Here is a 230,686-nt window from a genome sequence, read left to right on the forward strand (position 1 = left end):
TGCAGCTATCACCACTCCAAATGCCGCAATTTCCAATGTAAGATCTCCCGCAAAAATTATCCAGCATATAAAAAATAACAGTAGCATGGTACCCCTCCGATCTACGAATCCTTCCGCTGTATGCATCCTTTCGCTTATCGTTATTATATCCCACTCTTTGGGAATAATCAATTTTATTAAAATATAAAAAAGAATCCTGCTCTGCAGGATTCTACATGGTCTATAATTGTAATACTCCAAAGATAATCGCTGTCAGTACGACAATGGCATTCGTCACCGTCTGTATTGGCACCGCCTTCTTACAATAAGGCTCTACCTCTGTTTCAGTCAACGCACATCCAAGATAGGTGGATGAGTTGGTTGGCGTAGAGCTTGTTGCCAGTGACAAGTTACATACAAATGGTGCGATCATTGCCACTGGTGAAATTCCAAATCCTGCTCCAACCGATACGAATAATGGATACAGAGCATTGAAGATCTGGAATGGCACAAAATAAATAATAATTACGCAAAGCAGCAGCATAATAATATGGAAATAGCGAAGCAGGAACGCTGGACATACCTGAACCAGACTTTCGGACAAAGCCCCTACCATTCCCGTGCTGTTAAATACTGCCTGATACATATTGATCGCTAACAACATGACCAGAATATTCAGATACATCGGTCCTACCTTTCCAAATATTTTACCATAATCCTTTGGATAATTGATCATCGCAGTTACGACCGTTGCAATAATAAATACAAGATAAGGCGGAATACTGAACACACCAAGTGCTACCATAAATACTACAAATAGAATCAGGTTGATCCAGAACATCTTTGGTCGAAGAAATGGTTTTTCTTCTTCCTCTTTTTTCTCAATCTCTTCCTCCTTCACAACTGGTCCAAAAGTACCTACCCGCTTTTTATGCTTCATCGCAAAATATACCCATTGAAGAACAATGGCCGGTATAAAGCATAATCCCCACGGTACAGATGCAGAAGCCAGTTCGGCTGTATCAATCCCTGAAGACATAGCCGTATAAGCCATACCAATTCCCCATGGAATAAAGCACATCGCTGACATAGCCGTCTGTGCGATAATAAACGCTGCTTCTCTATCAAAATCAAATTTTTTATATAATGGAACTAAGATTGGAAATGTAATCAAATATGCCGGAGTAAAGTTTCCTGTCAAGATTGCAAATGCTCCAATCAAAGAGGTTAAGATCATAATGACAATGACGTTCATCTTATTTCCTAATTTCTTAGTAATTGCAGATACAATGGTATCAAACATCCCTGTCTCTGTCAGCATTGTAAAATATAAAAATGCAAACAACAGCATAAATCCAGTTGATTTCATCAGAGATGCAAACTGCTCCAATACAAAATCACTGATCTCAAAAATATCATATCCCAATATCATGGCACAGATCATAGGAACGATCAGTAATACAAAGTTAAATGGAACCTTCTTGGTCAATACAGTTGCCACTACGATCAAGATCAGTATAATGGCCATAAGTGTAATACTCATATAATCCCCCTATTCTTCCATGTGTTTACGGATAAATGCTTCTACAATTGCCATATTTTCTTCTGTCCAAAATGCCACATCTCCATGTCCGGCATTTTTCATCAGATAAAATTCAACATCTTTTCCTTCTTCCATCAGCTTTTTATACAGGCGAATGCTCTGATTACATGCTACCATGTCATCTGCTTCCCCGTGCATCATTAATACTGGAGGAGAAGGTACCTCTTCCCTAACGTAATTCATCGCAGTTACTGGTGCAGATAATTCTGGATATTCATATACATTTTTTCTTCCAATCAACATCCCTTCCGGACTGTCTGGTTCTCCCTGATTTAAAGTTGTCGGGAAATCCTCCTTAATGCGTACATCTGTAACTCCATAAAAATCGATCAAAGCCTTTACTTTACAGGAATATTCTCCATATACATCCGTATCCATACAATCTTCATCTGCCGTAAACGCTGCAAGAAATGCTGTATTTCCACCACTGGAATCTCCCATCAGAAAAACCTGTTCCGGATCAATATGAAATTCCTCTGCATGTTTTCTTAAGAAGCGAATTCCTGTCTTGGCATCCTGTACCTGTGCAGGAAAAACTGCCAGATCACTTTCCCGATACTGTAAAATCGCAGTTACAAATCCTTTTTGCGCCAGTCTTGCCATCACTCCAAGTCTCTTATACTCATCCTGCTTCATCCAGGCAGATCCCTGTACATATAAAATTGCAGGGTAAGTATAGCCTACGCCTTCCTTCATCTCCGGAACAATCATCTGCAAGGTTCGTTTGATTCCGTCTCTTTCTACATAACAAACATCATGCTTGTATAATCCATAGACTTCTTTTCCATTGGCTTCTAATATATGTACATTTTCTATAGAATCCAACGCTTTTTTGAACTCGTCAAAACCCATTTTTTTGATTTCTTCTCTGTTCATATTCTGCTCCTCCTCGTTTTTTCTTATTGTGTTTTTAATATTGTTAATTTTATAACCAACAGTCACTTCCAGGTCAATCGGTTATTTATATGAATTTTCTATAAATAATTCCAAACTTATATAGATTATTTATTCTTCTTCCTTTTCTATGTGGCTTAAAATCGTTGTAGACAAAAAAAATCAGGCAGAAACCTGAGTGTTACCCTCAGGTTTCTGCCTTCATTCATTTACCATACTTCTTGTTACTCTAATGGTATAAATATCTTAAAATAATTCCAGTCCCTTTGTTCTTCATCATGAGTTATCTTAATTCTCACACCATAAGCGTCTGACGGAAAAACATACTTATATTGACGAAAAATCTTTCTGATCGCAACTGCCATCTCTCCATTAGAAACATAGGAGCCTGTTAACCTCATATAAGTGACAAATGCCCTGCCATTTTTAATATGAGTCATTCCTTCTGTCTGGAATTCCTCTTTTTCTTTCTCTGCAAAGATTCCATTCCCCCAGGAAAATGCCTGCTCCCCGTCATTTAGATAATCTCTGGATAAGCATACCACTGATTTACTCTGTGGAACATAATCGATTAAATTCACTCCACCCGTCTCCATCTGAGCATCTTCTCCGTATTCTAAATTCACCGTCTGACTTCTCATATAAAAATGCGGAAGTTCTTCAATATACCATTTTCCAAGGTGAGCATCCACATCCATGATTTCCTTTCGATAAGCGTCCACTACAGCCTTTTTCTCTTTCAGTTCTTCAATCTGCCTGCTAAGCTCTCTGCTCCTTTGCTCCATCATCTGCTCAAAGATATGATCATCTGCCTCTTTTAAGAGAATTCCCGTATCTTTCAGGGAAAAATCCATGTTACGGTATTTGAGACATTCATAAATATCCGTACAAACTCTTACATTGTAGGAACGATAGTTGGAATGTTCATCCCGATTTGAAGAGATCAATCCAATCTTCTCATAATATTTGATCGTGTGGATCGAAACACCTGTAAATGTGGAAAGTGCTCCAATTGTCTTTTCCTTCATCCTGCTTTCCTTTAACTAAAATAGAGAACCCGCTGATTCGAACTTCCGCGAAATTGCAAGGTCAAATCTCTCAATTCCTCTACATAAGGACCATCGACCAAAATATCGGCAATGCTAAGAAGCTTCTTGACCCAGATATCATCCATCTCTTCCAGCTGCTCCAATGTATACCCAGAATATACCATCACTGTCTTCCCCTTCTGCTTTATCATCTTCCCCAGCTCATATAATGGCTTAGGCTGACAAAAAGGTTCTCCACCAGAAAAAGTAATCCCAGAAAGCAGAGGATTTTCACAAAAAGCATCAAAAATCTCCTGGATATCCACAATCTTACCTCCTTCAAATGGATGAGTCTGTGGATTATGGCATCCTTTGCAATCATGAGGACATCCCTGGGTAAATACTACATAGCGAATTCCCGGTCCATCTACAATGGATTCCTCTACAATTCCACTGATCCGAATCTTAGATTCCATGTTTGACACGATCTCTTTCTTCTGCTCTCTTCGCATTATTAAAACGTTCTGTAGTTCCAACTAAATATCCTGTAATACGACGGATTCTGTCGAATCCAATATCCTGTCCGATTTCTTTTGTTTTCATTTCTCTCTTTGTCATAACTTCATCCTCCTTACTTAATGATAAATTGGTACATCCGGATACTTTTTGCGCAATTCATTTAATTTCTCAATGCTTACACTTTCTCCTGCTCTTCTTCCGCATCGCGGACATACGTCATCAATGACTCCTGTATAGCCACAAACTGGATCTCTGTCTACTGGATGATTGACAGATCCATATCCAATTCCCTGTTCCTTCATATATCGAATGACCGCTTCAAAAGCTTCCAGATTCTTACATGTATCTCCATCCAGCTCTACATAACTGATATGTCCTGCATTGGTCAGGGCATGATATGGTGCTTCAATCTGAATCTTCTCAAAAGCACGAATTGGATAATACACTGGCACGTGGAAGGAGTTTGTATAATACTCCCGATCTGTAATACCTTCCATGATTCCATACTTCTTCTGATCAATCTTAATAAATCGACCGCTCAATCCTTCTGCCGGCGTTGCTAATAATGTAAAATTAAGCCCTGTCTTCTTAGATTCTAAATCCATTCTCTGACGCATATAGCCAATAATCTCAAGACCAAGCTGCTGTGCCTCTTCACTTTCTCCATGATGCTTTCCGATCAAAGCCTTTAGTGTCTCAGCCAGACCAATAAACCCAATGCTTAAGGTTCCATGCTTTAACACCTCTGCAATGTTATCTTCATAATTTAGATGCTCAGAATCAATCCAGATGCCTTGTCCCATCAAAAATGGATAATTACGCACCTTCTTGGTACATTGAATTTTAAAGCGGTGCATCAGCTGACGGATCACCAGCTCCATCTGTGTATCCAGCATCTTATAGAACTTTTTAATATCTCCATGTGCTTCAATTCCCAATCTTGGAAGATTGATAGAAGTAAAGCTTAAATTTCCACGTCCACAGGTAACTTCTTTTGTCTTATCATAGACATTTCCTAACACACGGGTACGGCATCCCATATAGGAAACTTCTGTATTATAATCTCCTTCTTTATAGTACTGAAGATTGTACGGTGCATCAATAAAGCTAAAGTTGGGAAATAACCGCTTCGCAGATGTCTTAATGGCCTGCTTGAATAAATCGTAATTCGGATCTCCAGGATTAAAGTTTATTCCTTCCTTCACTTTAAAAATCTGTACCGGGAAGATCGGTGTCTCTCCACCTCCCAATCCTTTTTCGGTACATTCCAGAAGATTTCGAATAACCATTCTTGCCTCTGGTGAAGTATCTGTTCCGTAATTAATCGAACTGAATGGCACTTGTGCCCCTGCTCTTGAATTCATCGTATTTAAGTTATGTACGAAAGCTTCCATAGCCTGATAGGTTTCTCTGTCTGTCATAGTCAATGCTTCCTTCTGTACATATCGATGTAATTCTTCCATCTGCTCTACACTCAATCCGTTTGGCATCTGCATCTGCCTGATCTCTTCTGCGATCACATCTGCATTACCCATAGTAAGTGGAGCTTTTAATTGCTCCATATATGCATCAATGGCTTCCTTACTTTCTTCTTCTGTCATTCCAAAACGAATCTGAAAATATTGATTCATGAGATGACGATATTTCTTTTTATACGTTTTGCGTACTCCATCAGCCATTGCATAATCAAAGTTTGGTACGCTCTGTCCGCCATGCATCTCATTCTGGTTCGCCTGAATAGCAATACATGCCAGAGCAGAATAGCTCTGAATAGAATTCGGTTCACGTAAGTTCCCATGACCTGTGGAAAAGCCATCATGAAACAGTTTGATCAGATCAATCTGACAGCATGTCTCTGTCAACATATAGAAGTCCTTGTCATGAATGTGAATATCCCCATTAATATGAGCTGCCGCAATATCCTTCGGAAGCACATAATTATCAATAAAATACTTAGATCCCTCAGAACCATACTTTAACATAGTTCCCATGGCGGTATCTGCATCGATATTGGCATTTTCACGTTTAATATCTTCATCCTTTGCGTAAGAATAGGTAAGACGTTCATAGATGTCCATCAAATCAGATTCCGTATTGCGGATCTTTGTATGTTCTGCACGATACAGAATATAGGCCTTTGCAGTTTTCCCATAACCATATTTAATCAAAATCTGCTCTACAAAATCCTGCACCTCTTCTACGTTGCAGATGTCCTCATTAATACAGCCGCATACCTTTTCCGTTAAAAATAACAAGTCAGTAGGTGTCATATTTTCTCCATCTACCGCCTTGTTCGCCTGGCTCATTGCATTCAGGATCTTCACGGAATCGAAAGGAACCACGTCCCCGTTTCTCTTCTGAATCTCTCTTATCATGTTTCATCATATACCTTTCATAATATATATGTTGTGTAGGATTTATGCATCTTCCACAACATCTTGTGGTTATTATACCTCTAAACTATTTATAATGCAAGCACTTCTATAGAAATGACATCAGGAATTTCTTTTCACATACTATACACATCTATTTCACATGTATTGCACATGCAATTATCCACATATCCACATTTTAGTGTGGATATATAATTTTTTATTCTATCCTGTGCGGGTTTCTTTGACTATGGGATAGTGAGTGAGAACGAAATCATTCTGGTCAGCAATCAGGCTACGGAGCTTCCAAACCTGATACATGTTTTCTCTTGTTCTACATCAGGACAGACGAAAATCTTATCTCTCGTCCAGGGACAAATGGGGAGAAGCTTGCTTAAGAACCATTTGCAGATGGGCGGCATATAAGATTTTCGTCTGGTCCCTACCACGAGAGCGCTAAAAGCGAAGCGGCTGTGGCGAGTGGCAAAAACGCAAAGCATGTTAGGGATTGTTAAGCTCTGGAAACCTGATTGCCGGCTGAAATAATTCCGTTCTCATCGCTTGCATCTGTATTCCAGAAAACCCGTATTTTACAGAGTAATTATTTACAAAAATCCAGCAAAAGAACCATAATATAGATTCTTTGCTGGATTTTCTAAATATCCTCTCCAAAAGGATGTTATAATATAAAACTTCTTATCCTAATTTCTGAAATGCTACCAGTAAGTTTGGAATCAGCTGTTTCTTACGGGAAACTACGCCTGGAAGATATGCTTCCTGTCCCTGGATTTCTGTTGCAAAAGCAGTCGTCACTACTTCCTCTGTATTAGCACCATACATCAGTAAATAGGTGCTTTCTTCAAGGATATTTGTCATCATGAAGAATACCATATCCAGTTTCTGAGAAACCGCTAGTTCTGGTAAATATGGAACTACTGTTTCTTTAATATTTCCCAACTCTTCTGTACTCATGGAATTGATCTGTCCTACTCCGAACTTAATATCTCCTGCATTGAATTTCTTGAAATCCTGAGAACAGATTTCTGCAGCAGTCTTTCCTTTCAGATCACTTCCTGCCGTAAACATATCGGTTGCATACTGCTCAATATCGATTTCTGCAATCTTAGCCAGCATTTCTGCAGTAGTTTTATCCACTGGTGTACAGGTTGGAGAACGGAACATCAGAGTATCAGAAAGAATTGCTGATACTAATAAGCCTGCAATTGGTTTTGTAATCTCTACTCCGTGCTCATGATACAGCTGTGTAATAATGGTTGCTGTACATCCCACCGGCTGATTTCGGAAAAAGATTGGTCCCATTGTCTCTAAACTTCCCAATTTATGATGATCGATGATTTCGATGATATTTCCTTCCTCCAGACCATCTACAGCCTGAGAAGCTTCGTTATGATCCACTAAGATGACTTTTCTACGATCGAACTCTAACAGACGACGACGAGAAGCAAAGCCTTCAAACTGATTATTTGTATTCAGTACTGGATAATAACGGAAACGGCTCTTTGTCATAATCTTCTGCACTTCTTCAATCAATTCACTTTGATAGATACAGCTGATTTTTTCTTTTGGTGTCATAAAATATTCGCATGGGAGACTGTGGCTGATCAATCGGCTTGCAATAAAGGTATCATGAGGAGTTGTAATAATATCACAGTGTTTTTCCTTTGCCAGTGTAATAATGGTATTAGATACCTCTGTGCCCATACATACGATCAATAATCTTGCTCCGGCTTCGATAGAACAGAACTGGGAATCGTAACGGTTTCCAATGATCACTACATCGCCTGATTCAATAAATTTTTCCATTAAATCCGGATTGGCAGCAGACACCAGTACCTTACCTGAATCCACACAGCTGTCCATATTTCCAACAACCAGTTCTCCATCTAAGGTTTCTACAATATTCTTATATGGTGTCTTGGCTTTTGATAATACCTTATTATCATAAACGTCCATATCGGAATACGTAATATCACTGGCAGTAATAATTCCCTTTAAGGTTCTATCTTCTTCCAAGATTGGCAGAGTTACGATTTTCTGATCTCTCATCATATCCCATGCCTTTTTTAAGGACGTCTTATCATCAATCGGATCCACCGTATGCAATGGGATATCCACCATTCTTGGATAAATATCTGTTAATAGCTCTGGTTCCTTTACCCCAAAATGATCCAATACAAATCTGGTCTCTGGGCTTACAGCTCCTAATCTCTTCGCTTTGTAGCACTTATCTTCACTTGTTTCATTTTTCAGATGAGCATATGCCAAAGCGGAACAGATGGAATCAGTATCCGGATTTTTGTGTCCAATAATGTAAGTACTTTTCATTTTTTTCTTCTCACTCCTTCTCATTGTTTGTTTCCATATACGGCAATGTCACAATAAACTCCGTATATCTTTCATTGCTGACCGCCTGAATCATTCCACCATGCAGCTCTACAATTTCTTTGGCAATTGCAAGTCCCAGACCTGCCCCACCAGTATTCGTAGATCTGGCTTCATCCAGACGATAAAACTTTTCAAATAAATGATTTAATTTATGTTCCGCAATCTCTTTTCCTTGATTGCGTACTGTAATACGTACAGTCTGATCACTGGTCTTTGCAATTACATCAATAGGCGTTTCCTCATAGCTGTACGATATTGCATTCCGAAATAAATTATCGAATACACGTGCCATGCGTTCTGCATCCACAAAGAGTTCGATATCTTCTTCTATGTGTACACGGCACACAATATTCTTCTCCTTGAATACCGGATAGAATTCATCCACCAGCTGCTCCAGCAACATATTCAATGATATCTGCTGTCTCTCCAACGTAATATTCTGAAGATTGTATCTGGTAATTTCAAAAAACTCATTGATCAACTCTCCCAGACGCTTTGCCTTCTCCAGAGAAATTCCTGTATACTTGGCCCTTTGCGCAAGAGGCATATCCGGTGCTTCATCCAAAAGACTTAGATACGCAACAATGGACGTTAATGGTGTCTTCAGATCATGTGCCAGATAAACCACCAGGTCATTTTTCCGCTGTTCACTCTGGGCTGCTGCATAACGCTGATCTCTTAAGTTATTCTTGATCGTGTTCATCTGCACCTCTAAAGGCTGCAGCTCCTCCGGCAGTTTAATAAGCTCTGAAGAGTCATTCAAGATCATATCAATACCCTTTCCTACTTCATCCAAATAATCCGTAAATTTACTCATTCCCAGATAGAAGCTGATCAGATACATTATAATGAACATGCACGTTAATATCATTGTTTTATTCTTCCAGAAAATTGTCCGATATACTAAAATCGCACTTTCTTCATCCATATGAAGATTCTGGAACAGAGAAACCATCAGGTTTGCAAAAGGCTCTTGAAAAATACCATCGATCAATACCGAATAGATACAATATCCGATAAAAGCAATGATGCTGGTAATTCCTATGGTCTGAAGCATAATTTTTAATTTTAAAGAGCGGTACTTATTATTCTTCAATCTTATATCCCACTCCCCACACGGTCTTGATCAGTTCCCGATGTCCCATAACCGCACCTAACTTTTCTCTCAAATGCCTAATATGCACCATAACCGTATTATTATTATTCTTAAAATACTTTTCCTTCCACACCTGTTCGAACAGATTCTCTGAGCTGATCACCTTCCCCTTCTTGGAAATCAGAATCCACAATATATTAAATTCAATTGGTGTCAGTGTAATTTCAACATCACCATACATACACTGATGCGTATTCTTATTCAATGTCAGCCCTGCGATTTCCAGGATATTCTGCTCCTCCCGGTTACTGGCATCGTTATATCTGGTATAACGGCGAAGCTGGGCTTTGACCCTTGCCATTAATTCCAGAGGTTCAAACGGCTTCTCAATATAATCATCCGCCCCCAGCGTAAGACCATTGATCTTATCCATAGAACCAGTTTTCGCAGTCAGCATCACGACTGGAAAAGTATATGTCTTTCGAATCTCATTTAGCAATGTAAAGCCATCGATATCGGGAAGCATAACATCTAAAATAGCCAGATCAATGTTATGCTCCTTGATGCATTGCAACACTTCTTTTCCATTATAAAATTTATAAACATTAAAATTCTCATTCTTTAAATACAATTCTACAAAATCAGCGATTTCCTTCTCATCATCTACCACTAATATATTCTTACCCATACGTTTTCTCCTTCGCATCTGCTTTCGGACTAATCCCTTTTTCCCCCATGAATGACCGAAAAATGTTGTTTCTCCTTCCGGTCTTCCCATCTGCTATAACCTTTAAGATGAAAGAGGGGCGTATGCCAATACATCTCATCTATGCACTTCCAAAATTCGAGTTTTTCTTCTTCTGTAAAATCAGCAATCTTAAGCTGCAGCTTGTTCCTAAGCTCTTCCATAGTATCACCATTTTGAATATAAATTAAAATGGTTTTTACAAGAACAGTTGCCGGAATGACTTCTTTGTAAATCTTCGTCAGGCAAAAGGACAGCATCTCTTTGGTTCCTTTCCAGTTCCCAATTCCATTCATTCTGCCGATCAATCTGGCATCCTCCATGGAAATTCGATGAAAGGCCCGACTTTGATCTTCAAACCAACCCTCAAATATACGATTCCGATTCTTCACCTCATAAGATTCCAAATAGCACATTTCTGTCTTCGTATTTTTCAAGACCCCGAGAAAGCTCCAGAACTCCATTCTTCCAACTAAAAATTCATGCATAAAGTGAGAAGAAATTTCCTCTCCACCCTCTTCTAGTATATCACATAAATGTGGAAATTCTATGATTCCACATTGATATAAAATACCTTTTACCGCATATTCCAGTTCCTGCAAGTGCTGAATCTGCTTCATCGAAGATCTGCTTTTCAGATAAAAATAAAAATTTGCTCTTGCATCTTCATTTATGGTTATTCTTTTCTCTTTATGATCGTATTGAATCAGTCCCAGCTTCTCCAACGATACTATATTCCTTTGATCCGTATAAGAAAGATCGAGCTTTTTTCCGATATTCCATATCTGAAATAATAAATCGATATCACATTGGGACAAAAGCAGAATCAGCTTCTCTGGATGTTGTCCTAAATACTGTTCCAGAAACGCAGATAATTCCATCAGAGATTCTTTCCATAACTCCTCTGCCATCAATCGCTGACAGAGCAGCAGAAGATTATCCTGCGAATTTAGTTTTAACATCTGTTCCCAGGTCTTATCGCTGGAAATCCGTTCTACGATTGCCACTGATCGCCCTCCTGTTTTTTCTGCGGCACTGTGCCTGATTTTCCTATATTAAAATAAAATAGATCGTAAACATTCCTATCATAATCCACATCAATGGAGACACTTCCTTATAACGATTGCTGAATAAAGAAGCCAATCCATAGACAATAAATCCGAATGCAATTCCGTCTGCAATGGAATACGTAAGCGTCATCATAATTACAGTTGTAAATGATGATACTGCTTCTACATAATCTCTCCAGTCAATTTTTGCAAATTGACGTACCATCAAGCTTCCCACAAGAATCAAAACCGGCGATGTTACACAAACCGTCAACAAACTGAAGATAGGATACAAAAAAATGGATATGAGAAAAAGCACCCCTGTCGTCACTGCAGTAAGCCCCGTTCTTCCACCACTTTCAATTCCAGTTTCGGATTCCATATAAGAACTTACGGATGTCGTTCCTGCCACCGCTCCTACAATAGAACCTAATGCATCTGCGGAAAGTGCCCGATTAATATTCTCCGGTTCTCCATTTACTGTTGGAAGCTTTGCCCTGCTGATCACCGCAATCAATGTTCCAGTAGTATCAAAAAAGTCTACAAATAAAATAGAAAGAATAATTATAATAACATTCGGCGATGAGAATAACTCTCCAAATCCTGACACAAAAGCACCAAAATTAGCTCCTGACGCCTGAAGTAATGAAAAGCTTTCTGGAATTCTTGGTAACCCTGGATTATCCGAAAAGAATCCTACGATCAATCCTATGACTGTTGTTCCCAGCATACCAAAAATCATCGGGAACTTCTTCCACTTTATGATCAGTGCCAGCATAATTATGATTCCAAAAAGAGAAACTAAAACCTCTGCGCTAAAAATCTTTCCCAATGCCACATAATTCTGTTCACTATTTACAATGATTCCACAATTTTTTAATCCAACAAATGTGAGAAAAAATCCAATTCCTGCGCTGATAGCATTCTTCAAATGAGCTGGAATCGATCTTAAAATAGCAGTTCGAATACCGGTGACTGCTATGAGCAACATGATTATACCCACGAGAAAAACTGCGCAAAGCCCTGCCTGCCAGCTATATCCCATTCGCCCACATAAAGTGGATGAAAACAATGCCGTAACTCCCAGACTTGGAGCAAGGCCTACAGGATAATTCGCCAACAGACCCATAATCATGCATCCCAATCCAGAAGCAAACAAAACAGAGGTATATGCGGCCTCTTCCGGCATGCCAGTATCCATCATCATCGTGACAATGATGCTGACTACATAAATCATAGCAAAATAGGTGGTAGCTCCTGCTGCGATCTCTGTCCTTACATTCGTATTTCTTTCCTTTAATCGAAATAAATGCTCCATAATGAGCACGCTCCTTTTATTTTACAGAGGCAATAACCTCAACTTCACACAATACTCCTTTTGGAAGAGACTTTACTGCCACACAGGATCTGGCTGGCTTAGATGTAAAATATTCACCATAAACTTTATTAAATGCAGAAAAATCATTCATATCAGCCAGGAAACAGGTAGTCTTTACTACATGATCAAAATCTGTTCCAGCTGCTTCTAATACTGCTCCCAAATTCTTACATACTCTATGAGTCTGATCTTCGATTCCACCTGTTACCACATCTCCTGTAGAAGGATCTAAACAAATCTGTCCGGATGTATATAACATTCCTCCACAAATAACAGCCTGTGAATATGGACCGATTGCTCCTGGTGCTTTTTCTGTTGCAATTTTCTTCATTATCATAACTCCCTTTCGTTCAATTTAGTAAGTGTACCCATTATACCACATCTCCTGAAAAAGGTGGAGTGTTTTTTCTTGACCGCGAAAGACTAAAATGCTACGATAAAATCTAATAAATTTTTAGAAATTTCTGATATTATATGCTAATACGAGGTGATAAAAACGATGAATAAGAAAATAATCTTCTTTGATGTGGATGGCACTCTCTATCGTGGAGACTGCCTGGTTCCTCAAAGTACCATTCGTTCCATAAATCAGTGTATTCAAAATGGTCACTATGTCATCCTGTGTACCGGACGCAACCAGTCCATCTTACCTCCAGAAATCCGCCAGATGCCCTTTCATGGCATGATCGGAGGCTGTGGAACTTATGTATCTTTTCAGAATCATGTTCTTCTGGATGCTGCCATTACGGGAGTTGACTGTCACAATACCATACAAACACTTTATGATTTTCACGTTCCGTTTTACATAGAAAATTCCGATTACGCTTATTATGATACTGATTATGTTCCTGATGTATTCAAGCCTGCTGTCATACGAATGAATCAAAATTATCGGGATTATTTAAAATCCATTCAGCAGCTTCCCGACCGTATTTCCAAAATTACCGGCTATCCAGAAGACCGCAGTCTCCTCAAAAAACTGTCAGACCAGTTGAGCAGACATTTTCACACGATCATTCATAAAGAATATGTTTATATTGAAATCATCCTGAAAGGTTATTCCAAAGGAACCGGCATTCAGACTCTGCTGGATTATCTACATATTCCAATTGAAAATACCTATGCCTTTGGCGACAGTAAAAATGACATCGAAATGCTTGAAACCGTAGCACATCCCATGGTCATGGGAGATGCCACTCCCGAACTAAAAGAATGCTATCCAGCGACTGATTCTATCTACCATGATGGAATTGAAAAAGGATTGCAATCCTTTGGACTCATATAGACCAAAATTTCCTCCTGCATCCAAAACACCGAAACGCAGGAGGAAATTTTGGTCTTTCCAATTATTCCACACTCTTTAAGGATTCTACCATATCAATTTTTTTCAATTTAAAATACATAACTCCATTGACGAATACGGCAAAGAAGATAGTTAGCAAAATACTATATACATAGCTTTGCGTAGAAATCGTCCGTCCGAACATAATCGCATCCACCTCTGCTGTTAAGATAACATATTGGTGAAGAATCATACCGAAGAAAATCCCGATCACAATACCAATGATCGTCAGTAAAACATTTTCCCGATAGACATACGCCGCCAGTTCTGGCTGATAAAATCCCAGTACTTTAATGGTTGCTAATTCCCTTCTTCGTTCTTCAATATTAATGTTGTTTAAATTATATAATACTACAAATGCCAACAGACCAGCCGCCGCTATCAATACGAAGACGACAATATTTAAGTTGCCAAGCATTTCTCCCATTTCTTCCTGCGCAGAGGATACATAAGATACAGAAGTCACGCCTTCCATCTTCAGCAGTTTTTTACTCAGAGCATCTTCAAATGAAGACGTGTGCTTTAAAGTATTCACAAATACCTGATTGTATACCGGAGCCTTTTTATAAAGAGACTGGTACAAAGAATCTGACATAAATACATAATTCATCATATAATTTTCTGCAATGGCCATTACTTTTACGGCTTTTTTCTTTGTTTCCCCTTCTTTTAACCAGATGGTATCTCCTACTTCGATATTCAGGATTTTAGCCAGCTTTTCTGTAATGATAACTCCGTCGTCTGACATGTGATAGCTTTTTCCAGTAGTACGGTCTTTGAATTTAATATACTTTTCAATTTCCTTTTTATCCTCAGGTACTATAACATCTCCAGTCTTACTTCCTTCTTCTGTTTCAACATCTACAGAAGTTTCTCTTGCCCGTATTCCTGAAGTGACTTCCTTCTCACTAAGAACTTGATCCATGTGCTCTTTAAGATCCTCATCCTCTTCATCAAATCCCACAATGGCATCATATACCCTGATCTTCGTATACTGATTATTCGTAATTGCAAATATAGAATCCTCCAATCCAAATCCTACCAGCAAAAGAGCCATGCAGCCACTAATACCAAAAATCGTCATAAAAAATCTTTTCTTATAGCGCAAAAGATTACGAATAGAAGATTTCCAGGAAAAACTGATCCTCTTCCAAATAAACGGGATTCTCTCAAGTAGAACCCTCTTTCCTTCTTTTGGTGCTTCTGGTCTCATCAGCTGAGCCGGCACTTCCATAAGAGCTCTATAGGAAGACAACATCGTTGCTCCCAAGGTAGTAACAAACGCCGCAGTCGCCGCTAATAATGCCAGATCTATATGAAATGGAACAACTACCTGGCGAATTCCCACATACATCATGCAATACGCTGTAATAATAATATGTGGAAGAATAAACTCCCCAGCTGCTGCCCCCAGCATGCTTCCCAGTATCGTTGCCAGTGCTGCATAGATCAGATACTTTCCTGCAATCTGAAGTTTGCTGTAGCCAAGAGCCTTCATTGTTCCCAGCTGCGTTCGCTCCTTTTCAACCATTCTGGTCATTGTGGTCAGACTGACCATGGCTGCAACCAGGAAAAAGATGAATGGAAATACCTTTCCAATTGCACCGATTCTTTCTGAATCCTGACCAAATTCCACATAAGACTGAATCTTATTACGGTCTAATAAATACCATTTGCCCTTTTTCAGTTTTTTCACTTCATCCTTTGCATCCTGTATTTTCTGTTCCGCCTTTTTAAATTCCTGTTCCGCCTTTTTCTTTTCTTTTTGGTACTTAGCAAGCCCTTTCTGGTATTCCTTACGACCGGATTTCAGCTGTGTCAAACCTGCTTCGTATTCTTTACGTCCTTGAGCAAGCTTTGTTTTCGATGCTTCCAGTCTACTTTTTGTATTCTGAAGTTTGGTTTCTGAGGCATCTAACTTTTTCTTTGTAGCATCCAACGTACTTTTTGTTTTATCCAGCTTTGCTTTCCCTGCTTCTAACTGCTTCTTTCCTTCCAGATATTGCAGGTACTGCTGATATAACTCCCCATAATTCTCATCCAATTGATCATAAGTAATCCCATAGGCAGCAATGGCCTGATCCAGGGCTTCCTTCGCCTGGGAAAGCTGTTGCTCCTGCTTTTCATAGTCTTTTACTCCCTGACGGTATTGCGTAAGTCCATCTTCATATTGCTGTTTGCCGGATTTTAACTGAGCTATGCCATTCTCATACTGTTTTCGCCCGGACGCTAACTGCTTTTCCCCAGAATCCAGCTCTGCTTTGGCTTGAGCAAGCTCATTTTCAGCCTGAGTAAGTTCATTTTTGGCCTGGTCCAGTTTATCCTTTGCTTTTTTCAGCTCATTTTGTGCCTTTTTCTTTTCCTTTCGATATTCCTTTTCCGAATCTTCAATCTTGTCATTGGCTTCTTTTTTAATCTCTTCATATCGAATTTGTTCACGCGTTCCTTTGATTTCTTCAAGATTATCCACAACTGACTCCACCTTGTCCTCATATGCATCGGTATAAGTCGTCAATTTTTTTCCACCTTTTATGGAAACCGCAATTTCCGTATAGACATCCATATCAAAATCATCCTTTGGAATGACAAGGAACCCTTCTATCTTTCCATTTCCGATGGTGGTCGTTCCCCGGTCTCTGGTCAGATAATAATTATAATTGACCAACCCTACAATCTTGTATGTTGTCTTCTTCAAGGAATCTTTTAAGTCCTCATCCTCACCTCCTGACTTTAAGGTAATCGTATCTCCTATCTTTACTTTATTTTCCTGTGCAAATCTGGCATCCACAAGGCATTCCCCACTCTTTTTTAAATCTCTGCCCTCTTCCATATGCATCTGATTCAAAGAATCGGTTTTTGCATACACCTTAATTGCCACTTCGCTCTGTCCAATATCGCAAAGAACATCTTTGGTATAAGTTCCCTCCGCTTTTTGCACCCCCTCTGTCTTACTGACTGCTTCCACATCCTTATCCGTCAGTCCCTGTGTACTCAAAACGCGAAGGTCCATGAAATTCTCATCGTCATACTGACGATCCACCGTTTCCCTCATATCCGGCTCCGTAGCACGAATTCCAGCGAAAAATGCAACTCCAAGTGCTACTAAAAATAAGATAGACAAAAATCTCGGAAGACTATAACGAATTTCTCTGATCCATTCTGTTCGTAATGCTTTCTTCATTGCTTCCACCTACCATTCTATGGTCTCCACGGGCTGTGGATCTTCATTGATTCTTATGTCAGCGATTTTTCCGCTTTTTACCTCAATTACCCTATCTGCCATAGGTGCAATGGCAAGATTATGTGTAATGACAATGACAGTCTTCTTCTTTTGTCGACAAGTGTCCTGCAACAGCTTTAAAATTGCTTTTCCTGTTTTATAGTCCAAAGCCCCCGTTGGTTCATCACATAAAAGCAGCTTTGGATTCTTAGCCAGAGCCCTGGCGATAGACACTCTCTGCTGTTCTCCCCCAGAAAGCTGTGCTGGAAAATTCTTAAGCCTCTGCCCAAGTCCAACTTCCTGAAGCACGGTTTTAGCATCAATGGGATCCTTACAAATCTGAAGTGCTAGCTCTACATTCTCCAATGCAGTCAGATTTGGAATCAGGTTATAAAACTGAAAAACAAATCCAATGTCATCTCTTCGATATTTGGTCAGCTGCCGTTCCGAATATCTTCCAATATCATTGCCATCCACCCATATTTCTCCACTGGTGGCCTGATCCATTCCTCCAAGAATATTCAGAACCGTCGTCTTGCCGGCACCACTGGCTCCTACAATTACGACAAATTCCCCTTCCTGAATTTCAAAATTAATGCCGTCCACTGCCTTGGTTACCACATCTCCACTTTGATAAATTTTCTTTACATCAACTAATTTTACAAATTCCTTCATTCTTTTCCTGCTTTCTATTGATACTGAGTCAACAATCGTTGCAAAAACTCCTGGTACTGTCTTACCACACACTCTGGCTCTAACAGTCTTGCCCCCATCCCGAGTCCAGAAAGCCATCCAAAGAAACGCTCATTCACATCTACATTGATAATCGCTATAAAATGTCGGTCTCCCTCTGGACGAATCCATACATCCTTTCCAAATTGATCCATAATTCCATCCAAAAGATGATTCTCCATATAGAACTTCACTCTTGTCTTTGGACTGCCTGGCTCACCAAAGCATCTTTCATAAAACAGTTCCAGATCCAGTTTTTCAAATGATTCCTTTCCCTCTCTCTTTTCCTCTAGCAGCTTTATATATGCCATTTTAATTACAGGATAATGCTTTATCCTCTGTTTCTGGGCTTCATATCCAATTATATAATATTCTTCACCGACCTTGCACACCGCCCATGGGCTGATCAGACAAGTCTTCCCAGTCTTTCTTATCTGAGTGTTATGACCAATCTTCCAGGTCATATAGCGGAAAGACACCTGAACATCCCGTTTTATAGCTTCATAAAAGATTTCCAGATTCTGATACAGACTTTCATTCATAGATTTCACCCGGTCAATAACATACATCTGTCTCTCTGATCCAGGTTCATTCCATCTACTGCATAATGATGCAGTTTTTTGCACCAATTCCTTAGCCTTTCTTCCAGTCAGCCAGGGAGAAGACTGCACTGCAGTCATTATCAGCTTGCAATCTTGCATATTTAACATCCGGTTATCCAGATAATAGCCAGCAGGTTTTTCTCTACGATTTTTTATATCCATGCCAAATGCTTTCAAAGCCTCGATATCATCATAAATGCTCTTTCTCTCTGCCCGTAGTTTCTTTTTTTCCAGATACTCGATCATCTCTTTCATGGACACCACATGCTGCTCATCTGTTTCTTCCCAGAAAAGCTTCATCAAATATAATAATTTCATTTTCTGATGATAGGATTTTGCCATATCTGTCCTTCCCTTCTTTCTCCTTCTGTTGCTATTTTAACATTTTTTACAAACGAAAGAAACCGCCTCATCGGCGGTTTCTTTCGTTTGTAGGAATTATGATATGTTAACTTTGTTAAAGATAAGCTGCTTATTTCTCTTGGCTATTTACCGAGGAAACCTGCACATTGGTTCCCTCCGTCATTACAACAGCCTTTTAAGTATTTATAGTATGAAAATTATGGATGTCCTGTCCGGAGAGTTTAAAAACTCTCAAAAAACAAATCAAAGAGTTTTCTAATTTACTTAATATTATAAAGAAAATTTCTCCATTTAGCAATAATAGAAATAATGCAACTTTTTCTATCTTTTAATAACTTTTATCTATTTATTATGGATAACATCTGGAACAAGGGCGATACCCGGCCTTTTTCGCTTCATTCTCGGAAGAAAAATACACCCTGTTCTCTTCATCTGGAAGATTCCCTTCTTCTTTTGAATGATAAACCTTTGTATTTTTATTGCCGATAATCTCCTCTTTTATAGAATTTATTTTTTTCTTTTGGGAAGTATTATGCTGTTCTTCTATCATTTGTGAATGATCTATGGATTCTACCGACAGTTTCTCTCCATTAGAAGAAATCACAATGTTCCCCATCTTGTCTGTCCGAAGTACTCCCTGTGTGGAATATTTCTTCAAACGGCGAAGCACATTATAATCCGGATGACCATAATTATTATCAGCTCCCACGCTGATCACCGAATAGATCGGTGATGCATCTCGAATAAATTTCACACCATTTGCCGTATCCGATCCATGATGACTAGCCTTTAGTACATCCACATCAATATCGTATTTTTGATTCATCCTATTTTCCATACGTGCAGTAGTATCTCCGGTAAATAAATAACTGTTTTCCCCATAATCCAACCGAATGACCAAACTGCTTTCATTGCTGTCTTCCGCCTCTCCAATTGGTCCAAGCACAGAACCTTGCGCTCCTTCTCCAAAGTCAATATCATCTCCCGCTGACACCACCTGCTTCTCTATATGATTCTGCTTCAAAGCACGTATCATCTTCTGATATGCCTGGGAATCACTGGTGGTATTGGTCGTATAAAATTGTTCTACCCCATAATCCGCAATGACCGCATAGGCTCCTCCCATATGATCTGCATCGGGGTGTGTGATGATCAGATTATCCAGCTTCTCTACATTCTGAGAATCCAGATAGGCAGATAATTCATCATAGTGGGAATTGGTCCCTGTATCGATCAGGGAATTGGTATCTCCTGCCTGAATCAACGCAGCATCTCCCTGTCCTACATCAATATAGTGAACACTACATCCACCATAAATACGTCCAGACTCCTTTTCCTCCTGCTCACAGGCTGTTATGGTCAGTAACAGCACGACCGCCATGATCATTGCTCCAAATCGTTTCTTCATCTTCTAAACTCCTCCTTCGTCTAAAAATGTAAGGATCTGGCTCCATTGCTCATAGAGCCGTTCCAGAGAATATGCAGCATTGGCCGGACTGGTAGATGGAAGTGGATGAATCGGCACTCCTGTCTCTGGAAAAATATATTTCTTATACAATTTTTCTGCCAACCTTCCATTTGCAAACACAGCCTGAATCCCAAATCGCTGCAATAAGCCCTGAATATCTGCAGGTACTACATTTTTAATGCTGCTGTCACTGGAACCAATAATATCACAGCTTTCAATTACATCCCAGATTCCCGTATGATGAGAAAGCAACATCCATTTCTTCTCCTCCACTGTTTGGGGAACCGGACAAGAAAAAATCCTCGCCAGAAGTTTCCAAAAGCGATTCTGTGGATGCCCGTAATAAAAGTTTGATTCCCTGGACTTTACAGATGGAAAGGTTCCCAGAATCAAAATTCTGGTATTCTCATCCACCACCGGTGCAAAATCATGATCTGCATGAATTTCTTTCATAAATATATCACCTCAAAACATTTGTCATTACAACTGAAAAACAACTCCAAATATTGCTCCTGCCAATATAAAGACAATGGGATGTACCTTATCAAACTTTTTGATACATAAAAATCCTACCACGAAAATCACAATTGCCGGAATATTCAATGTCTTCAAAAAATTCACCTTTATATATTCTATATGAAATAAAGACATCAAAAACACATCAAACATGGCTCCAATAATCAATCCTGCAGATGCTGGCCGCAAGGCATAGAATGCATTTTTCACCAATTTGCTGTTCTTAAATTTTTCCAAAATCTTAGAAACCCCAATAATAATAAGGATAGATGGACAGACCAGTCCAGCTGTAGCAATGATCGCTCCAAGAACCCCTCCGGCCTTAAAGCCTGCGAAGGTAGCCATATTGACTCCCATAGGCCCTGGAGTAGATTCAGAAATAGCAATCATATTGGTCAATTCTGCCGCCGTAAACCATGGATATTTCCCTACCATCGCTTTTAAGAATGGAAGCGTTGCCAATCCTCCGCCTACAGCAAATAAGCCTGCTTTAAAAAATTCCAAAAATACGATCATATACTTTAACATGATTTCTTATCCTCCCCGCCTTTTGAAAAAATTCCAAGGAAACAACAGATAACTACTAATGGAATCGGAGAAATCTTAAAGAATGCAATGGATACAAATGCAGATACCAAGATTACAAATGTCAGCTTATCCTTCACTCCCTTTTTGATCATTCCAATGACCGCCTTCGCTACCAGTGCACACACAACGACTCGAATCCCATTAAATGCATGTTGAACTATGGTAAGCTGGGAAAATTGATTAATAATGCCTGCCAATGCCATAATGATCAACAGGGAAGGAGATACTATTCCTGCCGTAGCAAAAACAGCTCCTGCTATTCCCTTTCTTCTATAACCAATAAAGGTTGCCGTATTGACCGCAATAACGCCTGGCGTAACCTGCCCAATGGCATAATAATCTAAAATCTCTTCTTCTGTTGCCCACTTCTTTTCATCCACGACCACTCGCTGCAACATCGGAAGCATAGCATAGCCTCCACCAAAGGTCATAATTCCAATCTGAAAAAAAGCCCAATACAATTCTAATACTTCTTTCATATATATCACCTCATCTAAAATAGTCATTACAATCTGCTGCTTCATAGATTATTCGTCTATTTTACAACAATCCCAAAAAAAGAAGCATCACTCTCGTAATGCTTCTTCTACCTAAAAGCTTCGAATGGGACTCGAACCCACGACCCACGCATTACGAATGCGTTGCTCTACCATCTGAGCCATCGAAGCACATAATAAAATTCTCACAGCAGATATATTTTACACCGTTTCGAGTAGAAAATCAAGCAAAAATCGTACCAATTTATGGCACGATTTCAGCTAATATTCTATCTACACAATTCTTTTTACTTTGAACTTAAATATCTTTCAATATGATTAATTGCTTCTTCTTCATCAACACCATCTGCAACTACTGTCAGATTCTCACCTTCATCTAATCCAAGGCTCATCATTCCCATAATGCTTTTTGCATTAATCTGCTTAGAACCGGTTTCAACCATGATTTTACTTTCGTACTGGCTTGCAACCTGAACTAACAATGCAACAGGTCTTGCTTCTAATCCTGATGGAATGTTGATTGTCATATTTCTAGATACCATACTTCTCCTCCTGACTATTGATCACATACTCTCACGTAAATCCTGAGCAATATTGCTGATCTTCCTTAAACGATGATTCACTCCAGATTTCCCAACTGGAGGGTTTAGCATATCCCCTAGCTTTTTTAACGAAGCTTCTGGATATTCCAATCTCAGATTTGCAATATCTTGAAGATTTGATGGCAAATCATTAAAAGCCTTATGGTCCATTAAAAATTGGATATCCTCTATCTGCCTCATTGCTGCTGAAACTGTTTTTTGAATATTGGCAGCTTCGCAGTTTACCTGTCGGTTAACGCGGTTTCTCACATCCTTTAATATCCGCACATTTTCCAGCTTCATTAAAGACACATGAGCTTCCATTATATTTAAAACATCTACGATCTTGGCTCCTTCTTTGATATATACTACATAATATTTCTTTCTGCGTACAATCTTAGCATCCAGATCGAAGCTGTTCAAAATTCCCATTAACTGCTTCGCTTTTTCAAATTCCAGACAAACAACTTCAAAATGATAATTTTTATCAGGGGCACTGATAGAACCAGAAGATAAAAATGCACCTCTGATAAAAGCCCGCTTACAGCAGGTATTTTGCAAAATAATATGATTTACAATATTGACATTTTCTTCCAAATTCTCAAAAGAATCTAGAATCTTCATCGCTTGCAATATTACTACACATTCTGTATGGTTGTCAATGATAATTTCATAAATCCTGTTTTTTTTCAGACTTACATTCTTACCAATGGTAAGCGTAGGATGAATGCCAAATGTCTCTTTTAACAAAGTAAAACACTTTTTTGCCACTACTGTATTTTCGGTATGCAGATAGAGTGCATAATGGTTTTCTTCATCAATCACTACTTTTCCACAGAAGCAGATAAATGCTGCTAATTCTGCTATCTTACAATGCCGTGCATTGCCTATATGCCTCGCCAGTTCTTCCTTCACTTCACTTGAAAATGACATTCTATTCCCTTTCTACTATTTCATAATATCCTTGTGCTCACACCGAACACCATATGGCAGATCTTTGATACATTCGTATATCTTATTAGCAATGGTAACAGAACGATGCTTTCCACCAGTACATCCGATTCCTACCACAAGACCCATCTTGCCTTCATCAATATAGTTTGGAATGAGAAATCTAAGCATATCATTCAGTTTATCTAGAAAGACTCTGGACTGCTCATATTTCATGACAAATTCCTGAATCTCTTTATCATTTCCCGTTAAGTTTCTCAGGGACAGATCGTAATAAGGATTTGGAAGAAAACGTACATCAAAGACCAGATCTGCGTCACTTGGAATTCCATATTTAAATCCAAAGGATAAAATGGTAATGTTAAATGGATGTACCTCTGTTTCCTCTACAAACCGCTTTACGATCTTACCTCTTAGCTCTCTTGTTAAAAGATTACTGGTATCGATCACATACGTAGCATCTTCTTTTAGAAAAGCAATTTCATCTCTTTCTTTTTTAATTCCATCTTCGATTCTTCCACCTCTGGAAAGTGGATGATCCCTTCTGGTCTCCTTATAGCGCTTGATCAACGTCTCATTATTGGCATCCAAAAACAGAATTTCATAATTCACACCCATTTTTTTAATCTTGACCAATTCTTCTTCCAGATATTTGAAGGTTTCTCCATTTCTGACATCAATGCATACTGCAACATTGTTCACGCCTGTCTCATCATCCAGTGCAATTTCTGCAAATTTACTCATCAGCTGAATTGGAAGGTTGTCAACGCAAAAGTATCCTTCGTCTTCCAGCATTCTGGATGCAGTACTCTTTCCCGAACCTGACATTCCAGTTACAATTACAAATCTCATAGAATCCTCCTCTTTTCTCCCTGACTGCCCATTTTTAGAAGATTATTCAGTAAAATCTCCAATCATCTTCACTTCTGGCTCCAACGCAACTCCAAACTTTTCCATTACCTTTTCGTTTACCATCTTCATCAATGTTACGATATCTCTGGCTGTCGCATCGCCTCTGTTGATTACAAATCCACAATGTTTTTCAGAAACCTGGGCTCCACCATAGGAAAACCCTCGAAGGCCAGCATCATCAATAAGCTTTCCGGCAAAATATCCAACTGGACGCTTAAATGTGCTTCCGGCACTTGGATATTCCAATGGCTGCTTGGTTCTGCGCGCAAGTGCATATTCATTCATCTTTTCCTGAATCTCTTCTTTTTTAGCTGGTACCAACTCAAGAACTGCCTCCAACACAATATAATCCTTATCAATGATAACACTTTTCCGATATCCAAGCTTTAAATCTTCTACCGTGAGTGTCTTGATTTCCCCATCTCTGGTTAATATCACCGCACTCTTCAATACCTGCTTCATCTCTCCGCCATAAGCTCCTGCATTCATAGTGACCGCTCCACCCAGAGTGCCGGGAATACCGGATGCGAACTCAAATCCTCCCAATTCCTGATCGAGAGCCACTTTGGCAATGGTACTGAGCAGTGCACCTGCCTGAGCCTTAATCTCATTGCCTTCACAGCTGATCTGATTCATATTTTTATAAATCTGGATAATGATGCCACGATATCCCTTGTCACCTACTAACAGATTGCTTCCGTTTCCCATAATATAGACAGGAATCTGCTCTTCCCTGGCAGCTTCCATAATTTGTTTGATCTGCTCTACAGAACCCGGCTTTACAAATACATCCGCAGGCCCACCAACCTTAAACGTCGTATGTAATTTCATCGGTTCCTGAGTCAATATCTCTTCCTGTTCTAATATATCCTGTAATTTATTTAAAAATGCTTCCATTTTTCCTCCAACGTTAAATCACTAATTTTGCAGCTCCATAAATCCCTGCATCGTTGCCAAGCGTAGCCAGAACAAAACAACTCTTCTTCGCTGCTCCAAATACATAATTTGGAAATTCTTCTGCAATTCCATCAATCAGGATGCTGCCGGCTTTAGACACACCGCCTCCAATGATAAAAACTTCTGGATCCACAATCAATGCAATTTTACCAAGAACAGAAGCTAAGATACGACAAAGTTTCTTTACATTGAGCATTGCAACTTCATCACCTTTTTTCGCTTCATCAAAAATATCCTTAGCAGTAATATCCGCAAATTCACGTAAAGAAGAAGCCGTTTCATGTTCTTCTAAGTATTTCTTAGTCATTCTTACAATTCCTGTCGCAGATGCATACTGTTCCAGACATCCCTTGTTACCACAGTTGCAGCTCTGGGTTTCGTGAGGATTGACACCAATATGACCGATTTCCCCTGCAAATCCCTTGACTCCAGCAAGAATCTTGCCATCTAAGACAATGCCTCCACCAACGCCGGTTCCAAGAGTCACCATGACTGCGTCCTGTGCTCCCTTTGCAGCTCCCTGCCATACTTCTCCCATGGCTGCCACATTTGCATCATTTCCTGCCTTCACTGGTAAGCCAGTAAGTGCATTCAGTTCTTTTTCAACTTCTGTACGTCCCCATCCCAGATTTACACAGACCTCAACAACACCATCTTTATTGACAGGACCCGGAACTCCAATTCCGATTCCTGCAATCTCATCCAAAGCAATATTATGTTCTTCTCTGGCTTGTTCCAAAGACTGAGTAATATCGGAAAGAACATATTTTCCTCCGTCTTCTGTTCTGGTTGGAATCTCCCATTTAAATAATAAGTCTCCTCCTACCGTAAAAACTCCCATCTTTACAGATGTTCCACCTACATCAACGCCAACTGTGTACTTCTTCATAACCATTTCCCCCGATCTTTATTTTTCAAATTGTCCTGTAACACGATTGTATAATTCCTTGGCAGCATTATATCCCATCTTCTTCTGTCTATGGTTAATGGCTGCCGCTTCTACGATAATGGCCAGATTACGTCCTGGACGAATTGGAATTCTATGGGACACTACTTTGTTTCCCAGGAATTCTGTGTATTTCTCTTCCAGTCCCAAGCGGTCATAATCCGTTCCCTTATCCCATTCATCCAACTGGATGACCATATCAATATTCTGGGTCATCTTCACACTTTCTACCCCGAATAAAGTCTTTACATCAATAATCCCAATACCCCTGAGCTCAATAAAGTGACGTGTAATCTCCGGAGCTGAGCCAACCAAAGTCTCCTTGCTGACACGCTTGATTTCCACCACATCATCGGAAACCAGACGATGTCCACGCTTGATCAACTCCAGTGCCGCTTCACTCTTACCAATTCCACTTTCACCCATAATCAAAACACCTTCGCCGAATACATCTACCAGGACCCCATGAATGGAAATTCTCGGTGCTAATTCTACATTCAACCAACGGATAATCTCTGCCATGAATTCAGAAGTTCCGAGTGGAGTTCCCAGTAAAGGCACGTTATATTTTTCTGCAATATAAAACATCGCTTCCGAAGGCTGTATGCCTCTTGAGAATACAACACATGGAATCTTAGAATTAAAAAACTGTTCATAGACATCCAGCATCTGAATCTTGTCCTGTTCCAACTGCTGTAAATAGACCTGTTCTACCCGTCCGATAATCTGTACTCGATTCTCAGCAAAATGATCAAAAAAACCTGCCAGCTGCAATGCAGGACGGTTAATCTCTGCCTGATGGATCAAAATCTCAGAAACATCAATCTTTGGTGTATAATTAACCAGTTCCATTTTTTCTATTAGCTTTTCCAGCTTTACTTCATAAACGTTCTCCATATGTTCTTCCCTCCTTGAGCCTGATCTGGATGTTCCCTCTTGATGCTACCTTATAGTGTACCATAGAATTTCAGTGAAAGAAATGGTAAATCTCTTCTGCCACATTTTTTGTGATTCCTTCCACCTGACAAAGCTCTTCTACAGATGCATCCTTGATCTTCGCAATATCTTTAAAATATTTCATCAACGCCTTTCTCCGCTTCGGCCCGATTCCATTGATCTCATCCAAAATCGAATGCACACTGGCCTTTCCCCGAAGCTCTCTGTGATATTCAATGGCAAATCGATGGGCTTCATCCTGAATTCTCGTGATCAATCGAAACGCTTCACTTTTGGGCGGAAAGATGATTTCTTCATTCTGATAGTATAACCCTCTTGTTCTATGATTATCATCCTTTACCATGCCACATACCGGTATCGTAAGATTTAATTGGGCCAGTACCCGCTCTGCCACATTGACCTGCCCTTTTCCTCCATCCATGAGAAGCAGGTCTGGAAATCTGGTAAAACTACCAAACTGAAGATCCATTTGCTGTTCTTTCAGCTGCTCCCTTTCCTTTTTCCCGTGAAGAAATCTTCTGGTCAATACCTCTTCCATACTCTTATAATCGTCCGGTCCCTTTACTGACTGAATCTTAAACTTGCGATAATCTCTCTTTTTCGGCTTTCCATTCTCATATACTACCATAGATGCAACGGTTTCAAAACCATTAAAATTAGAGATATCAAACGCCTCCATTCTCTTTAATCCAGAGATTCCAATCAATTGCTCTATCTCCTTTACTGCCCCGATGGTCCTTTTTTCTTCCATTCGAATCTTTTCACTATCCAATTTCAGAATATTAACTGCGTTTCTCCTGGCCATATCCACCAGTTCTGCCTTTTTTCCTCGTTTGGGAACCAAAATCTTTACTTTGACCCCTTTCTTTGAAGAAAGCCATTGCTCCAGAATTTCCGTTTCTTCGATCTCACATTCCAGCAGGATTTCCCTTGGAAGATAAGGAGTACCTGCATAAAACTGCTTCACAAATTCCGTCATAACCTCTGTCCGTGAAGTTTCTATGGAATGCTGCATATGAAAATGCTCCCTTCCCAACAGCTTACCATCCCGAACAAAAAATAAGGCCACTACACTCTCTTCCTGTGCCTTTGCCAAAGCGATGATGTCCTGGTCCTCCATGCCAGAGCTATTGATCTTTTGTTTATTAGAAATGTGATTGACACTTTGGATCAAATCCCGATACTGTGCTGCCTGCTCAAATTCCATCTCCTGCGCTGCATTCATCATCTTCTCCTGAAGATAGGACAGTACTTCTTTATAATCTCCATTTAAAAAATTCATAACCTTATGAATGGACTTCTGATACGCCTCTCTGGAAATATACCCCTGGCATGGAGCATCGCATTGCTTAATCTGATAATACAAGCATGGACGCTCCTTTCCTATATCCTTTGGAAGATTCCGATTGCAGGTGCGGATCTTATAGATTTTCTGAATCAGATCTATGGTATCCTTCACCGCACCAGCGCTGGTATAAGGACCAAAGTATTTATTCTTATCCCTTTTTATTCTACGTGCAAATAATACTCTGGGATACTTCTCCTGAACAGTCACTTTAATATATGGATAGCTTTTATCGTCCTTTAGCATGGTATTGTATTTCGGATTATGCTCCTTGATCAGGTTGCATTCTAATACCAGTGCCTCCAGTTCTGAATCGGTAATAATATATTCGAAATATTTTATATGAGAAACCATCTGCCTGATCTTGGGACTTAAATTCCTGCTGCTTTGAAAATATTGACGTACCCGGTTCTTCAGGCTGATTGCTTTTCCTACATATATAATCTCATCCTTGCCATCATGCATCAAATAAACCCCGGGCTTTTCTGGCAGCTTCTTTAACTCTTCTCTGATATCAAACATGGTTGATTTCCCTTTCTCACTTCTTATCATTTAAAAATATTTTATCATTTCCGCTCAAAAATATCCATCGCTTCTTCCCCCATTTGCAAGCAATTTGACACATATGCTATAATTATGATAGAAAATTTTTTCGGAGGATAAATATATGAATTACAAAATAATCGCTTTAGACTTGGATGGCACCCTCACTAATTCAGAGAAAGTCATTACACCAAAGACCAAAGAAGCACTTATGATGATTCAAGAACAGGGGGTAAAGGTTGTCCTGGCATCCGGTCGTCCTACCTGCGGCATCAAAAAACTGGCCGAAGAACTGGAACTGGCCAAATACGGAGGATTCGTACTGCCATTTAACGGTGGACAGGTCATCGAATGGTCCACTGGAAAAGTCATTCATTCCAAAACACTGGAACCTGATATTGCTCAGGAAATTGTACGACTGGCAAAAAGCCACTATGTCAATCTGGTGACCTACAAAGATGATCAGCTGCTTTGTCTGGAGCAGTATGATATGTATGCTAAGATTGAAGCAGGCATCAACGGTATGCAGATTGTCCAGCCAGAAGATTACGAAAAAGAAATCTCATCCATTGATGTACCAAAATATATTATGCTGGAGGATGCAAATTATCTGGTAACCGTTGAAAAATCCATGGCCATCTTATTAAAGGATAAGTGCGAATGCTTTTGTTCTGCTCCTTATTTTTTGGAAATCTGTCCAATGGGCATTGATAAAGGAAAGAGCCTGGATGTACTATTAAATTACCTGGGAATGGAACGAAAAGATTTGATAGCAGTTGGAGATAGCTTTAACGATAAATCCATGATCGAAAATGCAGGACTGGGTGTCTCTATGGGAAATGGACGTGAAGAGATCAAAAAAATTGCTGATTTTGTTACCCTTTCCAACGATGACGATGGAATTGCCCACCTGATCAACATGTATTTTTAATGAGGTTATCGATTATGTATCTTGATCCTGTCATTTATGCCAGCCGACCGGCTGATTACGAAAAACGATTAGAAAAAGAACAGCGATGCTATGATCTGCTCGATCAGCTTAATATTCCTTATAAACGAGTGGATCATGAAGAAACAGCTACGGTAGAGTCCTGTGAAGAAGTAGAAGCTTTATTGCAGATTGATATTTGCAAAAATCTCTTTTTATGCAACAGCCAAAAAACCAGATTCTACCTGCTTATGATGCCTGGTCGAAAAAAGTTTATGACAAAGCTATTGTCCAGACAGATTGGCAGTTCCCGGCTTTCCTTTGCCAAACCGGAATATATGGAACAATATCTGAACATTACTCCCGGTTCTGTAAGCGTACTGGGATTGATGAACGATACTGACCACCATGTTCAGTTGCTGATCGATCGGGACCTATTGGAAAATGTCTATATCGGCTGTCATCCATGTATCAACACTTCCAGCTTAAAGCTTTCTATGAATGATATCATAAACAAGCTTCTTCCCGCCATGGGACACGAGCCTGTTTATGTAAGTTTATAAAAAATAGAAAAAAGCAGCGATGTCTTTGAAAAGAAAATCTTTTTAATTTGGATCCAAAGACATTGCTCCTTGTGTTATAATGGTTATTCTACTTTTTTAGTCATGAAAGTCACGCTTTCTCACTCATTAAGCCATTCCACCTACTTCTGCGCTGTTATTTCCTTTTGATGTTTCCACATCCTCAATTTCTACATCAATGTGACTTCCAAATTTTTCTCCATATTTTGCTCTACAGTAGAAGCAGAAGAATACTCCTAATAAGATCCATCCACCTACCATGATCCATTCCTGCCATACAAGAGCACATCCAGAACCAGGAATTAAGTACATAGCTACCATTAAGCCTGACATCAATACTGCAATAGAACCTACCAGCTTATAATTTTTTACTGTATATGGTCTTGCCATATCCGGTGCTTTCTTTCTAAGAATGATAAAGGAAAGAGAGACCATACAATATGCCAGACAGCATCCAAAGTTACCTGCATCTACGATCCATACCAGCATAGCACGTCCGCAGAATGGGGCAAGACAGGATAAGGCTCCAATTAAAAGTAATGCATTGATCGGTGTCTTTTCTTTTGATAATTTTACAAATGGACGAGGAATCATATAAGATTCTGCCATGGAGTACATAGCGCGGCTTCCTCCCAGTAAGAAGGAGTTCCAGCTTGTAACGATACCACACATACCACCGATAATTAATACTTTTGCCATAATCGCACTGTTAAATGCTTTTGCCATTGCATCTGCGGTTACTAATCCAGAACCTGAGGAAGAAGCAGCAATTTCTGAACCGCTCATAATATAACCAACCCCGATGATGACTAATGCATAGAAAGAAACTGCAAGTACGATAGAAAGGATTAAGATCATACCAATTTTCTTTAATGGTACGTTGATTTCTTCTGCTGCCTGTGGAATAACATCAAATCCAATGAAGAAGAATGGTGTCATCAAAGCAACTCTTACAATGTTATTCACAATGCTTCCTGTTCCTGAACCAACAAATAACTGTCCAGAAAGGTTTGATGCATCCCCATTAAATGCAGATGCCACTACTAAGAGAATACCAACCCCTCCAATGATAACCGTTAAAACGGTCTGCAACACTGCTGCTGTTTTTGCACCCTTGATATTAATATAAGTAATAAAAATTGCTACTGCAATTGCCACTGCAACCCAGGAAGCATAAATATCAAATCCTGCTACTGTATACATATATCCTTTTAAGAAACCTGGATAAATATATTGAATAATCGTTGGAAGCGCACATGCCTCAAAACAAACTACACTTACATATCCTAAAATAATAGCCCATGTACAGACAAAGGATCCCATAGGTCCCATGGCTTTATAACTAAATACATGTTCTCCACCACACTGTGGCATTGCAGCTGTTAATTCAGCATAAGTAAGGCCAATAAAAAATACCATAATTCCACCGATCAGGAAGCCAAGCACTGCTCCTAATACACCACCACTGCTGATCCAGTCTCCTGAGGATACAACCCATCCCCATCCGATCATTGCTCCAAATGCAATTACTAAAATATCCCATGAACTAAACACTTTGTCAAATTCTGACTTCTTTGTATTACCCATATATCATTCTCCTTTCAAAAAAAGGCGCTACAAAAAGATTTCTCTTTTTATAACGCCTTTGTTATTCCCTTATTCTTATTTTTTTCTAGTATCCAAATTTCATATGAATCAGTTTTTCAATATAGTCTGCCGTTTCTTCCCATCCAAGCAAACTGCTGTCAATCAACAGCTGTCTGTTATGTCTGTCTCCTCGATAAGTACCAGTTACGTATTTATATCTGGAATGAAGTGCCTCATCATGATATTTCATCATGGCTTTTGCTTCCTTTTCCGAAATTCCATGTTCTTTTTTGATATTCTCGATTCTGACATCCTCAGGAGCATAAATAAAAATTCTCAAGCAGTCATCTCTATCCTTTAAAACATAATCACTGCATCGTCCAATGATGACACAGGAGGATTTGTCTGCAAAGTTCTGAATGACTTCAAATTGAATCGCAATCATGGTATTTGTAAGATTGGCATATCTTGGACCAAACTTTGTATCAAATCTGTATTTTACCTTTTTTAGAGATGTATCCGCTTTCTCTACCAGTTCTCTGTCAACACCAGTCTTTTCTACAACCTTGTCTACCAAATCTCTGTCATAATATTCGATTTCTAATCGATCCGCCAGCATTTTCCCGATTTCAGGTCCACCGCTTCCAAATTCGCATCCAATGGTAATCACTGCATGTTTCATATCTCTCCACTCCTCTCCGTATATAATATATACTACATTGCTTTCTTATAAAGCATTTCTACGTCTTTTTTCGTCGTAATTCGTGGATTTACTGCAATATTTCCACTTTTCATGGCATCCTCTGCCATCTGGCTGATCTTATCCTCTGTTACCCCTACTTCAGAAAGCGTCTCAGGAATACCCAGAGATTTTGTAAGTTTTCTCACCTCTTCTACCAGCATCTCTGGAACAAAAGAATCATCTGCCTTTGTATAAGAAATATAATCATAAATCTTTTTATATTTTCCATCGTCTGCCAGTGCATTATATTCCAGACATACTGGAAGTAAAATGGCATTGGCCGTTCCATGAGCTACGTTAAAGAAGCCTCCTACCGGATGAGCCATCGCATGTACATCTCCCAAACGGCCAAAGTTAAATGCGATTCCTGCAAAGGTACTTCCCAAAAGCATTGCACTTGCCGCCTCAATATTGGTTCTGTCTGCCACAAACTTGCGAATGTTTTCTCCTAAAAGCTCCAACGCTTTCTCTGCCATCGCTTCGATAAATGGATTACAGTCTTTGTTAATATAAGATTCTATGGCATGTACCATGGCATCTACACCAGATGCTGCTGCTGTTCCTGCTGGACAGGATGTGAGGAATTCCGGATCTAAGATGACATGTGATGGCAACAATTTCTGGCTCGCTACCGTCAGTTTATAATTACGGCTATGGTCGGTAATAACAGAAAAAGCTGTTACTTCAGAGCCTGTTCCTGCTGTGGTCGGAATGGCAATAAAAGGAACAATCTCTCCCGGAACCTTGCCCCCACCTTCATATTCTGTAATAGAACCTCCATAAGTCACAACAACTCCAACCGCCTTTGCCACGTCCATTGGAGAACCTCCTCCAATGGCTACAATGGCTTCTGCCTGATTTTCTTTATAAGCATCTGCAGCTTTATGGACCGTTTCTACAGAAGGATTGGCTTCTACATCTGTAAATTTACATGTTTTTGCTCCAGTCTCCTCGATCAATGCTGTAATCTTATCGGTTACTCCCATCTTATTCAAATGAGGTCCGGAGATTACAAGTACATTGGAAACCTTTAATTCTTTTACCATTTCCGGTAATTTCTTTACGCTTCCTGCCCCAAATGTAATATTCTGAGGTACGATAAAGGAAAAATCTTTCATTTTCTTTCCTCCTGATCTATGATTTATAACAGTTCTTCTACAGATTCTTTGATAATTGCAAATGCTTTATCACAATCTTCTTTTGTCACGATCAATGGAGGTACCATACGGATTACACTGGAACCGATTGCTGTAATCAATAATTTCTTATCGAAACATTTATGTTTTACATCAATGCTCTTGATTACTTCATCAAATTCAACACCAACTAATAATCCCTGTCCTCTTACTTCTTTTACATGAGGAAGTGTTGCCAACAGACCCATGAAGTATTCGCCCATTTCTTTGGCATTTCCTGCAAGGTCTCTGTCTAATAATTCGTTTACTTCTGCTAATGCAGCTGCACAACATACTGGATGTCCACCATAGGTAGTTCCGTGAGATCCCATAGTAAATGCTTTAGAAACCTCTTCTGTTGCGCAAATTGCTCCGATTGGCATTCCGCCTCCCATTGCCTTTGCCATGGATACGATATCTGGTTTTACGCCATAATTCATATAAGACATAACTGCACCAGTTCTGCACCATCCTGTCTGAACTTCATCTAATAATAATAAGATTCCTTTTTCATCACATAATGCTCTCAAACCAGTTAAGAATTCTTTTGTTGCTGGAATAACTCCACCTTCACCCTGTACTGGCTCTACCATAATCGCGATGGTATCTTCTGTAACTGCTTCTTTAAATGCTTCTAAATTATTATATTCTGCATAAGTAAATCCTGGAGTCATGCTTCCGAATCCAACCTGACATGCATTGTCCGGCTGACCAGTAGCACTCATAGAACCAAATGTTCTACCATGGAAAGAAGATTTTGCTGTTACGATGTTATATTTGTTTGGACCATATTTTTCAACACCATATTTTCTTGCCATTTTGATCATTGCTTCGTTAGCTTCTGTTCCTGAGTTCTGATAAAAGATCTTATCCATTCCGATCGTGGTACAAATCTTTTCAGCTAATAAAGCCTGAGGAATGGTGTATGGATAGTTGAACGTATGCATAATATCAGAAACCTGATCCTTGACTGCGGCTACCACCTTTTCATTACAGCTTCCAGCGCTGTTAACTGCGATTCCTGCATAGAAGTCAAGATATGCATCTCCATCTGGATCATACATATACATATCCTTTGCAGTCTCTGCTACAAAATCAAATCGTTCATAAGTTTCGATCATATATTTTTTTACTAAATCTTTTAATTCTTCCTGTGTCAATCCTGTATCTTTTAATTTCATCGTGAATGCCTCCAATTCCTATCTGTTTTAAAGTTAGAATTCTTCGCATCAGTCTGGTACCTTAAACTTCTGCGAAAAATCGAGTAGGAGGAATTTCTCTTGATTGAGAAATTCCGACCTCTCACACCACCGTGCGTACCGTTCGGTACACGGCGGTTCAATCAACTTAACAAGTAACACACCTTTCGGTGTAGTAATCTAACATTGAGACTAATCCGAATGAGGTTAGTCTCTTATTGCTTATAGCTTGGCATACATCTGAACCTCGACATACTCTTGCGAACCCTTTAGCGTAGGATGTTCGCTTTGCTGCCCATTGGGGCACGCCTAGTTTCATTAAATTCTTTGCCCTGTTTTGTGGTGTTTTCCATTGTTTCCATATACACATACGAAGTCTGAATCGGATATGTTTATCCATTTCTCTGCACAGATGTTTCATACTCCCTATCTTGAAGTAGTTAACCCATCCTCTGATAAGTTGATTGAGTTTCTCCACTTTGTAGCTGTTGCTTACACCCCAGCTACGACAGGTGAGTTCCTTCATCCTCTTCTTGAATTTCTCAACTGATTTTGCATGTGGCTTCGCCTTGTATTGGTGTGCTCTTGAATCAAAATAGAATCCAAATCCAAGGTATTTGAGTCCTTGCGGTTTATCCACTTTACTCTTTGTCATGTTGACCTTAAGCCCTAGTTTCTCCTCAATGAATCGAGAGATATTTCTCATTACTCGATTTGCAGACATTTCACTCCCAACCATAATGATACAGTCATCCGCATATCTCGCGAAATTGAGCCCTCGCTTTTCCATTTCTTTGTCAAGTTCATTGAGCATGATATTCGCTAATAGCGGAGAAAGATTTCCTCCTTGCGGTGTTCCTATTACAGAGTCTTCATACTCATCATCAATCATAATTCCACTGACAAGATACTTTCTCACAATGGAGATGACATCTCCATCCTTGATTGTTCTTCCAATTAAGGTCATCAGCTTGTCATGATTTACTGTGTCAAAGAACTTTTCCAAGTCAATGTCTACAATCCAATCATTACCATCATTCATCATATCAAGTGCTGTTAGGATTGCTTGTTGTGCACACCTATTCGGTCTGAATCCATAACTGTGGTCATGGAATTGTTCCTCATAGATTGGTGTTAGTACCTGTGCAATGGCTTGTTGTACAAATCTGTCTGTTACCGTTGGTACTCCTAGGTTTCTGACACCACCATCAGGCTTTGGTATCTCCACTCTTCGTACTGGTTGAGGTTTGTATTTTCTTGTCCTCAACTGTTCCTTGATGATTTCGCCGTTCTTTGCAAGATGTTCCTTGAGTTCTGTGTACTTCATTCCGTCCACTCCCTCTGCACCTTTGTTTCGTACGACTTGCAGATATGCTCTGTTGAGATTATCACTAGATAATATCTGCTCCATTAGATTACTTGTGTCCATGCGTTCTTTCCTTTCCGTCTCGCTTGATTTGACCATCTTTTACCCGATTGGTTACGGCAGATGTTGTCATTTCTGCAATACGAGACATACTCAAACTGATTGATTGTTCGCCCCTTCACTCCATCCCCATTACAGAGACTTCTTCACTACTATGGGCTCGGCTGATTTCTCACAGTTCGTTGTTACTAGGCTGATGATACCTCTGTGAGACCTCCACGCTTAAGGTGCACGCTCTTTCCTCTCATCTATCCGCCACATTTACTCGTACTTCCAGCAACTTTTGGACTTCATCTCCTTTTGCAGACTTATCCGTATTTCCGAGCCTTATATGTGATTTCTGTCCGTCGGACCAAGAGTTTGCTTACAGCTTCCTTCAGATTCCACCTCACGATGGACACCCTTGCTGTTCGGCTATACACTTCCTCGTTGCCTAGGCGTGTTCGGGACTTTCACCCGTTAGAGCGCGCCCATGGCGCGCAAACAAAAAGACAAAGACTCAAATTCCCCCAGGGAATGTGGCGTCTTTGCCTAACTTTCAAATTATGTTCTTTATTTTGCACAACCTTAAATTATCACAATCTTATATAATTGTCAATATATCTTTTATTTTTTTGATTTTTTCAATTATCAGAACCATTATACTCTCCTGTTTTTGTACATTATATTGCACAAATCATTTTATTTTTCACCCATAATCTACAAAGAATGTTAGAAAGCTGACTGGAAACTCCGTACAGTTTTCATATTTATGAACTCGGTCAGATTCAAAACGAAATACATCATCCTCTGTAATCTGGGTTTCCTCATCATCGATCACGACTGTAAGCATTCCTTTGGATACCGCAATATATTCTCTGGTATGCTCTCCATGGGAGCCACTGACATACTCTCCTCCCGGTTCTATGTCGATTCGGTAGATTTCCACGGTCCGATTATCTTCATAGGGAAAACAGGTCCATACTTTATATTTTCCTACTACTTCTTTTGTAGGAACCAGCTCCTTTATAGAGACAAGACAGCTATCCATTGGCGGAGATTCTAACAGCGTATGAAATTCAATGCGAAGTCCACTTGCAATTTTACCTAATATTCCAATCGTTGGATTGGCCTCACCTCTTTCGATCTGAGCCAGCATACTCTTACTGACCCCCGTCTGCTCAGAGACCACATCTAGACTCATCTTCTTCGACTTGCGTATCCGCTTTAAATTCACTGAAATGTTATGCAATAAATAATCCATAATTTATACTCCTAAAATCTACCAAATCGTTTTTTCTTCTCACATCCATGGGTACATGCCAACTCCACAAGAGTCTCTATGGCTTTTACCCCCATGACCTTCTCGTCATTGACCAATGTCATAGGTACTCGCTGAATCTGATATCTATCCTGCATCTCCGGATACAGAGAGGCATCCACCATATCCGCACAAATCCATGGAGATAACATACACAACCTCTGGCAATCAATCACCATCTTCGGACAATGGTGACACGCCAATGATACAAATGTACGAAAATGCACCGGTTTTTCCAGTTTTTCTAACTTCTTGATCAAACGCTTTTCAATGGCCTGTCCTACACTTCCCGCATTATAGATCGCAAAAATAAATGAATTTAATTCCTGTCCTCCCGGCACTCCATAAAAAGCAGCACCAGTAAAGTTTCCATCCTCTAAAAAAATCCCTGATACCGGCCGCATTTCCGGATCAAAGTGCTGTTCTAATTCTTGGTTTTCGCCACAACAATACAAGCTCACTTCCACCATTGGATGCAAAGTGCCAATCGCCATCAAAAAGCATCCCAGTTCTTTTCCCTTTTCCTCTTCCGGATCCAATATCGCTATAATCTGAATCTTTCTTTCTAGCTTTTGAAATACCCCAGTAATCTGTCCTTTCAGTTCTTCTGTTAAAAGCCGGCTTTCTGCTTTTATTCCTTCCATCAGCAATCCCTCCTAAAGCATTCCGATCAAATCCAGACTTGGCATCAATGTCTCTTCCCCCGGCTTCCATTTTGCCGGGCAAACTTCATCTCCGTGTTCCTCTACAAACTGAGCAGCCTCCAGCTTACGCAGCAGTTCAGAAGCATTTCTTCCAATTCCGTTATCATGCACTTCATAGGCTTTTACTTTGCCCTGAGGATTTAAAATAAAGCTTCCTCTTAACGCCTGTCCCTCTTCCGGAAGATACACATCCAACATCTTAGCCAGCTTTGCTGTAGGATCCGCTAACATTGGATATTCTACATTGGCAATGGTTTCCGATGCATCCGCCCATGCTTTATGAACAAAGTGAGTATCACAGGATACAGAATAGATCTCACATCCGGCTGCTTTAAATTCCTCATAATAATCCTGAAGATCACTTAACTCCGTTGGGCATACAAAAGTAAAATCTGCTGGATAGAAAAAAAGAATAGACCAATGCCCCAAAAGATCTTTCTTCTTTACAGAACAAAAATCTCCATTATGATATGCCTGTACACAAAAATCTTCTACTTCCCAATTAATATAGCTCATACCTGTCTCCTTTCTTTTTCTTACACGTTGATCCTATTAGTTTTATTATATTGAAAATATTTTATTTCCTCAATAGGAATTCTTATCGAAAATATAGCTTTATTTTCAGTTGTTTTCATTGCTATTTCTCCCTAATTTATCTATAATAAAACTATGGAGAAGGCACAGTAAAAAGGAGGTTACGCATATGGAAAAAAAGAAAAATTTAGGTATTACCAATTTAAACGGCGTTACAGATGATGAAGATACTACTTGCGGCATCACAGATTTAAACTGTGTAGATGGACAAGATACCGGCAGCTACAGCATTACCGATTTGAATGCCGTAGACGATAAGGATACTACCTGCGATATTACTGATTTGAATTGCAATGAATAATCACAACCACCGGCTCAGCCGGTGGTTTGTACTTGCCCTATAAGGGCAAATTACCGGCACTAGAGTCTAAAGACTCATCGAATGGTTCGCCAACTGCAACATCATTTACCTATGGAGCCCTAAAGGGCTCATTTTATTTATTTGCTTTTACTGGCTCACCCGTAAACGGGTCAATATACTCTTTTAGTGTCATTTGATCATATTCTAAATCCTCTTTTAACTGATTTTGAATATACTCTTGTATTTTCTTTGCATTCTTCCCTACAGTATCTACATAATATCCTCGACACCAGAAATGTCTATTTCCATATTTATACTTTAAATTTGCATGTCGTTCGAATATCATGAGTGTACTTTTTCCCTTTAAATACCCTACAAAACTTGAAACACTTATACTTGGCGGAATCCTCACCAGCATATGTACATGATCTGGACAGATTTCTGCCTCCACTATTTCTACACCTTTTCTTTTGCATAGCATACTCAGAATATTAGCTATATCTTGTTTTAACTTTCCGTATGCCACTTTTCTTCTATATTTTGGTGCAAAAACAATATGATACTTACAATTCCATTTTGTATGTGATAAACTACTAATATCCATTTGGATAACCTCCTTTGATTTTATGTGGTTGGCGAACCAACATAATTATATCATTGGAGGTTTTTTACTGTAAGCTGAAGCAATGCTGACTCACCGGCTGAGCCGGTGGTTTCTTTGTTCCTCAAAGTTTCGTTTCTCTGCCTGAGAAACTCCACAATGATGAACAGGCTTAAAGCCTAACAACACAAAATACCCGCTTATTGCTAAGCGGGTATTCAGACTGTAGACAAAGCCCCGGCAAAAGCCGGGCTTTTCTACATTTATGGCCGTTTTTCTGGTATAATAGAAATATCAGAAGGGCGGTGTTTTTTTATGATGACAAAAAATTCAGATAAAAAAAGGGAACAGATGATAATGTTCTGTATGGATGACATGGTTCCCCAAAACCATATGCTGCGTTTAATTGATAAAGCCATTGACTGGACTTTTATATATGATCTTGTTGAAGAAAAATACTGCCCCGATAACGGAAGGCCAAGCATGGACCCTGTCATGCTGATCAAGATCCCCTTCATTCAATATCTTTATGGAATTAAAAGTATGAGGCAGACCATCAAAGAGATAGAAGTAAACGTTGCTTACAGATGGTTTCTCGGATTGGACATGCTGGATCCGGTTCCTCATTTTTCAACTTTTGGGAAAAACTACACGCGTCGTTTTAAAGATACCGATCTTTTTGAACAGATTTTTGCAAAGATATTGGAAGATTGTATGAAATTTAAACTGGTGGACACGGAACATATCTTTGTAGATTCTACTCATGTGAAAGCATGTGCAAACAGTAAAAAAATGCGTAAAAAAATTGCACATGAGCAGGCTCTCTGGTATGAAGAGGAACTGCAGAAAGAAATCACCAGAGATCGTGAAGCACATGGAAAAAAGCCTTTAAAAGAAAAAGATAGAAACGATCCTCCATCCAGCGGCGGAAACGGCGATATGACAAAAGAAGAGGAAATCCCGGAAGGTGTTAAAACACAGAAATGCAGTACCACGGATCCGGAAAGCGGATGGTTCCGTAAAGGTGAGCATAAACATGTTTTTGCTTATGCAGTGGAAACCGCTTGTGACAAACACGGCTGGATTCTTGGATACAGCATCCATCCCGGAAACGAACATGACAGCCGGACATTCAAAACATTATATGATAAGATAAAAATGTATTCACCAGATATGATCATAGCAGACGCTGGTTACCGTACACCAGCGATTGCCTGTGAATTGATGGAAGATGGTATCAAGCCTCTGTTCCCATATAAAAGGCCTATGACAAAGGAAGGTTATTTCCGAAAATATGAGTATGTTTATGATGAGTATTATGACTGCTACATATGCCCGGAAGACCATATATTGTCATATCATACAACAAACAGGGAAGGTTACAGAGAGTACAGGAGCTGCGGAAAAACATGTGCCAGCTGTCCAAATCTTCACAGATGTACGGAAAGTAAAGAACATATAAAAGTGGTCACCCGTCATGTGTGGGAAGGATATATGGAGAAAGCGGAGGATATCCGGCATACACTTGGCAACAAACAGATTTATGAGTTAAGGAAAGAAACAATCGAAAGGATATTTGGAACAGCCAAGGAACAACACGGATTCCGATATACACAAAGCATAGGGAAAGCCCGGATGGAAATGAAGGCGGGGCTTACTTTTGCGTGTATGAATCTGAAAAAGCTAGCCAGGATACTGGCACAAAGAGGACGAAGATTCTCAACTGCCTATACTATTTTGCGAGAAATAAAAGAAAAGTTATTTTTAATAGAAAAGTGGTGCTGGAGATTATCTCCAGCACCAGCTTTGTCTACAGTCTGAATACCCGCTTATTGCTAAGCGGGTATTTTTATTGAAAAGAGAGGATTAAAAATATATATGAAAAACTTTAAGTAAAGTATATCAGATTCATAAATTGATTCAATGTATAAACCATGAAAGTTTCTAAACATTTTCTAAACAGCTGATAAAAATCCTCTTTCCGGTTGCATCTGACAACCATCCACCAATTCCTTTACCGCTGCATCATAAGCCTTTAAATTCTGGCATTTTTTAATCTTTTTTAACTGCTTCTTTCCATCTGGAAACAAGCATCCAAAGTAATACCACAGCTCTTTCATTTTAAATAAGACATTACGATCTCCATTCATCCAGGTCGTGTAGCCCTGGCAAACCTCATCATGAAAATGAAGGAAATCTTCCTTTGACAGATTACTTTCTCCTCGAATCGCATTGCTAAGTGCCGGATTGGCAATGGCTCCTCTGCCGATCATAATCAAATCCACCTTCGGACACTGCTGCTTCCACTCTATATACCCTTCCCTGGAAAAAATATTTCCATTATAGCAGACTGGATTTTTACTTTCCTCCACGGCCATAGAAAAATATTCCATTCGCGGCTGATTTTTATAGAAATCCTTTTGAACTCTTGGATGAATGATCAGTTCTTCCATCGGGAACTGATTATAAATTTCTAACAGCTGATAAAATTCCTCCGGATCCTCTACTCCCAACCTGGTCTTTACAGAAATCTTCATATCCAGCTCCATAAAAATCTGGTCTAAAAAATCATCTAGCCCTTCCAGATCCGAAAGAAAACCTGCTCCCCGCCTTTTGGCAGTTACCGTCCCAGAGGGACATCCAAGATTTAAGTTTACTTCTTCATATCCCATTTCTTTTAGTTCTTTCGCTGCCTTCATAAAATGCTCCGCCTGATTCGTAAGAATCTGAGGAACAACATAAAGCCCCTCATTATGCTCTGGAAGAACATCCCTCTTCTCTCTTGGCATAAAAGCGTGTGCCTGATTGGGTGCAAGAAACGGCGTAAAGTACTTATCTATCCCACCAAAATACTTATGATGAGCATTCCGAAAAATATAACTGGTAATTCCTTCCATTGGAGCCAAATAAATCTTCATATTCTCTCCCATGCTTCTATCGATTATCCACTTTTTCCGGATAGAGATCATGATTTGCCAGACGGTTAAATGCTACTTCCTTCCATACAGTTCCTTCTTTCCCATAGTTGCAATATGGATCGATGGAAATCCCTCCTCTTGGTGTAAATTTTCCCCATACTTCAATGTATTTTGGATCCATCAACCGAATCAAGTCCTTCATGATAATATTGACACAATCCTCATGAAAATCTCCATGGTTGCGAAAGCTGAATAAATACAGCTTCAAAGATTTACTCTCTACCATACGCTCCCCTGGAACGTAGGAAATATAAATTGTCGCAAAGTCCGGCTGCCCCGTCATCGGACACAAACTGGTAAATTCCGGACAATTAAATTTGACAAAATAATCATTTTCCGGATGTTTGTTAGGAAATGTTTCCAGTACCTCCGGTGCATAATCATCTGCGTATTTTGTCTTCTGATTGCCTAATAACGTAACTCCTTCTAATTCTTCTTTGTTTCTTCCACTCATATTACTTACGTCCTTTCCAAAACTCCTTGATCTTATGCCCCACTTCTGCAAGTGTGACTCTTTTTCGATCCTGCCACTCAATTGGGAATAATCCTTCGTATTCCACTCCCAGAAAGCGATCATCCAGAAGTAGAATAACTCCTTCGTCTTCCTGAGTACGAATTACCCTTCCTGCTGCCTGTAGGACCTTATTCATGCCGGGATATCGATAGGCATATGCAAATCCCGGATATCCCTGTTTATCAAAATATTCCTTTAACAGATTCTGCTCGAATCCAAAACCGGGTAATCCCGTGCCGACTATTATAGTACCAATGAGACGCTCATTGGTCAAATCAATTCCTTCTGAAAAAATCCCTCCCATAACACAAAGTGCCATTAACGACTTTTTTCTTGATTTTCCAAACTCCTGAAGGAACTCCTCCCTCTCTGATTCCCCCATCGTCTGATTTTGTATAAGAATGTCCGCTTTTACGTCCAGCCCCATTTGATATATCAATTGGGCTGTTTGGTTCAGCATCTCGTAAGATGGAAAAAACGTAATATAATTTCCCTTTTTTCCATCCAGCACTGCATTCATATACCAGAAGATCTTCTCATATTCCGTTTTATTTCTTCTCGCATATCTACTCGTAACATCATCGGCAACATAAATGCTCCTTTTTTCTGCACAAAAGGGGGATGGAACATAGATTGCCTTTTCCTCCTCATTGCCGATCAGAAGATTCTTATAATAATTCACTGGCAGAAAGGTTGCTGAAAAAAGTATGGATGCCTTACTGTACGCAAAACACCTTTTTAACTGTCCCGATGGATTGATGCAAAACAGTTTACAATAAAATCTTCCTCCGGATTCTAATACATAGATTTCATATCCGTCATCCATAGTATCATAAATATTTAAATAATGCTGTACCTTAAAATATAACTCCAGCAATTCTTTTTCTTCATTTCCTGGTGCCAGTTCTTCCAAAAAGCGATCCGCTTCTGTTACAAATCTTACCAGCGCATAGGTAAGCTTATCCGTATCTCCAATCACCGCCTGGCTTCCCCACTGTTTTTTTAAATGGAGCATCTCTTTATTGCATCTTCTACATGCATGTTTCATACTTTTGGCATACTCAGGAAGAAGCTTTTGTACCTCCAGAAAATCTTCTTTACAAAGCATGGAACTGTACATGCCTCTGGCCCTGTCCACCAGATTATGAGCCTCATCAATCAGATAATACATCTTAAGGGTCTTTCCTTCTGCAAAAAAACGTCTCAGCTGAACCTTAGGATCGAAGACATAATTATAGTCACAGATAATACCATCTGCAAAATTAGAAGCATCCAAACTCAGCTCATAAGGACAGACCTCATATCTTTTTGCATAATCTTCTATCTTTGTCCTTGAAAACACCTCTTCCCCTGTAATCAGCTGATAAAGGGCTTCATTAATCCGATCGTAATGTCCTTTTGCATACGGACAGGTATCCGGATTACAATCCACTTCCTCCAGCGGACAGATTTTCTCCTTGGCTGTCAATGTTACTGTATGAAAACAAAGCCTTTTTTCTCTTAATCGCTCAAAGGTCTCCTCTGCCGCCGTTCTGGTAATGGTTTTCGCTGTCAGGTAAAAAAGCTTATCCATCTGATCCTCTTCCATCCGCTTTATAGCAGGAAATATGGTAGATATGGTCTTCCCAATCCCCGTCGGTGCCTGTACGAAGAGAATCTCTTCCTTCTTCAGCGCCTGATAGACAGATGCTGTCATCTTCCTCTGACCTGTACGATAAACAAAAGGGAAGGTAAGCTGTCTGATAGAATCATCCCGTTTCTTTTTCTCCTCATAGACATAGTCACTCCAGATAAAAAACTGCAGTTTCGCATCTTCCATCCATTGCTCTAGCTCTTCCATGGAAAGCTCCTCATAAAATCTTTTTATCTCCTCACTCTCCAAATGACAATAGGTCATCTGAATGCCGACTCTGGGCAAATGATTCTGCAGACCGTATAAATATCCATAACACATGGCCTGGGCCTTGTGTACATAGATAGCCTCTTCCATATCCTGTAGATTCTGATAGGTACCCTTAATTTCATCGATTACCCAGATATCACCTTTGGGAAAAATACCATCTGCCCTTCCTTCCAAAAGAATATCGTATTCTCGATGATGAAATACCTGCTTTAAGGACACCTCCTCTTTATATTCCACGCCCATAGACTTTTGAATCTTCTTGTGGATCCTACTCCCCTCCTGCATTGCATCCAGAGCTGCCTTCCTGCTCCCCTTCGCTGCAAGATCCCCGGAACGAAATAGAAATTCCACCAGCTGCCGGACGGAAATCTGTATTTGGTTGTCTCTTAGCTGAAGTATCATACGACTGGTCCTTTCTCTTTACTAATAAAATTATTATAATTTATCCCTCCCGGAAATCCAATATGCTATGTCTATTTTATAACATTTCTTGACTTCTGCAGCCCCATATAGTACCATAATATTAACAAGTTTCTGGTGCAGGAGGATGCTTCCTGTTGCACTGGAATAATCTACAATCAGCCTTTCTGATGCCCAAGGTATGAACAACCTGGAATAAAGATTGCGTAACGAATATATTGTTATGTTTATTTTGCGTACCAGAAAAGCTGGTGCGCATTTTTTATTACATAGGAGTCTTATATGGAAACCAAAATTGCATTGATCGGAATCATTGTCCATGACATCCGGGATACAGAGCGGCTAAATCAGCTGCTGCACGATTATCAGGAATATATCGTCGGCCGTATGGGAATCCCTTATTCCCAAAAGGGAGTGAATATTATTTCTGTAGTATTGGATGCTCCTGAAAATATCATCAGCAGTTTATCAGGAAAACTTGGCATGATAAGAGGCATTACTGTAAAATCCATGATTGCAAAAACCAAATAGTAGAAAGAAGGTATCAAAATGTATAATCCAGCATCAAAAAAAGCAGAAGAATTCATTAGCGATGAAGAGATTCGTGCTTCCCTGCAATTCGCAGATGAAAATAAAAATAACAGAGAACTGATTGACAGCATTATTGAAAAAGCCCGTGATTTAAAAGGACTTACCCATAGAGAAGCTTCTCTTTTGCTGATTTGTGAAGAAGAAGATCTGAATCAGAAGATCTATGATCTGGCCATTGAAATCAAAGAGAAATTCTACGGCAACCGTATCGTAATGTTTGCTCCTCTGTATTTATCCAATTATTGTATTAATGGATGTACTTATTGTCCATATCACTTAAAGAATAAGCATATTCGACGTAAAAAACTTTCTCAGGAAGAAATCAGACAGGAAGTAATCGCTCTCCAGGATATGGGACACAAGCGTCTGGCGTTGGAAACAGGCGAAGATCCAAAAAATAATCCAATTGAATACGTATTGGAAAGTATTAAGACTATTTACAGCATTAAGCATAAAAATGGTGCCATTCGCCGTGTAAATGTTAACATTGCTGCAACCACTGTAGAAAATTACCGCAAATTAAAAGAAGCTGGAATTGGAACTTATATCTTATTCCAGGAAACGTATAACAAAAAAGCTTATGAAGAGCTTCACCCATCTGGACCGAAAAAAGATTATGCTTATCATACCGAAGCTATGGACCGTGCTATGGAAGGCGGTATTGATGACGTAGGATGTGGTGTTTTATTTGGACTGAATATGTATCGTTATGATTTCTGTGGTATTTTAATGCATGCAGAGCACCTGGAGGCTGCATTTGGCGTTGGCCCTCATACCATCAGCGTACCTCGTATCTGTCCTGCTGATGATATTGATGTCAATACCTTTGATAACAGCATCAGCGATGATATTTTTGCAAAAATCGTTGCTGTTTTACGAATTGCTGTTCCATATACAGGTATTATTGTTTCCACAAGAGAATCACAGAAATCCAGAGAACGCGTTCTTCATCTTGGCGTATCTCAGATCAGTGGTGCATCTTCTACCAGCGTAGGCGGATATGTAGAGCCTGAAGCCCCAGAAGATAACTCTGCCCAGTTCGACAGAAGCGATACCCGTACTCTGGATGAGATTGTCAACTGGCTTCTTGAAATGGGATATATCCCTAGCTTCTGTACTGCATGCTATCGCGAGGGTCGTACCGGAGACCGTTTTATGAAGCTTGTAAAATCCGGACAGATTGCTAACTGCTGTCATCCAAATGCATTGATGACATTAAAAGAATATTTAGAAGACTACGCTTCTCCTGATACAAAAGCAAAAGGAGAGAAGCTGATTGCAGAACAATTAGAAAAAATCACAAATCCTAAGGTAAAAGAACGTGCAAAAGAATATATTGAAAACATTCACCTTGGCAAACGTGATTTCCGTTTCTAAACATGCTCTATAAAACTACTACTTTTATTCAATCATAGATAAGACTGCCACACTACTAAATTTTAGCTGTGTGGCAGTCTTATCTTTTTGAAAATATATTTTTTCCCTCTTTTTATAAAATCTTAGATAAAAATGTCTTTAATCTTTCATTCTTTGGATGATCGAAAACTTCTTCTGGCGTTCCATCTTCTGCAATCTTCCCTTCATCCAGGAATATCACACGATTTGCAACCTCTTTTGCAAATCCCATCTCATGTGTCACACAGATCATGGTCATACCGCTTTTGGCCAACTCTTTCATTACATCCAAAACTTCACCAACCATCTCTGGATCCAATGCAGAGGTTGGTTCGTCAAAAAGAATCACCTCCGGATTCATGGCCAGTGCGCGGCAGATGGCAACACGCTGCTTTTGGCCACCAGAAAGCTGTGATGGATACGCATTGGCCCGGTCTTCCAAGCCAACTCTCTTTAACAACTCAATGGCTTCTTTTTCCGCCTCAGACTTGGATTTATTCTGAAGCTTTGTTGGTGCAATTGTCAGATTTTCCAAAATCGTCATATGTGGAAATAAATTAAAATGCTGAAATACCATCATCATAGACTGACGTGTCTTATTGATATCTGTCTTCGGACTGGTTACATCTACTCCATCCAGATAAATATGTCCACCTGTTGGAGTTTCCAGCATATTCAGGCATCGCAGAAAGGTGGATTTTCCACATCCAGATGGTCCAATAATAACCAATACCTCTCCTTTTTTTATATCTGTGGTAATTCCGTTTAAAACATTGGCATTACCAAAGGATTTTTTCAGATCTTCTACATGAATCATTACATTACTGTCTTTCATCGTTCTTCAGTCTCCTTTCCAGGCGTCCTACCATTGTAGACAATCCTACAACAATAATCAGGTAAATCAATGCAACTGTAATTAATGGGAAGAATGCTTCGTATGTACGGCTTCGAATGAAATCCCCTCCACGGGTCAGATCCATAATTCCGATATAACCGGAAATAGATGTTTCCTTCAATAATACGATAAATTCATTTCCCAGTGCAGGCAGAACATTTTTAAATGCCTGTGGAAGAATAAAGTATCTCATAGTCTGTACATAAGTAAATCCTAAGCTTCGTCCAGCTTCAAACTGTCCTGGATCGATGGACATAATACCAGATCGAACGATTTCCGCAATATATGCAGAAGAGTTTAATCCGAATGCGATCGTCGCTACTAATACCTTGTTAATATTCGTAGCTGCGAAGATAACATAATAAATGATCAACAGCTGGATCATAGCTGGTGTGCCTCGGATAATCGTCAGGTATGCTTTCATGATCCAATTGATCAGCTTAGCTTTTCCTGTCATATCACAGCTGGATCTTATAATCGCGATGATAAATCCTAATACAATACCAATGATAACGGCAAAGAATGTAATCTGGATCGTAGTTAATAACCCATTTGCCAGGTATTTCCATCTTGCATCTGTAATAAAGTTATTCTTAATACTTTCAGATAAATCAAATGCTGTCGCTGATTTTCCATTTCGCACGATAATAACCTGTGTTGCAGTCGTATAAGGATCTGAGAAATTAATGTTCTTTAGACGATCCTCTGTTACCGTCATTCCAGCAACACCCATATCTGCCTTTCCAGATTGAACTGCGGTAATAATAGAATCAAACTGCATATCCTGAATCTCCAGCTCCATACCCAGCTTATCCGCAACGGCCGTTGCCATCTCCACATCAATTCCGACGATCTTACCATCTTCACGGTATTCATATGGTTCAAATTCGGCATTGGTAGCCATAACCAGCTTACCCTTGTATTCGATGCCTTCTGGTGATTCATATGGCTGTTTTCCTTTTGTACTATCCCCGATGTAATTTCCAATAATCTGCTTTAAGGTACCATCCTTCTTCAATTCATTCAAAGCCTTGTTGACTTTTTTCAATAATTGATCATTATCCTTAGCAATACAGATGGCATATTCTTCTTTTACAAAATCCTCCTCTAAAATAGACAGATCACGATTTCGTTCTACAAATGCTTTCGCTGGCTGTTCGTCAATGACAACACAGTCAATTTTTCCCTGCTTCAAAGCCTGCACAGCATCGGCACCCTTATTAAACTGCTGTATCGTAGCACCTGTTTCTTTATAATCCGATGCATATATATCACCTGTCGTACCTAACTGTACTCCAATAGTAGCCGTTTCTAAATCATCGACTTTTTTCACATTGGATGCTCCGACTTCACTTTTATCTCCACATCCCGTCAGCAGTCCTGCAAGCATGACTACTAACAGTAACAGCGGAAACAATTTTCTTAAGCGTTTTTGTTTCATGTTTCCTTTCATATCCTTTATCCTTTCTTTCTAATTTCGCATAAGGAAAGGCGCATTTGACCATACAATGCGCCTGCTCCTTTGCCGACCAGTTATAAAGTATATTTTATACCATAATGCATAAAAAGTCACGGATTAATTGGCCATTTATGCATGAAAATACAACCATTCTGCATCTACCTTTCTTTTTTCCATCTCTTCATAAAAGAGGACATCAACTCTAAAATAAAAGGCTCTTTCAAGCAAAACAACGTCATACCATACACTCCAAAAAAGATTATGGCCGAAATAAGCAGAGTAAGAAACGTCCCCATCTCCCATAATTTTACTGGCATGGATCCCATTCCTGCTAATAGCAAGGCAAGAAGTATGGATGCTTTTCGTAATTTTATGGAAAAATCCGGCACATAGTTTCTTGCCGCCCGGTACTGTATGAGTAAAACGGTTATTTCTGCAAAAACGGTACCGATCGCTGCTCCGGTGGAAGAAAATACCGGAATCAATACCATATTAATTACAAGATCTACCAAAGCACCTGCTGCCTCTGAATAAAGCACCATCTTCTCCTGTCCCAAAGGAACCAACATCTGAAGCCCTATAATGTTGGTAATGCCAATGAATAAAAGCGTCGGCATAATCACCTGCATCGGAAGAATGGCTCCTTCGTACGCAGTTCCCGATAAGAAGAAAATGCCCTCTCTCGCAAATAGGATAAAATACACCATTAGTGGAGTTGCTGCCAGGAATACAAATTGCAATGCTTTTCTTCCAATTCTCTGAAACTCCTCCATCTGGCCACATTGAATATAATAAGATGCTCTCGGCAGAAGAACCGCTCCCAGAGACGTTACAATACTGACCAGAATTGTCTTGATCTTTACAGCCGCATGATAATATCCCACATCTGCATCCGATGACATAAATCCAAGCATGACTGTGTCCAGATTGGTATAAATGGTGGTGGCACAGGACATAGCAAAAAATATTCCAACCGCCTTCATATGCTTTTTCAACTGTGGAGCCCTAATTGGTTTTCTATCAATATACCGCCTTGCATGAATAAAATTCAAAATATTGGATGCTGATGAAGCAAAGATGCTGATTCCACCATAGATCACATAATCCCCTTTTTCGTGTACCATCAGAAACATGGCGATCAATGCAATCAACTTAAAGAAAATAGAGCGCACAGCGATATACGTATATTCTTCCAGGGCTTTATAGAGCCACTCCATCCCCAGAGCATTGAATGCAATGGTCAGGCTGACGATCAGATAAAGTATCCTCTCTTCCCTGAGTCTTGGCACCAGACCAAGGACCAGAAAGAAAATAATATAGGAAACCACACACATGATCATATTAATATACAAAAGCTCATGTGTGGTCTGTGTCAGCTCCCGTCGGTCATCCCTCACTCTGGCACAGGCACGGATACCATAAGTCGGAATCCCCAGCTGCGCCAGCATGGCAAAATACGATACCAGAGAAGTGGCAAAGGATACCTTCCCCGTCCCTGCCGGAAGCAAGATTCTGGAAATGTAGGGAAAGGTAATCAGCGGAAAGAGAAAAGAAGACAACGTTAGGATGGCATTCATAATGAAGTTCACTTTTAATGATACGTTTCTTTGTTTCATGAAATCCTCCCATCTCTTTTTCTTGCCACTCTAAACACTTTCAATCGGCGGATGGAAAAAGAGTCCTCGAAAAAATCCTTTTATAATTACACCAATCCTTTTTCCTTTATTGTCCTTTGAACGAATCAACACCTTTGCACATTCTTTACCATATCGTAATAAAATTTTTATCCATGGAAATCCATTGTGATTTCGGTAAATATAAATTTTATTACGATATTCATATTCATATCTTGGAATTCTTTCTGCCAATGCTTCCGCAACTCCAATTCTCACATTGACAGACATCTTATGTATGATCACGCTCCCAGAACACATATAGGCATTCTTACATTGACTTAAACGCAGCGTATATTCTGTATCATCGCCATAGATAAAAAATTCCTTTATAGGTAATCCCACTTTTCTTGTACAATCCAGATTTACAAAACATCCTACAAAGGAGCACCGTTCAATGGGCAACAGTCCATTTTGTGTTGCCCTTAAATGATCATATACATTGGTCTGTATCGTATATTGATTCATTTTACATGGGGTTCCATCGGTCCAGAGAACCGTACTTGCCAAAAACGAAAAATCATCCTTTCCTAATAGCTCAGCAGCCTTCACTAATCGCTCTAACGCATCTGGCTCCGGTACTGCATCGTCATCCATCATCCAACAATACTGATATCCTTTTTTTACAATCTTCTTCAGCCCATAAGAAAATCCACCAGCACCGCCCAGATTAGCACCTGTATGATCATAATGGATTCTTCCATCATTCTCCATACAAGCTTCCACCAGTTCTCTGGTTCCATCTATACTGGCATTATCACAAATAAAATAATCAAACTTTCCATAAGTCTGTTTTAAAATAGCTTCGATATTCTCTTGTAACAATTTCTTTCTATTATATGTAACAACTAAAATAGCTATCTCATTCATAATTGCTCTGCTTGCTCCTTCTCCAAAATCCAATGCAAGATCCCTGCTACCCAAACAATTGCCTTATTTTTTATCGATTCTTTTTCCTTCCCATACACGATTCTACGACAGCTTGCCAAATTGGAGATCATTTGCCTTTTTTCCTCTTTGTACCCACTGGTAAAAATCGCCATATGAAGAGCTCTTCGGTTGCTGCAAAAAAAGCGGTATACAGCCGCTGGGTAAATATTCGGATATCTTTCTTTCACAAATCCTATAATTTCCTTGTTAAATGCAATCGCCTGCATCACACTGCTATCAAATACATGATTATCCATAATGCTGTTTTTTCGTAATCGATAATAATACAATATTTCTGGTAAATATACCGGCCTTTGACATTTGGCTAGTATCTTATATGTCGTTCCCAGATCCTCATAGATTTTACCTTCTGGGTATCGAATTTCCCGAAATAACTCTGCTCTGTAAAGCTTTGCCCACGGACTTACATCAAATTTATCCGCAAGCAGCATGGTCTCAATGGCCTGTTCTGGTGTTAAAATCTGTGGTTTTCTATTGTTCTTAACCACAACTGGCATATGAAAGTTTTTCACCGTCACAAATTGGCTGGCTACAAAATCACTTCCGTATTCTTCCGCTGTTTTCATCATCGTTAGCAAGCAGTCCTCAGATATATAATCATCTGCATCCACAAACATCAGATAGTCACCCTTTGCTATCTCAATTCCTGTATTTCTCGCCACGGCAGGACCCTGATTCTCCTGATGGATGACTTGAATCCGTACATCCATCCCGACATATTGTTCACAGATTTGGCTGCTGCCATCAGTAGAACCATCATCCACTAGAATCACTTCAAACTCCTGATAGGTTTGCTTTAATAGACTGTTGACACATTGATTCAAATATGCTTTTACATTGTATACAGGAACAATAATAGAAATTAGGGTACTCATATAAATTCCTCTTAAATATCTTTCTTTTTCATCTTTTGATTTTTATAGTTTCGATACCATATGATCAGCGGAGTTCTCCGCACCAGCTTTTTCATAAGAAAAATCGCTTTATATTTCCATCCATACCCCAAATATTTTCGTATCATATCCTCAAAGGACTTTTTCTCATAGTCCTTCCAGAATTCTTCATATAAATCTGGCTTTATTGTTGGATGCACTAAATTATGTTGGTACTTTAAGTACTCTCTACCATATGTTTCGACAAAGAATCCCTCCGTCTGCTCCTCTTGGCATAAAAGGTCCAAAAGCTCCTCTCCTTTTTTCGTATGGGAAAGAATCAAAGATACGCCTCGTTTTATCTGATCATTGGATAGGGAAATCAGCGTCTCAACTCCCCAGTAATCGCCCAGAGTCAAATCTCCCCATCGTTTCTCATTAGAAAATGGACATTGAAAGCACTTCCTTAAAATGCTATATCCCATCATATGCAGCTTGGAATAAATTGAAGTTTCTGCAGTATTAATCAGCTGCCTTCCATCTGCAAATTGTACATAGGCAGGATATGCCTTCCATCCTTCTGGTTTGTAACGAAAAAAATATTTGATCAATTTCGAACCAGATTTCTCCTCCAACCAGCTTTTATAATCATTCCAGATTTCTTCTCCAGGAGTTCCGTGACAGATGAGATCAATAAAAATAATTTGATCCATTTGCATCTGATTTTTCAATAAAAACAACCGAAGCCTGTAAATTTGACAAGGTGTTCCAGAAAAAAGCACCCATTTTTTATTTACCAGTTCATGCAAAACTCGAGAAAACAGATCATCACACTGACTTTCCACATATTTTGCACCCTGAAACACATCACATTGATTGGCATTTTGCACAGCCACATGCCGAACCTTCATATCATCCTGCAAAGCTGCACCAACAAATACTACATTGCCCTTTCCATGACATTGCTCGAATGCTTTACAAAGTGCGATAAAAGCTCCTCCAGAAGAGCTTTTTAATACTTCTGATATTACATTTTGATAAGCAAATACTCTAGGCATCCGCATTCTCCTTTATTACACTTCTCAAATAATTTCTGGATAATTCCCGCTTCTCCCTTATGGATTGATCCACACGATTCCATGAAATTTGTTCTAATCCTTCCATATCTTCTACTATACTCCCATCATAAAGAATACGATTGGAAATGTGAAGCAGATTTTGAAAATCCATCAATCGATTCATCTGTGCTTTTCCCGTTTTGGGAAATATAAAAAATTCTCTATGATAAATACAGCTAAAAATCATACAATGATAGGAGTCGGTAAACACATACTCTGCATATCGAATTGCATTGATAAAATCCTGTGGAGATGCCTCCCATAGTTTGATATGACCAAATTTAAAATCATAAGGTTCAATATAATCTGCTTCTAAAAAAGGAATCGTAACAATTTTTAATCCTTTCCTTTTGGCAAATTCCTCAACCAACTGCCGTTGTCTCTTATTCCCTCTCAGCATGTAAGTAAATAAATACGGAAATTCAAATTTTCTATTTTCTGATAAACGATCCCACATCCTTACATCCACAAGCAGCGTAGGATCAAGTACTGTCAAACATGCATCTTTCTTTAGAATTCCATTGATCAATTTGGTACCGCACTCCTCACGACAGGAGACTGCATCAAATTGACTCAAATTGTGCCTTATGATCTTGGCCTGTTCCTCCGTAACCTGATCAACCCCAATGCTAGGTGCATAGGAAAGCTTAAACTTTGAATCCTCCGCAAATGTCAACCAGTACATACTGTTCAGAGGAGACAATACAGGATTCCATATTTGATCGCTCCCACAAACAAATCCATCATACATTTTATTTGCATCTACAATCGTATCTTCATTATATTGCTCTTTAGATATCTTCAGATTCTCATCTACGAACTTCTGAATATTACGATTTCGATTTCTTAATTTCTTTAATCCGAATTTCCATACAATTCTTTTCAAAGAAGGTATCAAACCAATGGTCCTAATTTTATCTGCCAGATTATCGAGAGATGCTATTTTTTTCCCATATTGACAGATAATCTCATACTCTATACAGCCAAATTCGTTTAAAAAGTTTTGAAGTGCATACGCTTGTAATATAGAACCATAGTTATTTCTCCACCACGTTAATCCTGCTAATTTCATCTTATTTTCCCTTATACTCTTTATAATAAGTCCAGTACAGTTTTCCCATCTGCTCTGCATTTTCTTTCATATCATAACCCGCTTCTCTGATTATTTTCTGCCATAGCATTGATCTACGGCTACGATTGGATTCTAAATCCTCAGCCGCTATCCTTTCTATTGTAGTCACCCAGGAATCAATATTTTGAATAGAAAGATACTCAATACTATGTGTCAGATTCACTTCTGCCGCCACAGTATCGGATACAAGACAAGGCAGACCAGATGCCTGCGCTTCAATCAGGGCCAATGGAAGCCCTTCAAATAACGATGGAAGTACGAAGATGTCCATCGCCTGTAAATAATCATATACGTTTGAAATTTTTCCCAGAAAAATTACATATTCATCCAAATGCAAAGCATGAACCTTAGCTTTTATATGATCCATTAACTTTCCATCACTGATTAATACTAATAAATAATTATGATTTCTTCTGATCAGCTCTGCAAACATATCAATCAGAAATTCATGATTTTTTTGCTCAAAAAAATTACCAACATGACCGATCACTTTCTGTCCGTTGGCATTTATCTTTTGTCTATAGAAAGCACGGCTTTCCTCAGCATAAGCATACTGGGACAATTCTATACCATTTTTAATTTCCACAAAGGGCTGATCACGAAACAGCCATTTACCGGCATCCTGTCCACAGGCAAATCCATGCGTATACAATCTTTTAAATACTGGATAAAATAAGCTATGCAGGAATAAATGAGAACAGGTTGTATTATGAGAATGCACAATTCTTATGGGAACCCCTGCAAGCTTTGCAATCAGTACCTCTGGAAGCATCATCGCACTATTGCCATGTATGTGAATCACATCATATTCCTGCTTTTTCAATAGTTTTTCTAACTGAATACAATAACGAAATGGATGCTTTCTTCTTTCATATACAAAAACTCTGGAATGATGCTTTTGAAATTCACATTGAAATTCTTCTTCGATCTCATTCAATGCAAGAATATCCATCTGCATATTACTCTTATCCATATTCCGATAATAATTCATAATGACAGCCGTTATGCCATTGATTCTGCTAAACTCAATTGTATTGATAATCAGTACTTTCATACTACCTAGCTTTTCTCCATCTGTTCTTGCTATCGTTTTATCCCTTCCAAATAATCACGTACAATGTTCACCATCTTCTTTCGTTGAGATACATATTGTGCAAAGGAATGCGTCCGACATTCTTTCAAAATCTTACCAAGGTCATCCTGTTCCCTACAAACAAGTACATAATTTAACTTAGAAAAGGTTTCAGCAATACCAATTTGATGATCATCTACATGTTCCCCATATTGAGGCAGCCGTGACACTACGATTACCGGTTTATGATGACTCAATCCACTGATGATACTGCCCACTCCACTGTGAGTAATCAGAATATCACATTGCTCCATGATCTGCTCAAACTTTTCTTTTTCCAAAAATCTTTTATATCGGTAATGCATCGGTACATAATCTGTATGTCCGATCTGAGCAAATACCTCTTCTTCTATAACCCCGTTTTCGATTAAATCATCAATCTTTTTCAGCAATCTATTTAATTGAAATTTTTGCGTTCCTACTACAACAAATATCATATATTCTCTCACTAAAAGATTCCGCCAGCATAAATTGCCTTTGGATAACACTTCAACATAGACTTCCATTGAACGATAAATAAATCCGCAAAAGGGTATACCAGCCTTCCTGTTAAAGATTTATTGTTGATTCGTGCAAAGGATTCTATAAAAATTATTTTCTTTTTGCTTAACTTCGCTAACACGCAAAATGGAAATGCAATTAACGCTCCTGTTGTAATGACCACATCCGGCCTTTCTTCTCTCATAATCTGAAAAGCCTTTTTAAACAGACGGATAAAATGCATCATAAAAAAACGTTCATGCCGATTAATCTGTGGAACCAGATAAATACTTGGCAATTCACTGCCCATAACCTGCTCTGTTTCCTCAGTGATATAGAAAGAATCGTTCTCCTCAAAAATATCTTTTAAGCACAACAACTCTTCCCAATGACCACCAGCAGATGCAACACAACACAGCTTTAATTTTCCATCATCCGCGTTATTCTTCATCCTCAAATACCTCATTCGGTGTATCTGCTACCTGACGAATCCGATTGCTGATTTCCTCAACCGTATCAGAAGGCTCATAGTCTTCCTTCGGATAGAGGAATTCATGAAGTTCTTTTGCGTTGCTTTCTAAAGTAACTGGAACTCCATACCATACGCCATCTATCTTTCCACCCCATAGACTAGTTGGAAATGCCTTCGTATCCACAATATCATATTTCGCCAAGTAATATAATATTTCTGTAACATCATCTGAATGATAATTCGTACTAATCTCATCCAGGAATTTATCCGCTAAATCCAGAAGCTGATCAGATTCCAGCGTCTTTGCCTTTTCAAAAATTTTAAGAAGAATCGTTCTTTGTCTTTCCGCTCTTTTATAATCTCCACCAGCTGTATAACGAATTCTTGTATAAGCCACTGCCTGAACACCATCTAATGTATAAGTTCCTGCTTTTGTAATATGGTCGGAATCTCTTTTTTCGATTTTGTTCAATTCATCTATATAACCATTGATGTATTTAGCCTCAGAATCTGTAATCTCCATCTCAATTCCCCCGATGTCATCTACCAATTCTGATACATTCATAAAGTTAATGGTAATATACTTGTCAATATCAAGATCAAAATTGCGGTTTACCGTATCCATGGCCAAATCTGGTCCACCAAAGGAATGTGCATGGTTGATTTTATCTAATCCATGATCTTCAATAGATACATACGTATCACGGAAAATAGAAGCCAATCTGATTTCTTTTGATTTGTGGTTTACATCCACCACCATGATGGAATCCGATCTGGTTCCCTTACCGAGATTCTTTTCTCTTGTATCTACTCCAAAAATTAAAAATGTCTCTGTTCCATCTGTTTTTTCTTTAATTTCTTCTGTAGTCGCTTCCGCAGTCGTTGCTTTTCCTTTATTCTGATCCTTATTGGTCTCTTTTTTTCCCTTACCTACTATATAAATGACTCCCAATACAATAATGAGAAGGATAATTAACAGATATTTTAGATACTTCGTTTTTTCTCTCATTTATACTTCCTCACTCTCTATCATCTTACTCCAATATATGGTCTGCTTATCTATATTCATATGCATTGCCATAATATTTCTTATAATAGCCTTGTTTTTTCACTTCAATCTTATTCAACACTGCTCCCAGGATTTTGACACCGGAATTTTCCAGCTGCTTTTTCACTGCTTTAATAAAACGTCTGCTTACTTTCCCCTGCTCTACAACTAAAATCGCTCCATCTGCCTTTGGTGCGATGACAGCTGCATCAATGACAGATCCCAATGGAGGAGTATCTAATAATACAATATCATATGTATTGCGCAGTGTCTCTAACATTTCCTCAAAATAATGATTTCCAAGTATTTCTGTTGGATTCGGTACAGAAGGACCTGCAAATATCATATCCATGCCATCCACTTCCGTGCTGTAACATACTTCCTCTAATCTTTTCTGTCCACTCAGATAATGAGATAATCCAAAAATCTTTTTTCGGTTCTCTGTATGCGCCCCTAATCGTCCAACAATGACAGATTTTCGAATATCACAGTCCACATAAATTACTTTTTGACCCGAAGCCGCCATAGATCTTGCCAAATTTAAGGTAACCGTACTCTTTCCTTCAGATGGAATGGAACTGGTCAACAAGATTGTCTTAATATCATCTCCACAAAACTGTATATTGGTTTTCAATGTACGAAGTGCTTCTGTGACACCATAATCTAATTCCTCTAATTTATCAAAAACTATTTTCTCCATCTTATTTTTTCCCCTTTTTCTTATTTCTTCTACCCTTTTGTTCTTTCACAGATGCACTATCCGGAATTTCTGCCAATGTATTCAATCCTAAATAACGTTCAATTCCTTCCGCATCTGCTAAGGTATCATTCATAAGATAACCAATGATAATCGCACCACTCATCAAAATGAAACCAACTACAAATCCAATGCAAGTATTTCTTCCAGTTCTTGGTGCCACCGGTTCATCTGCAATATCAGCCCATTCCAAAATATTCGGTGCATCCTGATCCATCCGATCTGAAATATAATCAGAAGAAACCTCTGCAAATTCGTCAGCAATCTTTTTCGCCTGTCCAGGATCCTCGTCAACAATCGTAATTTTAAGAATTCTTGTATCCGTTGGATTTTCTACAGATAAACAATCTAACATCTCATTATATTCCATATCCAAATCCAGATTCTTAATTACCTTTTTTACAACGAATTTTCCAGTGATTACTTCCATATAGTCTTGGGTCAGACTATCGCCCAACTGAATATCTGCAAAACTGCTCAAAGAAGTACTTTTGGGAAAAACATATAATTTGGCAGTTGCAGAATAAATTGGTGTCATTACATATATATTAAAGACTGCTACAATTGCCGCCATCAAAACAGACGACAGAAGCAACATTTTCCAGCTTCCCAATAGCAAAAAGAATAGTTCTTTTAAATCAATTTCAATTTCATCTTCGTACTTTAATTCCATTGTTTTCTCCTTATAAATATTCATTTTTTCGTAGATGTTCTGGATTTTCTATCAATAATGATATCATCTCTTCTTTTTCCAAATGCTCATAGATTACTTCCAATGCTTTTCGCATCTTCGGTGGTCTCCAATCCGGTCTATGACTGTCTGTCCCGATCAAATGAATTCCCTCTTCTTCTAAAAGAGATACCAGAAATCTCCTTGTCTCATCCCTCAAAAAGCTGTTGGTATTTGCCTGCATCAGAACTCCCATATCTATCAATTCAAAGATTCTTTCCCTGTCATCCAACAAACATTCAAACCGTTCCAAATGTGCTAAAATCGGACGATAACCTGCCATCAATAACTCTTGAAATGCCCGCTTCATTCTCTGATAGGAAATACCAATTGAAAATTCTACCAATACATACGCTGTACCCGCAAGTGTCAATGCTCTTCCAGATTGCAGTTCTTCTAAAATATCAGAATGATAAAACAGCTCATTACCAAGATAAAGCCGCACTGGATAATTCTGTTTTTTTATTTCTTCCTGTAACTTTTTATATTGTGCCTGAATCAAGTCTGAATCTGTCTTTCCCATAATATAATGGGGTGTCAACATAATATCAGTGACCCCTTCCGCTATCTCCACCTGTATCATCTCCAGAGAATCCTCTAAACTTCTGGATCCATCGTCAACTTCTGGAAGAATATGGCAATGCATATCCCACACAGGAAGGTTCCAATCGACAAATTCGGCTTTTTTTCTTTTCTTTGATTTTCTTTGCAAAAAACCAAAAAAACTCCCTTTTTCTTTCTTCGCCATATGTACTGATTTCCTCCCGTCTAACTATCTCTCCCGCTCTTATTTTCCTTTTAGTATTTACCACAGTATACACAATTACTAAATATTGTAGCATAGACCGCAAAAATGTGTCAAGATACGGGGGATTACGCTTTTATATCCATATTATTTCTTCTTTACTGCATGAGTAAAATATGTTTTTATTCCTCGTTTCAATCGTTTGAATAAAAATATATTTTCGACTGTCCGATATCCTCCTATATGATATGCCTTAATTATCTGATCATATAGCTTTCCCTTTGGCACTGGATGTCGTAATTGACTATTTCCAAGTACAATATCTTCTACTTTAGCATTTATCAGTGCAGCATCTATATTCTCTAAAAGCTCCTTTCCTTTTTTGGTATTTACCAAGACAGCTGAAATTCCTTTTTCCTCATCTAAACTACCATTATTAGATTTCAAAATATCTGGTTGGTATTTCTCAATTCCCCAATAATCTCCTATTGTTAAATCTGAACATCTTTCTGATTTTGCATAAGGACAATCAAAACAATTCTCTCTTTGTAAATTTCCCTCCATAAAAAACGTATAATACGAGGATTTCTCTTGTGGTAGATCTATCTTTTGCTTTTCACCATTTTTTAAAAGCACCACACTTCCATACTTTCCCCAGCCATAGCATTTATCCCGAAATTTAAAATCAATCACTTTTCCTGCATTTTTCTTTTCCAAAAATTTTATATAGTCTGAAAAAATTTGTTCGGATGGTGTTCCATGACAAATAATATCAATCGTATACAGATTGCTTTTATATTTATCAAACATCAATTTTATCTGTGAAACCTGACAAGGTGTTCCTGAAAATAATACTTTTTTTCCATTTTTCAAATATTTCTCTAATATTCTATATAGTGGCAATAAACTACTATAAACATACTTAGATCCATATAATAATGATAATTGATCTTTAGATGTCACTACCATATGCTCAGCTCTAACTTTTTTATCATATTTCATAACGGAACCACATACAACATTATTCTTTTTTATAAAATTAGTAGCAATTGCAGAAAAAGCACCCCCAGATGCCGATTGTCCCAATTCCTTTTTATTATTATTTACAAGTGCATATCCTTCTATTGCGGATGGGTAAACATGTTCCTTTTGAAATGCACATGTTTTTATGCACAAACGACATGAAATGCACTTCTCTGTATCAACCTTTGGATACACACCACCTGCATGTGCTGTCTTCATTGTTATTGCATTTTTCGGACAAATTTGCATGCATCCCCCACAACCACAACATGAATCATATGTATATAAAATTGTTTCATCTTTTAATTTATTATTCATTTTTGCAATATCCTCTTTTTTATAATATCTATTAATGTATCAATTTTAAACATTCTAAATATTAAACTCTTAGCATCTTCATAATATGGGCTATGCTTCAATACACTAATCAAAAATATATTTGCAATGATAACTGTAACAAACAATTTTATAAAAATAGTAAGCCATCCGTTTCCAGAAATAAAGTTAGTAATCATATACGTAATCGACGAAACAACAACAATAACCCCTGTATATTGAATAAGCTCAAAGGCATATTTTTTTGCCCCTCTTTTAAATATTAATCGAAATACATTATTGATAATCCATGGCAAACTAACCATACAAACACTTATAATTGTAGAAAGAACAATGCCATATAAGCCTATCATATTTACAAATATTATATTTAATCCAAGATTAATAATTCCTGAAATTAATGGTCTAAATCTATCTTCATGCCATATTCCACCAGCATCTTTATATACACTGATCATCATGACCAATTCATATACCCAAAAATAGATACAGAACAAAATGACCATAAAAAAATCCAATAACAACCTCTTTCCCATCCATAGCAACATAAATGGTTGGATTAATACAATAAAACAGCATATACAAAACCCATTCATCCATGTAGTTAATAATGTAAATACCTCGAACTCTCGATAATTTTGTTCTAAATCTTTCAAAAGCATACTATTTCCAACACCGGCAGTAATAGAAGTATATACGATTGCTACAAGACCAATAATCGCATTTATAATATAAAAATAATTTTGGTAAATTGCTAATACTTCAAGTCCCAAAAAGGCAGATATGACAATGGTATCAACCGAGTTTACAATTGTTCCACCCAACTTAGCAGTAAATAAATCTTTAATTCTTTGATTAATTGCGGCAATCTCACATTTAAGCAATCTTCCCTGCGGTCTATAATCTGGATACATCCGTTGAGATATTATAGCAGTTATAATATTGTTGAATATCTGAGTAATTAAAATGGCAAGAACATAATAATAATAATTTTTAAAGCAAATGAGTGCTAAAATTTGTAATGCATATTTAAATGTATCTGTAATAATAGTAACTTTACTTGATATATCGGTACGCTGATATGCTTGCAAAATACTATTTTTATATGCAAACAACCAATATGTAAATACTGTTGCCAGCAAATTCATCAAGTATAGATAATATACATTCATGTTAGCAGGAACATTGCCAGCAATTAAATTTGGTATAAATGGCAAAAGAATAAGACCTATGGCTAAAATTGCTGCTCCAATAATATTATAATAAATTTTATACAATCGCATTAATGCACATATGGTTAATGTATCATCCTTGACAATAGGCTTATACATCGAAAAAACCATTGCATTCCCAACCCCTAATTCTGCTAAATTCAACACCTGCAAAACAGATGTAAACAGGCTATTAAGTCCCAAATATTGCACACCGATTTCATACATAATAATTGTACGCATAAAAAATGGTAAGGCAATTTGATAGATCTTTAAAATCATTCCAAATATAATATTAAGGGAAGCATTTCTAGATCGCTCTATCTTCATTATATTACTCATCCTTCTTCTAAGCTTTGTTGTATAAAAATTTCTGAATATTCTTTATATTTTTGTAAATTTGCAAACACTCTTCTATAATCAATCTTTTTCTCCATCTTAAAACGGTTTCCAAACAATCGATCCTGAAGTTCTAAATATTCTAGTAGATCAATCATCCTAGCTGCACTATTCGATGTCTGAAAAGTAACAAATTGCTTTTTAAATAAAATAGAAAATACTGTTGCATGAAAAGAGTTTGTAATCACGTATTTTGCTTTATATATATATCCCATAAAACTTTCTGGACTACATCCATACACATTTTGAGCATTTTTAAACTCTTTTATTGTATCTTTATAAATATATATAATCTTTAATCCTCTTTTTTTGGCAAACTCTCTACACCACTTCTTCATCTCTTCATTATCCTCTAAATGATAATAAAAAATATAATCAGTTTCCATATCTTTTATATCTGCTATCTTTAAATATTCTTTTGGATCAAGAAGTAATGTAGGATCTACTGTACACATCACCTTATTCTTTGTATACCGTTCAACAAATGGTATTGTGCTCTCTTCTCTGACAGATATTGCAGTAAAAACATCTAAATAATTTTTTATTTCTGCTACATCACCCTCAAAACTTGCATGTGCTATACTAGGTGCATAGGCAATTCGTTTCTTATCTTTTTCAACGAATCCTAAAAAGAATGCCGGCACAACTCCTCCTGTGCAATCCAAATTCCATATTTGATCACTTCCACATATAAAGCAATCATATATTTGGTTTAATTCGCTCAAATTGCTTTTTTCGTTATATGTTTTTTCTGAAAGCATAAAATACTTTTTAGAAAATCTATCAAAGCAATTCTTTCTTTTGATATTTCGAAACAATCTTCTAACATCTCTAATAAATACTTTGGGATGGATTTTATATAAATGTGTTCTAAATAAATTGTATTGTTGAAAATCTCTTATAAGAATAAAATCAATTATATTTACCTCATACCCCTTTTGAGATAAATATGTCTGCAATGCATATGCTTGCAATGCTGAACCATAATTATATGATTTATGAAATGTAACAATCCCAATTTTCATTTTTATCACTTGATGCTAACAATAACATCCTATTCCTTTCGTTTTAATATCAGACTTTCTTTTACCTTTTTTATCCATATTCTAATTAGCTATACATTTTTATCATGATCCATGAAAAATATTGAAATAGGAACATTTTCATCCTATGTTTATATGATAACTCTCCATTTAAACCATGAATTTTATATAAAATTTCTTTAATCTCAGACTTTTTTCTAACTCCCTCTTTTCCCAGCAACCCCACTAAATCATTGGCATAAAAATTTCTAATATATTCCTTAAATTCTCCATCAAAAGGCTGGATCAGAAGCCACATTTCTTCTAATGCTTTCAAGTGTGTATATTCTTTCCAAACAGAAGAATCATTCATAGCACTGTTCTCCCGCTGCACATAATAATATATTGGATTATGAATATATGACACGCTGTTAGAACAGGTAAGATATTTTAAACAAAACAGCATATCCTCCCAAATCTTTATTCCTTTTTCAAAGCAGATATGATGCTTCACGATTACCTCTCTTCGAAAAGCTTTGTTCCATAAATATCCTCCAAAACCAGATTCCTCTCCAAGAAGATTTATGGCATCTAAAGATGAGAGAGAAATTGTAATTTCTGTTTCGTCAGAATGCTTTTCCAAAGTCCCTCCAGCGTCTATATAATAATCAGCACAGGATAAATCAGCTTTGTTTTGAATGAGACCAGACAATAAAGTACTAATATAATCTTTCGTTACATAATCATCACCATCAACAAATATAAAGTATTCTCCATTTGCCTCGTCCATGCCTATATTCCTTGTATCTGATACCCCTGTATTTTCTTTATGAATAACTCTAAATCTCTTATCTTTTTTTGCAAATTGGTCACATAACGTCCCAGTAGCATCTTTTGATCCATCGTCAATCACGATAACCTCAAAATTTCTATACGTTTGCTTCATTAAAGATTGTAAACATTTTAGTATATAGTTTTCTATATTATAGGCAGGTATGATAATCGACACCAGCCCCTCACTTTTTAATTCCTCTATACTCATATCAGCCTCTTATCAAACGATATCCTTTATTGGCTTGAAAGGAAAATATTCTTGCTATTCTGTAATATATATACTGGGCTCTACTAGAATATTTCTTTACCGCATTTTTTGTTTCTTTTTCCCTCAAAAATTTTTTAATGCTCTTTAACTCCATTTTATACTGAGTTTTTTCCTCATCTAAAAATGTATTCTGTACCATAGCCAGTGAAATAACAACTGCCATTTGTGCTCGAATCATTTCCTGATACTCTTTTTTCATCCCTTCTAAATCTTTTGCACGTTGTTTTAAGGCATGGTACCACTCTATTCTATTTTTTAACTTCACAATATTTGATATCGAATCTTCCCTTACATAATAATAATAGTACGCCTCTGGTAAAATACAAATACTGTCGATCTGCATTATAATCTTATGAGCAATCCTTATATCCTCAAATACCTTTCCTTCTGGAAATCGTATGTCTTTAAATATACTTCTAGGATAAAGGTTCCGCATAACATGACTAGTAAAAATTTTATTCTCTACAAGCAAATCTAATGCCTCCATATTTGAATAAATATGTTCTTCTTTAAACCATTTCATAGGTGTTGATTCTATGTCTGTTGCCTGTAACATACCACAACAAACCATATCTGCTTTTGCGGTATTCTTTATCAAGAAAGTCACCATATCCTTATGAATCCAGTCATCTGAGTCCACAAATAATAAGTAATCTCCTTTCGCAACATCAATTCCACTGTTCCGTGCCGCAGATAAACCACCATTCGTCCTATGAATTACCGTAATGCGAGAGTCTTGCTCACTCCAAGAATCTGCTTTTTTTCCACTGGAATCCTTTGAACCATCATCTACAAGAATAATCTCTAAATTGCGATATGACTGATCAACAATAGACTGTATACAGCGATCCAAATATTGTTCTATATTATAGACTGGTACAATGACCGAAACCATTTTTTCTTCTTTCATCTCTTTACTCCCTTTGTTGTGCTGCAACCTGTTGCACTTCACAACAGATTGCATTAAGCAAAGCAATATAAAAGAAAAACTGCCTGCCATAAACAATCTCTACCATCCCAATAAAAATATATTCATATAACATTGCAAAGCTAATCCATAATACAATATTGTTATGATCCATTTTGCTAACTGCACTATGTTTTCTTACAACAACTATCAAAAGCAATATTAAAAAGATCATTGTAACTAGCCCATAATTTATTACAAAATCCCAAAATGCATTTTGCGCATTGGCATACCAGATGCTAGTCGTTTTTACAATCGTATTTCCATATCCATATCCTAGCCACTTATGGGAGAAAAACAATTGAAAAATATAAGCATAGACTTCTAGTCTTCCTGTCAAAGTTGCATCCCTATGTAGTACGTTTACAATGAAATTTTGCAATGGAGTAATAGCTAAAATCCCCTGAAATAAAATTAATAAAACTGCTGATACAAAGAAACATAAAAAAAACATTGGTAGCTTGGATAGAACAGCCTTAAAAGGTGTATATAGTACAATCATACGTAATACCCAAAATACCCCTACCGCTAAAAGCACTGTCATACAATCTATATACTTACATATACCAATCATCAAAATTGTATAAATGCCCATTTTAAAGTTACTTATCCTATCCTTCTTTTCCAATATGACAACTAAGAAAAACAACATTAAATGTGCATATGCAACATCAAATTTATTTCCTAAAAAACAAGTTCCAATATCTTTTCCATTAATATTGTAAAATCGATTTGGCAATACGATCATCAAAATATCATTCATCATCAATGTTAAAACAAGATACCATTTTCCTGCATTTAACAATAGTCTGGTTGTTTTCTTCTGTCCCATAATGGCAGAGAACATAAATACTGTAAAAATGAGTGCTCCATAATAAATTGCTGCTCTCAAATTATACGAATCGACATGATTCACACGGGAAGACAATACAATACAAAAGACAATGCCTAAAACTAAACCCAGCACTTTCCAATGCTCTTTTAATATCATATCAATATGATAAAAACAATATAGAATCACAGGTAATAATAAAATATATTGCACTAACGTATAGATTGGCGATTTAAAAAAATCTATTGCAATCAAATCACAAAATAATAAAAAACTGAGTATAGAAATCAAATATACTTTAGATACTTTATGTATTGATATTTTAGTATTTATTTTCATTAAATAACATCCTTTCAAAATTTCTCACCTGAGTCTCAATATTAAATTCAGACACTTCTAGTTTATTCATCCATTTTTTATCAGATTCCTGAATCAATTGTTCTATCCTATCTGCCCAAAGATCTATTTTTTGATTCAACGCAAGAAATTCTACATTATCATTCACCTTTACAATTGGTGGAACAGTATCTGCTAATAAACAGGGCAGGGAGGCCGCCTGCGCCTCAAGTGCAACAATTCCCAACCCTTCGAATACAGATGGCAAAACAAAAATATCCATCATCTGATATAAATTTTCAACATCCATTCTGACTCCTGTAAAACTAACCTGTTTCATAAGCCCTTTTTCTTTTACTATTTTTTTGATTTCTTCTTCCAGTTCTCCCTGTCCAACTAAAAGCAAATGATATTGTGAATTTCTTTTAACAAGTTCTTCAAAAATATCTATTAAAAATTTATGATTTTTTTGAAAATGAAATCTTCCAACATGTCCAACAACAATGTTATTTTCCAAACCAAACTCAGATCTATATTTTTTCCGTAAAGCATCATTTTGTTTATATTTTTTTACATCTATAGCATTCGTAATGATTTTATAAGCCTCTCCTTGAATAACCGTTTTATCAAAAAACCATGGAGATGCTTCTTCCGAACATGACCAGAAATCTGTCGCAATCTTTCCAATCCTCATCTTGTTAAATTTATGAACACAGCTTTTGATAAACCCTGCATCATTATCTGAATTGTGACAATGAATAATCCTTCTGGTAATTCCATACTTTTTTGCAAAAATAAGATAATCAATATTGACCAAACTACAGATATTAACCCATATTGCAGAATATTTAAACGCATTTCCAGACATAAATGCCCTCAATTCCCTCTTAAATTTGAAATAATTATCTTTTCGAGCAGTTATTTTATAAATTTTTCCACCTAAGCTTTTTATTTCATCCTCGTAAGCAACTACCTGGCTATTGCATAAAAAGTCAAATTGTATCTTTTCCCTATTTATATTTCTGTAATAATTCATAATGACGCTTTCTACACCACCTGGGTTATTCGTCATTCCAAAAACTAAAATTTTATTCATACTATTTATTTACCAAATTTAATTTTGGTATTTCCCCTCAGTTTATTATAAAAATATGGTGCATATTTAGCTAAAATAAATGCAGCAACATGCTTTTTTGATGAATATCTGATACATTTCATTAACGAAAAATGCTGAATATCTTTTTTTAATTCATTAAATTTTTCGACATAAACCTTATGATTCCCACTTTTGATCAATTCTCCATAAATCCGGCATTCATCCGCAATACACATACATTCTGCATATGGTACTAATTCAGGTATAAACGTTTTCACCATATTTAATATCCTTTTAGCTACTATAACACTATCAAAATTTTTTTTTGAAAAATTTTGATTCATAACAGAAGAAGAATTTTGATAATAATGATAATAATTTTGTGGCATCAATGCAATTCGATCTGCTTCTAACAAACATTCACACAAAAATAATCGATCTTCTGCCACTTGAATTGTTGAAACAAATCTATGATTTTCAAGTAATTCTTTTCTATAAACTTTATTCACAACATGTACATCCATGTCTCCATGAAAATAATACTTTAATGCCGACTTTTTATCCACAACTCTATAAATATCCGTTATGGATCTGAATACAATTGTTTCTAATTCCGTATCAAATAAAATTCCTGATGCAACAACATCTGCATCTTCCTTCATGCCTGATTGGTACATTTCACTATAGAATTGTGGTTCAACCCAATCATCTGCATCAAGAAAAGCTACATACTTTCCTCTGGCTTTTTCAATACCCATATTTCTTGCATTTGATACTCCACCATTTTTAATATGAAAAATATGAATATTTTCATATTTTTTAGAATACTCATCTGCAATGCTTCCCGTCTTATCAATCGATCCATCATCGACTACCAATACTTCTATATGTTCAAATGCATTTTGGTTAATGACAGAATCTATACATCTATTTAAATACTTTTCCGCATTATAAGCAGGAATTATAACACTTACCCATATATCATTCTTCATCAATATCTTTCCTCAAACATCTCATCTACAATTTTCTCAAAAGCAGCATTAAATTTAGCATTATTGCTATGATTACCACTCTGCATGCTTTTGGTAATCCTATCATAATTAATGATTATATCATCGAGCTCTTCAATGTTAATAACCGTAAGAATATTCCTATTTCTATTGGCAACTTCCTGAGTAAAATATACCTGATGATCATTTACATGTTCATTAAACTTCTTTTGTCTAGGAACAACGATTGGAATTTTCCCTATCTGAAGCGGCATAATAAAACTTGATGGACCACCATGTGTAATTACGATTCTAGCCTCATCAATCAATTCCATCATCTTCTTATATGGATAAAGTCTCTGCCATGTGCAATATTTCGGTTCATAAGTACTATATCCCGTCTGGATAACTATTTCTTCATCAAGCAATTCTTCTCTCTTCATATCATCCATATATTGAATCAAACGATCAAACGGTTGCTCATGCGTGCCAACCGTAACAAAAATCATATTTACTCCTCCTTAAAAAATACTTCCCAAATTAATTGCTTTTGGATAAACTTGTTTCATCTCTTCCCACTCTACAATAAATTTATCTGTCACTGGATAACACATTTTCCCAGAAAGTGTAGGTTTATCTATTCGATCAAAGACTTCTATATAAATAGTCTTTGATCCCATGAGTTTACCAAGCCAAAAGAATGGGACTGCTGCTGCTGCACCAGATGAAATAATAAGATCCGGTTTTTCTTTGGGAAGAATTCTTATCGCTTTAAACGTATTAATAATCAAAGCCTTAATGCTACGATTACTCGGATAATAACAAGGATACATTGTTTCTCCCTGAAGAAGACTTCTGGCATCTTCTTTATCAAAAGTAACCCAAAATCGCTCCTTATCTTCCCAAAATGGTTTTAACATATATAAATGCGTTAAATGTCCACCAGAAGAACCTACGAAACAAATTTTTAATTTTCTTTTGTTGCTTTTTTTCTTGGTCATCCTACTTCCTTTCTATTTAAATATTCTTATATTCTTATTCTTTATCAAAAATCTTTCGATGCCAATATATACATCTACTTTAATTAACTCCTTCTTGTTTCAATACCACTTTCATAGTTCTACATAAAATCTTAATATCTAACCTTAAATTCCAATTCTGTATATAAGTAGTATCCAGTTCCACTACTTCTTCAAAATTTTTAATATTATTTCTCCCACTGACCTGCCATAACCCAGTAATTCCTGGTTTCGTTGCCAGCCTTGCTCGATGATGCAGTTCGTATTTTTCCCATTCATCTGGTGTGGGCGGTCTTGTCCCTACCAGACTCATTTCTCCAATCAATACATTAAAAAACTGCGGAAATTCATCAATGGATGTTCTCCTGATAAAATGTCCAATCCCAGGTTTTCCATTCTTTCTTCCGATAATCCGGGGATCATCCTTGATCTTGAACATCATTCCATCCTTTACATCATTATATTCCATCAAGTCTTTTTTTCGTTCCTCTGCATCCATGTACATAGAACGGAACTTATACATCTTGAATCTCTTTCCATTTTTTCCAATTCGTTCCTGTGAAAAAAAGATAGGACCTGGTGACTGTATATAAATCAATGGTCCAATTATGACAGTGAGTATGATGGTCAAAATGCTGCCCACCAGCCCTCCTGCAATATCTAGCATACGCTTTAAGAAGCTCTGTCTGTTTGTTGCAATATTCATACTATTAGTCAGAACTGTATAATCTCCCATATTCTCAACAATCTGTCTGGATGCTTTCATCAATGGACGATGAAGCAACGCAAAATGCACGGTAACCCCCATCTGATTGCATCCCTGAATCAGTGTCTGAGCCAGATCAATATCGTTAGGAAGACGAATAAATACTTCATCTACCCAATGACTCTTTACATACTGTAAAAAATTTTCCTGATTAGCGATTACCGGAATTCCCTCTAATTCTTCTCCACATAGATTTTTATCTACTATGCAAATTCCAGTAATTTTAAAGGAATCATACTCTTTTATCGTTAATGATCGAATACAAGATTTCACATTCTTATATGTAGTAACTACAACAAGTGCACGCTGAAATTGATTTTTCTTCTTTTTGATCAAATATCTTTTCCAACCACATCGTATACACCACATACATATCAATTCGATTCCCCACATGCTAAAAAAAATAATACGAGAAAAACGATTGCTGTTATGTGCCATATATAGATATAGTAATAATAAAACATTTACATAGGTAATATGCTTAAAAACTTCCTTTAACTCTACTAAATAACCTCTTTTTAAAATTCCCTTATAACTCTCATTAAAAAACATGACCACCAAATCAATCAAGCCAAGACAAATGGCTATATAACGATATAATCCTGCTTCTGGAAGCCATAGCCTGCCATGCCTGAATTGAAATGCAATCAAAAAGCTGATTTGGATAATCACAAAATCCAGAAGAATAAAATCCAGATGTTTGATCCAGCTTTTTAGATTCTTTCTGTACATTCCCTATCTAACTCCTACTTATGGTAAAAATCTCCGATTGAACAAATTTTATACCCATTGTAACATAGGATTTTAAAATACGTCAAGTTGTAACAGACCTTGACTTTCCATTCATTTTATGTTATGAATGAAGTAACTTATTTGCTGACGGAATCATGTGAATTGACACAGTGCAGATAAGGGTTTGATATGTCGACCGTCTGGGCAGTCCTATTATCTGGCTGTCCTTTTGTTATTTTAGAACATTTTAAAGGACAGCACCCATAAGAAAAGGAGTGCATATTATGAAAATGAAAGAATTATGGATTCAAAGTATTCTGGCAGGTATCTGCATTGGGATCGGAGGAGCTTTCTTCCTGGCCATCGACAACAAGGTCATCGGAGCCTTATTCTTTACTTTGGGTCTCTTCACCATCGTAACAAGAGGATTTCACTTATTTACCGGACGAATCGGATACGTTTTCGATAATCCGCCATCCTACAGCGCATCTTTGATCATTACATGGCTTGGGAATCTAATTGGTACCAATCTGGTATCTTTAAGCCTTACGTTTACCCGATCTGCTGCTGCTTTTCAGGAAAAAGCTGCCGGCATGTGTGACGTAAAGCTCAATGACAGCCTTGTAAGCGTCTTTATCCTGGGGATTTTCTGTAATATCCTGATGTATATTGCTGTAGACGGCTTTCGGAACAACCAACATGAGATTGGAAAATATATCGGTCTTTTCCTGTGTGTAGCTGGATTTATCCTGGCTGGTTTCGAACACTGCATCGCTAACATGTTCTACTTCGGAATGGCCCAAGTATGGTCTGTTCATACAGTGATCTGGTTACTCGCAATGACTGCTGGTAATATCGTCGGAGGGCTGATGATTCCTATTTTGGGGAGAATTTTAAAATAGAGACACCAGCACAAAAAGAGGAGCTGTGGTACACTTTCTATATGTACTACAGCTCCTTTTCTCTTTACCTAAAAACTCATTTCTTTCAGCCGGCAATCGGATTCCAGAGCTTAAAAATCTCTAACAGTCTCTGTCTATTCCCGGCACTCACCACAGTCGCTACGCTTTTAGTGGTTCGTGATAGAATATTTACGAAAAGCACAATCTTCCTCCATATATTGCCTTACTGAAATAATTGAGTTTTATCATTTAGTATGAAAACAAATAAAGTTTTTTGGAAACTAACGGAAAAAAGAAAATTTCTCCGAAAGCGACATGTGCAGGAGGAGAATTTTTCTTTTTCTACTTCACCTTCTTATACTCTGAATACCCTCCATTTACTCCTTTTTTCACCGCTCTGATCTTATAATAATACGTCTTTCCCTTTTTCAGATCTTTAGAATCATAATAGGTAATGGTGGATTGAGTGCTTTCCTTTGTTCCCAGCAAGACATATCCACTGGTAGCCTTTGTGCTTCGATAAACCTTATATTCCGATATGTAAGATAGTTTCTTCCATTTAACTGCTACTTTGTTTCCGGATTTCTTTACAGAGGTAATCTTTGGCACTGGCATCTTGGATGTTACCGTGCGATAACTGGATTTTGCTGTATAGAGTCCGTTCTTATCTCTGGCGCGAATCTTATAATAATATTTCTTCTTAGGAACCGCAGATGTATCCAGACAGCTTACTGTCTTTCCAGAATCTATAGTCTTGATCAACTTATCGGTGCCTGTACTGGATTCCGCCCGATAAATCTCATATCCAATGGCTCCGTCTGCTTTTGACCACTTTAAGGTCACTGGAAATACGGTATCTGTAATCTTTTTTAAGGATGGCTTTTTCGCACTTAACTCCGGCATTTCCCGATAGCCAAGATAGAGATGATTGACTGCCTGTGCCTGTGCCGATGGATCAAACCCGGAATAGCGAAGCACTTCCTTTTCTGGCGCTAAATACGCTCCATTTGGATAGTCGTCGTTTTTCTGATAGACATTGCTGGAATCTCTGGTCACATCAACGATAATCCATGCGCCATCCACATATGCCTCATTCCATACATGATCCTGCTTGTTGATATTCTTTTCTGTTTCCCATGTATTGCCTGGAATACTGATGGAATGACCACTTACGGTACGGCAAGGAATCTCCTGTGCTCTTGCCAGCGCTGCGAATAATGTAGAATAGCCATTACACACTGTCTTTGCTTTTTTGGTACTGGTCTCATTCTTGATCTGCTTATAGAGATCATATGGGTTTAGGGTACCACTGGAGGTCTTTCCTTCAAACAGTGGACGATCATAATAAACGTGACCGGCAATATAATCATGGAGTTTTAACAACTTTCCGTATTTGGTAGAGGCTCCCTTTACAATGCTGTCTGAAAAGTTTTTCAAGGCTTTTACCTCACTGCTGGTCAGCTTCTTTTTGGCATCTTTGGTCCATTTGGCTCCATTTCTGATTTCATAAGACATATCTGCCATGGAGGTATCGAGGTAGCATTTGGTAAAAGAAGTATCATTGCTTCGAATTCTCTGATTTTCTTTTATGATCTTGGTATATTCTTTGATAAATACTCCCTGATCCGTCACACGAAGGGGAATCCCTTTCATGTTTGGCTTATCCTTGTTATATGTGTCCCCTTCGCTTTTGATAAATTTTATGGATACGATGTATTCTGCTTTTTCGCAGTCGCTAAAATCCAGTGTTTTTATAAAGGTTCGATCTGCATCTGGAACACCGCAAGCTTGACTCTGGCTAAATTTATTTCTTCCATTTTTGTCTCGGACACAAACAAAGAATCCTGCATAGCTTTTCTGCGTCTTTCCGGATACGGTCATCTGCATACCATTCGTCACGATATCGCAGTATTCTCTGCTTCTCATCTTGGAGGCTTCTTCTGCACTATGATATTCAGTTACCAATGCCGGATTTTGTAAATCCTCTTCTTCTACCTTTCCCCAGACTGTGGTCTCCGGCGCCCATAACATTAGAAGCAAACATAGGCAGAAGCAGCCCCATCTTCGTAATCTTTTCATTTTTCCCTCACTTCCTTTCTCTTCTTTTATTTTACACGATACGCCCTTTGAGGCATAGAAAAAGTTTTTCTGGCATTCCTAAATTCCTTTTAAAATTATCTTGACTTTCAAACTATTTTAATATAAACTATTTTACATAGTATTTAATACTACTTTTATTTTTCATGTGCATACCTTGCACATGTTATCTCAATTACATACATGCACATATTCAAAAAAGGAGCTGCACTTTCCCAGTGATTTTTTCATTCACTGAGAAAGTACAGCTCCTTTTGGGAAACATTGAAAATCCAATGCAAATCTTGTATACTTTAACTGAAACTATGCTTGCAAAGGAGAAGAATTATGAAAACACTGATCTTAATTATCGTCTTAATTGCAGCCAATACCATCCAGGCCATTACCGGCTTTGCAGGTCCTCTGATCTCCATGCCCCCAGCTATCGTATTGGTAGGAGTCGACCAGGCGAAAGCCATTATTACTTTTATCGGATGGCTGGCTGCACTGATTGTTACCATTCAGAACTTTAAATATATCAAATGGAAGGAACTGGGCAAGATGATTCTTTTCATGTTCATTGGTATGTATCTTGGTATCCTATTGTTTGATGCTCTTCCACTGAATGCGCTCTTAACCTTCTATGCCATTGTTGTTCTTGCCATCGGTGCTAAGAATCTACTGTCTCAGACGCTTCGGAAGAAAGAACGTTCTTCACATAAGCTTCCAGTCCCAATTCTATTTCTGGTTTTGATCATTGCCGGCATGATGCAGGGAATGTTTACCTCCGGTGGTTCTTTTCTGGTCGTTTATGCTGCTGTCATGCTTACGGATAAAACTGAATTTCGTGCTACAGTTTCCACTGTATGGGTCATCCTGAATGTATTTCTCATGTACAACCATTTCCAGTGGGGCTTTTACACACCGGAAACTTTAAAGCTGATTGGCTTAAGCATTCCTCCGGTCTTTGCCTCCATTTATATCGGCAATCGGATTCATGACCGTCTGAATGCAGAAGCCTTCTTAACATTCACTTATGGCCTCCTTATCGTTTCCGGAGGAATTCTATTATTTACTTAAGGAAGCTCTGATTGCTTTTAATATCTGTATGATCGGGAAATTACAAAACGCCAGTCCGTATACAGTCAGAAGCTGGAACATGGTAAGTGTCTGTACCTTAAACAGGCTGTGCAGTGCTGGAACACATAATACCGCAGTCATAAGAATGGCCCCTATGAAAAAGGCTCCGAACAATGCCGGATTATTCCACATCTCTTTCTTCCCAATGACCGGATGGCTGGATTTGCAGTTAAATCCATGGAACAATCTTCCCAAACACAGGGTACCAAATGCCATGGTGCTGGCAAGCAGATGATTGCCATCCTGGTAACCGATCAAAAATGCAATGACTGTCATACCTCCAATCACAAGACCTTCGATTCCAATCTTACTTAGGAAGTCTCTGGTCAGGATCGATTCATTGACCGGCCTTGGCTTCTCTTCCATCACTTCTTTCGTATGAGGCTCAAGACCAAGTGCAATCGCCGGTAGACTGTCTGTCAGCAGATTGATAAACAGCAAATGCACCGGTTCAAATGGCACTGGTAAGGCCGCCAGAGAAGCAAAAAGCACCGTTAAGATTCCACCAAAATTTCCAGATAAGAGGAACTGAATGGACTGCTTAATATTCTTATATACATTTCTTCCATTTTCCACTGCTTTTATGATCGTAGCAAAGTTATCATCAGCCAATATCATGGACGCCGCGTCCTTGGATACTTCACTTCCGGTAATTCCCATAGCCACTCCAATATCTGCCTGCTTTAAAGCCGGAGCATCATTGACACCATCCCCGGTCATTGCCACGATGTTGCCCTTGTCCTGCCATGCCCGCACGATACGAATCTTATGCTCTGGAGAGACTCTGGCATAGACAGAAATACCTTCTACGAATTCCTGCAATTCTTCGTCACTCATATGCTCGATCTGGGCACCCTCACAGGCCTCTGATTCTTCTTTCAGAATGCCAATCCTCTTAGCAATGGCTGCTGCAGTCACCTTGTGATCTCCGGTGATCATAACCGGCTTGATGCCTGCACGGATGCATTCCTCTACCGCCTCCTTTGACTCTTCTCTCGGAGGGTCCATCATGGCGATCAGACCAAGAAAGATATCCTCTTTTTCATCCGCAAGAACAAGGTCTCGTTCCTCTTCCAGAATGCGATAGGCAAAACCCAGTACCCGCAATCCATGTCTGGAAAATGCCTGGTTGCATTTTATAATCTCTGCCAGATGCTTTTCTGTTATCTCTTCTATACCATGTTCTGTTTCGATCCATTTTAGTCGGGATAAGAGTACGTCTACGGCCCCCTTGGTTACCATAACTGCTTTTCCATCCATCGGATGTAATGTTGACATCAGCTTCCGATCGCTGTCAAATGGAAGTTCGGAGATTCTTGGATACTCATCTCTTACTTTCATACAGTCATAGCCAAGCTTGCTTCCCAAATTGATCAGGGCCGTTTCCGTAGGATCTCCGATTTCCTTTCCGCCAAGATTGGTAGCATCATTACAAAGCATACTGTGTAGTAACAGCTTCTTTTGCAACGGATCTTCCATGGAAATCTGACTGACATCTATTACATTTTCTCCTGTATAATATTGTTCCACCGTCATTTTGTTCTGTGTCAATGTTCCCGTTTTATCCGAACAGATGACAGATACGCTTCCAAGCCCTTCTACAGCCTGAAGCTTTCGGATGATCGCCTTCTCCTTTGCCATCTTCTGTGTTCCAAAAGAAAGTACAATGGTTACAATCGAACTTAAAGCCTCTGGAATGGCTGCCACCGCAAGGGCTACTGCGAACAGAAAGGCACTTTCGATGGATTCCCCACGAAAGACACTGACACCAAATAAAATGCCGCAAAAGATCAAAATGATCATAGACAGCTTCTGTCCAAACTGATCTAAGTTCACCTGGAGCGGTGTCTTCTTCTCAGAGGTGGACTTTAATAACCCTGCAATTTTTCCCATCTCCGTATTCATGCCGGTTGCCGTAACCAGATAGCTGCCCCGTCCATATGTGACAAAGCTTCCAGCATAGACCATATTGGTTCTATCTCCCAAAGGTAACTCTCCCTGCAATACCATATGCGTCTTTTCCACTGCCAGACTTTCTCCCGTCAAAGCACTTTCATCTGCTTTCAGGCTGGCAGACTCTAACATCCTTCCATCCGCTGGTACTGCATCTCCTGCTTCTAAGTACACTTCATCTCCAGGAACCAGCTGAGAAGATGGAACTTTTACGATTCTTCCATCTCGCAGTACCTTGGCTTCGGGACTGGATAATGCCTTTAAGCTTTTTAAGGACTGCTCTGCCTTTAAGGTCTGCACCGTTCCCAAAATTGCATTCATTGTGATGACTACCAGAATAACCAGAGTACTTTCCCAGTCTCCGAGAAATCCCGATACTATGGCTGCCAGAATCAGGATCATTACGAGAAAATCCTGAAACTGCTCCAGAAAAATCTGCATCTTCCCTTTCTTCTTTCCCTCCTCCAGCTCATTGGGACCAAATTTTTTCTGCCTCTCTAAAACCTGCGTGTTGTTCAGTGGATACAGGCCCCCGTTCATCTCTTTTCGGACCTCTGTCTTCGTCATTTGATAAAATTCCTTCATATTCTGCCCTCCTGCTCATCACCATCTTTTTTAAATCAATCAAAAATGTACAGCACATAGTGCCTTATGATGCAAAAAAAGACCAGGCTTTTATTGCATCACAAAAATACAATAAAAGTCTGGCCTTTTCATCACGATACGAACAGAAAGTCCCTTCTGTTGAGATTGACGACACCGTGAACGCAGCGCGCAGGCTACTCCCTTTTATTTACTAGTAGTATATACGCTGCCTTCTTTTTTGTCAACGATGTCTTTTTCTTTCTACTGTGCTGTCAATAATGCCTGTAAGGACTGAATAAAGCTTGTCATATTTCTATAACAGATAAAGCAGCAGATGACGATAATGACAATACCTAAAAGATTGTTGATGATACCGTTTTTGTACTGTCCCATCTCCTTAGAGTTTACGCAGTATAACAGGAAGAATGCGATCAATGGTAAGATGATAGCATTGGCTGCCTGTGCAACTAAGATCAGCTGAGTTGGGCTTGCACCAAGTGCGATCGCAAGGATTGCTCCTAATACGATGATGAATAACCATACGCCCTTGAATTTCATATCCTTTAAATCCGCTTTCCAGCCTAAAGAGCCGGTTGTTGCAAATGCTGCTGCCAAAGGAGCTGCGATTGCAGAGGAGAAACCAGCTGCAAGAAGGCCGATTCCAAGGAACCATTTTGCCCATTCACCCATAACTGGTTCTACAGCCAGGGCTAAGTCTGCGCCACTTGCAATTTCAACACCACTGCCGTACATATTTGCTGCTGCTGCAACGATGATACCCATGGATACTAATCCACCCAAACCGATGGAGATGATCGTATCCATTCTTGCATCTCCCAGGTTCTCTACTCCATTCCAGCGTTCTGCTGTGGAGGATGCATGTAAGAACAGATTGTAAGGTACTACTGTTGTACCAATCAATCCGATAACCGTCATTAAGTCATTTCCACCAGATTTTGGTGTTACTAATCCTTTTGCTACTGCACCCCAGTCTGGATGAGAAGCGATTGCTGTAATGGTAAATACAACTGCCATTAAGATAACGATTCCGGTTAATACTTTTTCAATGGCTTTATAGCTTCCGGACCATAACAGCGCGATTGCTAACAGTGAGATAACGATTACGATGGCCTGCATTGGTACTCCTGGAACTAAGGTTGTAAATCCCATGATACCGCCCGTAATATTTCCTGTTTCATAAGCAGAGTTTCCTACGAAGATTGCTACGATCACAAGAAGAATGGCAATGGTACGAATCGGACCGCTAGGCATCTTTTCACGGATATTTTCTGCCAGTCCTTTTTTTGTTACCAGACCCAGTCTGGAAGACATCTCCTGGAATACAATCGTTGCAATGGTTGAGAATAACATGGCCCATAATAAAGTGTAGCCACTGGTCGCACCTGCACGTGTACAGGTTGTTACCGTACCTGGTCCAATAAATGCTGCTGCAACTAAAGCACCCGGTCCAATGTTTTTCATTTTCTGAATAAATTTAGACATATCTAATTCCTCCTTTTCATCCACTATGATTTTTATCATAAAGGCTATGCTCGGATGATTTCCTACTCCATCTGACAAGCCTTGATGAACTAGCTATACGATGTCCTTTAATGGACAGATTGTGATTCCTTCTGATTCCAGTGTCGCTCTGATCTTTTTTACAAAGGCCAGTGCTTTTTCCCCATCTCCATGTACACAGATAGAATCAATCTTCACTGGAATTTCCTTTCCGGTAATCGCAGTGACGCATCCTTCCTTGATGCCTTTGACAACTCTCCAAATCGCAATCTCTTCATCCGTTATCATTGCACCTGGTTTGGTACGGGCAACTAAGGAACCATCCTCTTCATAAGCCCGGTCTGCAAAGAACTCTCTTGCCACCCTAAGACCCATGTCATTGGCAGCCTGAATCATTTGACTTCCAGAAAGTCCGAGTAAAATAATATTTGGATCAAATTCATAAATGGCTTCACAGATGGCTTTGGAAAGCTCATAATCTTTTCCCGCCATATTATATAAGGCTCCATGTGGCTTCACATGTGAAATTTCCATGCCCTTACTCTTACAAAAGCCGTATAGAGCACCCAGCTGATAGGTTACATAAGCCTTCGCTTCCTTTGGCGATACATTCATATTTCTTCTTCCAAAGCCCATCAAATCTGGAAATCCAGGATGTGCACCTACACAGATTCCCTGTTCCTTTGCCATGGAAATTGTCTGATCCATGACAATGGGATCGGATGCATGATATCCACATGCCACATTGGCAGATGAGATCAATGGAATTACCTGCTCATCCAGTCCAAGGGTATATCGGCCAAAACTTTCTCCCAGATCACAGTTTAAATCAACTTTATACATATCATTCTCATCCTTTCAAATCTACATTTTTCACATCTGTAATCAACATATGCCCTGGAGAATGAGTAATTACAAATTCTGGCTTCACGTTCATCAGAACAGACTGTGGAGTAACCCCACATGCCCAGAATACTGGAACCTCTCCATCTTTGATCTCGACCGGATCTCCAAAATCTGGTTTATTAATATCCTTGATACCAATGGCCGCAGGATCGCCGATATGAACCGGTGTACCATGCACCTGAGGCATCGTACCGCTTACAGTAACTGCACGTACAATCTGATCATATGGAATCGGTCTCATACTAACGGTCATCGGACCATGAAAGATTCCCGCTGGAACCGTCTCAATATTGGTAATATACATTGGAACATTGCATCCCATCGTGTTATGACGCATCTCAATTCCTGCTTCGATCAGCTCGGATTCGAAGGAAAAGCTGCATCCGATCAGAAAGCTTACCAGGTCATCTCTCCAGAAATCTTCCACGCTGGTGTATTCACCCTTTAATTCTCCTTTTTCATAAACCCGGTACTTTGGAAAATCCGTAGCAATATCGCAGTTCTTTGCAATGTATTTCAGTTCTCTGCTTCCCACATCGCTGACCTCCAGAATTGGACATGGTTTTGGATTTCTCTGTGTGAATAAGAGAAAATCATAGGCTAACTCTTTTGGAAGAATCGCCAGATTGGCCTGAGCATATCCCGCACACATTCCTGAAGTCGGTACAGTAATCTTACCTTCTCGAATCAACTTTCTTACTTCCCAGGGCTTTGCATTTACATAATCCATAGACTTTCCTCCTTGCTATTCCTTATAATTCAATAAATCTTCAATAAATCCGGTATCCGCTTCTCCATCGCAAAAGATTGGATTCTTAAAGATCAGATACTGAAAGTTTACATTGGTATCAATCCCTAAAATTACCAGTTCTTCCAGGGCTGTACGCATTTTCCGAATGGCCGCCTTACGGTCTTTGCCATGAACAATCACCTTGGCGATCATAGAATCGTATTCGGATGGAACCTGATATCCCTCATAAATAGCAGTATCCACACGCACGCCATTGCCGCCTGGAAGATGAACATGTTTAATAAGACCAGGACAAGGGATAAAGTTCTTTTCCGGCATCTCTGCATTGATCCGGCACTCAATCGCATGTCCGCGAAGCTCAATATCCTCCTGCTTTACAGAAAGCTCATAGCCCATTGCAGATTCTATCTGCATCTCGATCAGGTCCAGTCCAGTGACCATCTCTGTTACTGGATGCTCTACCTGAATTCTGGTATTCATCTCCATAAAATAAAACTCTCCAGACTGATCTACAATATATTCAATGGTTCCTGCGCTGCTGTACCCTACGGTCTTGGCAGCCAGAATCGCCATCTCATTCATTTTCTTTCTTGTTTCATCGTTAATAGCTGGAGAAGGAGATTCTTCGATCATCTTCTGATGATTTCTCTGTACGGAACAGTCTCTGTCCCCAAGCGCAACCACGTTGCCATGCTTATCTGCCATAATCTGAATCTCTACATGTCTTGGCTTCATGATGCACCGCTCCATGTACATGGTATCATCGGCAAATGCATTGACTGACTCTCTCTGTGCCGTATTAAACTGAAATTCAAAATCCTCTTCCGAATGAGAGATTCGCATCCCCTTTCCTCCGCCTCCAGAAGAAGCCTTGATCATGACTGGGAATCCGATTTCCTTGGCAAACTCCAATGCCTTCTTAGATTCATACACCGGCTCTTTGGTTCCCGGCACTACAGGAACCCCTGCTTCCATCATGGTCTTTCTGGCCTCAGATTTATTCCCCATACGATCAATAATCTCTGGATCAGGTCCGATAAAATCAATCCCATTCTCTATACACATACGCGCAAATGCACTGTTCTCTGATAAAAATCCAAATCCTGGATGAATGGCGTCAGCACCTGTATTCTTGGCCGCCATAATAATCCGTTCCATATTCAGGTAGCTGTTTTTTACAGGACCTTCCCCGATGCAGACTCTCTGATCTGCCAGCTTTGTGTGAAGGGCATTTTCATCTTCTTTTGAATACACTGCTACGGATAAAATTCCAAGATTCCTCAGCGCACGGATGATACGAACGGCGATTTCTCCACGATTGGCTATTAATACTTTTTGATACATACGATTCCACCTCTTTTACGCCTTAATCTTAAATAATGGCTGTCCGTATTCTACTTTCTGTTCATTGCTTACAAGAATCGCCTCGATCTCCCCGGCATAATCGCTTTCAATCTCATTCATCAGCTTCATGGCTTCTACAATACATAAGGTCTGTCCCACTTCAACTTTATCGCCAACATTGACAAAGGATGGAGCATCTGGAGATGGCGCACTATAGAAGGTGCCAACCATTGGGGACAATACATATAATTCATCTTCTGCCTCTTCTTCTGCCACAGGTGCCTCCTGGCTGGAAACAGCGGAAGTCTGCACTACAACAGCATCTGCTGCGGTCGCTTTTTTCAGTACGATCTTATCGTCTCCTTCCTTTAAGGAAAATTCCACCAAAGAAGAGTCTTCCATCAATTCCATCAATTTTTTTACTTTGCTTAAATCCATGGTTCTACCTCCATTGTTTCTTTCTCTTTATCAAATAATTTTGCTAATCGTTTTGCTGTCAGGCGGGGATCTAACACCTCTTTACAAGGATGATGAATCTTATTTCTCATCTCATCGAATTCCTTAATCTCCTGACGATACAATTCCTGTGCTGTTTTTACAGAAACCGGATAGAAACGAATCTTATTGCCAGGCTTCCTCTGTACAAGCTTCGGAATATCTACGCCAATGACTGTGGCAATCTTTGTGTAGCCTCCGGTTGTCTGCCTGTCGGCAAGCATAATGATCGGTTTTCCATGGGACGGCACCTGAATCGCCCCAAATGGAATCCCATCCGAAATAATATCTGCGCTTCCCTTGTGAGCAATATGTGGTCCCTCTAATCGATAGCCCATCCGGTCGGCATCTGCTGTTACTGTATATTCTTCTGTAAGAAATGTCTTAATTCCTTTTTTCGTAAAGGCATCCTCCTGCGGTCCCATGACCACACGAATGTCTACCTCTTCCTTTCCAAAATCGTCCGGCTCCAAATGTCTGGAAAGAAAATACGGCAAATACCGCTTCTTTGCCCGGAACCAGATCTGGTCATTCTTCTCTATCTTTCTTCCATGAAATCCGCCTACACTGCATTTTGTATTGGTAGAACGGCTTCCCATCACGTTCTTCACATCCAGACGACTGGAAATAGCCAGATAACCCCAGCATCCTGTCTCCGCAAAGCCGATTTCCAGCAGGTCTCCTTTGTGAACATAAACTGCTGCATACATATGGATCGGCTTACCATTGAGTTTTGGAGAAAACTTCCCTCCTGTCATCGCAATGATCGTATCGGAAGTAAATCGAATCGTCGGTCCTACCATGGAAAATTCAATGACTGCTTCATTTTCCGGATTATCCACCAGTAAATTGGCAATCATAAAGGATCGGCGATCCATAACGCCGGATACAGAAAATCCAGATTTCTGATATCCAGTACGTCCAAGATCCTGTACCGTAGTGAACAAACCGCTTTTTTCAAATAAAATTCCCATCTATTCACCCTCCTCCAGAATCTGATATTCATATTGTCCCTGTTCTTCTAACTGTCTGATCTTCTCAAATTCTTCCGGTGTAATCGGAACAAACCTGATATAATCACCTGCCTCATAAAGAATCGGTGGTTCTCTGTCAGGATCATATGGCCTGATCGGTGTTGTTCCAATCAAACGCCAGCCTCCAGGAGAATCCAATGGATAGATTCCCGTCTGTGCTCCTCCGATCCCCACAGAGCCGGTTGGAATCCGAATTCTTGGGTTGGACAATCTCGGTGTCTCCAGTCGTGGGTCCATTCCTCCTAAATAAGCAAAGCCGGGAAGGAACCCCAACATATAAATCAAATAATTTCTATTAGCATGAAGCTCGATTACTTCTTTTTCTGTCATATTGCCATACTCTGCAACATCCGCAAGGTCAGGACCATATTCTCCTCCATAACATACTGGAATCTGGAAGATCCGAACCTTCTGTGCATCACCAGCATCATCCACCTTCAGCAATCTCTCAATAATCTCCTTCATCTCATCATATAAAAGAAATCTAGGATCATAATTAATCAACACTGAACGAAAGGTGGGAATAATATCCGTAATTCCTGTAATCTCTTCTTTCTTCAGTACATTGGTAAAATTTCGAATTTTTTGGTTAATCTCATCACTGATAACATCACCGAATTCCACATCAACTGCGGAATCTCCACATAAAAGTATTCTGGGATATTTCATAATTGTTACCTCTCTCCATAAGTAAAAGCAAAAGGCGTATGATCATAAATGTCACACGCCTTTGTGAGCTGAACCCTTATTCATAATTCTACAAAAATACTCATAAGTTTTCAAGAGTTTCTTGATTTTTTTTGAAGTTTTTTAATGTTTTCTTAATATTTTTTGATTGATCACAGTGCCATCCTTATAATAAGTTTACACTGAAGTAACGTTCTGCACGGTCTGGCAATACTGTTGCAATCACTTTATCCTTACCATATTTTTTGGCCATTTGTTTTGCTGTCCAGATATTGGCTCCAGAAGATGTTCCACAAAGGATTCCCTGTACTCTGGTCAGTTCTCTGGCAGTTTCAATGGCATCTTCATCGCTTACTTCTACAATATCCGTAATGATAGTCGTATCTAAAATTGCAGGAACGAATCCATCTCCAATTCCCTGTATCTGATGAAGTCCTGGCTGTTGCCCCAAAAGAGCAGATACTCCCTTTGGCTCTGCTGCTACAATCTTGGTATCTGGATTGATTTCCAACAAATATTTTGCAATTCCAGCCATGGTTCCGCCACTTCCCACACCAGAAACAAAAATGTCAATTGGTTTTCCAAGCTGTTTTACCAATTCTGGAGCAGTGGTCTTATAATGAGCATCCGTATTGGCTGGATTTTCAAACTGCTGCGGTACAAAATAATCTTCGGAAGATGCTGCGATTTCCTTTGCCTTTTGTACAGAACCATCAATGCTTAATTCTGCTGGAGTCAGCACAAGCTCTGCTCCCAGCCCTCTGATGATCTTCTTGCGTTCTTCACTCATGTTCTCAGGCATTACAATGATTACCTTATAGCCCATGCGCACACCACAAAATGCCAGTCCGATTCCAGTATTTCCAGAAGTTGGTTCTATAATGGTCATACCCGGTCTTAATTTACCTGCTTTTTGGGCTTCAAGCAACATATTTTTCGCTACACGGTCTTTGATGCTCCCCCCTGGATTTAAAAACTCTGCTTTTGCATAAATCTCGCATCCGGTGCTTGGTTTCAGACTGAGCAGAGGCGTATTCCCAATTAAATCTAAAATATTTTCTGTATACATCCTTTCAAACTCCTTCTTCTATATTATCAGTACCTTTTATTATAACGAATATTTTTATCAATAGAAAGTTATTATTGCAATATTTACAATTTATTTTAGAAATGCTAAAATGAGTTGAATATGTGTAATAAAAATGTATGGAGGTATTATTTTGAAAAAAGTCGCTATTGTAACGGATAGTAACAGCGGAATTACCCAGAGTATGGCAAAGGATTACGGTGTTTTTGTACTTCCTATGCCATTTCATATTAATGGAAAAACCTTTTATGAGGACATCACTCTGTCACAGGATGAATTTTATGAATATTTAAAAGGAGATGCGGATATTTCCACATCTCAACCCTCCCCTGGTGATGTTACTGACCTCTGGGACAAGCTGCTTACATCTTATGATGAAATTATTCATATCCCTATGTCCAGTGGTTTAAGTGGAAGCTGTCAAACAGCGATGATGCTGGCCGAGGATTATGAGAATAAAGTATGGGTTGTCAACAACCAGAGAATTTCTACTACCATGAAATCCTCTGTTCTGGATGCCAAAGCTATGGCAGATAAGGGCCTCTCAGCAGAAGAAATTCATAAGAGGCTGACCGATACGAAATTTGATTCCAGTATCTACATTATGCTGGATACTTTAAAATATTTAAAGAAGGGTGGACGAATCACTCCTGCGGCTGCCGCACTGGCAACCTTATTAAAGATCAAGCCGGTCCTTCAGATTCAAGGCGAGAAACTGGACGCCTTTGCTAAGTGCAGAACCGTGAAAAAGGGCCGTTCTACCATGTTAGATGCCGCAATCAAAGATTCTGCAGAACGTTTCGGTGGAATTGATAATGTCAGACTGAATGTGGTCCATACAGAAAATCCGGATGCAGCCATAGAATTTAGAAAAGAACTGTCTCAGGCCTTTCCAGTGACCGAAGAGGATATTCCAATCGATGTCTTATCCTTAAGTGTGGCTTGTCATATCGGACCAGGATGTCTGGCAGTTACTATCGAAAAGAAGATGGAATATTAAGGTTTTATTATATTTATATACCATAAAAGGCAATTCTAAGCCTTCTACAAGAATGCTTTCGAATTGCCTTTTTCCGTCTTACGCTTCCTGTAAGCCATATGCTTCATGAACAGCATTCATGGCTTTTTCCATATCGTCTTCATTTACCAGTACGGTAACTCTGATCTCAGAAGTAGAAATCATTCGAATATTGATGTCATGCTGATATAAAGCCTGGAACATATTAGCAGCTACTCCTGGATGTGCCAGCATTCCTGCACCTACTACAGATACCTTTGCTACTTTTGTTTCCACATCGATTTCTTTATATTTCGCTCTTGGGAAGTTATTCTTGATTACTTCTACCGTTTCATCTGCAGAATCCTCTGTTACTGTAAAGGAAATATCCTTTGTACCATCTCTACCTACAGACTGTAAGATGATATCCACATTAATATTATTTCTTGCTAATAAATTAAATAATTTAAAAGCAATACCTGGTTCATCATGAAGTCCCATAACTGCGATACGAGCAGCATTTTTATCACCAGCAACACCGCTGACTACCTTTTCTTCCATAGAGGTAGCTTCTTTTACTGTCGTACCTTCTGCAGTATTCAAGCTAGAACGTACAACCAGCTGTACTCCATGTTTTTTGGCAAGTTCCACAGAACGGTTATGAAGAACACCAGCTCCTAAGGTTGCCAGTTCTAACATTTCATTGTATGTGATTTCTTTTAATTTACGTGCATCTTTTACCTTACGTGGGTCTGCTGTGTATACACCTTCTACGTCTGTGTAAATCTCACATGCATCTGCACGAAGTGCTGCTGCCAGAGCAACGGCTGTCGTATCAGAACCTCCACGTCCCAAAGTTGTATAGTTGTTATAATGATCAATTCCCTGGAATCCAGTTACTAAAACAATCTTTCTCTGATCCAATTCATGATGGATACGTTCTGTATCAATTCGTTTTAATCTGGCATTTCCATATTTATTGGTAGAATGCATTGCTACCTGAAATGCATTTAAAGATACGGCAGGTACTCCAAGTGCATCCATAGCCATAGCCATTAAAGCAACAGAAGTCTGTTCTCCTGTGGTAAACAGCATATCCATTTCTCTTTTGGATGGATTTGGATTGATATCCTTTGCTTTTGCGATCAATTCATCTGTCATTTTACCCATAGCGGATAATACAACTACAACATCATGTCCTTTTTTATAATCTTCAATACATCTTCTTGCCACATTAAAGATTCTTTCTTTATCTCCTACTGATGTTCCACCAAATTTTTTAACGATTAACATTAGTTTTGTATCCTCCTAAATTTCTAATAAGTGATTCATTAATTCATATCCATTTTGTACATAGATTCCAGAAGCCTTACCGGCTGCTTCACTGTATTCTGGCTGTCCAGAAGCTTCTTTACGGCTATCGAATAAGAGGTATGGAACCGGATTGGAAGAATGTGTACGAATGGCCAGTGGGGTCGGATGGTCTGGCATAACCAGCATACGGTAATCCTCTCCCATCTTCTGAAGCTCTTCCTGCATTCTTGCAATGACTTTCTGATCCAGATATTCAATCGCTGTAATCTTGTTCTCCATATTCCCCTGATGTCCCATTTCATCTGGTGCCTCTACATGAATATAAACAAAATCACTGCCTTCCTTCAATGCCTGGATCGCTGCCATGACCTTACCTTCATAATTGGTATGAAGACCTCCATTGGCACCTTCCACTTCCATATTGCGCATTCCTGCTCCCACAGCAATTCCTTTTAATAAGTCAACCGCAGATACCATGGCACCCTTTTTGCCTGTCTTTTCATAAAAACCGCCAAGAGAAGGTTTTGTTCCAGCCCCCCAGAACCATAAGGAATTCGCCTTATTAAGTCCCTTTTTCGCTCTCTCTACATTGATTGGATGATCGTTAAGAATTTCATAGCTTTTCTTCATCATATCATAGAGATCCTTTTGCTTTGGAAGATATTGTCCAACGGTCTGTCCTAATACATCATGAGGAGGAACCAGGTCCACTACCTGTCCATGCTTCCAGATGGTCAGATGACGATAGGAGGTTCCTGCATAAAACTGATAGGTCTCATTCTGCATCACCGGCTTAATCGCCTCGATCAGCTGTGCAGCCTCCTCACTGGAGATTTCTCCAGAACTGTGATCCAAAATCTTTTTATCTTCATACTTTTCTTCTTCATCACTTAAGGTTACAATGTTGCATCTTAGGGAAATATCTGTGTCTTCCATCTCTACTCCGATACTCAACGCTTCTAACGGTGAACGCCCAGAATAGCATGCAGAAGGATTATATCCCATTACTGCAAGATTTGCAACATCACTTCCCGGATTCATTCCTTCCGGTACTGTATGCACCAGTCCAATTTCAGATACTGGAGCTATTTTATCCAACGCAGGTGTATGTGCTGCCTGAATTGGAGTTTTTCCATTTAGTGCTTCAATCGGCTCATCTGCCATTCCATCGCCTAAAACTACTACATATTTCATAATCCTATCCTCCCTGGAATTATTTTGCATTCATTCTGATCATGCTGATCACGGTTTCAAATGCTTTAATCTTTTGCTGATACTCTTTTTCCTTCATCAGCGGAGTTACAAATGCAACCTCTCCTTTTACATCTTCCAATGTAACATACGAAACCTTGCCGAATGCCTTCTCTATCTCTTCCCTGGATGTTTCCTCTTTCATTCTTACAAAGAACTGATGCTTAAATTCTCCTGTGCTGGCCAATTCTAATTTATCCTGACTCCACAATATCGGAAGAGTATTACCAAGATTTCTTGCAGCCTCTACTACGTCAGCCGTTACTGCACTGGCCGTAGGAAGCTTGCCTGCTCCTCTACCATAAAACATCAGATCATCTACCATATTTCCATTGACAAAAATAGCATTAAATACATCTTTTACACTATATAGCGGATGGTTCTGTCCAATCATCATCGGGCATACCATCGCATAAACCTTTCCATCAGCCTTACAGCTTGTTCCAAGCAGCTTAATGCTCTTATTCATGGCCTTTGCGTATTTAATATCCTTGTCCGTAATCTTTGTGATTCCTTCGGTATAAATATCTTCAAAATCAACCTGTCTTCCAAATGCCAGCGATGTTAAAATCGCAATCTTGCGGCATGCATCATATCCTTCTACATCTGCTTCCGGATGACGTTCTGCATAGCCTTTTTCCTGTGCATCTTTTAAAACAGAATCAAAATCCAGCCCTTCATCACTCATTTTGCTTAAGATATAATTGGTGGTTCCATTTAAAATTCCAGTGATTTCTGTAATCTCATCTGCAGATAAAGAATGATTTAATGGACGGATAATTGGAATTCCTCCTCCAACACTGGCTTCAAAGAAGAAATTGGCATTATTTTCTGCTGCCAGAGCAAGAAGCTCAGCTCCGTGTTTAGCTACCAGCTCCTTATTGGAGGTACATACACTCTTTCCTCTCTTTAAGCACTGAGAAACCCATGTATAGGATGGCTCTATACCGCCCAACACCTCTACAACGATACTGATTTCCGGATCAGATACGATGGTTTCAAAATTGTGGCAAAGCACCTCATTAACCGGATCATCCGCTGGAAATTCTCTCTTATCCAACACATATTTTACATGCACTTTTTTTCCTGCTTTTTTACTAATCATTTCATTGTTGGTCTTGATTACTTCAAATACCCCGGAACCAACCGTTCCATATCCTAAAATCGCAACATTTATCATCTGTTTCCTCACTCTCTGGCAATAATTTTCACGCTGATTATTCTCTCTAAATGTTCTACTTCATCTAACATCGCCGATACATCCGTAGTAATAGACAGTATATCCACACTTAAGGTCAGTATTCCAATTCCGTTAATTGGAATACTCTGATGAATCGTCAATATATTCGTATGATATTTTGCAAAAATATTTAAAATTGTAGAAATAATACCAGGACAATCCCGAATCTCTATGACACAGGTAATATTTCTCCCTTTCTTATTATCGTGAAATGGAAAAATATCATCCTTATATTTATAATAGGAACTCCTGCTGATTCCTACTTCTGTCGAAGCTTCCTGCACTGTTTTTGTCGGATCTGCATCCAGTATTTTCTGAACTTCTACAACCTTTAACAGCACCTCTGGAACTGCTTTTTGTTTTATGACATAATATTTTGTATCTTCAGACATCCTTTCCTCCTTTGTCTTTGCGGGAAATACACTTGTCCGTCACCAAAAGATATTACCACGTTTCTACAGGATTCGCAAGTTTTTTTTCATATTCTCTTAATCTTCCTGCTTTGTCTGCTTTAAATTCTCCCATTTCAGATACGCATTAATGAAATTATCCAATGCTCCATCTAAAACTGCAGATGGATTTCCGCTTTCCTCATTTGTCCTATGATCCTTCACCATTGTATACGGCTGCAGCACATAAGACCTGATCTGGCTTCCCCATCCATTGTCCATCACTTCACCGCGGATGCCGGATAATTCTTCCTTCTTTTCCTGCTCCTTCAATAAATACAGCTTTGCCTTCAGCATCTGCATAGCCTTTTCCTTATTCTGATGCTGAGAACGCTCATTCTGACATTGTACCACCGTTCCTGTAGGAAGATGGGTAATACGAATGGCAGAATCCGTCTTATTAATATGCTGACCACCAGCACCGCTGGAACGATACGTATCAATCCGAATCTCATCATCCGCAATTTCAATATTAATATCCTGCTTAATATCCGGCATAATATCACAGGACGCAAAGGATGTCTGTCTCTTTCCTGCCGCATTAAATGGAGAAATGCGTACCAGGCGGTGAATGCCTTTTTCTGATTTCAAATATCCATATGCATTCTCACCAGAAATCAACATTGTCACGGATTTGATTCCTGCAACTTCTCCATCCAGATAATCTAAAATCTGTATCCTGAATCCTTTTTTCTCGGCCCATTTATGATACATACGATATAACATACTGACCCAGTCACAGGACTCTGTTCCTCCTGCTCCCGCATTCAGACTCAAAATTGCATCTTCCTTATCATATTCTCCCGAAAGCAGCGTACTAATACGAAGATTTTCAAAATCCTCTTCAAATTTTTCTAACATTTCTTTGACTTCTGGAACCAGCTCCGGATCTTCTTCCTCATAACCCATTTCGATCATGGTCTCGATGTCGTCTTTTTCTTCCTGCAACGTTTCGTAAGATTCTACCACATCTTTTAGTTGTTTTAACTCTTTCATAACAAATTGGGATGATGTAACATCATCCCAAAAATCTGGTGCTTCCATTTGTGCTTCCAGCTGATCGATCCTCTCCTGCTTTAAATCTAGCCCCAGGGATTCTTTAAGCTCACAAAGCGGTTCCTCATATCCGCCAATCTTATACTTAAACTGATCTAATTCTACCACAATATCTGCTGCCACTCAAAATATAGACAAATATACCCATATCGAGATATTGAAAGTTTTCACAAACTTTTCTTACTGCTTCATCCTGTATGCTTTTGCGATTACAAGTAATACGCTACTCACAAGTTCTTGTACAGTCCACAGTCGTAAATTCCCGACTAAAGCCATCGGTACATGCCTACAAACGCTTGTTTTATGCTATTTTGTAGGATATTGCATCTCTTAAATTAAGGCTTGCATTATAATCTCTATCAGCATGATATCCACATTCACAAATATATTCTCTATCAGAAAGTTTTAAATCTCTCTTAACACAACCACATTCATGACATAACTTACTTGATGGATACCATCTATCTACAATTCTTAATTCAATTCCCAGTTCTTTGCATTTTGCTTCAAGTTTTGTTCTAAACTCATAGAATTTCTGTGAAGCAACTGCTTTAGACAGATGCTTATTCTTCATCATTCCTTTTACATTCAAATCTTCAATGGTAATATAAGATGGTTTGGTTTTCACTATCTCATTTACACATTTATTGATATAATCAGCGCGAACATTTTCTATTCTATGATGAAGTTTCTGTACCTTTAAGACTTGTTTTTGAATATTTTGTCTAGTGGCTTCTCCTTTCATTTTATTGTTGCGTTTCTTTAAGTCTTCGTATTTCCTCGATAGACAACGCTGTTCTCTTTTTAATTGTTTCTCTAATTTTCTTATTCTTTCAGTTTTATTGATATTTTTCTTTGTAATACCATTACTAATAACTGCAAAATTTTTAAGTCCCAAATCAATCCCTAATCCAAAATCATTTAATTGTGGTTTATTCTGATCAGGAATCTCTATTAAAACTGATACATAATATCTCCCAGCCTTGCAGGAGACTGTACCACTTTTGATCACATATCCTTGCTTTGTTGTTGGAATGTAACCCTTTTCTTTTAATTTGACACATCCAAGAGTAGGGATATTAATTCTATGTCTTTCACAGAAGCAGTCTTTTGGATTATTTTTCACAAAATACATTTTCACATCTGACTTATTCTTTTTTTTAAATCTGGGAAATCTACTCTGCTTTTTAAAAAATCTAGAAAAAGCAGTGTACGCATTTTCCATGGATTTTTTAACTGACTTAGAACTCACATCTTTTATCCATAAATATTCCGGATGATTGGGTAGAAATTCATTATTAAGCCAAACACTAAAAGATTTTGCCGTCATAAATTTTTCGCCTTTGTCGAGAAGTTCTTTATTATGAGCAAGGTAAAAGTTATAAATAAATCTACAAGTTCCAATTGTTTTATTTATCTTTCGTATCTGCTCCTGCGTTGGATTTATTTCCGTTTTGTAACTCTTTCGCAATTTCCTCATCCTCCTTTATCTAATTTTTATACTTGCGAAATCCATACAATCTACAACTGAACACATGTAATATTGATATAATATCTTCTGTTAGTTGGAGTACGATTTGCTTTGAGAATTCCATCTCTGTCCCAACGTTGAAGAGTTTTTACTGACACTCCAAGTAATTCAGCAAAATCTTTTGGTTTATAATTTGTGATATTTGATGTGTTCATAAATAATTCTCCTTTCTTTATAAACACATTGTATCACATATAAACACATTTATCTGTATTTTTAATTGCTTAACAATTGCTCCTTTATATCTCTATCGCTTGGTTTATTTTCCTCTTCCACAGCAATGCTTATATTTCTTACCACTTCCACAAGGACATGGATCATTTCGTCCAACCTTCGCATTCTTTCTGCGATATGGCCCCTTGGAACTTTCTTCATCCTTATTGGTTCCGGTAATTTCTGGAGTCTCTTCCTTTTCTACTTTCTGTTCCACACGAACATGGAATAATGCATTAGTAGTATCTTCCTGAATGGATTTTGTCATCTGTTCAAACATATCAAATCCGGCAAATCGATATTCAACCAACGGATCTCTGTTACCATACGCATACAAACCAATTCCCTGGCGAAGCTGATCCATATCATCAATATGATCCATCCATTTACGATCAATGATATTCAACAGAATGATGCGTTCGATCTCTCTCATATCCTCTGGGTCAAATTCCTTCTGTTTCTCCTCATAAAGGCTTAATGCCTGTTCTTTTAATCGGTCTGATAAATGAGCCACTCCTGATTTCTTATCTTCTTCTGTCAGTGCAATACCGCCAAATGGAATGATGCGGCATAATTCACGGTTCAGTTCTGTCATATTCCACTCTTCTACCGGAACATCATCGTTACAGGTTGCTGTTACGTAATTTTCCACTGTATCAGTAATCATATTTCGAACAACTTCCTGCATATCTTCTCCATCTAACACTCTGCGACGTTCTGCATAAATAATCTCACGTTGTTCATTGTTAACCTGATCATATTCTAACAGATTACGTCGAATGGAGAAGTTATTATTCTCAATCTTCTTCTGTGCCTTTTCAATGGTATTGGTAATGGTCTTATGCTGAATCTCTTCTCCTTCTGGAATGCCCAGCGCATTATAAATACCAATCATACGCTCAGATCCAAATAAGCGCATCAGATCATCTTCCAATGATAAATAGAACTTGGATTCACCTGGATCTCCCTGACGTCCAGAACGTCCGCGCAGCTGATTATCAATACGTCTGGATTCATGACGTTCTGTACCAATGATCTTCAGTCCGCCAACTTCAGCTACTCCATCCGCAAGCTTAATATCCGTACCACGTCCTGCCATGTTAGTAGCAATAGTAACTGCACCCAGCTCACCGGCATGAGAAATGATTTCCGCTTCCTGTTCATGGAATTTTGCATTCAATACATTATGTGGGATTCCACGTCTCTTAAGCATCAGACTCAGTTCTTCAGATGCCTCAATGGTAATGGTACCAACCAGAACCGGCTGTCCCTTCTCATGGGAGCTTACGATTTCATCCACAACTGCATTCAGCTTCTCTGCTCTTGTCTTATAAATAGAATCTTCATGATCAATTCGGATTACTGGCATATTCGTAGGGATTACAATAACGTCCATACCATAGATTTCTCTAAATTCCTGCTCTTCTGTTAATGCTGTACCCGTCATACCAGCTTTTTTCTTATATTTATTAAAGAAATTCTGGAAAGTAATCGTAGCCAGAGTCTTAGACTCTCTCTTTACCTTCACATGCTCTTTGGCTTCAATGGCCTGATGAAGTCCATCAGAATAACGTCTTCCCGGCATAATACGTCCAGTAAATTCATCTACGATCAATACTTCATCGCCCTTTACCACATAGTCCTTATCTTTGAACATCAGATTATGTGCTCTCAGTGCCAAAATCATATTGTGCTGTAATGCTAAATGTTCTGGATCAGCCAAATTTTCAATATTAAAGAACTTCTCTACTTTCTCCACACCTTGTGCAGTCAGCATCACATGCTTATCCTTTTCATTTACAAGGAAATCTCCATCTTCCTCTACAACTTCGTTCATAATCGCATCAATTTTGGAAATCTCTCCATCAGAGCTGCCTCGTTCCATCTGACGTGCCAGCATGTCACACATCCGATAAAGATCGGTAGACTTTCCACTCTGACCTGAAATAATCAATGGTGTTCTCGCTTCATCGATCAATACAGAGTCCACCTCATCGACGATGGCATAGTTCAATTCTCTCTGTACCAGACGAGATTTATCATTGACCATATTATCTCTTAAATAATCAAATCCCAATTCATTGTTAGTAATATAAGTAATGTCACATCCGTACATCTCCTGACGCTGTTCGGTATCCATATCGTTGGTAACTACTCCAACAGACAATCCCAAGAATGTGTGAATCTGTCCCATCCACTCCGCATCACGCTTTGCCAGATATTCATTGACAGTTACAATATGCACACCTTTTCCTTCCAACGCATTCAAATATGCAGGCAACGTAGATACCAGTGTCTTACCTTCCCCAGTCTTCATCTCGGCAATACGTCCCTGATGAAGGATAATACCACCGATCAACTGTACACGGTAATGTCTCATATTCAACGTTCTCTTGGCTGCTTCACGAACTGTCGCAAATGCTTCTACTAAAATATCATCCAATGTCTCTCCATTGGCCAGTCTTTCTTTAAATTCAACAGTTTTATGTCTTAACTCATCATCTGTGAGTTTTTCCATCTTCGGTTCCAGCTTTTCAATCTGATCTACCTTGCCAGAGATTCTCTTAATCTCTTTTTCACTATGGCTTCCAAATACCTTATCGAATAAACCCATATATTTCACTCCTAAATAAAAAATTCTATTTTTCATTCTAACATCTCTCAAAATTGCCGTCAATGCGCGGAATGTAAAACAATTATAAACTTTTTCCCACTGAGCCATGCAACTCAGAAAATAAATGGTTCAATCATGTGCTTGCAGATGATTGAGCCTGTTTTTTTCTGTGGTATAGGGCGAAGCCCTAAAGCGAGAAGGTGTTTTACACCTTCGAGATTACATGGCTCACTTCTCTTGGATCATAGGGCGAAGCCCTAAAGCGAGAAGGCGTTCTGCGCCTTCGAAATTGCATGGCTCTTTTTGCTATAACAAAAAGAGCCAGCCTCGTGTATCAGCACGAAACTGGCTTCCTCTTTTCTATGATCTGACTTCTTAAAATTCTGGTTCAATCAAACCAAATGTACCATCTTTTCTTTTGTATACTACATTTACTTCAAATGTATCTGCATTGCGGAATACGAAGAAGGTATGGCCGATCAATTCCATCTGTACACATGCTTCTTCTACATCCATAGGCTTAATCGCAAACTTCTTGCTACGAACAATTTTGATCTCTTCATCTTGAGCATCGTCATCTACTTCAAAGAATTCTTTTTTAAATTCTGTTCCAGATAATTTCTGATTCATTAATTTTGTCTTATATCTGCGAATCTGACGTTCGATAATATCAACAACTAAATCAATGGATACATACATATCTGTACTATCTTGCTCAGCTCTGACAACCTGCCCTTTCATTGGAATTGTTACTTCAATTTTCTGTCTATTTCTCTCAACACTCAAAGTAACAAAAATCTCTGCATCTTCAGAAAAATATTTGTCCAGTTTACTCAATTTATGCTCTATAGCTGAGCGAATTCCTTCTGTTACCTCGATGTTTTTTCCACTAATAATAAAACGCATATCAACCAGCTCCTTTGTCTTAAGATAGATTTATTATACCATATCCAGTTGATTTTTCCAATGATTAACCATCCATGAATATTTTTCTTTAAACTTTTTTCACATTTTATTATTTTCAATCAATTTTATATTTTTTTTAATATTAAGAAAATATAAATTCTTTGTTAAAAACTGTTTTTTATTACATTTACACAAAACATATGTTTCTTTTCTCCCAAAAAGATATCCACGAAATTCGTGCCTTTTTTTGTGGATAATGTGGATAACTTTGTGTATAACCCATTTTTCCCTTAAAAAAGCCATTTTTCTATTTATACAAACGTGGATAACAAGTGTGCAATATCTGAATACTTTACCTTCATGCCTTAATCTTAGAGATTTTTACTAAATTCCTATTTTTTCTTATATTTTTGAATTTTCAGACTATTCCATTTCATTTTTCTACAATTTCGACGAATCCACTATTGAATTCCCGCCCCGCTTTCCGTTATAGTAATACGTAACGCATATGAAATTATAAACGAATCGGAGGAGACCTATATGGAAAATAATATGACCCAGGGTTCTACCGCAAAGCATCTTCTGTTCTTTGCAGTCCCTGTTTTTTTAGGAAGTTTATTTCAACAATTTTATACTATGGTAGATACCATGATCGTCGGACGTTTTGTCAGCGTAAAGGCCCTTGCTGCTGTTGGAGCCACCAATTCCATTACCTTTTTGACCATCGGCTTTATCATCGGAATTACAACCGGATTTGGTATCCAGATTGCCCAATCCTATGGAGCTCAAAATATTCCCCAGTTAAAAAGAGCCATTGGCTCCAGCTTTATCCTCGGAGGTATCTTTTTGATCCTTATGACCATCGGTGTCACCGCAGGACTGAAATCGATTCTGAACCTTTTGCACACCCCTGCAAATATTTATACGGATTCCTACCGTTATATACTGATCTATACTCTCGGACTGATAGGCCCGATGGTATATAACTTGATTGCGTCCATTTTACGTGCTTTGGGAGATTCCAAGACTCCTTTGTATTTTTTAGTTTTTTCTTCTATATTAAATATTATTTTAGACTTAACCTTTATATTAAAATTCCACTGGGGTGTAGCAGGCGCATCCTTTGCCACAGTCTTATCCCAGCTGGTATCTGGCATTATGTGTTTTCTCTATGCCACCAAACACTATGAGCTATTAAAATTAACCAAAGAATACTTTATTCCCGACTTTTCTCTTTGGAAACGAATGATGAGCATGGGAATTCCTATGGCACTGCAATATTGTGTCACTGCCTTAGGTGCCATGGTTCTCCAGACAAAAACAAATGCATTTGGCTATATTGCCGTAGCTGCATTTACCGCTGCCAACAAACTGGAATCCCTGTCTGTACAGCCTTTCATTGCTCTGGGTAGCGCGGTTGCCACATACACTGGACAAAATCTAGGTGCAGGCAGATTCGACCGCATCCGCACGGGAGCAAAGGTAGGCTTTCTATACACTTTGGTCATCAGCCTGGCATTAGGAATCTTCATCCATCTTACCGGAAGCTCTATTGTACAGCTCTTCTTATCCACAGATACTCCAGAAGTAATTCCTCAGATTTTGGAATATGCCCATATGTATCTGCTACTGATGATTTTATGCTATGTTCCTCTCGGAATGATCTTTTTATATCGAAATGCCATGCAGGGAATGGGAAATGGCTTTATCCCTTTCTTAGGTGGAATTCTCGAATTGATCTGCCGCTCCATCGCAGCTCTCTTTCTGACCGGTCCGTTTGGCTTCTGGGGAATTGCAGCAGCAGGTCCTCTGGCATGGATCGGAGCAGGAATTCCGCTTTGTATTATTTATCATATTGATATCAAGCACAGAGAGCAGAAATCCCTAGTAGAAAAATAGAACAAAGCGCCATACGGATTTCCCGTATGGCGACTTTCTTATACGATTTATTCACTTTCTTTTTTCTTGATCAACAAATCTATCGCTTCCTGTTCGTTATATCCCAATTCCTTCATATCTTCTAAATATCTCAAAATCACCCCTGCTGCTATCTCCGTACGACATCGCTCAATCCTTTGAGGATCATCTGTAACACACCTGCCCGTAGTACGATTGGTTACAATCAGCCCTTCCTGGTCCAGGGCTGCAAGAGCTCTCTGCATGGTATTCGGATTCACTTCCGCTTCCTTAGCCAGATCACGAACACTGGGAAGTTTATCACCACATTGATATTCTCCCGACACAATCTGCTTCCCCAGCTGTTCTTTTAGCTGTATCCAGATTGGGCGGTCGTCACTAATCTTCCATTCCATCTCATATCCCTTCTTTATTCTAAATTCAATTTTTTTGTTAAAATAACCTCTGTAACAATATGATAAACCAAAATCTCACATACAGTAATCAGCAACAAAATCATCCCTTCGACCGGATATTCCATAGAAAAATAATCGATCCATGATGTGGCAAACCCCATCACCATAGACAATCCTATATATGCCACAAATGCACATGGCAATGCATATCGGTTACTTAGATGGCCAATCGCCATGGCTGCATATGCATGGTAAATAGTTGCCAGCAACTCTAATATGGATAGTGCAATTCCATACGCTCCCCATTGGACCATTACAGAGATCTCGGGCTCAAACTCCTGCATCATTCTATTCACCATCTCATTCCAGTCTGATCCAACCGCACCCCTGACAATCATATAAGCCACAAGCAAATATACCACCATGCTGCCTATGCTGATCATCAATGCACTGACTGCCTTGGATATAATTAACATTCTTTCAGAAACTGGCAATGTAAACATCAGATATCCCTCTTCCTTCAATAGCCCATGCCAGAATCTCTGTATTACGAAAATAACATTCATAACAAATATTGCAGTAAACAAAGCAAACAGTATAACGATAAAAATATTAAAAACATCTGGTCGTTTTATAAATATCTGTATTGAGAATACTCCTCCGAGTATCAATACAGATATCCACAACGGTATCATGGTCTTAGCCATGGACTTTAAATCATACTTTATCAACTTTCCAAACATCTTATTGCCCTCCCCCATAAACATCTGCCTTAAACATCTCACGGAACAGGCTGTCAATGGATTTTCCCTTTTCTTCTCTCAGATTATCCACCTGTTCATGTACCAAAATCTTACCTTTTTGAATAAAAATAACTTCATCCAGAATCTTTTCAATATCCGCAATTAAATGGGTTGAAATGACAACCGTGCCATTTTCATTATAATTATTCAAAATCGTATCCAGAATAAAATCTCTCGCTGCTGGATCAACTCCCGCAATCGGCTCATCCAATAAATATAATTCTGCTTTCCGACTCATTACCAGAATCAACTGTACCTTCTCTTTATTTCCTTTTGACAGCTTCTTCATCTTGTCATTCATGGAAATTCCCAATGTCTGACACATCTCCTCCGCTTTTCTCCTGTCAAAATCCTGATAAAAATCTTCAAAAAACTCCATCAGGTCCTTTACCTTCATCCAATCTGCAAAATACATCTTATCTGGCAGATAACTGACCTTCGCCTTACTATCAATTCCTGGCTTATTGCCACAGATCAGGACTTCTCCCTGCGTTGGCTGGAGCAATCCATTCAACACCTTGATCAGTGTTGTCTTGCCAGATCCATTAGGTCCCAGCAAACCAATAATCTTCCCACTTCCAATGGTCACTGATACATCTGTCAACGCTTCCTTACTTCCATACTTCTTCTGTAAATGACTGCATTTCACTAATTCTGCCATACCCTTTTCCTTTCTTTATGTAAAACAACAATTAAGTATTATTGTATTAATCACTTAATACAATAATATAATAATACAATTGCAGACATTTGTCAATGGATGAAAAACAAAAAACCCAGGACCAAACGTCCTGGGTTGATTCTTCAAACTTATGTAATTTACTTAATAATTCTTCTTACGCAACGCACCTTACGATATCCTGCATTGTTAGAAATCTTAATTCCTGTCTTTTCGTTACTTGCATGTACGATCTTATTGTTACCAATATAGATTGCTACATGTCCGTAATAACAGATCAAGTCTCCTGGTTTCTTATTAGACCAGCTTACTTTTGTTCCTTTGCTCGCCTGACCAGAAGAAGAATGAGGCAGGCTATATCCAAAATGTTTATACACTGACATTGTAAATCCAGAACAATCTGTTCCTTTTGTTAAACTACTTCCTCCATATACATATGGATTACCAACAAAACGCTTTGCATAGTTTGCAACATCTGTACCAGTTACTGGTTTTTTCTTTGTTGTATACTTCTTTGCCACATATGCGTATTCACCGTTATATTTAATCTTATACCAGTAATTATCTACCAGTGTATAACAGGTTAATTTCTTACCTTTACTGAACTTTGTCAAGGTAGTGGAATTCTTATCCGCTTTTGCCTTTACTTTTACGCTTGCTGTTGTGTATCTTGTATATGCTGCAGATGCTTCCTTTTCATTAGAAAATACCAACACACCTGCTGTCATTAAAAAACATAATATAAATGATAATATTCTTACTGCTAATTTACGATTCATTGTCTACTCCTAACCAATACTCTTCCTAATCTTTTGTGTTCCCTTTTTTAACTGTAATAATAATACCACACTTTGCAACACTTGTAAATAGTTTTTTCACATATTGTAATATTTCTGTAATAGTTTCTTGACATAAATATCGATTTTTCATAATAATTAAGTCATATTTATACGAATTAGAGCAATATAAATAAAAAAAGCGCATATTTTGCGCTTTTTTCAACTTATTATTATTGTAATAATTACTTCACAATTCTTCTCACACATGCTACTTCACGGTAGTTTGCAGGAGAAGTTGTCTTAATTCCTGTTTTTTTACTGCTAGCATGAATCACCTTATTATTACCCATATAGATAGCTACATGTCCATAATAACAGATCAAATCTCCGGCCTTTTTATTAGACCAGCTTACCTTCGTACCAGCACTTCTCTGGGCACTTGAAGATCTCGGAATCTTATATCCAAAATGCTTGTAAATGGATTGTGTAAATCCAGAACAATCTGCTCCTTTTGTCAAGCTGGTTCCTCCATATACATACGGATTTCCCAAAAACTTCTTCGCATAATTTACAACCTGCTGCCCTTTTGATACGGTTACTTTCGTCTTAGATAAATACTTTGTTGTTACAAAACGATAATATCCGCTCTTCTTCACTACTGTCCAGCTTCCACTTGTGCCATAACAGGTAATCTTCGTTCCCTGTGAATAAGAACCTACAGATGTAGATCCAGAAGAAGGGGTCTTTCTGATATTCACACGACTCTTTACATATCTGGTATAAGAATCTGTATAGTTTACTTTTGGTTTTGTCTTAGACAAATATTTTGTCTTAACATATCCCTTCTTCCCTTCGAAAGAAACCTTAGTCCAAGAGCCAGAAGTCTCTGTACATGTAACTGCGTCCTTCCAAGAATACTTCCCAAGAATAGAAGAAGAAGCGGATGCGCTTTTCCTAATATTAAGAAAATCTACAGTTACATATCTTATGTAGGAAGCAGATACTTCCTGTTCCTGTGCAGTAAATACAACCCCAACCATCATCATGAAACATAATACAAATGATAATATTCTTATGGGTATCTTTCTAATTACTAATCTTTGTTCCATATTTTTCCCACCTTTATCGTATTATTGTTTTTTATTCTTTGCTCTTTGAACTGTCCTTATAGTAACACATCAGAAACTATTTGTAAATAGTTTTTTCTTATTTTTGTAATATTTTTGTAATATTTAAAATTTCTTTATTAATTTAGACATTCTTAATATAGAAAATGCGGGTTTCTTTGACTATGGGATAGTGAGTGAGAACGAAATCATTCCAATCAGCAATCAAGCTACGGAGCTTCCAAATCTGATACATGTTTTCTTGTTTTACACCAGGGCAGACGAAAATCTTATCTCTCGTCCAGGGACAAATGGCTATGTAAGCAAGCTTCCAGCCATTTGTCCTTATGGACGACCAAAAGCACTGCTTTTGGTAAAGATTTTCTGCCTGAGAAAACATGTAAGCTCCTCCGCAGATTGCTTTACCGGAATGGTTTCGTTCTTTGTAGTGTATTGATTTCTCCCATATTCGTGTGGAGAAACGGAGTGTGGCAAAGAAGAAGGCTTTTTCATAGACCATATCCCCGTTTTCCCAACCTATATAGATGCAAGAAAATACAATCGAGTAGGAGGAATTTCTCTTGATTGAGAAATTCCGACCTCTCACACCACCGTGCGTACCGTTCGGTACACGGCGGTTCAATCAACTTAACAAGTAACACACCTTTCGGTGTAGTAATCTAACATTGAGACTAATCCGAATGAGGTTAGTCTCTTATTGCTTATAGCTTGGCATACATCTGAACCTCGACATACTCTTGCGAACCCTTTAGCGTAGGATGTTCGCTTTGCTGCCCATTGGGGCACGCCTAGTTTCATTAAATTCTTTGCCCTGTTTTGTGGTGTTTTCCATTGTTTCCATATACACATACGAAGTCTGAATCGGATATGTTTATCCATTTCTCTGCACAGATGTTTCATACTCCCTATCTTGAAGTAGTTAACCCATCCTCTGATAAGTTGATTGAGTTTCTCCACTTTGTAGCTGTTGCTTACACCCCAGCTACGACAGGTGAGTTCCTTCATCCTCTTCTTGAATTTCTCAACTGATTTTGCATGTGGCTTCGCCTTGTATTGGTGTGCTCTTGAATCAAAATAGAATCCAAATCCAAGGTATTTGAGTCCTTGCGGTTTATCCACTTTACTCTTTGTCATGTTGACCTTAAGCCCTAGTTTCTCCTCAATGAATCGAGAGATATTTCTCATTACTCGATTTGCAGACATTTCACTCCCAACCATAATGATACAGTCATCCGCATATCTCGCGAAATTGAGCCCTCGCTTTTCCATTTCTTTGTCAAGTTCATTGAGCATGATATTCGCTAATAGCGGAGAAAGATTTCCTCCTTGCGGTGTTCCTATTACAGAGTTTTCATACTCATCATCAATCATAATTCCACTGACAAGATACTTTCTCACAATGGAGATGACATCTCCATCCTTGATTGTTCTTCCAATTAAGGTCATCAGCTTGTCATGATTTACTGTGTCAAAGAACTTTTCCAAGTCAATGTCTACAATCCAATCATTACCATCATTCATCATATCAAGTGCTGTTAGGATTGCTTGTTGTGCACACCTATTCGGTCTGAATCCATAACTGTGGTCATGGAATTGTTCCTCATAGATTGGTGTTAGTACCTGTGCAATGGCTTGTTGTACAAATCTGTCTGTTACCGTTGGTACTCCTAGGTTTCTGACACCACCATCAGGCTTTGGTATCTCCACTCTTCGTACTGGTTGAGGTTTGTATTTTCTTGTCCTCAACTGTTCCTTGATGATTTCGCCGTTCTTTGCAAGATGTTCCTTGAGTTCTGTGTACTTCATTCCGTCCACTCCCTCTGCACCTTTGTTTCGTACGACTTGCAGATATGCTCTGTTGAGATTATCACTAGATAATATCTGCTCCATTAGATTACTTGTGTCCATGCGTTCTTTCCTTTCCGTCTCGCTTGATTTGACCATCTTTTACCCGATTGGTTACGGCAGATGTTGTCATTTCTGCAATACGAGACATACTCAAACTGATTGATTGTTCGCCCCTTCACTCCATCCCCATTACAGAGACTTCTTCACTACTATGGGCTCGGCTGATTTCTCACAGTTCGTTGTTACTAGGCTGATGATACCTCTGTGAGACCTCCACGCTTAAGGTGCACGCTCTTTCCTCTCATCTATCCGCCACATTTACTCGTACTTCCAGCAACTTTTGGACTTCATCTCCTTTTGCAGACTTATCCGTATTTCCGAGCCTTATATGTGATTTCTGTCCGTCGGACCAAGAGTTTGCTTACAGCTTCCTTCAGATTCCACCTCACGATGGACACCCTTGCTGTTCGGCTATACACTTCCTCGTTGCCTAGGCGTGTTCGGGACTTTCACCCGTTAGAGCGCGCCCATGGCGCGCAAACAAAAAGAACGGAAATATTCCAGCAAGGCAATATTTGGAGGAGCTTCTTACAATCCCTTACATGGTTTGCTCTCTGTCAGAAAATCTTTGCAGAAAGCAACGCTTTCTGCCGCCCATCAGAGCAAATGAGGAAAAGCTTGCTTAAGAATCATTTGCGGATGGGCGGCATATAAGATTTTCGTCCGGTCCCTACCACGAGAGCGCTAAAAGCGAAGCGGCTGTGGCGAGTGGCAAAAACGCAAAGCATGTTAGGGATTGTTAAGCTCTGGAAACCTGATTGCCGGCTGGAATCATTCCGTTCTCATCGCTTGCATCTGTATTCCAGAAAACCCGCATTTAGCAGATTACAAAAAAAGAAACCACATACATCGTACATGATTTCTTTTACCCCATTTATTTGTGAACTATTTATTATTTTACAATTCTTCTAACGCATGCTACTTCACGGTAGTTTGCAGGAGAAGTTGTCTTAATTCCTGTTTTTTTACTGCTAGCATGAACAACCGTATTATTTCCAATATAGATTGCCACATGACCATAATAGCAAATCAAATCGCCAGGCTTTTTATTAGACCAACTTACCTTTGTACCAGCACTTCTCTGATCTCCAGAAGTTCTTGGAATGTTATATCCAAAGTGCTTATATACAGACTGTGTAAACCCAGAGCAATCAGCTCCCTTTGTTAAGCTTGTACCACCATATACATATGGATTTCCTACAAACTTAAGAGCATAATTTGCCACTTCTTCACCTTTTGTCACTTTAATTTCACTTTTGGATAAGTATTTTGTTAATACGAAGCCTTCTTCACCATCTTTCTTTACAACTGTCCAGTTTCCACTTGTACCGTAACATTTGATCTTATTCCCTCTGCTATAGCTTCCTAAGGATGTAGAACCGGTAGAAGGTGTCTTTCTAATCTTAATACTTTCTTTTACATATCTTGTATATGCACTCTTATATGTAACAACTGGCATATCCTTAGAAAGATATTCTGTCTTAACATAACCTTTCTGTCCATCAAAAGAAACCTTTGTCCAGGAATCCTTTGTTCCAACGCAGGTTACTTCATCCTTCCAGTAATATTTTCCAAGAATGGAAGAAGAAGCAGATGCGCTTTTTCTAATATTTAAAAAGTCAACGGTTACATATCTTGTATATGCTGCACTGACTTCCTGCTGATCTGCAATTACTAAAACCCCTGCGAATAAAATAAAACACAATACAATTGATAATACTCTAGAAAATAAATTTTTCTTCATAATTACTCCTTTTTTACTGTCCCTCACTCCAACATTTAATATATTATCACAAGAATTAATCTTTGTAAATGTATTTTGTAACAGTATTTTGCACTTTTTCGTGAACATTCGTAATAATTCCGTAACTATTTTCCAGAATATTTGGGGTTATGCTTTATATTTTACTGCTGTTCCATACTTTTGGCTTCAGAAGACTTTTTCCCATCTTCTGAAACCTTGTATCCTCATTAAACACCTTCCATAAAGGGGAAAGTCAACATTTTTTTCATTTTAAGAAAAATTTATCCCTGTGCGCGAACCACTCCGGGTTTTCGATAAAAATATACAGACATACACGTTGCGATGCTCCATCCAATCGGCCATGCACACCAGATTCCAACAGATCCAAAGAATCTGGAGAAGACAAAAGCAAGTACAACCCTAAGAATCAGATCTGTAAATGTAGCTGTCATAAACTGGCGCATGGCTTGAGCTCCTCTTAACACTCCATCCGTAATCAGCTTTGTGGCAACCACAACATAGAATGGTACGATAATGCGAAGAATCTGCATTCCCGTCTGAACGGCTGCACCTGTTCCTTCATCCATAAAGAGCAACATCAGCGGTTTACTTGCCGTCAAATATAAAATAATAATCGGGACTGACATAATATATACCATCTTTAATCCTGCACGATAGCCGGGACTGATCCTATCCATTTTCCTGGCACCAAGATTTTGAGAAATATAACTGGACATTCCATTTCCCAGCGTGGTAAAGGATGTAATCACCAGATTGTTTAACTTGATCGCAGCAGAATATCCCGCAATGACGGCAGGTCCAAATCCATTTATGACACTTTGAATCAGAATATTTCCAATGGATATAAAGCTCTGCTGTAAGATACTAGGTACTGCAATCCTGGAAATCTTGATCAAAATATCATAGGAGAACCATACCATCCTTTGTTCTATAGGCATCTTTCCTATTCTTTTCAGTAAAATGACCAATGATAAGATGCAGCTTACTCCCTGACAAAGAAAGGTCGCCCATGCGACTCCATCCACTCCCATTCCTAATGCTGTTACAAACAGATAATCTACAATTACATTAGAAACAGAGGAAACGGCCAACAGATAAAACGGCGTCTTAGAATCCCCCAATGCAGAGAAGATTCCTGTTGCAATGTTATAATAGAACAGAAAAAGCAGTCCCGCCGTATAAATTTTTAAATATAAGAGAGAATCTGCAAAGATTCCAGTTGGTGTATGTATCACTTTTAACAATGCAGGCGTACAAAAAAATCCAAATATCATTAATGCAAAACATAATACACCGCTTGCAATCAACGCTGTGGATACAGCTGTCTTTAATTCCCAGATTTTTTTTGCTCCAAACAACTGGGAAATAATGACCGAGCATCCAATATTACATCCGACCGCAAATGCCAGATAAATCAATGTAATCTCATAGGAGTTTCCCACTGCTGCCAGTGCATTCTCACCAACAAACTTTCCTACCACCAAACTATCTGCAATGTTATATAGCTGCTGAAAAATTACGCTTCCAAACAAAGGAAGTGAATATCTCCATAATATTCTCTGGGGGTCCCCCACAGTTAAATCTTTGTTCATGTTCCTTTACTCCATTTCTCTTTTCCACAGTCATTACTGTCTATCGTAATAATCTTTTCCATCACTTGGCTTAAAATATGTACGGATGTGTCCGTCTGTGGATACAATAACGATTTCATTGCTTTTCTCCAGATAATAGACATCATCTCCATCCTCTTCTTCATACTTATGCAGCACATCCTTAGACTGAATCACACGATTAGCCCCTTCCAGATATTCTTCCTTTGTGTCATATCCGAATTCATCTCCGTGCTTTTCAAAATGTCCTTCCAGATTTTCTTCAGAACGGAAGGTATACGTAATCTCTACCTTTTTTTCGTTCTTATCTTCTGTTGTCTGCTCTACAGATGTATCACCGATCAGGTTGGATAAAAAGGGAATATTTCCCGCCTGAGAGCCAAAAACGGCGATAATAAACAAAACCACAAGAGTAATCAGTCTTTTTTTCATTGCTGTTGTATTATTGTTTTTCATACATAACCTCCTAAAACCATTTTGTAATTTCATAACTTAGCGATTTATTATAACATAAAAAGCACAGTCTTTTCACAAAGACTGCACAGACTGTAGACAAAGTTTGTGCTGGAGATAATCTCCAGCACCACTTTTCTTTGAAAAATGACTTTTCTTTTAATAACCGCCAAATATTATGGATGGTTGAGATTCTTTCTTCCCTTTTGGCCAGTATCCTGGCCAGTTTTTTCAGGTTCATACATGCAAAAGTAAGCCCCGCTTTCATCTCCATCCGGGCTTTTCCTATGTATTGTGTATAACGAAATCCATGCTGCTCTTTGGCTGTTCCGAAAATCCTCTCGATTGTCTCCTTTCTTAAGTCATATATCTGTTTATTGCCAAGTGTATGCCTGATGTCCTCTGCTTTCTCCATATATTCTTCCCACACATGGCGGGTGATCACTTTTATATGTTCTTTGCTTTCCGTACATCTATGAAGATTTGGACAACTGGCACATATTTCTCCGCAGCTTACGTATTCCCTATAACCCTCCCTGTTTGTCGTATGATAGGATAATATATGGTTTTCCGGACATATATAGCAGTCATAATACTCATCATATACATACTCATATTTTCGGAAAAAACCTTCCTTTGTCATTGGCCTTTTGTATGGGAACAGCGGCTCGATACCATCTTCTAACAACTCATGGGCGATTGCTGGTGTACGATAACCGGCATCTGCTATGATCATAGCCGGTGAATAGATCTTTATCTTGTCATAAAGTGTTTTGAATGTCCGGCTGTCATGTTCATTCCCCGGATGAATGCTGTATCCCAGGATCCAGCCATGTTTATCACAAGCTGTTTCCACTGCATAGGCAAAAACATGTTTATGCTCGCCTTTACGAAACCAGCCGCTTTCCGGATCACTGATACTGCATTTCTGCGTTTTAATTCCTTCTGGAATTTCTTCTTCCTTTGTATTATCACCGCTCCCGCTGCCGGATGGGGGATCATTTTTGTCTTTTTCTTTCAAAGGCTTTTTCCCATGCGCTTCACGATCCCTGGATATTTCCTTCTGTAGTTTCTCTTCATACCAAAGGGCCTGTTCCTGTGCAACTCTTTTTCGCATTTTTTTGCTGTTTGCACATGCTTTCACATGAGTGGAATCCACAAAGATCTGATCGGTGTCCACCAGTTTAAATTTCATGCAGTCTTCCAATATTTTTGCAAAGATCTGTGTCCTTAAAACGGCGTGTATAGTTTTTTCCAAAGGTTGAAAAATGTGGTACCGGATCCATCATGTCTAATCCAAGGAACCATCTGTAAGCAACGTTTACTTCAATCTCCTTGATAGTCTGTCTCATACTTTTAATTCCATAAAGGTATTGAATAAAAGGAATTTTGATCAGCATAACAGGATCCATGCTGGGTCTTCCATTATCAGAACAGTATTTTTCTTCTACAAGATCATAGATAAAAGTCCAGTCGATGGCTTTATCAATCAAACGCAGCATATGGTTTTGAGGAACCATGTCATCCATACAGAACATCATCATCTGTTCCCTTTTTTTGTCTGCATTTTTTGTCATCATAAAAAACACCGCCTTTCTGATATTTCAATTATATCAGAAAAACGGTCGTAAACATAGAAAAGCCCGGCTTTCGCCGGGACTTTGTCTACAGTCTGCACAGTCTTTTCACAAAGACTGCACTTTTTTTCATTTTATTTTACTGCCATCGGTTTTAGACCATGCCATTGGCTACTTTGTATTTATAAAGCATTTCTGCATGATTTTGCTCTTCCACCTGAATATCTGCTAATAACTTTCGAACAGCAGAATTGTCAAATCGAAAAACATCTCCGTTATATTCTGAAGATACCATTTTTTCTGTGCCAATACAATCGGTCGCCAAAAAGCAATCATCCTTTTTATCCTGAGACTCTCCCATTCCACTATAGGTGGCTTTTGGATGATAATCTCTTCCACTGGTGTCATTACAATTGCAAGTCGGTACACTTCCGGAAAGTACCTGTTTAAGAGAATCGTGATGCTGTTTTTCACTCTTATGCAGTTCCATAAACAGATCTTTTAACACTGGGTCCTTGGCTTCTCCACTATATTTCTTATATTTGTCCATACAGTTTTGCTCCTGTGTCTGCAACTCTCTGAGCACCATTGTTTCTTTTTCGTTTAATACCATGTAACTCTACCTCTTTTCAAATAATTTGATAGAAGTATTATGAACTAAATTGGAAGATTTTATACTATCTCAGTTATTGTAAGTCTATTTTATTATAAACCATTACTGTCTTTTCCTTGAATTTTTGAGGTTTCGTATGGTATATTATTATCAATATTTCATTTTTTACATTTTATTCCAATCATTTCAAGTAAAGGAGGTATCTATGATGTATCGTCACAAACTCATCCTCTTAAGAAACACATATCTGCAGGAAATACACACTTTGGAACAAGAGATTACCATGCTACCTACGGAATCCTTTTTCATTTGTAAGAATGGCTCTTATTCTAAATGGATCCAAACCTTAAATGGAAATCAAGTAACCATTCCTAAGAAAAATCGAAAACTAGCAGAAAAATTAGCTTATCGAAAATATGCCTTATTACGAATCCATGATTTAACTCAAGAAATAAAGTCAATTGATAAGTACCTAAAATCTCCCCCACTACGAAATGGAAAATCCTCTTCTTTACTTAAAAATCCACTTTATACAGAATTATTATCTCCTTATTTCCAATCTCTCGATCAAGAGCTATCCAATTGGTCTAAGATGACATATGAGCATAATCCACATCATCCAGAATATGCGACACTAAAGAGTCCATCTGGACATCTCGTTCGTTCAAAATCTGAATTACTAATTGATATGGCATTATTCCAGCATCAATTACCATTTCGATACGAATGTCAGCTTCTATTAAGTGGAATTGCTTTTTATCCTGATTTCACCATTCGTCACCCAAAATCCGGAAAAACTTTTTACTGGGAACATTTTGGTATGATGAACAATCTTAACTATTCAAAAAAAACTTTTGAAAAATTACAAATTTATAATAACCATAACATCCTACCTGACTTCAACTTGATTACCACATATGAAACAACAAATCATCCACTAAATCTTGATGTCATTGAAAATAAAATTGAATTCTTTTTTTCATAATTGGGCGTTTTTCTCTTTTTTTTCATCTTACGTCCATTTAGAGAACCATTTTCTTATTTTAACTTACTTTTTGGTCGTAAAATATTCTTATTTCTTAAAAACGACCACTATTCTCTACTTTCTTGGCTGTTTTTATTATTTTTCCATTTTTTACGACCATTTTTGCCTTTTTCCCTTTGGAACAATGACTTTTTGGTCGTAAAACTCTTTTTTCTCTAAATGCGGCCATTTTCCAATAGGATTTATGCTCTGTAAAATCCTAATATAAGAAAACCCCGGAAAACCTTGATTTTCCGGGGTATGTTGCAAATATTCTCTGTAAGAAATTATCTCTTTGAGAACTGTGGTGCACGACGTGCAGCTTTTAAACCATATTTCTTACGTTCTTTCATACGTGGATCACGTGTTAAGTAACCAGCTTTTTTAAGGATTGGACGGTAAGCATCAGAATCTACTTCTAATAATGCTCTAGAGATACCATGTCTGATAGCTCCAGCCTGTCCTGTAAATCCGCCACCTTTTACGTTTACTAAAACGTCATATTTATCTAAAGTATCAGTAGCAACTAATGGCTGACGTACTACTACTTTTAATGTTTCTAATCCAAAGAAATCATCGATGTCTCTTTTGTTGATCGTGATTTTACCTGTACCAGGTACTAAATATACTCTTGCAACACTGCTTTTTCTTCTACCAGTTCCGTAAAATTTTGTTGTAGCCACTGTATTGTCCTCCTTATATTAGTATTTGATTTCTAATGCTTTTGGCTGCTGAGCCTGCTGTTTGTGTTCTGGTCCAGCATAAACGTGAAGTTTCTTGATCATAGATCTTCCTAAAGGACCTTTTGGAAGCATACCTTTTACTGCAAGGTAGATAACGTCTTCTGGCTTTTTCGCCATTTTTTCTCTTAAAGTTGTTTCTTTCATACCACCAACGTAATCAGAGTGATGATAATAAATCTTCTGATCCATCTTCTTACCTGTTACTTTGATTTTATCAGCATTGATGATTACTACATAATCACCTGTATCGATGTGTGGTGTATAAATTGGTTTGTTTTTACCTCTTAAGATTTTTGCAACTTCAGAAGCTAAACGTCCTAATGTATGTCCTGTAGCGTCAACTACATACCATTCTCTGTTAATTGTTGATGGGCTAGCCATAAAACTTTTCATGGTTGTTCCTCCTTAAATTGTTAATCAAATAATAGTTCATAGAATCCCATCCAGGCATTCTCCATCCAATGCCCTTCGGATTTTTGTATATTGAAAATATCCCGCCGGGGCTGTGGCTTGATATTGTTCGTACTTGTCACAGTTTAATATTATATAACACTGTTCCCCGTGTGTCAATGATTTTATGATTGAAAAGTCAAAATGTCAATAGGTATTTACACTAATTACAAATATTCTATTCCAATCAATTTCAGTCCCTTCGCCGGTACCTTCGGCCCTGCTTTCGTCCGGTCCTTTGCATCCAAGATCTCCTGAACATATTCCGGCGGATATACACCTAAGCCTACTTTAATCAGCGTCCCTACAATAATCCTTACCATATTGTATAAGAATCCGTTGCCAGAAACACGGATCTTCACCATAGATCCTTCCTTCGTCACATCCAGATCATAAACCGTTCTCACCGTTGTCAATTGCTGTCCTCTGGAAGAACAAAAACTTTTAAAATCATGTTCCCCTTTGATAATCTCCGCAGCCTTTTGCATCGCTTCAATCCTGAGGGGAATAAAAACAAAATGGCTGTATCGGCTATACAACGGATTTTCGAATTGGGCATTATAAATCTGATATTCATAGGTTTTTCGGCTATCACAATGTCTTGGATGAAAATCATCTGCCACCTGACAGGAATGCTGTACCACGATATCCTTAGGAAGCCGTTGGTTTAATGCATAACTTAGCTTCTCGCCTGGAATCGTTGTCTCTGAATCAAAAACCGCTACATTTCCCAATGCATGAACGCCTGAATCTGTTCGACTGGCTCCAATGACTTGTATATCCTCTTTCAACAGTTCTCTGAGCTTCTGATTGAGTACACCTTCCACTGTCACTCCATTTGGCTGACTCTGCCAGCCACAATAATGTGTTCCATCATATGCAACGACTAATTTAAAACGCTTCATCCTCTATCTCCTGTTATCTATCGTATCACACGCATGCCAATCATAACTGCCAGATATATTCCTACAATGGCATATGCGATATAATCCCTTTGTTCATAAATCAGCGGCTTCATCTTCGTTCTTCCTTCCCCGCCATGATAACAACGGGATTCCATCGCCATGGCCAGATCATTGGCTCGACGAACTGCAGATACGAACAGCGGCACCAGAATCGGCACTACGCTTTTCACCTTCTGTATCAGGTTTCCCTGATCAAATTCGGCTCCTCTTGCCATCTGCGCTTTCATAATCTTATCCAGCTCCTCTGTTAAGATAGGAATAAATCGCAAAGCAATAGCCATCATCATGGATATCTCATGTACTGGTATCTTTAGCTTCTTAAGAGGCTTTAACAGCTTCTCCATGCCATCTGTCAACTGATTCGGAGTTGTAGTCAATGTCATCAAAGAAGAACCAAGAATCAAGAATACCAGACGAATTGCCATAAAAACAGCCGTCTGAAGACCTTCGCGTGAAATATCACAAAATCCAAAATCAACGATGACTTCCCCTGGAATAAAGAACATATTCAATACAACGGAAAAAATCAAAATCGTAAATACTGCTTTTAATCCTCTTACCATATAAGAGAAAGGAACCGTTGAAATTTTAACCATAACCGCCAGAAATACCCCTGCCAAAAGGTAAGCTGCTATGGATTTCCCAATAAATAACGAAATAATATACAGGACTGTTCCAGCCACCTTCGTTCTTGGATCTAAGCGATGGAGGAAGGAATTTCCTTTATAATATTGTCCAAGTGTAATTTCTCTTATCATAATGTCTGTTTCCTCTTCAGCACTTTTAGAATCTGATCTTCTGCTTCTTTCAGCGTAATTGCGGTTACTTCTTCCTCAAAGAATCCCCGCTCTCTTAAGTCCTCCATCAAATACATATAAAATGGAACTGCCAGCCCAATTTCCTCTAATTTTTCTTTATGCTTAAAAACTTCCTTTGGCACATCATCATAGAGCAAACAACCCTGGTCCATAACCAGAATTCGATCCACATAGTTAGCAATCTCTTCCATAGAATGAGACACCAAAATAATTGTGATACCCTGATTTTCATGAAGCCGTTTTAATAATTCCAGGATTTTATCCCTTCCGATGGGATCCAGGCCAGCAGTTGGCTCATCCAGGATAAAATATTGTGGATGCATGGCAAGAATTCCAGCAATGGCGACACGACGTTTCTGTCCCCCAGACAATTCAAATGGAGATTTCTCATAGTATTTCTCGTCCATTCCCACCATCTGGAGCGCCTCCCTGGCTCTCCCCTTCACTTCCTCCTGAGAAAGTCCCAGATTCTTTGGGCCGAAACAAACATCCTCAAAAACCGTTACTTCAAAAAGCTGATGCTCTGGATATTGGAAGGACAATCCCACCTTTCCTCTTAATTCTTTTAAGGAATATCCTTCTTGATAGATATCGCTTCCATCAAATAATACTTTCCCTTCATCTGGCTTTAACAGGCCATTCAAATGTTGAATCAGAGTTGATTTTCCTGATCCTGTATGACCAACGATTCCAATAAACTCTCCCGGTTTAATTTCTAAACTTACATTAGAAAGGGCCTTTCTCCGACTGGAATCCCGATATTGATAACTAATATTTTCTAATTTAATTGACATAATGCTTCCACCAATTCCTCTTTTGTCATAATTGTCTCTGGCAGAGGAATTCCTTCTTTCCGCAGCTCATATGCCATGCTTGCTGCATGAGGAACCTCAAGTCCATAGGATTTTACCGTTTCTACCTGAGAGAATATCTCCACCGGTGTCCCGCTCATGACAACTTTGCCATGATCCATAACAAACACTTTATCTGCGTCGATTACTTCATCCATCTTATGCGTAATCAGAATAATGGTAATTCCTTTTTCCCGATTCAATTCATGGATGGTCTTAATAACATCTTCTCTTCCTTTTGGATCCAGCATGGCTGTAGGTTCATCCAGGATAATGCATTCTGGTTCCATGGCCAGAATGCCTGCAATGGCAATTCTCTGCTTCTGACCGCCAGAAAGATGATTGGGAGAAGACATACGGTAAGCCATCATCCCTACCGCTTCCAGACTTTCTGCCACTCTGCGCCAAATATCTTCTGTAGGTACTCCAATATTCTCCGGTCCAAAGGCCACATCCTCTTCTACGATATTGCCAATAATCTGATTATCCGGATTCTGCAATACAATTCCTGCATTCTGCCGAATGTCCCAGATGCTGGACTCATCATCCGTACGCATTCCCTTCACGTAGACAGTCCCTTGAGCTGGCTGAAGTAAACCATTTATATGCTTGGCAAGAGAAGATTTTCCAGAACCATTATGCCCCAGAACTGCAATAAACTGCCCTGCTTCTACTTCCATATTTACACCTGCAATGGCTTCTATAGTTTCTATTACATTGCCATCGTCATCCTTCCGAAAATAGCGATGGACCAAATCTTTTATTTGAACGATACTCATTTCTTTTACCTCATATCTGAAACTTCAGTTTCCTAGTAATCAAGTATAGCATAACCTTGCCAGCTTTGCCAAGTCGCTTATGAAATGTCGCCTTCTTCGAAACGCTTTTGTTGCATAAGAAATTTGTAATAAAAAGAAAAAGCCATGGAAAAATATAAATACTTTTCCATGACTCTTGATTTTTCTTAATTATATAACAGCTTATACTAATTCAAGAAGAACTTCCATAGCTGCGTCACCTTTACGCTGACCAATTTTAACGATTCTTGTATAACCACCGTTACGTCCAGCATATTTTGGTGCATATTCATCGAATAATTTCTGTGTTAAGTCTACTTTCTTTGTATTTGCTTTTCTACCAGCTGCAGCTTCAGGAACTTCAGTTACAGGGTATAAAACTTTTAACATCTGTCTTCTTGCATGTAAACGAGAAGGCTGATCTTTCTTGATTTCTTTCTGAACAGTTTCGTATACAGTAACTTTCTTACCATCTACAACTTCTTTCACTCTCTTACCAGCTGCATCTTTCTTAGCAACTTTAGCGTCAACTGTAACTGTTTCAAAGTTATCTTTTTCTTTTACTGCTAATGCGATTAAGCCTTCAGCAATTTTACGAACTTCTTTTGCTCTTGCTTCTGTTGTAATAATCTTACCATTGTAGATTAAGCTTGTTACCTGTCCACGTAATAATGCTTTTCTCTGAGAAGATGTTCTTCCTAATTTTCTGTATTTTGCCATTGTATTGACCTCCTATGATTTTTCGCTTTGCTTACTTAGACCTTCGGCTTAAGCGGGTCTATATTGTATCTATTATTCTTCGCTAGAATTTAAGGATAAACCTAATTCTTTCAATTTTGCTAAAACTTCTTCTAATGATTTGCGTCCTAAGTTACGAACCTTCATCATATCTTCAGGAGTTTTGTTTGTTAATTCTTCCACTGTATTGATTCCAGCTCTCTTTAAGCAGTTATAAGAACGAACAGATAATTCTAATTCATCAATGTTCATTTCCAATACTTTTTCTTTTTCATCATCTTCTTTTTCTACCATAACCTCTGCAGATTTTGCATTTTCAGAAAGGTCTACAAAAAGGTTCAGATGTTCGCAAAGTACTTTTGCTGCTAAACTAACTGCTTCATCTGGAGATAATGTACCATTTGAGAAAACATCTAAAGTTAATTTATCGTAATCTGTAATCTGGCCTACACGTGTATTCTCAACCATTAAGTTGACACGCTCTACTGGTGTATAGATAGCATCTACTGCAATCTCATCGATAGAAGCATCTTCGCGTTTTCCTTTGTCAGCACCTACATATCCACGACCATTTGTAATGGTAAGTTCCATGTCTAATCTGCTGTCCAGTCCGCCGCTTAAAGTAGCAATTACCAGATCCGGATTTAAGATTTCGATATCACTGTCTACGTTAATGTCCCCTGCCGTTACGACACCTTCACCAGAGAATTCAATATATGCTGTTTTTGGTTCATTAGAAGTGCTATTATTCTTAATAGCTAATTCTTTGATGTTCATGATGATCTCAGTCACATCTTCTTTTACGCCTGGAATGGAACTAAATTCATGTAAAACGCCTTTGATCTTTACAGCACTTACTGCTGCACCTGGTAAAGATGACAGCATAATTCTTCTTAAAGAATTACCCAATGTTGTACCGTATCCTCTTTCTAATGGTTCTACAACAAAACGTCCATAACGATTATCTTCGGAAATTTCAACAATCTCAATTCTTGGTTTTTCAAATTCAAACATTCCCGGCCCTCCTTGTGGGTTTCAGTGTTATTGAGGGTGTTACATTACCAGAAAAACTGCCCAGGGCAGTTTTGGTATAGTCACAAAACCGAACAGCCGACAGAAGAAACTTCTGCCAACTGTTACGATTAATTTTTTATTATTTAGAATATAATTCGACGATGAGTGTTTCGTTAACTGGTACGTCGATTTCTTCTCTTGTTGGTACTTCTTTCACGATACCTTTTAAGTTTTCGTGATCAGCTTCTAACCAAGCTGGAACTAATCTTCCATCTGTTACTTCCAAGATATCTTTATATCTCTGAGAACCTTTGTGTTTTTCTTTGATTTCGATCACATCGCCAACTTTTACCTGGTAAGATGGGATATTAACTGTCTTACCATTTACTAATACATGTTTGTGGTCAACGATCTGTCTACATTCTTTTCTTGTTCTACCATATCCTAAACGGAACATAACGTTGTCTAATCTTAATTCTAATAATGTCATTAAGTTAGGACCTGTTAAGCCGCGCATTTTATCAGCTTTTGCATAGTAGTTTCTGAAAGGTTTTTCTAATACACCATAGATGAATTTTGCTTTCTGTTTTTCGCGAAGCTGTAAACCATATTCGCTTAATTTTCTATTGGATCTATGTGCATTTCTATTAGATTTTTTATCAATTCCTAAATAAACTGGATCTAAAGCTAAAGATCTACATCTCTTTAAGACGGGAGTTCTATCTACTGCCATTCTTTACAAACCTCCTGATTATACTCTTCTACGTTTTGGTGGACGACATCCGTTGTGAGGAACTGGAGTCACATCCTTGATGCTGACTACTTCCAAACCACAAGCCTGAAGAGCTCTGATAGCAGCTTCTCTTCCTGATCCTGGTCCCTTAACCATAACGTCTACTGTTTTTAAACCATGTACTAATGCTGCTTTTGTTGCAGTTTCAGCAGCCATCTGAGCTGCATATGGTGTAGATTTTCTAGAACCTCTAAATCCTAATCCACCTGCACTTGCCCAAGAAAGAGCATTTCCTTCAGCATCAGTTAATGTAACGATTGTATTGTTAAAAGATGACTGAATGTGAGCCTGTCCATGCTGAACATTTTTCTTCACACGTTTTTTTGTCACTTTTTTAGTAACTTTCTTTGCCATTAACTCTAACCTCCTATAAGGTATACTTCATTTATCTATAAACTATTTCTTCTTGTTTGCTACTGTACGTTTTGGACCCTTACGAGTTCTAGCGTTTGTCTTAGTTTTCTGTCCACGAACTGGAAGACCACTTCTATGACGTTTTCCTCTATAACATCCAATTTCTTTTAATCGCTTAATGTTCATAGCGATTTCTCTACGTAAATCACCTTCTACTACCTGTGTTTCGTTGATGACAGCACTGATTCTTTTTACTTCGTCATCTGTTAAATCACGAACACGTGTATCAAGGCTAACATTTGCTTCTGATAAAATACGTCTAGAACTTGTAAGACCAATACCATAAATATAAGTAAGTCCGATTTCTACACGTTTATCTCTTGGTAAATCGACACCTGAAATACGAGCCATGTTTTTTCCTCCAAAATTAAATTAAAAATTCAATAATAATAATGATTCATTTAGATTAAAGCAACAATCTACGTATCCGCGTACGGTGAAATGTCATACGTATCTCATTCTTTAACAGTGTTTTGTTTCATTCATTTTTATATAATATCAGCACGAACAACACCTCCCGGTGGTTCACACTGCAGCCGCCTATGTTAAAAATAATTAAACATGAATAAATTACACAACAAAAGCAAGGATATTGCTTTTATCTACAATATGAAAATATTGTTCATTATCCTTGTCTTTGTTTGTGTTTTGGGTTTTCGCAAATAATTCTAATTGAGCCTTTTCTCTTAATTACTTTGCATTTTTCGCAGATTGGTTTTACTGATGCTCTTACCTTCACTTCACTCTCTCCTTTCCCAAAAACGTTCGGATTCAAGTATATCATATAAAATCCTGGATATCAAGATTTTTTTCAAATTTTTTTATTTATCTCTCCAGATAATTCTTCCCTTTGTCAGATCGTATGGAGATAATGCCAGTGTTACCTTATCACCAGGTAAAATCTTAATGTAGTTCATTCTTAATTTCCCACTAATGTGAGCCAATACGATATGTCCACCTTCAATTTCTACTTTGAACATTGCGTTTGGAAGTTTTTCTAATACTACGCCTTCGATTTCAATTGCTTCTGATTTTGCCATATATAATCCTCCTTAGATGCAGAAGCCTGCATGGCACCTACTTTTTGTGCAGATGCCGATCCAGCGCTTCATTTATATCATCGTCTGTAATCTTACAATTATTATTTAGTTTCTGTTTTACCTCATCGTCCATGCAGCATTGAATCTGAACATGTCTTTTCTTCTTCTTTTTTGGCTCGTCGATCTTTTTTGTAATACCATTTACCAAATATACATATTCATCATCGGCGTTCCATATGATATAAGTCTTGCCTTTATCATGTCCTGCCTTTGATACTGCATAATAACCAATTTTATAATCCATCTTTCCTGCCTTCTCTATTTTGTCAGAGATAAGATTTCATATCCGTCTTCTGTAATCAATACTGTATTTTCATAATGTGCAGACAAGCTTCCGTCTGCAGTAACGACTGTCCAGTCATCGTCCAGCCAGCATACATCATAATGACCTGCATTTACCATCGGCTCGATTGCAAGGGTCATTCCTGCCTTTAATTTCATTCCTTTTCTTCTTCCCGCAAAATTTGGAATTTCCGGAGCCTCATGAAGATTGCTTCCGATTCCATGTCCTACAAGATCTCGAACAACCGAAAATCCATTGGCCTCTACATACTTTTGAATCGCTCTTGAGATATCAAATAAATGATTGCCCTCTTTTGCATATTTTAAACCTTCAAAAAAGCTTTCTTTGGTTACTTCTATCAGTTTACTGGCCTCTTTGGATATTTCTCCAACTGCATGGGTCCGGGCTGCATCCGAATGATACCCTTTATAGATCACCCCTGCATCCAGGCTGACAATATCACCTTCGTCGATGATATGATCCTTTGTTGGAATACCATGTACTACTTCATCATTTACCGATACGCAAATGGATGCCGGATAGCCCTGATAGTTTAAAAAAGAAGGAATGCAGCCGTAGCTCCTTATAATCTCCTCACCCAGTCGGTCAATATCCAATGTGGACATCCCAGGCTTTATGGCCTTGCCAAGCTCCTCATGGGTAATAGCAAGAATTCTTCCAGCCTCTCTCATTAATTCAATTTCTCTTTCGGATTTGATCGTTACTGCCATATTCTATGCACCTAAAATCTTTACAACATTTTCAAATACTACATTAATATCAAGTGTACCATCCATTTCTACCAGGCATCCTGCCTTTTTATAGTAGTCGATCAATGGCTGGGTCTGTTCATGATAAACATCTAAACGTTTCTGAACAGTTTCTGGTTTATCATCGTCACGTAAGATCAGTTTTTCGCCACATACATCACATACGCCCTCTGTCTTCGTAGGGTTATAAACAAGATGATAGGTAGCTCCGCATCCTACACATGCTCTTCTCCCTGACATACGTTTAATAATATGATCATCTGGAACTTCAATGTCCAATGCATAATCAATTTTATCCTCGCCCAGTGCCGCATCTAACGCTTCTGCCTGTGGGATGGTACGTGGAAAACCATCCAGGATATAGCCTTCCTTACAGTCTTCCTTCTGAACACGGTCCACAACCAGATCAACGACCAATTCATCTGGAACTAACAGTCCCTGGTCCATATAGCTTTTTGCTTTTTTACCAAGTTCTGTTCCGTTTTTAATATTTGCTCTAAAAATATCACCCGTAGAAATATGAGGGATTCCATATTTCTCGGAAATCATCTTTGCCTGTGTTCCCTTTCCTGCGCCAGGGGCACCCAACATAATTATTTTCATTTAAAAGTTCCTCCTACTTCCCTATATGCACAAATAAGCTGTAGGACTCCTACAGCTTAGTGTTTATGCATTAATCATTTAAAAATCCTGTATATTTACGTACGAGGATTTGAGATTCAATTTGCTTTTTCGTTTCAAGGATAACACCAACAACGATAATCAATGATGTTCCTCCAAATGAAACGTTGGCACTGAATACTCCATTAAAGAAAAATGGAATAACTGCCACAATTACTAAACCAGCTGCACCAATGAAAATAATATAGCTAAGCAGACGGTTTAAATATTCCTGTGTTGGTTTTCCTGGACGGATACCTGGAATAAATCCCCCTTGCTTCTTCATGTTATTTGACACTTCAATTGGATTGAATGTAATGGATGTATAAAAATAAGCAAATAATATTACTAACAGAATATACACAACAAGACCTGCTGATCTTGCTGGATGATCCATATCAAACCATGAAGATGAGCTTAAACTAACTAGTATCTTTCCGATCACTCCATTATTCTGATAATGAAACAGATTTTGAATGATCAATGGAAATTGTAAGATTGATGATGCAAAAATAATTGGGATAACACCGGCTGTGTTAACTTTTAACGGAATATGGGTGGATTGACCTCCAACCATCTTTCTTCCCTGAATTTTTTTTGAATACTGAATTGGTATATGACGTTCTCCATCACTTAAAATAATGACAAAGACTGTCGTAAATATAACAACTCCTGCGATAATTACTCCCGCAATCAATGCTGGTCCGATTTGTTTGCCTTTCATGAACTGTTCATAAAGGACATAAAAATCGTTTGGCATTCTTGAGACAATATTGACTAACAGGATAATGGAAATTCCATTACCAATACCGCTTTCTGTGATTCTTTCCCCTAGCCACATTACTAATACTGCCCCTGATGTCAAGGCAACGATCATAGTAATGATAGATAACGCATTATAGTCAGCTCCTAAGGTACCCTGCTTTGCAAATGCAATGGCCATACTTCCACTCTCGATCAAGCCCAGAACTACGGTTAAATATCTGGTAATCTTATTCATTCTCTTACGGCCATCTTCACCATCTCGATGCATTTCCTCCAATGCAGGAATCGCAATGGTCAGAAGCTGCATAATAATAGATGCCGTAATATATGGTGTAACATTCAAAGCAAAGATTGACATAGATAAGAAAGAACCACCTGTAAATGAATTCATTAAGTTAAATGAATCTCCTAATGTACTCTGCAGATACGCGCTCACCTGAGCGCTGTCAATACACGGAATCGGTAATTGACAGCCCAGACGAACCACTGCCACTGCGAACACAGTAAACAGAAATTTCTTCCTAAATTCTTTAGTCTTCAGAGCCTTCACTAGCGTATTAGACATACTAGATCACCTCAGCTTTTCCACCTAAAGCTTCAATTTTTTCTTTTGCAGATGCACTGAATGCATTTGCCTGAACTGTAAGCTTTTTCGTTAATTCTCCATTTCCAAGAATTTTAACTCCATCTTTTGGATTAGAAACAACACCTGTTTCGACTAATGTTTCAACGGAAACAACAGCTCCGTCTTCAAATCTTTCTAATGCTGATACGTTAATTCCAACGATTGTTTTAGAGTTTCTGCATGTGAAACCACGTTTTGGAATACGTCTATATAAAGGCATCTGTCCACCTTCAAAGCCTGGTCTTGTGCCACCGCCTGAACGTGCTTTCTGTCCTTTGTGTCCTTTACCAGCTGTTTTACCATTTCCAGAACCATGTCCACGGCCTCTTCTAAAAGTATCGCTGTGTTTTGATCCTTCTGCTGGACGTAAATTTGATAAATCCATCGTAGCACCTCCTTATGAATTAAATTTCTTCAACTTTTACTAAGTGATTCACCTGTTTGATCATACCTCTAACGCAAGCATTATCTGGCATTTCTACAGTCTTGTTCACTTTCTTCAATCCTAAAGCTTCTAATGTCTTTTTGTGCTTAGGAATTGCTCCGATTGGAGATTTTACTAAAGTAATGTTTAATTTTTCTGCCATGATTCACTACCTCCTAACCTAATAGCTCTTCTACAGTTTTACCGCGAAGTTTAGCTACTTCTTCTGGAGTTTTTAATTTAGTTAATCCTTCGATTGTAGCAAGTACTACGTTCTGTTTATTGTTTGAACCTAAACATTTGGAACGGATGTTTTTGTAACCTGCAAGATCAAGTACCGCACGAGAAGGACCACCAGCGATAATACCAGTACCTTCTGGAGATGTCTTTAATAATACAGATGCACTACCGAATTTACCAATAAAGTCATGTGGAATACTTCCGTTTTCATCCATAGGAACCTTTACTAAATGTTTAATTGCATCTTCTTTTCCTTTGCGAATCGCTTCAGGAATTTCAGCCGCTTTACCTAAACCAGCACCAACGTGTCCGTTTTTATCACCAACAACTACTAAAGCTGCGAATCTCATGTTACGTCCACCTTTTACTACTTTGGTAACACGTTTGATTGATACAACTGTTTCTTCCAGCTCTAAATTGCTGGCATCAATGATTGTACGCTTCATACTGTTTTCCTCCTATTAAAATTCTAATCCAGCTTCTCTAGCTGCATCTGCTAATGCCTGAATTTTTCCCTGATATACAAAACCGCCTCTATCGAAAACAACTGTTGTAATACCAGCTGCAATTGCTTTTTCTGCAATTACTTTTCCTAAATATGCTGCTGCTGCAACATCATTGGTTTTTTCTAATTCAGCTTTTACATCTTTCTGTAATGTAGACGCTGAAACTAAAGTATTACCAACTGTGTCATCAATAATCTGAGCGTACATATGATTGTTACTTCTAAATACAGCTAAACGTGGTCTTTCAGCTGTTCCGCTAAAACGGTTACGAATTCTTAAGTGCTTTTTTGCACGAATTTTACTTCTTGATTCTTTCTTAACCATTGTATTTCACTCCTTTAATTATTATTTACCAGTCTTACCAACTTTACGTCTGATTACTTCATAATCGTACTTAATACCTTTTCCTTTGTATGGTTCAGGTCTTCTTAAGTCTCTGATTTCAGCAGCGTATTGGCCAACTTTTTCTTTATCGATACCTTTGATGATGATTTTGTTCTGTCCTTCCATAACAGATTCAATTCCTTCAGGATCTGTCATAACTACAGGATGTGAAAAACCAAGGTTGAAAGTGATCTCTTTTCCTTTTTTAGAAGCTCTGTAACCAACACCGTTGATTTCAAGAACTTTCTGGTATCCTTCAGTAACACCAGTTACCATATTTGCGATTAATGTTCTTGTTAAACCATGTAATGATTTCATTTTCTTTAAATCATTAGGTCTTGTAACAACAACCTGATTATCTTCAACTTTAATTTCCATTTCAACAGGTAAACATTTTTCTAATGTACCTTTAGGACCTTTTACAGTCACTTTGTTTCCTTCTGCAACCGCTACTTCTACTCCTGCAGGGATAGCGATTGGTAAACGACCTATACGAGACATAGGTATACCTCCTTAAATTGTCGGAAAGAGACTTGTGCTCTTTCTGTTTTCAGAATCTTTTTTAATATATCATTTATATATTTATATAAAAACCTTTTTTTGTGAAATCCAGATAAAATTTATCTGAATTTCAACAAGGTTTTCATTCTACCAAACGAATGCTAATACTTCTCCGCCAACGTTTAATGCACGTGCTTCTTTGTCTGTTAACACACCTTTGTTTGTAGAGATGATTGCAATACCAAGTCCACCTAATACTTTAGGAAGATCTTCGCAGTTTGCATATACACGAAGTCCAGGTTTAGAGATTCTCTTAAGACCTGTAATAATCTTTTCGTTTTTATCTGCACCGTATTTTAATGTGATTACGATTGTATTAAAACCATTTTCTTCAACGATTTCAAAGCCTTTGATGAAACCTTCTTTTTTAAGGATTTCAGCGATAGCTAATTTCATTTTTGAAGATGGAACTGAAACTGTATCATGTTTAGCAGTGTTTGCATTACGGATTCTTGTAAGCATATCTGCAATTGGATCGCTCATTGTCATTGTAAATTGCCTCCTTCCTGAATTTACCAGCTTGCTTTTTTCACGCCTGGGATTTGTCCTTTGTATGCTAATTCACGGAAGCAAATTCTGCAGATTCCGTATTTTCTTAAGTAAGCATGTGGACGACCACAAATTCTACAACGGCTGTATTCTCTAGTGGAGAATTTTTGTTTCTTCTGCTGTTTAATTTTCATTGCTTTTCTTGCCATGATAGATCCTCCTAACTATTTTTTATATGGCATACCGAATAAAGTTAATAATTCGCGGGCTTCTTCATCAGTATTTGCTGTTGTAACAAAAATGATGTCCATTCCTCTTACTTTATCTACTTTATCGTATTCAATTTCTGGGAAAATTAACTGTTCTTTAATACCTAATGCATAGTTTCCTCTTCCATCGAATGCATTAGGGTTAACACCTCTAAAGTCACGTACACGTGGAAGTGCTAAGTTGATTAAACGATCAGCGAATTCATACATTCTTTCGCCTCTTAATGTTACTTTACATCCGATTGGCATACCTTCACGTAATTTGAAGTTCGCAACAGATTTTTTAGCCTTTGTGATCACTGCCTTCTGACCTGAGATTGTTTCAAGATCTTTGATAGCAGCATCTAATACTTTTGCATTATCTTTTGCTTCGCCAACGCCCATGTTGATAACGATCTTATCTAATTTTGGTACCTGCATGATGTTGCTGTAACCAAACTTTTTGTTCATAGCATCTACGATTTCGTTCGTATATTTTTCTTTTAATCTACTCACCTTGAATGGCCTCCTCTCTAATATTAATCAATAACTTCGCCTGTTGATTTAGCGATACGTACTTTCTTTCCATCTTCGACTTTGTATCCAAGTCTTGTTGCTTTTCCATTGTGTACGTACATAATATTAGAAATATCAATAGGAGCTTCCTGGCTTACGATGCCGCCCTGCTGATTTGCCATTGATGGTTTCATGTGTTTAGAAACCATGTTAATGCCTTCAACGATAGCTGTATTGTTTTTTCTATTAATAGCAATTACCTTGCCTTCTTTATCTTTATCTTTACCAGCGATAACCTTTACTAAATCGCCTTTTTTAATTTTGATTGCTGACACAGTTACACCTCCTTATAATACTTCTGGTGCTAATGAAACAATTTTCATGAATTTCTTGTCTCTCAGCTCTCTAGCTACTGGTCCAAAGATACGTGTTCCTCTTGGGTTCATGTCATCTTTAATAATAACTGCAGCATTTTCATCAAATCTAATATATGAACCGTCTTTACGACGAGCACCTTTTACTGTACGAACAACAACGGCTTTTACAACATCACCTTTTTTAACAACACCGCCTGGTGTTGCATCTTTAACAGTAGCAACGATGATATCGCCGATGTTAGCATATCTTCTTGTAGATCCGCCTAAAACTCTAATGCAAAGTAATTCTTTTGCACCAGTGTTATCAGCAACTTTAAGTCTTGACTCCTGTTGAATCATGCCTAATCTCCTTCCTCTGATAAGTTATGAAATTATTTTGCTTTTTCGATAATTTCTACAAGTCTCCATCTCTTATCTTTAGATAAAGGTCTTGTTTCCATAACTTTTACTCTATCTCCAATGTTACATTCGTTATTTTCGTCATGAGCTTTTAATTTGTAAGTTCTCTTAACGATCTTATTATATAATGGATGTTTTACATTATCTTCGATTGCAACAACTACTGTTTTGTCCATTTTATCACTAACAACTTTCCCGATACGGGTCTTTCTCAGATTTCTTTCCACAACAAATTCCTCCTTCCATTAAGCATTTGCTTTTTCAGTGATTGCTCCCTGAATTCTAGCAATATTTCTTCTAACTTCTTTGATTCTGCTTGTATTGTCAAGCTGATTTGTTGCGTTTTGGAATCTTAAGTTGAATAATTCCTTTTTAGCAGCTACTAGCTCATTGTTTAATTCTGCAACTGATTTTGCTTTTAAATCTTTAACATATTCTTTAGTTTTCACTGTTGTCACCGCCTTCTAAATCTTCACGAGAAACGATTTTACATTTTACTGGCAATTTATGAACAGCAAGACGTAAAGCTTCTCTAGCTACTTCTTCGGATACTCCAGAAATTTCGAATAATACACGGCCTGGTTTCACTACTGCTACCCAGTATTCTAAGTTACCTTTACCTTTACCCATTCGAGTTTCAGCTGGCTGTGCAGTTACTGGTTTGTCTGGGAAAATCTTGATCCAAACTTTACCACCACGTTTGATATAACGAGTCATAGCAACACGGGCTGCTTCGATCTGATTAGATCTGATCCATGCTGGTTCTACTGCTACGATACCATATTCACCATTTGTGATTCTATTACCACGCATAGCTTTTCCTCTCATAGAACCGCGGAACTGTTTACGACGTTTTACTCTCTTTGGCATTAACATTACTGATTTCCCCCTTCCTTAGCTTCTTTCACTGGAAGTACTTCACCATGATAAATCCATGTTTTAACACCAACTTTACCATAAGTTGTGTCAGCTTCTGCAAATCCATAATCAATGTCAGCACGAAGTGTCTGTAATGGAATATTTCCTTCGCTGTAGAATTCTGTACGAGCCATATCTGCTCCACCTAAACGTCCAGATACAGAAGTTTTGATTCCTTTTGCTCCGGCTCTCATTGTTCTCTGCATGCAAGATTTCATTGCACGTCTGAAAGAGATACGGTTTTCTAACTGTGCTGCAATGTTTTCAGCAACTAACTGAGCATCTTTGTCTGGTCTTTTTACTTCTTTGACATCGATTAAAACTCTCTTGCCAGTCATTTTTACTAACTGTCTTTTTACTTCTTCGATTGCAGAACCACCTTTACCGATTACGATACCTGGTTTTGCTGTATATACGATTACTTTTACTCTATTAGAAGCTCTTTCGATCTCGATCTTAGCGATACCTGCGCTATATAATTTCTTTTTCAGGAAAGTTCTGATTTCGTTATCTTCAACTAAGTTATCAGCAAAATCAGCTTCCGCATACCATCTGGAGTCCCAATCTTTGATAACTCCGACTCTTAAACCATGAGGATTAACTTTCTGTCCCATTGTTGCCTCCTTATCTTTCATCAAGCACGATTGTAATGTGACTCATACGTTTTTCGATTCTATAAGCTCTACCCTGTGCTCTAGGTTTAATTCTCTTCATTGTAGGTCCTTTATTTGCATAACATTCTGCAACGTAAAGGTTTTCTGGATTCATACCGTTGTTATTTTCTGCATTTGCAATTGCAGATTTTAATAATTTTTCTATTAAGCTTGAAGCGTATCTTGGATTGTAAGCTAAAATACCAAGTGCTGTCTGAACATCTTTACCTCTGATGGCATCTAATACGAAGCAAGCTTTAGTAACAGACACTCTAGCGTAAGATAATTTTGCTGATGGTCTGGTATCTTTATTTGCATTTCTTTCTCTTTTAATCTGGGATCTATGTCCTTTAGCCATGGATGAAACCTCCTTTCAATTTTCCTTATCGACGTGATTTCTTTTCGTCTTTTCCATGTCCTCTATAAGTTCTTGTAGCAACGAACTCTCCGAGTTTGTGTCCTACCATATCTTCTGTTACATATACAGGTACATGTTTTCTTCCATCATGAACAGCGATTGTGTGTCCAACGAAAGATGGGAAAATTGTTGAACGACGAGACCAAGTTTTGATCACTGTTTTTTCACCTGTACTATTCAATGCATCTATTTTCTTAAGCAGGCTTGCATCTGCAAAAGGCCCTTTTTTAAGTGAACGTGCCATTCGGTTACCTCCTATTATTTAACGTTTTTACCGTCTCTTCTTCTGATAATCATCTTATTAGACTGTTTGTTTTTCTTACGAGTTTTTAAACCAAGTGCTGGTTTACCCCAAGGTGTACATGGACCTGGACGACCAATTCCAGTCTTACCTTCACCACCACCGTGTGGATGGTCATTAGGGTTCATAACAGAACCACGTACAGTTGGGCGGATACCCATGTGACGTTTACGTCCTGCTTTACCGATGTTAACAAGTCCGTGTTCGATGTTACCAACCTGGCCGATTGTTGCTCTACATACAACAGGAACCATTCTCATTTCTCCAGAAGGTAAACGAAGTGTTGCGTATTTCCCTTCTTTTGCCATTAACTGTGCAGAGTTTCCTGCTGAACGAACTAACTGTGCGCCTTTTCCAGGGTGCATTTCAATGTTGTGAATTTCTGTACCAACTGGAATATTTTCAAGAGGTAAGCAGTTACCTACTCTTACTTCAGCTTCAGGACCATTCATTAATTTATCTCCAACTTTTAATTTGTTAGGAGCAATGATATAAGCCTTTTCACCATCTGCATATGTGATCAATGCAATGTTAGCTGTTCTGTTTGGATCGTATTCGATTGCTACAACTGTTGCAGGAATACCATCTTTATTTCTTTTGAAATCGATAATTCTATATTTTCTTCTTGAACCGCCACCGCGATGTCTTACTGTAATTTTACCCTGATTGTTACGACCAGCATTTTTCTTTAAAGATACTGTTAAAGATTTTTCAGGAGTATCCTTTGTGATTTCCTGGAAATCTAAACCAGTCATCTGTCTTCTAGAAGGTGTATATGGGTTGTATGTTTTAATTCCCATTTTGATCTCCTTTCATTTTAAACGAATTTATTGTCACTCTTTCGTGAGTATAAGTTACTTTAATTTTACAGACCTTCGAAAATTTCGATATCTGCACTATCTTCTGTTAAGAATACGATAGCTTTTTTTGTTTTAGCAGTTTTTCCGTAAACCATTCCACGTCTTTTTGTTTTTCCATCGCAGTTCATTGTGTTTACTTTTGCTACTTTTGTTCCTTCGAACATTTTTTCAACTGCTTCTTTGATCATGCTCTTATTTGCTTCTGGATGAACTAAGAAAGTGTATTTCTTTTCTACCATAGCGTTCATGCTTTTTTCTGTTACGACTGGTTTCAGAATAACGTCATAGTATTTTAAACTTGCCATTATGCATACACCTCCTGGATTTTTTCTACTGCAGCTTTAGAAGCAACAACTGTGTCGTATTTTAAGATATCATATACGTTGATTGTGTTTACTAAAGCAGTTTTTACAGTTGGGATATTTCTTGCAGATAATACTAAGTTATCATCTTTTTCTCCCATAACTACTAATGCTTTGTTTGCGTTTACTGCGCTTAACATAGCTACTACATTTTTAGTCTTGATTTCATCAAATTTGAATTCATCAATTACTACGAATTTATTTTCATTTAATTTTGCTGTTAATACGGATTTAAGAGCTGCTCTCTTTTCTTTCTTGTTCATTTTTACAGAGTAGTCTCTTGGTTTTGGAGCAAATACAACTCCACCACCTGTCCACTGTGGAGCACGGATAGATCCCTGTCTTGCGTGACCTGTTCCTTTTTGTCTCCAAGGTTTTCTACCACCGCCACGAACTTCTGAACGAGTTTTAGCACTCTGTGTTCCCTGACGTTTATTTGCAAGCTGGCTTACTACTGCCAGATGCACTAAATGTTCATTTACTGGAGCTGCGAAAACTGCATCGTTAAGTTCTAACTTATCAACTTCCTGACCAGCCATATTTAAAACAGATACTGTTGCCATCTGTAAGTCCTCCTTCCTTCAGCCAATTAAGCCTTTACTGATTCTTTTAACACTACTAAAGATTTTTTAGGTCCAGGTACAGAACCTTTTACTAAGATAATGTTATTTTCAACGTCAACTTTTACTACTTCTAAGTTCTGGATTGTAACCTGTTTTGCACCCATTTGACCTGGCATCTTTTTACCTTTGAATACTTTACTTGGGTCAGATGCAGAACCGTTAGAACCTGCGTGACGATGATACTTAGAACCATGTGTTTTAGGACCTGTTGATAATCCGTGTCTCTTGATACCGCCAGCAAATCCTTTACCTTTAGAAGTTGCTGTTGCATCAATTTTGTCACCTTCTGCAAAGATGTCTGCTTTGATTTCCTGTCCTACTGTGTATTCTTCTACGTTTTCAAATTTGAATTCTTTTACGAATTTCTTTGGACTAACGCCCGCTTTGTCAAAATGACCTTTTAATGGTTTGTTTGTTGCTTTTTCTTTTTTGTCAGCATAACCAACCTGTACTGCACAGTAACCATCGTTTTCTACTGTCTTGATCTGTGTTACCACACATGGACCAGCCTGTAATACAGTTACTGGAGTTAACACGCCGTCTTCATTGAAGATTTGAGTCATTCCGACTTTGGTTGTTAAAATCGCTTTCTTCATTAATATTTCCTCCTATTTAATCTACAGCGGATTTTAAAATTTGGCTTTCGCCTGCTTAAAATCATCCTAGACGCTATGAAAGCTTAGGGGGTTCCCTATCTATCTCATAACCCTTAAGGATTGTTGCCTATTTCTGTTTCATCTTGATATCGATGTAAACACCAGCTGGCATTTCTAATCTAGATAATGCATCAACTGTTTTCTGAGTTGGTGTGATGATATCGATCAATCTCTTATGTGTTCTCTGTTCGAACTGTTCTCTGGAATCTTTGTAGATATGTCTGGATCTAAGAATTGTTACTACTTCTTTCTTAGTAGGCATTGGTACAGGACCACTCACCTTTGCTCCAGTTTTCTTTACAGTTTCGATGATGCTCTTTGCAGATGCATCGATTAATTGATGATCATACGCCTTCAATGTGATTCTCATTACTTGACTTGCCATAAAAAAAGTCGCCTCCTTTTCGTACTTTCGGTACGACAAGCGGTGACTGTACACTCCTCCGTGTGTGTCGTAAGCTTCACACACTGCGTCTCTGCTCTCTTTAGCAGATTGTATTCAGTACAGTGACTTGTCGCCAGTTTTCAATAACTTGACATTCGCTCCACGGAAAACCTGCACAAAACCTTACGTTTTTTCATGCAGCAACCTCGCGCTTCTTCGCTATCATGTCACAACAGTCTTTAGTATAAAGGAAAACCACGCAAAATGCAATAGAAAAATTGTATTTTTTTTCGAACACTAACAAGCCAAGCAGCTTCCCACCTCCAAAGAGACTATGTAAAGGTTTCTGCTCTCTGACAGAAAAGCGGAGCAGACAGATATGCTGTCTGCTGCACATCACAATAAATGACTGTAAGCTTGCTTGCAGAGTCATTTATTGATGGGCAACACGACGCTTTTCGTCAAATTTTTCGTTGCTCACGATACAGGAACCTACAAACCTGCTTGCAATAGGCTATTTAGAGGTGGAAGATATTCGGCGACTAGCCGAAAGCGAGACGGAGCACCGCGGAGTCGAGGTTCTGCTTGGCCAACTTCATATAAGAACTTCATTGGTCGTATAGTAAAAAAAATAACCATCAGCAACCAAAAAACCCCTATTATTTATCAGACTTTCACTTTATTGGTCGTCTAACCTCACTTTACCATCCATACGACCATAATTCCGTTAATTTTTGGTCGTAAAATCCATTTTTCATCCCAAACACACCAATTCAGATCTTAACTCTTATCTTTCTATCATCCAAATGGTTGCTATTGCAAATCATTTTATAATTACAACCAAATTTCTGCAAATGCCTTTCTACCTATTAAATAGTTACTTGCTCATCTCACATATCTGATAATCTTTCGTATTCTGAAGTTCAAAATCTACTCCATCTGTAGTATATACATTCCGATCTTCACCAATAAACACCGCTTCCGCATTGTATTCATCTAAAATCTTGAGACTCTTCTCCATTCCCAGTACAAAGCACGCAGTAGATAATCCATCACTATCAATTCCAGAATCACAAACGATCGTAACAGAAATCAATCCGGGATTTGAAGGATATCCGGTAGCACTATCCAGAATATGATGATACCGTTTTCCATCTTTTTCAATATACTTCTCATAATCTCCAGAGGTTGATACAAATTTATCACCTTTTACATTGACCACCCCTACCATTTCACCAGTTTCTCCGCGTGGATCCTGCACCCCAACGCTCCAGTTTTCTCCGCCCGGCTTTTCTCCATATACACATAGACTTCCTCCTACGGAGATAATGGCACCAGTAACTGAATCCTGATTCTTCAGATAAGCCATAGCCTTATCTGCGCCAATCCCTTTTCCTACTGCGCCCAAGTCCACCTGCACCTGATCCGGATCTGTAGTCACATTCCGTCCATCTATGGATATCTTCTTATAATCAATTTCCTGCATGGCTTTCTTAATTTCTGATTCTTCAGGAACTCTGGCATGATCTCCTCCAATGTCCCATAATTGAGCCAGAACTCCAACCCCTGGATTCAAAGCCCCATCGGTATCACTGGCAATCTGAAGCGAACGCTCCAGCCATGCAGCCACATCCTCGTCCACTTCCACCGCTTCTTTGGAATGATTCATCGTATAAATCTCACTATCCTCTTTGCGCCACGAAATCTGCTCTTCCTCTATTTTCTTTAAAAGCTCGATTATGTCACCGCCTGCCTTCTCACAAGCATCCGCCTGCCCATAAAGTACTTCAGACACCGTCGTTCCCATGGCAAAATCCGTATTCGTATATTTAGAAGCCTCCAATTGCTTTCCACAACCAGCCAGAACGAGCAGACACCATACACTGATCATCACACCTGCGATCCATCGCTTCATTTCCGTCACTCCTCTACTTACTCCATCTTCCGCTGGCTCCACACGGAAGCACCAAGCCATTGCTGCTTACCGGCAGTCCCACTTCGTCCGCCTGAACCTTTCCGCCAAATTTCGGAACAATTTCTGTTCCCATCATATAGGAAAGAACTGCTGGCTGAAGTCCAGTTGTATAGCTGTTGATCAGGAAAAACAATGGATCATCTGATAAAATCTTTGTACATAATTGAACAAATGGATAGATCTTCTCCTCAATCTTCCAGATTTCCCCCTTCGGTCCTCTTCCATAAGAAGGTGGATCCATGATAATTCCATCATAATGATTGCCACGACGAATCTCTCTCTCTACAAACTTCACACAATCATCCACCAGCCATCTGATCGGCGCATCTTCCAGTCCAGATGCTTTTGCATTCTCTCTCGCCCAGGTAACCATCCCCTTAGATGCATCTACGTGAGTCACCTTGGCTCCTGCTTTTGCCGCAGCAAGTGTTGCCCCTCCAGTATAAGCAAAAAGATTCAATACTTTAACAGGTCTTCCTGCATTTCTAATCTTCTCAGAAAACCAATCCCAATTCGTCGCCTGTTCCGGGAATAATCCGGTATGCTTAAAACTAAATGGCTGCAAGTTAAATGTGAGCCCTTTATATCCAATCTGCCATTTCTTCGGCAAATCAAAAAATTCCCATTCTCCTCCACCACGTTTACTTCTATGATAATGCGCATTCGGCCGTTTCCATCCCCTTAATTTCTTCGGTGTATTCCAAAGCACCTGAGGATCCGGGCGAACCAGAATATAATCACCCCAACGCTCTAATTTTTCTCCACTTGAAGTATCCAACACTTCATAATCATTCCATCCATCTGCTATCCACATAATCGTTCCTCTTTCTATTTCTTCTATCATCAATTTTTCGGAAGCCTTTTAATAATTTCTCCAACCACAATTCCAATCAGCACCCCTGCAGTCGTTCCAGAAAGCAAAAGCACCGGAAAATAATAAATCAATCTTCCCGTCTCCAGCACTAGTATTGCCACAACAAGCTGACCAACATTATGACTGACACCTCCAGCCACACTAACACCTATCGGACTAAATCCTCCAATCTTTTTAAGAAGGATCATCAGTGTAAGACTTAGCATTCCTCCTGCCATACTGTAAAGAATCATCATCAGATTCCCAAACAGAAATCCAGACAAAAGAATTCTGGCAACAGAAATGGCATACGCTTCCTTAGCACCTGCCATGTACAATAATACCATAATCACACCATTTGCCAACCCGATCTTCACGCCAGGAATCCCAATCTGAATCGGTATCAGCATCTCCACATAAGAAGCCACAAGTGCTAATGCAAGAAACAATCCTCCCTGCGCTGTTTTTTTCACCATAATTACTTTTCTCCTTATTATGCAAGACTTCTGATTTATTATAACAAAAAAGAAGTAGAATTGCACTCTACTTCTTTCTCGTTAAGGAATGATTATATATGATGACTTTTATTGTGGATATAATCCCATACTAAATACAAAGGCGATTACTACTGCTAAAGGTCCTGTGATCACACGGGAATATAATACCGCTGGTACACCAAGCTCGATGGTAGAAGATTCTGCTTCTCCTAAGGATAATCCTACTGGTACGAAGTCTCCACCAACCTGTGCATCGATAGCAAATAATGCTGGTAATGCATACTGAGCTGGGATCGCGCCTGCACCGATCTGATCACCAAGCAATACTCCTACCAACTGCGCGATTACTGCTCCAGGTCCTAATACCGGAGATAAGAATGGCAATGCACAGATAAAGGAAATCGCAAGCATTCCTGGTAATGTAGAACATAAAGGTGAAATTGTCTTTGCAATGACATTACCTAAACCGGAAGCTGAGATAATACCTAATAATGTGGATGTAAATGCCATGAATGGAAGAATATTTTTAATTACCATTTCAATAGAATCACGTCCTGCCGCAAAGAATTTATTTACGACTTTACCAATTCCAATACCTAATCTTGTAATAAAGTTAGCACTTGATGCAGCTTCTTCTTTTGCAGCTTCCTTCTTAGCCTGAACATCTTCTTTTGAAGGAGAAGTGCTTGCCACTTTGCTGACAGCTGCAGCACCTTCACCCGCTAAAGTTATTTCTTTTTCTGTTACACCAGAAACATAGATGTCTTCTTTGATAAATGCTGCCAATGGTCCAACTGCACCAACCGGATTCAGGTTAATCGTAAAAATCTTTTTCTTAGGATAAACACCACATCTTGCAGTACCACCGCAATCCACGACTGCAATCAATACTTCTTCATCTGGAACATTATTCTTATATCCATCAATTGCTTCACATCCTGCAAGCTCTGCAACCTTAGCTGCTACTGGATGAATCCCACCACCTGCAGTAACGCACAATACTTTATTGCATTTATCATCTGGTTTTACTGTTAATGGACCGCCCCATCCACCGGCACCGGCTGTAATTGTAACTGCTTGATAACTCATCTTACTTCCTCCTCTTAATTTCCTGCTTTGCTAGATAATACTGCATAAATTCTTTCCGTTAATAAACCACGAATCAGAATCACGATCAGACCTACGATAAAGTAACGAACTGCCAATTCTCCAATCTGAAATCCCAGCTTCTGAACGCCTGCGGCAATACCCATATATACGAATAATTCACCAGCATTTGCATGAGGGAACAAACCAGTTACTGGATGTAAGAAAGATACACAGGCATCATAATATGCCGGTTTATATTTTTCATCTACAAAACGTCCAAATGTATAACACATTGGGTTTGCCAGACACAACACTGCGATCACCGGCAAAATAAGATATCTGCAAAGAAAATTTCCCGTAATCTTAGAACAGAACTTTTCCACTCGATCTTCCCCAATCAATTTGATCACTGAATTTACTGCTGTCATCAGACAGATTACCGATGGGATAATCCCTGTTACCCACCCTGTTAAGGTTGTTGCTCCTTCATTGAATACACTCATGAAGGCATTTGCGAATGTAGAAATTGCTTCCATATTCTCTTCTCCTTTCAAATATACATGAATTTCCTTCTTTTTCTTTTTGTGCAACTACTACAATGCCTGGGCCTCTTACGGCATTGCAATAGCCTGCATGTGTTAATTAATGTAATATCTAAGAAATATTAGAATTACACCCAATCAGTTACTACTGATCATTACAAATCTAATTTTATCAATATCTTGCTTAAAGTCAACCGTATTAAGTTGAAATAATGTATAAGTGTATTTTTTATAAATTCTATATATACATTTGTATAAAATCTATAGATTATAGTTGCATTTTCTCAAAGAAATCAATATTTTTTATCCATTTGTATAAATAAATTCATTTGTATAAATAGATACTATCTTTTCCTCAAACACTACCGTATTTCATAGGATTTTTTACTTTTTTACTATAGCAATATATATAAAAAAAGAAATTTCCTATTCCATAAAAAATCAGGCATTTCCCGGGATAATACACCAGAAAATGCCTGCCAACACGGACAATCCTTTATTCTATTTTAGGAGAAAATGGCCAACAACCACCTATTATTACTATTTTGTTTCAAATACAGAATAGTAATGTTTTAAACAGCTCTGGATACCTGCTTTGATAGCAGCTCTTAAAGATAGATAGTCTTTTGCTTTGCTTTCGTCTGCAGATGCCATTGCAGCAAGATATAAGTCTGTATAGATATTTACTTTAGAGATTCCTTCTTTCGCACAGCGGTTTAAGTTGTCATCTCCAGAGCCAGATCCTCCATGAAGCACCAATGGTACATCGGTTGCCGCATGAATCTCTGCGAGACGGTCAAAGCTGATCTCTGGGATTGCTTTTGCCTTGTATACTCCATGTGCCGTTCCGATGGAAATTGCCAGAGAATCACATCCGGATTCTTCACAGAATTTCTTTGCCTCTTCTGCAGTTGTGTACAGTGCATCTGTATCATTCTCATCGAAGTTGCTTGCAACGTGTCCGATCTCTGCTTCTACGGATACATCCTTTGCTTTGGCATATTCCACCACTTCCTTTGTGATAGCAACATTTTCCTCAAAGCTCTTCATGGATGCGTCGATCATAACGGAAGTAAATCCAAGATCAATGGCCTTTTTACATGTTTCTACACTCATACCATGGTCTAAATGCAGTACAACCGGTACAGATGCAGCATCTGCATATTTCTTTCCAACCAGCGCAGCATCCTCCAGAGTAAGGTTATCTCCCAAATGTGCTTCTGCCACACCGACAATCAGAGGCAGACCTAACTCTTGTGCTACCCCGACATGATATTTGATGCTTTCCATATCCAATACATTGGCAGATGGAATGGCATAATGTCCTTGCTGTGCTTTTTTAAATAATTCTTTAGAATTCACTAACATTGTTCAAACCTCCAAATATTGATATTCATCCTTTCTACAATATCCCCCTGTTATTTTACGCCATAATGCTTTAATAAGATTTCTTCTGCTTCTGCATTCCACAATCCATTATGAGCATCACAGCTATCTGCCAATTTAGCATAAAGCGGATCTGTCTCTCCTAATTTACGGAAATCTGCAATTGCAGTCAATGGCATTTCAAACTGTAAGTAAGTCAGCTTCTTTCCTCCTGGAATTTTTGGAAGATTCATGGTTGTATCTACAATTGTATCAATTCCTCCTACATGAGTGATCATAACCGCAGGTTTAATCAACCCTTTTGCTGATTTATCAACAACCTCTTTAATATCAGAAATCAGACTTCCAGTACAGCCAACATAATGATGTTTTGCATAATGAACGTTATACAGGTTCACTTCTCCTGAAAACTGACTATCTGCAGGACCGGCAAAAATATTCAAACATCCATCTGTCGCAAGAATCTTATCTGCCACTTCTGCCATAGAACGTACTGGTGCATATACAAACACATCATCATATCCTTTGCCACCAGTAAGTTCCATCAGGCCAGCAACTTGATCTTCCATATTTGCTGTATTTACATAGAGAAGTTCAATTCCCTTTTCTGCAGCTTCACTTACCGGAATCACCTGTGCTGCCCGCTCCAGACGTTCATCACTGATTTCTGTAACTACCACTCTTTTTGGTTTATTTTCCGTAGCCAATGCATAGCTGATTGCACCCAGACCCATAGGGCCACAGCCTCCCATGATGATCAAGTCCCCGCCTGCTTTATTTCCGATGCTATGTTCGTAGCTTTCCGGTATGGTATGGAACATGGAATGGAACCCTCCGATACAGCACGCCATCGGTTCTGCAATAGATGCTTCAAAGTATGATCCTTCATTATGCATCAAACAACCTTTTTCAATAACATCTCCTGGAAAGATCGCATAAGTGGATGCCCCTCCAAAATATGGATAAGAATATCCTGGCGTCTCCATCTGTCCTGGAATCTGTGGCTGCTGTGCAAATCGGTCTCCCGGCTTGAACTGATCTGCCCACTTTGCTCCGACTTTGACAATATCACCGGAAAATTCATGTCCAATAATAATTGGATTTTCCGCAATTCCTTCCGGCACTCGTTTATGCTTTTCTCCCTGTTTCACTGTTTTATAAGTAGACATACAAATACTATCACAAATAATTTTTACTAAAATTTCATCATCTTTGATCTCTGGAAGCTCAAATTCTTCCAAACGAATATCATCAACACCGTATAATCGAACACCTTTTGCCTGCATAATATCCTCCTACTTTACCTGAATTTTCATTTATTTTCATTTCTATGGTTAAATATTAGCATATATTTTCATTTTCTGCAACCAGTATTTTCATTTATTTTTATTTTGTAGGCTTCCCATTCCAAAATTTAATCACAAAAAAAGAAGGAGACAAAGCTCCTTCTCTTTATAATAAATACCTTCTAAAAAATCTCGATCATTGCACCAGAAACCAGATCAGCTGCTGTAATAGGATCATCTCCTTCTAACATAATGCATCCTGGTCTTTCTGCTTCTGGACCACCTTTAAAGTCAACGGTACAATGTCCCAATCCTCTTAATGTTTCATTGGCTTCTGAACCAACCGCTGACACATTGAAAACTTTATTGGCGATTACAAATGTATCACCGGTTTCCACATCAGCCAACAATTCTGCCGGTTCATGAAGAACACACAATTCTGCAAGTGCAGGTGGTGCATCATTATTAAAAATAATAATAAAATTTGTTTCCGGATCCCCTAAAAATGCAAATGCATCTGGTCCATTTCCTGTGATTTTAGATCTAAATTTCATTTCAGTCACCTCATATTTATGCTAATTTTATTGTGGATATAATCCCATACTGAATACAAAGGCGATTACTACTGCTAAAGGTCCTGTGATTACACGGGAATATAATACGGCTGGTACACCAAGCTCGATGGTAGAAGATTCTGCTTCTCCTAAGGATAATCCTACTGGTACGAAGTCTCCACCAACCTGTGCATCGATAGCAAATAATGCTGGTAATGCATACTGAGCTGGGATTGCGCCTGCACCGATCTGATCACCAAGCAATACTCCTACCAGCTGTGCGATTACTGCTCCAGGTCCTAATACTGGAGATAAGAATGGTAATGCACAGATAAAGGAAATTGCAAGCATTCCTGGTAATGTAGAACATAAAGGTGAAATTGTCTTTGCAATGACATTACCTAAACCGGAAGCTGAGATAATACCTAATAATGTGGATGTGAATGCCATGAATGGAAGAATATTCTTAATTACCATTTCGATAGAATCACGTCCTGCTGCGAAGAATTTATTAACAACTTTACCAATCGCAATACCTAATCTGGTAATAAAGTTAGCACTTCCTGCTGCTTCTTCTTTCGCTGCTTCTTTTCTTTCTTGCATTGCTGTTTTTTTATCGCCGGAAGCTGCTTTGGATGCTCCCTGTGTACCTTCTCCAGCAAATACAACATCTTTTTCTGTTACACCAGAAACATAGATGTCTTCTTTAATGAATGTTGCTAATGGTCCTACTGCTCCAACTGGATTTAAGTTTACAGTAAAGATTCCTTTCTTAGGATAAACACCACATCTAGCAGTACCACCACAGTCTACAACTGCAACTAACACTTCCTGATCTGGTACATTATTCTTATAACCATCTACTGCTACGCCACCAGTCATATCAGCAATTTTCTGTGCTACTGGATGGATTCCGCCTCCGGCAGTAACACATAAGATTGTTTTACATTGATCTGTTGCCTGAACGGTCAAAGGTCCGCCCCAGCCACCTTGTCCTGGATTTAATGTAACTGCTTTATAACTCATAATCTAACCCCCTTACGCTCTTTTTGCCAGTATTGCGTAAATTCTTTCTGTAACGATTCCACGAATCAGAATTACGATCAAACCTACGATAAAGTAACGAACTGCCAAATCACCAAGAGGGAATCCCAGTTTTTCAACTCCTGCTGCAATACCCATGTAAACGAATAATTCACCGGCATTTGCATGAGGGAATAAACCTGTTACAGGATGTACAAAAGATACTGCCGCATCATAATATGCTGGTTTGTACTTTTCTTCTACAAAACGTCCAAACGTATAGCACATTGGGTTTGCCAGACAGATAACTGCTAATACAGGCAATACCAGATAACGACAAATAAAGTTTCCTGTAATTTTCTGACAGAAGTTTTCCACTCTGTCCTCACCAATCAACTTAATGACTGAGTTAACCGCTGTCATCAGACAGATTACTGTTGGGATAATTCCAGTCACCCAACCCATTAAAGTCTCAGCACCTGCATTAAATACGCTCATAAATGCATTTGCAAAAGTAGAAATTGCTTGCATTCCTACCCCTCCTTCCAATATTTTATTATAACGTTGCTCTCTATGTAATAAGCTCTCCGTCACCGAAAAAATGCTTGGGCCTTCATCGTTCCGGTGCCCTTGGGCTTTTTACACCACCCTATAAGTCATCGATATCAAAATCATCATCTGATGCCGGGATTACCTCCGCTGAAGTCTCCTCCCCTTCTCCAGCATGACTGAATCTCATCTCAAGCGCTTCCATCGCCTGAATATGTCCTTTATAAAACTTCTGGCGCTTTTTCGGCATCGCCCGAAATTCCTCCAGATAATCATAGATACTTTCACCGACCATCGGACGATCCAGTATCTTCTCCATTGGTTTAAAGTGGGCCAATAATGTAATCCCTTCCATAATCTCGCCGCCAGTAATAATCCCTTCACTGTCGCAACCGATAATCACAATGTTCCCACTAGATAATAAACGACTTCTCTTTTGTCCAATCCCCAGATTTCCCAACTGTCTGCATCTCTGAATCGCTTTTTTATAGCCACGAATCTGAATAATCGAACCAAATGACTGTAGTGTAAACAATACAAACATCAATAGAAAAATCCATTTAATTCCTTCCATTTTTTCCAGTCTTTCCTTCCTAGTTAGCAATTTATACAAAACAGCATGTGAAACACACTCTGTTTTTGTTGAATCTATATATTATTTTACTATATTCTTGCTGTCTGTCAACCTTTTGAGGTTGAAAATATGTATAAGTACTTTTTTAAGAACAATTATTGAATGTTTTGTTCATAAAACTATGCTTTTTTATTTATCTTGCGTGATACCTTCTCTATTTTTCAACTTATCCCGATATTTTCCATAATATCCAGCACTAATTTCATCCTTTTTTGGTGTATGATAGCTTGATAACATATTATCAATAGCCTGCTCTATTTTCTGGGATACCGTAGGCTTGATTCCACGTTCTCCTTTCATAAGACAAATAATCCTATACGCCTTTGGATTCTTTTTGGCGTACACCAAAACAAACACTGACAAAATACCTATGGTAAACATCCCACAAGCCATCTGAATCCAGATACCACTCATCTTCTCTTTCTCTTTTTTCACCTGAGCATAGGATAAAAGGGATGTTTTCCCCGTTTTTATCTCATAAAGAACCTTCTGTCCCTTTCTTGAAAATCCATTCCCTTCTTCCGATAATATCTGCACCTGTTTTTTTGTATCTTTACATAATTTCAGACCATCTAAATCAAGTTTCTTCGCCATGCCACGTTCTATAACAAATGTATGCTCATCGTAATCTAGCATGATCGTTATATCTCCGCTTCCAGATTCCGTTATTTTTGTAACGATTCCTGTATCTCGCAAAAGCTGGCTTTGCTCTGGCATCTTTTGAACATATGCATAAATCAGCATCAGACCACCGAGAACAAAACTAATGATAACAAATAATTTCCATCCAAATACGGATGCTTCCTTCACTTTTTCTACTTCTTCATCCGTCCAGGCAGAATTGCTGTGATATTCCTGCAGTCCCTCTCTGCCTATATTTAAAATAATAGCAATTCCATAAATTCCACTGGCAATCAATATGCCCCACATATTTCTAATCTCCTTTATCCCGCACCTTTTCTATAAATTGTATTGTTTTTCATCACATGAAAAAGTTAAAAAAATTTCTTATGTAACGAAAAAGGACATAGTACAAACTATGTCCCCTATTACACTTATATTGTTATGTACGAATTAATAAATCTCAATAGTTGCACCAGCTACTAAATCATTCGCTGTTACCACTTCATCTCCCTCTAACATAATGCATCCTGGTCTTTCTGCTTCTGGACCACCCTTGAAATCAAGTGTACAATGTCCTAAACCTCTTAATGTTGCATTCGCTTCAGAACCAACTGCAGATACGGTAAATGGCATATCAGCGATTACAAAAGTATCTCCAACCTTTACGTCTTCTACTAATTCTGCTGCTTCATGTAGTACACATAATTCTGCTAATGCAGGTGGTGCATCGTCATTAAAGATAATGATAAAGTTAGTCTCTGGATCCCCTAAAAATGCAAATGCATCTGGTCCATTTCCTGTAATTTTTGAACAATATTTCATATTGCTCCTCCTTTCTACTATTAGCCAACATCCTTATTTAATTTTACCTTCTTATATGTAGCCTGTCAATATGAGATTGTGAAATTTTACTAAATAAAGTGTATATTTTTTCTATTTCTAATGGAACTTTATGTTCAGAATGCTGAAGTTTTTTACTTCATTCATATTTTCCCAGAAGCATCAAAGGTCACTTCCAGGCGATGAAATGCCCAAAAAGGGCCAGGAACATTCTCCCGGCCCTTACACGGATGAAACTTTCTTCTATTTTGTTTCGAATACTGAGTAGTAATGTTTTAAACAATTCTGGATACCTGCTTTGATAGCAGCTCTTAAGGACAGATAGTCTTTTGCTCCACTTTCGTCTGCAGATGCCATTGCTGCCAGATATAAGTCTGTATAGATATTTACTTTGGAGATTCCTTCTTTTGCACAGCGGTTTAAGTTGTCATCTCCAGATCCGGATCCTCCATGAAGTACCAATGGTACATCGGTTGCCGCATGAATCTCTGCGAGACGGTCAAAGCTGATCTCTGGAATTGCTTTTGCCTTGTATACTCCATGTGCCGTTCCGATGGAAATTGCCAGAGAATCACATCCGGATTCTTCACAGAATTTCTTTGCCTCTTCTGCAGTTGTGTACAGTGCATCTGTATCATTTTCATCGAAGTTGCTTGCAACGTGTCCAATCTCTGCTTCTACGGATACATCTTTCGCTTTGGCATATTCCACCACTTCCTTTGTGATAGCAACATTTTCCTCAAAACTCTTCATGGATGCGTCGATCATAACGGATGTAAATCCAAGATCAATGGCCTTTTTACATGTCTCTACACTCATACCATGGTCTAAATGCAGTACAACCGGTACAGATGCAGCATCTGCATATTTCTTTCCGACCAGAGCAGCATCCTCCAGGGTAAGGTTATCTCCCAAATGTGCTTCTGCCACACCAACGATCAGAGGCAGACCTAATTCTTGTGCTACTCCAACATGATATTTGATGCTTTCCATATCCAATACATTGGCAGATGGAATGGCATAATGTCCTTCCTGCGCTTTTTTAAATAATTCTTTGGAATTTACTAACATGAAAAATCCTCCTATTCACCAATAATAATAATCTTACATTTACGTTCACGCTCACGTGTACGGTCAAAGTCTACAAAATATACATATCCTGTAGATCCGACTCCCAATTTTCCTTCGTCGACTTCTAAGGTTGCACTGGACCCTAAGATGGTAGATTTCAAATGGGCATCACAGTTTAATAACGCAGTACGATCTCCACCCGGAAGATAATCTGCTGCATTCGGCCAGGATTCCACATCTAAGAAATGAGCTTCACCTGGATACATGTATCCGCCTGCTGGTGGCATTTCTGTCTGATTAGGAATGATTTTCTGTAATGCTTTATCTAAATCGATCTGAAGAAATTCTGTTCCATCCTCGATGGTATCATGTACAAATTCTTCAAAAAATACAGAGCATGTTGTATGAGGAGAAATAATCGTAACGATTCCATTTTGAATATTACTATTTGTAATCGCTTCTTTTACCTGAGGGGTAATATTGATAAAAGTAGGTGTGGTACCATGTGATTTTAACTTAATTGTTTCTTTATATACAGCCATCGTTCGTCCTCCTATTTACTATTTACCTGTTCGTTCGTTATAAGCTTTTATAATCGCTTCTGCCATCTCTCTTACACGTAATGCTGGTGATGGTGCATTTAAGATACCAGAGGTACATCCCGTTCCATCAGAACCAGCTTTTACAATCTTGTAGCAGTCTTCTGCCGTGCTTACTCCAGAAGCGATCATTGGCTGAACATTTGGATTGACTTCCAGCATCTGTTTCACTGTTTCAACCATATAAGAATCATCTGCAATCTGTCCGGTTCCGATTAAGTCTGTAGGCTCTGCAATGATAATATCAGGATCCATAATCGCAACTGCCTTTGCTTCTGTCGTGGAATCTGCACATGCAATTGCAATAATTCCCAATTCTTTGCAGCGTCTGATCGTCTTATATAATTCGCTTAATGTTTTTGGATTTTCAGCGTGGTTAATAAAGGTCGCTTCTACTCCAGCTTCTTTTAATGCTTCTGGAAGAATTTTCGCCATCCCGCGTCCAGGAGTCAGAGAATCCATAGACTGTGCACAGATGGTCAAATGCTTTGTATTTTCCTTAATCAAACGAACGTCTACTAATGGACATGTAAAATAGATCTGGATTCCTGTATCTTCTGCTACTTTATCTGCTGCTTTTGCCAGTTCCAGGCTGGATTCCCCATACAAATAATTTTTAGGATTTACAACCAAAAATGGTACTCTTGCTTCTGCCATAATAAATATCCTTTCTCTCATAAATCGAATAGATTCATAACAATGGTAACAATTTCTCCCCATGATTCTAAACAAGTACGCCGCAAAAGGCGTACTTGTAAAGATAAATATCAGCTAATTAGAGCAATCTCTTATAATAAATTTGTTTTTCCGTACATTTTATCCTGTTCCTGACGTAACTTATAGATTAATGTTGTCTTGTCAAGATCGATCATATCTAATGTAAGAAGCTGTCCTTTTTTACAATCTTTCTTCATAACAGCACCTTTTGTTACAAGACCAAATGGTACATACATATTCTTGTCAGATTCTTCAGCAGAGCAGATAGAACCGTGTGTTGTATATCCACCAATACCATCGATTACCTGTCCAGCTTTTAAGTCAACTTTCGCACGTGTAATACATTCAGATACTAAACCATCGATTGGTACACATGTTGTTTCCTGATCAATGACTAACTTAGCAACTGTTAATGGTGTTTCTAAGTTACATAAGTGATATGGACGGTATAATGTCCAAAGTGGTCCAGGACCCATGCTGTGGTATCCCATCTGGTAAGCGATTTCATCGTTCGGTGTAGAAACAGTTACGAATACTCCAGGAGCAACTCCGTTAACATATTCAACTACGCCATGTTTATTTAAGATACCGCCATCTTCTTTTAATTTAAAGATGTCATTTAACTGTTTGATACCTTCTGTACCAGGAGCTGTTTCTGGTCCATGTCCACCGATAACATCTGGAACTAATCCTGTGTAGTTAGACATAGCAGTCATTTCTACCATTGTCTTTGTACCATCTTTGAATGCACAAAGCATTTTTGGAGACATTTTTCTTCTTGTAGCTTCTTCTAATACAGTATCTGGGTTACAGTCATAATCAAGTTTGTTGTTTTTACCTTTACCCATTACTTCAACATTCATACCCATTGCTTTTGCAAAGCAGTATAATTCCATAACGGCACCTGGTTCATCCCCTGCAGATCCTGTGTATAATACACCTTTCTGTTCTGCATATTTCTTCAGGTAAGGTCCAATAACTACGTCTGTTTCTACGTTCATCATTACAACGTGTTTTCCGTTGTCCATAGCATCTGTAGAAACTTTTGCTCCAACATCAGGTACACCTGTTACATCAACAACAACTTCTACAGCGTCAGCCTGAGTAACGATGTTAGAATCAGCTGTAGCAACATATTTTCCAGCTTCTAAAGCAGCATTTGCTTCTGCTACTGTGTTACATACTGCAATATCTTCTTTTGCTACGCCTGCATATTCAAAAGCATGTACAGCGTTCTCAACAACAATATCAGATACAACTGCTGGTTTGATACCATTCATTAATACCATCTGAGTTGTCATTCCACGACCCATCTGTCCAGCACCAACGATACCTGTATTGATGATTTTGCCTTCTGCCTGTCTTTTGATTAATTTCTGATCCATATTAAGCATACCTAAAATTCCTCCTTGCTTTTAAAAATCATTTTACTACTCTATGCCAAGAACCGCATCCTAAAAAGGCCCAAGGGATTTGTGTTCCTAAACATCTTACTATAACATCTTCTGTGCACAATCCACATCGGTAATCAAAATATTGATAAATTGTGCACGGATCGCTCCTTTGATGGCATTGACCTTTTCCACTCCACCGCCAATTCCTACGCGGTTTTCCACTTTCTTTAACTGGTCCAGTGGAATACTTGCCACCTTGTCATTAAATTCCCGGAAAGGTTCCGTATTGCCTTCTTTATTGAAATACCGAAGTGCAATATCACCAACCGCTCCTCGCTCTACAAATTCATCCAGCTTTTTCTCATCAATGTATCCAGCTGATACCATAGTAGAACCGCCTCGCTCAGGAATTCCAATTCCCATGACTACACTATTTAACTTTTTAAAATAGTCATATATATAATTCACAGACTTTTCCTGAAGGAAGCCTTTCATAACTTCTTCATTGGAAAATACTGCTGGAGCCAAAAATTGAACATATCTGCCACCAAACTTTTGTGCAAAGCTGGCTGCAATCTGATTGGCCTGCACATCAATCTTGCCCATCTTGGTCTGGCTGATGCCTCCAAACAAAGGAACAAATAAAAACTGCTTGTCAAACTCATACTGCTTCTTAACATTAGCTACATTATATAAGGTATAGCCCATGGCCAATCCAATGGTGTCCCCATCCTTAAACAAATGTGAAAGATATTCAAAGCTTGCTTCACTCAATCGCTGTATTCTGTCCTCATATGTATCCAACGGCTGATTATCTACGATAATGACTTCTTTCAAACCATATTTTCTTTCCAAGTCCTTCTCCATCTTACCGTAATCAAAATCAATTGGATTGATCACTTCGATTCTGACAATTCCCTGCTCGCGTCCAAGTTTGAGCATCCTCGAAACTGTGGCTCTAGATAATCCTAAGGAATCGCAAATGCTTTGTTGGGTCATCTGATCTGTATAATATAAATCACAACATTTATAAATCAGTCTCAAATCATCAACTATCTTTTTCATTTCCTCCTCCAATCTATTGTTGTCCACACATTTTCATTATTTATGTTTTCTTTGATGTCTTATCCTTACAATGTTATTGTAACAAGTCATTTTTACATTGTCAAACATTTTTATTGAATAAATGTATAAGTATGTTATTTATACATTTGATTTATACATTTGTGCAAATAAGTAGCGGGAATATGAGAAAGTATAGTTCTGTCCTATATCTATGGTGTAAAATTTCATTTCATTCTTACAATATCTCTGTGCAGAGAATAATACTACATCCTTTCTTTTCTTTCACTGTAAGAAAAAGAAGCCTTTGGTTTTATTTTCCAAAGACTTCTTCTTATTTTTCATAAATTCACGGACCTTCCACCATCAATCACATAATTACTTCCAGTAATCCAGCGGGCTTCCTCTGAAATCAGATAACAGACAAGCTTTGATACATCTGCTGCCGTTCCAATTCCCATTGGATACTCCTTTGCAGTTTCCTCCAGAAATTCCTCATACTCAAAATGTTCGATCAACTGGTTCTTTACCTGAAATCCCGTATTGATCATTCCGGGATTCACAGAATTTACCCGAATATAGTATTTTGCCAATTCCTTTGCCAGAGACTGAGTCATCATATCCACTGCAGCCTTGCATGCGGAATAGGCCATACAGCCTCCGGTAATCTTAGAAGCGATGGAAGAGATATTCACAACACATCCATATTCCGCATGTTTGATCAGGCGAAGCAGCTTCTTTGTTACTCGAAATGGAACATGAACATTCACATCGAACATGTGCTGCCACTGTTCCTTTGTAATCTGCTCAATCCCTCCACCTGCCATAATTCCTACATTATTAATCAGCACATTCACATATCCGTAACGATCCAGAAGATAATGATAAACATCCGACAGTGCTTCTTCCGTTGTAATATCCCCCTTTAGAAAGACTGCTTTCTCTGATGCCACCAACTTTTTTGCTCCTTCTATTCTTGCTGCATCTCTGGAGATCGATACCACTTCATATCCCCTTTCCAGAAGATCCTGTACGATAGTCAGTCCAAGACCTCCTGTTCCTCCGGTAATAAATGCAACTTTCTTCATAGAACTTAACACCTCTTCTTTATTTTTTTAATACTTCCAATAAGAACTCCCACACACGTTTTACGGAAGAGATAGACATCCGTTCTTCTGTCGTATGAATGTCATCCATATCCGGTCCAATAGAAACACAATCCAGGCCTTCCATCTTCTCTGCAAACAATCCACATTCCACACCAGCATGAATTGCCTCTACCACAGGCTTTCTTCCATATAATCTCTCAAACACTTCTATCATATCTTCTCGAAGCTTAGAATCCGGATTATACTGCCATCCCGGATATTGGCCGCTTACTTTCATTGTTCCATTCCATTTCTGAAGGATCTCCCTCATTTTTGCGATCAGCTTTTCCTTCTCTGTATCTACAGAGCTTCGAACCGCATATCCCATGCACATTTCCTCATCTTTTAATAATGCAGTTCCCATATTCAATGAAGTTTCTACCAGATCCTCTATGTCCTTACTCATAGCCTGAACACCATTTGGCATCTCCTTAAAATACTGAAGAATAGATGCAAACCCTTCTTGGGTTACAGCCTTATAGGTTCCCTCTGCTTTTTCCTCTACGATCACTTTGATCCCAGGATCAGACTGTCCAAATGCTGCCTTTATCGTCTGGTTGTATTCTTCCAGAGCTGCATAAAATGCCTGCTTTTCGTCTGGTTGTATTAGGATTTCTGCTTTGGTCTCTCTTGGAATCGCATTATCCTTATCTCCACCAGCAAAGGAAACCAGGGAAATTCCACACTGCTGTGCCAGATGATCCAACGTTATCCCCAAAAGCACATTGGAATTGGCTCTTCCTTTGTTGATTTCTGTTCCAGAATGTCCACCGATCAGTCCTGTCACAGTAATCTCACAAAGTTGTCCTTCCATCTCAGCTCTCTGTACCGGAAGAGAAACTGCCACAGAAGCACCACCCGCACATCCAGCTAAAAAGACTCCTTCATCCTCAGAATCCAGATTGATCATTCTGCGCCCTTTACACATAGAAACATCAATTCCCGTTGCACCGATTAGTCCAACTTCCTCTCCTGTTGTCAAGATCACTTCCAGTCTTGGATGAGGAATCGTATTAGATGCCAGCAGCGCCAGACCATATGCTACAGCAATCCCATCATCTCCTCCAAGAGTTGTTCCTTTCGCCTGAACATAATCTCCATCGATTTCCAATTCTAATGGATCATTGAGAAAATCAATCTCATAATCCGGTGTCTTCTGACAGACCATATCCAAATGCCCCTGAAGAACAACCGTCTCTTTGTCCTCATAACCTTTTGTTGCTTCTTTTATCATGATTACATTCTTCTGTTCGTCCTGATAAGCAGTAAGCCCATGGTCCTTAGCAAATTTCATACAATAATCGCTGATTTTTTCTTCCTTGTAAGATGGATGAGGAATCTGACAGATCTCCTCAAAATAATGAAATACTTCTTTTGGTTCTAAATGTGATAAAACACCCATATGACATCCTCCTAATATGAATAAATTCAATCGCAGACTTTCTATCTGCCTTTTCTTTCTATTATAACCCGATTTACACAATTTTTAAATGAATAAAAATTTACTATCTTTTTCTGTACTTTCCATATATAATATTGGAAACGAGAGGAGCATTTTATGTATTATTATCATTTTCATCAATGGTTATCATTTTTTTATTTTTACTGTTTCTTCGGATGGTGCTTTGAATCCACCTATGTCTCCTTAAAAAGCCATAAATTCATCAATCGTGGTTTTATGAAGGGGCCCTGGCTTCCTCTATACGGAAGCGGTGCCATCTGCGTCCTTTTTATCACTCTGCCATTTCAGCAGGACTGGCGCCTAGTCTATCTGATCGGAGCGCTAGCTGCCACTCTTCTGGAATATGTGGTCGGAACTGCTATGGTATCCTTATTCAAAGTACGCTATTGGGATTACAGTAACCGTAAAATACAGCTTCATGGTCATATCTGCCTATCATCTACCATCGCCTGGGGCTTTCTAAGCCTTCTGATGGTTTACGTTGTACATGAACCAGTGGCTGACTTTATTCTCAGCCTAAACAACGACCTTGTTATGGCCATTACCTTTTTCATTACGGTCTTCATGGTTTATGATTTCACCAACGCATTCCGCCAGGCTATGGATTTACGTGCTTTGATCATTCAGGCAGAAAAAATCTGTCTGGAGCTTGGAGATCGACTGGAACTCCAAAAAGATCTACTCAAGGCAAATGTGGAGGATCGAATGACTATTATGAATGCACGCATCGACTATATCCAGAATTATTGGAATGATCAGCTGGAAGATAAGAAAAACGAGATGCAGACTGCATTAAATGAACAGCTTATCCAGACCGAAGAACAGCTGGCCAATTTTGAATGGATGATAGAAAAAGAAATTTATGATTTGAAAAGCCGGATGGAAAAAATCAGAGAGCGCATGCTGCTTCCTGCTTCCCGACCGCTTTTACAAAATCCCGGTGCAAAGTTTACGACTTTAAAGAAAGAAACAAAGATATTAAAAGATCGGTTAAAAAGAAAATAGGCATGTAAAAAGGGAGCAACATGCTCCCTTTTATACATACTTCCATACTATAAATCAATTTACCTTATTGCATTGAATGCCGTTACTCATTCAATAATAATTTTACGCTTCCATAAATTCCAGCGTCATTTCCCAGTGTTGCCAAAACGACTTTTGTTTCTTTACATGCATGAAATGCATATTTTTGATAACCAGCTTCAATAGAAGCGCGCAGGATTTCTCCCGCTTTGGATACACCGCCTCCTATGACAAATACCTCTGGGTCACAAACACAGGAAATATAAGACAATGCTTTCCCAAGCTTATCGCCTGTATCCTCTAAGATTTTCTCTGCCAGCTTATCGCCTGCTTTTGCTGCATCTAATACATCCTTTGCCGTGATGTTTTCTTTTTCTCTCAAGAGAGATGGAAGATCGCTTTCTTTTAATTCCTTTTTGGTCATACGAACAATCCCTGTAGCAGAAGTAAACTGTTCCAGACAACCTGTGTTGCCGCAATTGCACGCTTCTGTTTCTGTATCTGAAATTTTGATATGTCCGATTTCGCCGCTGGCACCATGCACACCTGGAAGAACTTTGCCACCGATGACCATGCCGCCACCGACACCAGTCCCAAGTGTTACCATCACACTATTTTTGGCTCCTTGGGCCGCACCCTTCCAGCATTCACCAAGAGCTGCCACATTGGCATCATTGCCCGCCCTGACGACCAATCCAGTCTTATTTCTTAATTCATATTCTAATTCAACATCTTTCCAGCCCAGATTCACACATCCACGCACAATTCCTTTTTCATCTACTGGACCTGGAATCCCAATTCCTATTCCCAATACTACATCTTGAGTAATGGATTGTTCCTGCATTTTATTCAGAATAGTATCTGCAATATCATCTAAAATATTTGCGCCACTATCTTCTGTTCTGGTAGGAATCTCCCATTTTTCAATCAAGCTTCCTGTAATGTTAAATAAGCCTGCTTTAATTGTTGTGCCGCCAACATCAATCCCGAACGCGTATTGCTTCATCTTTTCCTGACTCCTTCTTTTTATCAATTTTCTTTTCTTGTTTCTTTTTCTTCTTCTCTATCGGCTTTTGAAATTTAAATACTGCTGCACCATACGCAGGCAATGGATATGCAAAGGAATACTCATGTCGGTCTGCAGAAATTTTTTCTGTCCGATAAATGGATTTTTCCATATTCATTCCACTTCCACTGTATTTTTGATCATCACTATTTAAAACCAATTCATATTCCGTATCTTTATATGCCCCAACACGATAGTCTGTATATGCCACTGGTGTAAAATTGCAGACAAATAGCAGATGATCTTTTCCGTCCTCCGAATGCCTTTCAAAACTAAAAATACTTCTTGTATTGTCATCGGCATTGACCCACGTAAATCCTTCTTCTTTACAATCCAGCTCATACATACATGGGTGCTCCCGATAGAGGTGAAGCAATTCTTTCATATAGGACTGCAAATTTCGATGAAGATCATATTGTAGCAAGTACCAATCCAACTCTCTTTCTTCGCTCCACTCTCTTCCTTGTCCAAAGTCCTGTCCCATAAATAGCAGCTTCTTTCCAGGATGCCCTGTCATATATGTGTACGCTGCCTTTAGATTGCCAAATTTATCCCAATCCGGCATTTTGCCAATCATTGATTTTTTCAAATGCACAACTTCATCATGAGAAAGTACCAAAATATAATTTTCTTTATATGCGTACATCATACTAAAGTTCATCTTATTATGATGATATTGCCGATAAATGGGATCCATCTTCATATATTCCAGGAAATCATTCATCCATCCCATATTCCATTTAAAGGAGAACCCAAGCCCTCCATCCTCGGCTTTTCCTGTAATTTTCGGCCATGCCGTTGATTCTTCTGCAATAATCATTGCTCCACTTCCATCTTTTGAAATAATCGAATTCAAATGCTTGATAAATTCAATGGCTTCCAGATTACGATTGTCCCCAAGATGATTTGGCTTCCACTGTCCAGGTTCACGACAAAAATCCAGATACAGCATAGAAGCAACCGCATCTACCCTAAGTCCATCAATATGATATTCTCGGAGCCAGTAAAAGGCATTGGCAATTAGAAAGTTCCGAACTTCATTTTTACCATAATCGAAAATCTTTGTTCCCCATTGTGGATGATTGCCTTTTTGATAATCTGCATATTCATATAAACAGGTTCCATCGAACTCTGCCAATCCGTGGGCATCCTTTGGAAAATGTGCCGGTACCCAATCTAAGATCACTCCAATGCCATGTTCATGAAGATAATCCACCAGATACATAAAATCCTTAGGACTTCCATGGCGTGAAGTTGGTGCGTAATAGTTGGTTACCTGATATCCCCAGGAGCCATCAAATGGATGTTCTGCAATTCCAATCAACTCCACATGAGTATATCCCATTTCCAATACATAATCGGTGAGAGAATGGGCAAATTCTTTATAATTATAAAATCCCTGTGGATTTTCATAAGAAAATGGATGCTTCATCCAAGATCCTGGATGTACTTCATAGATGAACATCGGCTCTTTTGTCATATCCTTTTTCGCCCTTTCAGCCATCCATGTTTCATCTTTCCAGTCAAATCCCTGAATCGAAGCCACTTTGGATGCATTGCCTGGTCGCATCTCACAGCTTGTGCCGAAAGGATCTGCCTTTAATACATCATAGCCATGACAATTACAAACACAATATTTATAAAGCACGCCTTCTTCTAACCCTGGGATAAACACTTCCCAGATGCCTAGTGGATCCTTCTTTTCCATCGGATGTGCCTCTCGGTTCCATCCATTGAATTCTCCTACTACACTAACATATCTCGCATTTGGTGCCCAGACTGAAAAAAAGACTCCTGTCTCTCCATCCATTTCTGCGATATGAGATCCTAACTTTTTATAAATATTATAATGTCGTCCCTGCCCAAACAAATATTGATCTAATTCTGTCATTTTAAATTCATTTACATCAGCCACTTCTCTCACCTGCCTATCTTCCATAACGCTTTGTAATAGAACATAATTTCCCGATTAACTCATCAGAAAACTCTCCTTTTTTTAATCTCCATCTCCAGTTTGTCCCAGTAGTAGAAGGTGTATTCATTCTTGCCTCATTTCCATAACCAAGAAGATCCTGCATTGGAATCACACAAAGCTTAGATACACTTCTCATCGCTGCACAAACCATAGGGAGATGCATCTGATCATCTGGAGTAAAATGGTCACACAGATAATCACGTACCATTTCTTTTTCTTCTTCTTTTAGTCCCTCACAAAACCATCCAATGACCGTTTCATTATCATGCGTTCCTGTATATACAACACTGTTCTTCCCATAGTTATGAGGAAGATAATCTGCTGCACTTCCAGAATCTCTGGAATCAAAAGCAAATTCCAGCACTTTCATACCAGGATAACCAGTATCGTTTACCAGCTTACGCACGGTATCCGTTACATAACCCAGATCTTCTGCAATGATTTCTTTATCCTTAAATAATTCTAATGCCTTTTGGAATAATCCAATACCAGGTCCCTGTTCCCAATGTCCATCAACCGCTGTTTGGGCTCCATATGGAATGGAATAATATTCATCAAATCCACGAAAATGATCAATCCGAACCGTATCATACATAGAAAAGCAAAACGCCAGACGTTTCATCCACCATTCATAATCCGTTTCTTTGTGATAATCCCAATGATAGAGAGGATTTCCCCACAACTGTCCAGTTGCAGAAAATCCATCCGGCGGACAGCCAGCCACTGCAACTGGTCTTCCCTCTTCATCAAACTGAAACAGCTCTTTATTCGCCCATGCATCTGCACTATCAAAGGATACATAAATTGGAATATCTCCAATAATCTTGATTCCCTGTTTATTGGCATACGCTTTCAAATCCTTCCATTGTCTGCGGAATTCAAACTGCATAAACTGATAGAATAAAATATCCTCCTTCAGTTCCTCTTTCTTCCTATCCAATGCCTTCGGATCTCGAAGCTTCAAATCCTCTTCCCATTCACTCCATGCTCTGCCATTATGCTGATTTTTTAATGCCATAAACAATGCATAGTCTTCCAGCCACTCTTTTTCTATTTCTAAAAATTGTTTAAACTCCTCATTCTGAATCATATGACTTCTTGAGTAGGCTTTTTGCAAAAGCCCGTATCTGCCTTCATATAACTTTCCATACGCAACAAACTGCTCCTCTTGTCCAAAGTCAACTGCTTCACACTCTTCCCTGGTCAACCAGCCATAGGAAACCAGCCGATCCAGATCAATATAATACGGATTTCCGGCAAACGTAGAAAAGGACTGATATGGAGAATCACCAAATCCGATCGGTCCCAAAGGGAGAATCTGCCAATACTTCTGTCCCGCTTCTTTCAATTGATCCACAAATTCATATGCTTCTGCTGAAAAACACCCTATTCCATATCTGGATGGAAGACTGCTAATGGAAAGTAACACACCACTTGCTCGCATAATTGTTCTCCTCCTATTCTTTTATCTCTATTTTAATCCCAAAATGATCAGAAATTACCGACTCTTTTTCACCAGAAAAAACAACCTGGGAAGATACTACATGAACTTTCTTACGAGACCATATATAATCAATTCTCATTCCGACATTCTCTCCATCTTCCCAACCATCAATAGTTCCTGGGACTGTAATTCCATCATCTCTTTTTTCCGCAATTTCATAAGTGTCTATCCACCCTAAACTCTTAACATAATCGTACCCTTCACCACGAACATCTGCTTGACTGTTAAAATCTCCCATCAAAAAAATATTTTCCTTCTTTTCGGAAAGTATTTCCTGGATTCTATCCATCTGTGGCACAAAAGATTCGTCTTCATCCTTCCACCATCCCATGTGAACGGAATACACCCATACCGGCTCATCTTCTATCAACAGCTTAACCCCAATCATTTTTCGTGTCTTCCAATTATAAAAATCCTGCAAACTGGAAATATAAAATTCCTCTGCTTCTAATACGGGATACCTGCTGATAACAGATAACCCCTCATCGTATTGATCATATCCAAGCTTTGCACAGCACCACGTAAAGCTATGCTTCACGCCCATTTCCTCTAACTTTCTTGAAATCAGAAAAGTACAGTTATCCTCTTTGATCACTGTATCTTCATAACAGGATACAAAGGAGCCTAAAAGCTCCTTTGATACCTTTGGTGCTGTGTGAGTCTGACTGCTCTCCTGAATCGCAATAACATCAATTTCCTGTTCTATAATATATTTGGCAAAGAGGTCTATATTACGATGGTACTTTTCTTTCTCCTGTTTTCTTGAATGACTATGTATATTCATTGTTAATGCTTTCATTGATCGCACTCCTGACTTCTTAGCTGTTATAAAATATCATTGATATCGGATTTGATAATATCTGCCTTTGGCCCATAGATTGCCTGAATGCCATTGTCCTTTTTCACAAGTCCCATAGCTCCCTCTGCTTTCCACGCATCCAGATCTGCCACCTTTTCCACATCTTTTACTGTTACACGCAATCGGGTCATGCAGGCATCTACTAATTCAATATTCTCACGACCACCTAACAATGCAATAATCTTTTCTGCTTTATCATTGCCCATTCCACCGCCAGAAGAAGTATTTCCTTCTTCTTCTTCGTTTTCATCTGTATAATTACCCAGACGTCCCGGTGTCGCAAAATTAAATTTGCCAATCATGAAATATGCAACGGCATATCCAATCACAAAGAATACAACTACACAGATTACAAAATTAATAATATCTCCGGAAAGTCCTGCTTTTAGAGACATTGGAATACGTGTGATAAATTCCAGATTTCCAAAAGAATGCAATCTTAAGTGAATAATACCAGCCATAGCAAATGCGCATCCTTGTAATATTGCATAAACAATATATAATGGGAGTGCTGCAAACATAAACATGAATTCTACCGGCTCTGTTACACCTGTTAAAAATACTGCTGCTACAATAGAGATAAACATGGATTTATACTTTGGCTTTCTATCTGGCTCTACTCTACGATACATCGCAAGTGCAACTCCTAATAAGAGTCCTGTCGCACCAATCATCTGACCTACTTTAAAACGAGCTGGAGTTACAGTTGTTAGCAATTCCTGATAAGCTGCCATATTGCCAGCGCCTTTTAAATTGATCAAATCTGTTACCCATGCAAGCCAAAGTGGATCCTGTCCAAACACCTGTGTACCGGCACTTGTACCAGTTAAAATTGTATAAGTACCACCAAAAGAAGTATAGTTCATTGGAATCGTCAGCATATGATGCAGACCAAATGGCAGAAGCAGACGTTCCAGTGTGCCATATACAAATGGTGCTAAAATCGGTGAAGTATCTGAAGAATTAGCGATCCAGATACCAAAGTTATTGATTCCTGTCTGTACTACTGGCCATACTGCACTTAAAATAATTGCGGTTACTGCTGAATAAAAAATTACTACCAACGGTACAAAACGTTTTCCATTAAAGAAGGATAATGCATCCGGCAATTTTCGGAAATTGTAATATTTATTAAATGCATTGGCTCCGACAAAACCAGAAATAATACCTACAAATACACCCATATTCAGGGCTGGTTTTCCTAAAATATTGACAAAGTAATCTGCAACCAGGATTTCCTGCCCAAATAATGTATGAGTGACTGCATTCGGATCTGCTAACATAGCAGAATTAACACCCAAAACTGCACCTGTAATAACATTGATCAAACAAAATGCGATCACTGCAGCAAAAGCACCACCTGCTCGTTCTTTCGCCCAGGAACCACCGATAGCAGCAGCAAATAAGATATGCAAATTGCTAATAATTGCCCAACCAATTTCTGCAATAGTAGTACCAACTGTATTTACAAAAGAAACATCACCGCCTACGATTACAATCAGGTTTCCAACACTGATCATCAATCCGGCCGCTGGCATTACTGCAATAACGGTCATTAATACCTTTCCAAGTTTCTGTAAAAAGTCAAAATTAATTGGGAATTTCTTTTTTGCTTTTTTCGGTTCCGCTGCAGTTGATTTGCCCTGTTCTACTTTCGGCGCCTCCACCTTCGCTTTGGAACGGATCAAAACATCTTTTGCTCCAATCTCTCCATATTCAAAGATCATATCTTCCGTATTAATACCGCTACATACAATAACAGGTGTGATCGTTTCTACATTCTGTTTCTTGAGATACTCTAAATCAACCTCTGCGATCAGATCCCCCGCTTTTACTTTGTCTCCAACCTTTACTTTTGAGGTAAATCCTTTTCCCTTTAAAGATACTGTCTCCAGTCCGAAATGGACGATCATTTGAATTCCATCCTCTGTCTCAAAACCATAGGCATGAAGTGTATCTGTAATCGTAGTGATTTTACCATCTACCGGACTATAAATCTTTCCTTCTTCCGGTATAATACCAACACCATCACCTAATACTTTTTGTGCAAAGACTTCATCCGGCACTTGTTCTAATGGAATAACCTTTCCTTTGACCGGAGCTAAAATTTTTCTTTCTTTCATTTTAACCCTCCTAAATTCGTTTGCGTTTTTGCATTATATTTGCGTTATCTTTGCATTAAATATACTACTTCTCCTGCTCTTCTTCAACCTGTTTCTATATTTTTTCGTTATTTTCTACATTTTTACCAATGTTTCGAAGTTATTTTTATGCAACTTTTCATTCTTTTCCGAACTATCAGCGCAAGAAATAATGCAATTTTGCATAAACATATTGTGTTGACTTTTCCAATCAATTTTTTTATAATAATTTTAATCTAAATAACATTCACCACTTTAGAAATGTGAGTCTTCTCCAACGAGATAAAGACATTTCTATTAATATACACGATAAATGGAGGCATTTTATGAACGTTACAATTAAAGAAGTTGCAAAACTCGCTGGTGTTTCTCCTTCTACTGTATCCAGAACATGCTCTGATCACCCGTCCATCAGCGCACAAACAAAGGAAAAAGTACGCAAAGCTATGCAACAATTAGGATACGAACCAAATAATTCGAATCTCTCTGTTCAAAATACAAAAACGATTGGCATTATTCTTCCAGCATCCCAATCAGATACTTATGAAAACTCTTTTTATTTAGAAACCATGAGAGGCATTAGTTTATTTTGTAATCAGAAACATTACGCATCTACTCTGATTACCGGATCCACTCACGAAGAATTATTAAATGCCATAAAACATATGTCAAAAGAAAATCGTCTGGATGGTGTAATCCTGCTATATTCTCACAAAGAAGATCCCATCATAGACTTCCTATATGAAGAAGGAATCCTGTTTGTACTGGTTGGCAAAGCTGAAAAATACACCAACGAAACCATTTATATTGATAATGACAACATTCTGGCAGCCAAAGAGGCGACCAATTACTTACTCAACCTTGGGCATAAAAAAATTGGATATCTGGGAAGTGAGAAAAGTCGCATTTTCTCTTCTGACCGCAAATCTGGCTATATATTGGCACTAACAGAAAATAACATTCCTCTCCGACAGGATTATTGCATTGAATTGGCTTCTATTCCAAAGGAACAGGTAGAAGAATTATCCCACCTTCTTTCCATGGAAGACCGACCTACTGCCCTTGTCGTCAGCGATGATATCTTTGCCATGGTATTAGAAAAAACTGCTTACTCATTACATTTGAAAATCCCTGAGGATTTATCCATTGTCTCTTTTAATAACTCACTATTTGCGAAGCTTACCACCCCGCAGCTTACATCCATCGATGTGAATTCCAGACAATTGGGAATCGAGGCCGCATCGCAAATCATTAATCATATAGAAAACCCAGATCTTCTGGCTACAAAAATCATCGTTCCTCACTTTATGGTGGAACGTATGAGCTGCGCTCCTTATCCAACAAAATAGTGATTCTATACATAGACAAAAAAGCAGATAACACTCCAAATACTACCGAGTTTATCTGCTTTTTCTGTTCTTTATGAATTTGTCAAATGCTACTGATACTTTTTGATATGCTGTTGAATCAAAGCTTCATCTTCAAAATAGTTGATCTTCATAGCGGCCTTTACTTCTTCCAGTGTCTTAGCCGCTGTCTTCTGCGCTTTCTCACTTCCAGCCTTTAAAATATCGTATACATACGCAATGTCCTTCTCATACTCTTTTCTTCTGGCTCTGATCGGTGCAAGTTCTTCTTGGAGCACTGCATTCAGGAAGCGTTTTACCTTCACATCTCCCAGACCGCCACGAGTATAATGCTCTTTTAATTCATCCAGATTTGCATATTCTGGAAGATATTCTGCAAAATGCTCATCTTTACAAAATGCATCCAGATATGTAAATACCGTATTTCCTTCTACCTGTCCAGGATCCTGTACGCGGATATGATTTGGATCCGTATACATACTCATAACCTTCTTCTGTACTTCTTTTTCGTCTTCCGCCAGATAGATACAGTTTCCTAAGGATTTACTCATCTTCGCTTTACCATCAATTCCAGGTAATCTTAGGCAGGCTTCATTATCTGGAAGCAGGATTTCTGGTTCCACTAAAGTCTTTCCATACACAGAATTAAACTTACGCACGATTTCCTTGGTCTGCTCTAACATCGGCAACTGGTCCTCTCCTACTGGTACAGTGGTTGCTTTAAATGCAGTAATATCAGATGCCTGACTGATCGGATACGTAAAGAATCCTACCGGAATACTTGCTTCAAAGTTTCTCATCTGAATCTCAGACTTCACCGTTGGATTTCTCTGAAGACGGGATACGGTTACCAGATTCATATAATAAAATGTCAGTTCTGTCAACTCTGGTATCTGAGATTGAATGAATAACGTAGATTTCTCAGGATCCAATCCACAAGATAAATAATCCAGTGCTACTTCAATGATATTCTGACGGATCTTCTCTGGATTATCGGCATTATCCGTAAGTGCCTGGGCGTCTGCGATCATAATATATATATCATCAAACTCACCTGAGTTCTGCAATTCTACTCTTCTTTTTAAAGAGCCCACATAATGTCCTACATGCAGTCTTCCTGTTGGACGGTCCCCCGTTAAAATAATCTTTCCCATTGTATATTTTCCTCCTAATTAGAATGCCATAATACTTTTTCCGACTCTGGCATTTTCTATATTTATAAACATATTAAAATATATTAGTCTTAAAAAATATTATATCATAAGAATGGTTTTCCGTAAAATGCAAGTTTCTTTGACTATGGGATAATGTGTGAGAACGAAATCATTCCGGTCAGCAATCAGGCTACGGAGCTTCCAAATCTGATACATGTTTTCTCTTGTTCTACACCAAGACAGACGAAAATCTTATCTCTCGTCCAGGGACAAATGGCTATGTAAGCAAGCTTCCAGCCATTTGTCCTTATGGACGACCAAAAGCATCGCTTTTGCCAAAGATTTTCTGCCTGAGAAAACATGTAAGCTCCTTCGCAGATTGCTTTACCGGAATGGTTTCGTTCTTTGTAGTATATTGGCTTCTCCCATATTCGTGTGGAGAAACGGAGTGTGGCAAAGAAGAAAACTTCTCCGAAAGCGACATATGCGGAATGTTAGAACAACCTGTTGGCTGGATTCTATCACCAGAACTGCTTCAGGCATCGAAGATGACTGTTTTCCATAGGACAGTTGGTAGGGAAGTTTACTTACCTTTCCAACTGTTATGGAAAAAAGGAAGGCAGTTCGTCTTGTGCCATGCCAAGCCCGACTAGCGGAGCGGATTAGGGTTTGGCTCGGGGTAAATCCAGACAGCTTTGGTTGTTCTTACGTTCTGGCATCCTAGGCGCAGGAGGAGAAATTTTCTTCTTCATTTAGTCCTCAAAACCCGTATTATATAGACAATAAAATATCCCGATGCTTGAAGTGCTCCTTTCAAACGACAGGACCCTTCAAACCACCGGGATAACCAAAATCATATCGAGAAAAGGATCGATTCGATCACTTTTCACTAATTATTTTTCTCAGGTTTATTCACAAAGCGGATAAACTGATAACTTTCCAAAATCTGAAAATACTTTACAATTCGCGGATATAAAGGCTCTGCTTCTTCTCCAAAACGCTCCTTCTGCAAAGCAGCCAGTTCCATAACCGTCTTTTTGCCATCGATCAATGGCCAAAGATGGGTTCCCTGAGCATCCAGATGTACCTTTGTATAGCGCGGTTTTCCAAATACCTTTTGTGCTATCCGATTAAACAAACCTGTATTTTCAATCTCTAATACGACCCGTTTTTTAAAATCTGTACTCCATCGAATCTCTGGAGATCTCTCAGGAATCAGATCCAGATAATTTATCTGCGGCTCTTCTTTTCTACGTCTCATTGTTGATTATTTCTTCTTTCTAAAAGAGAACTTCACTAAGCATAAGATCATCACTGCCATCAGGATTACACCACCGATATTTCCAAGGAATACTTTTCCGGAAAGATCCATGTTGATACCTGCAACAGTCAGAAGGGCAAGCGCAATACCTACCAGACCTTCTCCAGCGATCATACCAGCTGAGAATAAGGTTCCGTTGGTTGCCTGTTCTTCTTTCACTTTGTCAGATACTTTCTTACGTCCATCCATAACAAGACGTACTACACCACCGATCATGATTGTAGCATTTAAGTAAATTGGCAGATATAAACCGATTGCAAATGGCATTACAGGCACCTGTAAGATTTCAAGACCAAGTGCAAGGAATACACCAATGAATACCAGGTTCCATGGAAGATTTCCGCCCATGATACCTTCTACGATCATCTTCATTAATGTTGCCTGTGGTGCTGGAACTTCTGCTCCGCCATATCCCCATGCTGCATTCAGAAGATATAATACTCCACCAATTGCAAGAGCCGCTGCAATAACACCGATCAACTCACCGATCTGCTGTTTCTTAGGTGTTGCACCAAGTAAATAACCAGTCTTTAAGTCCTGAGAAGTATCACCTGCGATAGCTGCTATAATACAGATGACAGATCCAATTGCGATAGCACCTGTCATACCTGTGATACCTGTGTCACCGGTGGATTTGATCACAATCGTAGCAATTAACAACGTAGCAATCGCCATACCAGATACTGGGTTATTAGAACTTCCGATCAGCCCTACCATACGAGAAGATACGGTTGCAAAGAAGAAACCGAATACTACGATGATCATAGCACCCAGAATGTTAACTGGAATTGCAGGTACGAGCCAGATGATAACGATCATCAGCGCGATACCAAGAAGTACGATATTTATTGGTAAATCCTGAGCGGTACGTGCTGTACTTGTATTCTTGCCACCCTTCATGCTCTTTAAGGAGTCACGGAAAGTTGTAATGATCAATGGCAGAGATTTGATTAGGGAGATGATACCTCCAGTAGCAATGGCACCTGCACCGATGTATTTTACATACGTAGACCAAATTGCTGCTGCTCCACCTCCAGCATAAAGCTGAGCGACCGTAACACCTTCTGCTGCTGGATATAAAGAGATATTAGCTCCAAACAGACAGATCAGAGGGATAATAACCATCCATCCAACCAAAGAACCTACGAACATATAAGATGCGATCTTTGGTCCAACGATATAACCAACACTGACAAGTGCTGGATATACTTCCATACCAATTTCACCTTTAAAGGAACGGAATGCTGCACATACATCTGCAGGAATCACTTTGATACCGTCAACAAGGAATTTGAAAATAGCTGCAAATCCCATACCGGAAAATACAGTGGATGCATTCGCTCCTCCTTCTTCTCCCGCAAGAAGAACTTCTGCACATGCAGTACCTTCTGGATAAAGCAGATTTGCATGTTCTTTTACAATCAAAGCATTACGCAATGGAATCATAAAAAGAACCCCAAGAATACCACCACAAAGAGCGATCAGAGTAATTTCTAAGAGACTAGGCATGTCACAAAGACCTTCCTCTGCCCATAAAAACAGTGCTGGCATTGTAAAAATAGCTCCGGCTGCCAATGATTCACCGGCAGAACCGATCGTCTGTACCATATTACTTTCCAGAATAGAGTTTTTCTTCATGAGTACACGAATAACTCCCATGGAAATAACTGCTGCTGGAATAGAAGCAGAAACAGTCATACCGACGCGAAGTCCCAGATAAGCATTCGCTGCTCCGAAGACTACTGCTAAAACAACCCCCATGATAATAGACGTAATAGTGAATTCTGGTGTAATTTTTTCCGCAGGAATATACGGCTTAAAATCATTGTTATCTTTCATTTCTTCTTCTCCTTTTCTTTTTTCACCATTTCCTTTATTCATTTTTTTGCGGCCTATGCCACAGAGTTACTATAATTTTTACTGAATATCACATTTCTCTTTTCAAGTGCAAATCTTACATGAAGCATTCTAATTTTAGGAAAAAGATTGTTATACACCAAATTGAATTGAAAGTAATAGCCAGATAAAAATGATTTTGTGGAGGCATGAAGCCTCCAATATGGAACTGCTTTTGAATTACAGAATTCAATCTAATATTATACACTAATTCAACAAAATATACAAGCCAGAAAGGGGATTTATTGTGAAAAAATTATCAACAAAGCGGATAAATGTGCATCCTCTGGAGGTTTTTGTTGGATAAGAAATTTCAGGAATTTCTTATGCAACAAAAAAACCGTGGAGCCGTCCGGATTCCGGTTCGTTCCACGATTCTCATTTTCTTAATGACAGCTATGTCCACATCCACCCTTGTGGTGTCCATGTTCCCCACAAGCTTCTCCTTCTGCATGGGAATGATGGTTACACATGGTATTAGGATCATACACCAATTTCCCCTGAATAAAAGATGCCACCTGTTCGTCTGCATCTCCTACAGCACCTGGATATAATTCGATACCAGCCTGCGCCAGTGCATTTCTTGCTCCGCCGCCAATGCCACCACAGATCAGCACTTTAATATCCTCATCTGCCAGAAGGCCTGCCAGTGCGCCATGTCCCTGTCCATTGGTATCTACAATTTCAGAAGAAACAATCTTTCCATCTTCTACTTCATATACTTTAAATTCTTTCGTATGACCAAAATGCTGAAATACTTGTCCATTCTCATGTGTTACTGCAATCTTCATTCTATGATTTCCTCCTTCTCCATTCCTTGGTGGACAAGATGGTTGGCTGATGCTTTGTCCCGCCAGGCAATCCTGCATACACAGCTCATAATCCCCGCCTGCAATCTGAATCGGCATTCCTTCCACCAGGAATCGGGCTACTTTCTTTCTCGCTTCCGTATATATGGTCTGAACCGTTGCCCGTCCCACCTGCATTTGCTTCGCACACTCTGCCTGGGTATAGCCGCAATAGTCCATAAGGCGGATGGTTTCATATTCATCCACGGTCAAAAGAATCTTATGTTCTGCTGCTTCTCTCCCATTTGAATAAAATTCTCTGTTTAACGGCATGCGACATACACGTCGTCCTTTTCTCGGTCTTGCCATAGATACCTCCGCTCCTTATGTCATTATTATAGTTTTATTATTGGCATATGTCAATAATATTGTCTATTTTGTCCCATGCATCAGTTTTCCAACAATCGTAAACACTACAAACATGATAATATTGATGCACACAACTGTAGCACCTGATGGTGTGCTGTATACATAAGAAAATATCATACCCGTAAGAAAGCAGCCTACGGACAACACCGCCGCACTGATCACCACAGATAAAAATTTCTTAAATACCTGCATGGATGTCAATGCCGGGAAAATAATCAGACTGGATATAAGCATCGCACCCATCATCCGCATCCCAAGCACGATAGTAATCGCTGTTAAAAGAGCGATGATCATATTATAGATCTTCACCTTTGTTCCTGTCGCCTTTGCAAATGTCTCATCAAAGGTAATAGCAAAAATCCGATTGTAAAAAATCAGGAATAAGATGAGCACTGCAATGCTTAACACCACACTTAATCTGGCATCCTCTGTGCTAACCGATAAGATGCTTCCGAACATATAATTATACACTTCCATATTCATGCCCGTGGTCATGGATACAGTCATAACTCCAATGGCAAGGGCACCACTGGAAATCATGGCGATGGCTGAATCCCCTTTAATTTTTGCACTTTCACTAAGCTGCAAAAGCAAAAAGGCAGCTGCCACTACTACAGGTATGGTAAGTTTTAATGGTGCCACTCCTAAAGCCGTAGCCACAGAAAGCGTTCCAAATCCTACATGGGAAAGTCCATCCCCAATCATAGAATAGCGTTTTAATACCAGACTGACTCCTAAAAGAGCCGCACACAAAGATACCAAAAATCCAACCAGAAGTGCTCTGGTCAGAAAAGGATATGATAACATTTCCTGTAATACACTAATCATCGTCTTCCCCTCCCATCCATACTTTTCCAACCTTGGATCGCTCATATTCCTGTGTCGTTCCAAAGAATACCTGTGTCTCAGCCAGCTGCAGAATATGTGTCGCCTCCTGCACCGCCATATCAATATCATGGGAAATCATGATGACTGCGATCCCATGCTTCTTGTTAAGTTCCCGAATACAACGATACATCTCTCTGGTCGTTGCCGGATCCAATCCAGTCACCGGTTCATCCAGCAGAAGTACCTTTTGTGTTGCACAAAGAGCTCTTGCCAGTAACACTCTCTGCCGTTGTCCTCCAGACAATTCCTGATAGCTTTGATTCTTCAGATCCAAAATTCCCATCATTTCCATCTTCTCAAGAGCTGCCCGCTTATCCTTCTTCCCAAAGAAGATCCGTCCGCCCAGACGATTCAGCCTTCCAGAAATAACTACTTCATAAACACTGGCTGGGAAGTTCTTCTGTACTTCACTTTGCTGTGGCAGATAACCGATTTCATTCTTCTTTAACCCATCGGAAAGGATCAATTCTCCCTCCATCGGGGATATCAGGCCAAGAATTCCCTTCATCAATGTGCTTTTTCCTGATCCATTCTCCCCAACAATACAAAGATAATTTCCTTCTTCTACTTTAAAATTCAACTGATCAACTGCTGCCTTTCCCTCATATCCAAATGCAGCATTTTTACATTCAATGAAAGCCATTTAATTCAATGCCTCCTTTAAGACTTCTACATTCTCCCACATCAGATCCAGATATCCGACTCCATCCTCAAACTGTTCCTTTGAAATATTATGACAGGCGTTAAACTGCCGTTTGACTGCTCCTGTATCTTCACAGATGGTGTCTGCCATATCCTGATTGGAAAGCTCCACATGCAGCACCACCGGAATCTCCTCTTCCTTTACTTTATCAATTAGAAATGCCACTGTCTTGGCACTTGGTTCCGTATCCGAAGCACATCCTGGAAAAGCGGCATAATAGTCCAGTCCATATTCCTCCACAAAGTAACGAAGCGGAAACCGATCGCCGAAAATCAGTGTCTTTCGCTTGGCATGATTTACAACATCCCAGAATGCCTGATCCAGCTCCTGAAGCTTTTTCGTATAAGCATCTGCATTCTTTTCATATTCCTCTTGGTGCATCTGATCTGCCTTTTTAAAGGTCTCACACAAAGCTCTTGTAATCTTTATGGCATTGGCCGGAGCTGTCCATACATGCTCATCGTACTCGGCATGATCCTCATGGGCATGCTCTTCCTCTTCATGATCATGTCCTTCTCCCTCCATACCTTCTACTGTCTCTTCTTCATACAGCTCTACACAGTCCATCAGCTTTACGACGGTAACATCACTGTCGAGATCTTTTAATACATCTGATACCCATTCATCGGATTCTCCGCCGGTATAGACAAAGACATCACATTCCTGAATCTGTATCATCTCCTTCGGCGTTGGCTCAAAGGAATGAGCCTCTTCTCCAGGCGACAGCAGCATACTCACCTGTGCCGCATCTCCAGCTACATTTCTTGCAAAATCATAAGGTGCAAAATCTGTAGCCACAATTTTGATTTTATCAGAATCTTTTGTTGTCTCCTCTTTGCTGCATCCAGAAAAAACACTGGTAAGAAGCAATAAAATGCTAATGAAAAATACTATTCTCTTTTTCATGATCCAACTCCTACTCTTACTTTTCTTCACACTCACTGCATATACCATACAGAATGGAATTATGGCATTGCAGACGAAACCGATGGTGCTCCATCATATGCGCTTTGATTTCCTCCATAAATCCACAATTCAGATGAATGACCCGTCCACATTTCACACATTGCATATGTAAATGTTGATGACAGGTGTTCTCCTCTTCGATATATTGAAAGACCGCTTTCTTCCCCTCTTCATTCTGGTATTTCATCACCTTTCCTTCTGAAACAAGCTTATCCAGATAGCGATAGATGGTGCTGACATTCACCAGTTCTTCCTGTTCCTTCAAAAAATCCAATATATCAGAAATACTTACGGTATGTTCTTTTTCCTCTATTAAATATTGCAAAATCAGTTTTCTGCTTTTTGTCTTATATTCTTTTCTTCCCATATTTTCTCCCTGATATTCCTACCTTTTGTATACACTTTGGCTATTATAATGTGAAAAAAAAGAAATGTCAATAAATTTGCAAACCATTTGCATTTTATGAAAAACTTTTTCAATTACGAAATAAGAAAGAACACTGTTCTCTCCCCTTTCGGTTCAAAAACAGTGTTCTTTCTTATCGTTCTTTTTTATAAACAGATTTTAATCCACTGGTCATAGCCGGATATACCTGCTCGATCTCCTGATTGATTGCCTGCATCTCCAAATCCAGCCTTGCACTTTCCTCTGCACATTTTTTCAGTCTGGCTTCCATATCATTGACATTGGCGATGTCCTTCTTGTATCGAAACTTGTGCTCCAGACTGGCCCAGAAATCCATGGCAATGGTTCGTATCTGTACTTCTACCTGCATATATTCTTTGTGGTCCGCAAGAAAAATCGGTATCTCTACGATGAGGTGCAGACTTCGATAGCCATTTTCCTTCGGATATGTAATATAATCCTTCTTGCGGATCAAACGGATATCGTCCTGCTTCAACAGCACCTCCGCAATCCGATAAATATCATCTACAAAAGAACAGATCACCCGTACTCCTGCAACATCATGGAGATTTTCATAAATACTATCCGCTGATATGGGCCAGTGATTTCTGCGAAGCTTCTCCACAATGCTTCCTGGCGTCTTGATCCGACTGGAAATCCGCTCAATGGGATTTCTCTTATGCCGTACGCTAAAATCCTCATTGAGTACCTCCAGTTTGGTCCGCACTTCCTTAATAGCACATTTATACTTCATCATCAGAAGCATAAATTCCTGTGATTCCTGAATGTAAATCGCAGATTCCTGAATTACCCGGTATTCCTCCGGATGATTCTTCTTCTCTTCCATCTTTGTTGTCATATTTATAATTCCTCAGTTGTCTTTTCTTCTTCTGTCGTTGTTGTCTCGTCCTGTGATTTCTGATCTTCTTTCTCTGACTCTACTGGTTTTATGTCAAAGTACTTCTCGCCATTCTTTAATCCACCACGGAATTGTGCAAGATCCGTTACTGTCACCAGCTGATAGCCCTGATCGATCAATTCTGGTACAATTCGCTTGGATGCCTTCAGCGTAGACTCATATAAGGAATGCATTAAGATAATATCTCCATCCTTAATATTGGTCGTTGCCTTACGATAAACAGATTCTGCATTTCTGGACTTCCAGTCCAGAGTATCCACCGACCATAGAATAATCGGCGCATGAATGTTCTTCTTCACGGTTTCGTTGACTGCCCCTTCTGGCGGACGAACCAGAATTGTCTCTGCCTGCTCTCCAAACTCTCTTAATTTACGATCACACTTATTCAACTGATTATGCATCCCACTTACTGATACTCTGGTTAAATTCTGGTGAGTATATGTATGGTTGGCCAGCTCACAATAAGCTTCTGTAATCGTCTTTGCCTCTTCCTCAAACTCATTCATTCGATTTCCCACTTCAAAAAATGTAGCAGCAGAATCATGTTTTTTAAATAGCTGAGCAAAATCATCGGTAAACTGAGATGGCCCATCGTCATAAGTAATGGCTACCATTGGCTTTTCTCCATCTACTGTTCTTACGACTGCCCCGGTATCATCCGTATAATAAATCTTTTTCTCTTGTATATAGCGTCCGATGACCACTTTGCCATCTTCTCCGTAGTAATAGGATTTTCCATCCTTCTTTACCCATTCATTCTTTTTCTTTCGTGCTTCTTCTTTTCGTCTTGCCTCTTCCTGTGCCTGCTTCTTCGCTTCCGCTGCCTTAGCTGCTTCCGCTCTAAGGTAGGCTGATCTTACCTGATAGATCACCATACCAAGCACCAACACCAGTCCAATATAAAGAACCATACGAACCAACTTCTTTTTCTTCTTCATCTTTCCCACTAAATCCTCTCTAGTTTTCTCCATTTTCCTGATCTGTCGGTGGGAAGTCCATATAGACCTGTCCATCTTTGGCACCACCGCGGAACTCGATCAAATCGGTAACCGTTACCAACTGATATCCCTGTTCCTTTAGTTCAGGTACGATCTTTTCCACTGCATGATAGGTAGATTCATATAAAGAATGCATCAATATGATATCTCCATCCTTAATATTCGTCGTCGCTTTCTCATATACGGATTGTGCATTTCGTATCTTCCAGTCCAGGGTATCCACAGACCATAAGATAATCGGCATCTTTACTGTCTGCTTTACCGTATCATTGACACCACCACCCGGTGCCCGAAACAGGATACGATCCGTCTGACCTGCTTTTCTTAATACCTCATTGCATTTTTCCGTCTGAGTAGTTATCGTATCAGCTCCCACCTTGGTGAGAATTTGATGAGAATAAGTATGATTTGCCAACTCACTATAGGAATCAGCCACCGCCTGTTCTTCTTCTTCATACTCTGCGATACGCTCTCCCACTTCAAAAAAGGTTCCTGCACAGTGATACTTCTCCAGTACTTTCACAATATCATCTGTATACTTTGACGGTCCATCATCGAAGGTTAAAGATACCATCGGCTTCGTACCGTCAATGGTCCTTGTTATGGCTCCTTTATCGTCCGTATAATAAATCTTCTTCCCCTTAACAAAACGCCCAATGGTAATATTGCCGTCTTTTCCATAATAATAAGACTTGCCATTCCTCTTTACCCACTGATCGCGCTTGATCTTTGCCTGAGCTTCTTTCTGCTTCTCGAATTCCTTTGCTGCAACCCGCTCTTTATGAATCACCTGAATCTTTCTCAACCCAAGAACCACCAGACATAGAATTACTGCACACACACAGATACGAAGCAGCGATTCCTTCTTAAACGAAAATCCACTTCCTGTATTTTGTGCAGCTTCCAGACGTGCCCTCTCTTGGGCTTCTCTCCGTCTTTTTTCTTCCGGCATTATGATCCTGTTCACTTCAGGCCTCTGATAATGAAATTCTTTACGATGACTCTGCTGAAATTCCATTCCTTTTCTATTCTTTTTCTCTTCCATAATGAACCCTATCCCTCTTCTAACCTTGCGTTTTCCTCACCGAGTACTTCGACAAATATCTACAAATCATACGAAATTATTATAGTCTATTCCATTAATTTTGTAAACAAATTGGCCATTACAAAGGTATTAAATTCATCTTACAATTCTAAAGGCGTACTTCAAATCTGTTAAGAAAATCCATACGCCTTTCATTTCATTTTTTTATTGAATAAAATCCTTCCTTCTGACAATTGCCAAGGAAATCACAGCACCAAGGATCCAGATTAAATATCCAGCAACGACCGCTCCGATCATAATCTCATTCATATGCCTTTCCATCCAGAATAATACTTCCACCCAATCATTTCCCACCTTTTCCATCAGAAAGCTAAATCCAAAATACATACAAAAGCCAGGAAGCATCATCATAATTCCGGCAAACTGCTGGCTCTTTATCCTTCCGATGGCATAAAACAAAAGATATTGCAGGGAAATGGTAATCATACCGAGTCCGAAGCAAAGTGCGATCTGGAAAAAGGCTCCTTCCTGCATCAGATTTCCTTTCAATGCCACCAGAAGAATGGTAGCCAGAACCATGACCAAATTCAACGAGAACCCAAACAAATATCTGCCCCATACCCGTTCACTTTTTGTCACTGGAAGCAAATAGAGAAATCCTGCTTCCACTCTCTGTTCATACAGAAATGGCTGGGCCGCCATAATAACTCCTGCAAAGGTCAGATACAGGGTCCCCATCACATCAAAGGCTTCCGTTCCTCTCATCATAAAAACTGCGATTGGAAAGAAAAGTAGAATCAATGTCAACTGAAACTTACATCTTCTCATATCTACCAACATCATCTTACCTGCATGCATTCTCTTTCCCTCCATTCTTAATATAATGAAGCATAATATGATCAATATCTGCAGGTTCTATGGCAAACATACTGCCAAACCCTTCTGCATCCCGGCTCCGTAAAAGCCCTTCAAATCCATATGCTCCCTGAATCATCCCAATCATCTTCCTTCTTCTTCCTTCGTTAAGATCTGCCACATCTCCCCGTACCATCACATAGGATTCTAATAGCTCTTCTTTGGTCTGATTGAGAAGAATCTCTCCTCTATGAATAAATACAATATAATCGGCAATCTGCTCTAAGTCATCCAGCACATGAGTGGAAAAAAGGATGCTATGCTCCCCATCCATAATATATTCCTGAAGCATCTCTATGACCTCTGCCCGCATAACCGGGTCCAGACCATTCGTAGCTTCATCCAAAATCAATATACTGGTATCCCTGCTGAGTACAGAAGCAAACATCAGCTTCACCTTCATGCCTCTGGAGTAATTGGCAATCCTGGTCTTGGCCGGAAGCTTCCAGTTCTCCACCATCTGATCAAACTTATCCTCCTGAAAGCTCGAATACATCATCTTGCATACTGCCTTCACATCCTTGAGCCGAAATGTTCCCGGGAAGTAAGACTCATCTCCGATAAATCCAATACTTTCCAAGTATCTCCTTGTATCCTCTTCATAAGTAATCCCACCAATGGATACCATTCCCGCATCCTGATGACACAGATGGGTAATCAGATTCAACGTGGTCGTCTTCCCCGCTCCGTTCTCTCCGATATACCCCATGACAAACCCTTTTGGAAGGCAAAAGGATACGTCCTTTAACTGAAATTCCTTATAATTCTTACATAATCCTTTCACTTCTAATGCATTCATTCTTCCATCTCCTTCCAAAGACTGGATACCAGATTATGAAACTCCTCTTCCTCCATTCCAATATATTGAGCTGTATGGATGGCTGTCATAACCCCCTCCTCAATCCGCATCAGATAACGCTCCTTCATAACCTCATTATCCTTCGGCAGTACAATGCTTCCTTTGCCCTGTACTGAAGTAATATAGCCTTCCTTTTCTAAATCATTATAAGCACGGGTGGTGGTAATCACACTGACCCCCACTTCCTTTGCAAGCTTTCGAATGGATGGGAGTATGGTTCCTTCTTCAATCTGGCCATTTAAAATCTGTTCCTTGATCTGCTCCCTGATCTGCGCATAAATCGGAAGTTCGGATTGATTTGATATAATAACTTTCATTGGTTCACTTCCTTTATAAAGTATATACTGTATATATTGATTATATATACAGTATATACTTTTGTCAACAATTTTGAAGAAAAAATCCACAACCGCATTCATGTATTTTACAAACAAATATATGTAACTTATTCCATTTTATTGAATCATCATTATAAAATATGGTATGTTTGGATTAAAAGAAGGAGGGTGTAAGTAAAATGAAAGTCAAGATTCAAGTGAGTGAAAAAAATTATCAATGGGCTTCTGAAACAATGCTGGCATGTGGTTTTGAACTGGATGACGATGCCGGTTATGGCAGTTGGAAAAAGAGCTGGATGCGGCAGAATTTCTTAGGATCAGTCATTCGGTCATCATAGCAAGGAACAAGGTCATAAAGATAAAATCCGCTTTATCACAAAAATTTCATTTGTAGGAGGTGTTCCATATGTTAATATTCTTGCTTCTTGGGTTATTTTTATCAGCGATGGTATTTTTGATCACCTATAACGCTCTATATAACCATCACATACAAAAGAATTGGAAGAATGGAGCATTTATTGGACGTCGATGGCCTTCTCCCCACTTTCTCACTTTAATCTTTATTATCGTCCTCCTATTTTTTGGAATGCTGTTCTGCGTCTGTAATCTCTACAATCCAAACCAGGAAGAGGATACCATCATATCTGAAATAAACGAATACTCCGCTAATGAGCTATCCCGTCAATATCCCGATCTATATGCTAATGCTATGAAAACAGGAAGCCTGGGCGGATATGAAAAATATGAGAAAAGACAACATGATTTTCATTATGTCTATTACATCAGTACGGAAAAATACGATCCTATGCATCCCTCACTCATCCTATTCATTGAATATCTGGGGGATACCTCGTATGAATACTATACCAGCAGGGAAGATTTGTATGTGGGCAAAGGAAACCATCATGGACAGGGACAGACCATGACCGCTTCTCCCTATTATTGCGTTATCGTAAATGGAAACCTTGACAGCTTTGAATACATGGATTATGAAGCTGCTTTTTACACAGATGAAAAACTGCAGGAAGAGGATTTTGACAACGACAGCTATGAACATGCTGTCGTTACAGAGAAAATCCGGCTGGAAAGGAGGATTCCATGACAGAAGCACTCGTATTATCAACTATGGCAACTCTTGTATGTCTTTTACAATCTATTTAATAAATCCATACAAATTCAATGGCGACAAACTAACAAAGTCTTTAATGATATCCAGAGTAGGTAAACGTAAAAATAAGATATGATATTAATGCCCTATAATTTAAGGTTGATTCATAAAAGTTTCACATCTTACGTTTCTTTATTTCTAGGATAAAGTACCATTTTTACTACATGATAATGAAATGGATCTGGTTATAGTATCCACAGCGGTACCATCTACGTATTTTTTTGCAGTTGCTTTAGAAGTAGCAGTATTGCCTGATCTGGTGGCAGATGAGTTAGTAATCTTCCAGCTTGAGCTTGGACATGTGGTAGTTACGGTCGACTTAGTACATTTAGAGGAGACACCTTTTACATAAGAAAATGTACCATGTACGGTCACAGACCACATAATAGTTCCAGCGCTATTTTTATAGGCTGCAGTTTTTCTGCCACTTTTTATTTGTGTAGTTGCAAGAAGTGAGATGGGTGAAGTGGATTCTTCTATTGTAATCTCGATATAATCTCCGTTATTCAATTGGATTACTTCTATTACTGGATTGGAATTAGATTCCGTTATGGGTGATGCAGTGATAAAAGTTGTACAAGACATAATAATAAAAAATGCCATGATGATAATCTGGTTTATTGTTTTTTTCATAATACAAATTTCTCCCCTTATTCTTCTTCAATGGTGGTCTCTATTTCAGTAATCGTAGCATTTTCTGCTGCTCGATAACTTTGATAAATCAGAGCTCCTCGATAAACACAAAGGATAAGAAGCATTCCTACAATCACAGCCAGAGCATTGCGGATATAACGGGATTTTTTCATATGAGATAATAAGTAATCGTTATCTACATGTTGAAAATAGCTTTCTACCACATCTTTTGGAGTACCGATGTATGTAAGCATTTCTTCATAAGAATTGCCTGGAAACTCCTCCACATATCCCTCTATCTCCATCTGAAGATGTTCTAGATATTCTTTTTCTTTTTTCCCTTTAAATGGGAATATAGTAGTTACTTCTTTTTGAAAGCGTCGGCAATAAGCCCTGGCGTTCTGTGATGTCATGTTATGAATTCTCCCCTTTTTGTAATAGTATCCCATCATAATCAAGAACGGATTGGATACCAGCTACTAGTGCATGGTATTCCATCAACATTTTATTCAACTCATCATATCCCTCTGGTTCTAGATGATAATACACACGTTTCCTTTTCTGCTTGATGATCTTTTCATAATCTGTGATATATCCATGTTCGATCATGCGGTATAGAATCGGATATAGGGATGAAACCCGTGTATTTATGGTGTTGTTGGAATACTTGTTGATAATTTGCGTAATCTCATATCCATAACAGTCGTGTCTGGATAGGATATGAAGTATAAGCATATCTAGCTTATAAAGGTTATGAGCTGCCATATTGATAATACTCCTTTTAAAAGATTATAATGTATAATCTATTTATAAACAATATATTTTATAAAAATATATAATTGACAAATATATATAAGAAGAATATAATTAAATTAGAAGAAAATGTAAATTTTGTAGAAAAGAAAAGGGAGTGATGATTTATGGAAAAATAAAAAATCCATACAAAACAAATGGCGGCAAACCAACATCTGAGAAATCAGATGAATGTAATGTATGAGAGACTTTAATGATACTATTAATATGGCAAGAAATTAAAAGGAGATAGGCATGATAATAAGTGACAAAAATATATTTAAGAGTATGTATAATAGGGTAACTGTAATGTGTGTGGTGGTTATACTTTTATTTGCTTCCAATGTTTATGCAATTAGTTTGGCAGACAGTTTTTCTGGATCTTCGTCTTATTCGTATGTAAAAAGGGTAACAGGGGGAGATGTATGGAAAAAGACAACTACAGCCAAGACTGTAGGATACAATAAAAGACATTATGTTAGAGCGTATATTGGAGGATCATCATCAAGTGCATCTGGAGCTGTTGCAGATTCTGGAAAAGTATATAGTAGTGGTGATGTAACCGCAAAGGCTTCCAACACGAAAACGATTTTTGACAATTTAAATAAACCGTATCAATTGTATTTTAAAACTGGGTATGCCAAATATGGACATTAAAATGAAAGTCTTAAAAAGAAAAAAAGCGACAGTGGAACTATTTGTATTGTTTTTGTTATTTCCAATCCTTCTGATTCTCATGTTAAATCACATTACCATCAGTGAGACATTAGCCAGCATGGATTCAGGAGCATTTGGAAAGGCATATACATATCTGTCACTGTCATCTGGAGATAAAAAATTTCAGAAAGCGATCAACGAAGCAAAAAACCTAAAAAGCTCAGTTGCGGTCACAGCAGATAGGAAGAAAGATGGATATACAGTAAGGGCCATATATTTTAATAAGAAATATGTGAACCTTCCTATGAAAGAGGGACGATTTTTTCGAAAAGAGGATTTTAAAGAAGATCGTTATGTAGCTGTTTTAGGAAAAAGGCTGGAATTCATCACATATACAAAAGATGGAAAACGATATCTTGATCTGGAGGGAAAAGAGTTTGAAGTGCTTGGTATTCTCGGGTATGAAGAGGATACTTTACTGGATGATTATATCTTTGTTAATGGATGTATTTCAGATGAGATTATGGAGACATCCATATGTGTACTGGATTATTTGAAAAAGACAGATTATGAAGCTGTAAGGGACAAGATGGTTTCCGGACTGGAAGGCAGGGGAGTCCATACAGAAGAACTGACTGGAGGAGAGAATTTTTTTGAATCTGTAGTTCCCAGTTTTATGTATGGGAGAAAGTTTATCATGATGTTCCTTGCCCTGATCCTGTGTGCTGTATTATTATCTTCCGATTGGCTTCAGAGTCAGAAGGAAGAGATTTATGTACGGAGGCTGCTGGGAGCCGATGACAGGTCGATCATCCTGCTGTTTTTGAAAAGATTTGGGATTCTGTTTCTGCTGACATTTACTGGTGCCATTCTTTATTGTGGCGTTTTCTATCCGAGTTATTGGAACTACCTTATGGCAGGCTATCTAGCTGCAACCATCGTACTACTTCCGTTTCTATTATTTTCTATGATCGGGCTTCTTAAGACACCATTGGAGGAGGCATTAAAAGGATGAAGTATCTATTTATGATCAAAAATGTAACAAATCTGATTCGGAGGCATCCTATCCTGGTATGTATCATGATTGTGCAGGTGGCCATTGTTCTATCTCTGGCTGGGCTTATGACAGAGGATGGGAAGAGACTGGAGACCAATGCAGAAGCCTATGCAGAAACTTATGGAAATAAATATTATTATACGGTAAACGAAGGGACTACAGATCTATTCTACTATACATATCTGGAAAAAGAGAATGAGGAAGGGTTTCATACTTTAAATAGGATGAAGCAGGCTTTCTATGAGGAGTCGTCTTTTCGATATATCAGTATCGCACATCAACCGGTGGATTTGTGGGGAAAAGAGATGAATCATAAATTTCTCTATGGATATGAGTCTGGAGAATATGAAAGCAGTATTTCAGAGGAGGAAGATACTACAAGATATTTTATAAAGTCCCTTCAGGTTTCAGAGGATTTTTTTGATGAATTTGACATCAAAGTGGAAAAAGGCAACGGATTCAAAGAGTCTGATTATGTTTATAAGAGAGGGAAACCCATACCGGTCATACTGGGATCAGATTATGAAGGCTCTCTTCAGATTGGTGATACATTAGAGGGAGAGTATCTTTTTGAAAAAACAGAATTTAAAGTAGTGGGGATGCTCTCAAAACAATCCTTTTACTATGATACTTTATCAGAGTCTTTGGAATCCACAGCACGATATATGATCATACCTGTCCAGGAATCAGAGCAGGCCACGGAGCATGCAAAGATTATGAATCTTCAGCAGATAGCCGGTGTGATCATTTCAGAGCAGGGATATCTGAAAGTGAAAGAACAAGTTGATAAGCTTATCGAAGAAGAGAAAGCAGAGGATTTCGGAGTGTATATCAAAGAGCCAGAAGATGGAGCAGCATCTATTCTGGATGATTATTCATCCATGACAAAAGAAGTGGAAAAGCAATTCATGGTCATACTTGGCATTACTCTTCTGTTCGTCTGTCTTTCAACCATATACACATTATATGGATTTATGAAAGAGGAAAGAGAACGGTATGGGATAGAAATGTTGTGTGGTGCTTCTGTCTGGGATATCGTAAGCGATATCATGTTGTTGGATATCATCATTATGACGGCGGGAGTAATGGTCTCATTGGCAGTCATGGGTATCTGCCAATGCAGCATGAAAAATGTTATCTGGGTCATACTGATTGCCATTGGTATTATATTGGCTGAGACTATTTATATGATGTATCAATTACTGCATTTTGAGGTAAAAGACCTAATAGGAGGAGCAGAATAATGGCATTTTTGGAGCTGAAAAACATTAGTAAACGATATGGAAAAACGGAAGAAACGAAGGTCCATGCACTAAAAAGCGTAAATCTGAAGATAGAAGAGGGAAGCTATCTTGCCATCATGGGCAAGAGCGGATCGGGCAAATCCACATTGCTCAATGTTCTTGGAGGGCTTACAAGACCAACGGATGGAGTTTATATTTTTAATGGAGAGAATGTTTCTAATCTGAGCAGAAGTCAGGGGGCTGTCTTTCGAAATCAAAATATAGGATTTGTAGTACAGAATTTTGCGCTGATCCACAGCATGACGGTAAAAGAGAATGTCCGTCTGCCATTGATCTATGGATCCTATAGGAGAAAAGAGATTGATAGACGCGTAAAAAAGATTCTGGAAAAGATGGAATTAGCAGATAAGATTCATGCATATCCATCGGAATTATCCGGAGGACAGTGCCAGCGGGTCGCGATTGCCAGGGCAATGATTGCGGAACCAAAGCTTATATTGGCAGATGAACCCACAGGGGCTTTGGATCAGGAAACTGGAAAAAGGATCATGGATCTATTTTCCGAACTGAATGCACAGGGAACTACCGTGATTATCGTAACCCATGATAAAGATGTGGCGACAAGATGCGGGCGGAGACTCTATATGGAAGATGGGAGTGTATTTGAATAAATATATCTATAACTATGAATGAGAAAATTCCAAATCTTGCACAAAATAAAAAAACCCTCTGAACCATTTAATGGCCATTATCGTTTCCGGTTTTCTCCGTGGATATAGAGGGAAAACCATTGATTTTGCTCAAGTAAGTCATCTACACAGAACGACAATCGCCCATTTGCTGCATTGTGGATGATACGATTGCTTCCCATGTCAGGCCCTTGTCACAGGCTGTGCATCCAATCGAAGTCGCGTATTTCCATCAATCTCATTTAAAAGGCTGTCAGCCTTGTGACCGTTGGCGGTGGTGAATTCTACGTGTATCGTTATGAAGGGAAACTCAACGGCATTTCAAATGCGGCGGTAATCTTCAGTTATCCGAAGGGGTTATTTGTGATGACAATCATGGTTGGTATAATGCTTATACTGTGTTCTTGTGGAACGAGTGAGTCAGTTGCTAAATTAAAAGATATTCCGATTCAGTCAGAATGTATTCTATTTGATTACTAAGAACTGAAGGAGACTTCTAAGTTGATTCTAAAAGCAAAAATTATGGATGATCTTTCGAAAGAGAATAGTGTAATAGAAATGGATGCCCAAGACACTGATTCTATATCAAGTGCTTATAGTTTGAGAAATATAGAACTTTTGGAGATCTATGGAGGGGATAATGCTGATCAATTTCAGCCAGGTGATAAACTGACAATTATAAATAATGCAGCAATTCATGATAATAATTATATCCATATAGAGGGATATGAAAAGCTAGAAAAAGCAAAATTGAGAAAACAGGAGATTAAAGTTGATTCAAGTGATATTTCTATCAATTATATTCAAGAGTTATCCAATACAGTCCTTGTTGAGATTCTGAATTCTGATTTATTGTAGTTCGGGTAACTGGAGTTAATGAAATGGAGGAGTGATGATTTATGGAAAAATAAAAAATCCATACAAAACAAATGGCGGCAAACCAACATCTGAGAAATCAGATGAATGTAATGTATGGACGCTCCAATTATAGCACTAAGAAAAAGAAAAGTATATTACCAAATACTTAGAGTTATTATAAAGGAGAAAATATATGAAAAGATTTTTAGGAATAATATTAAGCGTTATCATTTTATCAGGAAGTATTGCTACAGAGGCATTTGCTGAAGAACCCTCCTATGAAATCCAATCTATTAATGAACTAGAAGAAATTTTAGATGAGGCATATCAAGATGAGAAAATGAGTCCATCTGAAAAAAATAATATTATTGAAAGAACGGAGCCTAAAGTTATAGAAGAACTTTGTTGTAAAAAAATTGATGAAGCAATTGAAATAGCAGAAGATATAGATATTGAATCTATTATGAATGAAAACAAAAGCGAAATACAATATGGACGAAAAAAATTAGATATTGATGATAATTATGAAGCTTATATTGAATTTGAAGATGGAGAAGACAAAACAATAGTTGGGACAATAATGGATAAATTAATTTCTCCAGCATATGCAGCAACAAATGGTGAAAAAATGTGGAAGTCCTATGGAAATAGATACTTTACAGCAAAAATTACCGTATCAGTTGGTGTAGGAATTGGTACATGTTGTCTAGAAAACCACTATAAGCTTAATTCAAAAGGAATTGACGAAAACTTTGGAGATGCATATGTTAAATGGTCTGCTAGTACAGGTATTACAGGTTCTCTTTCTCCTATAGGAGTATATATCACAGATTCAACAGCCAGAACAGTTGGAAAATCAGATGTAAATATGTATGCCAGATTTCAGCTTGATAACTCTGGTGCTGGTACACAAAGTCAAACTACCATCAAACTGTCAACAACAGTTAAATACCTTGATAAAGACTCAACAAATAAAAAAATCAAAGTACAACATTCTTGGAAATAAAGTTACTTGAGAAAGGAGGATTCCATGACAGAAGCACTCGTATTATCAACTATGGCAACTCTTGTATGTCTTTTACTATCCATTTTGATGCTAGGTATCGTTGCCGGAATTATTATTTTTATTCTAAAAAAGATGGATCGTAAAAAGAACGATAAATAATTATATTAAGAATCCTTTTCTATAGATGGTAGAATTTTTTGCATTTTTCTGATATGCTTTATTCAGCGAAAGAGCGCGATAAGAATTTATCGGACTGCTGAAAAATTCTTTTAACTTTAAGAGAAAAGGAGAACAACCATGACTTTAGACGAGATCCGTGTGCAAATTGATGCCATCGATACACAAATAAAACCATTATTTATCCAGAGAATGGCCTGTGGAAAAGGGGTAGCCGAAGCAAAGGCGATGACCGGAGGGGATGTTTTCGTTTTAGAACGTGAGCTATCCATCATTAAGAACCGGGCATCTGATGTGGATCCTGCCATTTATGATGAATATATTGCTTTTTTAAAACACTTAATGAGTCTCTGCAGAAGATATGAATATGGATTTTTAACTGATATGCAGGAAATGGTTCTCACTGACAACTTACATACTGCCGGACTAGATAGAACTACTCCACACACACAGGTAGCAATCACCTTTACCTGTGACATTGCTTCCAGTGACCTGAACATGCATATGAATATGATAAAATTAAACAAAGTAACCATTCAATCCATGAGTCTGGAAACAAAAGGGGAAAAGCAGGTAATTACTATGACACTGCTGGGCAATGTTAATGAAGCTAATATGAAACAGTTGTTATGCCAGATTGGAAAAGAAGCTTCTGATTTTGCAATTACTGCTTTATTATCATAAAACGCTCCTCTCTTTAACCAGAGGACACACATATACAAAAAAAGGGCCGCCATATCTGGCAGCCTTTTTTCGTATATGATCTTATTTTTCTTTCATAACGCTCATATATGCTGGACGAATGATCTTATTCATTCCAATCTGTTCCTCAATACGATGTGCACTCCAGCCCCCAATTCTTGCCATGGCAAAAATCGGTGTATATAATTCTTTCGGGATTCCCAGCATCTCATATACAAATCCACTGTAGAAATCCACATTAGGGCTTACACCCTTATAAATCTTTCTCTTATCTCCAATTAATTTTGGTGCAATTTCTTCAATGCTGTTATAGAGGAACATGTCATCCTCTTTGTGCTTTTCTGCTGCAAGCTTTTCTACAAATCCTTTGAAAATCACTTCTCGCGGATCGGACAGAGAATATACGGCATGGCCCATTCCATAGATCAGACCCTTATGATCAAAAGCTTCCCCTGCCAGTATCTTAGCCAGATAGTTTTCAATCTCTTCTTTATCTTTTATATCATGAACATTTTCACGAATGTTATCCATCATCTCCATAACCTTTAAGTTAGCACCACCATGTTTTGGTCCTTTTAAAGAAGACATCGCTGCTGCCATAGCCGCATAGGTATCAGAACCAGATGAAGTTACCACTCTGGTAGTAAACGTAGAATTATTTCCTCCCCCATGCTCCATATGAAGCATAAGTGCAATATCCAAAACCTTTGCTTCTAACTCTGTATACTGCTGATCGGCGCGCATCATCATCAGAATGTTCTCAGCTGTTGATAAATTAGGATCCGGACGATGAATGAACATACTCTTCATATTTTCATAATGGTCATATGCCAGATATCCATATACCGCTAGCATAGGGAAAATACTGATTAGCTGAATACACTGACGAAGACTGTTTTCTACAGTTGTCACATTGGCCTCCGGATCATAAGATGCCAGTGTCAGAATACTTTTCGTCATAGAATTCATAATATCCTTCGTCGGTGCTTTCATAATGACATCTCTGGTAAAGTTGGTAGGAAGGTTTCTGCTGACTGCCAAAATCTCACAAAAACGCTTTAACTCTTCCTCATTTGGCTTTTCCCCAAATAAAAGAAGATAAGCGGTCCGTTCAAATCCAAATCCTTTGACCTTGGCCTCTTCTACCAATTCCTCGATGGGATATCCGCGATACCAGAGTCTTCCTTCACATGGTACCTTTTTCCCATTGACATTCTTAAATGCGATCATCTTAGAGATATTCGTCAGGCCGGTAAGAACTCCTTTCCCGTCCTGATCTCTCAGTCCTCGATTCACTCCATATTCTTCAAATAATTTGTCTGAAATGACATCATTCTTTCTACATATTGCTTCCTGCTCCTTGGCATAAGCTAAGATTTCCTGGTATTTCATTCTGCCATCTCCCCTTTTTGTCCGTCCTCCAGCTTCTTCATCTCATCGTTCATGATATAATCAAATTCTCCAACCAGGCTTACCATGGTCATAAACCGTTCTTTTCCAAATCGCTTGATCACCTGTCCATAGAAATCTTTTAAAGTATGCTGCTGCTCCCCAATGGTATCATTGCCATTCTTGGTAATCTGTATGTAAGTTCCTTCACTTCCATCACCATCGTGGGTCCAGCTGATCAATCCACGCTCTTGAAGATTCTTTACGATCTTGGTTACTTCCTTCATCGGAATCTGTAGCTGCTCAGCAATTTCATTCAAATATAACTTTTCTGCGCCTTCTGTATGGTCCATCAGCTTTGCAATGATCCACATTGCAGCATAATCTATCACAGAAACCTGTGAAAATAATTTTTCTAATGTCTCTTTTGTTTTTATTCCAGCAGGAACAAAACGTCTTGCCATTTCCATTTTCTTTTCCATACTATCATCCTTTCTGCCATACTATGACGGATTTGATTATACTCCGTGTCCACCTTGGCAGACACCTACAAAATGCTGTTTAATTTTAAACTATCTTACCACATTATTACTTTAAGTCAATGGTGTTTAGAATAATTTAAGAAAAAGAAAAGAAATGGATTAGATTCCATTTCTTAAAGAATTTATAAATATTTATTCAGGCTATCCTCAATATTTCCATTGATCTTTTCAGCAATCTGTACCATAAAGCGAATTTCTTCTTCTGAAATCCCCTGAAAGGTAATGCTTCGGATCTTCTCATGAATCTTCTCCAGCTCCTGTACGATCCCAATGGCTTTTTCTGTCAACAGAATGTGTTCATACCGTCTGTCCTCCTGATCCTGAAGAATCCAAACCAGTTTCTGCTCCTTCATACGGTGAATGGACTGAGAGATATGTCCCTTCGTGAACATTCTTAGTCGATTCAAGTCCTTAGCCGTATTATGCTTCTCATCCCATTTTGACAAATAGTATAACAGCTTCATATCGATCTTTCGAAGTCCATACTCCTTTTGCAAAGGCTCTATCAACTTCTCATATAACTTTCGCATCTGAATTCCATTTAACAATAATTCGATGGATTGTTCCACGTCTCTTCCCCCCTAAGTTTATATTTCACTTAGGAAACTATACCACCAAAAAATTTTCCTTTCAATAGAAAAAGAAAATCATCCTAACTGATTTACATATTTAACTTTCAAATAACCCTTACTCTACCTTCATCATACGATACCCTACTCCGATATGAGTCTGTATGTATTGAGGAGAGGAAGGCTCAGATTCAATTTTTTTACGCAAGGTTGCCATAAATACCCGAAGGGATGCAATGTTATTTTCCCAGCTGTTTCCCCATATTTTCTGTGTGATAAAAGTATGGGTCAATACCTTTCCCACATTTTGAGACAACAGACATAATAATTTATATTCGATTGGTGTCAGATGTAGCTCCTCATCTCCCAGGAACACGCACCCTGCTGCATAGTCGATTCTTAATCTTCCATTGGTAAATACGGAGGCTGCTGGCTGACTGCCCTGCATCGCCGCAAGCCTTCTCTGCACCACCCTCAGACGGGCCAAAAGCTCCTCCACGGAAAATGGCTTTGTCAGATAATCATCAGCACCTGCATCCAGAGCATCAATCTTATCCGTGTCTTCGCTTCTGGCACTGATGACGATGATGGGAAGATTGGTCCATGTGCGAATCTTCCTGATCACATCTACTCCATCCATATCCGGCAGCCCAAGATCCAGAAGCATAACATCCGGATTATGCGTAGATGCCTCCAAAATGGCCGATTCTCCATTGGGCGCTGTCAGATACCGATATTTATGAGCTTTTAACGTTGTCGTAATCAGGTTACGCACTGGCGCATCATCCTCTACGACTAAAATTTGCAATTTATTCATCTATACTTACCTCCTCTGCAGATAGTGTAAATCGAAAAATCGTTCCTCGGGGTTTATGATCCAAAACCGTAATTTCTCCTCCATGTGCATCGATGATCGCCTTGCATAAATATAAACCAAGCCCCATGCTGCGGCGACTGTCAGATGCCTGATTGGTGCCCGTATAAAACATCTCAAAAATATGTGGTTTCGCCTCATCAGGAATCCCCGGTCCCTGATCTTTGATCTCCACGATCACCTGTCCCTGATCCTTTTTGACAGAAATTATTATCTCCGATCCTTCCGGCGTATATTTTACCGCATTGTCTAAGATATTGATCATCGTCTGAACGATCAGTCTCGGATCCATTCGGGCAAGAATCAGTTCATTGGTACTTTCTACCCTGATCTGATGCCCCTTTCCTTTGATATGACGAAGTGCCTCCTCAATGGCCTCGTCGATCAGCTCTGCAGACATATGAATCTGCATCCTCCCTTCCTCAATCCTAGTGACATATAAAAGATTTTCCACCATATTGATCAGCCACATGGCATCCTCATAAATGTCTCCATAAATCTGGACCTTGGTCTGTTCATCGAAACAGTTTCCATTGGAGAGCAGATTACTGGCATTTCCAGAAATCGATGTCAGCGGTGTTCTCAGATCATGGGAAATACCTCTGAGAAGGTTGGCCCTTAACTGTTCATTTTTCGCCAATATGGCCGCTTCCTCTTTTTCTCTGGCATTCTTCTTATTTTCCAGTGCCAGGGCACATTCTCCTAAAATGGAAAGAACGATACTATTCTCAAATGCGTCCAATGGGTTGTTCTTCGCCTCAATTCCAATCACGCCATAGACATTACTATTGACCCGAATGGCCAGATACAGCCACGGAAGATGAGAATAATGGTCCGTTCCGGCCCCTGCATGCTTATTATGCTGTAGTGTCCATAAGGCTGCTTCCTTTTCTTCTTCTGAAAGACACTCCTCCTGTCCCTTTCTTCGGCTTTCCTTGGATAGGTAAATATGAGGTTTATCTAGATTTCCCTTTTCATTACGCAGCATCGTCACCATATCCCGGTCCAAAAGCTTTAAAAGCTGATTTGCCGTTGCCGTCATAATCTCTTCCCGACCTTTTGCCTTCTGAAGAAGCTGATTGGCATCGAATAAAAGCTTCGTCCGATAAGCAAGACTTGCCAGCTGATTGGCATGAGCCTTTTGCTTCGCTGCCAAAGATCCAGTGATAAATGCTGCCAGAAACATAACTATAAAGGTTACTGGATATCCTTTATCATAGGCAAACAACGTATATCTTGGTTCTGTAAAAAAGAAATTAAAGACGATCACACTAATAATAGAACTGGCCAGACTATATCCCCGATAGGTCGTAATCACGGCTGTAATTAGTACACTTAAAATATATACCATAATAATATTAGCTTCACTAAAGCCAAATCGATGAAAAACAACCCCAACACAGGTGGCGGCAAATAAGGAAATAAAGCATTTTATAATATCACCAATGGAGAAAAATCCATCGTTCTTCCCTCTTGCCTCTTCAACAAGATAAAAACTTCCAGTCTCTCTGTCGGGAATAATATGAATATCTGCATTCGGTGCATAATCGATCAACTGATCGGTAATGGTAGGCTTAATCAAAAGCCTCCTGCGACGGACTGCACTTCGGCCAATCACAATATTAGTCACTCCAGATAACCTTGCAAATTCTGAGATCTGATAAGGAACATCATCTCCATAACAGGTCTCCACCTTGGCTCCCAGTTGTTTGGCCAGAAGAATATTCTCATTTAATCTTTTTTTATTTTCCCTGCTCATGGATGCAAAATCAGGTGTTTCTACGAAAAGGGCCGTAAAGTCTCCCTGAAAAGCCCTGGCCATTCTGGATGCTGTCTCAATAATTCTTGCATTGGATGGAGCGGAAGACAGACAGACCAACACATGTTCTCTTCTATGATTTTTCTCATTCATCTTTGATTCCTGCCATTCTATCCTTATGTTAATGAACCCAGGCATTCGAAATCAACGCCTGGGCTTCTGTTCTTATTATATCATTGGAATTCTTTGGAGCCAACCTTGAAAAAATGCCTTTTAGATATGAAAACACTTCTGTACATCCTTATAATTTCCAAGCACCATCATCGTCTGTCCCTGTAAAAGTGTATAATCTGGTCCAATCATAAAATCAATTTTTCCATCTGTCTTAATTCCCATAATATTGATACTATACTTCTTTCGGATATCCAGCTGTCCAATGGTCTTTCCAATCCACATATCCGGTATAGATACCTCAAAAATCGCATATTCTTCGCTTAATTCAATATAATCAAAAATATGATCCGAGCTATATCGAATAGCAGTCCAGCTTGCCAGCTGTTTCTCCGGATAGACTACCTCATCTGCTCCATTTCGCAGCAGGAATTTCTTGTGTACATCTCTGGTTGCTCTTGCTACTACCAGCTGTCCTCCCAGTTCTTTTAAAAGAGAGGTTGTTTCCAAAGAACTCTGAAAATCATCTCCAATAGCTACAATACAGACATCAAAATTGCGCACCCCTAATGATTTTAAAAATTCTTCATTGGTACTATCCCCAATCTGTGCGTTGGTGACATAAGGAAGAACAACCTCCACTCTATCTTCCTTTTTATCCACCGCCATAATCTGATGTCCCAGTTCATTTAATTTTATTGCAATATGCTTTCCAAATCGTCCAAGTCCGATTAATAATATTGATTTCATTCTTTCATCCTCCTATGCCACTTTCTTCTATCCTACTGTAATCTTCTCCTGTGGAAGTCTTGAAAGCTGCCGTCTCGTACCAGATACTGCTGCAAATACCAATGTCAGACCTCCTACTCTTCCAAAGAACATTAACATGATCAGGATTACCCTGGACACAACTCCCAATGTAGGTGTGATTCCCAGCGTTAACCCGACGGTTCCTATGGCAGATCCTGCTTCAAACATACTGGTCAACATGGGAATCTCTTCAATTCCACTGATAATAATGCTTCCCATTAAAAATAAGACCAAATATAGCATCAATACGGTCACTGCATATTTTATCGTATCTTCTGCTACTCTTCTGCCAAAAAAGTTTGCGTCCTCTCTTCTTCGAAAAACTGCAATTGCTGATGCGATCAGCACTGCAACGGTCGTTGTTTTCATTCCACCAGCGGTAGATCCTGGAGAACCTCCAATTAACATCAGAAGGATCATGATCATCTTACCTGCCTCACTGAGCATAGTCAGATCTGCCGTGTTAAATCCTGCTGTCCTCGGCGTTACTGACTGGAATAAAGCGTATAACAGACGTTCAGATGTAGAACATCCGCTCCATATACCTTTGGAAAATTCACAAAAATAAAAATATACGGCTGGAAAGACAATTAACATGGATGTTACCAGCAAAATCACTTTCGTCTGCATTCGATATTTTCGAATATGCCATTTATTCACCGCAATATCTTCCCAGGTTAAAAATCCAATTCCTCCTGTGATGATCAACATCATAATGACCACATTGATCACCGGCTGCGTTGCATAAGACGTAAGGGAGGAAAACTGCGCTTTTTCTCCCATCAGATCAAACCCGGCATTACAAAACGCGGATATGGAATGGAAAATGGCGTATAAGATTCCTTTCAAAGGTCCAAACTCCTTACAAAAGATTGGAGCCATAATTGCCGCTCCAAACAGCTCTATGGAGATAGCCGTCTTCAAAATAAAGTTAGTCAGCTTTACAATACCACCTACCTGAGGCGCAGATATGGCCTCCTGCATGGTACTTCTCTGCATCAATCCAATCTTTCTTCCAGAAATAATCGCAATCAAAACAGCCATGGTCACAACGCCCATTCCTCCAATCTGAATCAATAAAAGGATGATCGTCTGCCCAAAGGCAGACCAATACGTGGCAGTATCATGTACCACCAGTCCCGTTACACACACGGAGGACGTAGCGGTAAAAAGCGCATCTAAAAAAGGCGCTCCCTCTCCTGTTTTTGTAGACACAGGAAGCATCAATAAAATACTTCCTAATAAAATAACAAATAGGAAGCCAAAAATAATAATTTGAAAAGACGATAAATGCTTTTTCCTATTCTTTTTATTCATCACACCACTCTCTCTAAATCTTAATATTTCTTTTTTTCATTCATTATCCCATGAGAATAATTAAGCTTGCATTAATAAGACACTTTTCGTATTAAGACCGTATTAAGACTAATAAATTCTATTATTTTCAAAATATCAGATTTAGGATATACTAGAAGGCAGATAAATATAACAGAAATGGAGGAATCATATAATTATGAAGATTGTATTTTTAGATGCAAAAACCATTGGTGATGATATTGACTTATCCAAATTCGATTCTCTGGGACAAGTGATAAAATATCCAAATTCCACTCCAGAAGAAGCACTTCTTCGTACCGAAGATGCTGATATCGTAATTGTCAATAAGATAGAAGTAAATGCCTCTACCATTGGAAATGCCAGTCATCTGAAACTGGTTTGTGTTACTGCAACTGGAACAGATAATCTGGACAAGGACTATCTTGCCGAGAGGGGCATTGCCTGGAGAAATGCAGCTGGATATTCGACCGAAAGTGTCGCTCAGCATACTTTTGCCCTGCTTTTCTATCTTCTGGAAAAGCTTCGTTATTATGATGACTATGTAAAAAGCGGCAGCTATATCAAAAGCGATATTTTTACCAATCTGGATGAAGGCTTCCATGAAATCGCAGGCTCCACCTGGGGCATCATCGGACTTGGCAATATTGGCCGTCGAGTAGCAGACATTGCCAGGGTCTTTGGCGCAAGGGTCATCTATGCTTCTGCTTCCGGCAGTGCACCTCAGGAAGGATATGCGCAGGTGGATCTGGACACATTATATGCCCAGTCTGACATTATCTCTGTGCATGCACCGCTCAATGAATATACAGAAGGTCTGATCAAGAAAGAAGCCTTTTCCAAAATGAAAAAGACCTGCATCTTCCTGAATCTGGGCCGTGGCCCAATCGTAGTCGAAGCAGATCTTGCAGACGCATTGAAAAATAATCAAATCGCTGCTGCCGGATTGGATGTTCTCTGTGAAGAGCCAATGGCTGCGAACAATCCTCTCTATGCCATTCAAGACAGCCGCAAGCTGATCATCACTCCACATACCGCCTGGGCAAGCATCCAGGCCCGCAACAAATTAATGGATATTATCCATCAGCATATTGCCGATTTTCTTGCCTAGTACATGATCAATCAATGATTTTATATTTTCTTAAAAGCTCCACTCTCTGCTTGCCAAGCTGTATACTTTCTGCAGCTTGATTCTGATTGCTGGAGTTTTTATTTTCTTTATAATAATGCCAGATGCGGTTCATCCAGGCAACAGGCAGAAGAAATGGATATCGATTCAGATAAGGATATCTTCCAGAAATACTCTTGGCAGCTGGAAAGAGTGATTTTCTTAAGGATACCTTGGCTTCCTTGCCCTTTTTATCGGCGGCAACCGCATTTAGCGTAATGGTGCTGCTATGCTTCCGGGCCATATTATTATCCCCAAAGACACCTCCATCCAGAAGATCTGCAAGCAACGCCTCTGGATCCGCCTGAATTCTTTTCCATTTTTTTACTTCATATGGCTTTAACGGCCAGACTCCTAAATATGTTTTTCCAATCTCAAACAATGCCTTTATAAAATAAAGCGCTCGCATTCTTTCACATTTCTCATACACGATACTCCAGTCAATGACATCTTCATACTTCTTTGCAAACAGCACAATGTCACCAACCTGACGAATACCAAATCCACTGTGAAGAAAATGCTTAAAGGCATGGGCAATGAGATAGCTCAAGTGATCCGTATATCCTAACGTATAGATGGTAACCCCATCGATTTCCATAGGAATCTTTCTTGTCTGCACATCAGCAAACAACTCATTAAAATTACCATATGCATCTGAGCTTTCGGAAAACAGGTCCTTATGCAGTTCCACAACGAGACATCCTTTTGAATGATAATATGAAACTTCAAATTCCTTTTCTATTTCCTTATCGGGCTCCACATATGCCATGCCCCATTGACGCATGGCAGCATCTGTCCTCTCAAAATCCTCCCATCCGATCAGAAAATCCTCATCATTGGAAATCCTATCATCTGGAATCGGATACAAAGAGCGGCAGACAACTCCCTTCACGATCAGTGGACAAACTCCATCTTCCATCAGCTTTTGATACAATAATTTCAGTTCCTCTGTCCGCCTTACCTGCAAGATGGTCTGGCGAATGGATGTATTCTTAATCTGCATTAAAATGGCAGGGTTCACTTTTTTTAAAGATTCACACTGGCAGACTGTCTCATAAATCAATGGCAGCAGGCTGTGCTTACCCGCCAGTTTAAAGAAAGCCAGCCACTGTTCATCGCTGATTTCCTCTTTCCAGTCTATCTGATCACCGCGTAAATGTGCGGCAAATGCCTGTAGCAGCATTTCATTTATCGTCATATTGGTAGCTCCTTATCATTATTTTCCATCTGAGAATGTCCCCGACATATTTACTCTTGTCACAATTCTAACGGTTCTTTTCCGGCTTGTCAATTTTCATAAGGAATAAATAGCTGTTTGGTGTTGCCCTAAGCATAGAAATATCATCTTCGACATCTGCACCCTTCTCTACCAACTTTATATTGCACCTGTGTTTTCTAGCTGTTATAATCAGGACATGGGTGCTACCATAACGGTAGGCGGTTAGTCCTTCTCCAGAGGGACTGTGACCCTCTGATTACATAGAAACCTGTAAAGGAATCCAGTGGAAAGGAGGGCTAAGCCAATGAGTATTGTGGACTTCATTACAGTCGTGAGCTTCGGCATCACCTGCTTTTGTGCCGGATACACATTCGGCAAAGATAATAATAAGACACAAAAATAACCGCCCTGTCTGCAAACTAAGCGGTTACTTTTATAATCAGTAAATATGTGGACTAACCGTCTATCGGTAGCACTCTTTTTCTATAATTATATTAGCACGCATCTGTGGAAATGTCAAAAATTTTCTTAATCTTGTAACTCCCCATACAAACCTAAATTTATCACTTTAACACCTTTTATTTATTCGTTTTCTTTTTCCTTTTTCATGTATCACACCTCCAAATCCTGATTTCCAGTTCATCAAAACTATTATCTAAAAATGGAAGTTCCATAGAATCTCCCAACACAAAGGACATATTATCCAAATGCTTTTTGAATTTTTTCTTTATTACTAGATTTCATTCTTATAATGCACTCCCTTTTTTCGGTATATAATAACTGCCCATATCTATATGTTCCAATACCAGTAATTTCACCCTCTTTGCACGGTCAGACTTCCGTTCGTTCCGACAACTCTGTGGCACGAAATAATAATGGATATAAAATTTGTGTCCGACAACTCCATCTACTGTTAGTGCAGACATTTTTCCGTCTGACATATGGTATCATTTTTTAATTTTAAATTTATCTGTCCAGAAAATCTTTCATCAAATTTTTCATTGAAAATCTGTGAGTAATTTTATTCTCAAGATACAGAAAAACCCCAGAAACACAAGGTTTCTGGGGTATCTTACGTTTGGACATAAGTTATCTTACGATAACAAATCTATATTCAGATTGTATTATTCGATAATTGTAGCTACACGTCCAGATCCTACTGTACGTCCACCTTCACGATATCAGACCGGTGTATTGCGGTATACGAATAGTGATTTTTTATGTGATTTGTGTGGAAAAATCCGGATTTTCCGTTGTGTCCGTGTGGTTTTCCGGAATTTTTGTTATCATAGTGTTATCACTGTATTTTTAGTTTTTCTGGCATATTTTTTCTTACATTCGTAATCTCTTTATTTAAATCTTTTATATATTCTTTACACACATCTATATATAATCCTGTTTTATATTCTGGTTTTTCCAAAAACTGTAATTCAATTGGATACTTTGTAATCTCCGTAAGTAACTTTACAAATATACTTTTCAAATTATTTTGACTCTCATCATCATTAAGACATACTTCTGCAGCTTCTTCAAAGCCAAATACTAAATAATCTTTATTTTCTCTTTTCTCCAAATGTACATTAATCACTTTGCTTTCCTGATTCATAAATATCCTTCCTATCATAAAATGCATTTTTACCGCCCTCAAGAGTATGCATACTTTCTTGAGTCCAGTTTTTAGTGTCTGTTTCATCATTTATATTTCTAAGTTCATCATAAAAAGGATTACCAATATACGTTTTATATACTCCATTCTCATGAGTTCTTAGTATACTAATATACGGAAGTGTGCCAACTGCAATATTAGCATTATGTGTTGCTATAATTACTGTTTTTCTCCGTTTTGCAAGATCAGTTAACCTCGGAAGTATATTAGATGTTATATATGAATTTCCCATTCCCAGCTCCGGTTCATCTAAAATATATACATCACTTTCTGAATCCAATAATTTTTGCATCAGTAGAATTCCCCGTTCTCCATTAGACGGTCTGTAAATTTCTCCATTTTCTAATGCAGTTTCTTTAGATACTCCTATAAAAGCTCCTATATCTTTAATTCCATCATCATAGAATTCTTGAAACTTTAATACTTCTTCTGATATATTCTCCACTAGGATAACTTTCTTTATCCCATCTATTACAAGTTTACAATTTCTTAATACAGTTATTCCCTGTTTAAATTCATCTGTACGTGATTCTTTGGTTAGCATTCTGTATCGTGTTTGAATATAAATATCACCTTTTTCCTCAAGGTTTCCCAAATATTCTTTTTCAACCTTATCCGCAGCAGAAAATGCACTACATATTTCCTCTACATTTTCAAACAACTTAAACCGCTCCATGGCAAAATCATAAAACCCTACACTGCTCGGTTTAGATATTGTGTCAGAACATTTGTCCGCTATTGCTTTTATCTTATCAATGCTCCAATTTGTAAGTTTAATACTTTTATCACTGTTCCACTTTTGCATTTTTGCATCATTTATATTTTCACATAATTTTTCCAATAACAACATTAAAGTTGTACTGTCTTGCTCATCTAAATATTTTCCTATATCAATTTTTTCAAATGTAGATTCTGTGAATTCTTTCAAATATTTATAATCGGATTCAAGTTTTCGGTCACGCATTCCCTCCTCTATATGTACACACTCTGTTATTTTCATTCTCCCTTTATTTTTATTGTTATCTTTTGTTTCCATCCAACTTATATATTTTTCAAAAGATGTTGGTAATTCCTCTTTCCAGTTATAAATGTCGATGAACTGTTGTCTCATACTATCCAATTGAAGCTTCTCGGGTGTGGCTATTACATCATTAACTTTTAACATTTTTGAAAAATCTGCATCTTTTTCATTGCCTTTGTAACTTTCCATTGCAATTCCATTTTCGATATAATATTTCTTCAAAGATTCAAGGATTTCGGTTTTTCCCGTTCCCTTCTGCCCGAAAATAATATTAATATCTTCATAAAAAGGTAATTTAAAGTTTACTCTTTTATATGGCGATACAGGAATCTCCTTTTTTCGTTTTTGATTGAGCAATGTATCTATAATTTGTACATCCTTTTTCGCTAACAAGCAAAATTGCTCAAATGTTTGTACTGGCAATCTTATATCTGCAAACTTGCTGTTTTCATACTTATCCCAATCCTGTACATCACTTCCTATAATAACACTATAATCAAAATTGGAAAAAACTCCAAGACTTCGATAATCAGATGTTTCCTTAAATAATCGACTAGAATCGGGTAATAATTCCCCTAATTCCTGAATATCCTCATCTGAAAGTTTAGGTTCTTTATGAAAATGTGGTATATAAATACAATCACATTTTCCTAACATTTCATATACTTTTTTCACACTAATTTGAAATGTATTTACATCTTCATCTTTAATCAATTCCTGTACTTGAGTATTAAACAGCTCAACATTTTTAGGATTAGCGATTACTATCAAATGTCCTCTTTTACAATTTCCCTTTTAATCTGCTTTTCCTATAATATCAAGTTCTACTCCCGGCCATATATCACAATATCCTTCTGTAACATCTTTAAATTCTTTGTACTGCGTATAATCAAATTGATTATGATTTGTTATTGCAACAATTTTAACCTCCGCTTCAATAACCTTCTGAAAGAATTTATCCTTGGTAACATTTCTTGTATAAGCATCTCCTGTTTTTACCTTCTTTGTATGACAATGTAAATCAATTCTCATAATTGCCTCCCCATCTCAGGCAGGTATAAATGTTTTTAATCTATAACCATACCCCATTCATCCCAAAATCCACCATTTTTTAAGCCTTGTAAAATATTTAGCATACTGTATTTTTCTATTCAGATACCATCTTAATTTGCACTATCTATGCTAACCGAAACAACAAAGTGCTTGACATTCACAAGTGTTTGCTGTTTACACTTCGGACAGTAGAGTGGAAAGTTCTTTAATTCGGTATCTTCTTGCATTATCGTTCGGGTTTTATTTCCACAGATAGGACATAGAACCCATTTTATAGTTTCCATATTTTTCTCAATCCTTACTTCTAAATATTATCCTACTAAATTTATAAAATTTATCGCAACGGTTTTTAAGTTTTTGCTTCTTGATTACTTAACGGCGGAAAAAGAATGTTTTCACATAGGGCTGTTGTTTACATGTCATTTTTTTGTTTTTTTAATTCTATACCCACCAGTACAACAGATAGCATAAACGCTGAAAAATCAGCAACAGGTCCCGCAAGCAATACTCCCATAATTCCGAAACGAAGCGGGAGCAGCAGGGTAAGCGGAATCAACACAAAGGTCTGCCTTGTTAATGCCAACAGAGCACCTTTTAACGATTTTCCTATTGCGGTAAAAAAACTGGAAGAAAGCAACTGCACACCATTTACCAACACCATGAAAAGATAGGTACGCATGAACAAAACAGCAAATTCAAAATACAGCTCGTCCCCATCTCCGAATAGCGAAATGATAGATTGCGGGAAAAATTGAAATGCGATGAAAGCAATTGTGGAAACAACAAGGTTCCATTTTACCGCAAGCAGGTAAGCCTCCCGTACACGATGGTATTGCCTTGCCCCATAGTTGAAGCCGATAATCGGCTGTGTTCCCTGCGAGATTCCTACAACAATCGCAAGGATTATGGCATTTGTTTTCATAACGATTCCGCAAGCAGCTAATGGAATATCTGTTCCATATTTTGTTAATGCGCCGTAATAAGTCAACGAATTGTACTGAATGATTTGAATCACGGTAACTGCAATCTGGTTTGAGCTGCTGCTGATTCCCATGCTGCAAATTTTCATACTTTCTTTGATGTCCAATAAAAACGACTCTTTTTCAAAATGGATTGTTTGGAAACGCCATAGATAACGGAGTGCGAGTATGAAGGAAAAAATTTGCCCAATAACTGTTGCCCAAGCTGCGCCGGCAATCCCCCAATCGCAAGCAAAAATAAAAATAGGGTCAAGAATGGTATTGATAATAGCTCCCATAACCATGCAAACCATTGAATACTTTGGTTTTCCATCTGCTCGAATCAAATTGCTCATACCATTCGTTACAATAAGAAACGGCATTCCAATCAATGTTATGCTGGCATACTGCTTTGCATATGGAAATACATCTGTCGTTGCCCCAAATGCCTTTAGGAGCAAAGACAGAAAAGCTTCACCAACCAACAAATAAATAATTCCGAAAATCCCCATCAGAACAATACCATTTCCCGCTGCTTTGGCGGCAGCTTTCGGCTCTTTGCGTCCAAGACAGAGGGAAACACGGGAAGCACTGCCAATTCCAACCAGCAGTGCAATAGCAAGGCAGATGGTAGAGAACGGGTAGGCAACATTGGTTGCTGCATTTCCCAGATAACCGACCCCTTGACCAATAAAAATCTGATCCACAATATTGTAGATTGAGCCGACAAGAGACGCCATAATACTGGGAATGGCAAAATCTTTCAACAGTTTTGAAATTTTTTCATATCCTAGGGGATTCTCAGTCATTAAATTCATCCCCCTTTCTTTCTATACGGAGTTCCGCTGTAATATTTTCACCTGCCTGAATCAGCAAATCAATAAAGAGGTTTTTATCAGATTCCCTGAAGCCTTGCAATAAAAGAGCTTCTGTCTTTTCACATACCGTCTGTATCTCATCAATTACAGACAGCGCACGTTCCGTAGGATACAGCTTACACGTCCGCTTATCCTTATCATTTGGGGAACGCATAATCATTCCCTGCTTTTCTAATGCCGCAACTGTCCGTACAATATTGCTCGGATGAACATAAAACATATCCATTAAAGAATCCTGTAAAATGCCAGGCGAACGACAGATTTTAATCAAAAACATATATTGGCTGTTGTTGATTCCAAAGGGGGCAAGCTGTTTATCCAAATAGATTTTGTAAAATCGGTCTGTTACTGAAAGCCATTTTAATAGTTTCATAGATATATTCCTCCTAACCACCAGTATTATAATACAATATGCGTGCGCACGCAATTACTTTTAACATTATATCTGCCGCTTTGTCCTCCTAAACACAAATCAATTCTACATCTATAATCTCTACTGCTCTGCTACGAATATTATTCATTTTCCTAACCCATTCCATCTGATCCTGCATCTTCAGTTTTTCTGTCACGCCCCACTGCTCAGCCATCTGTTCCACCAGCATTTCAACTTTTTCTCTCGCTTCTTTATCGACCTGATTCAAATGCTCCGTCAATTTCCCGGTAAGTACCAGATACTGATACCTTGCACTCCTGTGTTCCTTCAGAAACTGTTTTCGCATTATTCCATATTTCCCATATGTAGGTTCTTCCTCATTGATTTCCAGATCCGGCAGATAATAATCTCCATGCAATGTGTAGCTCAGTCCGTTCTTTTCATCATAAATCTGTTTCTTCATATTCTTACAACTCCATTCCTCTGTATTTTGCTTTGTTCTTTTTTATCTGTGCATTGTATTCTTCACTTTGTTCTTTCGCCCATGGTATGCGATCACTTATTTTTTTCGGCATTTGTTCTTTCTGCTTTTTCGCTTCAAGTTCCGCCTGCATCCGGATATCGTCCTGCACCAGTCGTTCTACCATATCTTTCCCCAACATGCGTAAAAGTCGGTTATATCTGTCTGCAATTCCCTGCAGAATTTCTTTCTCACCGGATAATTTCTGATAATCCTTCTGAACTTCTGCCAGTTCCTTTTTAGTGTTCTCGTGCTCCTGCTTTTTCTTCTGAAACTTACTTTTCCACTTATCTCTTTCTCTGGTAAGTTCTTTAACCTGTGCAGCCATCGCACCAATTTTATTCTTCATTTCAATGAACAAGGGTTTTATTTTCTTATCCCGATAAGTTACCGCACGTTCCAATGCTGTAGCTTCCGGCAAAAATGTTTTGATCATTCCATATTCTTTTATTTCCTTACTGACATTATCCATCACCGGTTGCAGGAATTCTCTTCTGTCCTCCAGTTTTTTCAATTCCGTTTCTGCTTTCTCAGCACGTCTTTCCGCTGTTTCTTTATCTTTCTGGAACTGAATTTTTTCTTCTTCCAGTAATTTAATATCTGCCCTTGCGTCCGCAATCTGAGAAGTCAATCCTTCATTCTCCGCTGTCAGATATTCCTTTTTCTGTTCCAGTTCCTGCACTTCCTTCTTACGCTCTTTCTTCTTGAAATTGTAAACATCCAGATGCTCTTCATGTGTACCTTTCTGTTCCCATTCAATTCCATGTTGCTTTGCGATTTCTGCCAGCACTTCTTTTTCATGATTTATCCACTGATTCAGTTCTGTATCATGCTTATTTCCACCTTGGAATCCAAGACTTTTCAATGCCTGCTTCAGTGAAACTCTGGTATCCATTCCTTTTCCCTTCCAGTTGGTCACATAAGGAACAAAGTCAATATGCAGATGCGGAGTAGCTTCGTCCTGATGCAGATAGCAGCTAAATACCCGAAGTGTCGGATTCCGCTTCTGGAAATCTTTCATATATTCGTCCAATACCTTTACAGCCAGATTTCCTTCTGTTGTTCCCACTGCCACATCCTCTCGATTTCCAATCTGGAATATCACTTCATGGAACAACTTTTCCTGTTTGCTCTGTCGGATTTTTTCATAATAATTTGCAATCTGCCGGTCCTTTCTTTTCCCGACATTGTATCTCTCCACAGCATCGTTAAACAGTTCCTTATAAACTTCTTTCAGATTCTCATTCTTATAACAAATGTTCAGTTGTACTCTGTCTGGATTTACATTTTCTGCTACAAAATCCCGTCTGTTATGAGCCAGTGAACCGGCACCGATCATACCACTGATTGTCCGTTTTATCATAAATTTTCTCACCTCTTTTCTGTTTGAGTGCCAGATATGGCACATAATTTTTATTTACGCCAGACATGGCGATATTTAAGAACCTTTCGCCGGATACGATATTTAGGAACCTTCTCGAACATTAGTAGTTCGAGAAGTATCGGGGACAAGCCCCTCTTTTGTTACTTTTGTCAAAAGTAACGCAAAAGCACTTTCGACAGCCGTACCGTCCATCAAAAGTCCCCTTGCGCCCTGCCGGGGGCATAACGTCCTTATGGACGTCTGTTCTGCATCGACCGAAGTGAATCGTAGATCTGTTTATTCTGGTATCCTCGCCTGCACATATTCCAGATCTCCACAATAAGGTGTCCCAACCAGATACCATTCTCTTGCTAGATTCATCTCCATTCTGGTCTGTACCCATTCATCATCTACCAGCACTTCCAGTCCTTCTCCACAGTGAAATCCTGTATCAATCCATAAATCTGATGATAATAATCCATATCTTCCATTGCTGCTGTTGTATCCTAATCTTCCCTGTTTCATTATTTTCTGCTCCTTTCCTGTCTGTAAACGTAATTTGTAAACGGAGCTTAAAAGATTTTAAAAGTTAACTTTTTAAGTTTTTCCATCAAGTTCCGTTTACATCGTTTACAATAATCTTTACTCAAACGGTATTTCCAACTGTTCCGGTACTTCCATAAATCCGTCTTTATCTTTCTTCACAGAATCTTCCATACGTTTCCATGACCGCTGTATTCCATATTCCTTTCCGAACCGATGTGTACCATGTGGTTTCCAGCCTACAATCGCATTGTTCATAATATTGGCAATTTCTTTACCTTCCCACTGTTTCATTTCTCCGGTTCGATGTAACGCTTCATCGAACAGAATTCTTGTACATACATAATCGTCATCACAGTCATCAAGAAATGCCTGTATGATTCCGGCATTGGTATCCTCCGGCATAAATTCTTTCTGCAGACGCTTTGCCTCTTCTTCAATTTCCTTTGTAAATCCTAAGAACACTTTTCCCTGTCGATACAGTACCATTGCCTCTGCCCAGGCCTGTTCAATATAAGCTTTGCTCTCTGTTTCATTATCCAGAATATGAACTTCTGCTTTTGACATATCTGTCATCACCGGAGCAAATCGTCTGTTTCCGGTTCTGTCCAGAGGAAGGAAATTCAGATCATTTGATGTTCCGCAAAATACACACTGTCTCGGTCTGTCTTCCGGGTGAACTTCATAAGGCACTTTATAAGTTTCTTTCTGTCTGCTCAGAAACGATTTTATCTGTTCGATATTCTTTGCTGTGATAGTTGCCTTCATTTCTCCCATTTCGATAATCCAGTGGTTCTGCAGTTTTCTATAAATATTTTCATCGTCCAGATGATCCAGATTGTCACTGAACCATTCTTCTTTTATCGCCAGATATTTGAAAAACGTAGACTTTCCGGCTCCCTGACTTCCCACCAGGCACAGCATAATGTCATATTTTATTCCCGGTTCATAAATTCTTGAAATCGCTGCCAGCATGTGCATTTTCATTACTCCGATTGTGTATTTGCTCTTTTCTGCTCCCAGAAAATGCGGAAGCATATTTTCTATTCTTGGAACCCCGTCCCAGACCAGACTTTCCAGATAATCTCTGATTGGGTGATATTTATTTTCATTGGAAACAATATCTACTCCTGCTTTGATCACACGCTCACTTGTCAGTTCATAATTTTCTTCCAGATACATTTTCAGATTATTTTCATCAGTATCTGTAACCGTAGGACTGTTATTTCTCCGTTCCCAGGGCACCTCTTTTACAATGTCCATTCTTCCGGAAAGCTCATTTCGTTTAATCGCTTTTTTCAGTACCGGATCATTTTGAAGTACGGTTACACAATTTCTGATTGTCTGCTTTGTTCTTCCCTTATCCGTATGCTCCAGCATATTATTGACATCTTCTGTTGTAAGCATCTCCTCGCTCACAATAGCTTCTAATTCCATCAATGACTTCTCTCTGATATTCGTTAATTCTTTCTTCAATTCTCTCAACCTCCTTCCTCTTCATCTTGAAAAGCTCTACAATTTCTTCTCCTGTTCCAAACATCAGCACGTCCAGATAGTCATTTATCTTTCTTTCGTTTGCCAATGCCTCCGTAAATAACTCGTGCCACTCTTCATCTGATTCTGGTCTGTAAAACTCTTTCCAGAACTGAATCCATTTCAGATATCTGATCAGCACGTCCGTTGCATATTTCAACCACTGCTCCAGTTTTTCTCTGATCATCACAACTTTAGATTGCTTTTGTTTTAAGGGAGCCCTGTTTCGGGGCGTCCTTTCGTATTTGCTTCTGTTTCCGACTTTAATATCCAGTCCAAAATCTTCTACCAGCTTTTTTGCAGCTTCATACTGTGATAATCCAAATAACCTTGCTGTAAAATCTATCGCATCACCGCCCACTCCACATGCAAAGCAATGATATATTTTATCTGCCTTCATACTTGGGTGTCGGTCTTTATGAAACGGGCAACACGCCATTCCATTTCTTTTTACTTTAATCCCATAATGCTCCGCAGCCTGTCTCGCTGTCACACATTCTTTTACCTGTTCAAATAATGTCACTTATACCTCCTGCCCTTCCGGGCAAGTCTCTGATGAACAGATATTCGGGAATTGTTGTATCTTTCAATTCGTGATATACTGAATCTGCCAAGATGGTATATCAGTGAATCTGATTATCAGAGAACTTGCTCAGATATTTTGTCTGGGCTTTTTCTTTTTGTCTTTCAGTAGTCATAGCTCCACTCCTTACACAAATCTCCTTGTAGGAATAATAATGATTTCAAATTTGCTTCCGTCTTCTAATTCAAGAAGAATCACATAATCTGAATCTCGATCGGGTAAAATGGAACTTATCTTCAACTTTTTACTGTAGTTAATTGCATCGAATATTTTTCCGACTACTTTCTTTGTTTTCATTTGCTTCTTTTCCTCCGTATTAACGTTTATTGTCCAGCATCTCAGCAACTTTTTTCTGCTGTGACGGGTACAGATGCCCATAAGTGTTTAATGTCATCTGAATGTCTTTGTGCCCCAGCCTTTCCTTGATAATCAGTGGTTCTACACCCTGGTAGATCAGATATGCCACATGGCTGTGACGGATATCGTGCACTCTGATTGGTTTTACACCGGTCAGTGCTTCATATTTCTTAAGACGTTTCTGCAGTGTTCTCGCCACAATCGGGAACAACCGCTGATCTTCCGGAAACCCATAATGCTTCTTTGCATACTCCTGTACCTCTTCCTTAAGAAAATTGGGAATGTCAATAGTACGGACCGAATTTTCTGTTTTTGGAGTATCAATCACATCTCTTTTCCTGATCCGGTTATAAGTCTTATTGATATGCAGGAGATTTCCACTCATATCAAAGTCCGAAAGACTCAATGCCAGAAGCTCTCCTTCCCTGATTCCTGTCCAGAACAAGATTTCAAATATCAGATAATCTTCACTCCCCGGCTCAATCCCGGCGATAAATCTGTCATATTCTGCTTTCGTCCAGAATTCCAGCTTATTAGCATCTGATTTTCCCATCTTTTTTACTTTTTTGCATGGATTTTCCTTCAGATTGTAAATTTTCTGTGCGTGGTTGAATAATGCATTTAACTGATTTTGAATCATGCGCTCATAAGTCTTGCTGTATCCTTTTTCCTGAATGGTATTCTGCCACTGGATAATCTCTGCTGGTGTAATCTCATTCATTTTTCTTGTTCCAAAATATGGAACAATGTGCTTGTTCATCATGTGCTGCTTATTTCGGATTGAATTTTCTTTCAGTTCATTCTTTTTATCTTCAAAATAGACTGAAATAAAACTGTTCATCTCCATTTTCATATCCGCCGCAGTCTTTCTTATGAATTCCTTTTCATAATTCAATGCTTCTCTCTTTGTCTTGAACCCTCTTTTCAGCTTCTGCGTTTTCTTTCCTGTCCAGTCAATATAACGGAAGCTCACATACCAGGTTCCCTGTGTTTTGTCCTTGTAAGCTGACATCTTAACTCCTCCTTCATACTGCTCTCTGAGAGCATCCATAAAATTTTGTTTCCCAGTAGGGACGTGGAATCTTTCCACGAACTGCTACATATCCTTCCTTTGCCAGTTCATCATTGAGCTGCTTCAGAATAGAATATGCTTTACTGCGTTTCACACCTAATTCTTCCATGACATCATCAACATTCATCATATAATTAGTTCTCATAGTGTCCTCCTTTCCAGTCACTTTTGTGACTCTGACGTTGTTCTCTTATAATAATTCACTTTTGTGAATTTGTCAATAAACATTTGCGAATTTATTTTTTCAATTCCATGCATATTGGTTGCGTATCAGCAATTTGTTAAATCTCACTCTTTTGTATCATTCACTTTTGTGCTAGAATAGAAGCACAAATATTATTAAGGAGGCAGCATGTTATGGTAGGTAAAAAAATCCGGGCATACCGGGAATTCAGAGGATACAGTCAGATACAGTTAGCCGAGCTGTCCGGCATTAACGTAGGTACGATCAGAAAATATGAACTTGGAATCCGAAATCCAAAACCGGATCAGTTAGAAAAGATAGCAACTGCGCTGGGATTAAATGTAAGTGTTTTTCTGGATTTTAATATTGAAACAGTCGGAGATGTACTCTCTCTGTTGTTTTCTATTGATAATTCAGTGAACCTCTCACTTGCCGAGACACCTGAGCAGAAGATTTCACTGACTTTTGATAATCCTACAATGCAGGACTTTTTCAGGAAATGGTGTCAATTTAAAAGTGTCTATGAAAAGGAAAAAGCTGAAATATTAGCTATTGAAGATGAAGATAAAAGACAGGAAGAACTGGATAAGCTCAACGCTACCCAGGAAGAATGGAAACTGCGTGCTATGGGAACTACGATAGGTTGCCATACTATCGTTAAGAAGGGCACTGAAGGCAATGACATCAAGACATATGATCTGACTTAATTTTGTGCATAAGAAAAAGAGCTCACGAAGAGCTCTTTATTTTTGGTGGTCTGGGGGAATTGCTTATTATTCCATGCTACCATTACACCATATCGCCGCAAATACCCAAACCTACTAATAAGATTTCTTTTTTCATAATATCAATTCCTTTCTTGTAAATGCACTTTTCGATGTCATATACTATTCCCGAAATCATAGAACTCAAAAGAATTCCTAATATGGTGGCGATATCTGGAATCGAACCAGAACCTATTGCTAACTTAATTATAGTGGTAGTATAGCATTGATTTCAAATTTGTCAATCAACTTTCAAAATTTTGTTATCATTCTGTTATCACAAACGGTTGTCAGGATACTCTCCCGGCAACCGTTTTTCTACGCTGTTCGTTATTCTTTTCCGCCCTTTTATATATTTCCAGGCAACAGAAAAACCCGTAGAACCGAAGTTCTACGGGTATCTTACGTTTGGACACAACGTTATCTTACGATAACAAATCTATATTCAGATTGTATTACTCGATGATTGTAGCAACACGTCCTGATCCTACAGTACGTCCACCTTCACGAATAGCGAATGTTAATCCCTGATCCATAGCGATTGGGTGAATTAATTCGATAGTCATTTCTACGTTATCACCAGGCATGCACATTTCTGTACCTTCTGGTAATTCGATAACACCTGTGATATCAGTTGTTCTGAAGTAGAACTGAGGTCTGTAGTTGTTGAAGAAAGGAGTATGACGTCCACCTTCATCTTTTGTTAATACGTAAACCTGTGCTGTAAATTTTGTGTGGCATGTGATAGAACCTGGAGCACATAAAACCTGTCCTCTTTCGATTTCTTCTCTTTTGATACCACGTAATAAAGCACCAATGTTGTCACCAGCCTGACCTTCGTCAAGAAGTTTACGGAACATTTCGATACCTGTTACAGTTGTTTTCTGAGTTTTTTCTTTGATACCAACGATTTCTACTTCTTCGTTTAAGTGGATAACACCGCTTTCTACTCTACCTGTAGCAACAGTACCACGACCTGTGATTGTGAATACGTCTTCTACTGGCATTAAGAATGGTTTATCTGTAGCACGCTGTGGGTCTGGAATGTATTCATCAACAGCGTCCATTAATTCCATGATCTTGTCGCCCCATTCGCTGTTAGGATCTTCTAATGCTTTTAAAGCAGATCCCTGGATGATTGGACAATCATTGAAACCATATTCTTCTAACTGTTCTGTGATTTCCATTTCTACTAATTCAAGTAATTCTTCATCGTCTACCATATCACATTTGTTCATGAATACTACGATGTAAGGAACACCTACCTGACGAGATAATAAGATGTGTTCTTTTGTCTGAGCCATAACACCGTCTGTAGCAGCTACAACTAAGATAGCACCGTCCATCTGAGCAGCACCTGTGATCATGTTCTTAACGTAGTCAGCATGACCTGGGCAGTCAACGTGAGCGTAGTGACGTTTAGCTGTTTCGTATTCTACGTGAGCTGTAGAGATTGTGATACCACGTTCTCTTTCTTCTGGAGCTTTATCGATGTTTTCGAAATCTACTGCAGCGTTACCTTCTACTCTTTCAGAAAGAGTTTTTGTGATAGCTGCTGTTAATGTTGTTTTACCATGGTCAACGTGTCCAATTGTACCAATGTTACAATGGGGTTTGCTTCTGTCAAACTTTTCTTTAGCCATTTTTATTTGTCCTCCTTAAAATAACCGCCCCTACGGGCATAATGAATAATATAAGATTTAGAAATCAAAGCCCGCAAGTTCTCCTTAGTAAAGAAGAACTGGCTTTCTTTGATTATATTTCATTTATTGTAGTTTTTCAACCTATTTTTTTATTCAAAAATCGAGTGAAAATCCTATTTTGCTTTTTCAGCGATAACTTTATCCTGTACAGATTTTGGAACTGGTTCGTAGCTGCTGAAGAACATAGAGTAGTTCGCACGTCCCTGTGTCTTAGAACGTAAGTCTGTAGAGTAACCGAACATTTCAGCAAGTGGTACATAACCTCTTACCATCTTACCTCCGCCGATATCGTCCATACCTTCGATACGTCCACGACGAGAGTTCATATCACCAATTACATCACCCATGTATTCTTCTGGTGTAGATACTTCAACCTTCATGATAGGTTCCAGTAAGATAGCTCCAGCTTTCTGCATAGCTTCTTTGAACGCCATAGAACCAGCGATCTTGAATGCCATTTCACTAGAATCGACATCATGGTAAGATCCATCATATACAGTAGCTTTGATACCCAGTACAGGGAATCCACCTAAGATACCAGCCTTAGAAGCTTCTTCGATACCTGCACCAACTGCTGGGATGTATTCTTTTGGAATTGCACCACCAACAACAGTAGATTCGAACTTGAATAATTCTTCTCCGTTGGCATCCATTGGTTCAAAGTGAACTTTACAGTGACCATACTGACCACGTCCACCAGACTGTTTTGCATATTTACTATCAACGTCAACTGCTTTTGTAAATGTCTCTTTGTATGCTACCTGAGGAGCACCAACATTTGCTTCTACTTTAAATTCACGAAGCAGACGGTCAACGATAATCTCCAGATGAAGCTCACCCATACCAGCGATGATTGTCTGTCCAGTTTCTGTATTTGTATGAGCACGGAATGTAGGGTCTTCTTCTGCAAGTTTTGCAAGAGCTTCACCCATCTTGCCCTGTCCAGCTTTTGTCTTAGGTTCGATTGCTAATTCAATAACTGGTTCTGGGAATTCCATAGACTCAAGAATAACTGGATGCTGTTCATCACAGATTGTATCACCTGTTGTAGTAATTTTGAAACCTACAGCAGCGGCGATATCTCCAGAGTATACTTTATCTAATTCTTCACGTTTGTTCGCATGCATCTGTAAGATACGGCCAACACGTTCTTTTTTATCTTTTGTAGCATTTAATACATAAGAACCGGAGTTCATTGTACCAGAGTAAACTCTGAAGAATGCTAATTTACCTACGAATGGGTCTGTCATGATCTTGAATGCTAAAGCTGAGAATGGTTCTTCATCAGAAGAAATTCTTTCAACTTCGTTTCCTTCTAAGTCAACACCCTTGATAGCAGGGATGTCTGTTGGAGCTGGCATATATTCAAGAACAGCATCTAATAATTTCTGAACCCCTTTGTTTCTGTAAGCAGAACCACAGCAAACTGGAACAGCTTCACATTCACATGTAGCTTTTCTTAATGCTGCCTTTAAGGATTCTACAGAAGGTTCTTCTCCTTCTAAGTATTCCATCATTAAATCATCATCTAATTCGCAGATTTTTTCAATTAATTCTGTATGGTATAATTCTGCATCATCAGCCATGTCTTCTGGAATATCAACGATTGAAATATCTTCTCCCTTATCATCATTGTAGATGTAAGCTTTCATTTCAAATAAGTCGATGATACCTTTGAATTCATCTTCTTTACCGATTGGTAACTGAAGGATGATCGCATTCTTACCTAATCTTGTTTTGATCTGATCTACTGCGCCGTAGAAGTTAGCACCTAAGATATCCATCTTATTGATGAATGCCATTCTTGGTACGTTATAAGTGTCAGCCTGTCTCCATACGTTTTCAGACTGAGGTTCTACACCACCTTTTGCACAGAAAACACCTACTGCACCATCAAGAACACGAAGAGAACGTTCTACTTCTACAGTAAAGTCAACGTGACCCGGTGTATCGATAATGTTGATACGATGTTCTTTTGCGCCTTGTTTTGGTTTACAGTTTTCCTGTAAAGTCCAGTGGCAGGTTGTAGCAGCTGAAGTAATTGTGATACCTCTTTCCTGCTCCTGTTCCATCCAGTCCATGGTAGCAGTACCTTCATGAGTATCACCAATTTTATAGTTTACACCAGTATAATATAAGATACGTTCTGTCAATGTTGTTTTACCAGCATCGATATGAGCCATAATCCCAATATTTCTGGTTCTTTCTAAAGGATATTCTCTTCCAGCCAAGGTTTTTTCCTCCTATTTTAGTCAAGCCAAAAGCAAAAACTTTCTTACTCCAGAGATTAGAATCTGTAGTGAGCGAAAGCTTTGTTTGCTTCTGCCATTTTGTGCATATCTTCTTTTTTCTTTACAGATGCTCCTGTATTGTTCATAGCATCTAAAAGTTCGTTAGCTAATCTTTCTTCCATTGTCTTTTCTCCTCTTTTACGAGAATATAAAGTAATCCAACGAAGAGCTAACGCCTGTCTTCTATCTGGTCTAACTTCGATTGGTACCTGGTAAGTAGCTCCACCAATACGTCTTGCCTTTACTTCTAATACTGGCATTACGTTGTTCATAGCTTCTTCAAATACCTCCAAAGCAGGTTTTCCAGCTTTTTCTTCGATACGAGCAAATGCTCCGTATACGATCTTCTGAGCAACTCCTTTTTTACCATCTAACATGATGTTGTTGATTAATTTTGTCACAACCTTGTTATTGTAAATTGGATCTGCTAATACATCTCTTTTTGCGATATGTCCTTTACGTGGCACGTTTCTTCCCTCCTTAATAAATTTCTTAAATCATCGGTACTCATTCATCTTCACCTTATGTGAAGTGCTTGTTCGTGCTCGGACTGCGATCTCTATCATACCTGCAACAACAGGAAAATATTGCTATTCCGGCACAACTATACAAGGTAGCATAAGAATTTCTTATGCTGCTTTGTACCAATTATATCTGCTCTTATTTTTTAGGTCTCTTAGCTCCGTATTTAGAGCGAGCCTGACGTCTGTTAGCAACACCTGCTGTATCAAGTGTACCTCTAACGATATGGTATCTTGTACCTGGTAAGTCTTTTACTCTACCACCACGGATAAGAACAACACTATGTTCCTGTAAGTTATGTCCTTCACCTGGGATATAGCTTGTTACTTCGATACCGTTAGATAAACGAACTCTGGCAATTTTACGAAGAGCAGAGTTAGGTTTTTTAGGAGTTGCTGTTTTTACTGCTGTACATACTCCTCTTTTCTGTGGAGAAGATGCATCTGTAGATTTCTTCTTTAAAGAGTTGAACCCTTTCTGAAGAGCTGGTGCAGTTGATTTCTTAGCAGTTGTCTGTCTTCCTTTTCTAACTAATTGGTTAAAAGTTGGCATTCGTTTCACCTCCATGCATATTTTCTACTGTTTGTTGCTTACTTTTAAGCGAATTATGCGCTACTACACGCATTTTTAAATTCTACTTTGTTTTTCATCTTTTGTCAAGTATTTTTACTTACTCTTTTCTTAGATTTTTCCAATTTAACAATTGCCCTTCTACTTTTTTAAATTTTTTTCTTTTTCTCTTGACTTCTTTTGCCTTTTCGATTATGATTCCTCCACCTTAAGGCAAATGATTACCGGTTGAGCAATTGCTCAACTACCTAAAATGAAAAAGGAGCTCCTCATATGACAACGCAAAATTTACGTTTTCTTGCAAAAGCAGCCAATTTATATTACAAAGAAGGTCTTTCTCAACAGGAAATTGCCAAACGTCTTGGTACCTCCAGGGCATCCATTGGCCGGGCATTAAAATATGCCCAGGAACAAAACTATGTCCGTATTGTATTTGATTTTCCTTCTAACTCACATTTTCATATTAATATAGAGCGTAAGCTGGAGGAAAAGCTAAACCTTCACGAAGTTATCATTGCAGAAGATGCGTCCGGCGATGTGGGATTTCCAATTGCTGATGAAGCGGCACTTTATCTGGCCCGTACCATAAAAAATCATTACTCCATTGGTATTACATGGGGCCGGACGATGAAAGCCATCATTGATGCATTTGATCAAAGTGGATTACATCGAAACTTGAAATTTTCCGATGTGGAAATTGTTCCTTTTACTGGAACTGCCATGCCTGCCACTGCAAATGAAGATGAGCTGAGGCTGACCTATTCCTCTTACTTATCATCCAAATTTGCCAGTATTTTACGTGGGAGAAGCTATCCATTTCCAGCACCTTTGTATGTGCGCAATAAAACAGTAAAAGATATTTTACTAAAAGAGCCAGAAATTGCTGGGATTCTAGAGCGAGGAAAAAACTGCAACATGGCAGTTTTCGGTATCGGGCTTATCGAAGAAGGTTCTTCCATCACTGCTTTGGATCCAGATCTTTCCGCTTCTATATTAAAGCTTTCTGAACAGGGAGCCATCGGAGAAATCATGGGCCATCCATTTGATAAGAACGGTGTTCTGGTTCCCAATGAGATTTCAGAAAGAATCATCGGTATTTCCCTGGAACACCTGAGAAATATCCCGCAGCGAATTGCCGTTGCATATGGAACGCAAAAAGCCGCTGCCATATATGCTGTCTGCAGATCAGGACTAGCCAATACCCTGATTACCGATGCCCAGACGGCCTTTCAATTATTAGAATTATTATAACCCAAACCAGCCTCTTTGAATCAAAAAAGATTCAAAATAATAGAAAGGATGATATTATGCAAGACTGGCTTCATTTAAAAAACAAAGTAATTATTGTAACCGGAGGGGAAACCGGAATCGGAAATTCCATTGTGAAAAAATTACATTCCTTATCCGCCAAGGTTGTTTCTGCCGACGTTAATGCCACTGCCGGGATCACAGATGACCAGATTCTCCATGTACCATGTGATGTGAGCAAAAAGGAAAGTGTAGATGCTATGGTTCGTACTGCAGTGGACACTTTTGGAAAAATCGATGTACTGATCAACAATGCGGGAGTAGCAAGACCCGAGCTTCTGGTGGATGTCCGTGGCGAAAATCCAAAATACGAAGCCTCTGTGGATTCTTTTGATTTTATCTTCAATATCAATGTAAAAGGTGTATTTTTATGTACCCAGGCTGTCGTAAAACAATTTCTGGCTCAGGGAAACGGTGGCACGATCGTGAACATGTCCTCCGAATCCAGTATGGAGGGTTCTGCAGGACAAAGCATTTACGCTGCAACCAAAAATGCTGTAAACTCTTTTACCCGTTCCTGGGCAAAAGAACTGGGAAGTCAAAGTATTCGCGTGGTTGCCATGGCTCCTGGAATCTTAGAAGAGACATCCATGCGATCCCCTGCTTACAATGAAGCTCTTGCTTATACAAGAAATACATCCGTAGACAATTTGACCCCTGATTATTCTAAGAGCATTCCTCTTGGACGCCCAGGATATCTGGAAGAAATCAGCGATTTGGCCGCTTACCTGGCATCTGACCGTTCTTCCTATATTACTGGTACCGTAGTAAATATTACTGGAGGAAAATCCAGAGGATAATACCCTTAAAACTTTATGAAACCAAAAACTGCGAATTATATTATATAAGGAGATTTATTATGGAATTTTATTTAGACAGTGCGAATATCGAAACCATCCATCATTATGTATCTAACTATAACGTAAAAGGGGTTACCTGCAATCCTACCATTATTATTAAAGACGGAGGTTCTATCAAAGAGCTGGTAGAGCAGGTACCAAAAGATCTGGAATTATATCTTCAGGTTCTTGCCCTTGACCATGAAGGAATCATCGCAGAAACAAAATATCTTATGAGCCTGAGCCCAAATATTATCGTAAAGATTCCTGGTACTCCGGAAGGATTCATTGCCATCCGCAAATTAAAAGAAGAGGGAATCAAAACATTAGCAACTGCCATCTATTCTGTTAACCAGGCATTGATGGCTGCCAACTGTGGTGCGGCTTATGTGGCACCTTATGTAAACCGCATGTGCAATCTTGAAGTAGATGGAATCCAGGCAACCTTAGATATACAAAGAGTATTTAAAGAACAAAATGTAGATTGTAAAGTCATTGCAGCAAGCTTCAAAAGCACTGCTCAGGTAAAAGAACTGATGGTAGAAGGAATTGGTGCCGTAACCATTGGAGCTGACTTATTCGAAAAAGTGGTATACAACAAAGATGCTGTTATGGCTGCACAGGAATTTAAAGATGCCTGGGAAAAAGCATATGGAACCACCAACCTGATCACTGATTAAGCAAATACCTAATATAACTTTTTAGATAAAATTATGTCGGGATCTTCAGGCTTCCTCTGCCTGAAGAAATTCCGGCATTTTTTCTCTAGATCAATCCCTGTGCCTTTAGCATTTCTTCTATAAATTCCTGATCATATGGACAATGACATTCTCCCAGTTGAATCGACGGCTTGGTCTTTCCATGGAAATCACTGCCACAGGTCACCATGATGTTGTATTCCTGTCCTTTTTTATAGAAATAGTCTACCGTTGCCTCATCATGGTAATTACTAAAGGCCTCCACGCCATCCAGTGCCACTTCTTCCATCATCTGATCAAATACCTCATATTTCCCTCTCAGATTTGCCCCCGGATGAGCCAGTACTGCCTTACCGCCGCAACGATGAATCTGATCTACTGCCTCTGCAAGAGATGGATAGATCACCTTGGTATAACATGGTTTTCCCTGGGAATAGTAGTCCCAGTAAAAATTCACATAAGGATTCCCACTTCTGTCTCCACCTTCTCGGTAAGGCTTTAACAGAGGATGTTCTCTATACTCTTCCTTTCCCAGCAGCACTTCTCCGAACATCTCTCCCGTATAGACGCCGTTGTCTGAAAGCTGATCCAGATCTTCCTTTGTCACATCAAAACCCAGCCCTCTGGTTAATTCCATCTTCTTTTCTGATAATTTCACTTCCTGCTGATAAATATCATCATTCAACTGTGTAAAATACGGTTCCTGTTCATTGATTCCATAGCCGACCACATGAAAATTCCTGTCATGAAAGGTACAGTCAATTTCAATGGCCGAAATATAAATCATTCCAAGTTCCTTTGCTCGTTTTCTTCCCTCTGCTATGGCTGCCACCTGATTATGGTCTGAAATCGCCATAATCTGAATCCCCTTTTCATGGCACATGTCTACCAGGCTGGCAGGTGTATGTTCGCCATCATCACTATACAGGCTGTGCATATGTAGATCAATATAATGTTTCATACTTATACCTTCCTTACTTGTTTTATTTTAAAATGGTTTCTCTGTATATCAATGGATGCCTCCATCAGGCCTTTTAAAATATAAGATTCCATATCCTCCTCGATAAGAAGTTCCGGAAAATGGTTCCTATCTATATATTTTTTTAATTCTTCTGTTATTTCCGTAATTTCAAACCCATAAAAAGAACAGATTGCTATGGTTTTCGGATTCAAAATACAGATCAAGGCCACTAGCTGATGAATTAATAGTTCTTTCGCTGATCCTCTGTCCTCTGGCTGTCTGCCAAGACAACTTGCCAAGTATCCAACTTCTCCGGCAAATAATGTATTGCCACGATACAAGCAATGATTCAACATAATTCCACAACCCGAATACATACATTGCGGCTGATAAAGAAACACCAGACTTTCTTCACCCTGATGATATCCGACGACCGCCAGATTCACATCATTTTCTACCACAACCTTTACATCCCATTTTTCTTCTAATATGGTCTTGAGATTTTGCTTTTCCAATGTCTTAATATCGCATTGCCCTATGCTCCCATTCTGATCTACCACTCCTGGAATACTGACAGCAATGACTGAAACAAAAGAATCCTGGGCCATGATCTCATCCAGCATTTGATATAAATATTCCAGCTTAAACTCCTGAAATTCTCCCCAATTTGTTTTTATAATTTCTGAATAAAGATTCCGAACTTCAATGATTACCTGAACATATTTTCCATTTTTGATATCTATGAGACAGCTATGCTGATAATCTTTATTCAGCTGATATTGTTTACCAGGTCTTCCTCCGGTTGACGCATAGCATGCTTTTTGCATCAGAAATCCCTGTGCCTCCATTTCTTTTAATATGGTCGTACAGGTTGTCTTAGATATCCCTGTCTCTTCCGACAAAAGCGCCTTGCTACCTTCGTGATGATCATAGAAATAATCCTTGATTTTCTGAACATGAAACTGCTTTAGGTCATCTGATTTATACGCCATATGCCCTCCTTTCTCACTTTCGTCGTATGTCGTTGAAAGTATTTTATCATAAGAGTACAAAAAGTTCAACAACAACCAGGCCCACTAAAAAGAAAAGGCAGACATAAAAAAAGGATTGTTATCCCAAATATCTCATTGGGACAACAATCCTTTGTTATTTCTTATTCTTCATCTAAGATAATTTCTTCCATTCCTTCTTCGCTGAATGTGATTTCTTCCTCTTCATCCAAATCGATTTCATCGAAAGACATTGTATCATCCAAATCCGTAGAAAGCTTTACATTACGGTAACGCTTCATACCGGTTCCGGCTGGAATCAACTTACCTAAGATAACATTTTCTTTTAATCCTACCAATGGGTCTACTTTACCTTTGATGGCTGCTTCTGTCAGAACTTTCGTTGTTTCCTGGAAGGAAGCTGCAGATAAGAAGGAATCTGTTGCAAGAGAAGCCTTTGTAATACCAAGCATTACCTGTTCTCCAGTTGCAGGTTCTTTGCCTTCTTCTTCTAATTTTGCATTGGTTCTGTTGAATTCGAGAATATCAACCATTGTACCTGGTAAATAATCCGTATCTCCATTGTTTTCAATGCGGATCTTTTTAAGCATCTGGCGAACGATAACCTCAACGTGCTTATCGTTGATATCTACACCCTGCAGACGGTATACACGCTGTACCTCACGGATCATATAATCCTGAACGGCACGAATACCTTTGATCTTTAAGATATCATGTGGGTTAACAGAACCTTCTGTCAACTCATCACCAGCCTCTAATACCTGTCCATCCTGTACTTTGATACGGGATCCGTAAGGGATCAGATATGCTTTGGAATCTCCTGTTTCTTTATTGGTTACGACTACTTCACGTTTCTTCTTCGTATCCTTGATCTGAACAACACCACCGAATTCGGTAATGATCGCAAGTCCTTTTGGTTTACGAGCTTCGAATAACTCTTCGATACGAGGAAGACCCTGTGTGATATCATCACCGGCTACCCCACCAGCATGGAAAGTACGCATGGTCAACTGTGTACCAGGTTCTCCGATGGACTGAGCTGCGATAATACCAACTGCTTCTCCGACCTGTACAGCCTGACCGGTTGCAAGGTTGGCACCGTAACATTTTGCACATGCACCCATAGTGGATTTACATGTTAACATTGTTCTGATCTTAACTTTTGTATATCCTGCATTTACAACCTTCGCTGCACGTTTTGCAGTGATCATATGGTTTGCTTTGACAATGATATCTCCAGATACTGGATCTGCAATATCTTCTGCAGCCACACGTCCTGTAATACGTTCTTCCAGGCTTTCGATGACTTCCTGTCCATCCATAAATGCTTCTACATACATTCCTGGAATTTCTTCTCCATCGCCACAGCAATCTGTCTCACGAATGATCAGATCCTGAGAAACGTCTACCAGACGTCTGGTCAGATAACCAGAGTCAGCGGTACGAAGAGCGGTATCGGACAATCCCTTACGAGCTCCATGAGCGGAAATGAAGTATTCCAGTACGTCTAATCCTTCACGGAAATTAGACTTGATCGGCAATTCAATGGTACGTCCGGATGTATCGGCCATCAGACCACGCATTCCGGCAAGCTGTTTGATCTGCTGGTTGGAACCACGGGCTCCAGAGTCAGCCATCATGAAGATGTTGTTATATTTATCCAATCCTGTGATCAGCTTCTCAGTTAGTAAGTCATCGGCTTCGAACCATGTCTTAACAACTGCTTTATAACGTTCTTCTTCTGTCAGCATACCACGTCTGTATTTCTTCGTGATTAATTCTACTTGTTTTTCAGCGTCGGCAAGAATCTGTTTCTTCTCTTCTGGTACGGTCATATCAGAAATAGATACAGTAAGTGCACCACGAGTAGAGAATTTGTATCCTAATGCCTTGATGTCATCTAAGACTTCTGCTGTCTTGGTTGCACCATGGATGTTGATACATTTATCAAGAATCTGTTTTAACTGTTTCTTACCAACATGGAAGTCTACTTCTAATTTTAATAAGTTTTCTTCCTTTGTACGATCTACAAATCCTAAGTCCTGTAAAATGATTTCGTTAAATAACAGACGACCCATAGTACAGTCGATCATACGTGTAATTGGATTCCCTTCAAGGTCAACACCTTTTCTTCTTACCTTAATACGGGCATGAAGGGTAATCTCTTTGTTTTCATAAGCAAGATATGCTTCGTTGGTTGATTTGAAGCATTTGCCTTCTCCCTTATCACCTGGTTTTTCCAGTGTTAAGTAGTAAATACCAAGAACCATATCCTGAGAAGGTACGGCTACCGGACCACCATCGGATGGTTTTAACAGGTTGTTTGGTGATAATAACAGGAATCGACATTCTGCCTGTGCTTCTACGGATAATGGTAAATGCACAGCCATCTGGTCACCGTCGAAGTCGGCATTGTAAGCCGTACATACCAGTGGATGCAGACGAATTGCCTTACCTTCTACTAAAATTGGTTCAAATGCCTGAATACCAAGTCTATGCAGTGTAGGAGCACGGTTTAACATAACCGGATGTTCCTTGATAACTTCTTCTAACACATCCCAAACTTCTGGCTGAAGCTTTTCTACCATCTTCTTAGCAGATTTAATGTTATGTGCCAGCTTCTTAGAAACCAGTTCCTTCATAACGAATGGCTTGAATAATTCGATCGCCATTTCTTTTGGAAGACCACACTGGTAAATCTTCAAGTCTGGTCCTACTACGATTACAGAACGTCCTGAGTAGTCAACACGTTTACCCAGTAAGTTCTGACGGAAACGTCCCTGTTTACCTTTTAACATATCGGAAAGAGATTTTAATGCACGGTTACCAGGTCCGGTTACCGGACGACCTCTTCTTCCGTTATCGATCAGGGCATCCACTGCTTCCTGAAGCATTCTCTTTTCATTACGAACGATAATGTCTGGAGCACCTAATTCAAGAAGTCTCTTTAAACGGTTATTTCTATTAATAATTCTTCTGTATAAGTCATTTAAGTCGGAGGTTGCAAAACGTCCTCCGTCTAACTGTACCATTGGACGGATATCTGGAGGAATCACAGGAACAACATCTAAGATCATCCATTCCGGTTTGTTATCGGAATTTCTGAAAGCTTCTACCACTTCCAGACGCTTGATGATTCTCGCACGTTTCTGTCCAGTTGCATCCTTTAATCCGGTTCTTAATTCTTCAGATTCTGCATCCAAATCGATTTCCTGAAGCAGACGTTTGACCGCTTCTGCACCCATTCCTACTTCGAAATCTCCGTTGAATTTGTCATAGGCTTCTCTGTATTCTCTCTCTGTCAGAACCTGCTTGTATGCAAGCTCTGTATCTCTTGGGTCTAATACGATATAAGACGCAAAGTATAATACTTTTTCTAAGGTTCTTGGTGAAATATCAAGGATCAATCCCATACGGCTAGGAATTCCTTTAAAGTACCAGATGTGTGATACTGGTGCTGCAAGTTCGATATGACCCATTCTTTCACGACGTACGTTGGCTTTCGTTACTTCTACGCCACATCGATCACAAACAACGCCTTTATAACGCACTTTTTTGTACTTACCACAATGACATTCCCAGTCCTTGCTTGGTCCAAAGATTCTTTCACAGAATAAACCATCTTTTTCTGGTTTTAATGTTCTATAGTTAATTGTTTCAGGTTTCTTTACTTCTCCTCTTGACCATTCACGGATCTTTTCAGGAGAAGCTAACCCGATCTTAATTGCATCAAAGTTCATTGGTTGATCCATTTGTTGATTGCTGATTTCAGACATTCAGGCTGCTCCTTCCTATATATCTATCTCTGCCAGCGGGTTTTTCATCATCCTATAATAAAGATGCATCTTCCTCGCCATCTTCCAAGTTTCCTTCTTTAAATCCTAAGTTCCCAAGTGATTCTCCATCTTCGTAATTATTAAATGCAGGATCTCCTTCGATCATTGGTTTTAATTCGTCAGGCTCTGACTGATAGTCTACGCTTTCTGGAATTGCTACTTCTGTTGCATCATCCTTTAACACTCTGACATCCAATGCCAAGGATTGGAATTCTTTTAATAATACCTTGAAGGATTCAGGAATACCTGGTTCAGGGATGTTATCTCCCTTAATAATTGCTTCATATGTTTTTACACGACCGATCACATCATCGGATTTTACAGTTAGGATTTCCTGTAATGTGTAAGAAGCACCATAGGCTTCCAGTGCCCATACTTCCATCTCTCCGAATCTCTGTCCACCGAACTGAGCTTTACCACCAAGAGGCTGCTGTGTAACCAGTGAGTAAGGGCCCGTAGAACGAGCATGGATCTTATCATCTACTAGGTGGTGCAGCTTCAGGTAATGCATGAAACCGATGGTTACTGGATTATCGAATTCTTCTCCAGTTCTTCCGTCACGAAGCTGAACTTTACCGGTTCTGTCGATTGGAACACCTTTCCACTCTTTTCTGTGCTCTCTGTTCTCATACAGATAATCCATGATATCATCATTTACTTTTGGTCCCCAGATCTCGTTAAATTCATCCCAGCTCTTATTCGCATAATCATTGGCCATTTCCAGAGTATCCATGATATCGTACTCGTTGGCACCATTAAATACTGGTGTTGCAACGTTGAATCCTAATACCTGAGCAGCTAATGATAAGTGGATTTCCAGGACCTGTCCGATATTCATACGGGAAGGTACACCCAATGGATTCAATACGATATCCAATGGACGTCCATTTGGTAAGAATGGCATATCTTCTACTGGTAAGATACGGGAAATTACACCCTTGTTACCATGACGACCAGCCATCTTATCTCCTACGGAGATCTTTCTCTTCTGCGCAATATATACGCGGACTGTTTTATTTACTCCAGGAGGCAGTTCGTCTCCATTCTCTCTTGTAAATACTTTTGTATCCATAACAACCCCATATGCACCGTGAGGTACACGAAGGGAAGTATCACGAACTTCTCTTGCTTTTTCACCGAAAATAGCACGAAGAAGTCTTTCTTCTGCTGTCAGCTCTGTCTCTCCCTTAGGAGTTACTTTACCAACTAAGATATCACCGGCACGGACCTCTGCACCGATTCGGATAATACCATTCTCATCTAAGTCTTTTAATACATCTTCGCTTAATCCAGCCAGATCTCTTGTGATCTCTTCCTGACCAAGCTTTGTATCTCTTGCTTCTGCTTCATATTCCTCAATATGAACAGATGTATATACATCATCCTGTACCAGACGTTCACTTAATAATACGGCATCCTCGTAGTTATAACCTTCCCAGGTCATGAATCCGATCAATGGGTTCTTACCAAGAGCCATCTCACCATTCGAAGTAGATGCACCATCCGCCAATACATCACCGGCTTTTACTTTATCGCCTACATTTACGATTGGACGCTGGTTCATACAGTTACCCTGGTTACTTCTTGCAAATTTGATCACATGGTAAGTATCGGTTGTTCCGTCTTCTGTACGGACGATAATCTCTTTACTTGTAGAGCGTTCTACAACACCGTCATGTTTTGCAATGATACATACACCGGAATCGAACGCTGCCTTTGATTCCATACCTGTTCCAACTACTGGTGCTTCGGTACGAAGAAGTGGTACTGCCTGACGCTGCATGTTGGATCCCATCAGCGCACGGTTAGCATCGTCATTTTCCAGGAAAGGAATCATGGATGTAGCCACGGAGAATACCATCTTAGGTGATACGTCCATTAAGTCAATCTTTGTTTTTGGGAATTCCGTTGTTTCTTCACGGAAACGACCAGAAACACTTGTATTTACAAAATGTCCTTCTTCATCCAAAGGCTCATTCGCCTGAGCTACGATAAAGTTATCTTCTTCATCTGCTGTCAGATAGACAACTTCGTTGGTTACTACCGGATTTTCCGGATTGCTCTTATCCAGCTTACGATAAGGCGCTTCGATAAATCCATATTCATTGATTCTTGCGTAAGTAGCAAGTGAGTTGATCAGACCGATGTTTGGACCTTCAGGTGTTTCGATTGGACACATTCTACCATAGTGAGAATAGTGTACGTCTCGAACCTCAAATCCGGCTCTGTCTCGTGACAGACCACCAGGTCCCAATGCGGACAAACGTCTCTTGTGTGTCAGCTCAGATAATGGGTTGTTGTGGTCCATGAACTGAGACAACTGAGAACTTCCGAAGAATTCTTTCACTGCTGCTGTTACTGGTTTGATGTTGATCAAGGACTGTGGTGTGATCGTTTCTACATCCTGTGTTGTCATTCTCTCACGAACAACTCTCTCCAATCTGGACAAACCAATACGATACTGATTCTGTAATAATTCACCTACTGCTCTGATACGTCTGTTTCCTAAGTGGTCGATATCATCCACATTGCCCAGACCGTATTCTAAATGCATATTGTAGTTGATAGAAGCTAAAATATCTTCTTTTGTAATATGCTTTGGAATTAATTCGGAAATATGCTTTTTGATTGCATCTTTTAATTCCTCGCCTCTATATTCATTCAATAAATCTTCAAGTACAGGGTAGTAAACGTTCTCATGAATTCCGATTTCTTCTGGATCAAAATCAACATATGATGCTAAGTTAACCGTCATATTAGACAGTACTTTGACATTTCTCTCTTCTGTCTGGACAGTGACAGATGGGATTGCTGCATCCTGAATCTTTGTTGCAATTTCTGCAGTCACAGTTGTTCCTGCTTCTGCAATGATCTCTCCTGTTGTCATATCAACAACATCTTCTGCTAATACAGAATTCACAATTCTGCTCTTTAATGCTAACTTTTTATTAAATTTATAACGTCCAACCTTTGCCAGATCATAACGTCTTGGATCGAAGAACATACTATTGATCAGACTTTCTGCACTGTCTACAGATAATGGTTCACCTGGTCTGATCTTCTTATATAATTCCAGTAAGCCGTCCTGATAATTGTCTGATGGATCTTTTTCAATACTTGCGAGAATCTTTGGTTCTTCTCCAAATAACTCCTTGATCTCTGCATTGGTTCCAATTCCTAACGCACGAATTAAAACGGTAATTGGTACTTTTCTTGTTCTGTCAACACGAACATAAAATACATCGTTAGAGTCTGTTTCGTATTCTAACCATGCACCTCGGTTAGGAATGACTGTAGCAGAAAATAATTCTTTTCCGATCTTATCATGTGAGATCACATAATAAATACCAGGAGAACGAACTAACTGACTGACAATAACTCGCTCTGCACCATTGATTACGAATGTACCGGTCTCTGTCATTAACGGTAGATCACCCATAAAAATATCGTGCTGCTTAAATTCATCTTCATCCTTATTATATAATCTTACTCTCACCTTCAAAGGAGCTGCATATGTTGCATCTCTTTCTTTACATTCCTCGATTGAATATTTCACATCGTCTCTACATAAAATAAAATCAACGAATTCCAGACTAAGCTGTCCATTATAGTCTGCAATTGGAGAAATGTCTTCAAAAACTTCTTTTAATCCTTCGTCTAAAAACCACTGGTAAGAATTTTTCTGAATTTCGATAAGATTAGGTACTTCTAAGACATCGTCCTGTCTTGCGTAGCTAACTCTGCTTTTTGTCCCAGATTTGACTGGGCGGATTCTGTTCTTTTCCATCGACGTTTTCACCCCTTGTAATGAAATGTTGTTATCGTTTTACATATATCCACAGGCGTAATTAGCCATTATGATACAGATTAATATATTATCATAATTGTCAAGAGGCGTCAAGGAAAAAATTTATTTTTTTATTCTTTCTTTATATTTATAAGGATTGCCAACAAAAGATTTCTATTTTACTGTTACCGTACAGGTGCCTATCTTATAGCCTCCCGCCTTCATCGTAATCACTGTCTTTCCTTTTTTCTTTCCCGTTATCCGCAATGTGGTCACATTGTTTTTACATGTCTTTTTCACAGATATGATCCCCTTTTTGCTGGTGCTATAAGTAACCTTTCTGCAGGTGTTTTTCACTGTGACAGTTGTTGATGCTCCCTTTTTTACCGTCGTTTTGGACTTACTAATGGTAGGCTTTTCCACCTTTACCGTACATTGATACTTTCTACCGTCATATTTAGCAGTAATGATGGTACTTCCTTTGGAAATACCTTTTACCTTTCCTGCACTGTCTACAGATGCAATAGACTTATTCCCAGAAGTCCAGGTGATATTCTTTGTAATCCTTACCTCTTGTCCATTACAGTGACGGTATACCTTCAACTGCGCACATTGCCCTTTCGATACGACCTTATATGTATTATTCAGACAATGATAATCATTATGATGGTTATGATGATCCTCATCATGATGATCTCCATGCGCCCAAACTGTTACTGGAAAAATCATTGTGATCACCAATAAACTTAACATAACTTTTTTCCAAAATTTTTTCATATTGTTACCTCCTTCGAAAACTTTTTATCTCCTGCTTCATCTCTTTTGTTACTCTATAAGAATCACAAATTTTCTGTATGGCTTTATTCTGAGTAAAATCATCCATGTAATTCTTATGCAAAAATTTATACGTTGGCTCTGGATACTTTACAAAGCAGACAGATACCGCCCAGGCAACTGCCATCTTCACATAATAACCATCATGCTGAATCCGATCGCACCACTGAAGCACTCTTTCTATATAAGTATGATCAATAAAATGATCCAGCATACAGACCACTGCAAACCGAATAGAATATTCTTCTCCTTTTTTGATGCATTCCTCCAAATATTTCCACCAATATTCCGGATTCTTCTTCATCCATTTATACGTCATACAGCAGCTATCACAAACAGCCCAGTTATCAATATGACAGAGAAATCGCTCCAGCCATTCCTTCCGTTCTTCGTCTGTCAGTTTGGCATAGCCAATGACAAGCCCGTATATCATGATTTCCTCATAATAAATCTGATCTCTTTTGGTAAGCAGAGCCTGTTCTATCTCCTCCAGATACCTTACTGGCTCCTGTTTTGCGATCTCTTTTGCGATCTGACGCAGCTTAGGCAGACGGACTCCAAGCATATTTCTGGCTCCAGGCACAATCTTTTCGTTAAACTTTTTATAATCTGTCTCTGAAAGAGACTCCAACTGCTCTCGTATTGTATTCATGATTCTTCTCCCCCTCAGATAATGGATGACTACTATAAATGTGAGAAATGAAAACCTAGCAAAATACCTCCATCATCCGCTCCTCTTCGAACTGTCTGGAATATAGATCATAATAGTAACCCTTCTGCTGAATCAGCTGTCTATGATTACCCTTTTCCAAAATCTTACCGTCCTTCATGACCAGAATCACATCCGCATGACGAATGGTAGACAGACGGTGTGCAATGATAAAAGAAGTATGCCCTTTTAACAATTGACTGGTTGCTTTTTGGATCAGCTGCTCCGTCCATGTGTCAATGGAAGATGTGGCCTCATCTAAGACAAAGATTGCCGGATTGGCAAGAATGGCTCTGGCAAAAGAAATGAGTTGCTTCTCTCCGGTTGACAGACGGTTGCCTCCTTCTCCTGCATTGGTATCATATCCCTGCTCCAGCTTCTCAATCACCTGATCCGCCCAAACACTCTTTGCTGCTTCCTCCACCTCCTGATCGGTTGCATCCAGTCTTCCATAGCGAATATTCTCCCGGATACTGCCAGAAAACAAATGAGGATTCTGCAATACATATCCAATCTGACTATGCAGCCACAACTGTGACCGTTCCCGATAATCTCTTCCATCGATGAGAATTTCTCCAGACACCGGTTCGAAGAACCTGCCTGCCAGATTCACAAGCGTAGATTTACCAGCTCCTGTCTCTCCTACAATGGCTACCGTAGAACCAGCTGGTATCTTTAAGGAAAAGTGCTCTAAGACATTCTCTTTTCCATCTGGATAACGAAAGGTCACATCCCGAAATTCTATGTCACCCCATATCTTTTCCCAATTCTCCTTTTTGGGATGTATGGAATCCCCATACTTTTCTATTACCTGCAAAGAGTCCGTAATATTCGGTTCTTGCTCCAATAGATTTACCACCCGCTCAATATTGGCCTGACAGGAAATCAAATCTGACAAAAGTCTTGCCAGCTGCTGAATCGGTTCAAAGATACCAACTGCATAAGATAAAAACACCGATAATGTTCCCAATGCGATTACCTGCTCCTGTACAAAATATCCTCCTCTGGCCAGCACAAATGCAGTGACGGTAGAGCTAAAAAATAAGATCAGCGGCATATAGATCGCCGTAAGCTTGGCAAGCGTCATGGAACTACACTTCATCTTATTCGTAATTTCCTGAAAGGACTTATGATTCAGGTCTTCAATGACCATGGTCTTACTGGTCTCTACTCCCGTAATTCCTTCATTATAGGCTCCCGTAATCTCTGAATTCGTCTCCCTTACTTTACGATTCCAAACCAGCATTTTCTTCTGAAACACTGCAGTAAGCACTGCGATCAAAGGGACCACTAATAAGATTACCGCTGCCAGCCTTGCATTCAACAAAAACATAATTACAAAAACTCCTGCTACATAGACCAGGGCCCAGAACATATCTACCAATCCCCAGGCAAGCACAGACGCAATCTTTAGAGTATCACTCATCACTCTGGC

General features: G+C 38.8%; 237 protein-coding genes, 1 tRNA gene and 3 pseudogenes (2 of these 241 cut by a window edge). 33 read left to right on the forward strand and 208 right to left on the reverse strand.

Annotation, left to right across the window (positions count from 1 at the left end):
* The 13 genes from BHF69_RS09505 to BHF69_RS09565 all read right to left on the reverse strand — a co-directional run.
* Positions 1-87: the beginning of a Na+/H+ antiporter subunit E gene (locus tag BHF69_RS09505; RefSeq protein ID WP_075670982.1), read on the reverse strand. 390 nt of this gene lie to the left of the window's left edge; only the first 87 of its 477 coding nucleotides appear in the window; the start codon lies at positions 85-87; the stop codon falls past the left edge of the window.
* Positions 88-220: 133 nt separating this feature from the next.
* Positions 221-1,522: an SLC13 family permease gene (locus tag BHF69_RS09510; RefSeq protein WP_075670984.1), complete on the reverse strand. Its 1,302-nt coding sequence runs from the start codon at positions 1,520-1,522 to the stop codon at positions 221-223.
* 9 nt (positions 1,523-1,531) lie between these two features.
* Positions 1,532-2,458, reverse strand: a complete 927-nt coding sequence (locus BHF69_RS09515; protein WP_075670986.1) for an alpha/beta hydrolase — start codon at positions 2,456-2,458, stop codon at positions 1,532-1,534.
* Between the two features lie 242 nt (positions 2,459-2,700).
* Positions 2,701-3,504 (reverse strand): helix-turn-helix domain-containing protein, encoded by an 804-nt coding sequence (locus BHF69_RS09520; protein WP_075670988.1) that lies wholly within the window; start codon positions 3,502-3,504, stop codon positions 2,701-2,703.
* 11 nt (positions 3,505-3,515) lie between these two features.
* Complete coding sequence (gene nrdG, locus BHF69_RS09525) at positions 3,516-3,980, reverse strand: anaerobic ribonucleoside-triphosphate reductase activating protein (protein WP_083651198.1); 465 nt, start codon at positions 3,978-3,980, stop codon at positions 3,516-3,518.
* Positions 3,970-4,122, reverse strand: coding sequence for an anaerobic ribonucleoside-triphosphate reductase (gene nrdD / locus BHF69_RS14585; protein ID WP_075670992.1), 153 nt, complete (start codon positions 4,120-4,122; stop codon positions 3,970-3,972). The genes nrdG and nrdD overlap by 11 nt, the downstream gene beginning before the upstream one ends.
* A gap of 17 nt (positions 4,123-4,139) precedes the next feature.
* On the reverse strand, positions 4,140-6,398 hold the full coding sequence (locus tag BHF69_RS09535) for an anaerobic ribonucleoside triphosphate reductase (RefSeq protein WP_075670994.1): 2,259 nt from the start codon (positions 6,396-6,398) through the stop codon (positions 4,140-4,142).
* A 693-nt stretch (positions 6,399-7,091) separates the two neighbouring features.
* Positions 7,092-8,741 carry a putative manganese-dependent inorganic diphosphatase gene (locus BHF69_RS09540; RefSeq protein ID WP_075671814.1) on the reverse strand — a complete coding sequence of 550 codons (1,650 nt, stop codon included), beginning with the start codon at positions 8,739-8,741 and terminating at the stop codon, positions 7,092-7,094.
* Positions 8,742-8,751: 10 nt separating this feature from the next.
* A complete protein-coding gene (locus BHF69_RS09545) occupies positions 8,752-9,897 on the reverse strand; it encodes a sensor histidine kinase (RefSeq protein WP_242946135.1) in 1,146 nt (381 codons plus the stop codon).
* On the reverse strand, positions 9,887-10,585 hold the full coding sequence (gene vanR / locus BHF69_RS09550; protein ID WP_075670996.1) for a VanR-ABDEGLN family response regulator transcription factor: 699 nt from the start codon (positions 10,583-10,585) through the stop codon (positions 9,887-9,889). Before vanR ends, BHF69_RS09545 begins: the two co-directional genes overlap by 11 nt.
* Before the next feature lie 29 nt (positions 10,586-10,614).
* Entirely contained in the window at positions 10,615-11,649 is a 1,035-nt protein-coding gene (locus BHF69_RS09555; protein WP_075670998.1) for a hypothetical protein, read from the reverse strand.
* Positions 11,650-11,692: 43 nt separating this feature from the next.
* A complete protein-coding gene (locus BHF69_RS09560; protein WP_083651200.1) occupies positions 11,693-13,009 on the reverse strand; it encodes an NCS2 family permease in 1,317 nt (438 codons plus the stop codon).
* Between the two features lie 16 nt (positions 13,010-13,025).
* The gene (locus tag BHF69_RS09565) at positions 13,026-13,400 is read right to left on the reverse strand and encodes a RidA family protein (protein WP_075671000.1); all 375 of its coding nucleotides are present in this window, start codon (positions 13,398-13,400) and stop codon (positions 13,026-13,028) included.
* A 168-nt stretch (positions 13,401-13,568) separates the two neighbouring features.
* On the opposite strand from BHF69_RS09565, the gene BHF69_RS09570 reads away from it, so the two are divergent.
* A complete protein-coding gene (locus tag BHF69_RS09570; RefSeq protein WP_075671002.1) occupies positions 13,569-14,354 on the forward strand; it encodes a Cof-type HAD-IIB family hydrolase in 786 nt (261 codons plus the stop codon).
* 61 nt (positions 14,355-14,415) lie between these two features.
* Here BHF69_RS09570 and BHF69_RS09575 read toward each other — a convergent pair whose 3' ends face one another.
* The 15 genes from BHF69_RS09575 to uvrC all read right to left on the reverse strand — a co-directional run bounded on the left by BHF69_RS09575 (position 14,416) and on the right by uvrC (position 29,568).
* Positions 14,416-17,592 (reverse strand): ABC transporter permease, encoded by a 3,177-nt coding sequence (locus BHF69_RS09575; RefSeq protein WP_075671004.1) that lies wholly within the window; start codon positions 17,590-17,592, stop codon positions 14,416-14,418.
* Between the two features lie 9 nt (positions 17,593-17,601).
* Complete coding sequence (locus BHF69_RS09580; RefSeq protein WP_075671006.1) at positions 17,602-18,306, reverse strand: ABC transporter ATP-binding protein; 705 nt, start codon at positions 18,304-18,306, stop codon at positions 17,602-17,604.
* A gap of 14 nt (positions 18,307-18,320) precedes the next feature.
* Complete coding sequence (locus tag BHF69_RS09585) at positions 18,321-19,307, reverse strand: helix-turn-helix transcriptional regulator (RefSeq protein ID WP_075671008.1); 987 nt, start codon at positions 19,305-19,307, stop codon at positions 18,321-18,323.
* Positions 19,308-19,677: 370 nt separating this feature from the next.
* The gene (locus BHF69_RS09590; protein ID WP_075671010.1) at positions 19,678-20,736 is read right to left on the reverse strand and encodes an MBL fold metallo-hydrolase; all 1,059 of its coding nucleotides are present in this window, start codon (positions 20,734-20,736) and stop codon (positions 19,678-19,680) included.
* Positions 20,737-20,739: 3 nt separating this feature from the next.
* Positions 20,740-21,249 carry a DNA-deoxyinosine glycosylase gene (locus tag BHF69_RS09595; RefSeq protein WP_075671012.1) on the reverse strand — a complete coding sequence of 170 codons (510 nt, stop codon included), beginning with the start codon at positions 21,247-21,249 and terminating at the stop codon, positions 20,740-20,742.
* Positions 21,250-21,276: 27 nt separating this feature from the next.
* On the reverse strand, positions 21,277-21,840 hold the full coding sequence (locus BHF69_RS09600; RefSeq protein ID WP_075671014.1) for a chromate transporter: 564 nt from the start codon (positions 21,838-21,840) through the stop codon (positions 21,277-21,279).
* On the reverse strand, positions 21,834-22,379 hold the full coding sequence (locus BHF69_RS09605; RefSeq protein WP_075671820.1) for a chromate transporter: 546 nt from the start codon (positions 22,377-22,379) through the stop codon (positions 21,834-21,836). The genes BHF69_RS09600 and BHF69_RS09605 overlap by 7 nt, the downstream gene beginning before the upstream one ends.
* Before the next feature lie 116 nt (positions 22,380-22,495).
* A tRNA-Thr gene (locus BHF69_RS09610) sits at positions 22,496-22,568 on the reverse strand.
* Positions 22,569-22,684: 116 nt separating this feature from the next.
* Entirely contained in the window at positions 22,685-22,939 is a 255-nt protein-coding gene (locus BHF69_RS09615) for an HPr family phosphocarrier protein (RefSeq protein WP_075671016.1), read from the reverse strand.
* 21 nt (positions 22,940-22,960) lie between these two features.
* Positions 22,961-23,911 carry a DNA-binding protein WhiA gene (gene whiA, locus BHF69_RS09620; protein WP_075671018.1) on the reverse strand — a complete coding sequence of 317 codons (951 nt, stop codon included), beginning with the start codon at positions 23,909-23,911 and terminating at the stop codon, positions 22,961-22,963.
* Between the two features lie 15 nt (positions 23,912-23,926).
* Positions 23,927-24,781: an RNase adapter RapZ gene (rapZ, locus tag BHF69_RS09625; RefSeq protein ID WP_075671020.1), complete on the reverse strand. Its 855-nt coding sequence runs from the start codon at positions 24,779-24,781 to the stop codon at positions 23,927-23,929.
* A 42-nt stretch (positions 24,782-24,823) separates the two neighbouring features.
* Positions 24,824-25,738: a UDP-N-acetylmuramate dehydrogenase gene (gene murB / locus BHF69_RS09630; protein ID WP_075671022.1), complete on the reverse strand. Its 915-nt coding sequence runs from the start codon at positions 25,736-25,738 to the stop codon at positions 24,824-24,826.
* Between the two features lie 13 nt (positions 25,739-25,751).
* Positions 25,752-26,687: an ROK family glucokinase gene (locus tag BHF69_RS09635; protein ID WP_075671024.1), complete on the reverse strand. Its 936-nt coding sequence runs from the start codon at positions 26,685-26,687 to the stop codon at positions 25,752-25,754.
* A gap of 18 nt (positions 26,688-26,705) precedes the next feature.
* Complete coding sequence (gene hprK / locus BHF69_RS09640; RefSeq protein WP_075671026.1) at positions 26,706-27,641, reverse strand: HPr(Ser) kinase/phosphatase; 936 nt, start codon at positions 27,639-27,641, stop codon at positions 26,706-26,708.
* Between the two features lie 70 nt (positions 27,642-27,711).
* A complete protein-coding gene (gene uvrC, locus BHF69_RS09645; protein ID WP_075671028.1) occupies positions 27,712-29,568 on the reverse strand; it encodes an excinuclease ABC subunit UvrC in 1,857 nt (618 codons plus the stop codon).
* A gap of 145 nt (positions 29,569-29,713) precedes the next feature.
* Here uvrC and BHF69_RS09650 point away from each other — a divergent pair, with 145 nt between their 5' ends.
* Positions 29,714-30,520, forward strand: coding sequence for a Cof-type HAD-IIB family hydrolase (locus BHF69_RS09650; RefSeq protein WP_075671030.1), 807 nt, complete (start codon positions 29,714-29,716; stop codon positions 30,518-30,520).
* Positions 30,521-30,534: 14 nt separating this feature from the next.
* Positions 30,535-31,080 (forward strand): prolyl-tRNA synthetase associated domain-containing protein, encoded by a 546-nt coding sequence (locus BHF69_RS09655; protein WP_242946136.1) that lies wholly within the window; start codon positions 30,535-30,537, stop codon positions 31,078-31,080.
* A 126-nt stretch (positions 31,081-31,206) separates the two neighbouring features.
* Here BHF69_RS09655 and BHF69_RS09660 read toward each other — a convergent pair whose 3' ends face one another.
* From BHF69_RS09660 to ahpC, 8 genes are all read right to left on the reverse strand, one after another.
* A complete protein-coding gene (locus BHF69_RS09660) occupies positions 31,207-32,685 on the reverse strand; it encodes an APC family permease (RefSeq protein WP_075671034.1) in 1,479 nt (492 codons plus the stop codon).
* Between the two features lie 85 nt (positions 32,686-32,770).
* Positions 32,771-33,367 (reverse strand): cytidylate kinase-like family protein, encoded by a 597-nt coding sequence (locus tag BHF69_RS09665; RefSeq protein WP_075671036.1) that lies wholly within the window; start codon positions 33,365-33,367, stop codon positions 32,771-32,773.
* A gap of 32 nt (positions 33,368-33,399) precedes the next feature.
* Positions 33,400-34,545: an iron-containing alcohol dehydrogenase gene (locus BHF69_RS09670; RefSeq protein ID WP_075671038.1), complete on the reverse strand. Its 1,146-nt coding sequence runs from the start codon at positions 34,543-34,545 to the stop codon at positions 33,400-33,402.
* A 23-nt stretch (positions 34,546-34,568) separates the two neighbouring features.
* Positions 34,569-35,783 carry an aspartate aminotransferase family protein gene (locus tag BHF69_RS09675; RefSeq protein ID WP_075671040.1) on the reverse strand — a complete coding sequence of 405 codons (1,215 nt, stop codon included), beginning with the start codon at positions 35,781-35,783 and terminating at the stop codon, positions 34,569-34,571.
* Positions 35,784-35,949: 166 nt separating this feature from the next.
* Complete coding sequence (gene ltrA, locus BHF69_RS09680) at positions 35,950-37,230, reverse strand: group II intron reverse transcriptase/maturase (RefSeq protein ID WP_158022527.1); 1,281 nt, start codon at positions 37,228-37,230, stop codon at positions 35,950-35,952.
* 685 nt (positions 37,231-37,915) lie between these two features.
* The gene (locus BHF69_RS09685; RefSeq protein WP_075671042.1) at positions 37,916-38,470 is read right to left on the reverse strand and encodes an XRE family transcriptional regulator; all 555 of its coding nucleotides are present in this window, start codon (positions 38,468-38,470) and stop codon (positions 37,916-37,918) included.
* 11 nt (positions 38,471-38,481) lie between these two features.
* Entirely contained in the window at positions 38,482-39,171 is a 690-nt protein-coding gene (locus BHF69_RS09690; RefSeq protein ID WP_083651204.1) for a thioredoxin family protein, read from the reverse strand.
* A 12-nt stretch (positions 39,172-39,183) separates the two neighbouring features.
* A complete protein-coding gene (ahpC, locus tag BHF69_RS09695; protein ID WP_075671044.1) occupies positions 39,184-39,747 on the reverse strand; it encodes an alkyl hydroperoxide reductase subunit C in 564 nt (187 codons plus the stop codon).
* A gap of 187 nt (positions 39,748-39,934) precedes the next feature.
* Between ahpC and BHF69_RS09700 the strand changes: the two genes are divergently transcribed.
* A complete protein-coding gene (locus BHF69_RS09700; RefSeq protein ID WP_075671046.1) occupies positions 39,935-40,126 on the forward strand; it encodes a hypothetical protein in 192 nt (63 codons plus the stop codon).
* Between the two features lie 133 nt (positions 40,127-40,259).
* Here BHF69_RS09700 and tnpA read toward each other — a convergent pair whose 3' ends face one another.
* Positions 40,260-40,730 carry an IS200/IS605 family transposase gene (tnpA, locus tag BHF69_RS09705; RefSeq protein ID WP_075669051.1) on the reverse strand — a complete coding sequence of 157 codons (471 nt, stop codon included), beginning with the start codon at positions 40,728-40,730 and terminating at the stop codon, positions 40,260-40,262.
* Between the two features lie 312 nt (positions 40,731-41,042).
* Between tnpA and BHF69_RS09710 the strand changes: the two genes are divergently transcribed.
* Positions 41,043-42,548: an IS1182 family transposase gene (locus BHF69_RS09710; RefSeq protein ID WP_075669441.1), complete on the forward strand. Its 1,506-nt coding sequence runs from the start codon at positions 41,043-41,045 to the stop codon at positions 42,546-42,548.
* 134 nt (positions 42,549-42,682) lie between these two features.
* Here BHF69_RS09710 and BHF69_RS09715 read toward each other — a convergent pair whose 3' ends face one another.
* The 3 genes from BHF69_RS09715 to BHF69_RS09725 are packed head-to-tail and all read right to left on the reverse strand — an operon-like array spanning position 42,683 to position 46,524.
* On the reverse strand, positions 42,683-43,645 hold the full coding sequence (locus BHF69_RS09715; protein WP_075671824.1) for a tRNA dihydrouridine synthase: 963 nt from the start codon (positions 43,643-43,645) through the stop codon (positions 42,683-42,685).
* A gap of 16 nt (positions 43,646-43,661) precedes the next feature.
* Complete coding sequence (gene queF, locus BHF69_RS09720; protein ID WP_075671048.1) at positions 43,662-44,159, reverse strand: preQ(1) synthase; 498 nt, start codon at positions 44,157-44,159, stop codon at positions 43,662-43,664.
* Between the two features lies 1 nt (position 44,160).
* Positions 44,161-46,524: an ATP-dependent DNA helicase gene (locus BHF69_RS09725; RefSeq protein ID WP_075671050.1), complete on the reverse strand. Its 2,364-nt coding sequence runs from the start codon at positions 46,522-46,524 to the stop codon at positions 44,161-44,163.
* Between the two features lie 300 nt (positions 46,525-46,824).
* Here BHF69_RS09725 and BHF69_RS09730 point away from each other — a divergent pair, with 300 nt between their 5' ends.
* Together BHF69_RS09730 and hydG are read left to right on the forward strand one after the other, a co-directional pair.
* A complete protein-coding gene (locus tag BHF69_RS09730; RefSeq protein ID WP_075671052.1) occupies positions 46,825-47,073 on the forward strand; it encodes a TM1266 family iron-only hydrogenase system putative regulator in 249 nt (82 codons plus the stop codon).
* Between the two features lie 18 nt (positions 47,074-47,091).
* Positions 47,092-48,510 carry a [FeFe] hydrogenase H-cluster radical SAM maturase HydG gene (hydG, locus tag BHF69_RS09735; protein ID WP_075671054.1) on the forward strand — a complete coding sequence of 473 codons (1,419 nt, stop codon included), beginning with the start codon at positions 47,092-47,094 and terminating at the stop codon, positions 48,508-48,510.
* A 112-nt stretch (positions 48,511-48,622) separates the two neighbouring features.
* Here the strand turns inward: hydG and BHF69_RS09740 are convergent, their stop codons facing one another.
* From BHF69_RS09740 to BHF69_RS09860, 25 genes are all read right to left on the reverse strand, one after another.
* Positions 48,623-49,363 (reverse strand): amino acid ABC transporter ATP-binding protein, encoded by a 741-nt coding sequence (locus tag BHF69_RS09740; protein ID WP_075671056.1) that lies wholly within the window; start codon positions 49,361-49,363, stop codon positions 48,623-48,625.
* Entirely contained in the window at positions 49,350-50,876 is a 1,527-nt protein-coding gene (locus tag BHF69_RS09745; protein ID WP_075671058.1) for an ABC transporter substrate-binding protein/permease, read from the reverse strand. Before BHF69_RS09745 ends, BHF69_RS09740 begins: the two co-directional genes overlap by 14 nt.
* A 164-nt stretch (positions 50,877-51,040) precedes the next feature.
* Positions 51,041-52,498, reverse strand: coding sequence for a flippase (locus BHF69_RS09750; RefSeq protein ID WP_075671060.1), 1,458 nt, complete (start codon positions 52,496-52,498; stop codon positions 51,041-51,043).
* 30 nt (positions 52,499-52,528) lie between these two features.
* Entirely contained in the window at positions 52,529-53,425 is an 897-nt protein-coding gene (locus BHF69_RS09755; RefSeq protein ID WP_075671062.1) for a glycosyltransferase family 2 protein, read from the reverse strand.
* Positions 53,422-54,381, reverse strand: a complete 960-nt coding sequence (locus BHF69_RS09760; protein ID WP_075671064.1) for a glycosyltransferase family 2 protein — start codon at positions 54,379-54,381, stop codon at positions 53,422-53,424. Before BHF69_RS09760 ends, BHF69_RS09755 begins: the two co-directional genes overlap by 4 nt.
* 11 nt (positions 54,382-54,392) lie before the next feature.
* Entirely contained in the window at positions 54,393-55,436 is a 1,044-nt protein-coding gene (locus BHF69_RS09765; protein WP_075671066.1) for a Coenzyme F420 hydrogenase/dehydrogenase, beta subunit C-terminal domain, read from the reverse strand.
* Positions 55,429-56,568, reverse strand: coding sequence for a polysaccharide pyruvyl transferase family protein (locus tag BHF69_RS09770; protein WP_075671068.1), 1,140 nt, complete (start codon positions 56,566-56,568; stop codon positions 55,429-55,431). Before BHF69_RS09770 ends, BHF69_RS09765 begins: the two co-directional genes overlap by 8 nt.
* A 1-nt stretch (position 56,569) precedes the next feature.
* Positions 56,570-57,682 (reverse strand): glycosyltransferase family 1 protein, encoded by a 1,113-nt coding sequence (locus tag BHF69_RS09775; protein WP_075671070.1) that lies wholly within the window; start codon positions 57,680-57,682, stop codon positions 56,570-56,572.
* Between the two features lie 29 nt (positions 57,683-57,711).
* Entirely contained in the window at positions 57,712-58,197 is a 486-nt protein-coding gene (gene pssE, locus BHF69_RS09780) for a PssE/Cps14G family polysaccharide biosynthesis glycosyltransferase (RefSeq protein ID WP_075671826.1), read from the reverse strand.
* A gap of 11 nt (positions 58,198-58,208) precedes the next feature.
* Positions 58,209-58,691, reverse strand: coding sequence for a PssD/Cps14F family polysaccharide biosynthesis glycosyltransferase (pssD, locus tag BHF69_RS09785; protein WP_075671072.1), 483 nt, complete (start codon positions 58,689-58,691; stop codon positions 58,209-58,211).
* Positions 58,681-59,721 carry an LCP family protein gene (locus BHF69_RS09790; protein ID WP_075671074.1) on the reverse strand — a complete coding sequence of 347 codons (1,041 nt, stop codon included), beginning with the start codon at positions 59,719-59,721 and terminating at the stop codon, positions 58,681-58,683. Before BHF69_RS09790 ends, pssD (BHF69_RS09785) begins: the two co-directional genes overlap by 11 nt.
* Positions 59,722-59,767: 46 nt before the next feature.
* Positions 59,768-60,460 carry a CpsD/CapB family tyrosine-protein kinase gene (locus BHF69_RS09795; RefSeq protein ID WP_075671076.1) on the reverse strand — a complete coding sequence of 231 codons (693 nt, stop codon included), beginning with the start codon at positions 60,458-60,460 and terminating at the stop codon, positions 59,768-59,770.
* Between the two features lies 1 nt (position 60,461).
* On the reverse strand, positions 60,462-61,190 hold the full coding sequence (locus tag BHF69_RS09800; RefSeq protein ID WP_075671078.1) for a YveK family protein: 729 nt from the start codon (positions 61,188-61,190) through the stop codon (positions 60,462-60,464).
* A 10-nt stretch (positions 61,191-61,200) separates the two neighbouring features.
* A complete protein-coding gene (locus BHF69_RS09805) occupies positions 61,201-61,995 on the reverse strand; it encodes a CpsB/CapC family capsule biosynthesis tyrosine phosphatase (protein WP_083651218.1) in 795 nt (264 codons plus the stop codon).
* 144 nt (positions 61,996-62,139) lie between these two features.
* Positions 62,140-63,333, reverse strand: coding sequence for a Coenzyme F420 hydrogenase/dehydrogenase, beta subunit C-terminal domain (locus tag BHF69_RS09810; protein WP_075671080.1), 1,194 nt, complete (start codon positions 63,331-63,333; stop codon positions 62,140-62,142).
* Entirely contained in the window at positions 63,330-64,892 is a 1,563-nt protein-coding gene (locus BHF69_RS09815; protein ID WP_083651220.1) for a lipopolysaccharide biosynthesis protein, read from the reverse strand. Before BHF69_RS09815 ends, BHF69_RS09810 begins: the two co-directional genes overlap by 4 nt.
* A gap of 8 nt (positions 64,893-64,900) precedes the next feature.
* Positions 64,901-65,986, reverse strand: a complete 1,086-nt coding sequence (locus BHF69_RS09820; RefSeq protein WP_075671082.1) for a polysaccharide pyruvyl transferase family protein — start codon at positions 65,984-65,986, stop codon at positions 64,901-64,903.
* 85 nt (positions 65,987-66,071) lie between these two features.
* Positions 66,072-67,025, reverse strand: a complete 954-nt coding sequence (locus tag BHF69_RS09825) for a glycosyltransferase family 2 protein (RefSeq protein ID WP_075671084.1) — start codon at positions 67,023-67,025, stop codon at positions 66,072-66,074.
* A gap of 1 nt (position 67,026) precedes the next feature.
* Positions 67,027-67,995: a glycosyltransferase family 2 protein gene (locus BHF69_RS09830; RefSeq protein ID WP_075671086.1), complete on the reverse strand. Its 969-nt coding sequence runs from the start codon at positions 67,993-67,995 to the stop codon at positions 67,027-67,029.
* A 4-nt stretch (positions 67,996-67,999) separates the two neighbouring features.
* On the reverse strand, positions 68,000-69,223 hold the full coding sequence (locus tag BHF69_RS09835) for an O-antigen ligase family protein (protein ID WP_075671088.1): 1,224 nt from the start codon (positions 69,221-69,223) through the stop codon (positions 68,000-68,002).
* On the reverse strand, positions 69,207-70,316 hold the full coding sequence (locus tag BHF69_RS09840; RefSeq protein ID WP_075671090.1) for a glycosyltransferase family 1 protein: 1,110 nt from the start codon (positions 70,314-70,316) through the stop codon (positions 69,207-69,209). The genes BHF69_RS09835 and BHF69_RS09840 overlap by 17 nt, the downstream gene beginning before the upstream one ends.
* Before the next feature lie 5 nt (positions 70,317-70,321).
* Positions 70,322-71,308, reverse strand: a complete 987-nt coding sequence (locus tag BHF69_RS09845) for a glycosyltransferase family 2 protein (protein ID WP_075671092.1) — start codon at positions 71,306-71,308, stop codon at positions 70,322-70,324.
* Positions 71,308-71,814: a glycosyltransferase gene (locus BHF69_RS09850; RefSeq protein ID WP_075671094.1), complete on the reverse strand. Its 507-nt coding sequence runs from the start codon at positions 71,812-71,814 to the stop codon at positions 71,308-71,310. The genes BHF69_RS09845 and BHF69_RS09850 overlap by 1 nt, the downstream gene beginning before the upstream one ends.
* Before the next feature lie 12 nt (positions 71,815-71,826).
* Positions 71,827-72,306, reverse strand: coding sequence for a PssD/Cps14F family polysaccharide biosynthesis glycosyltransferase (gene pssD / locus BHF69_RS09855; protein ID WP_075671096.1), 480 nt, complete (start codon positions 72,304-72,306; stop codon positions 71,827-71,829).
* Between the two features lie 79 nt (positions 72,307-72,385).
* Positions 72,386-73,822, reverse strand: coding sequence for a sugar transferase (locus BHF69_RS09860; RefSeq protein WP_075671098.1), 1,437 nt, complete (start codon positions 73,820-73,822; stop codon positions 72,386-72,388).
* A 284-nt stretch (positions 73,823-74,106) separates the two neighbouring features.
* On the opposite strand from BHF69_RS09860, the gene BHF69_RS09865 reads away from it, so the two are divergent.
* Positions 74,107-74,724, forward strand: coding sequence for a formate/nitrite transporter family protein (locus BHF69_RS09865; RefSeq protein WP_083651224.1), 618 nt, complete (start codon positions 74,107-74,109; stop codon positions 74,722-74,724).
* Between the two features lie 342 nt (positions 74,725-75,066).
* Here the strand turns inward: BHF69_RS09865 and BHF69_RS09870 are convergent, their stop codons facing one another.
* Complete coding sequence (locus BHF69_RS09870) at positions 75,067-76,803, reverse strand: transglutaminase domain-containing protein (RefSeq protein ID WP_075671100.1); 1,737 nt, start codon at positions 76,801-76,803, stop codon at positions 75,067-75,069.
* Positions 76,804-77,148: 345 nt separating this feature from the next.
* Here BHF69_RS09870 and BHF69_RS09875 point away from each other — a divergent pair, with 345 nt between their 5' ends.
* Complete coding sequence (locus tag BHF69_RS09875) at positions 77,149-77,880, forward strand: sulfite exporter TauE/SafE family protein (protein ID WP_075671102.1); 732 nt, start codon at positions 77,149-77,151, stop codon at positions 77,878-77,880.
* On the opposite strand, the gene BHF69_RS09880 is transcribed toward BHF69_RS09875, so the two are convergent.
* The 9 genes from BHF69_RS09880 to cysK all read right to left on the reverse strand — a co-directional run bounded on the left by BHF69_RS09880 (position 77,869) and on the right by cysK (position 88,285).
* Entirely contained in the window at positions 77,869-80,478 is a 2,610-nt protein-coding gene (locus tag BHF69_RS09880; protein WP_075671104.1) for a cation-translocating P-type ATPase, read from the reverse strand. The genes BHF69_RS09875 and BHF69_RS09880 overlap by 12 nt on opposite strands.
* A 261-nt stretch (positions 80,479-80,739) precedes the next feature.
* Positions 80,740-81,981, reverse strand: coding sequence for an Nramp family divalent metal transporter (locus BHF69_RS09885; RefSeq protein ID WP_075671106.1), 1,242 nt, complete (start codon positions 81,979-81,981; stop codon positions 80,740-80,742).
* A gap of 93 nt (positions 81,982-82,074) precedes the next feature.
* Complete coding sequence (locus tag BHF69_RS09890; RefSeq protein ID WP_075671108.1) at positions 82,075-82,842, reverse strand: LamB/YcsF family protein; 768 nt, start codon at positions 82,840-82,842, stop codon at positions 82,075-82,077.
* A 7-nt stretch (positions 82,843-82,849) separates the two neighbouring features.
* On the reverse strand, positions 82,850-83,635 hold the full coding sequence (locus BHF69_RS09895) for a putative hydro-lyase (protein WP_075671110.1): 786 nt from the start codon (positions 83,633-83,635) through the stop codon (positions 82,850-82,852).
* 15 nt (positions 83,636-83,650) lie between these two features.
* Complete coding sequence (gene accC / locus BHF69_RS09900) at positions 83,651-85,000, reverse strand: acetyl-CoA carboxylase biotin carboxylase subunit (protein ID WP_075671112.1); 1,350 nt, start codon at positions 84,998-85,000, stop codon at positions 83,651-83,653.
* Positions 85,001-85,015: 15 nt separating this feature from the next.
* Entirely contained in the window at positions 85,016-85,438 is a 423-nt protein-coding gene (accB, locus tag BHF69_RS09905; protein WP_075671114.1) for an acetyl-CoA carboxylase biotin carboxyl carrier protein, read from the reverse strand.
* Positions 85,429-86,469, reverse strand: coding sequence for a biotin-dependent carboxyltransferase family protein (locus BHF69_RS09910; protein ID WP_075671116.1), 1,041 nt, complete (start codon positions 86,467-86,469; stop codon positions 85,429-85,431). The genes accB and BHF69_RS09910 overlap by 10 nt, the downstream gene beginning before the upstream one ends.
* Positions 86,470-87,198 carry a 5-oxoprolinase subunit PxpB gene (gene pxpB / locus BHF69_RS09915; protein ID WP_075671118.1) on the reverse strand — a complete coding sequence of 243 codons (729 nt, stop codon included), beginning with the start codon at positions 87,196-87,198 and terminating at the stop codon, positions 86,470-86,472.
* Between the two features lie 184 nt (positions 87,199-87,382).
* Entirely contained in the window at positions 87,383-88,285 is a 903-nt protein-coding gene (cysK, locus tag BHF69_RS09920) for a cysteine synthase A (RefSeq protein ID WP_075671120.1), read from the reverse strand.
* A 151-nt stretch (positions 88,286-88,436) separates the two neighbouring features.
* Here cysK and BHF69_RS09925 point away from each other — a divergent pair, with 151 nt between their 5' ends.
* Positions 88,437-89,303 (forward strand): DegV family protein, encoded by an 867-nt coding sequence (locus BHF69_RS09925; RefSeq protein WP_075671122.1) that lies wholly within the window; start codon positions 88,437-88,439, stop codon positions 89,301-89,303.
* 78 nt (positions 89,304-89,381) lie between these two features.
* Here BHF69_RS09925 and BHF69_RS09930 read toward each other — a convergent pair whose 3' ends face one another.
* The 9 genes and pseudogenes from BHF69_RS09930 to hpf form a co-directional block, all read right to left on the reverse strand.
* Positions 89,382-90,593, reverse strand: coding sequence for an aspartate kinase (locus BHF69_RS09930; protein WP_075671124.1), 1,212 nt, complete (start codon positions 90,591-90,593; stop codon positions 89,382-89,384).
* Positions 90,594-90,608: 15 nt separating this feature from the next.
* Positions 90,609-91,808 (reverse strand): cofactor-independent phosphoglycerate mutase, encoded by a 1,200-nt coding sequence (locus BHF69_RS09935; RefSeq protein WP_075671126.1) that lies wholly within the window; start codon positions 91,806-91,808, stop codon positions 90,609-90,611.
* Positions 91,809-91,827: 19 nt separating this feature from the next.
* Positions 91,828-93,045, reverse strand: a complete 1,218-nt coding sequence (locus BHF69_RS09940; RefSeq protein ID WP_075671128.1) for a homoserine dehydrogenase — start codon at positions 93,043-93,045, stop codon at positions 91,828-91,830.
* An 8-nt stretch (positions 93,046-93,053) separates the two neighbouring features.
* On the reverse strand, positions 93,054-93,497 hold the full coding sequence (locus BHF69_RS09945) for an ACT domain-containing protein (protein WP_075671130.1): 444 nt from the start codon (positions 93,495-93,497) through the stop codon (positions 93,054-93,056).
* Between the two features lie 96 nt (positions 93,498-93,593).
* A complete protein-coding gene (gene prfB / locus BHF69_RS09950) occupies positions 93,594-94,718 on the reverse strand; it encodes a peptide chain release factor 2 (protein WP_075671132.1) in 1,125 nt (374 codons plus the stop codon).
* A gap of 193 nt (positions 94,719-94,911) precedes the next feature.
* A complete protein-coding gene (locus BHF69_RS09955; RefSeq protein WP_075671134.1) occupies positions 94,912-96,090 on the reverse strand; it encodes an RNA-guided endonuclease InsQ/TnpB family protein in 1,179 nt (392 codons plus the stop codon).
* A 68-nt stretch (positions 96,091-96,158) separates the two neighbouring features.
* Positions 96,159-96,281: pseudogene (locus tag BHF69_RS09960) on the reverse strand (MerR family DNA-binding transcriptional regulator); the annotation flags it as partial.
* Positions 96,282-96,400: 119 nt separating this feature from the next.
* Positions 96,401-98,968: a preprotein translocase subunit SecA gene (gene secA / locus BHF69_RS09965; protein ID WP_075671135.1), complete on the reverse strand. Its 2,568-nt coding sequence runs from the start codon at positions 98,966-98,968 to the stop codon at positions 96,401-96,403.
* A gap of 375 nt (positions 98,969-99,343) precedes the next feature.
* Positions 99,344-99,874 (reverse strand): ribosome hibernation-promoting factor, HPF/YfiA family, encoded by a 531-nt coding sequence (hpf, locus tag BHF69_RS09970; protein WP_075671137.1) that lies wholly within the window; start codon positions 99,872-99,874, stop codon positions 99,344-99,346.
* 540 nt (positions 99,875-100,414) lie between these two features.
* On the opposite strand from hpf, the gene BHF69_RS09975 reads away from it, so the two are divergent.
* Entirely contained in the window at positions 100,415-101,773 is a 1,359-nt protein-coding gene (locus BHF69_RS09975) for an MATE family efflux transporter (protein ID WP_075671139.1), read from the forward strand.
* Between the two features lie 47 nt (positions 101,774-101,820).
* On the opposite strand, the gene BHF69_RS09980 is transcribed toward BHF69_RS09975, so the two are convergent.
* The 5 genes from BHF69_RS09980 to BHF69_RS10000 form a co-directional block, all read right to left on the reverse strand.
* On the reverse strand, positions 101,821-102,186 hold the full coding sequence (locus BHF69_RS09980) for a GntR family transcriptional regulator (protein ID WP_075671141.1): 366 nt from the start codon (positions 102,184-102,186) through the stop codon (positions 101,821-101,823).
* A gap of 14 nt (positions 102,187-102,200) precedes the next feature.
* Entirely contained in the window at positions 102,201-102,929 is a 729-nt protein-coding gene (locus BHF69_RS09985) for a hypothetical protein (RefSeq protein WP_075671143.1), read from the reverse strand.
* A gap of 1 nt (position 102,930) precedes the next feature.
* Positions 102,931-103,650: an ABC transporter ATP-binding protein gene (locus BHF69_RS09990; RefSeq protein WP_075671145.1), complete on the reverse strand. Its 720-nt coding sequence runs from the start codon at positions 103,648-103,650 to the stop codon at positions 102,931-102,933.
* A 158-nt stretch (positions 103,651-103,808) separates the two neighbouring features.
* Positions 103,809-104,447, reverse strand: a complete 639-nt coding sequence (locus BHF69_RS09995) for a C40 family peptidase (RefSeq protein WP_075671147.1) — start codon at positions 104,445-104,447, stop codon at positions 103,809-103,811.
* A gap of 242 nt (positions 104,448-104,689) precedes the next feature.
* Positions 104,690-105,556, reverse strand: a complete 867-nt coding sequence (locus BHF69_RS10000; RefSeq protein WP_075671149.1) for a C40 family peptidase — start codon at positions 105,554-105,556, stop codon at positions 104,690-104,692.
* Positions 105,557-105,746: 190 nt separating this feature from the next.
* Here BHF69_RS10000 and BHF69_RS14015 point away from each other — a divergent pair, with 190 nt between their 5' ends.
* Positions 105,747-106,010, forward strand: a complete 264-nt coding sequence (locus BHF69_RS14015) for a hypothetical protein (protein WP_143249526.1) — start codon at positions 105,747-105,749, stop codon at positions 106,008-106,010.
* Positions 106,011-106,201: 191 nt separating this feature from the next.
* On the opposite strand, the gene ltrA (BHF69_RS10010) is transcribed toward BHF69_RS14015, so the two are convergent.
* The 6 genes and pseudogenes from ltrA (BHF69_RS10010) to BHF69_RS10035 all read right to left on the reverse strand — a co-directional run bounded on the left by ltrA (BHF69_RS10010) (position 106,202) and on the right by BHF69_RS10035 (position 113,500).
* Positions 106,202-107,482: a group II intron reverse transcriptase/maturase gene (gene ltrA, locus BHF69_RS10010; RefSeq protein WP_158022576.1), complete on the reverse strand. Its 1,281-nt coding sequence runs from the start codon at positions 107,480-107,482 to the stop codon at positions 106,202-106,204.
* A gap of 892 nt (positions 107,483-108,374) precedes the next feature.
* Positions 108,375-109,226, reverse strand: coding sequence for a C40 family peptidase (locus tag BHF69_RS10015; protein WP_075671154.1), 852 nt, complete (start codon positions 109,224-109,226; stop codon positions 108,375-108,377).
* 281 nt (positions 109,227-109,507) lie between these two features.
* A complete protein-coding gene (locus BHF69_RS10020) occupies positions 109,508-110,839 on the reverse strand; it encodes an MATE family efflux transporter (protein WP_075671156.1) in 1,332 nt (443 codons plus the stop codon).
* 33 nt (positions 110,840-110,872) lie between these two features.
* A complete protein-coding gene (locus BHF69_RS13820) occupies positions 110,873-111,313 on the reverse strand; it encodes a hypothetical protein (protein ID WP_083651229.1) in 441 nt (146 codons plus the stop codon).
* A gap of 10 nt (positions 111,314-111,323) precedes the next feature.
* A pseudogene (locus BHF69_RS10030) lies at positions 111,324-112,890 on the reverse strand (IS1182 family transposase).
* Positions 112,891-113,041: 151 nt separating this feature from the next.
* Positions 113,042-113,500: a ferritin-like domain-containing protein gene (locus BHF69_RS10035; protein ID WP_075671158.1), complete on the reverse strand. Its 459-nt coding sequence runs from the start codon at positions 113,498-113,500 to the stop codon at positions 113,042-113,044.
* A gap of 205 nt (positions 113,501-113,705) precedes the next feature.
* On the opposite strand from BHF69_RS10035, the gene BHF69_RS10040 reads away from it, so the two are divergent.
* Positions 113,706-114,485 carry an ATPase gene (locus tag BHF69_RS10040; RefSeq protein WP_143249527.1) on the forward strand — a complete coding sequence of 260 codons (780 nt, stop codon included), beginning with the start codon at positions 113,706-113,708 and terminating at the stop codon, positions 114,483-114,485.
* A gap of 326 nt (positions 114,486-114,811) precedes the next feature.
* Here the strand turns inward: BHF69_RS10040 and rpsI are convergent, their stop codons facing one another.
* The 58 genes from rpsI to BHF69_RS10330 form a co-directional block, all read right to left on the reverse strand.
* Complete coding sequence (gene rpsI / locus BHF69_RS10045) at positions 114,812-115,207, reverse strand: 30S ribosomal protein S9 (protein ID WP_075671162.1); 396 nt, start codon at positions 115,205-115,207, stop codon at positions 114,812-114,814.
* An 18-nt stretch (positions 115,208-115,225) separates the two neighbouring features.
* On the reverse strand, positions 115,226-115,660 hold the full coding sequence (rplM, locus tag BHF69_RS10050; RefSeq protein ID WP_075671164.1) for a 50S ribosomal protein L13: 435 nt from the start codon (positions 115,658-115,660) through the stop codon (positions 115,226-115,228).
* A gap of 224 nt (positions 115,661-115,884) precedes the next feature.
* Positions 115,885-116,622, reverse strand: a complete 738-nt coding sequence (gene truA / locus BHF69_RS10055; RefSeq protein WP_075671166.1) for a tRNA pseudouridine(38-40) synthase TruA — start codon at positions 116,620-116,622, stop codon at positions 115,885-115,887.
* A gap of 17 nt (positions 116,623-116,639) precedes the next feature.
* A complete protein-coding gene (locus BHF69_RS10060; RefSeq protein WP_075671168.1) occupies positions 116,640-117,440 on the reverse strand; it encodes an energy-coupling factor transporter transmembrane component T family protein in 801 nt (266 codons plus the stop codon).
* A complete protein-coding gene (locus tag BHF69_RS10065; RefSeq protein ID WP_075671170.1) occupies positions 117,437-118,294 on the reverse strand; it encodes an energy-coupling factor transporter ATPase in 858 nt (285 codons plus the stop codon). Before BHF69_RS10065 ends, BHF69_RS10060 begins: the two co-directional genes overlap by 4 nt.
* Positions 118,279-119,130 carry an energy-coupling factor transporter ATPase gene (locus BHF69_RS10070; RefSeq protein ID WP_075671172.1) on the reverse strand — a complete coding sequence of 284 codons (852 nt, stop codon included), beginning with the start codon at positions 119,128-119,130 and terminating at the stop codon, positions 118,279-118,281. Before BHF69_RS10070 ends, BHF69_RS10065 begins: the two co-directional genes overlap by 16 nt.
* 201 nt (positions 119,131-119,331) lie before the next feature.
* A complete protein-coding gene (locus BHF69_RS10075) occupies positions 119,332-119,868 on the reverse strand; it encodes a bL17 family ribosomal protein (protein WP_075671174.1) in 537 nt (178 codons plus the stop codon).
* A 72-nt stretch (positions 119,869-119,940) separates the two neighbouring features.
* Positions 119,941-120,900 carry a DNA-directed RNA polymerase subunit alpha gene (locus tag BHF69_RS10080; protein ID WP_075671176.1) on the reverse strand — a complete coding sequence of 320 codons (960 nt, stop codon included), beginning with the start codon at positions 120,898-120,900 and terminating at the stop codon, positions 119,941-119,943.
* Positions 120,901-121,039: 139 nt separating this feature from the next.
* Entirely contained in the window at positions 121,040-121,633 is a 594-nt protein-coding gene (rpsD, locus tag BHF69_RS10085) for a 30S ribosomal protein S4 (protein WP_075671178.1), read from the reverse strand.
* An 18-nt stretch (positions 121,634-121,651) separates the two neighbouring features.
* Positions 121,652-122,047: a 30S ribosomal protein S11 gene (rpsK, locus tag BHF69_RS10090; protein WP_075671180.1), complete on the reverse strand. Its 396-nt coding sequence runs from the start codon at positions 122,045-122,047 to the stop codon at positions 121,652-121,654.
* A gap of 42 nt (positions 122,048-122,089) precedes the next feature.
* A complete protein-coding gene (rpsM, locus tag BHF69_RS10095) occupies positions 122,090-122,458 on the reverse strand; it encodes a 30S ribosomal protein S13 (protein WP_075671182.1) in 369 nt (122 codons plus the stop codon).
* Between the two features lie 274 nt (positions 122,459-122,732).
* Complete coding sequence (rpmJ, locus tag BHF69_RS10100; protein WP_021915989.1) at positions 122,733-122,846, reverse strand: 50S ribosomal protein L36; 114 nt, start codon at positions 122,844-122,846, stop codon at positions 122,733-122,735.
* 82 nt (positions 122,847-122,928) lie between these two features.
* Positions 122,929-123,147 carry a translation initiation factor IF-1 gene (gene infA, locus BHF69_RS10105; RefSeq protein WP_075671184.1) on the reverse strand — a complete coding sequence of 73 codons (219 nt, stop codon included), beginning with the start codon at positions 123,145-123,147 and terminating at the stop codon, positions 122,929-122,931.
* A gap of 37 nt (positions 123,148-123,184) precedes the next feature.
* Positions 123,185-123,451, reverse strand: a complete 267-nt coding sequence (locus BHF69_RS10110) for a hypothetical protein (RefSeq protein WP_075671186.1) — start codon at positions 123,449-123,451, stop codon at positions 123,185-123,187.
* Positions 123,452-123,465: 14 nt separating this feature from the next.
* The gene (gene map / locus BHF69_RS10115) at positions 123,466-124,221 is read right to left on the reverse strand and encodes a type I methionyl aminopeptidase (protein ID WP_075671188.1); all 756 of its coding nucleotides are present in this window, start codon (positions 124,219-124,221) and stop codon (positions 123,466-123,468) included.
* A 3-nt stretch (positions 124,222-124,224) separates the two neighbouring features.
* Positions 124,225-124,863: an adenylate kinase gene (locus BHF69_RS10120; RefSeq protein WP_075671190.1), complete on the reverse strand. Its 639-nt coding sequence runs from the start codon at positions 124,861-124,863 to the stop codon at positions 124,225-124,227.
* A 70-nt stretch (positions 124,864-124,933) separates the two neighbouring features.
* On the reverse strand, positions 124,934-126,250 hold the full coding sequence (gene secY / locus BHF69_RS10125) for a preprotein translocase subunit SecY (RefSeq protein ID WP_075671192.1): 1,317 nt from the start codon (positions 126,248-126,250) through the stop codon (positions 124,934-124,936).
* A 1-nt stretch (position 126,251) separates the two neighbouring features.
* Positions 126,252-126,695, reverse strand: a complete 444-nt coding sequence (rplO, locus tag BHF69_RS10130; protein WP_075671194.1) for a 50S ribosomal protein L15 — start codon at positions 126,693-126,695, stop codon at positions 126,252-126,254.
* Positions 126,696-126,714: 19 nt separating this feature from the next.
* Positions 126,715-126,897 carry a 50S ribosomal protein L30 gene (gene rpmD, locus BHF69_RS10135; RefSeq protein ID WP_075671196.1) on the reverse strand — a complete coding sequence of 61 codons (183 nt, stop codon included), beginning with the start codon at positions 126,895-126,897 and terminating at the stop codon, positions 126,715-126,717.
* A gap of 13 nt (positions 126,898-126,910) precedes the next feature.
* Positions 126,911-127,420, reverse strand: a complete 510-nt coding sequence (gene rpsE, locus BHF69_RS10140) for a 30S ribosomal protein S5 (protein ID WP_075671198.1) — start codon at positions 127,418-127,420, stop codon at positions 126,911-126,913.
* A 15-nt stretch (positions 127,421-127,435) separates the two neighbouring features.
* Entirely contained in the window at positions 127,436-127,804 is a 369-nt protein-coding gene (gene rplR, locus BHF69_RS10145; RefSeq protein ID WP_075671199.1) for a 50S ribosomal protein L18, read from the reverse strand.
* Between the two features lie 21 nt (positions 127,805-127,825).
* Entirely contained in the window at positions 127,826-128,365 is a 540-nt protein-coding gene (gene rplF / locus BHF69_RS10150; RefSeq protein WP_075671201.1) for a 50S ribosomal protein L6, read from the reverse strand.
* Between the two features lie 147 nt (positions 128,366-128,512).
* Complete coding sequence (rpsH, locus tag BHF69_RS10155; protein WP_075671203.1) at positions 128,513-128,914, reverse strand: 30S ribosomal protein S8; 402 nt, start codon at positions 128,912-128,914, stop codon at positions 128,513-128,515.
* A gap of 23 nt (positions 128,915-128,937) precedes the next feature.
* The gene (locus BHF69_RS10160; protein WP_075671205.1) at positions 128,938-129,123 is read right to left on the reverse strand and encodes a type Z 30S ribosomal protein S14; all 186 of its coding nucleotides are present in this window, start codon (positions 129,121-129,123) and stop codon (positions 128,938-128,940) included.
* 15 nt (positions 129,124-129,138) lie between these two features.
* Positions 129,139-129,678, reverse strand: a complete 540-nt coding sequence (rplE, locus tag BHF69_RS10165; protein WP_075671207.1) for a 50S ribosomal protein L5 — start codon at positions 129,676-129,678, stop codon at positions 129,139-129,141.
* A gap of 23 nt (positions 129,679-129,701) precedes the next feature.
* Positions 129,702-130,013 (reverse strand): 50S ribosomal protein L24, encoded by a 312-nt coding sequence (rplX, locus tag BHF69_RS10170; protein ID WP_075671209.1) that lies wholly within the window; start codon positions 130,011-130,013, stop codon positions 129,702-129,704.
* 12 nt (positions 130,014-130,025) lie between these two features.
* Complete coding sequence (gene rplN / locus BHF69_RS10175) at positions 130,026-130,394, reverse strand: 50S ribosomal protein L14 (protein ID WP_075671211.1); 369 nt, start codon at positions 130,392-130,394, stop codon at positions 130,026-130,028.
* A 32-nt stretch (positions 130,395-130,426) separates the two neighbouring features.
* Entirely contained in the window at positions 130,427-130,681 is a 255-nt protein-coding gene (rpsQ, locus tag BHF69_RS10180; protein ID WP_075671213.1) for a 30S ribosomal protein S17, read from the reverse strand.
* 18 nt (positions 130,682-130,699) lie between these two features.
* Positions 130,700-130,903 (reverse strand): 50S ribosomal protein L29, encoded by a 204-nt coding sequence (rpmC, locus tag BHF69_RS10185; protein WP_075671215.1) that lies wholly within the window; start codon positions 130,901-130,903, stop codon positions 130,700-130,702.
* Complete coding sequence (gene rplP / locus BHF69_RS10190; protein WP_075671217.1) at positions 130,893-131,330, reverse strand: 50S ribosomal protein L16; 438 nt, start codon at positions 131,328-131,330, stop codon at positions 130,893-130,895. The genes rpmC and rplP overlap by 11 nt, the downstream gene beginning before the upstream one ends.
* Complete coding sequence (gene rpsC, locus BHF69_RS10195) at positions 131,330-131,986, reverse strand: 30S ribosomal protein S3 (protein WP_075671219.1); 657 nt, start codon at positions 131,984-131,986, stop codon at positions 131,330-131,332. The genes rplP and rpsC overlap by 1 nt, the downstream gene beginning before the upstream one ends.
* A 10-nt stretch (positions 131,987-131,996) precedes the next feature.
* Complete coding sequence (gene rplV / locus BHF69_RS10200) at positions 131,997-132,383, reverse strand: 50S ribosomal protein L22 (RefSeq protein WP_075671221.1); 387 nt, start codon at positions 132,381-132,383, stop codon at positions 131,997-131,999.
* 25 nt (positions 132,384-132,408) lie between these two features.
* Positions 132,409-132,687 carry a 30S ribosomal protein S19 gene (gene rpsS / locus BHF69_RS10205; protein WP_075671223.1) on the reverse strand — a complete coding sequence of 93 codons (279 nt, stop codon included), beginning with the start codon at positions 132,685-132,687 and terminating at the stop codon, positions 132,409-132,411.
* 14 nt (positions 132,688-132,701) lie between these two features.
* Positions 132,702-133,544 (reverse strand): 50S ribosomal protein L2, encoded by an 843-nt coding sequence (gene rplB, locus BHF69_RS10210; RefSeq protein WP_075671225.1) that lies wholly within the window; start codon positions 133,542-133,544, stop codon positions 132,702-132,704.
* Positions 133,545-133,609: 65 nt separating this feature from the next.
* Positions 133,610-133,909, reverse strand: coding sequence for a 50S ribosomal protein L23 (gene rplW / locus BHF69_RS10215; RefSeq protein WP_075671227.1), 300 nt, complete (start codon positions 133,907-133,909; stop codon positions 133,610-133,612).
* Complete coding sequence (gene rplD, locus BHF69_RS10220; RefSeq protein ID WP_075671229.1) at positions 133,909-134,529, reverse strand: 50S ribosomal protein L4; 621 nt, start codon at positions 134,527-134,529, stop codon at positions 133,909-133,911. Before rplD ends, rplW begins: the two co-directional genes overlap by 1 nt.
* A 26-nt stretch (positions 134,530-134,555) precedes the next feature.
* Positions 134,556-135,185 carry a 50S ribosomal protein L3 gene (rplC, locus tag BHF69_RS10225; RefSeq protein ID WP_075671231.1) on the reverse strand — a complete coding sequence of 210 codons (630 nt, stop codon included), beginning with the start codon at positions 135,183-135,185 and terminating at the stop codon, positions 134,556-134,558.
* Between the two features lie 127 nt (positions 135,186-135,312).
* On the reverse strand, positions 135,313-135,630 hold the full coding sequence (rpsJ, locus tag BHF69_RS10230) for a 30S ribosomal protein S10 (RefSeq protein ID WP_075671233.1): 318 nt from the start codon (positions 135,628-135,630) through the stop codon (positions 135,313-135,315).
* 877 nt (positions 135,631-136,507) lie between these two features.
* The gene (locus tag BHF69_RS10235) at positions 136,508-137,545 is read right to left on the reverse strand and encodes an FAD:protein FMN transferase (protein WP_075671235.1); all 1,038 of its coding nucleotides are present in this window, start codon (positions 137,543-137,545) and stop codon (positions 136,508-136,510) included.
* A gap of 13 nt (positions 137,546-137,558) precedes the next feature.
* Positions 137,559-138,419, reverse strand: coding sequence for a class I SAM-dependent methyltransferase (locus BHF69_RS10240; RefSeq protein WP_075671836.1), 861 nt, complete (start codon positions 138,417-138,419; stop codon positions 137,559-137,561).
* Positions 138,420-138,448: 29 nt separating this feature from the next.
* Positions 138,449-138,934: a Gx transporter family protein gene (locus BHF69_RS10245; RefSeq protein WP_075671237.1), complete on the reverse strand. Its 486-nt coding sequence runs from the start codon at positions 138,932-138,934 to the stop codon at positions 138,449-138,451.
* Positions 138,935-139,042: 108 nt separating this feature from the next.
* Positions 139,043-140,044 (reverse strand): PTS glucitol/sorbitol transporter subunit IIB, encoded by a 1,002-nt coding sequence (gene srlE, locus BHF69_RS10250; RefSeq protein ID WP_075671239.1) that lies wholly within the window; start codon positions 140,042-140,044, stop codon positions 139,043-139,045.
* A 14-nt stretch (positions 140,045-140,058) separates the two neighbouring features.
* On the reverse strand, positions 140,059-140,580 hold the full coding sequence (gene srlA, locus BHF69_RS10255) for a PTS glucitol/sorbitol transporter subunit IIC (RefSeq protein ID WP_075671838.1): 522 nt from the start codon (positions 140,578-140,580) through the stop codon (positions 140,059-140,061).
* Between the two features lie 546 nt (positions 140,581-141,126).
* The gene (locus BHF69_RS10260) at positions 141,127-141,954 is read right to left on the reverse strand and encodes a class II fructose-bisphosphate aldolase (RefSeq protein ID WP_075671241.1); all 828 of its coding nucleotides are present in this window, start codon (positions 141,952-141,954) and stop codon (positions 141,127-141,129) included.
* Positions 141,955-142,004: 50 nt separating this feature from the next.
* The gene (locus BHF69_RS10265) at positions 142,005-143,258 is read right to left on the reverse strand and encodes a zinc-binding dehydrogenase (protein WP_075671243.1); all 1,254 of its coding nucleotides are present in this window, start codon (positions 143,256-143,258) and stop codon (positions 142,005-142,007) included.
* A gap of 182 nt (positions 143,259-143,440) precedes the next feature.
* Entirely contained in the window at positions 143,441-143,812 is a 372-nt protein-coding gene (locus tag BHF69_RS10270; RefSeq protein ID WP_075671245.1) for a PTS glucitol/sorbitol transporter subunit IIA, read from the reverse strand.
* Positions 143,813-143,839: 27 nt separating this feature from the next.
* Positions 143,840-144,838, reverse strand: coding sequence for a PTS glucitol/sorbitol transporter subunit IIB (srlE, locus tag BHF69_RS10275; protein WP_075671247.1), 999 nt, complete (start codon positions 144,836-144,838; stop codon positions 143,840-143,842).
* A gap of 12 nt (positions 144,839-144,850) precedes the next feature.
* Positions 144,851-145,366: a PTS glucitol/sorbitol transporter subunit IIC gene (srlA, locus tag BHF69_RS14465; RefSeq protein WP_075671249.1), complete on the reverse strand. Its 516-nt coding sequence runs from the start codon at positions 145,364-145,366 to the stop codon at positions 144,851-144,853.
* 118 nt (positions 145,367-145,484) lie between these two features.
* A complete protein-coding gene (locus BHF69_RS10285) occupies positions 145,485-145,958 on the reverse strand; it encodes a transcriptional regulator GutM (RefSeq protein WP_075671251.1) in 474 nt (157 codons plus the stop codon).
* 189 nt (positions 145,959-146,147) lie between these two features.
* Complete coding sequence (locus tag BHF69_RS10290; RefSeq protein ID WP_075671253.1) at positions 146,148-146,948, reverse strand: hypothetical protein; 801 nt, start codon at positions 146,946-146,948, stop codon at positions 146,148-146,150.
* A gap of 144 nt (positions 146,949-147,092) precedes the next feature.
* Positions 147,093-147,464, reverse strand: a complete 372-nt coding sequence (locus BHF69_RS10295; RefSeq protein ID WP_075671255.1) for a PTS glucitol/sorbitol transporter subunit IIA — start codon at positions 147,462-147,464, stop codon at positions 147,093-147,095.
* 261 nt (positions 147,465-147,725) lie between these two features.
* A complete protein-coding gene (locus BHF69_RS10300; RefSeq protein WP_075671257.1) occupies positions 147,726-148,553 on the reverse strand; it encodes a class II fructose-bisphosphate aldolase in 828 nt (275 codons plus the stop codon).
* 11 nt (positions 148,554-148,564) lie between these two features.
* Positions 148,565-149,095, reverse strand: coding sequence for a YjbQ family protein (locus BHF69_RS10305; protein WP_075671259.1), 531 nt, complete (start codon positions 149,093-149,095; stop codon positions 148,565-148,567).
* Between the two features lie 18 nt (positions 149,096-149,113).
* Positions 149,114-149,809: a triose-phosphate isomerase gene (locus BHF69_RS10310; protein ID WP_075671261.1), complete on the reverse strand. Its 696-nt coding sequence runs from the start codon at positions 149,807-149,809 to the stop codon at positions 149,114-149,116.
* 131 nt (positions 149,810-149,940) lie between these two features.
* Positions 149,941-151,263 carry an NAD(P)H-dependent oxidoreductase gene (locus BHF69_RS10315; RefSeq protein ID WP_075671263.1) on the reverse strand — a complete coding sequence of 441 codons (1,323 nt, stop codon included), beginning with the start codon at positions 151,261-151,263 and terminating at the stop codon, positions 149,941-149,943.
* A gap of 99 nt (positions 151,264-151,362) precedes the next feature.
* The gene (locus BHF69_RS10320; RefSeq protein ID WP_075671265.1) at positions 151,363-152,328 is read right to left on the reverse strand and encodes a sugar-binding transcriptional regulator; all 966 of its coding nucleotides are present in this window, start codon (positions 152,326-152,328) and stop codon (positions 151,363-151,365) included.
* A gap of 338 nt (positions 152,329-152,666) precedes the next feature.
* Positions 152,667-153,413: an SDR family NAD(P)-dependent oxidoreductase gene (locus tag BHF69_RS10325; RefSeq protein ID WP_075671267.1), complete on the reverse strand. Its 747-nt coding sequence runs from the start codon at positions 153,411-153,413 to the stop codon at positions 152,667-152,669.
* A 19-nt stretch (positions 153,414-153,432) separates the two neighbouring features.
* The gene (locus BHF69_RS10330) at positions 153,433-154,875 is read right to left on the reverse strand and encodes an aminoacyl-histidine dipeptidase (protein WP_075671269.1); all 1,443 of its coding nucleotides are present in this window, start codon (positions 154,873-154,875) and stop codon (positions 153,433-153,435) included.
* 156 nt (positions 154,876-155,031) lie between these two features.
* On the opposite strand from BHF69_RS10330, the gene BHF69_RS10335 reads away from it, so the two are divergent.
* Positions 155,032-155,940, forward strand: a complete 909-nt coding sequence (locus BHF69_RS10335; protein WP_075671271.1) for a putative ABC transporter permease — start codon at positions 155,032-155,034, stop codon at positions 155,938-155,940.
* Between the two features lie 82 nt (positions 155,941-156,022).
* On the opposite strand, the gene BHF69_RS10340 is transcribed toward BHF69_RS10335, so the two are convergent.
* From BHF69_RS10340 to BHF69_RS10360, 5 genes are read right to left on the reverse strand one after another with little or no spacing between them, the layout of a single operon-like run.
* Positions 156,023-156,964 carry an ROK family glucokinase gene (locus tag BHF69_RS10340; RefSeq protein WP_075671273.1) on the reverse strand — a complete coding sequence of 314 codons (942 nt, stop codon included), beginning with the start codon at positions 156,962-156,964 and terminating at the stop codon, positions 156,023-156,025.
* Positions 156,939-158,915: a 1,4-alpha-glucan branching protein GlgB gene (gene glgB / locus BHF69_RS10345; protein WP_242946153.1), complete on the reverse strand. Its 1,977-nt coding sequence runs from the start codon at positions 158,913-158,915 to the stop codon at positions 156,939-156,941. Before glgB ends, BHF69_RS10340 begins: the two co-directional genes overlap by 26 nt.
* 37 nt (positions 158,916-158,952) lie before the next feature.
* Positions 158,953-160,446 carry a 4-alpha-glucanotransferase gene (malQ, locus tag BHF69_RS10350; protein ID WP_075671277.1) on the reverse strand — a complete coding sequence of 498 codons (1,494 nt, stop codon included), beginning with the start codon at positions 160,444-160,446 and terminating at the stop codon, positions 158,953-158,955.
* A 10-nt stretch (positions 160,447-160,456) separates the two neighbouring features.
* Entirely contained in the window at positions 160,457-161,302 is an 846-nt protein-coding gene (locus BHF69_RS10355) for an endonuclease/exonuclease/phosphatase family protein (protein ID WP_075671279.1), read from the reverse strand.
* A 26-nt stretch (positions 161,303-161,328) separates the two neighbouring features.
* Positions 161,329-163,485, reverse strand: coding sequence for a PTS transporter subunit IIBC (locus BHF69_RS10360; protein WP_075671281.1), 2,157 nt, complete (start codon positions 163,483-163,485; stop codon positions 161,329-161,331).
* A gap of 344 nt (positions 163,486-163,829) precedes the next feature.
* Between BHF69_RS10360 and BHF69_RS10365 the strand changes: the two genes are divergently transcribed.
* Positions 163,830-164,852: a LacI family DNA-binding transcriptional regulator gene (locus tag BHF69_RS10365; RefSeq protein WP_075671283.1), complete on the forward strand. Its 1,023-nt coding sequence runs from the start codon at positions 163,830-163,832 to the stop codon at positions 164,850-164,852.
* An 89-nt stretch (positions 164,853-164,941) separates the two neighbouring features.
* Here the strand turns inward: BHF69_RS10365 and trpS are convergent, their stop codons facing one another.
* Positions 164,942-166,024 (reverse strand): tryptophan--tRNA ligase, encoded by a 1,083-nt coding sequence (gene trpS, locus BHF69_RS10370; RefSeq protein WP_075671285.1) that lies wholly within the window; start codon positions 166,022-166,024, stop codon positions 164,942-164,944.
* Between the two features lie 491 nt (positions 166,025-166,515).
* On the opposite strand from trpS, the gene BHF69_RS14180 reads away from it, so the two are divergent.
* Positions 166,516-166,677 (forward strand): hypothetical protein, encoded by a 162-nt coding sequence (locus BHF69_RS14180; RefSeq protein WP_158022539.1) that lies wholly within the window; start codon positions 166,516-166,518, stop codon positions 166,675-166,677.
* Positions 166,678-166,913: 236 nt separating this feature from the next.
* Here BHF69_RS14180 and BHF69_RS10375 read toward each other — a convergent pair whose 3' ends face one another.
* The 13 genes from BHF69_RS10375 to BHF69_RS10435 form a co-directional block, all read right to left on the reverse strand.
* Complete coding sequence (locus BHF69_RS10375; RefSeq protein ID WP_075671287.1) at positions 166,914-167,285, reverse strand: PqqD family protein; 372 nt, start codon at positions 167,283-167,285, stop codon at positions 166,914-166,916.
* 6 nt (positions 167,286-167,291) lie between these two features.
* Positions 167,292-169,184 (reverse strand): OPT family oligopeptide transporter, encoded by a 1,893-nt coding sequence (locus BHF69_RS10380; RefSeq protein WP_075671840.1) that lies wholly within the window; start codon positions 169,182-169,184, stop codon positions 167,292-167,294.
* 443 nt (positions 169,185-169,627) lie between these two features.
* A complete protein-coding gene (locus BHF69_RS10385; RefSeq protein WP_075671288.1) occupies positions 169,628-170,398 on the reverse strand; it encodes a NifB/NifX family molybdenum-iron cluster-binding protein in 771 nt (256 codons plus the stop codon).
* A gap of 63 nt (positions 170,399-170,461) precedes the next feature.
* Positions 170,462-171,286, reverse strand: a complete 825-nt coding sequence (locus BHF69_RS10390; protein ID WP_075671289.1) for a metal ABC transporter permease — start codon at positions 171,284-171,286, stop codon at positions 170,462-170,464.
* Positions 171,279-171,989 carry a metal ABC transporter ATP-binding protein gene (locus tag BHF69_RS10395; protein ID WP_075671290.1) on the reverse strand — a complete coding sequence of 237 codons (711 nt, stop codon included), beginning with the start codon at positions 171,987-171,989 and terminating at the stop codon, positions 171,279-171,281. The genes BHF69_RS10390 and BHF69_RS10395 overlap by 8 nt, the downstream gene beginning before the upstream one ends.
* The gene (locus BHF69_RS10400) at positions 171,990-172,955 is read right to left on the reverse strand and encodes a metal ABC transporter substrate-binding protein (protein WP_075671291.1); all 966 of its coding nucleotides are present in this window, start codon (positions 172,953-172,955) and stop codon (positions 171,990-171,992) included.
* Positions 172,956-172,971: 16 nt separating this feature from the next.
* A complete protein-coding gene (locus BHF69_RS10405) occupies positions 172,972-173,382 on the reverse strand; it encodes a Fur family transcriptional regulator (protein WP_075671292.1) in 411 nt (136 codons plus the stop codon).
* A gap of 172 nt (positions 173,383-173,554) precedes the next feature.
* Positions 173,555-174,268 carry a GTP pyrophosphokinase gene (locus BHF69_RS10410; RefSeq protein WP_075671842.1) on the reverse strand — a complete coding sequence of 238 codons (714 nt, stop codon included), beginning with the start codon at positions 174,266-174,268 and terminating at the stop codon, positions 173,555-173,557.
* A gap of 14 nt (positions 174,269-174,282) precedes the next feature.
* Positions 174,283-175,311, reverse strand: a complete 1,029-nt coding sequence (locus BHF69_RS10415) for a polysaccharide deacetylase family protein (protein ID WP_075671293.1) — start codon at positions 175,309-175,311, stop codon at positions 174,283-174,285.
* Positions 175,298-176,383, reverse strand: a complete 1,086-nt coding sequence (locus tag BHF69_RS10420; RefSeq protein ID WP_075671294.1) for a polysaccharide deacetylase family protein — start codon at positions 176,381-176,383, stop codon at positions 175,298-175,300. Before BHF69_RS10420 ends, BHF69_RS10415 begins: the two co-directional genes overlap by 14 nt.
* A gap of 204 nt (positions 176,384-176,587) precedes the next feature.
* Entirely contained in the window at positions 176,588-177,241 is a 654-nt protein-coding gene (locus BHF69_RS10425) for an ABC-2 transporter permease (RefSeq protein WP_075671295.1), read from the reverse strand.
* Positions 177,228-178,097, reverse strand: coding sequence for an ABC transporter ATP-binding protein (locus BHF69_RS10430; RefSeq protein WP_075671296.1), 870 nt, complete (start codon positions 178,095-178,097; stop codon positions 177,228-177,230). The genes BHF69_RS10425 and BHF69_RS10430 overlap by 14 nt, the downstream gene beginning before the upstream one ends.
* Positions 178,094-178,474: a GntR family transcriptional regulator gene (locus BHF69_RS10435; protein ID WP_075671298.1), complete on the reverse strand. Its 381-nt coding sequence runs from the start codon at positions 178,472-178,474 to the stop codon at positions 178,094-178,096. The genes BHF69_RS10430 and BHF69_RS10435 overlap by 4 nt, the downstream gene beginning before the upstream one ends.
* Positions 178,475-178,674: 200 nt before the next feature.
* Here BHF69_RS10435 and BHF69_RS14470 point away from each other — a divergent pair, with 200 nt between their 5' ends.
* From BHF69_RS14470 to BHF69_RS14185, 4 genes are all read left to right on the forward strand, one after another.
* Positions 178,675-178,833: a hypothetical protein gene (locus tag BHF69_RS14470; protein ID WP_242946137.1), complete on the forward strand. Its 159-nt coding sequence runs from the start codon at positions 178,675-178,677 to the stop codon at positions 178,831-178,833.
* Entirely contained in the window at positions 178,812-178,889 is a 78-nt protein-coding gene (locus BHF69_RS14860) for a hypothetical protein (protein WP_442855859.1), read from the forward strand. Before BHF69_RS14470 ends, BHF69_RS14860 begins: the two co-directional genes overlap by 22 nt.
* 12 nt (positions 178,890-178,901) lie before the next feature.
* On the forward strand, positions 178,902-179,597 hold the full coding sequence (locus BHF69_RS10440; RefSeq protein WP_075671302.1) for a hypothetical protein: 696 nt from the start codon (positions 178,902-178,904) through the stop codon (positions 179,595-179,597).
* 241 nt (positions 179,598-179,838) lie between these two features.
* The gene (locus BHF69_RS14185) at positions 179,839-180,015 is read left to right on the forward strand and encodes a hypothetical protein (protein WP_158022577.1); all 177 of its coding nucleotides are present in this window, start codon (positions 179,839-179,841) and stop codon (positions 180,013-180,015) included.
* Positions 180,016-180,313: 298 nt separating this feature from the next.
* Here BHF69_RS14185 and BHF69_RS10450 read toward each other — a convergent pair whose 3' ends face one another.
* Both BHF69_RS10450 and BHF69_RS10455 read right to left on the reverse strand, forming a co-directional pair.
* The gene (locus tag BHF69_RS10450; protein ID WP_075671304.1) at positions 180,314-180,709 is read right to left on the reverse strand and encodes a DUF6120 family protein; all 396 of its coding nucleotides are present in this window, start codon (positions 180,707-180,709) and stop codon (positions 180,314-180,316) included.
* A 1-nt stretch (position 180,710) separates the two neighbouring features.
* On the reverse strand, positions 180,711-181,061 hold the full coding sequence (locus BHF69_RS10455; protein WP_075671306.1) for a PadR family transcriptional regulator: 351 nt from the start codon (positions 181,059-181,061) through the stop codon (positions 180,711-180,713).
* A 282-nt stretch (positions 181,062-181,343) separates the two neighbouring features.
* Here BHF69_RS10455 and BHF69_RS10460 point away from each other — a divergent pair, with 282 nt between their 5' ends.
* The 8 genes from BHF69_RS10460 (at position 181,344) to BHF69_RS10490 (ending at position 187,460) form a co-directional block, all read left to right on the forward strand.
* Positions 181,344-181,745 (forward strand): hypothetical protein, encoded by a 402-nt coding sequence (locus tag BHF69_RS10460; RefSeq protein WP_075671307.1) that lies wholly within the window; start codon positions 181,344-181,346, stop codon positions 181,743-181,745.
* A gap of 1 nt (position 181,746) precedes the next feature.
* Complete coding sequence (locus tag BHF69_RS10465; protein ID WP_075671309.1) at positions 181,747-182,760, forward strand: ABC transporter permease; 1,014 nt, start codon at positions 181,747-181,749, stop codon at positions 182,758-182,760.
* On the forward strand, positions 182,757-184,046 hold the full coding sequence (locus BHF69_RS10470) for a hypothetical protein (protein WP_075671311.1): 1,290 nt from the start codon (positions 182,757-182,759) through the stop codon (positions 184,044-184,046). The genes BHF69_RS10465 and BHF69_RS10470 overlap by 4 nt, the downstream gene beginning before the upstream one ends.
* Complete coding sequence (locus tag BHF69_RS10475) at positions 184,046-184,717, forward strand: ABC transporter ATP-binding protein (protein ID WP_075671313.1); 672 nt, start codon at positions 184,046-184,048, stop codon at positions 184,715-184,717. Before BHF69_RS10470 ends, BHF69_RS10475 begins: the two co-directional genes overlap by 1 nt.
* A 519-nt stretch (positions 184,718-185,236) precedes the next feature.
* Positions 185,237-185,593 carry a hypothetical protein gene (locus tag BHF69_RS10480; protein ID WP_075671315.1) on the forward strand — a complete coding sequence of 119 codons (357 nt, stop codon included), beginning with the start codon at positions 185,237-185,239 and terminating at the stop codon, positions 185,591-185,593.
* A gap of 193 nt (positions 185,594-185,786) precedes the next feature.
* The gene (locus BHF69_RS10485; RefSeq protein ID WP_075671317.1) at positions 185,787-186,599 is read left to right on the forward strand and encodes a hypothetical protein; all 813 of its coding nucleotides are present in this window, start codon (positions 185,787-185,789) and stop codon (positions 186,597-186,599) included.
* A 24-nt stretch (positions 186,600-186,623) separates the two neighbouring features.
* Positions 186,624-186,758, forward strand: coding sequence for a hypothetical protein (locus BHF69_RS14590; RefSeq protein ID WP_278277000.1), 135 nt, complete (start codon positions 186,624-186,626; stop codon positions 186,756-186,758).
* 138 nt (positions 186,759-186,896) lie between these two features.
* Entirely contained in the window at positions 186,897-187,460 is a 564-nt protein-coding gene (locus BHF69_RS10490) for a chorismate mutase (protein ID WP_075671319.1), read from the forward strand.
* A gap of 81 nt (positions 187,461-187,541) precedes the next feature.
* Here the strand turns inward: BHF69_RS10490 and BHF69_RS10495 are convergent, their stop codons facing one another.
* The 7 genes from BHF69_RS10495 to BHF69_RS10525 all read right to left on the reverse strand — a co-directional run bounded on the left by BHF69_RS10495 (position 187,542) and on the right by BHF69_RS10525 (position 194,909).
* The gene (locus tag BHF69_RS10495; RefSeq protein WP_075671321.1) at positions 187,542-188,870 is read right to left on the reverse strand and encodes a citrate/2-methylcitrate synthase; all 1,329 of its coding nucleotides are present in this window, start codon (positions 188,868-188,870) and stop codon (positions 187,542-187,544) included.
* Positions 188,867-189,349 carry a helix-turn-helix transcriptional regulator gene (locus BHF69_RS10500; protein WP_075671323.1) on the reverse strand — a complete coding sequence of 161 codons (483 nt, stop codon included), beginning with the start codon at positions 189,347-189,349 and terminating at the stop codon, positions 188,867-188,869. The genes BHF69_RS10495 and BHF69_RS10500 overlap by 4 nt, the downstream gene beginning before the upstream one ends.
* A gap of 182 nt (positions 189,350-189,531) precedes the next feature.
* Complete coding sequence (locus BHF69_RS10505; RefSeq protein WP_083651237.1) at positions 189,532-189,978, reverse strand: MarR family winged helix-turn-helix transcriptional regulator; 447 nt, start codon at positions 189,976-189,978, stop codon at positions 189,532-189,534.
* A gap of 118 nt (positions 189,979-190,096) precedes the next feature.
* Positions 190,097-190,795: a response regulator gene (locus tag BHF69_RS10510; RefSeq protein WP_075671325.1), complete on the reverse strand. Its 699-nt coding sequence runs from the start codon at positions 190,793-190,795 to the stop codon at positions 190,097-190,099.
* A complete protein-coding gene (locus BHF69_RS10515; RefSeq protein ID WP_075671327.1) occupies positions 190,788-192,764 on the reverse strand; it encodes an ATP-binding protein in 1,977 nt (658 codons plus the stop codon). The genes BHF69_RS10510 and BHF69_RS10515 overlap by 8 nt, the downstream gene beginning before the upstream one ends.
* Positions 192,765-192,884: 120 nt before the next feature.
* A complete protein-coding gene (locus tag BHF69_RS10520) occupies positions 192,885-193,532 on the reverse strand; it encodes a potassium channel family protein (RefSeq protein WP_075671329.1) in 648 nt (215 codons plus the stop codon).
* Between the two features lie 27 nt (positions 193,533-193,559).
* Entirely contained in the window at positions 193,560-194,909 is a 1,350-nt protein-coding gene (locus BHF69_RS10525) for a TrkH family potassium uptake protein (protein WP_083651241.1), read from the reverse strand.
* 196 nt (positions 194,910-195,105) lie between these two features.
* On the opposite strand from BHF69_RS10525, the gene BHF69_RS10530 reads away from it, so the two are divergent.
* A complete protein-coding gene (locus tag BHF69_RS10530) occupies positions 195,106-196,038 on the forward strand; it encodes a D-2-hydroxyacid dehydrogenase (protein ID WP_075671331.1) in 933 nt (310 codons plus the stop codon).
* Positions 196,039-196,045: 7 nt separating this feature from the next.
* Here the strand turns inward: BHF69_RS10530 and BHF69_RS10535 are convergent, their stop codons facing one another.
* From BHF69_RS10535 to BHF69_RS10595, 16 genes and pseudogenes are all read right to left on the reverse strand, one after another.
* Positions 196,046-197,293 carry a nucleotidyltransferase domain-containing protein gene (locus tag BHF69_RS10535; RefSeq protein WP_075671333.1) on the reverse strand — a complete coding sequence of 416 codons (1,248 nt, stop codon included), beginning with the start codon at positions 197,291-197,293 and terminating at the stop codon, positions 196,046-196,048.
* A 767-nt stretch (positions 197,294-198,060) separates the two neighbouring features.
* Positions 198,061-198,240 (reverse strand): annotated as a pseudogene (locus BHF69_RS14865) (MGMT family protein); the annotation flags it as partial.
* A gap of 371 nt (positions 198,241-198,611) precedes the next feature.
* Positions 198,612-198,920, reverse strand: coding sequence for a hypothetical protein (locus BHF69_RS10540; protein WP_055298067.1), 309 nt, complete (start codon positions 198,918-198,920; stop codon positions 198,612-198,614).
* A complete protein-coding gene (locus BHF69_RS10545; RefSeq protein WP_242946138.1) occupies positions 198,895-200,772 on the reverse strand; it encodes a histidinol phosphatase in 1,878 nt (625 codons plus the stop codon). The genes BHF69_RS10540 and BHF69_RS10545 overlap by 26 nt, the downstream gene beginning before the upstream one ends.
* Positions 200,773-200,796: 24 nt before the next feature.
* Complete coding sequence (locus BHF69_RS14475; RefSeq protein ID WP_242946139.1) at positions 200,797-201,033, reverse strand: hypothetical protein; 237 nt, start codon at positions 201,031-201,033, stop codon at positions 200,797-200,799.
* 131 nt (positions 201,034-201,164) lie between these two features.
* Complete coding sequence (locus BHF69_RS10550; protein WP_075671335.1) at positions 201,165-201,338, reverse strand: cysteine-rich KTR domain-containing protein; 174 nt, start codon at positions 201,336-201,338, stop codon at positions 201,165-201,167.
* A gap of 128 nt (positions 201,339-201,466) precedes the next feature.
* Entirely contained in the window at positions 201,467-202,831 is a 1,365-nt protein-coding gene (locus tag BHF69_RS10555; protein ID WP_055056234.1) for an MATE family efflux transporter, read from the reverse strand.
* Positions 202,815-203,264 (reverse strand): MarR family winged helix-turn-helix transcriptional regulator, encoded by a 450-nt coding sequence (locus BHF69_RS10560; RefSeq protein WP_055056235.1) that lies wholly within the window; start codon positions 203,262-203,264, stop codon positions 202,815-202,817. Before BHF69_RS10560 ends, BHF69_RS10555 begins: the two co-directional genes overlap by 17 nt.
* An 88-nt stretch (positions 203,265-203,352) precedes the next feature.
* On the reverse strand, positions 203,353-203,727 hold the full coding sequence (locus BHF69_RS10565) for a TnpV protein (protein ID WP_075671337.1): 375 nt from the start codon (positions 203,725-203,727) through the stop codon (positions 203,353-203,355).
* Positions 203,728-203,731: 4 nt separating this feature from the next.
* Positions 203,732-205,147 carry a plasmid recombination protein gene (locus BHF69_RS10570; protein WP_278277005.1) on the reverse strand — a complete coding sequence of 472 codons (1,416 nt, stop codon included), beginning with the start codon at positions 205,145-205,147 and terminating at the stop codon, positions 203,732-203,734.
* A gap of 297 nt (positions 205,148-205,444) precedes the next feature.
* Positions 205,445-205,672 carry a DUF5348 domain-containing protein gene (locus BHF69_RS10575; RefSeq protein WP_055066584.1) on the reverse strand — a complete coding sequence of 76 codons (228 nt, stop codon included), beginning with the start codon at positions 205,670-205,672 and terminating at the stop codon, positions 205,445-205,447.
* 117 nt (positions 205,673-205,789) lie between these two features.
* Positions 205,790-207,127: a virulence-associated E family protein gene (locus BHF69_RS10580; protein WP_075671341.1), complete on the reverse strand. Its 1,338-nt coding sequence runs from the start codon at positions 207,125-207,127 to the stop codon at positions 205,790-205,792.
* On the reverse strand, positions 207,072-207,746 hold the full coding sequence (locus BHF69_RS10585; RefSeq protein ID WP_075671343.1) for a CHC2 zinc finger domain-containing protein: 675 nt from the start codon (positions 207,744-207,746) through the stop codon (positions 207,072-207,074). Before BHF69_RS10585 ends, BHF69_RS10580 begins: the two co-directional genes overlap by 56 nt.
* Positions 207,747-207,932: 186 nt before the next feature.
* Positions 207,933-208,103, reverse strand: a complete 171-nt coding sequence (locus BHF69_RS14265; protein WP_009243121.1) for a hypothetical protein — start codon at positions 208,101-208,103, stop codon at positions 207,933-207,935.
* A 19-nt stretch (positions 208,104-208,122) separates the two neighbouring features.
* On the reverse strand, positions 208,123-209,175 hold the full coding sequence (locus BHF69_RS10590; protein WP_075671345.1) for a site-specific integrase: 1,053 nt from the start codon (positions 209,173-209,175) through the stop codon (positions 208,123-208,125).
* Between the two features lie 13 nt (positions 209,176-209,188).
* A complete protein-coding gene (locus BHF69_RS10595) occupies positions 209,189-209,380 on the reverse strand; it encodes a hypothetical protein (RefSeq protein WP_016441025.1) in 192 nt (63 codons plus the stop codon).
* A 212-nt stretch (positions 209,381-209,592) separates the two neighbouring features.
* Between BHF69_RS10595 and BHF69_RS10600 the strand changes: the two genes are divergently transcribed.
* Positions 209,593-210,126 carry a helix-turn-helix domain-containing protein gene (locus BHF69_RS10600; RefSeq protein WP_075671347.1) on the forward strand — a complete coding sequence of 178 codons (534 nt, stop codon included), beginning with the start codon at positions 209,593-209,595 and terminating at the stop codon, positions 210,124-210,126.
* Between the two features lie 512 nt (positions 210,127-210,638).
* Here the strand turns inward: BHF69_RS10600 and tuf are convergent.
* From tuf to rpsL, 4 genes are all read right to left on the reverse strand, one after another.
* Positions 210,639-211,826 (reverse strand): elongation factor Tu, encoded by a 1,188-nt coding sequence (gene tuf, locus BHF69_RS10605; RefSeq protein WP_075671348.1) that lies wholly within the window; start codon positions 211,824-211,826, stop codon positions 210,639-210,641.
* A 173-nt stretch (positions 211,827-211,999) separates the two neighbouring features.
* On the reverse strand, positions 212,000-214,117 hold the full coding sequence (gene fusA / locus BHF69_RS10610) for an elongation factor G (protein ID WP_075671350.1): 2,118 nt from the start codon (positions 214,115-214,117) through the stop codon (positions 212,000-212,002).
* 56 nt (positions 214,118-214,173) lie between these two features.
* Positions 214,174-214,644 carry a 30S ribosomal protein S7 gene (gene rpsG, locus BHF69_RS10615; RefSeq protein WP_192846988.1) on the reverse strand — a complete coding sequence of 157 codons (471 nt, stop codon included), beginning with the start codon at positions 214,642-214,644 and terminating at the stop codon, positions 214,174-214,176.
* 193 nt (positions 214,645-214,837) lie between these two features.
* A complete protein-coding gene (gene rpsL, locus BHF69_RS10620; RefSeq protein WP_075671354.1) occupies positions 214,838-215,251 on the reverse strand; it encodes a 30S ribosomal protein S12 in 414 nt (137 codons plus the stop codon).
* Positions 215,252-215,542: 291 nt separating this feature from the next.
* Between rpsL and BHF69_RS10625 the strand changes: the two genes are divergently transcribed.
* Genes BHF69_RS10625 through BHF69_RS10635 form a run of 3 tightly spaced genes read left to right on the forward strand, consistent with a single transcriptional unit; the run spans position 215,543 to position 218,096 of the window.
* Positions 215,543-216,520 carry a sugar-binding transcriptional regulator gene (locus BHF69_RS10625; RefSeq protein ID WP_075671356.1) on the forward strand — a complete coding sequence of 326 codons (978 nt, stop codon included), beginning with the start codon at positions 215,543-215,545 and terminating at the stop codon, positions 216,518-216,520.
* Positions 216,521-216,576: 56 nt separating this feature from the next.
* Complete coding sequence (locus tag BHF69_RS10630) at positions 216,577-217,377, forward strand: sorbitol-6-phosphate dehydrogenase subunit (protein WP_192846989.1); 801 nt, start codon at positions 216,577-216,579, stop codon at positions 217,375-217,377.
* Between the two features lie 59 nt (positions 217,378-217,436).
* The gene (locus BHF69_RS10635) at positions 217,437-218,096 is read left to right on the forward strand and encodes a transaldolase family protein (protein WP_075671360.1); all 660 of its coding nucleotides are present in this window, start codon (positions 217,437-217,439) and stop codon (positions 218,094-218,096) included.
* 85 nt (positions 218,097-218,181) lie between these two features.
* Here the strand turns inward: BHF69_RS10635 and BHF69_RS10640 are convergent, their stop codons facing one another.
* From BHF69_RS10640 to BHF69_RS10670, 7 genes are all read right to left on the reverse strand, one after another.
* Entirely contained in the window at positions 218,182-219,075 is an 894-nt protein-coding gene (locus tag BHF69_RS10640; protein WP_075671362.1) for a PHP domain-containing protein, read from the reverse strand.
* Positions 219,076-219,077: 2 nt separating this feature from the next.
* Entirely contained in the window at positions 219,078-220,067 is a 990-nt protein-coding gene (locus tag BHF69_RS10645) for an ROK family transcriptional regulator (RefSeq protein WP_075671364.1), read from the reverse strand.
* Positions 220,068-220,228: 161 nt separating this feature from the next.
* Complete coding sequence (rpoC, locus tag BHF69_RS10650; RefSeq protein WP_075671366.1) at positions 220,229-223,861, reverse strand: DNA-directed RNA polymerase subunit beta'; 3,633 nt, start codon at positions 223,859-223,861, stop codon at positions 220,229-220,231.
* A gap of 52 nt (positions 223,862-223,913) precedes the next feature.
* Positions 223,914-227,708 carry a DNA-directed RNA polymerase subunit beta gene (rpoB, locus tag BHF69_RS10655; RefSeq protein ID WP_075671368.1) on the reverse strand — a complete coding sequence of 1,265 codons (3,795 nt, stop codon included), beginning with the start codon at positions 227,706-227,708 and terminating at the stop codon, positions 223,914-223,916.
* Between the two features lie 174 nt (positions 227,709-227,882).
* The gene (locus tag BHF69_RS10660; RefSeq protein WP_075671370.1) at positions 227,883-228,485 is read right to left on the reverse strand and encodes an Ig-like domain-containing protein; all 603 of its coding nucleotides are present in this window, start codon (positions 228,483-228,485) and stop codon (positions 227,883-227,885) included.
* 4 nt (positions 228,486-228,489) lie between these two features.
* The gene (locus BHF69_RS10665) at positions 228,490-229,194 is read right to left on the reverse strand and encodes a DNA alkylation repair protein (RefSeq protein WP_192846990.1); all 705 of its coding nucleotides are present in this window, start codon (positions 229,192-229,194) and stop codon (positions 228,490-228,492) included.
* Positions 229,195-229,249: 55 nt separating this feature from the next.
* A protein-coding gene (locus BHF69_RS10670) for an ABC transporter ATP-binding protein (RefSeq protein ID WP_075671374.1) crosses the window boundary here: on the reverse strand, positions 229,250-230,686 show its 3' portion. It continues 369 nt past the right edge of the window; the window shows 1,437 of its 1,806 coding nt (coding positions 370-1,806); its start codon lies beyond the right edge, outside the window; it ends in the stop codon at positions 229,250-229,252.

Origin of the sequence: Anaerostipes sp. 992a, assembly GCF_001940245.1 — a bacterium.
Classification (GTDB): Bacteria; Bacillota; Clostridia; order Lachnospirales; family Lachnospiraceae; genus Fimousia.

What these genes read in the sequence shown, in the direction of transcription:
- BHF69_RS09820 (WP_075671082.1), bottom strand. Translation starts at nt 65,986, where the DNA reads ATGAAAATTGGGATTGTTACATTTCATAAATCATATAATTATGGTTCA.
- BHF69_RS09560 (WP_083651200.1), bottom strand. Translation starts at nt 13,009, where the DNA reads ATGGAGCATTTATTTCGATTAAAGGAAAGAAATACGAATGTAAGGACA.
- rplV (WP_075671221.1), bottom strand. Translation starts at nt 132,383, where the DNA reads ATGGCTAAAGGACATAGATCCCAGATTAAAAGAGAAAGAAATGCAAAT.
- rplO (WP_075671194.1), bottom strand. Translation starts at nt 126,695, where the DNA reads ATGGATTTATCAAATTTACGTCCAGCAGAAGGATCAAAACACAGCGAT.
- BHF69_RS10310 (WP_075671261.1), bottom strand. Translation starts at nt 149,809, where the DNA reads ATGGCAGAAGCAAGAGTACCATTTTTGGTTGTAAATCCTAAAAATTAT.
- BHF69_RS10465 (WP_075671309.1), top strand. Translation starts at nt 181,747, where the DNA reads ATGAAAGTCTTAAAAAGAAAAAAAGCGACAGTGGAACTATTTGTATTG.
- BHF69_RS10080 (WP_075671176.1), bottom strand. Translation starts at nt 120,900, where the DNA reads ATGTTTGAATTTGAAAAACCAAGAATTGAGATTGTTGAAATTTCCGAA.
- pssE (WP_075671826.1), bottom strand. Translation starts at nt 58,197, where the DNA reads ATGATATTTGTTGTAGTAGGAACGCAAAAATTTCAATTAAATAGATTG.
- BHF69_RS09930 (WP_075671124.1), bottom strand. Translation starts at nt 90,593, where the DNA reads ATGTTAATCGTTAAAAAATTTGGTGGAACATCAGTAGGAGATAAAGAA.
- rplB (WP_075671225.1), bottom strand. Translation starts at nt 133,544, where the DNA reads ATGGGAATTAAAACATACAACCCATATACACCTTCTAGAAGACAGATG.
- BHF69_RS10560 (WP_055056235.1), bottom strand. Translation starts at nt 203,264, where the DNA reads ATGAAACTATTAAAATGGCTTTCAGTAACAGACCGATTTTACAAAATC.
- murB (WP_075671022.1), bottom strand. Translation starts at nt 25,738, where the DNA reads ATGGAAGCATTTTTAAATAAATTACAGGATATATTAGAACAGGAAGAG.
- rpmD (WP_075671196.1), bottom strand. Translation starts at nt 126,897, where the DNA reads ATGGCAGAAAAATTAAACATTACTTTAGTAAAATCTCCAATCGGAGCA.
- BHF69_RS10365 (WP_075671283.1), top strand. Translation starts at nt 163,830, where the DNA reads ATGAACGTTACAATTAAAGAAGTTGCAAAACTCGCTGGTGTTTCTCCT.
- rpsH (WP_075671203.1), bottom strand. Translation starts at nt 128,914, where the DNA reads ATGACAATGAGCGATCCAATTGCAGATATGCTTACAAGAATCCGTAAT.
- BHF69_RS09725 (WP_075671050.1), bottom strand. Translation starts at nt 46,524, where the DNA reads ATGATACTTCAGCTAAGAGACAACCAAATACAGATTTCCGTCCGGCAG.
- ltrA (WP_158022527.1), bottom strand. Translation starts at nt 37,230, where the DNA reads ATGGACACAAGTAATCTAATGGAGCAGATATTATCTAGTGATAATCTC.
- BHF69_RS14475 (WP_242946139.1), bottom strand. Translation starts at nt 201,033, where the DNA reads ATGAGAATTGATTTACATTGTCATACAAAGAAGGTAAAAACAGGAGAT.
- BHF69_RS09955 (WP_075671134.1), bottom strand. Translation starts at nt 96,090, where the DNA reads ATGAGGAAATTGCGAAAGAGTTACAAAACGGAAATAAATCCAACGCAG.
- BHF69_RS14470 (WP_242946137.1), top strand. Translation starts at nt 178,675, where the DNA reads ATGAAAGTCAAGATTCAAGTGAGTGAAAAAAATTATCAATGGGCTTCT.
- pssD (WP_075671096.1), bottom strand. Translation starts at nt 72,306, where the DNA reads ATGACCAAGAAAAAAAGCAACAAAAGAAAATTAAAAATTTGTTTCGTA.
- BHF69_RS09600 (WP_075671014.1), bottom strand. Translation starts at nt 21,840, where the DNA reads ATGTTAAAGTATATGATCGTATTTTTGGAATTTTTTAAAGCAGGCTTA.
- BHF69_RS09865 (WP_083651224.1), top strand. Translation starts at nt 74,107, where the DNA reads ATGAAAATGAAAGAATTATGGATTCAAAGTATTCTGGCAGGTATCTGC.
- BHF69_RS10430 (WP_075671296.1), bottom strand. Translation starts at nt 178,097, where the DNA reads ATGAATGCATTAGAAGTGAAAGGATTATGTAAGAATTATAAGGAATTT.
- secY (WP_075671192.1), bottom strand. Translation starts at nt 126,250, where the DNA reads ATGTCTAATACGCTAGTGAAGGCTCTGAAGACTAAAGAATTTAGGAAG.
- BHF69_RS09585 (WP_075671008.1), bottom strand. Translation starts at nt 19,307, where the DNA reads ATGGCAAAATCCTATCATCAGAAAATGAAATTATTATATTTGATGAAG.
- BHF69_RS10245 (WP_075671237.1), bottom strand. Translation starts at nt 138,934, where the DNA reads ATGGTGAAAAAAACAGCGCAGGGAGGATTGTTTCTTGCATTAGCACTT.
- BHF69_RS09650 (WP_075671030.1), top strand. Translation starts at nt 29,714, where the DNA reads ATGAATTACAAAATAATCGCTTTAGACTTGGATGGCACCCTCACTAAT.
- BHF69_RS09800 (WP_075671078.1), bottom strand. Translation starts at nt 61,190, where the DNA reads ATGGAATTAAAGTACGAAGATGAAATTGAAATTGATTTAAAAGAACTA.
- BHF69_RS10065 (WP_075671170.1), bottom strand. Translation starts at nt 118,294, where the DNA reads ATGTCAATTAAATTAGAAAATATTAGTTATCAATATCGGGATTCCAGT.
- srlA (WP_075671838.1), bottom strand. Translation starts at nt 140,580, where the DNA reads ATGGAAGCAATTTCTACATTCGCAAATGCCTTCATGAGTGTATTCAAT.
- BHF69_RS09765 (WP_075671066.1), bottom strand. Translation starts at nt 55,436, where the DNA reads ATGCCTAGAGTATTTGCTTATCAAAATGTAATATCAGAAGTATTAAAA.
- cysK (WP_075671120.1), bottom strand. Translation starts at nt 88,285, where the DNA reads ATGTATACAGAAAATATTTTAGATTTAATTGGGAATACGCCTCTGCTC.
- BHF69_RS10110 (WP_075671186.1), bottom strand. Translation starts at nt 123,451, where the DNA reads ATGGATTATAAAATTGGTTATTATGCAGTATCAAAGGCAGGACATGAT.
- rplC (WP_075671231.1), bottom strand. Translation starts at nt 135,185, where the DNA reads ATGAAGAAAGCGATTTTAACAACCAAAGTCGGAATGACTCAAATCTTC.
- rplN (WP_075671211.1), bottom strand. Translation starts at nt 130,394, where the DNA reads ATGATTCAACAGGAGTCAAGACTTAAAGTTGCTGATAACACTGGTGCA.
- BHF69_RS10015 (WP_075671154.1), bottom strand. Translation starts at nt 109,226, where the DNA reads ATGAAGAAAAATTTATTTTCTAGAGTATTATCAATTGTATTGTGTTTT.
- BHF69_RS10260 (WP_075671241.1), bottom strand. Translation starts at nt 141,954, where the DNA reads ATGTTAGTGAATTCTAAAGAATTATTTAAAAAAGCACAGCAAGGACAT.
- BHF69_RS09710 (WP_075669441.1), top strand. Translation starts at nt 41,043, where the DNA reads ATGATGACAAAAAATTCAGATAAAAAAAGGGAACAGATGATAATGTTC.
- BHF69_RS09890 (WP_075671108.1), bottom strand. Translation starts at nt 82,842, where the DNA reads ATGTATAAAGTTGATTTAAACTGTGATCTGGGAGAAAGTTTTGGCCGA.
- BHF69_RS09540 (WP_075671814.1), bottom strand. Translation starts at nt 8,741, where the DNA reads ATGAAAAGTACTTACATTATTGGACACAAAAATCCGGATACTGATTCC.
- BHF69_RS09590 (WP_075671010.1), bottom strand. Translation starts at nt 20,736, where the DNA reads ATGAAGAAACGATTTGGAGCAATGATCATGGCGGTCGTGCTGTTACTG.
- BHF69_RS10420 (WP_075671294.1), bottom strand. Translation starts at nt 176,383, where the DNA reads ATGGAAGAGAAAAAGAATAGAAAAGGAATGGAATTTCAGCAGAGTCAT.
- BHF69_RS10490 (WP_075671319.1), top strand. Translation starts at nt 186,897, where the DNA reads ATGACTTTAGACGAGATCCGTGTGCAAATTGATGCCATCGATACACAA.
- BHF69_RS09840 (WP_075671090.1), bottom strand. Translation starts at nt 70,316, where the DNA reads ATGAATAAAATTTTAGTTTTTGGAATGACGAATAACCCAGGTGGTGTA.
- BHF69_RS10540 (WP_055298067.1), bottom strand. Translation starts at nt 198,920, where the DNA reads ATGAATCAGGAAAGCAAAGTGATTAATGTACATTTGGAGAAAAGAGAA.
- tnpA (WP_075669051.1), bottom strand. Translation starts at nt 40,730, where the DNA reads ATGGATATTAGTAGTTTATCACATACAAAATGGAATTGTAAGTATCAT.
- BHF69_RS09730 (WP_075671052.1), top strand. Translation starts at nt 46,825, where the DNA reads ATGGAAACCAAAATTGCATTGATCGGAATCATTGTCCATGACATCCGG.
- BHF69_RS09665 (WP_075671036.1), bottom strand. Translation starts at nt 33,367, where the DNA reads ATGAAACATGCAGTGATTACCATTGGATGCGAATTTGGAAGCGGTGGA.
- BHF69_RS09985 (WP_075671143.1), bottom strand. Translation starts at nt 102,929, where the DNA reads ATGTTTGGAAAGTTGATAAAGTATGATTTAAAGTCCATGGCTAAGACC.
- BHF69_RS10400 (WP_075671291.1), bottom strand. Translation starts at nt 172,955, where the DNA reads ATGAAAAAGAGAATAGTATTTTTCATTAGCATTTTATTGCTTCTTACC.
- BHF69_RS09825 (WP_075671084.1), bottom strand. Translation starts at nt 67,025, where the DNA reads ATGAGTATAGAGGAATTAAAAAGTGAGGGGCTGGTGTCGATTATCATA.
- BHF69_RS09995 (WP_075671147.1), bottom strand. Translation starts at nt 104,447, where the DNA reads ATGAATCGTAAATTAGCAGTAAGAATATTATCATTTATATTATGTTTT.
- rplF (WP_075671201.1), bottom strand. Translation starts at nt 128,365, where the DNA reads ATGTCTCGTATAGGTCGTTTACCAATCGCTATCCCTGCAGGAGTAGAA.
- BHF69_RS09750 (WP_075671060.1), bottom strand. Translation starts at nt 52,498, where the DNA reads ATGAAACAAAGAAACGTATCATTAAAAGTGAACTTCATTATGAATGCC.
- BHF69_RS10565 (WP_075671337.1), bottom strand. Translation starts at nt 203,727, where the DNA reads ATGAAGAAACAGATTTATGATGAAAAGAACGGACTGAGCTACACATTG.
- BHF69_RS10265 (WP_075671243.1), bottom strand. Translation starts at nt 143,258, where the DNA reads ATGCAGGCAAAAGGTGTTCGATTATACGGTGTTGATGATATTCGTTTG.
- truA (WP_075671166.1), bottom strand. Translation starts at nt 116,622, where the DNA reads ATGAAGCGTTTTAAATTAGTCGTTGCATATGATGGAACACATTATTGT.
- BHF69_RS09685 (WP_075671042.1), bottom strand. Translation starts at nt 38,470, where the DNA reads ATGGATTATTTATTGCATAACATTTCAGTGAATTTAAAGCGGATACGC.
- BHF69_RS10435 (WP_075671298.1), bottom strand. Translation starts at nt 178,474, where the DNA reads ATGAAAGTTATTATATCAAATCAATCCGAACTTCCGATTTATGCGCAG.
- BHF69_RS10390 (WP_075671289.1), bottom strand. Translation starts at nt 171,286, where the DNA reads ATGATTAGTGTATTACAGGAAATGTTATCATATCCTTTTCTGACCAGA.
- BHF69_RS09520 (WP_075670988.1), bottom strand. Translation starts at nt 3,504, where the DNA reads ATGAAGGAAAAGACAATTGGAGCACTTTCCACATTTACAGGTGTTTCG.
- BHF69_RS10570 (WP_278277005.1), bottom strand. Translation starts at nt 205,147, where the DNA reads ATGATAAAACGGACAATCAGTGGTATGATCGGTGCCGGTTCACTGGCT.
- BHF69_RS10525 (WP_083651241.1), bottom strand. Translation starts at nt 194,909, where the DNA reads ATGAATAAAAAGAATAGGAAAAAGCATTTATCGTCTTTTCAAATTATT.
- BHF69_RS10060 (WP_075671168.1), bottom strand. Translation starts at nt 117,440, where the DNA reads ATGATAAGAGAAATTACACTTGGACAATATTATAAAGGAAATTCCTTC.
- BHF69_RS09910 (WP_075671116.1), bottom strand. Translation starts at nt 86,469, where the DNA reads ATGGGAATTTTATTTGAAAAAAGCGGTTTGTTCACTACGGTACAGGAT.
- BHF69_RS09990 (WP_075671145.1), bottom strand. Translation starts at nt 103,650, where the DNA reads ATGGCAGAATTAGTGAAATGCAGTCATTTACAGAAGAAGTATGGAAGT.
- rpoC (WP_075671366.1), bottom strand. Translation starts at nt 223,861, where the DNA reads ATGTCTGAAATCAGCAATCAACAAATGGATCAACCAATGAACTTTGAT.
- BHF69_RS10550 (WP_075671335.1), bottom strand. Translation starts at nt 201,338, where the DNA reads ATGGAAACTATAAAATGGGTTCTATGTCCTATCTGTGGAAATAAAACC.
- trpS (WP_075671285.1), bottom strand. Translation starts at nt 166,024, where the DNA reads ATGGGAAAGATTATTTTAACGGGGGACCGTCCAACAGGAAGACTGCAT.
- BHF69_RS10475 (WP_075671313.1), top strand. Translation starts at nt 184,046, where the DNA reads ATGGCATTTTTGGAGCTGAAAAACATTAGTAAACGATATGGAAAAACG.
- pxpB (WP_075671118.1), bottom strand. Translation starts at nt 87,198, where the DNA reads ATGAAATATCCCAGAATACTTTTATGTGGAGATTCCGCAGTTGATGTG.
- BHF69_RS09810 (WP_075671080.1), bottom strand. Translation starts at nt 63,333, where the DNA reads ATGAATAATAAATTAAAAGATGAAACAATTTTATATACATATGATTCA.
- BHF69_RS10450 (WP_075671304.1), bottom strand. Translation starts at nt 180,709, where the DNA reads ATGACATCACAGAACGCCAGGGCTTATTGCCGACGCTTTCAAAAAGAA.
- pssD (WP_075671072.1), bottom strand. Translation starts at nt 58,691, where the DNA reads ATGAAGAATAACGCGGATGATGGAAAATTAAAGCTGTGTTGTGTTGCA.
- BHF69_RS10645 (WP_075671364.1), bottom strand. Translation starts at nt 220,067, where the DNA reads ATGGCGTATAAATCAGATGACCTAAAGCAGTTTCATGTTCAGAAAATC.
- BHF69_RS09850 (WP_075671094.1), bottom strand. Translation starts at nt 71,814, where the DNA reads ATGATTTTTGTTACGGTTGGCACGCATGAGCAACCGTTTGATCGTTTG.
- BHF69_RS10315 (WP_075671263.1), bottom strand. Translation starts at nt 151,263, where the DNA reads ATGCTTAATATGGATCAGAAATTAATCAAAAGACAGGCAGAAGGCAAA.
- hpf (WP_075671137.1), bottom strand. Translation starts at nt 99,874, where the DNA reads ATGCGTTTTATTATTAGTGGAAAAAACATCGAGGTAACAGAAGGAATT.
- BHF69_RS10440 (WP_075671302.1), top strand. Translation starts at nt 178,902, where the DNA reads ATGTTAATATTCTTGCTTCTTGGGTTATTTTTATCAGCGATGGTATTT.
- rapZ (WP_075671020.1), bottom strand. Translation starts at nt 24,781, where the DNA reads ATGAGATTTGTAATTGTAACTGGAATGTCAGGTTCGGGAAAGAGTACT.
- BHF69_RS10235 (WP_075671235.1), bottom strand. Translation starts at nt 137,545, where the DNA reads ATGAAGCGATGGATCGCAGGTGTGATGATCAGTGTATGGTGTCTGCTC.
- rpsS (WP_075671223.1), bottom strand. Translation starts at nt 132,687, where the DNA reads ATGGCACGTTCACTTAAAAAAGGGCCTTTTGCAGATGCAAGCCTGCTT.
- BHF69_RS10535 (WP_075671333.1), bottom strand. Translation starts at nt 197,293, where the DNA reads ATGACGATAAATGAAATGCTGCTACAGGCATTTGCCGCACATTTACGC.
- BHF69_RS10355 (WP_075671279.1), bottom strand. Translation starts at nt 161,302, where the DNA reads ATGAAAGCATTAACAATGAATATACATAGTCATTCAAGAAAACAGGAG.
- BHF69_RS09940 (WP_075671128.1), bottom strand. Translation starts at nt 93,045, where the DNA reads ATGATAAATGTTGCGATTTTAGGATATGGAACGGTTGGTTCCGGGGTA.
- BHF69_RS10410 (WP_075671842.1), bottom strand. Translation starts at nt 174,268, where the DNA reads ATGGAAGAGAAGAAGAATCATCCGGAGGAATACCGGGTAATTCAGGAA.
- BHF69_RS09830 (WP_075671086.1), bottom strand. Translation starts at nt 67,995, where the DNA reads ATGAAAGAAGAAAAAATGGTTTCGGTCATTGTACCAGTCTATAATATA.
- BHF69_RS14180 (WP_158022539.1), top strand. Translation starts at nt 166,516, where the DNA reads ATGTTAGAACAACCTGTTGGCTGGATTCTATCACCAGAACTGCTTCAG.
- nrdG (WP_083651198.1), bottom strand. Translation starts at nt 3,980, where the DNA reads ATGGAATCTAAGATTCGGATCAGTGGAATTGTAGAGGAATCCATTGTA.
- BHF69_RS09845 (WP_075671092.1), bottom strand. Translation starts at nt 71,308, where the DNA reads ATGAAGAATGATATATGGGTAAGTGTTATAATTCCTGCTTATAATGCG.
- BHF69_RS10120 (WP_075671190.1), bottom strand. Translation starts at nt 124,863, where the DNA reads ATGAAAATAATTATGTTGGGTGCCCCTGGCGCAGGAAAGGGAACACAG.
- rpsL (WP_075671354.1), bottom strand. Translation starts at nt 215,251, where the DNA reads ATGCCAACTTTTAACCAATTAGTTAGAAAAGGAAGACAGACAACTGCT.
- BHF69_RS14185 (WP_158022577.1), top strand. Translation starts at nt 179,839, where the DNA reads ATGGATCTGGTTATAGTATCCACAGCGGTACCATCTACGTATTTTTTT.
- BHF69_RS09875 (WP_075671102.1), top strand. Translation starts at nt 77,149, where the DNA reads ATGAAAACACTGATCTTAATTATCGTCTTAATTGCAGCCAATACCATC.
- rplP (WP_075671217.1), bottom strand. Translation starts at nt 131,330, where the DNA reads ATGTTAATGCCAAAGAGAGTAAAACGTCGTAAACAGTTCCGCGGTTCT.
- BHF69_RS10380 (WP_075671840.1), bottom strand. Translation starts at nt 169,184, where the DNA reads ATGAAAGATAACAATGATTTTAAGCCGTATATTCCTGCGGAAAAAATT.
- rpsM (WP_075671182.1), bottom strand. Translation starts at nt 122,458, where the DNA reads ATGGCTCGTATTTCAGGTGTCGATTTACCAAGAGATAAACGTGTAGAA.
- BHF69_RS09535 (WP_075670994.1), bottom strand. Translation starts at nt 6,398, where the DNA reads ATGATAAGAGAGATTCAGAAGAGAAACGGGGACGTGGTTCCTTTCGAT.
- BHF69_RS10580 (WP_075671341.1), bottom strand. Translation starts at nt 207,127, where the DNA reads ATGGAATTAGAAGCTATTGTGAGCGAGGAGATGCTTACAACAGAAGAT.
- BHF69_RS09595 (WP_075671012.1), bottom strand. Translation starts at nt 21,249, where the DNA reads ATGAAAGAAATTCATGCAGATCATGATTTTGCACCGGTGGTGGATGAG.
- BHF69_RS10240 (WP_075671836.1), bottom strand. Translation starts at nt 138,419, where the DNA reads ATGTGGATAGCAGATGGATGGAATGATTATGAAGTGTTGGATACTTCA.
- BHF69_RS10485 (WP_075671317.1), top strand. Translation starts at nt 185,787, where the DNA reads ATGAAAAGATTTTTAGGAATAATATTAAGCGTTATCATTTTATCAGGA.
- BHF69_RS09670 (WP_075671038.1), bottom strand. Translation starts at nt 34,545, where the DNA reads ATGAAAGATTTTTCCTTTATCGTACCTCAGAATATTACATTTGGGGCA.
- BHF69_RS09575 (WP_075671004.1), bottom strand. Translation starts at nt 17,592, where the DNA reads ATGAAGAAAGCATTACGAACAGAATGGATCAGAGAAATTCGTTATAGT.
- BHF69_RS09770 (WP_075671068.1), bottom strand. Translation starts at nt 56,568, where the DNA reads ATGAAATTAGCAGGATTAACGTGGTGGAGAAATAACTATGGTTCTATA.
- BHF69_RS10290 (WP_075671253.1), bottom strand. Translation starts at nt 146,948, where the DNA reads ATGTGGGGCATATTGATTGCCAGTGGAATTTATGGAATTGCTATTATT.
- BHF69_RS09835 (WP_075671088.1), bottom strand. Translation starts at nt 69,223, where the DNA reads ATGAAAATAAATACTAAAATATCAATACATAAAGTATCTAAAGTATAT.
- BHF69_RS09715 (WP_075671824.1), bottom strand. Translation starts at nt 43,645, where the DNA reads ATGAAGATTTATTTGGCTCCAATGGAAGGAATTACCAGTTATATTTTT.
- BHF69_RS09635 (WP_075671024.1), bottom strand. Translation starts at nt 26,687, where the DNA reads ATGAAGAAGTACACAGTTGGCGTTGATGTAGGTGGAACATCTGTAAAG.
- BHF69_RS10075 (WP_075671174.1), bottom strand. Translation starts at nt 119,868, where the DNA reads ATGGCAAAATACAGAAAATTAGGAAGAACATCTTCTCAGAGAAAAGCA.
- BHF69_RS14590 (WP_278277000.1), top strand. Translation starts at nt 186,624, where the DNA reads ATGACAGAAGCACTCGTATTATCAACTATGGCAACTCTTGTATGTCTT.
- BHF69_RS10375 (WP_075671287.1), bottom strand. Translation starts at nt 167,285, where the DNA reads ATGAGACGTAGAAAAGAAGAGCCGCAGATAAATTATCTGGATCTGATT.
- BHF69_RS10515 (WP_075671327.1), bottom strand. Translation starts at nt 192,764, where the DNA reads ATGAATGAGAAAAATCATAGAAGAGAACATGTGTTGGTCTGTCTGTCT.
- BHF69_RS09675 (WP_075671040.1), bottom strand. Translation starts at nt 35,783, where the DNA reads ATGAAATTAAAAGATACAGGATTGACACAGGAAGAATTAAAAGATTTA.
- BHF69_RS10295 (WP_075671255.1), bottom strand. Translation starts at nt 147,464, where the DNA reads ATGAAATATTGTTCAAAAATTACAGGAAATGGACCAGATGCATTTGCA.
- BHF69_RS09740 (WP_075671056.1), bottom strand. Translation starts at nt 49,363, where the DNA reads ATGAAAGACAGTAATGTAATGATTCATGTAGAAGATCTGAAAAAATCC.
- BHF69_RS09745 (WP_075671058.1), bottom strand. Translation starts at nt 50,876, where the DNA reads ATGAAAGGAAACATGAAACAAAAACGCTTAAGAAAATTGTTTCCGCTG.
- BHF69_RS10320 (WP_075671265.1), bottom strand. Translation starts at nt 152,328, where the DNA reads ATGAAAAAGATAGTTGATGATTTGAGACTGATTTATAAATGTTGTGAT.
- BHF69_RS10425 (WP_075671295.1), bottom strand. Translation starts at nt 177,241, where the DNA reads ATGCATGCAGGTAAGATGATGTTGGTAGATATGAGAAGATGTAAGTTT.
- BHF69_RS09805 (WP_083651218.1), bottom strand. Translation starts at nt 61,995, where the DNA reads ATGGCGAAGAAAGAAAAAGGGAGTTTTTTTGGTTTTTTGCAAAGAAAA.
- rplM (WP_075671164.1), bottom strand. Translation starts at nt 115,660, where the DNA reads ATGAAAAGTTTTATGGCTAGCCCATCAACAATTAACAGAGAATGGTAT.
- BHF69_RS10340 (WP_075671273.1), bottom strand. Translation starts at nt 156,964, where the DNA reads ATGAAGCAATACGCGTTCGGGATTGATGTTGGCGGCACAACAATTAAA.
- BHF69_RS10335 (WP_075671271.1), top strand. Translation starts at nt 155,032, where the DNA reads ATGTATTATTATCATTTTCATCAATGGTTATCATTTTTTTATTTTTAC.
- BHF69_RS10395 (WP_075671290.1), bottom strand. Translation starts at nt 171,989, where the DNA reads ATGGCTTTCATTGAATGTAAAAATGCTGCATTTGGATATGAGGGAAAG.
- BHF69_RS10530 (WP_075671331.1), top strand. Translation starts at nt 195,106, where the DNA reads ATGAAGATTGTATTTTTAGATGCAAAAACCATTGGTGATGATATTGAC.
- uvrC (WP_075671028.1), bottom strand. Translation starts at nt 29,568, where the DNA reads ATGTTTGATATCAGAGAAGAGTTAAAGAAGCTGCCAGAAAAGCCCGGG.
- BHF69_RS09860 (WP_075671098.1), bottom strand. Translation starts at nt 73,822, where the DNA reads ATGTACAGAAAGAATCTAAAAAGCTGGATCAAACATCTGGATTTTATT.
- BHF69_RS10575 (WP_055066584.1), bottom strand. Translation starts at nt 205,672, where the DNA reads ATGAAACAGGGAAGATTAGGATACAACAGCAGCAATGGAAGATATGGA.
- BHF69_RS10070 (WP_075671172.1), bottom strand. Translation starts at nt 119,130, where the DNA reads ATGAGTATCGTTCAAATAAAAGATTTGGTCCATCGCTATTTTCGGAAG.
- BHF69_RS10360 (WP_075671281.1), bottom strand. Translation starts at nt 163,485, where the DNA reads ATGAAAGAAAGAAAAATTTTAGCTCCGGTCAAAGGAAAGGTTATTCCA.
- BHF69_RS10385 (WP_075671288.1), bottom strand. Translation starts at nt 170,398, where the DNA reads ATGGCAAGACCGAGAAAAGGACGACGTGTATGTCGCATGCCGTTAAAC.
- whiA (WP_075671018.1), bottom strand. Translation starts at nt 23,911, where the DNA reads ATGTCATTTTCAAGTGAAGTGAAGGAAGAACTGGCGAGGCATATAGGC.
- BHF69_RS09795 (WP_075671076.1), bottom strand. Translation starts at nt 60,460, where the DNA reads ATGGAGAAAATAGTTTTTGATAAATTAGAGGAATTAGATTATGGTGTC.
- hprK (WP_075671026.1), bottom strand. Translation starts at nt 27,641, where the DNA reads ATGGAGAACGTTTATGAAGTAAAGCTGGAAAAGCTAATAGAAAAAATG.
- BHF69_RS09615 (WP_075671016.1), bottom strand. Translation starts at nt 22,939, where the DNA reads ATGGTATCTAGAAATATGACAATCAACATTCCATCAGGATTAGAAGCA.
- BHF69_RS10455 (WP_075671306.1), bottom strand. Translation starts at nt 181,061, where the DNA reads ATGGCAGCTCATAACCTTTATAAGCTAGATATGCTTATACTTCATATC.
- BHF69_RS09655 (WP_242946136.1), top strand. Translation starts at nt 30,535, where the DNA reads ATGTATCTTGATCCTGTCATTTATGCCAGCCGACCGGCTGATTACGAA.
- BHF69_RS10300 (WP_075671257.1), bottom strand. Translation starts at nt 148,553, where the DNA reads ATGTTAGTAAATTCCAAAGAATTATTTAAAAAAGCGCAGGAAGGACAT.
- BHF69_RS09580 (WP_075671006.1), bottom strand. Translation starts at nt 18,306, where the DNA reads ATGAAGGAATTTGTAAAATTAGTTGATGTAAAGAAAATTTATCAAAGT.
- BHF69_RS10495 (WP_075671321.1), bottom strand. Translation starts at nt 188,870, where the DNA reads ATGAAATACCAGGAAATCTTAGCTTATGCCAAGGAGCAGGAAGCAATA.
- BHF69_RS10640 (WP_075671362.1), bottom strand. Translation starts at nt 219,075, where the DNA reads ATGAAACATTATATTGATCTACATATGCACAGCCTGTATAGTGATGAT.
- BHF69_RS10600 (WP_075671347.1), top strand. Translation starts at nt 209,593, where the DNA reads ATGGTAGGTAAAAAAATCCGGGCATACCGGGAATTCAGAGGATACAGT.
- BHF69_RS10405 (WP_075671292.1), bottom strand. Translation starts at nt 173,382, where the DNA reads ATGGGAAGAAAAGAATATAAGACAAAAAGCAGAAAACTGATTTTGCAA.
- BHF69_RS09880 (WP_075671104.1), bottom strand. Translation starts at nt 80,478, where the DNA reads ATGAAGGAATTTTATCAAATGACGAAGACAGAGGTCCGAAAAGAGATG.
- BHF69_RS10000 (WP_075671149.1), bottom strand. Translation starts at nt 105,556, where the DNA reads ATGGAACAAAGATTAGTAATTAGAAAGATACCCATAAGAATATTATCA.
- BHF69_RS09975 (WP_075671139.1), top strand. Translation starts at nt 100,415, where the DNA reads ATGGAAAATAATATGACCCAGGGTTCTACCGCAAAGCATCTTCTGTTC.
- BHF69_RS09945 (WP_075671130.1), bottom strand. Translation starts at nt 93,497, where the DNA reads ATGTCTGAAGATACAAAATATTATGTCATAAAACAAAAAGCAGTTCCA.
- BHF69_RS09605 (WP_075671820.1), bottom strand. Translation starts at nt 22,379, where the DNA reads ATGAAAGAAGTATTAGAATTGTATTGGGCTTTTTTTCAGATTGGAATT.
- BHF69_RS09660 (WP_075671034.1), bottom strand. Translation starts at nt 32,685, where the DNA reads ATGGGTAATACAAAGAAGTCAGAATTTGACAAAGTGTTTAGTTCATGG.
- srlE (WP_075671239.1), bottom strand. Translation starts at nt 140,044, where the DNA reads ATGAGTTATCAAGCAGTTACAATTACAGCCGGTGCCGGTGGATGGGGC.
- accC (WP_075671112.1), bottom strand. Translation starts at nt 85,000, where the DNA reads ATGTATCAAAAAGTATTAATAGCCAATCGTGGAGAAATCGCCGTTCGT.
- BHF69_RS09510 (WP_075670984.1), bottom strand. Translation starts at nt 1,522, where the DNA reads ATGAGTATTACACTTATGGCCATTATACTGATCTTGATCGTAGTGGCA.
- BHF69_RS09570 (WP_075671002.1), top strand. Translation starts at nt 13,569, where the DNA reads ATGAATAAGAAAATAATCTTCTTTGATGTGGATGGCACTCTCTATCGT.
- rpsE (WP_075671198.1), bottom strand. Translation starts at nt 127,420, where the DNA reads ATGAAGCGTACAATCATTGATGCCAGCAATTTAGAGCTGGAAGAAACA.
- tuf (WP_075671348.1), bottom strand. Translation starts at nt 211,826, where the DNA reads ATGGCTAAAGAAAAGTTTGACAGAAGCAAACCCCATTGTAACATTGGT.
- accB (WP_075671114.1), bottom strand. Translation starts at nt 85,438, where the DNA reads ATGGATTTAAGCAAAGTAAAAAAATTGATGGAATTGATGGAAGACTCT.
- rpsK (WP_075671180.1), bottom strand. Translation starts at nt 122,047, where the DNA reads ATGGCAAAGAAAGTTACTAAAAAAGTGACAAAAAAACGTGTGAAGAAA.
- BHF69_RS10160 (WP_075671205.1), bottom strand. Translation starts at nt 129,123, where the DNA reads ATGGCAAGAAAAGCAATGAAAATTAAACAGCAGAAGAAACAAAAATTC.
- BHF69_RS10305 (WP_075671259.1), bottom strand. Translation starts at nt 149,095, where the DNA reads ATGGCTGTATATAAAGAAACAATTAAGTTAAAATCACATGGTACCACA.
- BHF69_RS10020 (WP_075671156.1), bottom strand. Translation starts at nt 110,839, where the DNA reads ATGAACAAAGATTTAACTGTGGGGGACCCCCAGAGAATATTATGGAGA.
- BHF69_RS10330 (WP_075671269.1), bottom strand. Translation starts at nt 154,875, where the DNA reads ATGGGTGTTTTATCACATTTAGAACCAAAAGAAGTATTTCATTATTTT.
- BHF69_RS09755 (WP_075671062.1), bottom strand. Translation starts at nt 53,425, where the DNA reads ATGAATGAGATAGCTATTTTAGTTGTTACATATAATAGAAAGAAATTG.
- BHF69_RS10665 (WP_192846990.1), bottom strand. Translation starts at nt 229,194, where the DNA reads ATGAATACAATACGAGAGCAGTTGGAGTCTCTTTCAGAGACAGATTAT.
- secA (WP_075671135.1), bottom strand. Translation starts at nt 98,968, where the DNA reads ATGGGTTTATTCGATAAGGTATTTGGAAGCCATAGTGAAAAAGAGATT.
- BHF69_RS09690 (WP_083651204.1), bottom strand. Translation starts at nt 39,171, where the DNA reads ATGGAAGGAATAAAAGCAGAAAGCCGGCTTTTAACAGAAGAACTGAAA.
- rplW (WP_075671227.1), bottom strand. Translation starts at nt 133,909, where the DNA reads ATGGCAAGTTTAAAATACTATGACGTTATTCTGAAACCAGTCGTAACA.
- BHF69_RS14265 (WP_009243121.1), bottom strand. Translation starts at nt 208,103, where the DNA reads ATGAAAACAAAGAAAGTAGTCGGAAAAATATTCGATGCAATTAACTAC.
- BHF69_RS09775 (WP_075671070.1), bottom strand. Translation starts at nt 57,682, where the DNA reads ATGAAAGTACTGATTATCAATACAATTGAGTTTAGCAGAATCAATGGC.
- BHF69_RS10035 (WP_075671158.1), bottom strand. Translation starts at nt 113,500, where the DNA reads ATGGTATTAAACGAAAAAGAAACAATGGTGCTCAGAGAGTTGCAGACA.
- BHF69_RS09815 (WP_083651220.1), bottom strand. Translation starts at nt 64,892, where the DNA reads ATGAAGATAGAGCGATCTAGAAATGCTTCCCTTAATATTATATTTGGA.
- srlA (WP_075671249.1), bottom strand. Translation starts at nt 145,366, where the DNA reads ATGCAAGCAATTTCTACTTTTGCAAATGCATTTATGAGCGTATTTAAT.
- BHF69_RS10510 (WP_075671325.1), bottom strand. Translation starts at nt 190,795, where the DNA reads ATGAATAAATTGCAAATTTTAGTCGTAGAGGATGATGCGCCAGTGCGT.
- BHF69_RS10660 (WP_075671370.1), bottom strand. Translation starts at nt 228,485, where the DNA reads ATGAAAAAATTTTGGAAAAAAGTTATGTTAAGTTTATTGGTGATCACA.
- rplD (WP_075671229.1), bottom strand. Translation starts at nt 134,529, where the DNA reads ATGGCAACAGTATCTGTTTTAAATATGGCTGGTCAGGAAGTTGATAAG.
- BHF69_RS10270 (WP_075671245.1), bottom strand. Translation starts at nt 143,812, where the DNA reads ATGAAATTTAGATCTAAAATCACAGGAAATGGACCAGATGCATTTGCA.
- map (WP_075671188.1), bottom strand. Translation starts at nt 124,221, where the DNA reads ATGGCAGTAACGATCAAATCCGAAAGAGAAATTGAATTAATGAGAGAG.
- BHF69_RS09760 (WP_075671064.1), bottom strand. Translation starts at nt 54,381, where the DNA reads ATGAGTACCCTAATTTCTATTATTGTTCCTGTATACAATGTAAAAGCA.
- BHF69_RS10415 (WP_075671293.1), bottom strand. Translation starts at nt 175,311, where the DNA reads ATGGAGAAAACTAGAGAGGATTTAGTGGGAAAGATGAAGAAGAAAAAG.
- ltrA (WP_158022576.1), bottom strand. Translation starts at nt 107,482, where the DNA reads ATGGACACAAGTAATCTAATGGAGCAGATATTATCTAGTGATAATCTC.
- rpsD (WP_075671178.1), bottom strand. Translation starts at nt 121,633, where the DNA reads ATGGCAGTAGATAGAACTCCCGTCTTAAAGAGATGTAGATCTTTAGCT.
- BHF69_RS10470 (WP_075671311.1), top strand. Translation starts at nt 182,757, where the DNA reads ATGAAGTATCTATTTATGATCAAAAATGTAACAAATCTGATTCGGAGG.
- BHF69_RS09565 (WP_075671000.1), bottom strand. Translation starts at nt 13,400, where the DNA reads ATGAAGAAAATTGCAACAGAAAAAGCACCAGGAGCAATCGGTCCATAT.
- rpsC (WP_075671219.1), bottom strand. Translation starts at nt 131,986, where the DNA reads ATGGGACAGAAAGTTAATCCTCATGGTTTAAGAGTCGGAGTTATCAAA.
- hydG (WP_075671054.1), top strand. Translation starts at nt 47,092, where the DNA reads ATGTATAATCCAGCATCAAAAAAAGCAGAAGAATTCATTAGCGATGAA.
- BHF69_RS09515 (WP_075670986.1), bottom strand. Translation starts at nt 2,458, where the DNA reads ATGAACAGAGAAGAAATCAAAAAAATGGGTTTTGACGAGTTCAAAAAA.
- nrdD (WP_075670992.1), bottom strand. Translation starts at nt 4,122, where the DNA reads ATGACAAAGAGAGAAATGAAAACAAAAGAAATCGGACAGGATATTGGA.
- rpoB (WP_075671368.1), bottom strand. Translation starts at nt 227,708, where the DNA reads ATGGAAAAGAACAGAATCCGCCCAGTCAAATCTGGGACAAAAAGCAGA.
- BHF69_RS10625 (WP_075671356.1), top strand. Translation starts at nt 215,543, where the DNA reads ATGACAACGCAAAATTTACGTTTTCTTGCAAAAGCAGCCAATTTATAT.
- BHF69_RS10590 (WP_075671345.1), bottom strand. Translation starts at nt 209,175, where the DNA reads ATGTCAGCTTACAAGGACAAAACACAGGGAACCTGGTATGTGAGCTTC.
- BHF69_RS10500 (WP_075671323.1), bottom strand. Translation starts at nt 189,349, where the DNA reads ATGGAAAAGAAAATGGAAATGGCAAGACGTTTTGTTCCTGCTGGAATA.
- BHF69_RS10285 (WP_075671251.1), bottom strand. Translation starts at nt 145,958, where the DNA reads ATGGAAGGAATTAAATGGATTTTTCTATTGATGTTTGTATTGTTTACA.
- vanR (WP_075670996.1), bottom strand. Translation starts at nt 10,585, where the DNA reads ATGGGTAAGAATATATTAGTGGTAGATGATGAGAAGGAAATCGCTGAT.
- queF (WP_075671048.1), bottom strand. Translation starts at nt 44,159, where the DNA reads ATGAGTGGAAGAAACAAAGAAGAATTAGAAGGAGTTACGTTATTAGGC.
- BHF69_RS10630 (WP_192846989.1), top strand. Translation starts at nt 216,577, where the DNA reads ATGCAAGACTGGCTTCATTTAAAAAACAAAGTAATTATTGTAACCGGA.
- BHF69_RS10040 (WP_143249527.1), top strand. Translation starts at nt 113,706, where the DNA reads ATGATGTATCGTCACAAACTCATCCTCTTAAGAAACACATATCTGCAG.
- BHF69_RS09790 (WP_075671074.1), bottom strand. Translation starts at nt 59,721, where the DNA reads ATGAGAGAAAAAACGAAGTATCTAAAATATCTGTTAATTATCCTTCTC.
- BHF69_RS10635 (WP_075671360.1), top strand. Translation starts at nt 217,437, where the DNA reads ATGGAATTTTATTTAGACAGTGCGAATATCGAAACCATCCATCATTAT.
- BHF69_RS09885 (WP_075671106.1), bottom strand. Translation starts at nt 81,981, where the DNA reads ATGTCTAAATTTATTCAGAAAATGAAAAACATTGGACCGGGTGCTTTA.
- srlE (WP_075671247.1), bottom strand. Translation starts at nt 144,838, where the DNA reads ATGAGTTATAAAGCAGTTACATTAAATCCAGGACAAGGTGGCTGGGGC.
- ahpC (WP_075671044.1), bottom strand. Translation starts at nt 39,747, where the DNA reads ATGAGCTATATTAATTGGGAAGTAGAAGATTTTTGTGTACAGGCATAT.
- rpsJ (WP_075671233.1), bottom strand. Translation starts at nt 135,630, where the DNA reads ATGGCAAGTCAAGTAATGAGAATCACATTGAAGGCGTATGATCATCAA.
- BHF69_RS10520 (WP_075671329.1), bottom strand. Translation starts at nt 193,532, where the DNA reads ATGAAATCAATATTATTAATCGGACTTGGACGATTTGGAAAGCATATT.
- BHF69_RS10595 (WP_016441025.1), bottom strand. Translation starts at nt 209,380, where the DNA reads ATGAGAACTAATTATATGATGAATGTTGATGATGTCATGGAAGAATTA.
- infA (WP_075671184.1), bottom strand. Translation starts at nt 123,147, where the DNA reads ATGGCAAAATCAGAAGCAATTGAAATCGAAGGCGTAGTATTAGAAAAA.
- BHF69_RS10555 (WP_055056234.1), bottom strand. Translation starts at nt 202,831, where the DNA reads ATGAATTTAATGACTGAGAATCCCCTAGGATATGAAAAAATTTCAAAA.
- rplR (WP_075671199.1), bottom strand. Translation starts at nt 127,804, where the DNA reads ATGGTTAAGAAAGAATCAAGAAGTAAAATTCGTGCAAAAAAGCACTTA.
- BHF69_RS09700 (WP_075671046.1), top strand. Translation starts at nt 39,935, where the DNA reads ATGGAAAAAAAGAAAAATTTAGGTATTACCAATTTAAACGGCGTTACA.
- BHF69_RS09870 (WP_075671100.1), bottom strand. Translation starts at nt 76,803, where the DNA reads ATGAAAAGATTACGAAGATGGGGCTGCTTCTGCCTATGTTTGCTTCTA.
- BHF69_RS09935 (WP_075671126.1), bottom strand. Translation starts at nt 91,808, where the DNA reads ATGAAATATGTAGTAGTTTTAGGCGATGGAATGGCAGATGAGCCGATT.
- BHF69_RS13820 (WP_083651229.1), bottom strand. Translation starts at nt 111,313, where the DNA reads ATGAAAAACAATAATACAACAGCAATGAAAAAAAGACTGATTACTCTT.
- BHF69_RS10460 (WP_075671307.1), top strand. Translation starts at nt 181,344, where the DNA reads ATGATAATAAGTGACAAAAATATATTTAAGAGTATGTATAATAGGGTA.
- BHF69_RS09895 (WP_075671110.1), bottom strand. Translation starts at nt 83,635, where the DNA reads ATGGATTATGTAAATGCAAAGCCCTGGGAAGTAAGAAAGTTGATTCGA.
- BHF69_RS09980 (WP_075671141.1), bottom strand. Translation starts at nt 102,186, where the DNA reads ATGGAATGGAAGATTAGTGACGACCGCCCAATCTGGATACAGCTAAAA.
- glgB (WP_242946153.1), bottom strand. Translation starts at nt 158,915, where the DNA reads ATGACAGAATTAGATCAATATTTGTTTGGGCAGGGACGACATTATAAT.
- BHF69_RS10325 (WP_075671267.1), bottom strand. Translation starts at nt 153,413, where the DNA reads ATGAAGAAAGTTGCATTTATTACCGGAGGAACAGGAGGTCTTGGACTG.